The following is a 229,121-nucleotide window of genomic DNA, read 5'->3' as shown; positions in this document are numbered from 1 at the left end:
GGCACGTTTCTTTGACTTCCTTTCTGCAAAACTAATGCCCATTATAACACAGAAAAACCCTACTTTCGTAGGGCTAATCTTCACTATAAACTTTGGCTCCACTCATGAACCGCACTGCCTTCTAAGAAACGTTCACAATCCAAAGCAGCCATGCAGCCCGAGCCTGCCGCTGTAATCGCTTGCCGATACTTATGATCTTGAACATCCCCGCAGGCAAAGACCCCTGGAATGTTTGTCTCCGTGGTTCCCGGTTTCACTGCAATATAACCAAGCTCATCGACTTGAAGAGCTCCTTGCAAAAAGCCGGTATTGGGATGATGTCCAATTGCTACAAAGATTCCATCCGTTTCAATGACTTTATCGGTCCCCGTGCTTTGATCCTTCACTTTTAAGCCCGTAACACCCGTTTCTCCCGCAACCACTTCTAAGGGTATACAATTCAAGCTCCAATGAATCTTGGCGTTAGCCTTCGCACGATCCTGCATGATTTTCGAAGCTCTCAACTCATCCCTCCGATGGACAACCGTCACTTCACTGGCAAACTTCGTTAAGAAGCTGGCTTCCTCCATCGCAGAGTCACCACCGCCGACCACAATAATTTTTTTTCCTCTGAAGAAAAAACCATCACAGGTTGCACAGGTACTGACCCCTCGACCAATGTTTTCCGTTTCACCAGGGATGTCCAGCAGCCTCGCCGAAGCGCCTGTAGAGATGATAATGGCTTGTGATTCAATCTCTCCCATTCCCTCTACTTCAAGCTTAAAGGGCCGATTCGAGAAATCGACACGATTGACCCAGCCTGTCCGAAACTGTGCACCGAACCTCTCTGCTTGTTTGCGCATGTTTTCCATCAGCTCTGGGCCCATAATGCCTTCAGGGAAGCCCGGAAAATTTTCTACATCTGTTGTCATGGTCAGTTGTCCACCGGGCTGTTGGCCTTCAATGATTAAGGGATTTAAGTTGGCTCTGGCTAAATATATGGCTGCCGTAAGTCCTGCAGGTCCTGTTCCAATAATAACAACTTGGTTCATGCTTACCCTCACTTCCTTGAATTAAGTGTGACAGGGTTATTATGGTGCTAGTTATCTACTTTTAACCAATAATTCAATGGCTTCTTGGACGATTTTCTTCGTATCTCCTCCACTCGCTTGTTCCTCGAGGATACAATGCTCAAGATTGGAGGCTACGATAGTCGCAATAGCTTTATCCGCTGCATTGCGAACAGCAGATAACTGACTCACCACATCCTTACAATGTTTTTCTTCGTCCATCATGCGAAGAATTCCCCTGACCTGCCCTTCCATTCTTTTTAGCCGGTTTTTTATTTCATCTGAGTAATCCACAGCTCTACCCCCTAAAAAATACATATACCTGTATTAATTATTATATACCCTAAATTCATACTTAAACAATAACCTTACATGCCTTTGTTAAACGTTTCTCATCTATTGTCATTTCACACATATGAACAAAATAATGAGATAATAGGGTGAAAAACAGAGATTGTATTATTTGTAATCGCTTTACCGGCTGATTTTTTGTTATATAACAGGAGCGCAATGTTAATAAGCTTGCTATAATGTAAACAAACATGAGTAGGAGTGAATGATTCGTGAATGCAAATGGGGAAATCCTTTTCCGTGAATTAATGAGAGAAGAAGCTGAAAATCTCCTTAGTCTGATAAAGGCCGAAAAAGACCTATCACGAAAACATAGCCTCTGTGCTAGCCTATTAGAGATCTTTGAAGAACTCGACATAGAAATTGCTCACAATTCCCCTATTTGGTCTGAAATCAATATGAAGTACCATGATTTTTTTAAACACTAGTATCTATAGACCCATCCTAGTCAGGATGAGGTCTTTTTGTATTCTTCGAAATAAACTCCTCGTTTTTAGGCAATAATTGGAATGTGGGATAAAAGGACGTGATTACATGAGTGAAGCATCATTGAATCCTATCATTCAAAGCTCTTCTACATCTGATTTTTTTATTGCTCAACCCATTACAGTTGATCCCTTTTGTTTGATCCCTATTTATAAATGTGAGGTACAGCTTGCTGTGGGCATGTTTGCAGTAACTCCTCCAGCTTTCTTCTACTGCCAGGGCTCCATTGCACCGACCGTCTATTTAGCTTTGGACAAGAACGACGGCGTTCAAATCTTCCCTTTAAGTGAAGTATCGGAACACGAGTTGGAATTGATTGCTGCCAAACTAAATGAACTTGACCTGCCAAGCTAAAACAAAAACCCCTGCGCTCGCAGGGGTCATATGGGGGTCCTACTCACCAACCAACAACTGCTATGTGATAATACGACCTTTTGGTGCCTAGTGAGAGTTTACTCAGGGAAATTCAACTCTCCACATTTTAGCAATTCAACAACGGCTTGCGCTCTCCCTTTGACACCAAGCTTTTGCATCACATTGCTAATGTGATTGCGTACCGTCTTTTCACTGATAAACAGTTGCTTTGCAATTTCCTTCGTTGTCTTGTCTTGAACTAGTAGCTCGAATACTTCTCGTTCACGGTTAGTTAGCAACGGTTTCGCTTTCTGGTCGTTCCCTTTCAAGTACCTACCCCTCCCTTGCTACGGGCTCAATAACAAGGCTAAGGATACAGTCACAATATACTATGACTGGGCATGGTTGACGGTGCGGGCTTAGAGTGGGATTGGGCCTGCGCCTACAGTATATTCAAGAGGTATTAAAGCGGTTCATTTTTTTCTTGACCTTATCCTTCGCAACTAACTCGAAAATCCCAAGACCAATCAAAAACAGTCCAAAAATATAACGAAGATAGGGCAGCAGCGGTCCCATGGCTATTCTAGATCCTATGAATGATCCTGCGAGCCCCCCAACTACCAGCCATCCTACTAAGGACCAATCGATATTCCTTTCTTTCATGTGGGTTAGAATGGCGACGATAGCAATCGGGACAAAAGAAAGCAGTGTTGCCCCTTGAGCTTCCGCTTGGCCCATAGCAGCCAATAAAACCAGGGCAGGAATGAGCAGTTTTCCCCCTCCTAAACCCAATCCGGACAAGACCCCCATCAGTAGCCCAAGGACGAGGAACAACGCAGTCGACTCGATGATCATGGCCAAATCATCCTGATCCCAGCTATGATCATGAAAATGGAAAATAAGCGTTTAAGCCATAACTGCGAAATCCGTCTTAAGAGCCGAGCTCCTAAATAACCCCCGAACAAGCCTCCAGCCGAAATCAACAACCCAGCTTCAAAAGGCATCGCTCCAGATTTACTGTAGATGACAATACTGACCAAGGAAATGGGAAGAATGATGGCGAGCGATGTACCATGGGCCATCCTCCTCTCCGTTCCTAAAAGATGAACCAGTGCAGGTACAAGAAGAGTGCCTCCTACCCCGATTAACCCGTTGATCAAACCGGTAAAAATGCCGATAGCTAGTTTTTTTGTTCGATTCAACCTATATCACCTTCAATTGTTTTGACTAAAAAGATGGGTTTGTTTAAGCCTAGCTTGAACAATTCGTCCTTGTGTGCTGTCTGCTTAATAAATACATAAGAACATGAGCGCACATCCAACCAATTGACTCCTAGCTCGTGCCGACTAAGCTGAAGAATAGGGGGATCTAGTTTCCTAAATGCGAATACGATCTCACCAAAGCCGAAGCATTCCTTTAAGCATCTTGTCATGGAGTATGTAGAGGAGGATTCCAAAAGATGTACGGGTTCTAAGCCAAATTTCTGTATCAAGTGAAGTCGATCCTTTAACTGCAAATCACTTTTGGATGATATGTGTGCATCGGGGTTAAGGAAAGGAAACTGCTTAATTAAAAAAGCTAGTTTTATCCCATGAAAGAACATCCTGTTCACCTCTATCCCTTTATCACAGTATGGATGATTTATGATCAATTGATACGCGCTTAAAGGCAGGGATCTCTCGTAAAGGAATTCGATAAACGCAAGAGAGGGTATCCCTTAAGGGACACCCTCTCTTGAACAATTTATTAAGATCCAAAGAACTTCTTGATGCTATGAAGAGTCGTTGCACGGTTCATAGCCGCAATAGATGTGGTTAATGGAATCCCCTTCGGGCAAGATTGTACACAGTTTTGCGAGTTTCCGCAATCTGTTACTCCCCCGTCACCCATTAGGCCTTCTAAACGCTCATGCGCGTTCATCTTACCTGTTGGATGCTCATTGAAGAGGCGAACCTGAGATACAGCAAATGGTCCAATGAATGGAGACTTGTCATTCACGTTAGGGCAAGCTTCCATACAAACTCCGCAGGTCATGCACTTAGAAAGCTCATAAGCCCACTGGCGATCCGCTTCTGGCATACGAGGTCCAGGACCCAAATCGTAGGTACCGTCAATCGGAATCCATGCTTTGACTCGCTTCAACGCATCAAACATACGGTTACGATTGATAATAAGGTCACGCTCAACGGGGAACGTGCTCATTGGGGCTAAACGCACAGGCTGTTCCAGCTTGTCAACCAGAGCCGTACACGCCTGTCTTGGCTTGCCGTTGATGACCATAGAGCAGGCTCCACATACCTCTTCTAAGCAGTTAGACTCCCATACGACTGGTGCAACATTCTCGCCTTTCGCATTTTTAGGATTACGCTGAATCTCCATTAATGCGCTGATTACGTTCATATTCGGACGATAAGGAATGGAAAACTCTTCAGTATAAGGCTTGCCTTCCGGGCCATCTTGACGAGTAATAACAAAGGTTACGTTTCTGTCTGACATTATTTTTTCGCTCCCTTCTTATCAGTCGTGTAATCACGCTTACGTGGAGCAATTAAGGATACATCGATATCTTCGTAATGGAACTGTGGTCCATTCTGGCTCCAAGTTGCCATCGTGGTCTTCATGAATTCTTCATCGTTACGCTCAGGGAACTCCGGCTTGTAGTGAGCTCCACGGCTTTCGTTACGGTTTAAGGCTCCGATGGTGATTACACGGGCTAGCTCAAGCATATTCCAAAGCTGACGAGTGAAAGATGCCGCTTGGTTGCTGTACTTCGCACTATCGCTTACATTGATTTTCTTGTAGCGCTCCATGAGCTCCAGAATCTTGTCATCTGTTTTCTTCAGACGGTCATTGAAACGTACTACCGTTACGTTATCCAGCATCCATTCGCCAAGTTCCTTGTGGATCATATAGGCATTTTCGCTGCCGTCCATCTTAAGGATGTCATCAAACTTCTGCTGGTCTTTTTTGGTTTGTTGATCAAAGAACTTGCTGGAAATATCCGTTGCAGACTTGCTCAATCCCTTGATGTATTCAACCGCTTTTGGTCCTGCGACCATTCCACCAAATACAGCAGATAATAGGGAGTTCGCACCTAAGCGGTTCGCTCCGTGCTGGGAATAATCCGATTCACCGGCAGCAAACAATCCTTTGATATTCGTGTGCTGATCATAATCGACCCACAGTCCACCCATGGAATAGTGAACTGCTGGGAAAATCTTCATTGGAACTTTACGAGGATCTTCTCCCATGAACTTCTCATAAATCTCAATTATACCGCCAAGTTTAATATCTAATTCACGTGGATCCTTATGAGAAAGGTCTAGATAAACCATGTTTTCCCCGTTGATCCCTAACTTCTGGTCTACGCACACGTGGAAAATCTCGCGAGTCGCGATATCACGAGGTACAAGGTTTCCGTAAGCTGGATATTTGTCTTCAAGGAAGTACCAAGGCTTACCGTCTTTATAAGTCCAAACACGTCCACCTTCCCCACGAGCCGATTCACTCATAAGGCGAAGCTTATCGTCTCCTGGAATCGCTGTTGGGTGGATCTGAATAAATTCTCCGTTCGCGTAATGAGCCCCTTGCTGGTAAACCGCAGAAGCCGCTGTTCCGGTATTGATAACCGAGTTCGTGGATTTACCAAAGATAATTCCAGGACCTCCGGTAGCTAAGATTACCGCATCAGCTGGGAAGGACTTGATCTCCATGGAACGAAGATTCTGAGCTACGATTCCGCGACAGGTTCCTTCGTCATCCTGAACAATAGACGTGAATTCCCAGTGCTCATACTTGGTAACCAATCCGTTTACTTCATGACGGCGCACTTGCTCGTCTAGCGCATACAATAATTGCTGACCTGTAGTTGCACCAGAGAAAGCCGTACGGCTATGCTTGGTACCTCCAAAGCGACGGAAATCGATCAATCCTTCAGGCGTACGGTTAAACATAACGCCCATACGATCAAACATGTAGATGATTCCTGGCGCTGCATCACACATAGCCTTTACTGGAGGTTGGTTCGCTAAGAAGTCACCGCCATATACTGTATCGTCAAAGTGTTCGTAAGGAGAATCGCCTTCCCCTTTTGTATTTACCGCTCCGTTAATTCCGCCTTGGGCGCATACGGAGTGAGATCTTTTTACAGGAACTAGTGAAAACAAATCTACAGGCACGCCTGATTCTGCAATTTTAATAGTGGCCATTAATCCTGCTAATCCGCCACCTACAATTATGACTTTACTCATTTTGTTTCTCCCCCTATCCTTTGATTGCTGCCACATCTACTGGGTTGATAAAGGCGAACATGGCCATTAGCCCAATATAGGACAGGATAACAAAGAAACCTAACCAAACATACGAAGATATTTGTTGTGCCCTTGGACCAACGGTAATTCCCCAAGATACTAAGAAAGACCACATACCATTACTAAAGTGGAATGTCGCAGACAATAATCCAATTACGTAGAATGCAACCATAAACGGATTATTAAAAATCTCTACCATCATATCGAAAAAGCCTTCGGGATGAATATCTTGAATCGCGATCTGTACGCGCGTTTGCCATACGTGCCAAACTATAAAGATCAAGGTGATAACACCTGTTACACGTTGCAGGAAGAACATAACATTACGGAAATATCCATAGTTCGACACGTTATGTTTTGCTTGAAAGGCTATATAAAGCCCATATACAGCATGATACAACAAAGGCAAGAAAATAAATAGGATTTCAACGATAACAAGAAAAGGAATGCTTTCCATAACTTTTACCTGTTCGGTAAAACGCTCTCTTCCTTCAGTCGCAAAAAAGTTTACCATTAAGTGGACAATTAAAAATCCGCCCACAGGAATAACCCCTAACAAGGAATGAAGCTTCCTGTTAAAGAAGTGACGATTGGCTGCCATGATGCGGCCCCCTTTCAGTAATTAGAACAGATTGTTTTTCCCTCTTTTTTTCTTTCTGATCTCCATCTTCCCTATCTTATTTCTCTCTCTCTAGCAGCACTCCCCCTTATACCATCTGTCTTCTTAATCCAGAAAGCATGAAAACGTTAGCTGGCGCTAGAGCAAAGATTCCCATACGGGATGCGACAGCTATTATGCAGGAAAAAAATCACTGCATAGGAAAAGCTTCCAATGGAAGCCCCGAAGGATTGGACAAATTGTGACAAATTCATTTTACTCCTTGAACTACCTAGCGTCAAGAAAGGATAGGTAATTGTCAAAATAGATTTTCATATATCTCCCTGCCTCCTCATAGATTGGACTAACACCACTAATAAGGAGGGACAACCCATGCGGCAAAGCATTGCTGTTTCATCCCTATTTCAAGAAAGAATTCTTTTGCCTCCAGAAAGTATTTCCAATTCCTTGCTCGGTTATCTTTTTTTTCGAGAAAAATTGCTGGAGATCATCCTCGGAGACAGTGAGCCTCATATTCTATACTGGGTAGGCAAGGAAATGGGCAATCACTTAGAAATCAAGATAGCCGATGAACTGGAGGATATCTTTAATCAGCTTGATCTCGGACAGGTTCAGTTGGAGCAGCAATCTGCAACTTCTGTTACCTATCGTTTGACGCATAGCCGCTTGAATTTGCTTCCGAAAAAACGGCTGGAAAAGACTCTTCACCTAGAAGCAGGCTTTATTGCAGGGGCCATGGAGAGGCTTACGGGACATTATTGTGCCGCTTCTCTTACCGTCCAGGAGCAGAAAGGCGCAACCCAGGCTCTTATTGAAGCAGTGATAGACATGGAAAAGAGCGCTGTGTAACTCTAGCGCTCTTTTTTTATTTACCCTTGGACGATTGCTTTTTCTGTTGCATCTAACCCGAACGCCGTGTGCAAGCTCTGCACCGCAACCTTGCACAATGAGGACGGAATCACGCAGGAAACCTTGATTTCCGAAGTGCTAACCATCTTGATGCTTACATTGGCTTCTGCAAGCACTTTAAACATATTCGCAGCTACCCCAGGGTTGGTTACCATTCCAGCCCCTACAATGGATACCTTGGCTAACCCTTCTTCTGATAAAATTTCCTCATAACCCAGCTTTTCTTTGTTTAGCTCCAGGATCTCCAACGTGCGAGGAAGGTCCTCTGCCGAAACGGAAAAAGAAATATTGGTTAGAGCCGTTTCGTACGAGCTCTGGATGATTACATCTACGTTGATATGCGCATCAGCTAAGGTAGTAAACAAGGCAGCCAGAGTTCCGATTTGATTGGACATGTTCTTCACTGTCACCTTAGCCACATGGTTGTCGTGAGCCACACCGCTAATTATTAATCCTTGCTCCATTTTCGCATCCTCCTCTATCCATGTGCCTTCTTCATCTGAGAAGCTAGATCGTACCGTTAGTTTCACATTAAATTTTTTCGCACACTCTACTGCTCGCGGATGCAACACCCCAGCTCCCAGTGTGGCTAGCTCTAGCATTTCATCAAAGGAAATGTGATGTAATTTCCGGGCTTGAGGAACCATTCGAGGGTCAGCTGTATAAACTCCTATTACATCCGTATATATCTCACAGGATTCAGCTTTTAGGCTTGCAGCTAAGGCTACAGCCGTCGTATCCGAGCCACCGCGTCCTAGGGTGGTTATTTCTCCTGATTCGGTTACTCCCTGAAAACCTGCTACAATAACGACTGAACCCTTTTCTAATTGCTTTTTTATCTCAGCTGTATTAATAGCCTTTATCCGTGCTCTCCCATGAACGGCTTCGGTTTCAATTCCTGCTTGCCAGCCCGTCATCGATGATGCAGCTACTCCATTTTGCTGAAGAGCCATGGCTAGAAGGGCAATGCTAACCTGCTCACCCGTTGTCAACAGCATATCCATTTCCCTATCCGAAGGAGTAGAGGTAATTTGCTTCGCCATATCCACTAGCACATCCGTTGACTTGCCCATCGCAGATACCACAACCACTACATCATGGCCCTCCTGTTGGGTTTGGATGATTCGCTCCGCTACATGTTGGATTCTTTCTATCGTACCAACCGATGTTCCTCCAAACTTTTGTACGATTAACCCCATGGTTTTCCCCTCTCCCATTTATCTGAATACTTTCACTTTCACCGCATAGAGATGAAAAAAGACAACATCAGGGCACGCCTTATGTCGTCTAGCTTCTACGTTTAATATAATACCATATTTTACCAAACCAAACAAATAGACTACTCTCCCTGCTTAAGCGCAAGCAAAATTTCCTTGGCTAGCTTATCTCCAATCCCTAAATTCCTATATTCCTCCACCGTCGCTTCTCGCATTTTCTTAATGGATCCAAAATGCTTGAGCAAGGCTTGCTTCCTCTTAGGCCCAATCCCTGGAATGTCATCTAGCTGAGAATAAAGCATGGACTTCCCTCTTGATTGTCTATGGAAGCTCACAGCAAAGCGATGGACCTCGTCTTGGATCCGCTGCAGAAGGTAAAACTCCTGGCTATCTCGGTTAAGCTCAATCGGAATAGGCGGATCGCCTAAGATCAATTCCGAGGTCTTATGCTTCTCATCCTTCGCTAGACCGCATACGGGAATGTAAAGACCCAGTTCATTCTCTAAGACATCAACTGCGGCCGATATTTGACCCTTCCCTCCGTCTACAAGTACAAGATCCGGCAAGGACTGCTTTTCTTGTAATAACCTAGTGTAACGTCTTCGAATCACCTCTCTCATGGATTCGTAATCATCAGGGCCTGTAACAGTTTTGATTTTGTATTTACGGTATTCCTTCTTATCTGGCTTTCCATCCGTAAAAACAACCATCGCTGAAACTGGATCCGTTCCTTGAATATTAGAATTATCAAAGGCTTCAATGCGATAGGGAGTGCCGATACCCATTTTGTCGCCAAGATTACTAATCGCCTCAATGGTACGGGCTTCGTCCTTCGCAATGAGTTGAAACTTTTCTTGTAGGGCTACCCTAGCATTTTCAATAGCCAAATCCACCAGTTGCTTTTTCTCGCCTCTTTTCGGAACGACAACTTTTAGATCTAAGCCTTGCTCCAGCAAATCATTGTCGGTCGTATTGGGAAGAAACACTTCCTTTGGTTTTGTCTGCCCCTCAAAGTAAAACTGGCTCACATAGGATATAAAGTCTTCCTCAACCTCTCCATAGTAAGGAAACATCGATACATTCCGCTCAATCATCTTCCCTTGTCTTACATGGAGAACCTGTATACACATCCATCCTTTGTCCATTGCATATCCAAAGATATCCCGATCCAATAGATCGGAAAAGGTTACCTGTTGCTTTACCATTAAGGAATCTATGGCTTGGATTTGGTCTCGATATTCTTTCGCTTTTTCGAATTCCAGCTGTTCTGATGCATGCATCATCTTTTCAACCAGCTTCTCTCGAATTTCTCCGTGACCACCGTTTAAAAAGCGATGGATTTCTTCCACAAGGGGCTTGTAATCGGCTACATCCACTTCTTGTTCACAAGGCGCCACGCATTGACCTAGATGGTAATACAAACAAACTTTCTTCGGTATCGTACGACACTTGCGAAGAGGATATAGTTTATCCAGCAGATTTTTAGTTTGCGACGCCGCTCCAGCATTCGCATAAGGACCATAGTATCTAGATCCATCCTTCACAACCTTACGAGTAACCTCAAGTCTGGGATGCTTTTCGTTCGTAATTTTAATATAAGGATAGGTCTTGTCGTCTTTTAAGTTCACATTGTAGCGCGGCTGGTATTGCTTGATCAGGTTGCACTCCAGCAGCATAGCTTCGACGTTGCTGCGAGTAACAATATATTCAAAATCCTTAATTTCCTGAACCAGATGTTGAGTTTTCCCATCATGGCTCCCGGTAAAATAGGACCGGACCCGGTTTTTCAGAATTTTAGCTTTTCCTACATAGATAATCTGATCATCCGCGTTCTTCATCAGATAACAGCCTGGCTTGTCGGGAAGTACAGCAAGCTTTTCTTTTATCGTCGTATTCATTTTCTTCACCCTTAATGATCTATTGCTTTCATTTTAGCATAGGATGAATGCAGCCGAACACGGAAGCTTCGACCAAATAAAAATAAGGCTACCTCTTCCAACAAATAAGCGAAGAGATAGCCCGCTAACCAGTATGATGATTAGATGTGCTTATTCAAGGTGCCAAGAAGAGCATCCTTAGGCTGGAAGCCAACGACTTTATCAACTACACTGCCGTTTTTCATTACTAGTAATGTCGGAATGCTCATGACGCCGAAGCGGCCTGCAGTCTCAGGATTTTCATCCACGTTAATCTTGGTAATCTTAATTTTATCGCCAATTTCTGCATCAAGCTCTTCCAATACCGGTGCAATCATTTTACACGGTCCGCACCAAGGAGCCCAAAAATCCACAAGTACTGTACCTGCATTTTCAACTTCTTGGGTGAAATCTTTATCCGTTACGTTCTGAATTGCCATCCTCCATCTTCCTCCTTCACGACTTGGTTCAACTTTCCAAATGCAAGTATATCATATTTTTGTTAAAGTTCCAGCATTTGAGATGGTTCCATACACACTCATTAATATGCAGCTTCCGGTTGATTGCTATTCCGGAGTAGAGAGCACAAAAAGACTGCAGCCAGAAGCTGCAGCCTTGATATACAGACTTTATTGATTTAGCACTTTCTTAAACTCTTCATTTAGCATCGGAAGAACTTCAAATAGATCTCCTACGATTCCATAGTCAGCTACACTGAAAATGGGGGCTTCAGGATCCTTGTTAACCGCAACGATAACCTTAGAGTTGGACATTCCTGCTAAATGCTGAATGGCACCAGAGATTCCGCAAGCAATATAAAGGTCAGGGGTAACCACCTTACCGGTTTGCCCGATTTGTAAGGAATAATCACAATACTCAGCATCACATGCTCCACGAGAGGCCCCTACCGCTCCCCCTAAAGTCGCAGCAAGCTCCTTTAAAGGATTGAATCCATCAGCACTTTTTACCCCGCGACCTCCAGCTACAACCACCTTGGCTTCTGACAGGTCCACACCTTCAACAGCTTTGCGCGCTACTTCTTTAATAACAGTCCGAAGATCCTTGATCTCTACGGGATAGTTCACAACCTCCGCTGTGCGGCTAGCATCGGCTTCGACTAGCTCAATATTATTGGGACGAATGGTCGCAAATACAGCGCCCTCTACCACTTTTTTCTTTTGGAAGGCCTTCCCTGCGTAGATCGGGCGAGTCAGAACAATGTCTCCTCCCTCAACGGCTAGGTCCGTGATATCCGATACGAGACCTAGACCCAAACGCGCGGCCGTACGGGGAGCTAGATCCTTCCCCATTGAAGTATGCCCCATAAAGATTACTTCAGGCGATACCTCCTTAATCACTTGAGTCAAGGCTTGGGTATAAGCATCTGGTGTATATTGATTTAATTGGTCATTCGCTACCAGATAAACCTTGTTGGCTCCATATTGCGCCAGAGTGGAAACAACCTGAGCCTCTCCATTCCCTAATACGGCTGCGATGATTTCTCCGCCCTCAGACACCTTTTGCGCTGCGGACAACGCTTCGAAGGATACATTTCTTAATACACCATCACGAGTTTCTGCTAGTACAAGAACTTTTCTACTCATCTGCGCTCTCCCCCTATATCACTTTTGCTTCGTTACGAAGAAGTTGAACAAGCTCTTTCACTTGACTGTCGAGATCGCCGGATAGTACGCGACCTGCTTCCTTCTTAGGCGGCAGATACTGCTCAACCACGGCAGTTTTAGCCTTTAAGGCTTCTGCGTCTAAGCCTAAATCCTGAGCGCTAAGGCGGTCCATTGGTTTCTTCTTCGCTTTCATAATCCCTGGAAGGGAAGGATATCGCGGCTCATTCAACCCTTGTTGCGCGGTTACAAGTACGGGAAGCTTGACTTCAATGGTCTCTGAATCCCCTTCTACATCTCGAACGACTGTAGCTACTGCACCCTCAATATCAATCTTTGTAATCGTTGCTACATGCGGAATGTCTAACAACTCAGCTAAACGAGGACCGATTTGCCCTGCTCCGTTATCTACCGACATGTTCCCGCCTAAAATCACATCGAAAGAGCGGTCTTTAATGACAGTTGCCAAGACGTTAGAAATGGTATATTCGTCACCGAATAAAGACTCATCATCTACAATCACAGCTTTGTCAGCGCCCATTGCTAAAGCGGTACGAAGAGCATTTTCTGCACGAGTTGGGCCTACTGTAATCACTGTAACTTCTCCGCCGAATTCATCGCGCAGTTTGATCGCTTCTTCCACCGCATATTCGTCATATGGGTTGATGATAAACTCTACTCCCTCTTCCACGATTTGTCCGTTTTGGATGCTGATCTTTTCTTCCGTATCAAAGGTTTGCTTCAACACTACTAATATGTTCATGCGTCTTTTCCTCCCTTTTAACTTCTATAAATTATCGATCTTTAAATTCAGCATTACGCTTCTCGAGGAAGGCTGTTACTCCCTCTTTCGCATCCTCTGTACAAAACATTTTCCCAAACCATTCAGCTTCCAAGGCTTGACCTTCCTCAAGCGTCATATCCAAGCCTTTATTCACGGCATGCAAAACCGCAGTGATGGATGGCATACCTTTTTCTTGAGCAATACTTTCCGCAAGCTGCTTCGCCCTCGGGAGCACTTCCTCTAAAGGAACCGCGTAATTGACTATGCCAAGAGCTTCAGCTTCCTTACCTGTAATGAATTGACTCGTTAAAAGGAGCTCTAGAGCCTTGCTCTTTGGAATGATCCGAGCCAAGCGCTGTGTACCAGCGAAACCAGGAATGAGCCCTAACTTAAGCTCTGGTAGGCCAAGCATCGCTTTTTCAGCAGCTATTCTCATATGACAACCGAGTGCAAGTTCAAATCCGCCGCCTAGACAAGCCCCATTGATTGCTGCGATAATCGGCTTGGGAAAGTGCTCCATCCGATCAAATACTCTCTGACCTACTTCAGCAAGCTCTCTTCCTTTTTCGGCATTGCCGAAGGCTTGGTGAAACTCCTTAATGTCTGCACCTGCAATGAAAAATTTGCCTTCTCCTGTGATGACAATCGCTTTGATCTCATCCTGACTCACCATATAATCTAAGCAGTCATTCAATCCAGAAAAAGTGGCTCCATTTAGTGCATTCGCTGGTGGATGGTTAATTGTTACATAAGCCACGCGGTTTTCAACCTTCAGGTTTACATTGGTAAACTCCATGTTATTCCCTCCACATTAAGATACGTATTCGATCCATTTCATCTATGTATTATGTTTATTGGCCCCACTTAAAGCTCCGATAAAAAGGCTATGAATGGGATCGGCCAATGCTAGCAAATCATATTTCCGATCATTCATAATCCACGAGGTCACGGACTCATCTAAGGTGCCGAATACCATCTTGCGAATAGTAAATAACGGGATATCATTGCGGAAGACCTCTTCCTGAATCCCAAACTCTACGACCTCATCAATGAGTCTCAGATAATCCTTAATCGATTGGCGAATTCCCTGACGGATCTTAGGGTTTGACTGCCTTAACTCCACTTGTGTAACATAAGCAAACTCTACATTCACTGAAAGATGCCTAAAGTGGTTGTTGATCAATTGCCGAAGTTTATCAGAAGCTGTTTGCGCTTTCAGAATTCGCTCTCTCGAATCCTGAATGAACCTGCCCATCTTCTCATGAAATAGAGATATGAGAATATCTTCTTTGCTATCGAAGTAGAGATAAATGGTTCCGTCAGCAACATTAGCTTCCCGTGCTATCTTGGTCACTTGGGCATTATGGTATCCATTCTCGGCAATGACCTTTACCGCCGCTTCAATTATTGCTTGATATTTCTCTCCTGTTTTCTTAGCCATCTGCCTTTACCTCTTCATTCATGATAGGATGAATGACCATTCATTCAATACCTAGTTTAAAGATTTTTAACTTTTTTGTCAATGATATTTTTGGAAAAAAGGGGCTTCTTTTGAAAAGCCCCTTTTTGGATTTCTAGGAGGATGCCATCTTCGATTCCTCGACTAAGGCTCGCCTCAGCACCTTGCCTACCAGTGTTTTTGGCAGTTCCTTGCGGAATTCGTAGTGCTTCGGCACCTTGTAGGCGGATAACCTTGCCCTGCAAAAATCATCAAGATCTTCGCTTGTGGTATGTGCCCCTTCCTTCAAGACAATAAAGGCTTTAACGGTTTCTCCCCGATAGGGATCAGGAACACCAATCACTGCAGCCTCCATTACCGCTTCATGCTCGAAGAGAATTTCTTCCACTTCTCTTGGATAAACATTAAAGCCACTAGCATTAATCATGTCTTTTTTCCGATCAACAATATAAAAGTACCCTTCTTCATCCATATGGGCAATGTCACCGGTCAGCAGCCATCCACCCTGCAAAATTTGCATCGTTTCCTCCGGGCGATTCCAATAGCCTTTCATCACCTGAGGACCTCGAACGGCGAGTTCCCCTATTTCCCCAGGAGGAAGCGATTCTCCTGTTTCCAAGTGGACGATCTTAGCTTCTGTATCCGGCCAAGGAAGACCAATGCTTCCGTTTTTTCTTGTGTCCCAAACCGGATTAGCGTGAGTGACAGGTGCGCATTCCGTTAAGCCATACCCCTCCACTAACCGGCCTCCGGTCATCTTCTCAAATTGCTCTTGGATTTCCAGCGGTAAAGCGGCAGATCCGCTCAGACAGGCATCTATAGAAGAAATATCATATTTCTTTAATTGAGGATAGTTCAGTAGTCCGATATACATCGTGGGGGCTCCGGGAAAAATAGTAGGCTTTTGTTTATGAATGGCCTTCAATAATAATGGGATATCAAAGCGTGGGACCATCACAAGAGAGCCAGCAATGGAGATACAGAAGTTCATGGCAATTGTCATGCCATACACGTGGAAAAAAGGGACAACAGCTAACACCTTTTCTTGCCCTATCTTCGCTTTATAAAACCAAGCCTTCCCTTGCATGACATTAGTTACGAGATTCTGATGAGTAAGCATGACTCCTTTCGCTAGTCCCGTGGTTCCCCCCGTGTACTGAAGGACGGCAAGGTCTTCGCCGGGATCAATATCCTCAAGAGTAGAATCAGGCTGTGCATTCTGCATTAGCTGATTCAGGGACTGACAGCGATCTTTGTTGTAATCAATAGGGATAAGAATGCCTTTCCTTTTTTGGATAATGGGGAAAATCCAGTTCTTAGGGAACGGAAGATAATCCTGAAGACCCGTTACAAGAACTTCTTTTAAGCTCGTATGCTCCCACACCTTTTTCACTTTTGGATAGACCAAGTCTAAACACACGAGCATACTGGCTCCAGAGTCATTCAGCTGATGTGTCAGTTCCTTCTCCATATATAGAGGATTCGTCTGAACGACGATCCCTCCCACTTGAAGGACTCCATAATAGCAAAATACCGCCTGAGGACAATTGGGGAGCATTAGGGCTACACGGTCTCCTTTTTTAACCCCTAATGATCGCAGAACGGCGGCAAAACGCAACACTTTGTCGTAGAGCTCCTGGTATGTAATATTTTTACCCAGGAAGTGAATCGCCCGGTTATCCGGGTATTGGTCTACGGCTTCCTTTAAAAGCTGGGTCATCGGGATATCCGGATAGTCTAAATGACCGTTCACCTGAACAGGGTAATGAGCGAGCCAAGGCTTATTATCCATGAAACCCCCTCCATTTCGAGACAATAAGAAAAGCACTACTAATACTTATGAGAAAGTGGTTTGTACACATTCCCATAAGAACGTAGTGCTTTCAATTCTATTACGATTTAGTTCTGTCTTGCGGATGAAGGATTCGTGCCCTCTTGTTTTGCGCAGGTACAGGGGACCTCACGATAATGTCCATCAAAGCTCGGAAGTTTAATGGAAGCAAAGGCCAAAAATAAGGTGTTCCTAAAGACTTAGTAGTAGCCAGGATAAACAGCCATATCCCTGATGCAATAAGGAAGCCGGGAAGATGGAAAAAGGCGACGGCAAACAGCAAAGTGATCCGGACTATTCTTGTCGCTAGTCCAAATTCATAACTGGGCGTAGCAAACGTACCAATTGCAGCAATCGATATGTATAAAATGACCTCATTGGATAATAGGCCCACCTCCACAGCAACTTGGCCAATCATAAGAGCAGCGATTAAGCCTAAGGCTGTAGCCAACGATGAGGGCGTATGTATAGCTGCCATTCTCAATACATCAATCCCAATCTCGGCAAACAAGATTTGAACAAAAAGCGGGACATTCCCTGGTTTATCTACTCCAATATAATCCAATTCCTTAGGAAGCAGCTCGGGTTGAAAAACAACCAGCAACCAGAGAGGAAGGATAAACACAGACGCGAGCATGGCAATAAAGCGAACCCACCTTAAATAAGCTCCTACAATCGGTTTTTGCCGGTATTCTTCTGCATGCTGGACATGATGGAAAAAGGTTGTAGGAGCAATCATTACGCTGGGAGATGTATCCGTATAGACGAGGACGTGTCCTTCCAAGAGATGAACTGCGGCGACATCAGGGCGCTCTGTATAGCGAACCATTGGAAAGGGATTCCAGTTTTTCTCGAAGATAAATTCCGAAATCGTCTTTTCCGCCATCGGCAATCCATCAATTTCTATCGCTTCAATCTTCTCTTTCAGCGTTTTGACCAAGTCGGGATCAGCGATATCTTCCAGATAACTGACCACTACATCCGTTTTGGAGCGAGTGCCAATTTGTAAATATTCCATCCGAAGCGACGGATCGCGTAATCTTCGCCTCGTTAGAGCCGTATTAAAGATAAGGGTTTCGGTAAACCCATCCCTTGCCCCGCGCACGACACGCTCAATGTCGGGTTCATCTGGCGAACGTGCAGGATACGTTCTGGCATCAATCATGAGGGCTTCATCAGACCCATCAATGACAAGCGCCAATGGACCAGCAAGGACAGCGGAAATGATTTTATCCATTTCCTTCACTTTCTCTACTTCTAGATAACCAATATGGGTCTTGATAAGCTTGGATACCGCATCGGGAGCCAATTGTTCCCGATCAAGCTTTGCAAGATGAATCGTAATCACATTCATTACATCATCTTTTGCGAACCCATCAACGAAAAACAAGCCAAACTTTCTTCCGCCAAACTCCAGCTCACGGTGAATGACATCAAAGCTTTTGCCCACACCGAGGGCTTCTTTTAGGAAGGAAACATTTTCCTCCAATTTTGTGCTTAATTCTTTCATCTCCTGAGCTTTTTTACTTTCAGGGTTATCCACTCTTTCACCCCCATGTCATAATCATGCTGCTTAAACCAGCTTCTCCCCACATTTATTTCCATTAACAGAAAAGGAGATACCTCAAAGCATGAGGCATCTCCTTTTTCATACAAAACTTATTGTTGGGTTTCATGAAGGATTTCATTGATTCGTTTTTTCTCATCCTGATCAACAACGTAAACCCATAAGTTATAACCATGCATCCATTTTCTTTCATTCGTTCCTTGCAGCTCAATAGTCGCAATTCCTGAAGAGGAAAAATCCCTAAATAAAATGGCAAGTTTTCTTACCTGCTCTTCTTTAAAATCCGTTTTCACATTTTCCCCTAGAATTGCCATGATTTTAAATACCCTAAAAATAGAAGTAATCGAAGTTGCTTTGTCGGCTAGCTTACGCACCACCTCTTGCTGACGCTCCATTCGATCAAAATCACTAGCATCCGATCCGATATCGCTTTTTCTAAACCGGGCATAATCCAGCGCTTGTTTTCCATTCAATTGCTGAAGGCCTTTTTGGATATCGATGTCCGTCCCATCCGTAGGATCATAGTATTTCATTCTGCGATTCACATTGACTTCAATCCCGCCAAGTTCATCCACCAGCTTCGTGAATCCTTCAAAATCCAAGGCAACATAATGATCTACCTTGATGTCAAAAAATTCTTCCATGGTTTCTTTCATTAAGGCCGGACCGCCATAATACATCGCGTGGTTGAATTTATCTTCACCATAGCTTGGAATAACGGCAAGCGTGTCCCTTGGGATGGACAACAGAGTAATCTTTTGAAGCATAGGATTCACCGATGCAAGCATAATCGTATCGGAACGGGACTTGTTTTCACCACGAGAATCAACTCCGAGCAACATCACGTTAAAGGATGCCAACTCGACCTTTTCTTCCTCTCCACGCTCGTCTGTTTGATCAAGCTCCTTTTGGTCACTTGCGACTTCCCGCTTTTTTTTTGTTCCATCGGGTATTGCATCATTAAGCGGCTGATACCATTGCTCTGTCATGTCCTGATATTTATAATAGGCGTAACCGACTACACTGATTGAGCCTAAAAATAGGAATAACGCGGCTAGTAAGATGACTCGCCTCATGTATTAAAGCCCCTTCATCTACATATATCTAAAAGTATTTGCAAATAAGCCGAATCTACTCCCTTTAAGATATGGAAAACTTCCATTTCTAAATCCAAACTGCTATACTAAAATCTACTATGCAACGAATCCACTCGGTAAGTGCAAGAAAGAAGGTCGCTTCATGAAGAAGGTGTTAATCTCAGGTTACTACGGCTTCGATAATGCTGGTGATGATACCGTGCTTTTTGGAATTATCAGCTCCCTCCAGAAACATCACCCCGCCATTGACATTGCTGTCCTTTCTAACAAGCCTAGAGAAACTACGGCTTTGTTTGGTATCCCTGCATATAACCGTTGGAGCTTTATCACCATCCTAGATCAATTAAAGCAAGCGGACCTATTGCTCATGGGTGGAGGCAGTCTCTTGCAAGATGCGACAAGCCCTCGCAGCGTCATGTATTATCTTAGTATCGTAACGATGGCCAAGCTCCTCAAAAAGCCAGTCATCTTCTTCTCCCAAGGCTTTGGGCCGATCACGCACCCCATCAGCAAGATCTTAATCAAAAAAATCGTAAATAAAGTGGATGTCATTACGGTTCGTGATCAAGGATCCGCAGATGATATGCGAAAACTTGGCGTTACCCGGCCAATTCATATTACCGCAGATCCTGCGATTACGATCCGACCTTCGGATATTGATATCACGTTGGCCAATCGTTGGCTAGTCAATGGGAATGAGAAAAAATCCATCGCCATTTCAGTGAGAAAATGGAAAAATGAAGAAAACTACAAAAAAGTCATAGCTCAAATGGCTGATGAAATGCTCCGAAAAGACTGGAACGTTTATTTTTTGCCGATGCAATACCCTGCTGATGTCGCCCCTTCTCACGATATTATTCAATATATGGAAGAGCCGGGAGCCATTCTCCTGAATGAACATATGAATTTTCATGAGATCATCAGCTTTATTGGCAATATGGACTTTGTATTAGGCATGAGGCTGCATTCCATTATTATTGCTTCCGTGTTAGGAGTGCCTTTTGTTGGAGTTTCCTATGACCCTAAGATTGATCGATTCATTGAACGGGTCCAGATGGATTCAGCCGGCACCATCCAAACGATCACTTATGACTCCTTAAGTCAAACCGTAAATCGAAATTTAATGAACCTCGCGGGTGTAAAAGAACGCTTATCCGGGAGTGTGAATGAACTGATTCAGCAAGCAGACCAGAGCAGTCATTTGGCGATCCAACTGATAAACGAAAGAACCTGAGGGAATTGTCGTTTTGGTTCTAGTTTTGTCAGCTAAGCACTTGTTTTGTAGAGTCGGAAGGGAATCCCTTCCGAAACGAAGAAACCTCCTATAAACGATTACGTTTATTAGGAGGTTTTTTCCATGAAAGCGATCCATCAGGCGAATGAGGAACTGCTTCATCTTCTATTTGATTGGAAGATCAAAGAAGGACAAATGATTCGTTTTTCCATTGAACAGCAAGACGGAAGGTGGGTGCTTTCCTTTTTCTCCGTAGACCATAATGAAAGCTCCCCCCATGTGTTGGCGTCCTTTAAAGGAAAAAATCACGATGAGCTGAAAAAATGGGCCTTAGATTGCCTCGTTACTTATCAGATGAACGAGTTGATCGAATGTTAAGCCTGCTCTTAAATTTTTCAAATAACTCTTTTACCGTCTCCTCCTTCAATACCACGAGCATCCCAAAATACACCACGGCTGCAACCAAGATCAGGATCGGCACCTGAAGAATACCCAACCCCGCTGTTGGGCTTCTCAACGCCCAGATGCCTAACAGCATAAGCCCACCAGAAGCCATCCCTTTTCCGATTGAGAGGAAAAAGGAAGAAGGAAAGAGTTTGCCTATTTTCCTTCTAAGCAACCAGCCTTGCAATAAAAGATTGAAAAAGGAGGCCAATGAAAAGGCTAACGCGATCCCCCCGTGATTCAGAGGGGGAATAAGCAGCCAACTCATCCCGATATAAAACACGATACTGATTCCGGCCACTACAACCGGAATCTTTGTATTTTCTAGGGCATAGAACACGCGGGTGAACAAGTCTCTTCCCATCCAGCCTAAGATCCCAATCCCATAGAAGATCGTAGCCCAAGCCGTTAGTTCCACGTCTTGCTGTGTAAAGGTAGCTTTGTGAGCGTAGAAAAAACGTACAATTTCTTCGGAAAGAAGCACGAGTCCAATGGTGGTGGGCAGCAAAACATGGTATTGGTATAAGAATCCTTTTTCCATGATCGATTTCATCTGGTCCAGCTGGTTTTTCTTTACATACTCTGCAAGAAGGGGAAAAAGAGGAACTACCAAAGCACCAGAAAAAATGGCGATGGGCAATTGAACGATGCTGTTAGCTAGAACAAGGGAGGAAAGCTTTTTGTCCCCCAGTCCAGAAACGAGAAAGCGTTCAATGAACACATAAAGCTGAGAGATCACCATGCCTGCAAGAATCGGCAAGAAACGATCCCCCATGATCCTCATGTGTTCATCCTTTAACAATTGCAGGTTCCATGAAAGATGGTAGCCCCTTTTCTTGAGCGGAATAACTAAATAAAAAGCAAACACGATGAAACCAATCGTAGTCCCCCAGGCCACCCCTGTCATCCCGATGAAAGGTGCTAACGTATAAAGGGACAGGATGACAAACACCCCTGAAATCACCGTCCCCATGGCTGGGGAAAAAAACTCATGGTGAGCATTGAGTACACTTGAAAAAACAGAAACCAGACCGATGAATAGCAACGAAGGCATCATGATTCTTAAGAGTTCTGCCGTATACAATTGCTTCTCCGGATCAAAGTCACGAGCCAGGAGAGAAACCATCCCTTCAGCCCAAAGCATTCCAGCCGCCGTAAGGAACAAAAACAAGAGAAAAATCGTGCTCGTGACTTTCTGGAACAATTCATTTCTTCGTGCCTGATTTTCCTCTCCCATCATACCTTTAAAAATAGGGATAAGGACCGCATTAATAGCTCCCGGAATAACCAAAAACATCGTGAGCGGGATCGTGAAAGCCATGAAATACGCATCGGTTTCCATCCCTAAACCAAATTCATTGGTGATGAAAACATTGCGCAAAAAGCCAATAAGCCGTCCCAAAATGGTAACGGCTAATAAAACGAGCGTCGCCTTAAAGAAACTAGCCATTGGATTCCTCCAGTAAATGTTCATACAATCGGGCGGTATTCCTCAGCATAGTATCAAGAGAAAACGACTCCTGTACCCGACGCAGTGCTTCCTTTGCTAAATTCTCGGCAAGTTCAGGGTTATTCATGACCTCTATCACTTTATCGGCCAAATCTCGAGAAGAACCTTTCTCGAACATGAGCCCGTTCTCACGATCCTGGGTAAAATCTAGAATCCCCCCTACTCCTGTTACAACAACAGGAACCGAAGCTGCCATCGCTTCTAAGATATTAAGCCCCAATCCTTCGGAGTGGGATGCACTGACTAAGCAATCAAAGCTATGCAGACAATTAGCGATGTCCTTGCGAAAGCCTGCGAAGTGGACATGAGAACCTAGATTCAGCTGTTCCACGAGTGCTTTTAGTGCTCCTTCTTCTGGACCCGCCCCCACAACAACTAAATGAGCGTCTGGGTTTGCTTCTAGGATGAGCGGCAGAGCCCGAATGGCTTCCTCAATTCCTTTGATTTTCACTAGCCTTGAAACGATCCCAATACAATAGCTTCCTTCGGATAAGCCTAGCTCTTGTCTTAGTACGGGACTGCCTTGAGCGAAATAATCTACATCTATCCCATGGTGAACGACGCTAATTTTCTCCGCCGAAACTCCATCTTCTTCAAGTGAACGGGCTATAGAAGAGGAAACGGCAATAAAATGATCACTGATCGTTCTTGTCCACTTCTCCATCCTCGATGCAAAGAAGTAAGCCAGCTGATTCGTATAGTCAAAGCGCAAAAGGCTATGCACCGTAGTAACCAACGGAATATCGATAACCTTCCTGGCCGCTAATCGACCAAAAAAATTGGCTTTCACGCCGTGAGTATGTATTATATGGGGACGGTCACGCTCAAAAGCATCCCTTAATCCCGTTAGCAAGCGGAAGTCAAAGCGGTCAAAGGCCAGTACCTCAACCTCTATTCCACGCTTTCGCAGTTCTTTAGAGAACGCTGCTTCATAGAAGCAGATGACCTTACCCTTGAATCCATAGTTCGGCAACAGGTTAAGTAGTTGAAGGATATGCTGTTCCGCTCCCCCGTACTCCCCTCCACCGATCACGTGGATAACCGTTCTGTTATGATCCATCGTTTCTTTTCACATCCTGACGGCACACCAATTAAAAAATGAGTAAATTAATTTTATCTCAGATCACCCTTCCTGTGCAATCATTATACTTGATTTTTATAATCGCATGTGCGGTAATAGTAGGGGTATAAAAAATGCGTTTCAAGCTAGGAGGTTCCTGCCCCATGATTGCCAAGGGCCAATCCATGATATTTAATCGCTTTTCTTGGTTATCTCTGCTTTTATTTTTTCCCATCCTCGACTATATGTTACGAAACATCATTCCCATTCCGGTTATCTCTTCTCTATGGGACGAGGCTGTTCTTATTATTCTCCTGCTCATATGCGGATGGAGAATGATTGAGACCAATCGAAAGCTACCAGACTTGAAGGTACCGCTCTTAGCTTTCCTTGTACTAGGACTTGCTTTTTGGGTGTCGGACATGAAGAGTTTTTTCATTAATATTGAAGGGTTCCGTGCGGTCTATCAATATATGGTTGCCTTTTTAATCGGATACTACTTCCTCCATGACCGCGATGAGGTGCTCAAGGTTCTCCGAATCTTGTTAGTCGTTGCTACGCTAGTGGCCCTTTACGGATTACTCCAAGTGATTCTTAAGGTTGAGACTCCCAGCACCTGGGTTGACTCTAGTGAAAATATTACTACTCGAGCTTTTTCTATTGTCCAGAGCCCAAACATCCTGGGAAGTTATATGGCTCTCATGAGTCCAATTGCGTTTGGCTACGCCCTCACCAAACAAGGAAAAGCGAGAGTGTTTTGGATCTTAGTAGGTCTCATGATGATTAGCGTCCTCTTTTTCACTTATTCCAGAGGAGCTTGGTTAGCTTTTGCAGGAGCCATTGGATTCGTCAGCTTGCTCTTTAACCGCAAACTTCTGATTGTACTACTCGTCGCTAGCATTTTAGCTGCTTTATTCGTACCTCCGGTTACATCTCGGATTTCAAATTTATTCAGTGATGAATACATTGAAAAAAGCTCGCAAGATGGTCGCATAGGCCGCTGGTTGGGTGCCTACGATATGATGAGAGTTTCACCAGCTTACGGGTTAGGATTAGGACACTACGGAGGAGCTGTAGGCGACCGCCATTTCGGCACCATCTATGTTGATAGCTACTACTTTAAGACCCTTGCAGAAATGGGACTTGTGGGACTTGGCTTATACTTCTGGCTCATGGGCTCAATCATTAAAAATGGCTATACCATATGGCGAAGGCAAAAGGACCGATCGAGCTTCTATCTCTATCTAGGTGTTTTTGCTGGGGTGATCGCCGTCATCCTGCATAATGCGGTTGAAAATATTTTTGAAGTCCCCTTTATGAACACCTACTTCTGGCTTCTCGTAGGAATGATGCTTGCTTTTCCCTATCTTCGGGACAAGCAGCGTACGGGAGAGGAGTGGAACCATGAATAAGATCTTAGTGTTGCTGTACTGTGTTTACCTTTACTTTTTTAATCGATTGCTTGTAGTACCCGCCTTAGCGGAGTATTCCTATTATGGGTTGCTCTTCGTTCCTTTTTCGTTGTTTCTCTTTTGGCTCGTTCCAGTAAAAGAGCGTAAGCAAGTCATGGTCTTTACCTTTCTATTCCTTATGCTCGACCATGCAGTGGAAAATGCCTTCCGAAAACTTGAGTTGATGCCTTTCGTCCTATCGGTCATGTTTATCGGGCTTTTCCTTTACCCGATCGGGCGTTGGTACGGGCAGGTTCGTGCTTCCGCTTTTACCTTAGCTTTAGCTGTCGCTGTCGTGTTTAATGTGGCTTTCCCTCATAACATGATCCAGATGCTTCCCTACTTTTATAAGCAGTGGAATTCCAATCAGCTGTATATTGGAGAAATGACCTCTTACTTCTCCATCATTGCCCGAGATATTAACGGCGATGGCAAGGATGAGATCATTACCTTAGGAAATGCAGAAGAGGTGAAAGCCAACCTCGACCCTGAAAAGCCTAGGATGCCGACGTTTATACTAGAAGAGGAGCCCCTTTCTCTTTATGTTTACCAATGGACAGATGGAGAGATGACTAGAATTCCTCCTCAAGAGTTAGACCGAGATCACATTGTATCCTTGTTGCCTAGGGAGTACATTGGCTTCCCTTATTATACATTGAATGAGAGACTGGAACTGGAGCCCTTAATCCAGCGTCAGCCACTTGCGGAAGGCATGCTACAGTTTGGGACAGCCCCTTATCGTGCACTCTTATTAAATGTTGAAAAAATTGAGCGTGAACTAGAAAAGAACAACGGCGCTTACGATACACGCGAACAGCTAGGAAACCAATTTTCCGGAGTTACTTTAAAGAATGGGTTCTTAAGTGGCAGATACGGGGAAACAGCATTCGAAGTCGCCTCCCCCGCTACTAAGATTATAGGAGCCATTCAGCTAGGAGATGGACACGAGGGATTACTTGTCCTGGGAGCAGATGTTCACCTCTTGCAATGGATCGATGGAGAACTGCGCGTAACTCATGAGCTCACAAGGAAAATGCATCAAGGCTTGGCTCAAAGCGAGTTCAAGGTCATTGATCTGAATCATGACGGCAAGGATGAATTGATGCTTAAGCATCCATACTCAACCCTGTTATCTCCACAGCCTGATGGATCCTGGAAGATCTTATGGAGTACGGAGGAACGCAGCTTCCGCTTCGAGGACTTTGTTTCTGCCGGCCAAAGCCATGAGTTTGTGGGACTAAGCAAAAGTGCTGTACGCGCGAAGGACACGCGCTATCTAACCGGATTCCAGTATACAGAAGAAGGATTAAAACAAACCTGGAAAATATTCTTGACCATGAATAACGCGATCTACGCTGATGTGAATGGTGACGGCAAAAAAGAACTAGTGACCTCCATCCAAGGTACCCACAAAATCTTTGTTTGGAATAGACACTCCATTCCTGTCTATCCAATCCTCATTGGGCTTACCTTTGTTCTCGTTATTTATCTTGTAGGAAGGAGGGTTCGCCTTGGCAAGAAAATCGCTTAAAGGGGTTCCGTTGCTTTTGTCTGTGCTCCTGCTCCTTACGGGGTGTACAATTCCGTCTAGCAAAACCGTTTTTTCGCTTACGGAGCAGCAGAATCCTAATGTGACGACTATGGATGCCCGAGGCTTACTTCAAGAAGCGGTAAAGATGACCACGGAAGGGCATCCCGGTGATAAGAAGCGTTCCAATGAATTTTGGTATAACGGCTATATCCGGAATAGTATCGGAGACCGGAAAACAACCAGCATGTATGAAGGTATCTTAATTCGCCCATCGCAGGCTTATCTTGTAAACGGGAGAATGGCGGGAATCCCTTTTAGTTATTATCGCTGGGAAGACCATTATTATCTGAAAAAAGGGGACGTATGGTTCCGGGCATCGAAGGATCAGGTGCTTCCTTATGACCCCTTCAATGGGTTCCTGGATTGGTTGCCTCTGATGGACAACGCTCAAAAATTGCCCGATGATGCGGTTTTGAATACCCCAACAGATGTTATTGAAGTCAGGATTAGTGGGAAGGAGTGGGTAGAGAAGTCTACCTCTCCCCTCTTTGAAGAACTGAAAGAAAAGATCGCAACCGATCCATCGCTTGCCCATGTACTCGACAATTCTGTAGTGAAGACGACGATCTGGATTGGAAAAGAAGATCGGTATATCTATCAGTACCGGACTTGGATCGTGATGCCGCTTCCTGGTGGCGGATACGTTGATCAGGAGGTCTACTTCCGCTTCTACAAGTTTGGAGACCCTGGCATTCCTGACCGGGTCAAGCAACCAGAAGAAGTAGAAAAATGGGTGGTTGAGTTTGAAGAAAAAATGAAGGCGGGCGAACTCGAAGAGTTGCAAGAACAGCCTCCTGTATCTAGTGATTAAAAGAAAAAGGTCGCAGTCAAAATTACAAAAGAAGGGCTACTCTCAACTCTTATGTTGATGAAGTAGCCCTTTTTTTATTTTGTTTGTGCTTCAGATGATTGATGCCCGATAATTGGAGAGGCTTGAAGGGCATCGGAGGGCTGCGGGGGCATCAATCGACGGGGTTGGTGACCTGATTCGGGCATCGGGAGACTGCGAGGGCGTCTATCGACGGGTTTGCTGCCTTGATTCGGGCCTCGGGTGGCTGCGAGGGCATCAATCATCGGCTTTGATGCCCTGATCCGGGCCTTGGGATGCTGCGAGGGCATCAAACAACGGCTTTGATGCCCTGATCCGGGCCTCGGAAGGCTGTGAGGGCATCAAACGACGGCTTTGATGCCCTGTTCCGGGCCTTGGGAGGCTGCGAGGGCATCAATCATCGGTTTTGATACCCCGCTCCGGGCCTCGGGTGGCTCAGAGGGCATCAATCATTGGCTTTGATACCTCGTTCCGGGCCTCGGGTGGCTCAGAGGGCATCAATCGATGGCTTTGGCTCGAGACTCCCTCTCCCTGCCCTGCCCTGAATGAATACACATTCAAAAAGAAAAGCGTGATTCTATATACGAATCAACGCCCGAAATACTTGTGAATTCTAGCTATGCCCCCATGGTTGCTTTTTTCACTTCTTATATCCTACGATCCCCTGCTTGTCCATCCACTGCTTCTTAATTTCCATAAGGTAAGCTAAATCAGGATCCAGCGCGCCATATAACTCATGGAGGATCTGTTGCGTTTCCCATAGATCGTTATAGGTCAAATAGGGATAATCAACCCCCATTCCTTTACCTCCGAGCAGTCCGTACTCCAAGTCCCCATTTGGCTTGACCCACTGTTCTCTCGTCCATTTTATGCCGTTTATCATGTTTAGGGCATACGTCTGGTAAAAAGATTGGTTCGTTAATCGAAATAAATCAAAGAAATAGTTGATTTCGGAAAGTTGATGGTTGAGGGAAGCATGCGTTTTTTTATGGGGAGATGCATGAGCGTAATCCGGCACCAGCACGCCCCACTGCGTATCCTTTTTCATGAATACCCCTTGGGTGTTCGCATGATTCATTAACCATTTGGAATACTGCAGGCTAGACTCCAAAAATTGTTCATCCCCATACTTGGCATAACCATCGAGCAGCAACCGAGCAAAATCCGTGTTAAATCTCGTATCAAAAAAACCTGCTCCAATTTGGTAATCCTTCCAAAGCCAAGTGGATTTTGGACCTGTAGGCCAATAACCCGCTTCGTTTTGATTCTTTACTCCTTGCTTCAGCATGACCCAACCTAAATGATCGGCAATTAGGCTGCCTCCGGTCCGTACAAAAGATCTAGCAATATAATTATCAGGGAATCGATAAAATACCCCTGTTGGTTCATAGCTGCTCGGCGTTTTTAGGTACATTCCATCCCATGTCCACTTGCCTTCCCCGGACATATCAAGCAAGCTCCATACCGGCTCCATATTTGGGTTTTGTTCCCAGGGGACGAGCTTTTCTTGAGAGCTTACTGCCCACATTTCTCCGACCATCCCGCTCCTCTGATAGAAGGAGTAAGTCAAGGTATAACCGTTTGCCTGTTCCCTCGCATAAACCGGAATCGCTCGATAGCTTTCCATTCGGGTCAGGAGCTGATCATCAACCTCGAACAAGGTGGGATAGCTGATATACCAATGAGCTTCGGTCGTATCGATAAAACCAGATACCAATGGCAAATTCCCGCTTAAAGGAACCGTCTTCCAAACTCGGTTGCCATCTTCGATAGCTACATACTTGAAGGTTCCCTCTTTACCAGGGACCGTGAATTGGTGAGTAAGCAGCTTGGGGCTTGTCTGTTCAAATGTAAATTGTTTAATCCAATACTCGTCCCTATTTAGGAATCGAACCTTTCTCTCCTTTAGGGTCCCGTTTTCAAACGGCTGCTCCACCACCATTTCCTCTGGGAGTGGAACCAGCTGCGGTCCTTCAGCATAAGCAACCAATCCAAAGAGGGTAAGCATCATCCATAAAAGCCAAACTCTATGTACCATAAAACCTCCTATTCTAGGAAAAATTACTGTAAAGAACATTTTACCATGTTTTGGATTAAAGACATAAAAAAAACTCCTTTCGAAGTAATTTCAAAGTAGCCAGACCGTTTTTAGAGGAAGTTTTTTATGCCGATAGGAGAGGTCCCCCACCTAACTGGAATCATTACCGACTTGGGAGCAAGTTGCTGGGTTTCGTGAGCAAATCGCGTGTTTTATTTGGAATTGAACCAGGTACGTGAGCAAACGCCCTTTCTTCGTGAGCACCCGTCACTTTTCCGTGAGCATATTGGAATTTTCGTGAGCATCCTGACTCGAACAGTACTAATACGGTCCCCGACCAGGTCATGATAAGAAATAAAAAGCCTTATTACTTAAAAGATCAGCTTAAATTTGGTGGATCTAAACCAAGGTTTAGATCACACTTATAAAAAACAAGTCCAAAACTACGCAAAACCTTAAAAAGGAGCTCCACCTCATTGTAATGATTACCGGTTTGGAAGCATGTTGCTGGGTTTCGTGAGCATCTGGAGCCAGACGGTACCTCAGGAACGAGGCCCCGGACTTTTTGTCTGCGCAGAAAAGAGGGCGCCCTCAAAAGCTAAGCTTTTGGGACACCCTCTACGTAAACTTCATCTAACAGTTTTCCTAATAACCTTGCCTGCTCTTTTCGTTCATAGATTAAAGTTGAAGGCCGCTCAGACACATTTGCAGCTTCAGCAGGCTCCAGCCATTGTCTGTAGAGGCTCAAGATACCTGCTTTAATCTCTGCCAGGTTTCCGGGATCTACAACTTCACCTAGAGCGTAATTTTCTATAATCTGAGTAGATTCACCTTTCAGGCTCAAAGCCAGAATCGGCTTGTCAATCGCCATATATTCAAATAGCTTGCCTGGAATATAATCACCCGAATCGGGTGCCGTATCGCCTACAAGTAACAGGACATCCGACTTTTTCAACTCCATCAAGGCTTGCTGATGCGGCAAATGCCCCAAGACATGAACCAAGTCCTCCAACCCGAGCTCTTTCACGCAATCCATGTTCTCCGAATAGCCAGGATAGTCAAACACACCGGCAAATTTCAGGCAAACCTTTTCTCGCTCTAGCATCCCCTCATCAAGCAGCTCTTTTACTGCTCGCAAAAACAGCCTTGGGTTTCTTTCCTTATAGAAGATTCCGGTATAGATAAAGGAACATATAGACGGGTCGTCTCCCCTTACCTCCTGCAGTTCCTTGTAATCCTCAGGATCGAACCCGTTGTGAATAACCTCTACCCGTCGAAGCTCTTCACTAAACTTTTGTTTGAAGTTATCAGCAAAGGAACGAGTAACCGTAAGCAGGATGTCTGACTCTCGAAGGACCATCCGCTCCAGCCGATCTTCCAGCCACTCTCGCCAAGCGATGTCTGTTCGATGCATATTCTGGGTCCAAGGATCTCGAAAATCGGCAATCCATGGGGTCCCGGTTTTACGCTTAAGATACAACCCAACCAAGTGGTTTGTATAAGGCCCGGAAGTGGAAAAGATCACATCGATTTGGTGGTCGTTGATGACCTGCAGTCCTTTCTTCATCGCATAAGGAAGCCAAAGAATTTGATCATCGGGTACGAGCATATACTTCTTTAATTTTTTTAACGTAGGAAACACTAATTTTTTCAGACGTGTCACTAAACCAGGCGACCCCTCATGCCCAGACTGACTCTCACCAGCACGAGCAGCGGTGGCCGCCGGGGGAGCACCCAATGAGAGTTCCTTTGAACGATGCACATGCACTCCCGTAGGCAATTGCTCGAGTAAGGATTGATCCAGCGATACATGATACTGGGGCTCTACGGTAAGAACATGAGGTTCCCAACCAAACTCCTGAAGATACTTGGCCATTTTTAATGCACGCTGAACTCCGCCTCCGCCAATGGGAGGGAATAAATACGCAACAATGAGCACTTTTTTCTTTAAGGTCATAGAAATCACTACTTTATTAGATTCTAATTAATTTTACTTGATTCGCAACTTGACTTGGAATCCGATGCTTGGCATCAAGCAAGATCGGAGACGAGGCCATCTGGCTAACCACCTGATCCCATTCGATGTCGAGGAATTCCTCTTGGGCATTTAGGTAGATGAGGACATCTGATCCGGTGACTGCCGCATCCAAGCTTTCTACCTTATAAGGATATTGGCCTGGAACGGCTGGATCATAGGCTTTCACTTTTGCACCACGTTCCAGTAAAACTTCTACCACGTGATGAGCTGGACTGATTCGATCATCGTTAGAAAAATCCTTCATGGCAAGTCCCAAAACAGCGACCTGACTTCCCATTAGACTGCGATTTTGACTCTTAAGCTGTTCCTCCACCATATCGACCAGAACCGAGGGAACCGTATCGTTGATTTTTCTGGCTAGCTCAAGCATATCTATATTTACGTCTAGTTCTCTGGCCTTAGGCAAAAGATAGTACAAGGCATTCGGCAGGCAATATCCTCCCACGCCGGGACCTGGAACAAGAAGGTTCACCCTCTTATGTGTATTGGCTACCTTAATCAACTCAAAGGTATCCATTCCCATTCGTTCAGAGAAACGGGCAAACTGTTGCACCATCGCAATGTTAACGTCTCTTTGGATATTTTCAATCACTTTAGCTGTCTCTACAACTTTGATCTCGGAAACGGTAATCTCCGCTTCTGTGACAAAGCTCAAGACTTCCTTGGCTTTACTTGCACTAGCCTCATTAATGCCGCCTAGAGCTAAAGGCATGCTAATAAATTCCTCAAAGGCCTTTCCTTCAGCAATGCGCTCGGAAGAATACGCTAAGAAAAAGTCTTCTCCTGCTTTCATTCCACTCTTTTCTAGCAGAGGTAGGACAATTTCTTCTGTCGTTCCCGGAACCACGGTGCTCCTAAGGATAACGGTGTCCCCTTTTTTAAGGACAGAGACTAATTGCTCACACGCGCTGATTAAGTACGAAAGGTTGGGATCTCCGTTTACCACCGGAATGCCCACGGTAATGATATAAGTATTGACTGTCTTCGCCGCTTCCTGATAGTCCGTTGTAGCCTTGAATCGCCCAGCGTCCAACTGATCATGTAAAATTTCAGAGATTGATTTACCTTGATAATATTCTAAATGGTGGGATTTACCCTCGTTTATTTCTTCAACTAGCTTAGGCAACACGTCTATGCCTATGACATGGGCGCCCTTCATCGCGTAGCTCAATGATAGGGGAAGTCCAATAAACCCCATGCCGATCACTGCCACATGAAGCTGTTTTTCTGTTTCCATATTACATTCCTCCGAGAGTCTATTTCGTGGTCATATACCAATAAGCAGCACCGCTTAATAAGAAAAGAACCGAGAAAAACACCAGTATAATGGTTAACCTTTTAAGCATTATTGTCCTCCACGTGTTAACTAACAATGAATTATACACTATTCGACGTGATTCTCCAACAGGGTTTGGTGCTCCGATAAGCATAAAAAAAAGCGACCATCCTCGATGGCCGCCATAGCTCTCAACCTAAAGTATTAGGTTGTTACCTTCATATTACCGATTTCGTCGTCTCCTTGTAAACATCGAAATATTCCCATGAATTATAAAATTATACTATACTGGCACCAATCACATAAGAAAGTCCAATTGAAATAAGCATAGATAGAAGTCCGACTGCTCGGTTGTCTTTTGCAATCTCATCATCCACCTTGAATTTGGGTGTCATGAATTCGAAAATAAAATAGGCAAGCAGCAGCAATAAAAATCCAAAAGCTCCCCAAATCAAAGCCTGACCAATCGTATCGTTGCTCTCTATCGAGAAACGGAAGATATTGGTAATCCCGAATATTTTTCCTCCCACAGCCATAGCAACGGAAAGATTTCCTTTCTTTATTTCCTCCCAGTCATCATAACGGGTAACCATTTCGAACAGTGTTAAAAACAAAATCAGCGAAAGGATCGCAACCGCGAAAAACGCAGTTGTTAAGATATAAGGATTTTCTAACCAGCCCGACACACCAGATCCTCCTTCTCCTTACGGGGTTTCTATTTCTTCACATATACGGAAAGGAAGCGGTCATGGTTGCAAAAATACGTTACTTTAATTCTACAATGGTCGCTCCGAGACCGCCTTCTCCTTGTCCGCCTAATCGGAAGGACTTCACGCTCCGATGCTTCTTAAGGAAATTATGAACCCCTATTCGCAGGACCCCTGTCCCTTTGCCGTGGATTAAGGAAACCTGATGAAGATTAGACATGACGGCGTTATCTAAATATTTATCTATTTCTTGAAGCGCATCCTCGATGTTGTATCCTCTTAGATCCAACTCCGGCCTTACCGTTTCAGTAGACATCTTTACTCGGGTATAAGGAACCACTTCTTTCTTTTTCCCCGATTTAAGCAGCATAAGATCATCTGCTTTAATATTCATCTTAATAATGCCAAGCTGCACCTGATACTCTTGGTTTCCTAGATCAGCAATAATTTCGCCTTTTTGTCCAATGGACAAGACCTTTATTTCATCCCCAACTTTTAAGGTTTCTTTCCCTGTCTGCTTCTTCTTCCGCTCTTTTTCTCGCTCGAAGGAAGGTACACTCTCCTGAAGCTTTTTCTTGGCTTCAATCAGGCGATGCTCTTTGATCCCTATTTGTTCTTCCTGGGCTATTTTCCGAAGCTCAGAAATAATTTCATCCGCTTCCTTCCGAGCTTTAGCTACCGAACGTGCGGCTTCTTCTTCTGCCTTTTGCAGCAAGTGATTTTTTTCCTTAGCAAAATCAGCCCTCTCCTGTTCAAGCTGTTCTCGCAGCTTTTCCATCTCTTTGCGTATATCCTCGGTTCGCGCCCGGTCTTGCTCCGCAGCTAAACGATTTTCTTCTAAGGAAGCAATCATATTTTCCACATTCTTATCTTCAATGCTTACGTGTTGCTTTGCATCTTCAATAATCACCTCAGGAAGTCCTAATCGCTTCGCAATGGCAAAAGCATTACTTCGACCAGGAACTCCGATCAACAAGCGGTAGGTGGGTCTTAAGGTTTCTACATCAAATTCCACGCTCGCATTAAGCACTTGTGGACGATTATAAGCAAATGCCTTTAGCTCACTATAGTGAGTGGTAGCGATGACCCTTGCTTTGAGCTGATACATATGATCCAAGATGGACATAGCTAATGCAGCCCCTTCAGTAGGATCTGTTCCTGCTCCTAACTCATCGAGTAGAACCAAGCTGTTGGCGTCCATCTGACCGAGGATTCGGATGATATTCGTCATATGTCCTGAAAAAGTACTTAAGCTTTGCTCAATGCTCTGCTCGTCCCCAATGTCAGCAAACACACCGGAAAACACCGCCATCTCACTATCTTCTTCTGCCGGAATATGCATGCCAGAGGCCGCCATGAGCGCATGTAGCCCGATCGTTTTTAAGGTTACGGTTTTTCCTCCGGTATTGGGTCCTGTAATAACGAGGGACGTGTACGTCTGTCCAATCTCGACGTCAATAGGAACGACTTCCTGAAGAGGAATTAAAGGGTGTCTGCCCTTCTTCAGCTTGATATAGCCCTTGTCGTTTAATTTGGGTTGAACGGCCTTAATTCGATGGGCATAAGAGGCTTTAGCAAAGGTAAAATCAAACTCTGCCAATATCTTGACATTATGATCCAAGACCTCTACGTGCTCCGCAACCATTCCTGTAAGGATCTGAAGGATTCGTTCCACTTCACGCTCTTCCTTAAAGCGAAGCTCCCTTACCTGATTGTTGGCTTGTACCACCGCTTCCGGTTCGATAAATAAAGTGGCCCCAGACGCCGATTGGTCATGGATCATCCCACCAAACACATGGCGGTATTCCTGCTTGACGGGAATGACATAACGATCCCCTCGAATCGTCACGATACTTTCTTGAAGCATCTTTTGATACGAGGTAGAACGAATGATATTTTCTAGCCGGTCTTTTATTCTTCCTTCGGTTGCTCGAATCTGCGATCGAATTTGACTTAGTGCCGGGCTGGCGCTGTCCATCACTACTCCATGCTCATCAATACAGGCCAATATATCGTCTTCTACTTTCTGCAGACGCTCAATTTGAACGGCCATGTCGGCCAATAATGGCAACTCATGCTGCTCTAATAACGACTCGATGAAACGCCTTAATCTCCAGCCGCCATAAACGGTTCCCGCAATATCCAACAGCTCTGAAGGGCTGAGCGATGCACCAAGCTTCGCCCGTGCAAGCCCTCTACGTATATCTCGAATTCCACCAAAAGGCACACTCCCTTTTAGACGGAGAACGGTAAAGCCCTCAAAGGTTAATTGTTGTCTCACTCTTGCTTCTTCCACATCGGTTGTCGGAGTAAGCTGTTCTATTTTTTCCCTTCCTAAGGAGGAAGAGGCATTTTCTAAGAGCTGATGAATGACTTTATCAAACTCAAGTGTTCGATATAAGCGTTCTTCCACCACGATGGTCCCCTTTCAATTGCAATATCTGATCTATTATATCATTTCTTCGCAACAAAAAATAAAAAGTATATGTAAGTAAAAGATGGGTAAACTATTCATACTTTGCAAAAAGGAAGGGTACCTGACATGCTTTGGATGAACCATTTAGTGCGGTTTTTCATCGCCACGCTTGTGCTCTGCCTAGTAGGCTTCCTCGTCCCTGGCTTTACCATCCGGGGGATTTCAACCGCTATCCTAGCTGCAGCTGTGATTGCTGCCATGGGTTGGATCTTTGAGTCTTTTTTTGGTGGTGAGCTCTCCCCATACGGGCGCGGCATCACGGGATTTTTGACTACCGCCCTTATCATCTATCTCACAAACTTTATTGTTCAAGGTGTTCACGTTACAGTCATTGGTGCGATGCTGGCAGCGCTCGTAGTTGGCATTATCGATTTGTTTTTGCCTGTAAAGTCACGCTTTTGGTCGCGTTAGAAACAAGGAAAGAGACTGCCTTCACAGTCTCTTTCTGCTTTCCAGGATATGCGGTTGTCTTACTGCTGTTGTTCGCCAGCTAGGGCACTTTCCGCTAGCTTCACCAATCTTTTGGTTATTTCCCCACCTACCGACCCATTACTGCGAGAAGACGCATAAGCTCCGAAGTCATAAACCCCAAACTCATTCGCAATTTCATATTTGATCTCATCAATTAGGGATGCGGATTGAGGGACAATCAATTTGTTTCGGTTGGCCATGTAGCTAACCTCCTTTAATTGAGTGTACCTTTAGAATGCCTTGCATGCTTCACCTTCATGCCCTGTAAATAAAGGGGCGATTGGAAAGTCTATAGGATATCCATGGGTACATTTTTGGTTGGTGGTTCTGGAATCATGCGTATCTGCTCGGATATAAACGGAGAAATTTGAAGCATATACTGCATAATATTGGACTGGTAAAACCATCGTTTCCAACTCCCATCTGGTGCTCTATCCAAAAAATGGACAGAGGCCGAGAGCAGTAAAATAAGCATCATTCCTCCGACAGCTGCGCCTAGAGACCGATTGATAAATGAAATCACCGGAAGCTCTGCAAACACTTGTAAGACATTGCCCAAGAGCCGGAATAGGATACGAATAATAAAAAATAAAACGACAAATGCGATAACCATATATAAAAATGGGTGAAAAGAACTCATGCTGAGAAATGCTTGGAAAAGGGGATTGGTGCTGTCAGTCGGGAGAGGAAATTGCTCTTGTAGAAAAACGGCTGTATCTTGTGAAAAAGAGTAAGCAATAGCGAACGAAGCCAACAGACCTGCGATTCCTATGGCAAGTCTAACAAACCCCTTATAGTGTCCATATACCATGCTGATAAGAAAAAGGCCGATAAGCCCCATATCGACGCTGTTCATTCTTTACGCTTTTCCTCCTCTTCTAAGATGCGAAGCAATTCCTCATATTCCTGTTTAAGCTGAAAAAACTCATCGGCAATGTTCAAGGCAGAGAGCACCGCGAGCTTGGACGTATCCAATCTGGCATTGCCGTTGGCAATGAACCTCATCTTTTCATCTACATAATGAGCGACAGATCGAAGATGGGCGACACTCGCCTTCCCAACCATTCGATATTGGTGCCCATAAATATCTACCGTAATTTTATTTTTTTCCTCGTCACGCACGCTGCATTTCTCCTTCCAAATATCAGCTTATCCCTATAGTTCATTATTATACATTTTTTGCTAAACCTGGACTATAAATTAAAGAAGAAAAAGGATGGGTAAACCCATCCTTTAAGCCCTAAGCTCAGCTTGGTACAGCTCAGCTAATCCTTTGACCACGCGATCATGTGCTTCATTCACTTCAGCATCTGTCAACGTCGCTTCAGGGTTTCGATACACAAGGGAGAAGGCCATGCTCTTCTTTCCTGCCCCTATCTTGTCTCCAGTATAGACATCGAACAGCTCCACTCTTTCCAATAATTCTCCGGCCTGTTCCTCAATCACCTGTTGAAGGGCAGCCGCAGAAACCGGTTGATCGACTACAATGCTAAGATCTCGGGTACTTGCTGGATATTTAGGAAGGGCTTTGTATTGGCTCATCTTTTCCACATAGCTGTATAATTTTTCAAGGTCAAGCTGGAATACATAGGTTTCTTCCACGTCATACTTTTTCTGCAGCTGTGGATGCACTTGACCTAAATATCCAACGCACTCACCTTGTATCCATAGCTCTGCCGTCCGCCCAGGGTGCATGCCGCGGATAGCTTCTGCAGCCTTATAGGAGACCTGGGAAATCCCCATATTTAGAAGGAGAAGCTCAACCACCCCTTTGGCAACATAGAAATCCACAGGAGCTACAGTCGTTGACCAATGTTCCCCTGACCAGCTTCCCGTTAACAATCCCGCTAAACCAAGCTTTTCTTGAGGCAGCACGGTTAACTGCTCTTCCTCACTAATAAACACTCTTCCGATCTCAAAAACAGCTAGATCTAGGTTTTGTCTATTTCGATTGTAGGCAGCCGTTTCAAGCAGATGCGGCAACAGGTTCACCCTCAGATGACTACGCTCTTCGCTCATGGGCATCGCCAATGGAATACCTTTTGTCTCCTGATACAGTGGGGCAAAATCATACATGATTTGCTCGTTTGTGAAGGAGTAGGTAGATACTTCAAATAGTCCAGCACCGGTAAGTAGATTACGGATATCTCGTTGGAATTGCTGATAGCCCGTTAATCCCCCTTGAGTTGTCGGCCCCACAGGAAGGCTGGTTGGTATATGATCATAACCGTGTAAGCGGGCCACTTCTTCAATCAGATCTACTTCTCGTGTAATATCCTGTCTGCGAGTCGGGATTTCAACATTAAAGGTTTCTTCATCTTTGGAATACCCGAATTGAAGGCGACCCAGGATGGAGTCCACTTCTTCTTCCTGAAGAGTCGTTCCCAATAGATCGTTAACGCGGGACAAGCGCAATTGAACATGTTGCCTTACGGGCTCCTTAACAACAGAAGCTGCAATTCCCTTCGCTACCGTTCCTCCCGCTACCTCAACCATTAATTGAGCCGCTCGATCCAATGCCCGCAATACAGCCTCTGGATCTACTTCTTTTTCAAATCGCAGACTTGCTTCAGAGCGCAATCCTAATTTCTTGGCTGTTCGACGGATCGAGATGCCTGCAAAATGGGCGGATTCCAGAAGGATGGTAGTGGTCTGCTCCGATACCTCGGAATTCGCTCCACCCATCACTCCTGCGATGCCAATCGGCTTTATAGGGTCAGCAATGAGAAGCATGTCTTGATCCAAAGATCGTTCGGATTCATCCAAAGTGACTAGCTTTTCTCCATCGCCAGCCAATCGGACGATCACCTTCCCATCCTGGACCTGATCGTAATCGAACGCATGAAGCGGTTGACCTTGCTCAAGCATGACATAGTTCGTAATATCCACAACATTATTGATTGGGCGGATTCCAGCTGCCATAAGTCGACTTTGCATCCATAGCGGGGATACTCCTAATTGAACCCCTGAAATCAGTCTAGCCGAGTATTGCGTACAGTGCTCTGGTGCTTCTATTTCCACTTGCACCTTGCCTTCAATGGAGTCCCCTTGTTCAGAAACGGAAACCTCCGGGAGGCGAACCTCGCGATTTAAGATGGCGCCTACCTCATAAGCCACCCCTAGCATGCTTAAACAGTCGGAACGGTTCGGCGTTAGGCCCAGTTCCAGGATGTAATCATCCAAACCGAGATAAACTAAGGCATCTTGACCCACTTCTGTCTCATCTGGCAAGACCATGATTCCTTCTTGCTGGGACTTTGGCAATAGCTTGTCATTGATCCCGAGCTCTTTCGCAGAACAAATCATCCCTTGCGACTCCACGCCGCGAAGCTTCGCCTTCTTAATTTTCAGCCCTCCAGGCAACTCAGCTCCTACGACAGATACAACCACTTTCTGCCCAGCAGCTACATTGGCAGCTCCACAAACGATCTGCAAACGCTCGGTCTGACCAACGTCGACTTGGCAGACATTCAGCTTATCTGCGTCTGGATGCTTTTCACGTTCAACCACATGACCAATGACAACCTGAGATACTCCTTTGTTTCGGGACTCTACACTCTCTACCTCGACACCGCTGCGCGTCAGCTTCTCCGCCAGCTCCTCTGGAGTGATTCCCTCGAGATCCACATACTGCTTCAACCAATTGTAAGAAACCTTCATTGTTCACTCACCGCCTACCTACGATTAAATTGTCTTAAAAATCGGATGTCGTTGTTATAGAAGTGTCGAATATCTTCAATCCCGTATTTCAGCATGGCAATCCGTTCTACGCCCATACCAAAAGCAAAGCCTGTATATTTCTCTGAATCGTATCCAGACATCTCCAAAACCTTAGGATGCACCATACCCGATCCCAAGATCTCTAACCAGCCGGTTTCCTTACATACGCGACAGCCTTTTCCTTTACACACCGCGCAGGTCACATCCACCTCAGCACTTGGTTCCGTAAATGGAAAGAAGCTAGGACGCAAGCGAATCTGAACGTCATCCCCAAACATTTCACGGGAAAAAGCGAGCAGAATTCCTTTAAGGTCGCTCATCCGGATATCTTTTCCTATGACAAGTCCCTCAATTTGGGTGAACACGTGCGAATGCGTGGCATCATCATCATCCCGGCGATAAACTCGGCCAGGGCAAATAATCTTTACCGGTACTTCTCCTTGCTTCGCTTCCATCACTCGAGCTTGGTTAGGCGAAGTATGCGTACGCATTAGTAAATCCTCAGTAACGTAGAAGGAATCCTGCATATCCCGAGCCGGGTGGTCTTTAGGCAAATTGAGAGCTTCAAAATTATAGTAATCCGTCTCCAGCTCAGGGCCTTCCGCAATCTCAAATCCTAAACCGATAAAGATATCCTCGATTTGCTCAATAATTTGCGTTAAAGGGTGCTTATTCCCTTTCGCCAATGTTCTTCCTGGAAGGGTAACGTCAATCGTCTGACTTCTTAATTGTGCTTCTAGCGCGGACGCTTCCAGCGCTTCCTTCTTCTCTTCCAGAATAGCCCCAATGGCATCTCGAACCTCATTTGCAAGCTGTCCTAGAAGGGGACGCTCTTCAGCGGAGAGCTTTCCCATTCCTTTCATAATCTCGGTAAGTTCCCCTTTTTTTCCGAGGTACTTTACTCTTAGATCGTTCAGCTCAGCTAGATTCGCTGCTTGCTGAAGCTCACCGAGAGCCCTTTCTTTGACTTCCATTAATTGATCGCGCACATGCTTTCCTCCTTGCATGAAAATAAAAAAGACCCCTCATCCGTAAGGGACGAGAGGTCGCGGTACCACCCTTATTAGAATTAGAAGGCACTATACCTCTAATTCTCACTTATACAATCGTTAACGGACAATCATCCGGTACCCCCTACTAAGAAGTTCAGGGGACAGCTCAGGAGTGAATTCAATAAGTTCTTCTATAAGAGAGCTCTCAGTCAAGGCTCTCTCTCCCTTAAGGATGACGTACATTGTCGTCCTGCTATAGCGTCTGCTTATTTACTAGTCTCCGTCGAAGCCTTTATTGCTTCATATGATTTTCAGAATACATTATAAACAATTGACGTCCTTCATGCAACTTACTTTCTTTGACGTACAGCCTCATAAAGTATAATGCCTGCAGCTGTTGCTGCATTCAAGGATTCCGCTTGTCCAAAGATAGGGATTTTAACCTTGGTTTGACAGCGTGCTAAGATATCTTCGGAGACACCGTTGCCTTCATTGCCTATAATGATAGCAATCGGTCCACCATAGACTGGCTCATCATAGAACACAGCTCCTTCTAGACTCGTCGCGATAAGCCGAAAGCCTTGTCCCACTAACTCCTCACAGGTGCTTAGAAGATCGGCTTGAACAACGGGAAGATGAAAAAGCGAACCCATTGTCGAACGCACGGTTTTGGGATTATAGACATCTACGGTTCCTCTTCCGAGAATCACCCCTCCGATTCCCGCAGCATCGGCCGTCCGAATCATGGTGCCTAAATTACCAGGATCCTGTACTGCATCAAGTAAAAGAAGAACTGGCGAACCATGGGTTAGCTCTGCCAACCGATGTTGCTTCATCTCTACGACAGCAAAAACCCCTTGCGGTGTTTCGGTTTCTGACAGCTTCTCAGAGACAGCTTGGGATATCCAGTAGATGGGCGTAGTCGCATTGGAAAGAAATTGCTGAAAGTTTGCATTTAACGAATAGTCTTCTGTTAGAAGGATGGCCCGCATGCTCGTCCCGCTCTTCAGGGCTTCTTCAACTAAATGAGCACCTTCAATTAAGAAAGCTTGTTCTTTTTCTCTGCCCTTTTTTGTACTAAGCTTCGCCCATTCTTTCACCTTGGCGTTTTGTACCGATTGGATGGTTTCTGGCATCCGTTCCTCACTCCTATTTTGTCTTTTCCTCCATCCGTTTCAGGTCTGTATTATGACCAATAACTACGAGTATATCTCCATCGTTAATGGTGTCCTCCGCGCTTGGGGCAATATTGATCTCCGGTCCGCTTTTGATCGCCATCACGTTTACTCCAAATTTTGCACGGATATTCAATTCGATCAGATTTTTACCCACCATTCGGTCGGTGGCTGCAATCTCCGCCACGCTATAGTCTTCTGCCAATTCAATAAAGTCAAGAATACCAGGAGATACCAGGTTATTCGCCACTCGGCTTCCCATATCACGCTCAGGAAAAACAACGCGATCCGCGCCCACTTTATACAGCACTTTCCCATGCCGTTCGTTCTGCGCCTTCACTACAATTTGTTTGACCCCTAATTCTTTAAGGATAAGAGACGTTAGGATACTTGCTTGTATATCTTCACCGATGGCTACAACTACGACATCAAAATTTCGGATTCCAAGCTCCTTCAAAGCATGCTCATCGGTAGAGTCCGCCTGGACCGCATAGGTGACGTATTGAATATGTTCTTGGATTCTTTCTTCGTTTGAGTCAATAGCCATAACATCATAGCCCATTTCGTAAAGCGTTTTGGCTACACTAGATCCAAAACGCCCCATGCCTATCACTGCAAAGGTTTTCGCAGCCATATTCTTCCTTCCCCTCTTACCATTGGTTTCCCACATTATAACATAGCTAGTTGTAGTTTCTATCATTGGATGAAAAAGATGTGGATCGCAAACAATAGCATCATAAATAGTAACTGTGGGTAACTACACAGTCTTGTAGTAAAGGAGGCTTAAATCCCATGAATATCAGTCAGGTTAATCTAAGGCAAGCAGTCATCGCCAACGTCGCTGACTCTTCCCTTGGAGAGTTAAGAAGCACCATCGTCGATGCCATTGAAAGCCAAGAGGACAAAACCCTGCCGGGACTCGGCGTCTTATTTGAGGTTCTCTGGAACCAGGCCGATGCTTCCAAGCAAGGGGAAATGCTACAGCTGCTGCATCAGGGAATTGGACAGAAAAACTAAAAGAAAAGAAAAAAGAGTTCACTTCTTCCGTGAACTCTTTTCTTTTCTACACCTGCTTTATTTCTTCAAGCTTTGCCCGGTCTAAACGCTTAATTACTTCGACCAGCAGCTTCACCGCATTGTCAAAGTCATCTCGATGCAAGATAGCCGCATGACTGTGGATATATCTTGTCGCCACACTAATGACCATCGAAGGAACCCCTTTATTATGGAGATGCAAGCGTCCTGCATCCGTTCCTCCCCCTGCAACGGTATCAAACTGATACGGAATGCCTAGCTCATCGGCTGTAGCAATGACGAAGTCTCTCAGTCCACGGTGCGGGATCATGGAGGCATCAAACAATAAGAGCTGTGGACCGCCTCCAAGTCGAGACTGTGCATCTTCCTTCTTAATTCCCGGTGTGTCTCCCGCAATACCAACGTCCACGGCAAACGCAATATCTGGGCCGACGGCGTTGACGGATGTCTGAGCTCCGCGCAACCCTACTTCTTCTTGCACGGTTCCCACTCCAAAGACGGTCGTAGGATGTTTCTCTTCTTTTAACTGACGCAAGACCTCAATCGCGATCGCACAGCCGATTCGATTATCCCATGCCTTGGCCATCATGAGTTTTTCATTCTTCATGACGCTGAAAGGACATATCGGTACAACCGTATCTCCAGGTCGAACTCCGAAGTCTTCCGCTTCTTCTCGGCTAGAAGCTCCAATATCGATGAACATATTCTTCTTATCTACCGGCTTCTTCCTAGCCTCAGGAGATAAAATGTGTGGAGGTGTCGAACCGATTATACCTTCAATAGGGCCTTTTCGAGTGAGCACCGTAACCCGCTGAGCCAACATGACTTGCTCCCACCAGCCGCCTAGCGGCTGAAAGCGCAGGAAGCCTTTGTCGGTAATCATAGTGATCATAAAAGCCACTTCATCCAAGTGACCGGCTACCATTACCTTCGGACCTTCTTGATTTCCAACCTGCTTGGCAATTAAGCTCCCTAGATTATCTGTATATACCTCGTCTGCGTAAGGGGTTATGTATTTTCTCATGACTTCCCGTACTGGTCCCTCGTGACCAGGAGCGCCAGGAGTTTCTGTTAACTCTTTAAACATACTTAACATTTTATCTTCCATCGTATCCCTCCTAGAGTACAAGTTAGCCCCATTCATCCATTATAGCCTACATTTCCATTATTTGCACATTCGCTAAAGGGCTTGAAAAATACCTCGGACCTTTGCCAACCTCATAGTATACAATCAATAAACATGCCAAACACTTTATTTCCCCACGCTCCAAGTAGGAGGTTAGGTCGAATGGCAGAGTCTCCAAAATCGCATGCTTATGCAACTCTTTTTCATCCAGACCTAAACTTTCAAATTCTTGGCCGAGGAACTGAGGTTGAGTGGCCACCAGACGCATGAGACGCTGCTGCTCCTGCTTTTCCATGTCAAACGTCCACCAGGTTTTTCGAGGCTTGTTCTTTTGCGTCAGGAAATAATCCAGCTGCATTAACCCCTTAATGACTGGCAGGCACTCTACATGTCTATGCTCTAAAAAAGCATATAATCTCGTAAATAAATCCTCTAACTGATGCCCGATTCTTTGCCATCCTTTTCCTTCCCAATAATCACCGAACTGTTGGAAGAAATCAAACGGGGTCTCAAACACCTTTGCAAATAAAAATTCTAGAGTATGGTCCATGCGATGAGCATTCCAATACTTCTCCAATACGTCCTCAACACGCTTAATGCGAACAATGTCTGCAAAAGGTAACACATCGTTCCCTAGGATTTCATAAGGAGAATGTTCCATCCAAACATACCCATACTTCTCTGCATTCAGACGAACTCCAGTGCCGCGCAGCATTTTTAAAAACCCTAATTGAAGCTCCTCTGGACGCAGCGCAAATACATCGTTAAAGGTTTTTCGGAAAGAATGGTAATCCTCTTCTGGAAGACCAGCTATCAAATCCAAATGCTGATCAATGTTTTGCGCTTTTTTTATTGTACGTACGGTATGACTGAGCTTCTCAAAATTCTGTTTACGATTCACGATCAGGTTGGTTTCATCTCGTGTGGACTGTACTCCGATTTCAAAACGGAAAATGCCAGGAGGCGCGTTTTGGGCTAGATAGTCCAATACCTCAGGTCGCATAATATCGGCCGTAATCTCAAATTGAAAAACAGTTCCCTTATGATTCTGAATTAAAAATTCAAAAATCTCCAATGCGTAGTCTCGTTTAATATTAAACGTACGGTCCACAAACTTGATGAGCTTGACCCCACTGTCAATCAAGTATAAGAGCTCCTGCTTTGTTCTCTCTATATCAAAATAACGAACGCCTACTTCAATGGAAGACAAGCAGAAGCTACAGGAAAATGGACATCCCCTAGAAGTTTCAAAATAGACCACTCGATTCTTCAATTCCGGGAGGTCTGGAAACCCTTGAAAGGGAGAAGGGATTTGATTAAGATCCAATTTAGGACGCGGAGGATTAATGATTGTTTCTCCTGCCTTGCGATAAGCTAGTCCAAACACCAGGTGGTATTTTTGCTGTCCCGCCAACTCCTGCAGCAGATGATGAAACGTTTCCTCACCCTCTCCAACCACAATAAAATCAACCGTCGAAAGCCTTTCCATCCAATACTCTACATCATAGGAAACCTCCGGCCCGCCTAATACCACTTTCAGGTCCGGTTTTATTTTCTTTAACATATCTATCACGATGATCGTCTCTTCGATATTCCATATGTAGCAAGAGAACCCCACCACCTCTGGCTCATGGAGAAAGATATCGGTTACGATATTCATCGGGGTATCTTTAATCGTGAATTCCCTCATTTCAATTGGGAAATCCTTTTGACAGTATGCTTTCAAATAGCGAAGGGCTAATGAAGAGTGAATATATTTCGCATTTAACGTTGCAATAACGGTGTTCACCAGTAAACCTCCTTCCCTTTCGCACTAGTATTGTTTTACCTCAAGCTAACTCATATTATCGCATCTGAAAAAGAAATTCAATGAATCCAAACCTTCTCGAATCACGTATAAGTAGTTAAACAATTGACTTCGTCTGGAGGAAGGTCCTATGGTACTTATCTTTCGTGCTTTATTGTTTATTCTCTTGGCAATCGGACTTTATTGGTGCTTTAAGTTTTTTGTAAACCCTCAAAGAAAGTTGACCCAAGCCTTAGAGGATGGCCGAACACTCATTATGGATGACAAAAAGGTCGTCCATCGCAATATGCTTATTGCTTTTAAAGGTGTGCTGTTTGAGGCAGAAAAATACATGGGGACGACGGAAGAAGCCTTTCAAATTATCAAAATCCATGTGTGGCCTAGAGACAATCAAAAATTAGTCGGACTTGAGAAAAAAGATTTTCAAGAACTAAAGCAAGTAATTGAGGCTCGCTACCCCTATGCGGATATTTCTTGGAAAAGTCCCATTAAAGAGCTACTACACGATTGAATTAAAGAAAACCCTCCTTCGGAAATGAATTTCTAAAGGAGGGTTTTGTATACGGCTATGCTACTTCTTCAATGCATTGATAATATGCTGGGTCATCTCAACCGTTCCGACAGCTGCAGCCTTATCTTCTGCAATATCACCTGTACGAATTCCTTGATTTAGTACGCTCTCAACGGCATTTTCAATACGCCCTGCAGCTGCATCTAAATTTAAGGAATAGCGAAGCATAAGAGCAGCAGAAAGGATGGTTGCAATAGGGTTGGCAACGCCTTTACCTGCGATATCTGGAGCCGAACCATGTACGGGTTCATATAGCCCTAAATGTCCATCGCTTAAACTAGCGGATGCCAGCATCCCAATCGAACCCGTAAGCATGGCTGCCTCGTCACTAAGGATATCGCCAAACATGTTTTCCGTTACAATCACGTCGAACTGCTTCGGCGCGCGAACGAGCTGCATCGCGCAAGAATCCACGAGCATATGGGATAGCTCTACATCTGGATATTCTTTAGCAACGCGCTCCATTACACTTCTCCATAAGCGGGAACTCTCAAGCACGTTGGCCTTATCGACAGAAACAAGCTTATTATTTCGCTTGCGGGCAATTTCGAAAGCCTTTCTAGCTATGCGCTCTACCTCATCCTCGTTATAGAGAAGTGTATCGATGGCAGCATCTCGGCCGTTCTCATCCTGGAATCTCTTCTTCTCTCCGAAATAAATGCCTCCGGTCAGCTCACGAACGACCATCATATCCACACCTGCAACTACTTCTTCTTTTAAAGAAGAAGCACTAGCCATGCATTCAACCATCACAGCCGGACGAAGATTCGCATATAACCCTAAGGCCTTGCGAATCCCCAAGAGACCCGTCTCCGGACGAAGGTGACTCGGATTTTGATCCCATTTAGGTCCTCCTACGGCACCTAGTAAAACCGCATCTGCATTTTTAGCCACTTCAAGAGTAGCCTCCGGCAGGGGAGTTCCATCTTCATCAATCGCACTACCCCCAAGGCGCGCATAAGAATAGTTAAAGGTTACTTGTTCTTGTTCTGCAACAACTTCCAGTACCTTGATGGCTTGTTCCACAACCTCTGGACCGACTCCATCACCAGGTAGCACAGCAATTTTATACTCTCTAGACACGGTATCCAGCCTCATTTCTAAGTTAATAGGGGAAGCGGCAGCAATGCCAGCTTCCCCTTGTGAATGCTAGTCTTCTTATTTCTTGATCCAAGCCATCATTTCACGAAGTTGCTTACCTACTGTTTCCAATTGATGTTCGCTCTCTAAACGGCGGCGAGCACTGAAAGCTGCGCGGTTAGATTGGTTTTCTAGGATCCAGTTGCGAGCAAAGGTTCCGTCTTGGATTTCAGCCAATACCTTTTTCATTTCCGCTTTCGTATTTTCGTTTACGATTCGCTTACCTGTGTTGTAATCTCCGAACTCAGCAGTGTCGCTGATAGAATATCTCATGTACTCAAGTCCGCCTTCATACATCAAGTCAACGATAAGCTTCAGTTCATGCAAGCACTCAAAATAAGCGATCTCAGGCTTGTATCCAGCTTCAACAAGCGTTTCAAATCCAGCCTTAACAAGCTCAGCCGTTCCTCCGCATAGAACCGCTTGCTCACCAAACAAATCGGTTTCTGTTTCTTCACGGAAAGTAGTTTCTATTACACCTGCACGAGTAGCACCTACGCCGCTAGCATAAGCTAGACCAATTTCAAGAGCATTTCCAGAAGCGTTTTGTTCGATTGCAATCAATCCTGGAACTCCAAAGCCTTCTACAAATACGCGACGTACAAGATGTCCAGGTCCTTTAGGTGCAACCATTACTACGTCCACATCTGCTGGCGGTTGGATCTGACCGAAATGGATGTTAAATCCATGGGAGAAGAACAAGGCTGCGCCTTTTTTCAAGTTAGGTTGGATCTCTTCACGATAAACTTTTCCTTGTGTTTCGTCTGGAAGAAGGATTTGCACAAGATCAGCTTGAGCAACTGCTTCTCCTACATTGAAAACTTGGAATCCATCTTGTTCTGCTTGGTTCCAAGAACGTCCTGGGCGAAGTCCGATGATGACCTTAAATCCGCTGTCTCTTAAGTTTTGAGCTTGAGAGTGTCCTTGGCTTCCGTAACCGATAACCGCAATTGTTTTTCCTTCTAATACCTGACGATTTACATCCTTTTCATAGTACATTGTTACTGCCATTGTTAATTCCTCCATTTTTGTGTTTTTTGTTAGATAATATGTCAAATCTATTAGTGCGTCTACAAAGCAAAAGTTATACTTTTACTGCAGCCATACTTCTTGCCATTGCGGTAAGACCAGTTCTTGTCAATTCACGAATGCCATATGGACGCAGAAGTTCCGTTAAGGCATCGATCTTTTCAGAATCTCCAGTTGCCTGGACAATCACAGACTGTGGTCCGACATCCACAATGGCAGCACGGAAAGGCTCTACTATGCCAGTAATCTCCATCCGAGTGGTAGGACCTGCGTCAACCTTAATAAGTACAATCTCTCTAGCTACCATAGGACCAGCACTTAGATGTTGAACCTTGATAACATCAATTAGCTTATGAAGCTGTTTCATTACTTGCTCAAGCGTCTTCTCATCCCCTGAAGTCATAATAACCATTCGGGAAAGACCTTTTTCTTCGGAGCTGCCAACCGTAATGCTATCGATATTGAAGCCCCGACGCCCAAACATATTGGCTACTCGAGCTAAAACACCTGGCTGATCATTTACCAGTACGGATATCGTATGTTTTTGCATCTACTCCTCATCTCCCATTGTCATCTGATCCAAAGTACAACCGGAAGCAACCATTGGATATACGTTTTCTTCAGGCTCTACGACAAATTCAACGACCACTGGCCCGTTATGACTTAAGGCTTCTTGCCATACTTGAAGTGCTTGTTCTTCCGTCTCTGCACGAAGACCTTTCACCCCATACGCTTCAGCAAGCTTGACAAAGTCAGGACTGTGGGACAAGTCGATATGGCTATAGCGGTTATCGTAGAAGATCTCTTGCCACTGGCGTACCATTCCGAGACACTTGTTATTAATAATAACAACCTTGACCGGGACATTATGCTGTGACACAATGGCAAGCTCTTGCAGATTCATCTGGAATCCACCGTCTCCATTGATGGAGACAACCACTCGATCCGGATGGGCAAACTGCGCGCCTATTGCAGAAGGAAAGCCGAATCCCATTGTTCCAAGACCACCGGAAGAGATAAAGGAACGAGGATGCCTAAACTTGTAATATTGCGCTGCCCACATCTGGTGCTGGCCCACGTCAGTCGTGACAATGGCTTCCCCTTCCGTTGTCTCATAGATCATTTCGATGACTCTTTGCGGCTTCAGGTTTCCGTTCTTCTTATAAGAGAATGGATACTCCTCTTTCAACGCATCCAATTGGGCACGCCATTCTGCTGTATCAGCAGCAACAGCCTTCGGCAACGCCGCTTCAAGAACAAGCTTCACATCGCCTACAAGCGGAATGAGAGTCTCTACGTTTTTGCCAATTTCGGCAGGATCAACGTCAATGTGGATGATTTTCGCATTCGGAGCAAATTCCTTCGTACGTCCCATGGTAATGCGATCGTCAAAACGATTCCCAATTCCAATAAGCAGATCGCAGTTCAAGATCGCTTGGTTAGAAGGGTAGTTACCATGCATTCCAGGCCAACCAAGTGCTAATGGATGAGTTCCCGGGAAGCTGCCGAGACCCATTAAAGTACAGATGACAGGGATTTGAGTTTTCTCGGCAAAAGCGATCAGCTCGTTTTCTGCACCAGCCGCTATAACCCCACCACCAGCCATAATGACCGGCTTCTTCGCCTCAGATATCGCCTTAATCAATCGGTCTACCTGCATCTTATTCGGCTTCAGCGTAGGATTGTAGCCCCGGATGTTCACCGTCTCCGGATAATAAAACGGAGCGGACGCATTATTAACATCCTTAGGAATGTCGATAAGTACAGGACCAGGACGACCTGTTGTAGCGATATGGAAGGCTTCCTTAACTACTCTAGGAAGTTCCTCGATATCACGGACAAAATAATTGTGCTTCGTTATCGGTAAGGTAATACCTGTTATATCAGCTTCTTGAAACGCATCGGTACCAATAAGAGCCTGAGATACGTTTCCGGTTATAACAACCATCGGAATGGAATCCATAAATGCTGTAGCAATCCCCGTAACTAAGTTTGTTGCTCCTGGGCCGGACGTTGCAATAACGACTCCTGGCTTACCTGTTGATCTGGCGTATCCATCGGCTGCATGAATGGCCCCTTGCTCATGTCTTGTTAATATATGTTTCAAATGGCTACCATAAAGCGAATCATAGATCGGCAATACAGCACCGCCTGGATAGCCGAATACATACTCGACGTTTTCCAGCAACAAACATCTCAACAAGGCATCTGCACCTGTAATCACTTCCCCTTGCTCGATGGGGGGAATATCCGGACGGCCATCAACCATAGCCACATCTCTGCTCATGTTCTCTCCTCCTAAATAATTAAAATTTTTAGAAAACTGTAGCTGACATGACATTCTAACAAAAAGAAAGCCTTTTCACCCCTGCACTGTTTCGTGCATATCTTGGGGCGAAAAGGTCCGCGTACCACCCAAATTCACCATCGCCTCACAACGACGGCCTCAGCAGGTGCAATAAAATAGCACCATGCACTTAACGCGTGCTAAACGTCCTCTCCTACTAGGCGAATCGTTCAGAAAGGCGGCTCAGAGGTGAGCAGAAATAAGGTGTGCTATCCGGCTTCCACCATCCCGGACTCTCTACAAGCAAAAATCCCTTAATCTATGTCCTCTTCAAAGCCTGTATAATCGAAAAACTCAAAACAAAATTATGATGTTAGGAGTTATTATAGTAATACGAAGGACATTCGTCAACCATTTTCAGAATTATTGTTTTGCATTTTCTTACCTTTTATACATCTAAAAAAATAAGACTACAAAACTGTGGGTTTCGTAGTCTTAACCATCCGATCCTACTCTTTTCGAAGTCCATTTATTAACACTTGCACCACTTCTGTTCTTGAGAACTCAGAAGGAGGCATGATGCCCTCCTTTAGCATTTTCCTTACTTTGGTCCCTGATAGAATGACGTGGTCCTCTGTATCATGGGGACATGTTTTATAAGAGGCCATCGCAGCGCATTTTCTGCAATAAAAGCTATGTTCAAAAAACATCAAGGATATTCCTAGCTCTTCGGGAGTAAATTGGCTAAAAATCTCCTGTGCCTCATAGGTTCCATAGTAGTCTCCAACGCCTGCATGGTCCCTTCCTACGATAAAATGGGTACATCCATAGTTTTTCCTTACCATGGCATGAAAAATCGCTTCACGGGGCCCTGCGTAGCGCATAGCAGCTGGGAAAACACCCAGAAAGGTGCGATGCTTAGGATAATAATTTTCTAACAGAACCTCGTAGCTCTCCATCCTGACATGAGCTGGGATGTCATCGGACTTCGTTTCACCTACTAGTGGATTCAAAAACAAACCATCAACGACTTCCATTGCAGCCTTTTGGATGTATTCATGGGCACGGTGCACAGGATTTCGGGTTTGAAATCCAACAACCGTCTTCCAACCCTTGCTTCGAAAGATCTCTCTTGTTTCTTGAGGGGTAAAGTAATACTTTTCAAATTCTCCCCCTAAAGGTCTTTCAAGCACTCGAATCGGCCCGCCCACGTAAATGCCAGGGCGACGATAAAGATGAGCTACTCCTGGATGTGCCTCATCGCTCGTTTTATATACTTTTTCAGCTTCACGAAGAATATCAGGCTGGTACATGCTTTCAATTTTCATTACCGCTTGGATCTGTCCATGCCGATCCTCCAAGGCAATTTCGTCCCCTACATGCAACTTTTCAGCCTGCTCCTCGTTGATCGTCAACGTTATCGGCAGACTCCAAACGATCCCATTAGCAAGACGCATCGTTTCAACCACACTATCATAATCTTCCTTATTCATAAACCCTGTTAACGGAGACATCGCTCCTATCCCAATACATTGTACGTCGGATAGAGCCCACGAATCGAGAGTTATACGAGGGAGACCCTCTACCCTCCGTTGGTCCCGTTCATCCACTGGAAGAATTCGATTTACCAGTTCACCGCCATGCGGGGCTATCGTATCCATAAATAATCTAGTCCCCCTTATGCAATCCACATTCAGTTTTTGCAAAGCCGGTCCATCTTCCAGATCTAGGATCTTCGCCTGGTCTTACTGGATTTGTACATACGGAACAACCAATGCTCGGGTAGTTTTTGTCATGAAGAGAGTTATAAGGGACATCAAACAAGCGGATATAGTTCCATACATCATCCGTAGTCCAATGAACCAAAGGATTAAGCTTCACCAACTCAAATTTCTCATCCCATTCCACTTGTTGCGCATGGGCCCTCGTAACCGACTGCTCTCTTCGAATCCCCGTAATCCAGGCTTTATAATCTTTTAACACTCTCGTTAGAGGTTCGACTTTACGAATGGCACAGCACCGATTGGGGTCTGTTTTCCATAGCTCTTCTCCGTATTTTTCTGCTTGCTGTTCCAAGGTAATCATCGGCTTCATCTCGATAAACTGAATGCCGTATTTGGCCGCCAAGCGATCTCTGGTTTCATACGTCTCTTGAAAGTGCTTATCTGTATCCAGGTAAAAAATGTTTGGTTTGTCGACCACTTTGCATAGGATGTCGACCAATACAACATCTTCCGCGCCAAAGCTACAAGCCAGAACCATCTGACCGCCAAACTGATCATACGCCCACCGCACAAGTTTATGTGGGGATTCATGCTTCATGGAGTCGTTGATTTTTTCCATCGAAAATTCGAGGATTTCCATAAGAGCCCTCCTAAGTAATACGCCTTATTCGTACATATTCTATGCATGTGGACAAATAGGTTGATACCCATTGGTTTGTTGAATCTTTGTATAGTCGAGCCCAATTCTGAAATGAACAAAAAAAAGAGAACGGAATAGATCCGTTCTCTTCTTCAAAAATAAGCTAATGAAATATTAAGCTTTTTGCTTTGCTACGTTAGCCAATTCAGCAAAAGCTGCCTTGTCATTGATAGCTAAATCAGCAAGCATCTTACGGTTTACGTCGATACCAGCTTCTTTTAATCCGTGCATAAGCTTGCTGTAAGACAAGCCATTGATGCGCGCAGCTGCATTAATACGAGTAATCCACAATTTGCGGAAATCACGCTTACGCTGACGACGGTCACGGTAAGCATAAAGTAAAGATTTCATTACTTGAGCTTTTGCGGTTTTAAATAAACGGTGTTTGGAACCGAAATAACCTTTAGCTAATTTAAGAACCTTTTTGCGACGTTTACGAGTAACGGTACCACCTTTAACTCTTGGCATAACATTTCCCTCCTAGATCTATACAATAAACACGATCGTTAATAATTAAAGATAAGTTAACATTTGTTCAATGCGTTTTTGGTCGCCTTTGCTCACCAATGCACCTTTGCGAAGCTTACGCTTACGCTTGGAAGTCTTAGACTCCAACAAGTGACTTGTGTAAGCATGATGACGTCTGATCTTACCAGACCCGGTCTTCTTGAAACGTTTTTGAGCTCCCTTGTGGGTTTTCATCTTTGGCATTGAAGTATCCTCCCGTCTACGGATAAACCTATTTTTCGACCTTTGGTGCTAAGATCATCAGCATGCTGCGCCCTTCCATTTTCGGGGTGCGCTCAACGATGCAAAGCTCTTTCACCTGCTCGGCCAGCTTTTCTAAAACATTTCTGCCTATTTCAGAATGAGTAATGGCACGTCCACGGAAACGAATGCTAAGCTTCACTTTATCACCTTGTTCCAAAAACTTCTGAACATGGCGCAATTTAGTTTGAAAGTCATGTTCTTCAATTGTTGGCGACAAGCGGACCTCTTTGATGCTGATCACCTTTTGGTTTTTACGTGCTTCCTTGTCCTTTTTGCTTTGCTCATATCTGAATTTGCCGTAGTCCATAATGCGACATACTGGTGGTTTTGCCGTCGGCGCCACTGCAACCAAATCAAGATTAGCCTCTTGAGCCATTTGCAAAGCATCTCTCAAAGGAATAATGCCTACCTGTTCACCATTAGCGCCAACAACCCGAACTTCCCTTGCGCGTATCGCCTCATTGATTAAATGTTCCTTACTAATTGCCTGCCACCTCCACAGTTTTTTCGCAAGATAAACGAACTTGCATCACTCATTACTTAGATCAAGCTAACGGAAAATGAAAGCAAAAAATGCAGACACCATAGGCGTCCGCATGAAGTTCCCATTACAAAAGAACTCTAAACTAATTGACCTGTCAACAACCTTTATGGGCGTCGAGTCAGGTGAGAAGCGGACGCTTCTGCTTTGATTAACCGTTATTCAAGCTTAACAGTTTCTAATTATATCAGAGATAAAGAAAAAGTCAACTTTAAATATTTTTATTTGTAAAAGACGATTGTCCATTGGAGAAAAAACGCTGACAATAACTACAGTGGTTGCATACCTCAGCGCTAGGCTCGAAAATTTGTTTTATCGTATAAATAATGTGATGGTTCGGTTGCACAGTATGTATGGTAATGCGTGCTGGTGCAAGGGAGATTAACAGGTGAAGAATCAAATCCTGATTGCCCAATTGGCCAACGAACAGCTCAGTTGGAATCAACTCAACAGATTGAGCTGAAATGCTGCTCCATTGCTGATCGTATAAGAAAAGATTCCTATCGTCAATATGAACAAGATGGACAAGAGGGGGACCCGGCTGTTTACTAGACAGAAATTGCTTTATAAGACCAAAAAAATCCTTATTCTCTTTCTCCACCCAATACTCATCGATGGCATGCTCAATGGTTGTTCTCCATGCATCATATTGATCCTTTAGTCTAAAGCGAATAAACCCCTCAAAGAAAAGTTGATTTTCATGCAAAAAATACTCTACAACGCGAGAAGCAATGTTTTTTCTTAACGTTAATGCCCTCTCCGTCTCTATATCCTCGCCATGTTCATCTGTGTTTAACAAAAAATAAGTATAGCGGATAATGTCTTCGATCTGTTCTTCCTGTGTTAAGCCAAATTCATGGATCAAAACTTCTCGGAGGAGGTCCCGTTCTTTGTGCTCAACAATAAAGTTAGCAACACTGTGACCAACAGCTTCTCGGATCCTATCAAACGTATCAATCGTATGTTCCGTTATAGGCCAAAACTGACAATAAAAGTGAATCCTGTCTTGTTCTACCTGCTCTTTTATTCGATAATTAATCGCGTGCGATTGTAGCTTTGAGAACTCCTTATGTAAAATCCCGCTTAATAGGGATACCTTCGTTTCACTTTTGGAGACTACTAACTGAAACAACTTCATCTCACACCTCCTCTACCATGATTTTAAAGATAATCGTGTCCTTTAATTCATAGTATATGAACACTTGGAGGCGTTATACGTGAACTTAAATTCAGCACTAGTCTAAAAAAAGAACCACTTGAACTTAGAATCGCTCAAGTGGTTGGTAAAAGGGAGAGAGAAACATAATCGTGAAGCTTCGTCTTCACCCCCATTATGTCCTCTATTTCTACGAGATATACCTATTTTCTATTTTTATTGGTAAGCGAACGAACGACGACAACAGCCGACCAACCGATAAGGCCAAGAACAGCTAGGGCAATGACAACTTGAGTAAACACTAGAAATCCCCAGCTCATGCTCTCCCCCCAGTTTCGGGATTAGTTTTGCATAACAAAATCACTTTCTGCTGATTCCCCTTCTTTAAACAAACGTAAAGTCTCATACTTCGTATTTCGTTGCGCTGGAATTTTACCTGCTTCACGAATTAAGCGAAGGATTTCGTTTGTATTTACTTTAAAGGTGCAAGCTGCCGCGGAAACCACGTTTTCCTCCATCATGGTGGACCCGAAATCATTACAGCCGAAATCTAAAGATTTTTTTCCTATCTCTGGTCCCATGGTTACCCAAGAGGATTGGAAATTAGCAATATTATCGAGCATTAGTCGACTGATCGCGACGGTTTTCAGATATTCGTCAGGATGAACCTTTTCTGCTTTAAGGTTCGTATTGTCTGGTTGGAAAGTCCAAGAAATAAACGCTTTGAAGCCCTTGGTTTCATCCTGTGCTTCACGAATGCGAAGCAGAGAAAGCACGCGTTCCTCATAGGATTCCCCAAATCCAATAACCATTGTGGCAGTCGTATGCAGACCAACGCGATTCGCTGTTTTCATTACATCAATCCATTCTTTCCATGAACCCTTCTTACGGCTGATCTTCATGCGCGTACGGTCATCGAGAATTTCAGCTCCCGCTCCCGGTAGGGAATCAAGACCTGCCGCGTGAAGCTCGCGAAGAACCGTCTCAACGGAGAGATCAGAAACCTCAGCAATTCTTACAATTTCAGCGACGGACAGCGAATGCATCTGAATCGCAGGAAAATGCTGCTTGATCTTGCGTAACAGATTCGTATAATAATCTAGCTTAAGACCTGGATGAGTGCCTCCTTGCATGAGGATCTCTGTTCCGTTCACATCCACCGTCTCCTGGATTTTTTGGAGGATTTCCTCATCGCTGAGTACATACCCTTCAGCATGCCCCGGCGGGCGATAAAAAGCACAAAAACGGCAATACGTATCGCAAATATTGGTATAATTAATATTTCGTCCAATCACAAACGTCGTAATCGGCTCAGGATGCCACCTTTTCATTATCTCATTGGCAGCATGGCCCAGTTTCTCGATTTCGGTGCTTTCATAAAGCCGTACGCCATCTTCTAACGTCAGCCTTTCTCCCTGAAGCGCCCGATCGAGAATGTGATCAATAGTCATCATGAACCCTCCCTTTCCATTCTCCGATTTAAACCGTCAACAAAATAGGCTTCGGTATAATGAATAATTCGCTCCATAATTCGCTTCGCCTTCATGATCTCTATTCCGCCTTTAGCTGAATGAGATAAATGCTCCTCTAACAGCGTGTAATTATAATTAGAGGAATATAGGATTGGCAGATTCTCGGATATCCGATACTGAAGGATAGCTCCTAATACCTCGTCTCTCGCCCACGGAGATAGCGATTCGGCTCCAATATCATCCAAGATGAGTACGGGAACTTTTTTTAATGCATCCAGCTTGTTCTGAAGCGAATGGTCTTGCAACGATTCTTTTACCTCACGGAAAAAATCTGGTGTATAAACCATTAAAGTAGATATTCCTCGGCTAGCTAATTTTCTAGCCGTGGCAGCCAGTAAATAACTTTTCCCTACCCCAAGCGGACCATAGAGATAGATCCCTTTCATTTTCTGAGCTTTGCTACCTGGTTCAACCTTAAGGCAAAATTCCATAAGACCTCGAAAAGCATCAAACCGCTGTGGATCCTGAACAAAATGTTGAAAGCTTGCAGCCAATACATCCTTAGGAATGTAATGGGATTTAATTAACTTCTCTCTACTCTTTTGCTCTTGGTAAGCATTCCATTTCGAACAGGGTGTAAAGATCGTTTCTATATAGGAGAGCGACTTGGTTAGCTTCGCGCAATGTCCTTTTATCATATTGGGGCAGCCGTCTAGCCCAGTACAGACCTGGCAGTGCGAATCCTCGGCTATCGCTTGATCTAGCTTGACCATCGATCGTTCCAGCATCTCGATCGTAACATCTGGATTTTCCTGTTGGAAAGAAAGGATCATAGGATGTCTAAAGATATGCCTCTGCAGCTCTTCAAGAGAAGGAATGCCCATCGGTTTCTTCCATTTCAGATTGGATAGGGTTTTACTTACGGACTCCATTTGAACCCCTCCTTAATCAAGTTCACCAAGCGCTCTTAAGAGCTCTTGTGCTTGCTTTTTCTGTTCTTCGTCCAATTCTTCCTGTTCTTTAGGTGTGGCCTTGATTTGCTTTTCTACCCATTCAGGAAGTTCATCCTTCTTGGTGTTGGTGTTCGTATTCCACCCGTTGCGCTTTACTGCGGGGGTCTTTGTTGGTGTTTCTGGCTTCGTGTTTCGCGACTTCAAATTTTGGTATAGCTGTTTCGCTTGCTCTTTAGCTTGATCTACCGTTCGAATGTCTAGGCGTTTCCAGTGTGTGGCAATCTTATAAATTAAGGCTGGGGGCAGCTGCTTATTATTAGTCAGCATCACATATTCAAGCAATACATTAATGACACCAGGCTGTAGATTATAGTTACTGGTTAGCTCATCTACAATCTTAAGGTCCGCCGGTGACACTTTACTTCCGCCTTGGTACTGTTCTAACAGCACAATCGGGGATAAGCGGTTTAGCGCTTCTTTATGCTCTTCTTCAATCGGCGGCTTGGCTGAGGGTTTTGATGTTTCATCCTGCCTAGCGCTTGCCGTACGGATGCTAGGAAGCTGCCCTTGGTGCTGCGATGTATAGCTGTCTTTGACTAATTTTCTTAAGCGCTCGATATCCAGCTCATTATCGTCTATATAAATAAAGGGATCTTGAAGAAAATAAGATAACTGCATGTCATCCAAAAGGTAAAAGAAAGCTAGCTCTCTTAGTGCCCCTTTTTGATCCAGATTAAGCTTCCTCTTTTGTACGAACTTTGGAAGAGATGCTTCTAGAAAGTCAAAATCAGGATCTCCCTGTTTAAGAACAAGAGAAGACGTTGGTTCCACCTTTTCCGCTTGATAAGCAGGATATTTTTCCTCCATCTGCTGAAGGAATTGCTGGGATTCTGAACCCGGCAGAATATTAATCTCTGAAGGAGATATACTGTGAAACACCTCATCAAAGCTTTTGGTCATTTCGGTCCGTATTCCTTGAGCTACACCTGGATAAGAAGGTCCAAGAAACTGCTTGCGAAGATGCTCATATTTGACCTTCCCTACTCGATTAAGAAGGATAATACTTAACATATCATCGCGAAAAAAGGCTGAGGCACTTATAGGCTTTTGAAGGATATATTCATAATGACGGTTTCCCTGTCCTTGTTCCACCTTCACCGTTCGCAATAATCCAATGGCCTCCAAGTGTTCTCGAGCTCTAAGAATCTGATCCAAAGACTGTCCCATTAAGCTCATAAGTCCTCGATGGTTGCTCCAACTTGCCTCTTGCACATATAACAGCCTCTCATGGTAAAGAGTCATAAATAAACTAACCGCAAGTGTTCCTATAATAGGCTGATATAATTGAGTAAGAGAGATGAGTTCCGCTGAACTCATTTCACTAGACATGGCGACAGAATAATGGTCGTTAGGAGCGATTTCTTTCCAAGTAAACCCCATTCATCCTTAACTCCCTTATCTCTTGATCTATTCATTATATCATTAGGGAAAAGATTCACCATACGAAATAATTTCAAGAAGTGGTTTTGCGATTATTCCCTAGTAGATCCTCAAGTTCTTTAATGAATACGTTAATGTCTTTGAACTGCCGGTAAACGGAGGCAAAACGCACATAAGCCACTTCATCCACATCATATAGGGCTTTCATGACTAATTCTCCTATATCCTTACTCTGGATTTCAACCTTACCAGAACCCCTTAACTCCTGACCGATTCTGTCGACAATACCATCTAAGGTATCTAAAGCTACCGGTCTTTTCTCACAGGCTCTTACAATACCTCGCAAGATTTTTTCTCTGCTGAACTCTTCTCTTGCTCCGTCCTTTTTTATGACTAAAAGAGGCGTTTCTTCCACAGTCTCAAAGGTCGTAAACCGATAATTGCAAGCCTCGCACTCTCTTCTTCGTCGAATGGACTTGGCCTCATTCACTGGCCGTGAATCCAACACGCGAGTCCCATTATGCTGACAAGATGGACAACGCACGACTCATCATCTCCCCATCGTATAGATGCTGCATGCATCTATCAATTTCCTAGTATTCATATCTTATCACAAAACAAAACAAGTCCAACAGGTGTTGGACTTGTTCGGCGTATTATTGAACTAATTTTTTAGCTTCTTCATAACGTTCAGCTGGCATTGCAACATAACCAACTAACTCAGCCATTTCAGCAGCATGATCCAAGTAGAACTGTGCAAAAGCTTTGATTTCTGGCTTGTCTGCAAGAGACTTGCTGCTCACGTACATATACAATTCACGGGAGAATGGAGTATAGGTTCCATCATTGATTGTTTCATGAGTTGGTTCAACTGCCGGTGCATCTGCTGTAGCCTTGATTGGTACAGCCTTCATCTTAGTGCTGTTTTCTTGATAGTAAGCAAATCCGAAATATCCAAGCGCATTTTTATCGCCAGTAACACCTTGGACTAATACATTATCGTCTTCAGAAGCCGTATAGTCAGAGCGGCTTGCTCCTTCTTTTCCATTTACTACTTCAGTAAAGTACCCGAAGGTTCCCGAATCCGTTCCTGGACCGTATAGTTTAATTTCTTCTGCAGGCCATCCCTCACGCACTTCAGACCAAGTTTTAACCGTGCTGTCTGGAGCCCAGATCTTGCTTAACTCTTCCACCGTAAGATAATCTACCCAATCGTTAGCAGGGTTGACTACTACAGAAATCCCATCAAAGGCGATAGGAACTTCGATCGCTTCAAAGCCGTTAGCTTTTATTCCTTCAACTTCATTGTCTTTAATTTTTCTAGAAGCATTATTGATATCAATTTCACCTGGAACAAACTTCTTAAATCCACCACCCGTACCGGAAACTCCAACGGTTACACGGACATTTGGATTAGCAGCTTGGAATTCTTCTGCAACAGCTTCCGTAATAGGAAATACAGTAGAAGATCCGTCAATCAGCACAGTCCCGCTTAGAGTGCTTTCCTGAGCTGGTTGTTCTCCAGGTGCAGGTTGTTCAGCACCGCCCGGTTGTTGGGTTCCGCCACAACCGGTCATTATAGAAAATGCAAGCAATAGGGTTGACATTAATATCCCAGACTTTTTCAAAGATTTCACGATGTTAAAACCTCCACTTTTTGTTTGGTTTGTTTATATCTTTTCCTAAGACAAGTAATATAATAATTTAAATTTGTTGATTGGATATGAGTTTATTGTAAAGAAAATGTTAAGATCGAAGTATGATAAAAAAAACAGAGAATCGTTTGATTCCCTGCTTTTTAATGAATATATCACCCAAATCGCCCCATAACATAATCCTCAGTCCGCTTGTCCGTAGGGTTGGTAAATAACTTTTCTGTTTTCTCGAATTCAACTAGTTCTCCAGTGAGCATAAATGCCGTTTTATCTGAAGAACGAGCGGCTTGTTGCATATTATGAGTCACAATAATAATACTGAATCTTTCCTTCAGATCATGAAGAAGCTCTTCAATCTTCATCGTTGAAATCGGATCTAACGCAGAAGTAGGCTCGTCCATAAGAATAACATCAGGCTCAACCGCAATACAGCGTGCAATACAGAGTCTCTGCTGTTGACCGCCAGAAAGACCCGTTGCCGGCTCATGTAAACGATCTTTAACCTCATCCCACAAAGCTACACCCTTTAAGCTTTTCTCAACAATCTGGTCCAATTCTGACTTTTTATTATTACCATGAATTCTTTGTCCAAAAATCACATTCTCATAAATCGACTTGGGGAAAGGATTAGGCTTTTGGAATACCATTCCCACCGTCGTTCTTAACTGCTCCAAATTGATATCCCGATCATAAATATTGACGCCATGGTAGTTGATTTTTCCTTCCACTCGGACAGTTGGCACGAGGTCAACCATTCGGTTGAGCGTTTTTAGAAGAGTTGATTTTCCACATCCAGATGGACCGATGATGGCTGTAACTTCATTTTTCTTAATGTTCATATTCACATTTTTTAAAGCATGGTCTTCCCCGTACCATAAATTAAGGTTCTCGATATTAAAAACAAATTGATTCGTAGCAATCATGGGTTCCTCCATTAATCCATCTTTTTCTGGAATTTATTGCGTATCAGCACAGCTACTGCATTCATCGATAATAAGACCGCGAGTAAAACAATAATCCCCCCAGCTGCAAGAGCGTGGAAAGCTTCTTGAGGCCTAGAAACCCAGTTATAGATTTGTATAGGTAGTACAGTGAACGGGTCAAGCGGATTGTTAGGCGTGAAGGCAATAAAGGCAGCAGCCCCCACAACCACCAGTGGAGCCGTTTCACCGATCGCACGCGATAAGGCTAGTATATTTCCGGTGATAATCCCCGGCAGGGCAGAAGGCAAAATTATCCGTAATATAGTCTGCCACTTTGTCGCTCCAAGGGCAAAGGATGCATGTCGAAGCGAATCAGAAACACTCCGCAGCGCTTCTTGAGAAGCCACAATGATCACTGGCAAGATCAAAAGCGTCATGGTCAAGGCACCAGCGATAACACTTCGCTCCAGCGCAAACATACGCACAAATATTGTTAATCCTAACAAACCGTATACAATAGAGGGCACGCCAGCCAAATTTGAGATATTGGTTTGAATGACTCTAGTCACCCAGTTTTTCTTTGCATATTCCTCAAGATACAATGCCGTTCCCACCCCAATAATAAAAGCCATGGGGGCCGTAAGGCCGATTACCCACAGAGTCCCAAAGAGAGCAGATTTCAGACCAGCCTTTTCAGGAGAACGGGAAGGAAAACTATTAAGAAAGTTCCAATTTAGGGCACCCGTCCCTTTTTGGAGGACATCAACAATAAGAATGGCCAATACAACAACACCAAACATGGTTGCCGCGAAGAACAAACCTTTATAAACTTTATCCTTTTTCTTTCTGGCACTTATTTGCTTATTTTCCACTGGGGAAGATTTCATTAATATTCCTCCCTATACTTTCGTGAAATATATTGAGCTAACAGATTCATAATGAGTGTCATAACAAAGAGAGTAGCTCCGACAGCGTAGAGTGAATAATACTCAATCGTGCCAAAAGGAGCATCCCCATGGCTGATCTGAACGATAAATGCAGTCATGGTTTGAATACTTTCCAAAGGATTGAAGGCCATCTTAGGCGTCGCTCCAGCAGCTAATGTTACAATCATGGTTTCTCCAATAGCTCTTGACAGAGACAACACGACAGAAGCCACAATTCCTGATAGAGCTGCCGGTACAACAACCTTTATAGAGGTTTCTAATTTGGTTGCACCAAGAGCAAGAGCTCCTTCTCTTAATGCTCGCGGAACAGCCGTCATGGCATCCTCACTAAGGGAAGCTACCATAGGAATAATCATGATTCCTACTACAATGCCGGCGCTCAAGGCGTTAAAAAAATCGGTTTGGGGAAGGATTAGCCGAATAAAGGGTGTAACTAAGGTTAAAGCAAAGAATCCGTATACGATCGTAGGAATTCCCGCTAAGATCTCTAAAATGGGTTTTATGATTTTTCTCACTCTGGGTGGGGCGTACTCACTTAAAAAAATGGCACTAGCCAGACCAATGGGAACAGCAACAAGACTAGCAATGAATGTTATCAGTAAGGTTCCAGTGATTAACGGAAGAATACCAAAGTGCTGTGGCTGAAAGAGTGGTGCCCATCGGGTGCCGGTAAAAAACTCCACAATGCTAACCGTTTCAAAAAAGCGGATGGTTTCAAACAACAATGTACTAATGATACCAACAGTTGTTAACACTGAGACTAAGGCACATAGGAATAGTACAGCAGGTACGATCCTCTCACTAATGGGTGGCTTCTTCTTCATGTTTGAAGCGCGATTAGCGTTACTTGTCGAAGCATGGGACATAGTAGTTTTGGACTGATCCTCGTCTGTCTTAGAGGCTTCCTTAGTCGTCGCCATTTCTAACACGTAGTTTCCTCCTTCTAATTAAACGACCTGTTATTCTAGATGCACACGAACATTCAATTACTAATTTTAGGCTTTTATTGTGGATTTATCTTTAAGACATTGTAAAGATTTCGTTAAGATTTTCGACACGGAGTATGTTGATTCGACATCCAGCCATGATTTCGAATGGACTTTCAACCTTGTCTTTATCGTTTCCTAATCCATTTATTTCAATCCGTTTAAGATCTGCTCTTCGAACAAAAAAAGCTGACTCTAAAGGTTCTATTCCCTTAGAGTCAGCTTAATTATGACTATACAGTTACTTCTTTCTTAGCGGTTTGAGAAACCAATTTAACCAAGTCTAAGACACGGCAAGAATATCCCCATTCGTTATCGTACCATACCAAGACCTTCACTTGCTTCTCACTCATTACCATTGTAGATAGCCCATCCACGATGGAGGAGTGCTCGTTTCCATTAAAGTCGCTGGAGACCAAAGGTGCTTCGGTATATTCAATATACTTGCCCATTGGACCTTCAGAAGCCTCTTTTAGTACTCGGTTAACTTCATCAAGTGTGACTGATTTTTTTAGATTCACAACAAGGTCAACGATCGATACATTAGGAGTAGGTACACGCAAAGAAAGCCCATTTAACTTTCCTTGAAGGTGAGGAAGCACCTTACCAACAGCCTTGGCAGCTCCTGTTGTAGTTGGAATAATAGCTTGTGCACATGCGCGTGCCCGACGAAGATCTTTATGAGGATTATCCAAATTCTTCTGATCGTTTGTATAAGAATGGATTGTCGTCATCATTCCATATTCAATCCCAAACGCTTCATCCAGCACCTTAGCAACAGGAGCAAGACAATTCGTTGTGCAGGAAGCATTGGAGATAATGGTATGCTTATCATACTCAAAGTCTTGTTCATTAACACCCATCACAATCGTTACATCTTCATCTTTACCAGGAGCGGTGATTACTACTTTTTTCGCGCCAGCAGCAATATGCTTGCCTGCTCCTTCTTTATCTCTGAACTTTCCAGTGGCTTCTACAACCACTTCGACTCCAAGCTCTCCCCAAGGAAGCTTGCTTGGATCCCTGTCGCTTAAAAGCTTCGTTTCTTTTCCATTGACAATAATGGCATTATCCTTAACTTGTATATCGTCCGAAATCGTTCCGTGAATTGTGTCATACTTTATTAGATGGGCTAGGGTTTCTGCGGGGTAACTGGCATTAATCGCCACAACTTCAATAGTAGGATCTGAGATGGCCTTTCTAAATACCATTCTCCCAATACGTCCGAATCCGTTTATCCCAATTTTTGTTATCATAATCAGTTCCCCTTCCACATTGTAACACACTATTTATTATGCTTATTATATAAAGTATGTCACATTTATTCAATAAGTTATTGTAAAAAAAATTAATTCTGACTATTTATTTAGCCCCTTCAAAAAGAAAAAAGCACCTAAGGTTATAACCTTATAGTGCCTCAATTATATATATCCTGATACTTTCCATAAAAATATAACACCCGCTGAAGATAATGCCTAGTTTCTCCAAAAGGGATATCACTTAGATTTTGGTAGGACGCATCCCACGTACCTTCCCTTATCCATTTCTCCACATTGCCAGGTCCCGCATTGTATGCAGAAATAACAGCATAATGATTCCGATGAAATTTTCTTTCTAAGAATGCTAGATACCATGTACCAATGGTGATATTGACTTGAGGATCATCTAAAAAATCAAGGTACTCAGGAGGCAGCTGTGCTTGTTGAATGGCCCAGGCAGCCGTTTCAGGCATAATTTGCATTAATCCCGTAGCCCCTTTAGGAGACACGCGATTTTGTTTAAAATTGCTTTCAATCTGAATGATCGCGTAAACCAATTTAGGATCAACCTCATAGGCCTGTGTAGCCTGGTCCACGAACTCCTCATAATAAATGGGATACATGGCCTTCCAAAAGGCTTGGCTATTTAATAAATAAAACAATCCTAGAAGCAGAAGTAACAAAGTAAATTTCCGGTTTAGGCTTAATTCCATAGATTTCTTATTCCTTGCTTAGTTTTGTAAAAATGGCCTCTACCTGTGTACGCGTTTCTGCTAGGGAGCCGCTATTCTCTATAATGAAATCAGCTCTCTTTTTCTTTTCATCGATAGGCATCTGGGAGTCCATTTTCCGCCTTGCTTCCTCTCTAGAGATTTGATCTCTCTGCATCAATCGCTCGAGTTGCTGGTTAGGCGGGACATACACAACAATAACTGCCTCAACCGTTTGTTCCAATTGGGACTCAAATAACAGAGGGATATCCATAATGATTAATGGGGGATTAGCCTGCAGGGCTTCCTCCTTTTCTCGCTGCATTTGCTTACGTATTAAGGGGTGTAAAATCGAATTGAGTTCTTTTCTTTTTTCTTCGTTGTGAAAAATAATTGCTCCTAAAGCCTTGCGATCCAATTCCCCTTCTTGCGTGAGAATTTGCGGCCCGAAGCGATGAACCACCGCTTCGAGTCCTTCCTGACCAGGCTTTACTACGTCGCGTGCTACCTTATCTGCATCTATGATTACACAGCCTAGCTCCTTAAACATGCTTGCTACTGTGCTTTTCCCGCTAGCGATGCCTCCCGTCAATCCTATAATCATGGAACCTCCACCTTCTCATGTTTTACCATATCTTAACAATCCCAAATATAATCAATAATATGCCTGGAATAAAGGACATCCGTTGCAACCACTTTACATTTGAATAGATAAAACCGAGCCTTAAACCTAGCAAAATAAAAATGGTACATAAGAACGAAATGAGTATCGCCGTTAGCCATGGGGAATATCCCATCAGCGCTGCCCCGATTCCTGCTCCAAAACCGTCTAGGGATAAAGCTGTACCTAAAAAAGCGGCTTCAGTACCTGTAATCGTTCCAGATTTATCAAAGTCTGCAGCGGTCGGCTTTTTCAAGATTCGGATAACCAACCCAAGTGTTTTAATTTCTATATTCAGTACGGGTCGAGGGTCTTTTGTTTCAGCCTCTTCCTCTTCCACTGGTGTTTCTGCCGAACTTTCATCTTGTTTGGTCTCACGATTGAAATATAAGTTAATAATCGCCCAACACCCTATAGCGATTAATATAATGGCGCCGATCAAATTGGCTGTTTCCACACCTATAAATCCACCCAGGTATTTTCCCAGTTGCATAGAGAGCAAAACAAGTACAGCAGAACAACTCGTAATAATTAATATAGAGAGGATAGGAATCTTAATTCTCCGTAAACCATAACTAATGCCTACTCCAAAGCTATCTAGGCTGACTGCAAAGGCTAATGCTAATAGCGATAAATACTCCATCATCTGTCTTCCCCCTTATCACGGCTGCATATAACCATGATATGGGTGAAGAAAATAAGCTGTGCCTATGAATCTTTTGAAGGATTTTTTTGGCATTTAGGACAAAAGTGAGTTCCTCTCCCTCCCACGACTGTCTTGACAAGCTCCATGCCGCATCTCATGCACGGCTCTCCGTTTTTTCCATAAGCTTTAAGCTGTTGCTGAAACATCCCCATCTCACCTTGTCCATTTACATAGGACTTGATCGAGCTTCCTCCCAGCTGCACAGCTTCATCCAGCGTTTGAACAATCGCCTTGTGTAGCAGAGAAATTTTGGGGGCCGATAGCTGATCCGCTTCCGTTTCCGGATGAATCCTTGCTTCATAAAGTGCTTCATCTACATAGATATTCCCCAGTCCCACGAGAAATTCCTGATTAAGAAGAAGAGGCTTAATTTTGGTTTTTCTACCTTTTAGGATTTTCTTAAAAAGTTCAAGTGTAAATTGCGGATCAAGCGGTTCTGGCCCAAGCTTACTTAATGGAGGGTTGCGGTCTTCTTCCCCTTTAGGCCATATCTCCATGGTTCCGAACTGCCGAACATCGCGATATCTCAATTCTGTCCCGTCCGTAAAGTGAAAGATGACATGCGTATGTTTTTCTATTTCCTCATTTCGATCATAAAGCCCATAGCGGCCCTCCATACGCAGATGAGAAACCAAAACCATGTCCCCCAAGATGATCTTGAGGAACTTCCCTCTTCTTTCCACTGTCTCAATGGTTTGCCCCTCAAGAAGCAGAGAGAATTCTAATATTTCTTGGGGCTTTCGAATAATGCGAGGCAAAAACACGCTAACTGAACGTATCGTTTTTCCAGAGACCAGTGTTTTTAACGTTCGTCTTACTGTCTCTACCTCTGGAAGTTCAGGCATTCTTGACCATCCTCCTCATTATTTGGCTTCATACCAGGACTCTCCATAACTTACATCCGCAACCAATGGAACCTGAAGTTCTATTGCCTGTTCCATAATCTGCGGTACTAATTCTTTCATGATGTCTAGTTCTTCCTCGGGCACCTCAAATACCAATTCGTCATGTACTTGAAGAAGCATTCGACTCTGTAAACCTTTTTCCTTTAAGGCCTGTCCCATATGGACCATCGCTAACTTTATGATATCAGCAGCAGTCCCTTGGATCGGCGTATTCATGGCCGTGCGTTCAGCAAAGCTGCGTATATTAAAATTACTATGAGTAATCTCAGGCAAATATCTTCTGCGTTTGAGCAAGGTGGTCACGAAACCATCCTGTCTTGCCTTCATCACGATATCATCCATATATTGCTTTACCCCTGTGAAAACATCAAAATAACGCTCAATAAACATCGCTGCTTCTTTTCTTGTAATATTTAAATTCTGAGACAGTCCGTAATCGCTAATGCCATAAACAATACCGAAGTTGACCGCCTTGGCTTGTCTTCTCATTTCAGAAGTCACATCTTCTGCTTCAACTCCGAATACATCCATTGCTGTTTTCGTATGAATATCTGCACCTTGCAAAAACGCTTCTTTTAGGTTTTTATCATCAGCAATATGAGCTAGAACACGCAATTCAATTTGAGAATAGTCGGCCGCCAGGATAACCCAATTCTCTTTGGAGGGAATAAAGGCTTGTCTAATTTTCCGCCCTTCTTCTAACCGAATAGGAATGTTCTGGAGATTAGGTTCTGTACTGCTGAGTCTCCCCGTTGCAGTCGTTGCTTGGTTATAGGACGTGTGAATTTTCCCTGTTTGGGGATTAACCTCTTTAATCAGACCTTCAATATAGGTAGAATAAAGTTTCCCCAACTGTCTGAAATGAAGGATACTTGGAATGACAGGGTGCTGATCCTGCAGTTTTTCCAATACATCCGCACTTGTTGAATATCCGGTTTTCGTCTTTTTTACTACGGGTAGCTGAAGTTTATCGAAAAGGATTTCTCCTAGCTGTTTGGGTGAATTGATGTTAAACGATTCCCCGACAAGCTCATGAATTTCGTTCGTGAGCCGGTGCAGCTTTTCTTCTAGCTCCTTGCCCATCACAACCAATTGGTTTAAATCGACCTTGATGCCAGACAGCTCCATTTCAGCAAGCACGAGGGAAAGAGGCAATTCCAATTCAAAAAATAAGGAAGAAAGATCATCCTCTTTTATTTTCTTGCGTAAGGAATCTCCGCTAACTTGAATGGCCAAGGCTCTTCTCGCAATGATCTCAGCTAATTCTTCCTCAGAGGCTGAGGCGGTTTTAGCGGATTTTTTATTAAGAGAATCATCAGATGGAAGGGCCATGCCGCAAGCTCTTCGTGCTACCTCTTGCAAGCTAAAATCCGTTTCGGAGGGATTAAGCAAATACGAGGCTAATTTAATGTCAAATTCAATACTATTGAGCTCCAGCCCGTGCCATCGCAGAGCAACCACAGTCCGCTTGGCATCATGGACGATCTTAGGACTCTCTCCTCTAAGCCAGTTGTGCAGAGCTGGCCAATCTTGAATCATGGCGCTGGACACGTAGAACGTTCCGGACTTCCCTGTAACCCCCATCCCTACAATTGAACCTCTGTGATAATTTTCTTCATTTAACTCCAGATAAATAGCACAAGGCTCCTTGAAAGCCGGTTCAAAAGCTTGCCGGTTATCCGAAGTAATCACGGTAAACTCAAAATCCACATCAACTTCAGCAAGCTGTTCTTCTGCCTCTTCTTGTCGGCCAATCCGCTCCATTAGGGATTTGAACTCAAACTTTTTAAAGATATTCCAAACTTTATCCGTTTCATAACCTTCGTAAACTGTTGACTCGAGGTCAATATCGAGTGGGGCCGTTCTGAGAATGGTAGCTAATTCTTTACTTTTTAAGGCGTCCTCTTGGTGCTCCGCGATTTTTTCTTTTAGCTTTTTACCAGAAACTCCTTCTACGTTCGCCAGAACATTTTCTACCGATTGAAACTCATGCAGCAGCTTAAGGGCTGTTTTTTCACCTACTCCAGGTATCCCCGGGATATTATCCGAGGCGTCCCCCATCAACCCTTTTAAGTCAATGATCTGTTGAGGCTTTAGACCATATTTCTGCTCAATACTCTCAGGTGTGAACCATTCGACTTCACTAATTCCTTTTCTGGTGAGGGCAACATGAACGCGATCAGAAACAAGCTGAAGCATGTCTTTATCTCCTGTCACAATCACCGTGGACACCCCCTCCTCATCAGCTTGCTTGGTGAGTGTCCCGATGATATCGTCAGCTTCATACCCTTCTAATTCGTAACGGACGATTCCAAAAGCATCCAAGAGCTCCTTCATATAAGGAAACTGCTCAGAGAGCTCGCTGGGAGTTTTTTGTCTTCCTCCCTTGTAATCTTTATATTCTTGGTGTCGAAATACTACTTTTCCAGCATCGAAAGCCACAAGGAGATGACTCGGCTTTTGCTCATCCAATACCCTTAATAGCATGGTTGTAAACCCAAAAACAGCATTCGTGTGCATCCCGTTTGCATTACTCAACGGAGGCAATGCATAAAAAGCACGATTGGCTATACTGTTTCCATCAATGACCACGAGTTTCTTTTCCATTCTGGTTCCCCCCAGCTTTTTGTTCATTCCCTCATCTTAACATAGGTCAAGTAAGCTAGCAAAAACCAACTGCATGCCCTTTATTAGGCGTGCATAAACTTTATAAAAAAAACCTATCGGAGTAAATTCAAAGAAGCCAGACCGCTTATAAAGGAAGTTTTTTATGCTTTATCCAACTTAAACTTTTCTTCACGGATAAAAAAAATGAAACCATTTGCCCACTCATACCGTATATAGACGTGTGCAGCAAAAAATATAGAATTTGAAAGGAGTTATCTATAGATGGATGATAAGAATGTAGTTCAATACCCTAATCCTCAGAACCTTTCTAAAGGGGTTACTGGGATCGTAATCGTCGCTCTTGTAGTTATCTTAGCTTTTCAATCCTTTACCATCGTAGAAGCCGGTCATCGTGGAGTTGTACTTCAATTAGGAGCAGTACAGCCTAAAGTATTAAATGAAGGTTTGCACTTTAAAATTCCATTTATCCAAACTGTAGTACCTGTAGAAGTTCGTGTTCAGAAGACGGAGTCTGCTCAAGTATCAGCCTCCCGTGACCTTCAAACGGTTTCCACTACCATTGCGGTTAACTATCACTTATCTCCAGACGGAGTAAATAGCTTATTCCAACGTGTCGGCTTACAATTTCAGACCCGAATTGTAGATCCAGCCATTGGAGAAGCTCTGAAAGCCGTTACGGCTCAGTATACCGCTGAAGAATTAATTTCTAAGCGTTCTGAGGTTAGTGCGCAGGTAAAGCAAGTATTGGCTGACAGACTAACGCCATACAACATCATTCTTGATGAGATCAACATTACCACCTTCGAATTCAGTGAAGACTTTAACAGAGCCATTGAAGCCAAGCAAATTGCGGAACAACAAGCTCTAAAGTCTAAGCTTGACCTAGAAAGAATCAAGATTGAAAAAGAACAAGAAATTACAAGAGCTCAAGCACAAGCTGAAGCTCTAAGATTACAAAAACAAGAAGTTACACCTGAATTGATTCAACTTCGCCAAATTGAAGCACAGCTTCAAGCTATACAAAAATGGGATGGAAAAATGCCTAATGTTACAGGCGGAGCAACTCCATTTATAAATGTTGAGTAATAACGAGTCAAAATAGCAGCCAACGGCTGCTATTTTTTTGTATGTTAACGCGTTCCTTTATTATATGATAAAGTTAAAACTTATTTTATGAAGATCAATCGTCAGCTTTCCCTAATTCACGGGCTTATGCTAAAAATTTCCCAGGAAACTGTCGAAATGAAAGGAATGTTGGAGTTATAGATGAGCGAGAATCCAGAAAAAAATCTAGTCCATTACTTCAAGAACCTTAGTACCGGAAAAAAGCTTTTCTTTTCTCTTATCGTACTATATATCGTTGGCCGTATTGCTTATTTTACGTTTAAGTGGTTTCAGGGATAAACAAAAAAGTAGCGACCTCCAAAATCAGGTTATCGCTACTTTTTTTATTTTAGACTAAACGTTTAAGGACTTAATTTCACCAGTTTTCATATAAACGATCCATTCACAGATATTGGTCACATGATCTGCAATTCGTTCTAAATACTGCGCCACCAACAAAAGATGACTGCCTTGATGAATATTGGAGGTGTTGCTCATCACCGTAATCAAATCATCAAAAATAATCGTATACAGTTTATCTACCTCATCGTCTCGTTGCGCAATATGGATCGCGTCTTCTTGGTTCCCTGCAATATAGGCATTTAAAGCATCACGTACCATTTCTTTTACGATAGTCGCCATCTGAGGAATGTCGATCAGAGGCTTCATGTAGGGCTTATCCTTTAAGCGAATGGTTGTCTTCGCAATACTTGTCGCATAATCTCCCATACGCTCAAGGTCTGCAGAAATTTTTAACATGGTTCCAATTTTTCTAAGGTCAGAGCCTACAGGCTGTTGTAAGGCAATCGTCCGGAAGCAGCCTAGCTCAATCTCGAGTTCAAGGGCATTAATTACTTCATCTTGCTTAATTACATGACCTGCCAAAACTACATTTTGATCTACCAGTGACTTTACTGATTTTATTATATTCTCCTCTACCAATGTAGCCATAGATAGTAGAGTCCGGTGCAAATGCTCAAGATGTTCATCAAAAGACTGTCTTTTCACGAGTCCTCATCCCTTTGTACATTCAAGAATGTATAATTTTAGTTTTAATGATACACCCTTTTTGTTAAATCCAAATGGACCTATTGTTATCTTTTTGTTAAGGTTGTACTTTAGGCAGGATAATTGTAAAAGTACTCCCGTTTCCTTCTTCGCTGTCTACCATAATGGTTCCATGATGGGATTCAACTAAATGCTTGACAATAGCTAGTCCTAAGCCTGTACCTCCTGAGTTTCTTGCCCGTCCCTTATCTACTCGATAAAAACGTTCAAAAATCCGATGAATTTCCGCTTTAGGAATCCCAATCCCATTGTCTTTTACGGAAAGCTGAATAGACTCACCGAGATCTACGAGATTAACCTTAATCGTACCTTGCTCAGGGGTATAAGATATCGCATTATCAATAAGGTTCACTATAATCTGATGTAACCGATCTGGGTCTCCTTCAATGGTGAGCGCTCGAAAAGAAGGACAGATAAAATCTATACGCTTTTTTGAGATTTTGGCTTCTAAATTATGATAAATGACCTGAATTAATTCCCCCACATCTACTTCTGATAGGTGATGTGGAAGGCGTTTTTCGATCTTTGACAGATCCAGGATGTCGTTAATAAGACGATGCAATCGCTCACTTTCGGTATGGATAATTTCAAGAAATTGTCTGGAGATATCTTTATCTTCCATAGCCCCATCCAACAACGTTTCAGCGAAGCCTTTAATGGATGTGATCGGTGTTTTCAATTCGTGAGAAACATTGGCTACAAACTCGCTTCTCATCTTCTCCAACCTGCGAATGGCGGTGATATCGTGTAAAACAACCACAACTCCTTTTACCTCCCCATGGTCTGTTGTATAAGGAGCTAAATTTGCATCCACGATCTTTTCTTGAGGATAATAGATATGGACTTCGTCTCGGATCTTCTCCCCGGTTTGGAAGCAATGATCGATCAGTTGGCTTAGCCCGAAATTTAAGCCAGCCTCAATATGCAGTTTACCAATAAGCGTCTTTTCCGAATGGCCCAAGAATTCCTCGATGGCTGAATTTAAAAGAAGGATCCTTCGTGACTCGCCAATGAGAATAACCCCGCTGACCATATTATTGAGGACGCCAGACAATTTTTCTTCATTCTCTTTAATCTCTTTCATTTGTGATTCCAAGCTAGAAGCCATAAAATTAAGAGCGTAGGCCAATTGACCGATCTCCCCTACTCCCATATGATGTACTCTAGTATCAAACTTTTTCTGCGTAATTTTCCTCGCTACGGATGTGATCTCCACAATGGGCCTGGTAATGTGCCTCGATACGAGCAAGCTAACAATCACCGTGAGAAGTAGAGCAGCCCCCATTCCTAAAGCCAAGCTGTACCATAAGTTATGAACAAATTCATTAATGTCTACAATCGCTAAACCAAGCCTAACAATCCCTCTAGGATGGCCTTCAGAGAATCCAATCACATGAGCCACATAAATCATCTCGGTATTAATCGTGTGACTGAACCTTAAGGATTGGCCTCGGCCATTACTTAATGCTTCTCTAATCTCTGGCCTGTTCAAGTGGTTATCCATCCGATTGGCGCTTGCTTCTGAGTCAGCCAGGACGGTGCCATCCAAACCCACTATGGTGATTCTTGAATTGCCAGCTTCCGAAAAGCGGTTCACTAACCTTTGTAAATCAGTAGGAGCAAATGCTCTAACATCTTTATGTGTGTCAATAGAAGTTGCAATAATGTTCGCTTCTCTTGTCAATCTGTTAGCCAGCGTATCCACATACACCTTTTCCATTAACCCGGCTACATAAAAACCAACCAAGAAAAGAATAAGAGCCATGATGGAGATAATGATCGTGTTTAGACGAAAACTAAAGGATTGCATGGTTTCTACGCCTCAAATTTATACCCTAAACCACGAACAGTCTTAATGTGTTTAGGTTGTTTCGTGTCTTCTTCAATTTTTTCTCTCAAGTGTGAAATATGCACGTCGACGATCCTCGAATCGCCCACATAATCATAGTTCCAAACCGCATTCAGCAACTGATCTCTCGTCATCACCCTACCCTGATTCTTAGCTAGGTATAATAGGAGTTCAAATTCCTTTGGGGTTAACTCGAGCTTTTGATTATGAAACACAGCTTCGTATTTTTCCGGGAAAATTTGCAGGGGTCCCACCAGCAAAACCTGCTCTTCGCTTACTTCAGGAGGGGAGGAATGCTTTGTCCTTCTCATTATGGCACGAACTCTAGCGACGACTTCTCTTGGGCTAAATGGCTTAGTCATGTAGTCATCTGCACCAAGCTCCAACCCTAGAATTTTATCCAATTCTTCATCCTTCGCCGTAAGCATAAGAATAGGGGTATTATTTTTCTCCATCCTTAGGGTCTTACACACTTCCATCCCGTCCATGCCGGGCAACATGAGATCAAGGAGAATAAAGTCAGGAGATTCTTTTCTCGCTACTTCTAAGCCTTCTCTTCCATCCATAGCGGTTAACACGCTATATCCGGCCTTCTCCAAGTTAAACTTAAGCAAAGTGGAAATGGATAATTCATCTTCCACAACTAAGATTTTCTCCATAATGCACTCTCCCTAATGACGATATTGTTCTAACTCTTGTACCCCTTCTTCAAACAGTTGAAGAGATTGTTCTAATAGTTGATCTCCAGCATCTCGATACTTAACATCAAGAAAATCATAGTACTTAAAAAGCTGATCATATGCCTCAATTCGCTGGGTCAGCGATAACACTAACTTTTCTCTAATAGGTTCCATTTCACTTGGAATTTGAGCTCTAATGAAGTCATCCTTTATAGCTTTGCTAATGGAAACACCATTTATGATGGTATTTTGGGCTTTAGTTTTCTTCTCACCCTCTTTGTCCACTCTTTCTCTAATTTCAGCCAACACTTTTTGTCCGTTTTCGGCTTCTACGGCGGCTTTATCCACCATATCTATAAAAGCATGCTTGTATTGCTCTACTTCTTCCGGTGAGGCTTGAAATAAGCTACACCCGGTTAATAAAGTTAACATGATAAAAAACAAAAAAACCATCTTCTGCTTGTCCCTCATAATAAGCCTCCTATCTATATACTTTTTAATGATATCATAAATTTTATGTTGAAAATGTTAACCTATTGTTAAGAAATTTACATAGAAAAAGCCCAGGAATCATTTTCCTGGGCTTTTCTATTCGATTTAGCGTAAAATCGCCATTACGTTTCTTACAGAATCAGCCGACTTATCAAGAGCCGCTTTTTCTTGCTCTGTCAACTCAAGCTCGATTACTTTTTCGATGCCATCTCCGCCTAGAACGGTAGGCACACCGAGATAAATATCGCGGTAGCCATACTCTCCCTCTAACAAGGCGATAGATGGAAGAATGCGTTTCTTATCCTTAAGAATAGCTTCCGCCATTTGGACAAGAGAAGCAGCTGGTGCGTAGTAAGCACTCCCGTTACCTAGTAGGTTAACGATCTCACCGCCGCCTTTACGCGTTCGCTCAACAATTGCCTCTAGGCGATCAGCTGGAATCAGCTTTTCCAGAGGTATTCCACCCGCATAGGAGTATCTCACAAGTGGAACCATATCGTCTCCATGTCCACCAAGAACGAAACCAGAAACATCTTCAACTGAAACGTTTAGCTCTTGAGCTACAAACGTGTTGAAACGAGCCGTATCTAGCACGCCGGATTGCCCAATTATCCGATTCTTTGGGAATCCTGTGGTTTTAAAACATACATAAGTCATAGCATCAACAGGGTTGCTTAATACGATGATATAGCTGTTTGGAGCGTATTTTGCTACATTTTCTGAAACGGACTTCATGATGCCTGCATTGGTGTTAACTAAGTCATCACGGCTCATTCCAGGCTTGCGTGCAATACCCGCAGTAATAATAACCATATCAGCATCTTGGATGTCTTCGTAGTTGGATGTGCCGATAATATTGGAATCAAAGCCTTGTACAGGGCTTGCCTCCAACATATCTAATGCTTTTCCTTTCGTAGGGTTTTCTAGTTGAGGGATATCCACAAGCACAACATCTCCTAGCTCTTTTTGAGCTAACATCAGAGCAGTTGTTGCTCCAGTAAAACCTGCACCTACAACAGCAATTTTTCTACGTTTGAAAGCCATCCTTTAATTCCCCCCGCTCATGGTTATGTTATTGCATGTTCTTGATTAATTCGTCTCCGAATTCGGAAGTCTTTAACTCGTTTGCACCTTCCATTAAACGAGCAAAGTCATAGGTAACTTGCTTGCTTGCGATAGTCTTCTCAATAGAATTTATGATAAGATCCGCAGCTTCAGTCCACCCTAAATGACGAAGCATCATTTCACCAGATAAAATAACAGAGGATGGGTTTACTTTATCTAAACCTGCATACTTCGGAGCTGTTCCATGGGTAGCTTCAAAGATAGCATGTCCAGTTACATAGTTGATGTTAGCTCCTGGAGCAATTCCGATTCCGCCTACTTGAGCAGCAAGAGCGTCAGAAATATAGTCACCGTTTAGGTTCATTGTAGCTACAACATCGTATTCAGCTGGACGAGTAAGAATTTGTTGCAAGAAAGCATCTGCAATTACATCTTTAACGATGATCTTTCCAGCAGCTTCTGCATCAGCCTGAGCTTTATTTGCAGCTTCTGTACCTTGCTCGTCTTTAATACGATCGTATTGAGCCCAAGTAAATACCTTATCCCCAAACTCAGCTTCCGCTAATGCATATCCATAGCTCTTGAAGGCACCTTCAGTAAACTTCATGATGTTACCTTTATGAACTAAAGTTAAGCTCTTACGGTTGTTATCGATTGCGTATTGTAGAGCTGCGCGTACAAGACGCTCCGTTCCTTCTTTAGAAATTGGCTTGATTCCAATTCCAGAAGTTTCAGGGAAGCGAATTTTCTTTACGCCCATTTCATTTTGCAAGAAAGCCAACAACTTCTTTACTTCTTCTGTTCCATCTGCCCACTCTACGCCAGCATAGATATCTTCAGTGTTTTCACGGAAAATAACCATGTCTGTAAGTTCAGGACGCTTAACAGGAGAAGGAACTCCTTCAAAGTATTGAACAGGACGTACGCAAGCATATAAGTCCAATTCTTGGCGCAGAGCTACGTTGATTGAGCGAATTCCGCCGCCAACTGGTGTGGTTAAAGGTCCTTTAATAGCAACCAAATATTCAGTAATAGCTGTTAATGTATCTTGTGGAAGCCACTCACCGTAAGTATCGAATGCCTTCTCACCAGCAAACACTTCATACCATGCAATTTTCTTTTCGCCGTTGTAGGCTTTTTCTACAGCTGCATCAAGAACGCGAACGGAAGCATTCCAGATATCAGGACCAGTTCCATCTCCCTCGATAAAAGGAATGATTGGATTGTTTGGAACGTTTAACTTACCATTTTCAACAGTAATTTTCTCTCCACTTACGGGCATCTCATAGCGTTGGAATAATGACACCTTTACCCCTCCTAGTTATGTATACTTATTTTTAAAGCATATGAAAGCACTGTATCCAAGTGAATACTTAGATCCAATGGCTTTTTCGGATGTAAGGTCTTTTATCTCTTATACATCTCCGGCACCAAGGGTTGTCCACATATGGCACCCTATCTATGGTAAACCGAAGTCGAACAAAAATCAATGTTTACGCAAAGAAATGAATAGTAATTCAATATCGATAAAGTATCCTTCATAATTATAGAATAATTCCATACTTTTGTGAATGTCTTATCTAAAAAATTGACTAAATAGATCCATTAACTTGATGCAATAGGCTGCAAGTCCAGCTGCAATGAGGGGCCCTACCGGAATTCCTTTAAAAAGGGATACAGCTAATATAGTTCCAGCTACGATTGCAGTGGTTATGGTTGGATTATTTTTCAATAATTCTATGCCTGGTATCGGTATAATTGCAGCAATAATTCCCGCGGAAAGAGCCATAATTCCAACCGGAGACTTTACAGATTGCCACAATTCCTGAAACCCAATGGCTCCCGTGGCAATAGGAACCAAGACGGCCACCATTAAAATCGTTACTCCCCATTGTATTCCGTATTTTTGCAGGGGTGGAAAAATCCATTTATCTACATGCAAAAGGCGTGCAGCCATCAAGATAAGAGCAGCGATGACAATAGATGGATTTTTGCCTACGAGCCCTACTATTAACAAAATGCCCAAAAGGAGATAGGGTTGAATGGCTTGCATGGAAGCTACCACTTCTCCTCCCCTAAAATTATTAGCCAAATATTGCTTTTTCAGCCTTTTTTATCATAACCTAAGGATAGAAAAAAGAAAAAGACTTCAATCTTCCATTTTTGGACAAAATGGGTATTGGAAGTAGAAAGGGGCTTTGATATGGAATATAACTGGAAAACGACAGTTTTCCAACTTATACGGTTTTTAATTGTAATTCTGGTCCTTGTAGCTGTGTATTATTTATTGAAATTTTCAATACCTTTACTATACCCTTTTATTATTGGACTAATTATTGCTTTAATAATTAACCGACCAGTCAATATGATAGAAAAACGCACTCCTCTACCACGGTGGGCAGCTGTTGTTATCATGTTATTGTTACTGATTGTTATCGTGCTCGGTGCGTTTACCTTACTTATTACTCAAGTGGTTATTGAGATTACTCACCTAATTGCCTTGATGCCCATTTACATACAAGATGCCACCGATTATGTGAACAAATTCATAACACAAGAAATCATTACAAATTTCTACGATAACCTTCATTATTTTTATCATTCACTCGATCAAGGATACCAGACAAAAATAGAAGAAAACATTGGGCTTGGACTTACGAAAATTGCTGGCGCTGGAACTTACTTAGTCAATTCCCTTCTTAGCGGAATTCAAGCTTTTCTAACCTCATTGCCGAATGCAGCAACCGTTCTTGTGATTTCCTTATTGGGAGCATTTTTTATAAGCAAAGATTTCTATAGCATGAAGCAGAAAACGGCGAGCCTGCTTCCTAATCTTTTCAAGGACAGACTTTCTATTGTTCTAGGCGATCTAAGAAAAGCTTTATTTGGTTTTGTGAAAGCACAGATTACGCTGGTGAGTATCACAGGATTTATTGTCGTGATTGGTCTTATCATCTTGAGAGTGGAATACGCCTTTACCATTGGAATGATTACGGGGATTTTAGACCTTTTACCATTGCTTGGAACAGGATTTGTTTTTGTACCTTGGATTATTTATCTATTCATTAAGGGAAACTTCAGTTTAGTGATTGGATTATCGATCCTTTATGGGGTTGTCATTGTCCAAAGACAAATTATGGAGCCTAAAATCGTAGCGGAGAATATAGGATTGGATCCATTAGTTACCCTTATCTCATTATTTGTAGGATTACAGCTGCTCGGTGTTGTGGGATTAATTGTTGGACCTGTTTCAGTCGTTGTCATAAGTGCGCTGATCAATGCGCATGTATTTGAAGATATATGGAAATTTATTAAAGGAGTCTGAGCTGCCAGACTCCTTTTTTTCTTATCGATTATCCCATCGCATCTGTTGAGCCTTTAACCAGAAGCTGTCATGAATATTATTCACATCAGGGATATTGTCTACTTGCGTTGTATTGTAGGGCGAATTGTATTCTGTATCTAATGTTCTTGTTCCTTCTGCATAACCGCACGCTGTCAGACTTCCCAATAACAGGATAAAGGAACAAAATCTCAGCATTTTTTTGTCACCTCCTCATTCTAGTTTGCATTAGAAAGGCAGGGACTATATTGCTGATTTATTCCATGTTCTCTAGCAGTAGCTGATGCAGTTCCGGCATTTTGGTCTTTAAGTTAAGAGGTCTTAATTCGGGTGAAGCAAAAACATGCTGGCTCAAACCTTCTGCTAATAATTGTCCGTCTGCTTGCCTTTTCACCTCATACTGAAAAGTAATTCTAACCCCCTTCATTTCCGCAAGAGAGGTTTGAATGATCACCTGATCATCATACTTAGCCGCTTGTTTGTACTTGCACTGTACATCAAGTACAGGGAGCAACACGCCCATTTGCTCTAGTTGCGAGTAGGACAAGCCTATTTCACGAATCCAATCCGTTCGGCCAATTTCAAACCAAACCAAATAATTGGCATGATAAACCACTCCCATTTGATCTGTTTCTTGATACCTCACCCTAATTTTCGATTCAACCACCTTTGGCATGTTAACCACTCCCTTTATAAGCATAATAAACCAGGCCTATATTTTGCTGTGGCCTGGTTTTATATGAATTAGTTATTAATTAAAGTTGTGTATTGCCCCATAGCGGCAAACTTATCATAGCGTTCTTTTTTCAGTTCGTCCGCACTTTTACCTTTTAACTCTTTTAGATGCACGAGAATCGCTTCTTTCATGAGCTGTGCTTGCCTTCCAATGTCTCGATGTGCACCTCCAAAAGGCTCCGGAATAACCGCATCAATAACGCCAAGCTCCTTGAGATCGTTGGCGGTAATCTTCATATGCTCCGCTGCCCTTTGGGCTAGGCTTGAATCCTTCCACAGCAGCGCTGCAGCCCCTTCTGGGGAAATCACTGAATAAAACGAGTTCTCTAGCATCAAAATTCGATTTCCTATTCCCAAGGCTAAAGCTCCTCCACTGCCCCCTTCACCTGTAACAATGCAAATAACAGGAACAGATAGAGCTGCCATCTCCAGCAAGTTTCGGGCAATAGCTTCGCTTTGGCCTCTTTCCTCTGCTGCGATCCCGGGATAGGCTCCAGGCGTATTGATCAAGCAAAGAATAGGACGACCAAATTTATCCGCTTGGTGCATTAAACGAAGGGCTTTTCGATACCCCTCCGGATGGGGCATCCCAAAGTTCCGAGCAATGTTATCCTTGGTATCTTTGCCCTTTTGGTGTCCGATAACGGTTATCGGCTGGCCATCTAGCTTGGCAATGCCTCCAACAATGGCCGGATCATCCCCGAAAACACGATCCCCATGAAGCTCAAGGAAGTCGGTACAAATATGCTTTATATAGTCGACAGTAGTCGGCCGTTCAGGGTGACGGGCAATTTGAACTCGCTGCCATGGTGTAAGATTTCCATAAATCTCTTTTTGAAGCTGCTTCGCCTTTTCTTCTAGCTTCTCAATTTCATCTGTAAAATCGATCCCTTTTTCTTCCGTAAACTTGCGAAGCTCTACAATTTTATTCTGCAACTCAATAAGGGGTTTCTCAAACTGCAAATCGCCAGCCACTAGTTCCGCCCCCTTACACTATGGATATCCAATATTTTCCCCAACACATTTCTCATTTCCTTCCGATGGACAACTTGGTCTAGCTGACCATGCTGAAGCAAAAACTCAGCCGTCTGAAAATCCTTAGGCAGCTCTTGTCGGATCGTCTGCTCGATGATTCTTCGACCTGCAAAACCGATCAAGGCACCGGGTTCAGCTAGGTTATAATCCCCTAGAGAGGCGAAGCTAGCAGATACACCTCCAGTGGTTGGATTCGTCATGATGGAAATGAAAAGTCCTCTCTCTTCATGAAGTTTGGCTAATCCAGCACTCGTTTTGGCCATTTGCATAAGACTTAAGACCCCTTCTTGCATCCGTGCCCCACCTGAAGCAGAAAAAAGAACAAACGGGTATTTCTTCTCAATCGCTTTTTCAATCGCCCGGAAGATCTTCTCTCCCACCACAGAGCCCATACTCCCCATCCGAAAACGGGAATCCATTACACCAATCACCACAGGGTGACCGAGAATCGTTCCTTCTCCAGTCAGAACAGCCTCGTTTAAATTGGTCTTCTCCATATCCTTCTCTACTTTATCCAAGTAGTCAGGAAAAGAAAGAGGATCAACGGAAATCATGTCGCTGTCAAATTCAAAAAAATGCCCATCGTCCAACGTAGCATGAACGCGTTCAAAGGCATTCATGGGAAAATGATGTCCGCACGAAGGACAAACCTTGAAGTTTTTTTCTAGCTCTTTTGTATAGGCTATGGACCCACACTGACTACACTTCACCATCAGTCCCTCAGGGATTTCTTTTTTATCACTGGGTGACACGGGTTCCTTTGGTAAGGGACTGGCTATAGTTGCGTATTTTTTCCGTTTATAAAAAATATCTTTTAACAAAACATACACCTCAATTATTGAAGAATCGAACTTAAAATTTCTTGAATCTCATCTAACTCGGCTTCGGGGACAAGGACTTCAAAATGCTTAGATACGGATGCTTGCCTAATTTTAACTAAAAAGCCTTCATCGGTCAGTCTATCTTGTATTTTTTCTGCCATTTTAGCGCTAGGAGCAATATAAATTACAGTCCACATTTTGAGCCTCCCCTTATAGTCCAGTTCTGCCAAGGAAGTCTAGCTCTGGACTAGATGCTCCCTCATGCGCGCCTCTGCCTGATCCCGATTCCTTTCACGAATCGCCTCCAGAATGCCTTGATGCTCATCAATCATAGCTCTCTGGGTTCTTTCATCCGTAAGCGAATCTTCCCTAACTGCTTTACTGTATTCCACAAGTGGTATCCAGATTCGCTGTAACACAGAATTGCGACTTGCCCTTGCAATTGCACGATGAAATTCAAAATCTTCTTCTACCGGAGATTGCCCTCGCTCGATCTTTTGCATCGCATCCGAAATGGACTTCTCCATGATTTGCAAATATTTATCCGTTGCCCGTTCACACGCGAGCCTTACTGCATCCAATTCTAAGATCAATCTCATCTCAGACAAGTCTCTACTGGCCTTGCGGTCTCGCAGCAGATAATATCCTAGAATATCGAAAAGCTTATTATGCCGATAATGCTCAATGAACGTTCCTTCTCCTCTGCGGGTGGTAATGAGACCTAATAGCTCAAGAGCCCGGAGCGCTTCTCTAACCGAAGATCTCCCTACTTTTAGTCGCTCAGACAACTCTCTTTCGGAAGGGAGCTTATCTCCTGGGCGAAGATTGTCTGCTTCTACAATTCGGTTTAGTTCTAATAAGATTCCGTGATAGACTTTATCCCCAGCAGCAGGACCTAGTATCATAGGACACCTCGCTCTCCTTATATGATGCTATGGCAGTCTTAAAACGCCAAAAGAAGGAAATCATTGGATTTCCTCTTTCTTTCTGCCCGGCTATTCTATCGAAGTGAGCATGACGGTGCGTTCACGTACCACTTGCGGATCCACCTGTATTCTCGCTACCCCGCTCTCCATCGCTGCCTTCGCAACGGCAGCTGCCACTTCAGGAGCAACTCTAGGATCAAATGGATTAGGAATACAATAGTTTTCACTGAGTTCTTCTTTGTCCACTAGATCTGCAATGGCGTAGACAGCTGCTACCTTCATTTCTTCATTAATCTGTTCCGCCCGTACGTCCAGGGCACCACGGAAGATACCTGGAAACGCCAAAACATTGTTAACTTGATTAGGGAAGTCTGAGCGACCGGTTCCTATCACTCGCGCTCCTGCTTCTTTTGCCTCTTCTGGCATGATCTCAGGGTCTGGATTAGCCATGGCAAAAATAATGGCGTCGCGATTCATCGTTTGAATCATATCTTTCGTCAGAGCTCCCTTCACGGATACCCCAACGAAAACATCAGCCCCACGAAGCGCATCCGCTAGCTGGCCTTCCTTCTTCTCAAGATTAGTCAGTTTCGCCATCTGTTCCTTTATCGGATTCATCCCGTAAGGACGACCTTCATAAATAATTCCTTTAGTATCACATAACAAGATATCTTGAACACCTAAATGCGATAATAACTTAATGATAGCAATTCCTGCAGCCCCTGCCCCATTCACAACTACTCGAATCTCGTTCATATGCTTATCGACGATCCTCAAAGCATTGAGTAGTCCCGCTGCCGTCACAATGGCAGTACCATGTTGGTCGTCGTGGAATACAGGAATGGAGCATTCTCGCTTCAATCTTTCTTCAATCTCAAAGCATTGAGGGGCAGCGATATCCTCCAAATTCACTCCACCGAAGCTCGGTGCGATCATTTTTACCGTTTCAATTACCTTCTCGACTTCCGATGAACTGAGGCATATCGGAAAAGCATCAACGCCTGCAAAATTCTTAAACAGGACGGCCTTCCCTTCCATTACTGGCATCGCTGCCTCAGGACCGATGTTCCCCAGACCGAGTACAGCCGTTCCATCAGAGACTACGGCTACCAAGTTACCTTTCATAGTATACTCGTAGACTTTGCTCTCATCCCCGAAAATTTCTTTGCACGGCTCAGCCACACCTGGAGAATATGCTAGGCTTAAATCTTGAGCATTCTTTACCGCTACTTTTGAATGTACCGCTAGTTTTCCCTGGTTTTCTCTGTGCATTTGCAGTGCAGCTTCACGTAAATTGGACACGGCTTGATCTCTCCTCTAGGTGGTCAGACCACTAAAGTCTTTTTCATAATTATAGCAGAAGTTATGCCCAAGTAAACGTGAAATTAATCGATAATTTCCGACCTATTACGTCAAGCCCCTATTTATTCCATTCCTTAACAATCACGGACTCCTTACCAACTAATCCTTCAAGCCTGCTAATCAGCGCTGGCTGAAGGTTGACGTGATATTTTTCTTGCAATTTTTTAGTTTCTTTCTTCGCTTCATAATAGAGGTAAACAGGATAATTTCCGCTAAATTTAAGCAGCTCCTCCTGTATGTCCATAAGTTGGCCCGAACCCTCTAAGGGTTCGGAAATCCGAATGAATAAAGCTAGGCTTTGAGAAGCCTGCTTTTTTGCAGGTAAAGAGGCCATATCCCATCCTTTTTGAACGATCAGCTTGATTTGCTCTTCCTGCTTTTCAACCTTCCCTTGAACAACGACCATTCGATTTTTTTTCCAGAGCGCAGCCTCTTTTTCAAATGTCGTGGGAAAAACCACAAGCTCGGCTTGTGAGGCTTTGTCCTCAAGAAGAATAAAAGCCATTTGGCTCCCTTTTCGGGTGGTAATGGTTTTTGCCTCTAGAATCATTCCCGCCACTAGCACAGTCTCCTGCACGTGTGCGTCGAGTCTATACAGTGGGATTACTTCCTTGCGCTGGAAGATCGCATCATATTCTTCAAGTGGATGACCAGAAACATACAGCCCAAGCAACTCTTTTTCCAGCTGCAACAGCTCTTTCTTAGTGAAGGGTGGGATATCCGGATACTGAACCTCCACTCCCTGAACCGATTCCACTTGAAATAAGCTGCCTTGCCCATCTGCATGCTCCCTTCTCCATTCCTGTCCTTTTTCTAGCACCAGATCAATCACAGAAAGCTTCTGCGCTCGATGACCAGGCAGACTATCAAGGGCTCCACTTTGAATCAGGGCTTCTAGTACTCTTCGATTGCATATTCTGGGGTCTACTCTTCGGCAAAAGTCAGATAAACTGCTAAACGGCCCTCTTTTTTTCCGTTCTTGAAGAATGGACCCGATGGCATGGATACCTACATTTTTAATCGCTGAAAGTCCAAACAGGATGCCGTTGTCACAAATGGAAAATGCAGCTTCGCTCTGATTAATATCCGGAAGCCTCACGGGGATTCCTCTTCTCCTCGTTTCCTCCACGTATTCCGCTACTTTACCTACATTTCCTATAGCGAGCGTGAGTAATGCCGTCATAAATTCCAAGGGATAATTGGCTTTAAGATAAGCCATTTGATAAGCGATCAAGCTGTAAGCCGCACTATGGCTGCGGTTAAAGCCGTAATCCGCAAAGCGTACGATTAAATCATATAATTCCTGGGCAACTTGGTGAGGATATCCCTTCTTAAGACAACCTGAGACAAATTGCTCTCTTTGCTTTTCCAATACTTCTCGCTTTTTTTTCGATACGGCACGACGAAGGACATCAGCCTCACCTAACGAATAGCCAGCCATAGTCGAAGCAATTTGCATGATTTGCTCTTGATACAGAATAAATCCATAGGTATCAGCGAGAATCTCCCGGAGATCGTCGTGAAGGTAGGTGACTGGTCTTTTTCCGTTCTTGGCCGCCGCGAACTCAGGAATGATCTCCATAGGGCCTGGGCGATAAAGAGCGAGTATAGCGATAATATCTTCAAGAGAAGATGGCTTTACTTCTTTGAGAACATTGCGCATCCCGGCAGATTCTAGCTGAAAAATGCCTGTAGTATCTCCTTGGGTGAGCATCTTATAGGTCTTGGCATCATCATGAGGAATCTCTTCTAGCTTTAATAAGGGATTGGTCCGAAGACGGATCAGATGAAGTGCGGATTCGATGATGGTTAGATTTCTGAGACCTAAGAAGTCCATTTTCAACAAACCAATTTCCTCAAGATGCTCCATCGAATATTGCGTCAGGGAATGTCCCTCTTGTCCCTGCTGAAGCGGAACATAGTGAGTCAAAGGCTCTCTTGAGATCACAATGCCTGCAGCATGTGTACTAGCATGGCGAGGAAGTCCCTCAATCCCTTTGGCATACTGGATTAGCCTCTGCGTTTCTTCATTTTCATCAAAGGCATCCTTTAATTCAGGAACGGTCCGAATAGCCTCGTCCAATGTCATTCCTTGCGAAATCCATTTAGCTGTACGATCCACAATATTGGCTGGAAAGTTCATGACCCTTCCGATATCCCTAATGGCCGCTCGAGCTGCCATAGTCCCAAAGGTGATGATTTGAGCAACAAACTCTTTTCCATACTTTTGTGACACGTATTCGATGACTTCTCCCCGACGCTCCACTTCAAAATCAATATCGATATCAGGCATACTAATTCGTTCCGGATTAAGGAACCGTTCAAATAAAAGCTTATACTTCAGGGGGTCGACGTTGGTAATTTGTAATACATAGGCGACTAAACTTCCTGCCGCTGAGCCTCTGCCAGGTCCTGTCACGATCCCTTGCTGATGGGCAAACCTCATAAAGTCCCAGACAATCAGAAAGTAATCGGAGAACCCCATTTTGTCTATTACACTTAGCTCGTAAGCCAGCCTCTCCTGCGCCTCTTTACTAGGTTGGGCATATCGCTGGTTGAGTCCTTTTTGGCATAGCTCCTTCAGATAATCAGTTGCACGACTCCCTTCTGGCAAGGGGAATTTAGGCAAAATATGTTGACCAAAAGATATTTCCACGTGACAACGATCTGCAATTTTGCAGGTATTTTCTACAGCTGCCCGGGCATAGGGGAATAGGGCACTCATCTCATCTTGATTTTTTAAATAAAATTGTTGATTGGGCAGCCGAAATCTCGTCGTATCACTAATTAATTTTCCGCTTCCTATACATAACAACACATCATGCTTCCAAGAGTCCTTGGGAGTTAGGTAATGAACGCTATTCGTTGCAATCAGCGGAACCCCTGATTGCTGAGAGCATTGCAGGATTCGTTGATTTAAAACTCTCTGCTCTTCTAATCCATGGTCTTGCAGCTCCAAGAAGAACTGGCCTTTCCCAAATAAGCCTTCATATTCTTTTGCTCGCTGGACCGCTGCCTCCAACTGTCTATCTAGAAGGAGTTCTTGAATCTCTCCCGAAGATCCTGAAAAATAAGCGATCAGACCCTCAGCATGCTGTCTTAGAAGATCTTTATTCACCTTAGGCTTACCATGAGCCGTCTGAAGATTTGCCCTCGTGACCAACTGAAGAAGACTTCGGTATCCTGCATCATTCTCCGCTAACAACACCATTGAGTATCGCTTTTCATCTCGAACCCGGTCTGTGAGGTTGCCATGGATAACATCCAGGGTCACTCCAATAATGGGCTTGATTCCATGCTGCATGCATGCTTTATAAAACGGTATTACACCGTACATGGTTCCATAATCGGTAATAGCCAGAGCCGACATCCCCAGTTGTTTGGCCTGCCTTACAAGTTCATCGATTTTGCACGCGCCTTCTAAAAGGCTGTACTCACTATGGACCCGCAAATGTACAAAACGCTCCATAGGTTCTACCCCTTTCTAACTTCCTCCCTCTATTATACATCAAGAAAATGACAATCATATTTGCGTATTCTTGTCCATAAGCATATAGGGATACTAAAAAGGAAGTGGTTATCCTTGACTCTATTAGCGAATGTTATCCTCCATTTTTTCATAGCCTTCGGCATTGTCGTAGGGGGGTCTTTCATGGGGGCGATGGGTTCTTTTCTTGTCAGGCAGCCTCCACTAAGCAATATGGTCGCACTTTCGGAGAAATTAAAGATCTGGGGATTAGTTGGCGCCTTAGGGGGTACCTTTGACTCTTTTATGCAAATTGAACGGGTGTTTAGCGATGGCCAGCTCTCGGACATCATTAAGCAAATCATCTTGATTATCAGTGCTTTTGCAGGGGCATACAGCGGTTACGTTTTGATTAAGTGGTTAGGAAAGCTAGAGGGATGAGAGTTCCTAGCCGAACGAGCTATAGGCAGTGGATTCGCTACGAAATGGTGTTTTTTCTTGGCATGTTGCTTGGCGCTCTCATCTTCTTGCTGTTTAACGGAAAGGAACTGGACAGACTGCACCTGCAGATCAAGGCCCTCGAAAACCAAAGTCAGCATTTCGAGAATCAATTAAAGAAGTACGAAGAGCAAGACCCGAGTAAATATAACCGAAAGCTAGTCGTAAAAGATATCGAAATTCACCTTGAAGACCCGAAACCAGACGATAAATTTATCGAGCTTGAGCTGCAGAAAAGAATCCTGAAAGAAATGAAGTTTCTCGAAGGAAAGTCTCTAGAAAGCGTGGATGATTTACATCTCTTAGTCAGACAGCACTTTAAGGAGAGAATCTATCGTCTTGGCGACCGAACCATCAAAGTAGAACTACAAACCATGACCATCTACCAGACCGTCCACTTGTACCTTTATGCAAAAGTGGAACAACCTACCCCCTAATTTTGAAGATATTGTGACATATGAACCAAAGGTGTCGAAATATTATAGAATGTATTGTATAATAAATATAAAGATTCGGTTAATTGAAAAGGAGGCACACACGATGATCATCAGCCAACGAGAAATGGCACGCGCAAAAATTGAAAGACTTAAGGGTGGTTTATCTGCCTTCTCAGAAACAGCACAAGTTACCGAACAAATTGAGAAATACATCCAGGAACATGGTCTACGAGTCCATATAGATCGAACCCCTTTCGGAAATTGGTTCATCCCAATTAAAGATTAATCACGAGTCTGGCATGAAATGCCGGACTTTTTTGTGTATAATGGCTAAAGTGTAAGGCTCTGTTATATAGACCTTGGAGATAATTAAGTGGAATAACTCCAACTAATTCGGAAAATATAGCGGGTTCCTATTAAATTAATGGATTTTCATCCACCTACAATGTTAAATTCACTGCTTTTCAGCAGGGGTTAGCGTGCTTAAATGGAAAATCTCCACTTAATTCATCTCTTGAGGCCCTAATTTTCAAACTAAGTGGAGATTTTCCATCTAAGTGTTCTACTGAGCCATGTGAAAAGAAAAATCAATGAAAGGAAGTTTCGGTATGATCTTGACTGGCTTTACCATCACTGCTTTATTTCTAACCATCGTGTTTGGCTTCCAATATAGAATGATCAAGCACCCTGTCGGCAAAAAAATTGGACAAGGTTTAATGAATATTTTTATGGGAATCACCTTGATTCTTTTTGCGGCAAACCAGTTTCTCTTTCCTGATCTTACAACCATCCGCCTAACCATAGCTCTCGTTATGCTCGCCCTCGGCATCTTTAATTTATGGGCTGGGGTTAAGAACTATCGCTATTACAAAGGGTTGCAGACGAAATAGTTGGCTTTTTGAGTGGACGCGGAGATATCAAGGATGATTTTTCAAACGCGTTTGAAGTTTAGGTCTGGACCAGTCTTTGGTGCCCGGATCCGGCACTCTGCTGGCTTGCAGGGCATCAAACGACGCCCCACCTCCCCACTCTCCTTCTACATCCTCACCATTACCAATCCTGCTAAAGCAACGAGCAAGACCACCACTTGATAGATCTGTAACTTCTCTTTAAATAAGATCAAGCCGGCCATCATCACAACTAAACAGTTTAAACTGATGATCGGAAAAATGATGCTAGCCGGTCCATCCTCAAGTGCAAACAGGTAGGAAAAAAAGCCTGTGATGCTAAGCAGACCAACTACCCCACCAACCTTCAGCTCTGCTAGTCGAATGGTCTCCCCTCTAAAAAAGATAAAAGCACCCAAATAAACTAACCCTACAAGATAAAAGGAACTCAACAACGCCAAAAATCCGATATCATAGAAAGAAGCGACTTTCATAAGAAACGCGACCAAACCTATAGAAACTAAGGCCAATAGTATATGAACAAGCCATGACTTGTAGTGAACGTCCTTGCCGGCACCTGGCTTGTACTGGACAACGATCGATGCGCTGATCATCAGACAGATTCCCAGCCACTGCAGCGGCGTAATGACATCCGGGAAAAACATGCTGGAGGCCAGGATAGGAATAATAGCGTTGCTGGCAATGAGCGCTGAGGTGATCCCTGCTGGTCCTCGTTCGAATGCTTTTGACATTTGTATGTTGCCATTGGCATTAAGAATCCCAGCTGTTCCACCCAGGAGCAAGGCAGATAGGCTTAATTGCCAGGTACCATCTACCACTCCATATATCGTGAGGCAAAGAAAGGCGACAAGGTAAAAATAAAATTGGATGCTTACTTTTGACAGTCCTCTGGTTGTCCCCCACTTAAATAACGTATTATTTACGCCGAAACAAATGGCTGTCCCTAATGCTGCTGCGAGCCACATACCCTTTCCTCTCTCCTTTTATATATAAAACTCTGATTCGGACTGCCCCTTCCATGCTCCACTTACTTGGAGTCATTACAGGTTTAGGAGCAAGTGAATGGTTTTCGTGATCAAATGACGTGAATAATTTGGAATTGTACCAAGTATGTGAGCAAACGCCCATGACTCGTGACCATCCACCACTTTTCCGTGAGCATAACAGAATTTTCGTGAGCAACGGGCCTGGGCAGTAGTCATACGCTCCCGGACCAGGCCATGATGAAAAAGAAAAGCCTAATTACTTAAAAAATCAGCTTAAAATGGGAGACTCTAAACGAAAGTTTAGATAGTGCCCATAAAAAAACTAGACCAAAATTACCCAAAACCTTCAAAAAAAACTGAGCCAGGCGATACCTCGTCCGAGCGGATCCACCAGGTTCAGGGCACGAACCGGGGGCTTGCGGTACCTCGTCCGTGCGATCCGCCCGGTTCAGGGCACGAACCACGGGCTTGCGGTACCTCGTCCGTGCGATTCGCCAAATTCAGGATACGAACCGCAGGCTTGCGGTACCTCATCCGAGCGGATCCACCAGAATCAGGGCACGAACCACGGGCTTGCGGTACCTCTTCCGAGCGAATCCACCTGGTTCAGGGTACAAACCGAGGGCTTGCAGTACCTCATCCGAGCGAATCTACCAGGTTCAGGGCACGAACCACGGGCTTGCGGTACCTCATCCGAGCGATCCGCCCGATTCTGGGCACGAACCGAGGCCTTGCGGTACCTCATCCGAGCGATCCGCCCGGTTCAGGCCACGAACCGCAGGCTTGCGGTACCTCATCCCCAGTATGGGAGCAAGTGAATGGGTTCTGCTGAATCCTGCTTTCTTATAAATCTAAAAAGGAACCCGTAAAAGGTCCCTTCCGGAAGAAATCTATCTCTCTACGACTTGCGTAGTCATCATGGCCTTGGCTACAAGGGTTCCTTGATGAAATACCTCGACCTCAACCTTACCGAATTTACGGCTGATCTCCATTACTCTTGGTCTAATTTCAATGGCGCTCTCGATCTGTACAGGCTTTAGGAAGTAGACTGTAATATTTTCTGGGACCATATCGCCTTTGCGATATTGACGCAAGGCTCTGCTACCGGATTCAGAGACAATGGTCGTTAACACGCCGCTTGAGATTGTTCCTAGATGGTTCGTCATCTGTGGGGTTACCTCGCCTCGGAAAACAATATTTCCTCCATCGAGCTTTTCCTCTTCGAAGCGGGAGATGATTTGATCGGCGAAGGTCTCACCAATCTGGGGTTGCTTTTGAATATATTGCATCGCTTTCAAGACATCTTGCCTGCTGATGACTCCCAGCAGCTTTTTGTGGTTGTCTACGACAGGAAGCAATTCAATCCCTTCCCAGACCATCATGTGTGCTGCGGAAGCAACGGAGACTCTAGGCATAGCGGTAAGCGGGTTTTTCGTCATAAGCTTATCAATCGCCACTTCGTCTTCATGACCCATCACATCTTTTGTTGTAACGACCCCTTGAAGCTTCAACTGCTCATCTACAACCGGAAAACGACCATGCCCTACCTCTTGGGACAACGCATGCCAATCCTTTACCTTACTGTTTGTATACAGGTAATACGTAGACTCCATCGGGGTGACAATGTCTTCGACCATTACGATTTCTTTTTTAATTAATCGATCATAGATCGCGCGGTTTATTAAAGCGGCTACCGTAAACGTATCATAACTGCTTGAAATGATAGGGAGCTGCAATTCATCAGCGAGCTGCTTCACATCTTCACTCGTGTCAAATCCCCCGGTGATTAACACAGCTGCCCCATACTGCAATGACAGCTTATGAGCTTGATATCGGTTCCCGATAATGAGCAAGCTCCCGGGCTCAACATACCGCATCATCGCTTCGAGCTTCATCGCACCGATAACAAACTTATTCAACGTTTTATGCAGTCCTTCTCTTCCCCCAAGGACATGACCGTCTACAATATTCACTACTTCTGCAAAAGTAAGCTTTTCAATATTCTTCTTTTGTTTTTTTTCGATTCGAACCGTTCCTACCCGCTCAATGGTGCTTACAAGACCCTGGACTTCCGCATCCTTGATCGCTCGGTAGGCTGTTCCCTCACTCACATCTAGATCCTTGGCTACTTGTCGGACCGATATTTTCGAGCCCACTTCAAGACTTTCTATATGCTTTAAGATTTGTTCATGCTTTGTCGCCATGTGTACCACCTGTATCTTTATATTGTTTCCCTGACTTCTCAAGACCTGTACCAGTCTGTTATACATTCATTATACCTAGTTATTATAACAATAACAACATACACTAAAGAAAACTTGGCTGGCGCCAAGCCTGAAAGGCTTCCCTACCTTGACATCAACCCTGCGGGTTCATTTTGATAAAATTAATTTTATCAAAATGAAGGTAAAACCTTGATGTCAAGGTAGGGAAAGGCGGCAGCCTTAGTTGCCCGTATGTGGATAAGGAATTCTATATAACTTATAAATTCTTATCCACCAAAAGAAAAGAGGGGCCTCTGCCTGGCGATGCAGGAAGACCCCTCACTCTTTTAGATATCAATAGATATTCTTCTTTTCTTTGTACCCGTAGTTCCGCCTCTTAGCCGTGGACTGCTGTAGACTGGCATATCTCGCCTTTTGGTCTTCTGTCGCTCTGTACCCATTACAAAATACAGATTACTCCCTATAACCAAAAAAGCAAACGCTATCCAGACCAAGCTGAACCCTGTAGCCAATTGGGAGATCCCTTGTACAGGCAATCGAGGAACCGCATAAAAAATAAGACAAAGCGCAAAAACCAGACAGCTCAGGGCACGAAATTTTCTCAAGCGCACTTACCTCCCAAAAGTCCCCATTGATTCTGTAAATTTATATGAGGCGAGTGGACAAGAAATGCTAAGTTACTGATAAATAGCTTCAACCCGGTAAATCTTCATGCCTCGGCTAACGAATTTTTGTTCATATTCCGTCATCACGGATTTCTCTTCTTCAAATTGGCTTTGGTGAAGGTCAAACGTTATATTTTTGAGTCTGAAACCGGTGTCGCTAAATTCGTTTAAGGAGAACTCGAATAACCCTTCATTGTCTGTCTTCAGATGGATCTCGTTGCCGTGTACAAGGATTTTCTTATACTTATCTAAAAACTCTCGGTGGGTTAAGCGGCGTTTGGCGTGACGGTTTTTTGGCCAAGGATCACTAAAGTTTAAGAAGATGCGCGACAGCTCTCCTTCTGCAAAACTCTCCTCAATTTTATTGATGTTCAGCCATAGAAAGGCGATATTGGTTAAACCTTTTTGAACGGCTTTTCTTACCGCATAAATTAATACTTCTTCGCGAACTTCTACCGCTATATAATTCACAGAAGGATTCTTCTCCGCAAGCGTTGTGATAAAGTTTCCTTTTCCAGTACCCAGCTCGGCATGAATCGGCTGGTTATTTCCAAACCACTCATTCCAGCGTCCACGATAACGCTCGGGTTCTAGTACAACCAACTTGTCATACCCTACAATTTCATCTTTAGCCCAAGGCTTTTTCCGCAATCTCATGAATGAATACCCCTATCTTTTCTTTTCTTCAATTCCATTCGCTTAGTATACGTTTTGTCTATTTCCCCTGTCCATACTCTTTTACATAAACGATACGCTCATGTAAGGTAGGGTGCCCATAGAGAAAATATTTCACCAAGGGCGGAGGATTGACCTCAGATAATCCCTCTACTGCTAACCGCTGAAAGGTTCGGGCAGCGGCGTCCGGATCTCCCATCATTTCCATTGCATATTGATCTGCTGCCAGCTCGTATTGTCTGGAGACGGCATTTTGTATTGGCATAGAAATAAAAGACAAAATCGAAAGCAATAGTAAGATTAATGGTAGCGACGATAACTCCTTGATATCATGGGTTCCCCACCAATGCCCAAACCGCCGGATCACCCATTGGGATAGATGGGCAATAGCAAATAAAGCAACCAGAACCATTCCTATTGTCCCTAAAAACAGCCAAATCATATGATTTAACACGTAGTGACCAATTTCATGAGCCATGATAAAGAGAACCTCGTCCTCCTTCAGTTTTTGAAGTGTCGTATCCCATAGGACAATCCTCGTATTGTTTCCAATGCCATTTACATAGGCATTAAGTGCATTGGTTTTTCGCGACATATTCACTTCGTATACCTGTTCAACCGGGACCTCTGCCCGCGCAGCCAACTGTAGGATTTCTTGTTTTAACCGCTCATCTTTTAAAGGAGTAAACTCATGATAAATAGGATCTAACACGATCGGTTGGATATACATAAAAAATAAAGCCACCGGTATGGATAACAGCCAACACCATAACCACCACCTTGCGGTTCTTCTTATGATTTGATAGAGCCCCCATACAATCGGACCCATCATCACAAGCGACACGCCAAACGACTTTAGCTTATCAAAGAACCAACTTGGGAAAGGCTCACTCGTAATTCCGTATTCATGCCTAAGCTGAAACATAAAGTAATCCAACGGAAATTGAAATAAACGCGTAGTGAGGGTTAACAAAAAAACAAAAAGGAGCGCTTGAAAAAATGACCCTCCTATTCGCATTGCCCATTTGTTATAAAGAGTAGCCAGTCCTAATCCAAGAATCAAAAGATACATTCCCCATTCCAAGGGACCACGAATGAAAAAAACAATGCTTTTGATTCTAGAATACGTCACCGATTTCTCCAACTGCTCTGCTGTCATGAATGTAGCTGGGTCAGCTGGGCTTCCGCGAAGCTCCTCTGGCAACGAACTGTTTGTTTCAAGTAGATACCAGCCTATAGCCACGCAATAGATAATAAAAAGAATAGCAAAGGCTAAACCAACTTTGCGCATGGTGCTCCCTCCTTCTTCCATCTTTCCTCATTTTCGTCTAATTGTTAGGAAATATGCATAAAGCCACTTCATCGCGAAGTGGCTTATCCATCTTATATGTATTATTTTTGTGAGACTGTCAGAACTCGTTTCGCTCCATAATACCGATAATTCTTAAAATACCAGCTTAAATCACTGACTTCTACTTTTCGTGTTGCAGAATGGATCATCTTATTGTTGCCGATATAAATCCCTACGTGAGAAATTCGGCCTTTCTTCAGGGTATCAAAAAATAATAGATCCCCCACTCTTAGATTATTTCGTTCTACCTTCTTACCCACTGAAAATTGATCAACCGATGTTCTCGGGAGCTTGACTCCCATCTGTCCCATGACATAGCTAGTAAACCCACTGCAGTCAAACCCTTTGGGGCTTGTCCCACCGGAGCGGTAAGGGGTTCCTGCCAAACCCACAGCAAGCGTCTTCACCCTGCCTAGAAGCATCTCCAGTGCACGAGAGGAATCTTCCAGATTATTGGTCAAATGCTCTGTAGCCACAAACCCAATGTGTTCTCCTACCTTGATCTTAGACCACTTTGCGTTTGTTTCTAGGAGCTCTACTTTAGCTCCTCGGTCTAGGGTTGTGATTACCTTCGATTGTTGGTTCTCATCTTCTCTTAAGCCGAGATCATCCTCGTTGATAAATACCATCTTTTTAACCTTGGTTACCGGCTCTGCGGCAGCCTCAGGGATTACAAGCTTCTGGTTAATGCTTAGAAATTCGGAGTCAAGACCGTTTGCTGATTTTAACCCTTCCACACTCACACCGTATTTCGAGGCAATGCCACTTAGCGTATCTCCTGCTACCACGACATAATCTTCTGCACCCGCTGATGTAGCGTACAGCAGCGTCGCTAGCAAGAACCCGGCTAGTCTCTTCTTCATCTGCTCACCACCATATGTCCAATTCCATTATGTATGTAAATCTACTATTCTTATAAACTACCTTTCTTAGTATAGCGTAATTTCGACAAATTGGATAGTATTTCCTTAGAAATTAACATAATTTTTTCACATTTTTTAAATACAGCTGAATTATTGTCGGAAAAGGTCAAAAAAAAGGAGTGGCATCAGAGCCACTCTTTATCATTAAGGGGGTTTTCATCGTAGTTTTATCTTAACAAAGGAATATTACAGGGATGTTACATGTTCTTTTCAAATTAATGAAATTGTTTCTCCAGGTTCAACGACCGTTCCTTCTAATCCTTTTTTCCTTAATTCCTCTACAAAAGCCTGTCCATCCTGTTCAATGAGCCCAAAAGTATTGTAGTGAATCGGTATCGTATTTTTAGCTTGAATCCATCCTGCAGCGATAGCAGCATCGTCAGGACCCATGGTAAAGTTGTCACCAATAGGCAGGAAGGCAATATCAATCGTATGTAACTCGCCCAACAGTTTCATATCCCCAAATAACGCGGTATCCCCAGCATGATAAATGGTTTTTCCCTCTATGGTAAGCAAGATCCCACATGGCATACCCAGATACACGATCTTCTGCTCATCATCCGAAGTATATCCCGAGCTATGAAACGCTTGCGTAAACTTCGCCTTGAAAAAGTCAAAGGCTCTCGAACCTCCTGTATTCATGGAATGGACCTTCGCTCCCTGCCAAGAGAAATACGTGGCTAGTTCATGTGTTGCTATGATCGTCGCATCATTATTTTTCGCAATGGTTAAGGCATCCCCGATGTGGTCGCCATGGCCATGGGTAAGCAAAATATAGTCTACCTTCACATCTTCTGCTTTCGTTTTAGCTAAAGGATTATGCGTAATAAAAGGGTCGATAATCAGCGACTTTCCGTTACTTGTAATCTGAACTGTAGAATGTCCATGAAAAAGAATGTCCATTGTTACTCCTCCAATGATCCATATTTTAACATCTAGATCATACCAGAAAACAACGCAAGCAGCCACTATTTCAGGAAAAGGACAAGGAGACCTTGAACCGCCCCAATCAATCCACCTAAGATGGCGCCAAAGACTGTTATCATTTTTAGTTCCTTTCCGGTAATACTGATGATCATTTCTTCAAGCTTATTGACCGGAAATGCCTCTACTTGAGCGGCTGCAATTTTGGTCAGGTTGATTTTCTTCAGTCCGGCCTCTAGGTTGGCCTCAACCCATGTTAACAGGGAGGCTACCAAAGAAGGTATGGCTTCTTCTATGTACGTTTGGATCGGTTGAAGGATTGAATTTATCCTGATACTTCCAATCTTGTCCCTATCGACGATGCGATCAACGAGAAAGCGAATCCCATCCTCTACCTTTTCATGGCCTATCCAGTGAATGACTTCACCGACTTGCTTCTGATAGAGGTTCTTAAACTCTTGCTGCAAAAGGGTAGCGAGTTTAGTCTGAAGCGCATCATTTTTCAAGGCAGCTTCCAGGGAGGAGCCTACCTTTGCAATCACCTTCTCATCCGATAACAGCATGGAAGCAAGTCCGCCAAACATTCCTAAACCGCCTGACAGTTGAGACAACATACCCTTAATCATCACTTCGCCTTCTCGGGATCCAAGAAAACGCGACATCTTATCTAGCAGATAGGGAGCGGCGTCAGCAATCTTATCCTCTAGCCCTTTCTTGACATCTTCAGGCAAGAGCTCGTCTAGGGTTAAATAACTCGCCTGAGCCACTCGCTCTCCTAAATGAATGACAAGCTGATCCCTAACCCGCGCTTCTAGATTTTCTGTGATCGGCATCCCCCATCTTGTCATCAACTCTTGTAAAGTTTCTTCCGAAGATGCCCATTGATCTACCCTCTTGCGCAGCCATTGCTGAATCTCCTGATCCACTTGGCCCTTCATCAGCATCGATCTTACGCCCTGCGGCGTAATTAAAAAGTTTTCTACTAACTTTCCCATCTGAATAGCTAATTCGTCATGCCTTTTGGGGATAAGCCCTGGGGTGAAAGGAACCCTCCACTTCCCCAGATATATCGCTTTATAAGGTCTAAAGAGCATGCGGATCGCCAGCTCGTTGGTCATTCCTCCAATCAGGGCGCCAATTCCCATCTGGAGAAGCAATAATAATGGCCATGACACAGGTTGCTCAGCTCCTTTTTATTGTTTATTGTCCTCTTTCCCTAGAGCCTACTATTTTCACAAAGGCAAGGATGCCCTCATACTATACAGTAATTGAAAGCCTATTGGGAAGGGGAATATGCATGTCTCATATTTGCGTGGGAATACAGGTAGACGAGATGTCGGACTTCCCTTCGGGGAGTCAGTTGCAAATTAGCCCTAAGATCCAGCAATCTCTGCAAATCCCTCTGCGTTCCCCTATTTCTCTTCAAGTGGGACAAAAAACTGTTTCTTGTCAAGTACAGACCTTTACCAGTAACGGCTCTCTTATTCGCATCCGAAAAGATGTAGCAGAACAGTTGCATGTCCCAGATGGAATTCAATTGAACATCCGTTACGACAATAAAACTCGTAAAATCTATCTCGGCCCTGTTTTTGGCGTTCTCATTTCCAAGCTATATAGATCGCCAGAAGGCATGTTTGGCTCTACTTCTTCTTTCTGCAAGGAAGTGGTTCAAGGAGCCAAATCCAAAGGGATTCTTGCCTTCATCTTTACATTAAACGATCTGGACCGTGAAAATCAAACGGTGAAAGGCTGGAGATGGGTAGACGGTAAATGGGTCCAAAGGGTATTGCCTTTTCCTGATACCATTTATAACCGACTAGGCTCGAGAAAAGACGAAAATCGTTTCGGTGCTCAAGATTGGATTAAGAATTTGAAGAAGAATGGGGTTTCCTTCTTTAATGAGCATTTTCTAAACAAATGGCAGGTTCACGAAGCCCTTAGCAGTATAAGAGAAGCCTCTCCATATCTTCCTTACACACAGATGCACAAAGGCTTCAATTCAATTAAGGATGCTCTAGAGCGATTCCCGCAGGTTTACTTGAAACCTGCGAACGGCAGCTTAGGCATTGGCATCTACCGAATCACCCGAAATGGCAACCGCTACTCCTCTCATTATTCCACGATGAGCGGGAGCGTCAAAAAGGAATTTTCCACGCTTTCTGGTCTCTACAAGTATCTCTCTCCAAAAATATCGAGAATTTCTTACTTGGTTCAACAAGGTTTAAATCTGGTCAAAGTCGGAGGAAATCCTTTGGATTTCAGGTCCCTTGCCCAGAAGGACTCATCAGGAAAATGGGCTGTCACCTCGATTGTAGGCCGCATTGGGCAAAACCGGAGCATCGTTTCCAATCTAGCACGCGGCGGAACGATTGTACCTGTCACCAAAGCCTTGCGTAGTGCCTCTCCTTGGCATGGAGAACGTCCCACGAAGAGTCAGTTGGAAAAGGTATCCATCCTTCTTGCAAACAGCATGGAAGCGTCCATGCAAGGACATTTTGCTGAGCTAGGCATTGACTTAGCCGTAGATACGCAAGGCAGGATCTGGCTCCTAGAAATTAATGCAAAGCCCTCTAAAAATGACAAGCAAATTTTAACTGAACAAAAAAAGACGCGCCCCTCGGTAAAAAAACTATTAGAGTATGCGATTTACCTTTTTGAAGAGCCTGGAAAATCCAGCGGATATATACCGGTTTCCTTGCGGAAAACGCAGAAGAAAAGAAAAAGGTAGATCCTCAAGATCAGCTTCGAGAAAAAGAAGCCGTCCTGGCGAAATATCTCATGCAATCCCAATAGGAGGGTAAGAGATGGAGTCGAAACGAGTACGAATCCAATTGCTGCAGACTAATAAATATAATGGGATTATTATTTCCCATGACTTATGTAAAGAACTTGGCATAGAAGCCAAAAATCAAATTGAAGTTCAGCTTGGGCAAAAACGAGTCTGGACTCCTTTATTTAAGGCAAAAAAGGGCACAAACGAGATCTGGATCCCTCCTGGGCTAAGCAAAGATCTCGTTCTCCCTTTTGGCGGCCAACTCCATGTGAAGCTCGAAGAAGACACTTTGCGGATCGGGCCTGTTGTCGGAATCCTCACGACAGGAATTTCCCTAGCCAACAATCAGTTAATCAGCAAACGAGCTCCTTTCTTTAAAAGTCTGTTATCAGGACAACGAGGAGAAGGTTTATATTACTACCTTTTTACTCCGTCAGACGTGAATTGGGAAGATAAGACCGTTCGGGGCATCTTCCTACAAGAAGGACCAGGCGGCACCATGTGGAGGAAAGCCCTTATTCCGCTCCCAGACGTGGTCTATAACCGCATCCCTGACCGCTACTCCGAGAAATCGCCTACGGTTCAAGGTTTTAAAACCAGACTTGAACGCTTAACCGATGCTAAGATGTTTAACCCTACCTTTTTCAATAAATGGTCCATTCACCAGCAAATCCAAGATCATCCTTTTGCCAGCCAGCATATTCCAGAAACATATGTTTCCCCTACGGTTGCAAAGGTCCAAAGCATGCTGCAGAAGCATAAAATGGTTTACCTGAAGCCTGTTGGCGGGAGTCTAGGACTCGGGATCCTGAAACTTGAGTATCAGCCGCGTATAGGGTATTTCGTTACCTACAATAATCGAAAAAACATTATTCAGCAAAAGTACAGTACCCTTGCATCCCTTCTCCAGCAGCATATTCCCAAATCTCGTCTAAACAGCTATCTTGTGCAGCAAGGGATTTCCTTGATTAAGCACAACGGCAGGCCCCTTGACTTTAGAGTGCATGCTCATAAGAACCATGAAAATCAGTGGGTAGTAGCCGCTATCGCAGCTAAGATCGCAGGTAAAGGCAGTGTAACCACCCATGTTCGCACAGGTGGTACGGTCGTATTAGGAGAAGATCTGCTTAAACATGTGTTCCAAAGTGAAGGTCCGATCATGGAAAAAAAGCTCAAGGAAACCTCGGTACAATTAGCCCAGGTGATCGAATCCCGAGTAGGGCAAAACATCGGAGAGCTAGGATTTGACATAGGAATCGACGAGCGGGGACATATTTGGATGTTTGAGGCAAACTCTCGTCCCGGCAGATCCATTTTCAAGCATAGCAGCCTTAGGGAAGCCGATCGAAAGTCGGTTCACCTTATTCTCGATTATAGCCGATACTTGGCAAATTTTAATTAAAAGGAGCGTAGCTTATGTCTATAACCAGATCTGCTATTCTTTCTATACGACCTGCAACACAGCAATGGACGCTCCATAGTAAAGGTTCAGAACAACTTAGCAGCAAGGAACAATCGATTCAGCTTGGAGCAGAAGAAACTACCCGTTCGGTATCAGTCAGCTCATCTGCGCCGCTTCCGGGTACCTTCTCCACCCGGGTCCTGGTAAAAAAAAATCTAGGCTCCTTAACCGTGGGGCCACTTATCGGAATACTAACAGTCAGACGCGGATCAGGCTTTAAAGGGAATCAAAGTAATTATATTGATATCATCAACACAGGCCGTAAGCTTGGTGCCCTCGTTTATGTCATGGCTGTGGAGGATATCGATTGGACGAAAAAAACCACGAGCGCCTTTCTGCCTAATGGGAAGTCTGGATGGACGCGCGTACCGGACTTCCCTCTGCCTAATGTGGTTTATAATCGAATTCCATACCGTGAGGATGAAATGAAAACTCAAGTTCAGAAGACACTACAAAAGTTGCAAGCCATCCCTGGACTGAGGCTGTATAACCGTCATTTTTTCAACAAGTGGAGCCTTTACGAATCGTTAGGCCAGCATGAACGAGTAGCGAGCTACATTCCCGAGTCTAAAAAACTCCTGACCGCCAAAGACCTTACGGATATGGTTACGAAGCATGCGCTTATCTACCTCAAACCGATCTCGGGAAAAGCGGGCCAAGGAATCATGCGATTGGAAAACAAAGCTGGGCAGCATATCCTGAAGGAACGTGAAGGTTCTAGGCTACTCACAAAGAGCTTTAGCAACACGACCTCCTTATGGAATGAGCTGAAAAGCATCGTTCCCATCGGTTATGTGGTTCAGGAGGGCATTACTCTCCTTACCTATAAAGGACGCCCCTTTGATATTCGCGTGCTTGTGCAGAAGGATGGCTCTGGGACGTGGAAGCCCACAGGGGTAGGTATTCGTGTAGCCGGCAAGAACGGCATCACGACCCACGTTCCTAGAGGAGGGTCCATCGCCGCACCCGAGGTGGTGTTAGGCAAGCTAATGAGTTCAACTGCCTACAGCACCTTCATGAAACGACTGCAAACAACCGTATTGGAATTAGCTCACGCCCTTGAAGACAACTTCCCGTCACTAGGAGAGTTTTCCATGGATCTAGGCCTGACCAGAGATGGAAAACTGTGGTTCTTTGAAGCCAACGCCAAGCCCATGAAATTTGACGAACCGCATATCCGTCAAACCTCCCTCGAAAGAATTATCCAATACGGACAATACCTTTCCCAATTTCCAGCCGCAAAGGGGGGCCTATTGAATGGAAGTTAAGCAAATTACAGCAGAGACCCTAACGAAGCTCCGCCAAAGAATGATAGATTTTATCAGAGCTGGACACGGGGATCGAAGAATAACCAAACAAGGCTTCCAATGGATGAAAGAAGTGTCCCCACAAGACCTCCAGGAGCCAGGTACCGTCCTGCTGATAGCTATTGAGGATAAAAAGATTGTAGGGCTTCTGGCCACAGCCGATTATGGCAGGAAAGAGGCTTTTGTTCTGGTTCATAAGCTCTACCGTGAAAACGGGATTGGTGTAGCTTTAATTCAAGAATTAATGAAACGAATTGACAAAGTATACGGGAAGGTTGCATTGGATAATATTCCCAGCTTAAAAATGTGCTTTGCAATGGGCATGGTGGGCTTTAAGGTCGTAACCGGTCCAACAGGCAAGCATACTCTATGTCTTGGATTAGGAAACTGGCGGAAAGATGATGTGAATTAAAATGGCAACGAACATGAGACTAGGCATTCTTACCTGGAGAAACGGTCGATACATCGAGGAAATCACCTTTTTTACGCACCTTGCCCAGGAAGCTGGAAAATTAAATACCGAGGTTCTCCTATTTGCTCCGCAGGATCAATTGCGCTCGGGACAGATCCGTGCTTTGGTCTATGAGAAAGGGAAGGGTTGGATCTCAAAGATATGCAATCGTCCTGACATTGTCTATGACCGATTTCGGAATATGAAACCTGAAGCATTCAGGAAATTTGTTCACTTTCGGAGTCGCACCCCGCTCCCCTTCTTAAACTCTCGTCTCGCTCATAAATGGAATCTACATCGCTTCCTTAACACTCAACCTCAAATAGCGAAGTGGTTGCCGGAAACGGCTCCTATGGATAGTCCGAAAGCAGCACTCCGCATGCTTAGCAAATATCCCATGATCTATATTAAACCCGTAAACGGAACGGGCGGAAAAGGAATTTTATCGGTCACACGCAAGGTGGCTCAACATTTCCTCGCCGTAGGCAGAGATCATCGAAGAAACAAAATCAAAAAGTCATTTTCGTCCCTTGCCGCTTTGTCTTCCTTTATTGCGAGTTGGACGAAAAACTCAAACTATATCGTACAACAAGGATTAAACCTCCAATGGGAGCCTGGTCTCGTCACGGATTTTCGTTTACTTGTACAAAAAAATGGGAATGGAAGTTGGGAGGTTACCGGTCTGGGCGGCAAAATCGGAGGGAAAGACAGTGCAACTTCCAACCTGCATGGCGGGGGAAAGGCCGTCAAGCCAGAGCTGTTCTTAAAAAGGTACCTTTCTCCCTCCAAATGTCAGGAAGTATTTGAGGAGTGTCATCAATTAGGCCTTCAAGCAGCTCAGATCTTAGAAGGAAAATTTGGCCGACTTACAGAGCTCGGCATTGACTTAGGGATTGACAAGGAAGGAAAGGTTTGGATTATCGAGATTAACAACAAGCCTGGCAGAGATATTTTCCACAAGATGGGGGATGTTGAAACCTATCGCAAGGCCGTCCGCCGTCCCGTAGAGTATGCCCGTTATCTGTTTGACAACCATCAGCTTTAGAGCTGCTCGAGGTAATCCAGAACCTGGGGAAGATGATCGATGAGATTCCAGCCTTTTTTACTTAATGCGTCCTGGTGGACTTGGTTGAATGTTTCCACTTCATAGCGGATTTGACGGGCAGAGTCTTGAAGCAGCACCCTTCCCTTTTGATCCAGGCGTTCCTCAACCGCAGAACAAATAAAGGAACGACAGGTTCCATTTTTAAAGCGAGGATCTAACCCACATCCTTTTCCTTTCACAAAAAATTGGCAAATGGAAAAAGAAAGTTTGAACTCCTCCTCCGCGTCTCGCCAGTCGCATTCTTTGGTATAGAGCTCAAATTCCGGATGAACATGTGCGTGAACCACCACACTGTACTCCTTCACTGTTCTGTTCGGATTACGATATATATTGTTTATAAAAAATTCTCGATGACCTGAGCTAACCATTTTCCAAAGCTCATATAACGAAAATACCGGACTATAGCTGCAGCACCCTACATGTTCAAAATGAGGACGATAAGGAGCAAAATAGTCTTCAGGGCAGTTTCGGCATAGCGGCGTCATGAGTTGCTGGTTTTCGGCATCCCAAAGTATCATGTTTAACATCCTCTTTCAAACGCATATCGTAATTTTAGTATCAACGAAAAAAGGAGCCGGGTCAACTGGCTCCTTCTTCCTGCTCTTACAAAAATCTGCGGTGAGTTTTCTTCCCATCATGACTAAATAAAACTTGCCGGTCCTCTACCTTTGATTCCAAGTGGACCGTTTTCCCCCATAGAGCGTACACGTAGGGCAAGGTCTTTTCTACATATTTGATATCGAGCTCCATTCCCTCGAAGTGATGGCGGAGATAAAGCTCCCCATTCTTTAAGTAATCTCCATTTTCCACGGTCAAATAAGGAAATCCTCCATTCACCCGCGAGCTTACCAGCTGGTCGCGAACAATCTCCCATGTTTTATCGGTTATGGTCCAATCATTTCCTTGTTTAGCGAATACATACATATCCAGTTCTTCGACTAATTCTTTCGTCAAGTAGTTTCGAAGGAAAGAGATATCTGAATCTAGCTCTCTTACTTCGAACATTTTCTTTCGACCTTCTCCTTTTTTACGTCCAAATTTCTTTTGTTCTTCCTCCGTTGGGTTATCCCACTTTTGTTCAATGTACTCAAACATCTTTAGTCCCAGGTAGTAGGGATTGATGCTCGTCGTCGAAGGCTGCACCACCCCTGCATTAAGTTTTGCGAACTCTACCGTTTCAGACTCTGTGAGCTCCATTTCACGAATAATTCGTTGATGCCAGTACGATGCCCAGCCCTCATTCATGATCTTGGTTTCGAGCTGCGGCCAAAAATAAAGCATTTCATTTCGCATGATCGTCAGGATGTCGCGCTGCCACTCTTTTAGATAGTGTCCATACTCTTCAATGAAGAGCAGAATATCCTTCTCTGGCTCTGGCGGAAACCTTTCTTGCACAGGCTCTGCTTCCTCTGCTGCTTTCCTCTTCGCCTTTTCTTCAGCGTCCAATCCCCATAAATCATCGTATGGATTGCGGTAAGTGGATGTAGAACCTGGCTGTTCTTTTCCTACATGCCGGCTCCATCTTAATTTGGAAGTATACAAGCTCGGGTCAATATGTTCCTGAATAGCTAATACGGCATCGATAAAATGTTCCACTTCTTCTTTTCCATGCAGAATCTCATACTGACGGATTCGTTCTGCACTCGCGGACATGCTTTCTACCATGTCTCGGTTCGTGTTAGAAAAGCGGATGTTATTCTTAAAGAAGTCACAATGCCCAAGAACGTGAGCCACAATGAGCTTATTCTGGATAAGAGTATTTCCGTCAAGAAGAAACGCATAGCAAGGATTCGAATTGATAACAAGCTCATAAATCTTGCTCAAGCCCAGGTCATACTGAAGCTTCATCCTGTGAAAGGACTTACCAAAGCTCCAGTGAGAGAAACGAGTAGGCATTCCATAGGCACCGAAAGTGTATATGATATCCGCTGGACAAATCTCATAACGCATGGGGAAGAAGTCTAATCCAAAACCTTTGGCAATTTCCGTAATTTCATCGATAGCTCGTTCAAGTTGCTTTTTCTCCTCTGGCGTCATATTTTCCACCTCACCTTATTAGACAAATCGCTAGAAGTCCTCTTTCCTTACTATATGAGGATGAAAATACTCTTTATGACAAGGCAGGATAAGTTCTGTGAGTTTATTCACAGCTAAATGCGCTTCGCGATTCTACAATAGACTTGAGGGGAGGGAAAATAAGAATGGAACACAACATAAAAGATCGATTATCACTTTTGGTCCAGCAACATAAAGAGCTTCGCGCCATCTCCAAGAAGATAGATAACACAAAAGAAACGGCTTCGCCTATCAAAATAAGGGAGCTTCTCTTCACCTTGTTAAACCTTGCGAAAGATCATATGAAGCAGGAAGAAGAAATATTGGTTCCCCTACTAGAAGGCATGTACCATCCTAATGAACAAGAGATTGCCGGGTTCATCTTAAAAGAACACCAGCAACTTCAAAGTGAACTGGCTTCACTCCTCGCTTCTGTGCAAACCCCGGAGTGGGACAACGATACGGTTGAGAGTCTCATTAGTCATCAGTTAGAGCATATGTTTAAAGAAGAGTATTTTCTGTTCCCGTTGATCCAACATTTCTATAGCGGCCTTCGTAGTAAGGCTCAATGAAAAAAAAGTACAAAGAACCCTTAAGGGACTTTGTACTTTTCTTCTTTAGAAGGTTGTTGCTGTCTGTTCTTGCTTCTTGAAAAAAGAGGTAAGAGCTTTGTACACCTCTCCTTTTTCCCGAATGACGCAGAATTTAAACTTCGGGTCATTAATATGTTTGTAGGCAGACATCAGCGTAGAATGGCGATTATACTGATTCACTTCCCCATAGCCAAACATATTGGAGCGCTTCATGAGTTCACCCACGAGCTTCACGCAGCGTTCATTATCGGATGTTAGATTATCACCGTCTGAGAAGTGAAACGGATAGATATTATACTGAGACGGTGGATAGCGCGTATCGATAATCTCCAACGCTTTCCGATAAGCAGACGAGCAAATGGTACCGCCGCTTTCTCCCTTCGAGAAGAAGGCTTCTTCCGTTACTTCCTTAGCCTCCGTATGATGGGCAATAAATACAATCTCAACCTTCTCATACTTGGTTCGCAGAAAACGTGTCATCCAGAAGAAAAAGCTTCGGGCAATATATTTCTCGAAGATTCCCATGGAACCGCTCGTATCCATCATCGCGATTACTAGGGCATTAGAACGGGGCTTTTTTACCTCATCCCATGTCTTAAAACGAAGATCATCATTGGTAATTCCTTGGAGCTTCGCTTTTCCCGTGATCGCCGTTCGTTTGATCGCTTCGAGAATCGTTCGCTTCTTATCAATATTACCCATCAAGCCTTTTTTCCGAATGTCGTTAAACTCAATATCCGTTACCGTAATATTTTGTTGGTCCTTTTGCTTCAGGTTCGGTAATTCCATCTCCGCAAACAGCATTTCCTCTAGTTCTTCCACAGATATTTCCGCTTCGTAGTAGTCTTGACCTGGTTGGTCACCGGCTCCTTGGCCTTTACCAGCGCCTTGGGCGGGTTCTCCATCGCGGGCGACAACGTCGCCCACTTTGGAGTTTCCCTTCCCTTGGCCAACCTGCTTATTTTTATTGTAATTATAACGGAAACGGTATTCATCCAGGGAACGAATCGGAATTTTCACAACATCCTTGCCATCTGACATGATGATGCTCTCCTCGCTCACCAAGTCGGGCAGATTCTGCTTAATGGCTTCCTTTACCTTCTCCTGATGTCTTACCTGATCCTGATAGCCTTTGCGGTGCAGGGACCAATCTTCTTGGGACACAATATACAAAGGCTCTTTCATTCGATTCCTCCTAAGGCGAATCAGTTTTCCTAGCGATTAAGTAAGCTTCCTACATACCTTAGCAATTCATTAGCGCAATGTGGGCAATAGCCATGTTCATCAATCAAGCGTTTCGTAACCTCATTGACTTTCTTTAATTGATTCTCATCCGGTGTCTTTGAAGAGGTCGTAATTTTCACGACATCCTTTAAGTCCGCGAACAGCTTTTTCTCGATCGCTTCCCGTAAGCGCTCATGATTATTGTATTCGAACCTCTTGCCCTTGCGTGCATAATGTGAGATGCGAATAAGAATTTCTTCGCGGAATGCTTTCTTGGCATTTTCGGAGATTCCAATCTGCTCCTCAATGGATCTCATCAGCTTTTCATCTGCTTCCATTTCTTCGCCAGTCACTGGATCACGCATCTTCGTGCGGTTGCAATAGGACTCCACATTGTCGAGATAGTTATCAAGCAGCGTTTTTGCCGACTCCTCATAGGAATAGACGAATGCTTTTTGCACTTCTTTCTTAGCCAACTCGTCATATTCCTTACGAGCGACTGAGATAAAGTTAAGGTAACGATCCCGTTCTTCTTTGGTGATGGAGGCATGCTGATCCAATCCTTCTTTTAATGCGCGCAAGATATCAAGGGCATTAATACATTCCGTATCCCTTCTGATGAGGGCACTCGAAATCCGGTTAATGACATATCTTGGGTCAATACCAGACATCCCTTCATCGAGATGCTCGTTTCTTAATTCCTCAATATCCCCTTCTTTATAGCCCTCAACATTTTCTCCATCGTAAAGCTTCATTTTCTTAAGCAGATCGGTTCCCGCTTTTTTCGAGTCCTTCAATCGAGTCAGGATGGAGAAGACGGCCGCTGTTCGAAGGGCATGCGGTGCAATATGCACATGACCCAGGTCACTTTGGCTAATCAGCTTAGCGTAAATCTTATCTTCATCCGATACGCGCAAGTTGTAAGGGATCCTCATGACGATGATACGGGACTGAAGCGCCTCATTCTTCTTGTTGCTGATGAAATTCTTGTATTCTGTTTCATTCGTATGGGCTACGATTAATTCATCCGCTGAAATTAACGCGAATCGTCCTGCCTTGAAATTTCCTTCCTGAGTGAGAGAAAGTAGATTCCATAGGAACTTTTCATCGCACTTCAGCATTTCCTGGAATTCCATCAACCCGCGGTTGGCCTTATTAAGCTCTCCATCGAAACGATAGGCGCGAGGATCAGATTCCGAGCCATATTCCGCAATAGTAGAGAAATCAATGCTTCCTGTTAAATCTGCAATGTCTTGTGACTTGGGATCCGAAGGACTGAATGTCCCAATTCCGACGCGGTCTTTTTCAGATAAGACGATTCGCTCAATCATCACATCTTCAATCCGGCCGCCATATTCGGTTTCAATCATCATCCGTGTATAAGGGTTGAGCTCCCCTTCAATTTTGACCCCAAACTCCTCCTCCAATTCAGGACGAAGATCATGTGGAACAAGAAGCAGTGGTTCTTGGTGCATCGGGCAGCCTTTGATGGCGTATACCGCTCCTCGATCGGTTTTCGAATAGCGCTCCAAGCCTTTTTTCAGCATACTGACAATGGTCGATTTTCCTCCACTGACAGGTCCCATGAGCATGAGCACCCTTTTTCTTACATCCAGGCGCATCGCAGCAGAATGGAAATACTCCTCTACCAGCTTTTCAACGGAACGATCAAGCCCAAAGATCTCTTTTGTAAAGAACTTATATTCTTTTCTTCCACTTTCATCCTCTTCAATTCCAGCATCCTTAATCATGTTATACACTCTAGAGTGCGCGGTTTGGGCTATCACAGGATTCTTTCTGACTAACTCCAAATACTCACCAAAAGTACCCTCCCAGGCCAATTTTCTTTCATTTTGTCGATACTCACTCAATCGTCTAATAATATCCATGGGAGCCTCCTCTCCTTTTATCAAAAGATCAACCAATGTGGGGGAATGATGGCTTATAAGGACTAGGTTTTTAAGTTTTAACTAATTTATATTCGCTTGTTTCCTGTGACATGCTTAAAACATCTGAATTCACATTCTTGCCATTCCCTTTCCCCAGTAATTTAGCTATAATAAAGAGTGGATTTTTATTATGACGTGGTACATAATTACCTCATCACCTTCTTAGGGCATAATAGCGAATGAAAGGGGGCGTCGCGACATGGGTACATTTTTACCTATCTTCGTACTAGGCTGTTTCATTTTCTTTATACTTACAGCCGGTCACGATGAAGACAAGACTTGGAACCTATAATCCAATGTATAAAAAAAACACCTTCCTTATGACACTTTGGAAGGTGTTTTTTGTTTTATTTAAAATTAGGAAAGTCGACTTGACGAAAGGCCTCGTAAGCGACAATAGCTACTGTATTCGACAAGTTCAGCGATCGAACGCCTTCCTTCATTGGAATGCGAATGACTTGATTAGGTTGTGCCTCGGTAATCGAGCTTGGGATTCCTGTCGTTTCTTTCCCGAACATAAAGAAGTCCCCATCCTGGTACTGCTTGTCCGTATAAAAGGCCTTACCTGTTGTTTCAATGAAAAACATTCTTTCCGGAGCCATCTTGCTCACGAAGTCTTCGTATGAATCATAGTGAAATATAGGGACTTCATGCCAGTAATCCAATCCGGCACGCTTCAACTGCTTATCATCAACAGAGAATCCCAGCGGGTGAATCAAGTGAAGATGGGCCCCTGTGACCGAGCAGGTCCTTACAATATTCCCTGTATTAGCAGGGATTTCTGGCTGATAAAGGACGATGTGGAAAGGCAAACGTCTCACCTCTTTTTAAACTGATATATAAGTATAAATGAAAAGAACCGGGATTGGCAAACCCCGGTCGCTAGTCTTTCATGTGAATAAATTTATATTGCGTCTTGTTCGTCCAGGCATAGGAATCCTGGTAATCCCAATAGCGATGACGGCTATTGGTCGTATGAGCATTAACGAGCGGCATGCCGTTAGGATCTTTAGCTACTACTATTGTGTTATGCTGATAATTCCCATTTCCATCCCAGTCATAGCAAATCACGTCGCCTATCATGAGCTCATCTGCAGTACTCTTGCTTTCTGCCTTGGGAGACAGATTGGTATTACCTCCTAGGAGGTAATTCATTAAGCTATGGGCGACAGACCAGCTAAAGCTCCAATTAGACTTTCCGTTCACCCACCAGCCCTTGTTTCTCTGCCCTGTATGTTCCAGTGGGATGCCTCCTTCATGGAGACATTGGGATACATAGTTGGTACAGTCAACCTCAAACTTAGGGTATCCAGGATTATATCGGTTCCACCAGAGCTCGGCATATCGCTTGACCTTCACTCGGTTGTATGCTCTGCTTTGGTCCTGCTGGGCCGTCACGCCAATGTGTGGTTCCTCGATATCTCCCTCGGATCCTGGTTGGCGGTCAGTCTGAAACTGGTCCTTGCCCACAATGGTATCTGAAGCGATATACCAGTCCCCGCTTTGCTCACGCATGGTAATTTGGTGGTAAAATTCATCCTCTTGTTCCATATAGTGATGATCGATATGATAAAGCTTCCACACATAATTGTGTAAAAAAAGGTCAATCTGTCTTCTATCTTCAGAAAGGATCTTAATATTCTTAATGATGGTTTTACATTTGATCGGCTTGGCATTTCGATAGCGTGAATGATCTCTAGAACGCTGAATTCTTTCCATTTCCTTTTTTCCGTCCGTGCTTCCTCTATGGTAGGCCTCTAAATCTCGGATATCGCCCTCTACCTCAAGTTGATTTAAGACGGAAAAATACCCTTTTAGTGTATTCATCCAGCTCTTAGCCATCTAAGTTGCGCTCCTTACTTTACTTATTCTATAAGACAGCATATGTAAGAAGCAGCAATGTTTTCCTGTTTTATTGAACTTTTCGCGCGGAAGGGCTAACTAGCGAAGATTCAAGCTGAAGCAGATATTCCTTAATCGAAAGTCCTCCGCCATAACCAACAAGTGCTCCGTTCGAGCCAATGACTCGGTGACAAGGGATAACGATTGACAATGGATTGCGATTATTTGCCCCTCCAACGGCCCTTACCGCCTTAGGAGCCTTAAGCCCTAATGCAATATCCTTATACGTACGAAGTTCCCCATAGGGAATCAAGCGAAGCTGCTCCCAAACCATCTTCTGAAAGGGAGTCCCGTATATATCAAGCGATAGGGTGAATTCCGTTCTTTCCCCTTGAAAATACTCCGTGAATTGCGCGGTGGCATCCTCTAAATGGGACGTCATCCCCTCTACAACATGATCACATAGCAGCCATGTTCTTCCCCAACGCTTCAGCGACATGATCGATGCTTCACTTGAATCAAATGAGATCCAGCAAACCCCCTTATGAGTTGCAGCAATCATAATTTCCCCAAAGGGGCTGTTCATTGCGATATAATGGATTGAATGTTGCCGAGACATCTCATCCCTCCCGTGTTCACTGAAAATCCTCTTCCATTTTACTTCGATTTCCCTTTTCTGGCTAATCGGATTTTTCCTTGTCAGAAAGCATACAGAGCGCTTTTTCGATCTCTTCTTGCACTTCTTGATCTTTCTCGATGCTTTTTGCCGAATGAAGGGCGTTTTCGGCTTCTGTTGTTCCGATTTTCCCTAATGCCCATGCTGCCGTTCCCCGTATTACCGGTCTTTCATCCTTTCGAAGCAAATCAATCAAATCCGGAACGGCGGAACGGTCTTTAAAATGGGCTAGAGCAAGGATCGCATTTCGTTGGATCGGCTTTTTTCCCCGCCAGGCAGCAGAGGTCATTCCAAACTTTTTCTGAAATTCTTTTTTTCCGATCGTGAGTAAGGGCTTCAGCAGCGGTTTTGCCAATTCATGTTCCGGCTGGCAGTCTGCCTGGTGTGTAAAATTGATTTTTTTATTTTTAGGGCAAACTTGCTGGCAGGTGTCACAGCCATAAATTCGATTCCCTATCTTTTCCCGGTATTCGTCTGGTATATAGTCCTTAACTTGCGTCAAGAAAGCCACACATTTTTGCGAGTTGAGTTGCCATGGCTGTTCAAACGCTCCCGTTGGACAATGATCAAGACATAAAGTACAATCTCCACAGCCCTCTTCAATCGGAACATCAGGAGGAAAAGGCAAATCGGTGATGAGCTCTCCTAGGTAAACCCAAGAACCGAATTCAGGAGTAATTAAATTCGTATTCTTCCCCACCCAGCCTAAGCCAGCTCTTTCCGCTACCGCCCGATCTGAGAGCACTCCTGTATCCACCATGGATTCACAGCGAACTCCAGGAACCTGCTCTTCAAGGTAAAGCTCTAGCAGTTTCAGCTTTTCTCTGAGAACATGATGATAGTCCTTTCCCCATGCCGCCCTTGAGACCATGCCCCGGTATTCACCCGGCTTAGACTTCGGAGGGTCTTGCATTTTCGCAGGATAGGCAATCGCGATCGCAATAATCGATTTTGCTTCTTGAATTGTAAGCTCGGGATGTGCCCGTTTTTCAATGTCTTTTTCCTCAAACCCCGACTCATAACCCAATTCGCGATGTTGATAGAGCCGCTCTTTCAGCTCAAGAAAAGGGTCAGCGGAGGCAAAGCCAATCTTATCTATGCCAATAGTATAAGCATAGTCAATAAGCTTTTGCTTGAGTTCGTTAATATCCATCATAGAGTTCACCTATCTTGGCACGGCTGCTACAGCCAATTCGTCGCAACGGTTGTTGAACTCATTATCGGCATGACCTTTTACTTTTATGTACTCGACCTGGTGGATCTTCATCAGCTCAAGCAGCTCTTTCCATTGATCTTGATTTTCTACAGGCTGCTTTTTGCTATTTTTCCATCCATTTTTCATCCAGCCTTTATACCACCCTTGCTGAAAGCAATTCACAAGATAAGCGCTGTCACTATGCAGCTTGACGTTGCACGGTTCTTTTAAAGCCTTTAGTGCTTCGATTGCAGCCTGCAGCTCCATCCGATTATTGGTGGTCACTTTTTCCCCGCCTGATATTTCCTTTTTATGGGTTCCAGACATAAGGATAGCTCCCCATCCACCCGGTCCGGGATTTCCTGAACAAGCTCCATCTGTATAGATCATAACATCCTTCATTTTTGTCCTCCCATTCCTTTCGCTCGCCAATCATTATATCAGATTCAGCCCTCTAACACCTACTTGCTTCCATAAAACGGCATCCAGTAAAATAAATCTAATGTACAAAGGGGGAAAACAAGTTGTCTATTCAAGTATCCATTGATCAAGACTTATTGCAACGCCTGCCTGGATTTCGTTTAGGCTTTATCGAATACGAGGGAATTGTGGTTTCAGAATTGCCAAAAGTGGCAAAAGGGAGAATGAACCTTTTTACGGCCTCCCTTCGTTTAGATTACGCAGAAGCAGGTTTAGCTGCCATTGAAGGTATCAAAGCTTCAAGACAAGCCTTTAAACAGCTTGGGATTGACCCTTCTAAGTATCGCCCCTCCTCTGAGGCCTTGATAAGGAGAGTTCTTCAAGAAAAAACGGTATTCGGGGTTAATGGAGCGGTTGATGTTAACAATTTTCTATCCATGAAGTTCGTTCTACCTTATGGAATATACAATGCTGACAAAGTGGAAGGAGGAGTAATCGTCTGCAGATTAGGAAAAGAAGGAGAAGCCTATGACGGTTTAAACGGACGAGAAACCTCGATGACCGGAAAACTGATCCTAGCTGATCAGCAATCCCCATTTGGAAGCCCTATTGTCGACTCGGTTCGAACATCGATCGATGAAACCACTCAGCATATAATTCAAGTTATCTTCATTCATCCGGATTTTCCACAGGAGAAGGAAGAGGAGTTACTTGAAACGTCTGCGTCTCTTTTTGTGCAGATCAATGGAGGCAAAGTCATAAATAAGGGAGTTAGATAAAGTAAAGGGTGCCCCATTAGCGGGACACCCTTCTATTTGGCCTCTGACAACGCCACTGGTTCTTTATGTGTTTCATTATCATCTTGGCTATGTCCAGTTAGTGCCGCACGATGTCGGTAACGAAGCCACATAAATAAAATCATATAATAGCCAATATAGGTGGCACACTCTTCAAAGGAAGGGTGATGCGAATAGCCAAACATCGCCATTAAGAAAATTCCCACTTGACCGCTGATTAAAGGCTCAATTCCTTCTCTTCGAAGATGCTCTTCATCAATCGGGTGCTCAGGCAAGATATGAGCAATATTATACATATCTTCCTTCACTGTTCCAAACCATCCATAATCCTGCATGGCGCCAACCGCTTGCGTAGCCAGTCCTGCCGCCATCATGATAATAAGAAATCCGGTGACTTGGAAAAACTTCTTCAATGGAAACTTCACCGTTGTTTTAAAGATAATCCAACCGACTATACAAGCTAATACAAGTCCAGATAACGCTCCCCAACTCTGAATCGCTTGAGAAATATCTCCACCAGTAATAGCGGCAAAGAAGAAGACGGTCTCTACTCCTTCTCTTAGAACAACAAGGTAAGCATGCATCACCATCCCGAACACGCTTCCTGTGGTAATCAGCTGTTGCATTTTTTCGCGTGTTTTATTGGACATCTCACTCGCATTTTCTGCCATCCACAAGACCATCTGGGTTAATAAGATACTCGATATAAGCATGATACTGATTCGCATATAGTGCTGATAGCTCATAGCCGCGAATCCTGTAAGGATGACTTGGAAGATAAAAGCTACTATAAAACTAGAAACCACTGCCCCTGCCACACCAAGCCATACCCACTTATTGTATTTTTCTTGGTCCATCTTCTTTAAGTATGTAGTAATAACACCCACAATCAAAAGCGCTTCCAGCACTTCACGGAAGGTAATTAAAAAAGCCTGAAAGTCCATGCTTCTCCCCCTTTGTTATACAAACGCCCACTTTAACATTGATAATCATTTTCATATTAATGCAAACTATTATCATTGTCAATTGGTTTTTGCTAAACTATCCATAAAACAAAAAAACGCGGCCCTTCGTTATCTATAACGAAAAACCACGTTGCTGTTACATTGATTATAGATCAGTCATTGCCTTTTTGTCAAACAAAATTCGACAAAATTCTCCGTTATACGCTATAGGCAACTTCCTCGACACCTTCTCTAAGTAGAATATGTTCTTTAATCAAGGACCGTTTTTGCATCTTTCTGAGCAGAAGTTCTACATCGATGGATAGTTCCGCAATGGCTGGATATTCTATAATCTCCTGCATTCTCCACGGATGTTCTCGAGAACTGAGGATATCAAGCATAAACTGAACACAGTTCTCCATCTGGGATAAGACGGAAAAATCTAAAGCTAGCAGCAAGAGCTCAATCCTCTTATCCAAAGGCTCCTGTGAGGTAACCAACTCCTCATATAACTTATATACAGAAGGATCAATTTCTCTTAGTTGCTCCCAAACCGTCATCCCCTGTCTCTCTCCCACTTCCATGATGACGAGCTTAGCCCAGTGCTGAAGTGACTGATGAATACTGTTATAAGAATCGAGAAGATGTCCTTCTTTTAAATACTCTTTCGCTTCCATATAGGCACTGACTAACCTAGAATATTCAACATAAATTTGCTTGCGATGATCAGATACCTTCTTGTCCATTTTCTGTTGAAAGTGACTTAGGCTCATGGAAACACCCCCTTGCCTATTCAATATCCCGCGGATATTTGGTTAAGATAAGGAATTCTTCATTCAGGGGATTTTTCCTCCTTGTGAGTTGAAAAAAGTAAGGTATACTAGTGTCTATTGAATGGTTCATAAGCCTAACTCTCATACTAATAATCATCAGCATTGCTCTAACTAAGGAGGCACCAACGACATGCTCATCATCGGTATTGCCGGGGGCTCTGGTTCAGGAAAAACAACCATTGCCCACTCGATCCAACAGAAGCTGGGGAAGGACGTAGTCGAAATTATCTCTCAAGATTCTTACTATCAGGACAATACGGAACTGTCCATGGAGGAACGAGAAAAAATAAATTATGATCATCCAGACTCATTTGAAAACGAGCTTCTGATTCATCATCTGAGTCAGCTTAAAAAAGGACATGCTGTTCATGTTCCAATATATGATTTTTCGCAGCATACCCGTTCTGTAAACACGATTTATACTGCGCCGAAGCCTGTTGTTATACTAGAAGGCATTCTTATTCTTGCGGATGCGGATCTTCGATCAATCATGGATGCCAAAATCTTTGTGGATACCGATCCTGACGTACGCATACTCAGAAGAGCAATCCGCGACTCCTCCGAGCGCGGAAGAACCCTTGAGTCTATTGACCAGCAGTACCTTTCTACGGTTAAACCAATGCATGAAGCGTTTGTAGAGCCTTCCAAAAAGTATGCGAACATCATTATCCCTGAAGGTGGTAAGAATCTCATGGCGATAAATCTACTTACTTCTTGGATAGAACACTATCTTTCGGAGGAATCCGTATTGAGTGTATCCAGGTAGAAAATATGCTATACTACCTATAGATAGAAGCGGAGGTTATGTATAATGCTATTTACAGGTAAGCTAAATAAAATGAGAAACTACGCCATGCTTACATGCTTTGCAGGCATTGGCGTTATGTATATCGGTTACGCAGGATTTGCTGGTTTTCTTGGATCGCTATTCCAGTCCTATATCTTCATGTCGATCTTCTTGGCTTTAGGTTTAATCTTCATCCTAGGCAGTACAGTTTTCTATATGTACATCGGGATGTTGTCTTCTAAAGCGCTGCAGGTTGAATGCCCCAAGTGCAAAAGGATTACAAAGCTAATCGGTCAAACAGACGACTGCATGTACTGTAGACAAACTCTCTCCATCGACCCTAAACACGCACCAAAACCAAACGGGACAACCGTATAAACCACAAAGACTAGCCAGAAAAGAACAGGCTAGTCTTTTTTCCCTTTTTCTACATATTTATATTTATTTTGACCTTTTTCATTGATACTATATTAATAACGGTTTATTATCTTCGTAATAATAGGAGGGGCACATGGTCCGACCAAACAAACTACTCCTCAGAAAATTCAAGTATCTACCCATAATCTATTTCGGATGTGGCACGGCATGGATCCTGCTCACCCTCCAGTTCGCTCCCTTGTCTTTCGTCTACCTCTCTTTCCTATGTTTCATTGCACTGACTTCCTGGCTATTGTATTTAGGTGTTGTACGTTATATTGAGCTGTTACACCAAGCTGAACAGGATCTAGCAGATACCCTCCGCGAACAGCAAGGCTTCATATTTAAATACATCAAGCAAAACGGACAATATGTCCATACCCTATGCGATGGCCAGCTTCTGGCCAAGGTTGGATTAACCCCCACGTTAGTTATAGGAAAAACCATAGAAGAGATTTTTTTAGGGTTGGATGATGACCGTCGAGTATATTTAAATCATTTCTATGCAAGAGCATGGGAAGGACAACAGGTTACGTTTGAGATGACCTCTCTTAACGGAGTCACTTTATACGCTAGCCTAAGACCCTTAACTAAGGATGGCAAGGTGGTTGCTGTTATTGGTTCCTGTACAGACATTACGGAAAAAATCGCCTCACAGGACCTTCTGGTTAAGTCAGAGAAGTTAAGTATCGTAGGACAATTAGCCGCGGGAATCGCTCATGAAATTAGGAATCCGCTTACAAGCATTAAAGGCTTTCTCCAATTTATTAAACCTCAAGAAGAACATCAACACTTTCACGAAATCATGCTTTCTGAAATTGACCGCGTGGAAGAGATCATTACAGAATTCTTATTTTTAGCTAAGCCACAAAAAAGAACAGTCCAAACCCAAGATATTAATCTTATCCTGCAGAATGTAGTTAAGCTCTTTGAGCCCCAAGCCCTTTATAGCGGGGTTCAAATTTCTGTGGAATTTCCTTCCACCCCTAAGTTCTTGGAGTGTGAGGCCAACCATCTAAAGCAAGTATTCATTAACATATTGAAAAACTCGATTGAATCTATGAGCAAGGGCGGTACCATCCGAATCAAGATGACTGAAGAGAGCAATATGCTGTATATTCGCTTTACAGATGAAGGCTGCGGTATTCCTCTTGAGCGCATAAGCAGGCTTGGCGAGCCATTCTATACAACCAAACAAAAAGGCTCTGGATTAGGGCTCATGGTCAGCTACAAAATCATCGAGCAGCATAAAGGTCAGATAATCATTGATAGTAAGCTAAATGAAGGAACCTCTGTTGTAATCTCCTTACCACTGCTAGCTCATGAGAATGAAAATGATCTTGAAAAAAGTCTAGTGCATCAAGCGCAGTAACTAGAACAGGTGCCTCTTATGTGGGGGCACCTGTTCGTTAATATCAGTTTCTCTTCCCAAGTGTATCATCAATCACTTTCCAAATCCCCGGCTTTTCAAAGCCTCTTCGCCATGAAGCAATCCCTGCTAAGTCATACTTTTTCACGAGCTCAGCCCGTTTTTTCATAGACAGCTCATCCTCAAGCCAAATTTTGTACGTAGCCCCATCAGTAGGATCCAAATACTGAACGAACCTCTGTCCGGAGGCTTCATCATAGACTGGCGTCAAACTCCGCTCTTTTATCCATTTATCCACCGTATCCATCGTCAGCGCCTTCGAAGTCACTTTCACTTGACCAGTTCCGGGATCCTTTTCCTCTTTCCACAATCTTGTGTAATAGGGAACACCTAACAGAAGTTTAGATGCTGGTACCTCCTCTAGCACTCCTTGAAGTCCTTTCTCAACCCAGGGCAAGGAAGCCACGGAGCCTGCAACCGGACTTGAACCCCAATGCTCGTCGTAGGTCATAACCATGACATAATCAACGACTTGGGCCAACCTTGTGCGATCATAGAACAACGACCACCGCTCACTTTGGGACTTAATCGTGACATCAAGCGAGACGACCAGGTTCTGCTCATGGAGATACGGCGTCAGTTCACGTACGAATTGTACGAAGTTATCCTTGTCCTTGAGATAGACGTTTTCAAAGTCGATATTGATTCCATCAAGCTTATACATCGAGGCATATTGAATCAGCTGCCTGATCATATGGCTTCTTGTCTCATACGTAGCTAATGCTTCTGTCGTCATATCCGGATCAAAGTTATTGCTGAATAATCCCCAGACTTGGTATCCTTGTTGGTGGGCCCATTCCACATAGGGAAGACTAGCTTTAGAATCAATGTCGCCTGTAGCATTTATCATATGAAACCAGGTTGGGGACACCACATTTAACCCTGGCATTGGGGGAATCTTGGAATGATCCGGGTTTCGGTTCACTACATGCTCCCACGTGACATTTAGCTTTCTACCCAAAGGACTCCAAGCTGCCCGTTTGGTGTCCTCCATCTCCCAATCCAGTCGGATAATCTGATCAAGCTCCACGTCTTGCTTGGAAATAAATCCAACATACCCCTGCTCCGTCCGAAGCTGATACCACCCTTGATTTTCTCCATAAATCTCCACTTGGGCCGCTTGTCCGAGCTCTAGGATCCATGGTGATTTCTTCGAGGGCTCAAGCCTTACGCGATATGCGACATCTGCTTTTTCAGGCTGAACAACCGTTTTTCCCGTCTGAATCATATCCCCGCGCTTTTCTAGTATCCATATTCCTGTATCCTCAATCATCCGAATCTGGAAAGGGTAGATCTGTTCAAATGGCTTTGCGGGAATGAATTTCACTCCATTAACATCTTCTACAGGGAACCGTATAGAAAATGGTTTTTCATTCACAAAAGCCTCCACCTGACCTTCAACGAATTGCAGTACTTTATCTTTAGTCGTAATGACGATAGATTTAGAAGCATCATCCCAAATTATATCAGGGTCAACCTTTTCTTTCATATAATCAAAAGAGAAATAAAGTTCACCGTTGATTACCGCCACATCCTCTTCGGATAGCCATTCCGCTTGATGCAGCACAGGAGTTGTCCGTTGTTCAAGAGGATTGACCTGCTTATGATTCGACACCTGTTCTTGATACCAAAGAACCCCTGTTATCCCGATACCTAATAAGCAGATGGCTCCTAATAAGAACAAGACCCATCGATTAGGCCCTTTCCCCAAACGCCTCCTAGGATGGTACGTTGTCTCGATATCCATTTTGTTTCTCCTCTACCATTTTTCTATCCCTAAAAAAGATAAAACCTGTGATCAGCATAGCCACAGGTTCGATATCTATTGACTAACAGGCTCCACAGGTTCCATAAAACTCCAAACGATGGGTTGCGATCGTAAAGCCTGTAGATAGTTGTGCTTCTTTTTCAAGATCCGCTAGGGGTTCATAATCAAAATCCACAATTTTTCCACATGACGTACAAATACAGTGATAATGGTCTTCCGTATTTCCATCAAAACGGCTCGAACTATCCCCATAGGTTAGTTCTCGAACCAGTCCCGCATCCTTAAATACCTTTAGATTATTATAAACCGTTGCCACACTCATACTTGGAAACTGAGGCTCAAGCTCTTTGTAGATTTCATCGGCAGTAGGATGACTTAATGTATCCATCAAAAAGGATAGAATTGCATACCGCTGTGGTGTCATCCGGATCCCTATATCTTTTAGTTTTTGAACTGCTGATTCTAGTCGATCTGTAGACATCACTGTACACCCCTCTAATCAATACCTTAACCTTAAGTGTACTGACTAAATCAGAGAATTGTCAATCCTTTTACTGCTTCTGATGCAAAGTGGGTTCACTTTTACCTGTAGTTTGATTAACAAATCGTGCAGCCACAAACAGAAAATCAGACAATCGGTTTAGATATTTAATAACAGTCGGATTGACCTCTTCGTTTTCTTGGATAGCAATTGCATTTCGCTCGGCTCTTCTAGCTATAGTTCTCGCTGCATGAAGCGTCGCACCTGCTGGACTTCCTCCTGGAAGTACAAAGTTGGTTAGCGGTGGCAACTGCGCGTCCATTTGATCAATCTGCCGCTCCAAATAGGTGACATCCTCTTCTTGGATCGGCCAGCCCACCTTTTTCCCTGGCGGTGTAGCCAGCTCTGCCCCCACGTGAAAAAGCTTCGTTTGTACGACATGAAGCGTTTGAAGGAGTTCCGTCCACTCTTCATTCGTTGGCAAGAAGGATACGGCTACCCCAATCATGGAATTAGCCTCATCACAAGTTCCATAGGCTTCCACCCTTGCAGAATGCTTGGAAACTCTTTGGCCATAGACTAAGCTGGTTTCGCCTTTATCCCCTGACTTCGTATAAATCTTCAACGATTATTCCTCTCCTTTACTTGAGCTTATCCAAGTTAATCTTTTTTGCGACTGCTTCTATTACTTAGTTTATACAATGCGTAAACCGAAGAAAAGGAACTTACTAGAATCAAGATGGACCAAAAGGCAAAATCCCACTTAGACACGCCTATTCCCTCCTACCCACCGGTCAGTTCGCTTTAGGAGGATCCTCTTCCTTGCCCGGTTCGTCAGAATCCTTCTTCTTTTTCTTCCGATATTCATCAAGAAGCTTCTGTAGAATCTCATCGGAAACCTCGATAAAGTACTCCAGCTCCTTCATCGTTACCAGGCAATTGTTTTGTCCGTCAATGGTTGTAAAACGAAAGAGAATCCTGCCTCCATGGAGAATATCCGCTACTTCCCAGACAAATTTCGTCCCTGTTTTAAAGCGTTTGCCGCGACCATATGTGGGTTCAAAGGGCCGAAAATTCTCAACAACCCACATGTTACACCCTCCCTTTATACATGGTATGCAGGGAGATGTGCAAATTTTCTTTTACTTTACAAAATCCACGTTTGCTAAGAGCCTGCTCCCCGGTAATTTTTTACCCCTTGATTCCAGACAAACAGACCAACAAGAAAAAACAAAACACCCATTACCGGCGTTAACCAGACATATAGTTGAAGTTCATCTCTGCCTAAAAAGTAAGCCGCAGGATAAACTCCTACAAAAGCAAACGGAAGAATCCACGTTAACACGAAGCGAATAACATTATTATAGATATCCACCGGATAACGTCCGTAGTTTTGGATATTAAAGATCATTGGGGCTATTCCCGTCTTGGAATCTGAATAAAAACCTATGGCAGCAATACCCGTATAGACGCCTCCATAGAGCAGTACGCCAGATAAAACCAAGACAACGAAAATCAACGGGTCGTACCAGGCATAGCTCAAGTCCATCTGAAAAGAAGCATAGCCCATGATGATCATTCCCGTTACAGCGCCTGCCAAGGACTCGGGATTTAAATTCTCCAGCATGACCTGGAATAAATTATGGGCTGGCCGTGTTAAGACTCTGTCCATTTCTCCCTTAATAATGTATCGTTCTTGAAAATCCCATAGATTAAAGAAGGTGGTAAAGAGCGCATACGGAACGAGGAAAAACCCATAAATAAAGATGATTTCTTCTCGGCTCCAGCCATTAATTAAACTGGTATGCTGAAAAACAACCAGGATAAACACCAGGTTAACCGCTTGGAAAATAAAGTCCGACACCATTTCATTCAGCAAATCTAGACGATAAGCCATCTTGGTTTTGAGATATTGCTTAAGATAGTCCCAAAATAAACTGAAGTAGAACATGTTTATCCCCCTTGTACCACGAGGGTTTTTTTAGCTTGTATCCATAAAAAATAAAGCGGAAGCAGCAATACTAAAGACCAAATCAATTGAACCAGCAATGCCTGCTGTAACGCCTCTCCTTCAATAGCACCTGTAAAAATTAAACCCGGCAAATAACCAATGGCTTGAAACGGCAAGTATTCAAGTATCGCACGAGCCCAATCTGGGTAGAAGCTAATCGGTAGGATCAAGCCTGAAAACAAATCGACAATCACCTTCTTTGCCCTCATAATTCCGTCATTATTAAGGAAGAAAAAAGCTAACACACCCGTAATTAAATTGATTTCCGTGTTGATAATGAAGCTAAACATTAAGCTGACCCCGTAAACAGCCCACGAAGTCCAGTCACTGGGAAAAACAATAGGAAAAAAGAAAGAAACGATGACCATTCCCGGCACCGAGAAAAACAAAAGACGGAACATCCCCTCACCTAGGGCCTGCATCATTTTCACGGCTAGATAGTTATAGGGTCGAATCATCTCAATCGCTACTTTCCCATCCTTAATCTCCATCGCCATTTCGCGATCTATGTTGTTAAAATAAAACGCGCGAGCCATCCACGAGACGGCTACGTAGCTCGTCATTTGCAAGGGGGTAAGACCTCCAAGACTCGGTTGACCCGCATAAATCGCATTCCACAAAAAATAATAAGCCCCAATATTGATGCTGTAGACCAAGATTCCCGAATAGTAGTTGACCCGGTAGGCCAGCATCATTAAAAAGCGGATTCGAATCATCTCCACATACATACTAAGCATAGGAAATTCCTTCTTTATAGATCTTTTGGACAATCTCTTCGGTGCTGGTTTCCTCAATTCGAATGTCCTTTACATCAAGAAATGGGGCAAGCCGTGCAAGCAAGTCAGAAACGGTTATATCTGAGCTCTGGAAAACCGCTTTATACTTGATCGGATTTTCCTGTTTCCATTCAAGTTCCAAACCCAATGTCAACGCACTAAGCTCTTCTAGCTCCACTTTTTTCGTAAATTCAATAATTGCGCTTCTTCCCCCGCCCCAATTTTCTCTGAGATGTTGAAGGCCTCCATCATAAATGACTTTCCCCTCGTCAAGCATGATTACATTTGAGCATAAGGCCTCGATATCACTTAAGTCATGGGTGGTTAAGAGAACTGTTGTACCATAGGTACGATTTAAATCTCTTAAGAAGTCTCGGATCTTCAACTTAACTAAAACATCTAAGCCAATGGTTGGTTCATCAAGAAACAATAAGGGCGGATTATGAATCAGAGCGGCAGCCAGTTCGCACCGCATTCGTTGTCCTAAGCTTAATTTCCTTACAGGCCGGCTAAGCAATTCACCAATGTCTAACCGCTCAATAACCTCGCCCATATGGCGCTTATAGTCTTCATCTGAGACTCTATACACTTTTTTCAGCAATCGGAATGATTCTTGTACGGCAATATCCCACCACAGCTGGCTTCTCTGACCAAAAACCACGCCAATCGTCCTGACGAATTCCTCTCTCTGCTTATGGGGATCCATTCCATTCACTCGAATAAACCCCGAGGTGGGCTGTAGTATTCCCGTCAGCATCTTGATCGTGGTCGACTTCCCAGCTCCATTCTCACCGATATACCCGACCATATCCCCTGCTTGAACTTCAAAAGAAATACTATTTACGGCATTGACAGTATGATATTCTCTCTTAAACAAATCTCGAAAAGCCCCGGCCAATCCTTCCCGGCTTCGGTAGGATCGAAACTGTTTCGTTAATTCTCTGACTTCAATTCGCAGCATCGTTTGCCCTTCCTTTTTGGTAATGAACTCGTTATGATACATTAGTATAGCATGTTTTTGGAGGGATAAAATGATTCGCAGCAGATCAGAGGAACTATATAGCCAAGCACTGGATTGTATCGTAGGCGGAGTCAACAGCCCATCGAGATCATTTAAGGCTGTTGGCGGAGGCGCTCCCGTATTTATGAAAAGAGCCAAAGGCGCTTATTTTTGGGATGAAGACGACAATCGGTATATCGATTATCTTGCCGCATACGGCCCAATCATAACGGGACATGCTCATCCGCATGTTACAGCAGCGATCTGCCAAGCAGCCGAAAACGGAACGCTCTACGGCACGCCAACCGCTTTAGAAATTCAATTTGCCCGGATGCTAAGGGAAGCCATTCCTTCATTAGAAAAAGTCCGCTTCGTGAATTCCGGAACGGAAGCCGTGATGACGACCATTCGAGTAGCCAGAGCCTACACAGGAAGAAATAAGATCATTAAGTTTGCTGGTTGTTATCATGGCCACTCCGACCTAGTACTCGTCGCAGCTGGTTCAGGTCCATCCACGCTAGGAATTCCTGATAGTGCGGGCATCCCGCAATCGATTGCGAGTGAAGTGATTACAGTGCCGTTTAATGATATCCCAGCTTATAAGGAAGCCTTAGAAAAATGGGGAAGCGAAATTGCGGCTGTGCTGGTGGAGCCTATAGTAGGAAACTTTGGAATTGTACCTCCTCATGACGGTTTTCTAGAACAAGTAAATGAACTGACCCATCAAGCCGGCGCCTTAGTCATCTATGATGAAGTCATTACAGCCTTCCGCTTCATGTACGGCGGGGCTCAAGACCTGTTAAATGTAAAACCCGATCTTACGGCACTTGGAAAGATCATCGGGGGGGGTTTACCTATTGGAGCCTATGGAGGACGCAAAGACATAATGGAACAAGTCGCTCCACTCGGACCAGCCTATCAAGCAGGAACCATGGCTGGAAACCCCGCTTCGATTTCAGCGGGTATCGCTTGTTTAGAAGTATTAAAGCAGCCAGGTGTTTATGAGGAATTAGACCGATTAGGAGCCATTCTGGCTAACGGACTTGAATCCGCGGCTATTCGATACGGGATCCCTTTGCAAGTGAACCGTCTTAAGGGGGCATTAAGTACTCACTTCACCTTAGAATCGGTCACCAACTACGACCAGGCCCAACAATCAGATGGTGAGCTCTTTGCTCAATTTTTCAGATTGATGCTCGATGAAGGCATTGTTTTGGCTCCTTCAAAATATGAAGCTTGGTTTATTACCACCGCCCATACCGAAGAGGATATCCAAGTTACCCTTGCAGCTATTGAAAAAAGCTTCTCCAAAATGAAATTATATGCATAAAAATTAATTATTATTCAGTCAATTGGAACAAACCCGCGTTTGTTCCCTTTTTATTTATTTAACGCGGCAGTCCTTAGAAAAAAGTAAACGGCACCTATCGTCCTGTAAAATCTGCAAAGATGTCCCTCAGCGAAAAACACCCCACCTAAACACACGAACATTGAAGTAAAATTAAACCCTTACATTCGTTTTATTTGTCCTATTTTTTTATTTTCAAAACAGTTTTAATAATTTTTTTATTACATAAAACGCTTACACAATGCATATTTAATCAAAAAGCTATTGTATTAAGCAGTAAAGCGTGATATTCTTATAATAATTTTATTTTGTCACTGTTTACTGAATATTCTCCTCTTTTTGGAAGTAGCCCATCTGCACTTATTTTACAATCCAAGTAAACTAGGCACTTTCACAAGATGGACTGAATATCCACTTGTTTTTTCCCCTTGCGGGGATTATGTTTTAATCATACACAGAGAAAAAAGACACGTTTATACTGGGATAGGAGGTGAAGGTCAGCCCAGCTGACCAGCGTTATGACAGTAAGCCCTAATTTTGGAAAATTTAAAAATCACCTTGCTGAAGAACACGATAGCTGTGGGATTGTGGCCATCATTGAAAAGAACGGCCAACCGACTAGAGACAATGTACTTCGTATCATTGATGCGCTGATCAAGATGGAACATCGTTCCGGTTTTATTGATGGCGAAGGGGACGGATGTGGGATCCTCACCGATATCCCTAGAAACCTTTGGGCTCAGAAGTTAGCCAAGGCAGGACTTTCCTCCGATGTAGCTTACAACGAAAAATTCTCCATGGCACACATTTTTGTTCCTCGCAAGGGTCACGATGCTGTTGAAGTGATGACTGCCATTCGTAACCTATTTGTTCAACACGGAGTAACCATCCTCCTCGAGCAAGAAAATGCAGTGAATAGTGAAGTTCTGGGTAAGAATGGCCGCGCAGATGAACCGATATTCTGGCAGATTGCCGGACTTTGTGAAAAGACTAACGTAGAAAGCTCCCTCTTCGACTTACATGTCGAGATTGAAGAGCAATTTAACGTTCATGTTGCTTCCCTTAGCAATCATACAGCAGCTTATAAGGTAATGGGCGCAGCAAGCATCATTCCTCGTTACTACCAAGACATTACTAAGCCTGAGTTTGCATCTTCTGCAACTTTAGGTCACAACCGTTATTCCACTAATACACTTTCTAGCTTCTTCCGTGTTCAGCCGTTTTCGGTTCTTGGTCACAATGGAGAGATCAATACAATTAACAAGCTAGAAGATGAAGCAACGATGTTAGGTGTTCCTCTTGTTAAAGGAGGAAGTGATTCTCAAAATATGAATAGAACCATCGAAACCTTAATTCACCGCTTTGGCCTTAGCTTGTTTGAAGCGTTGGAGATGGTCTTCCCTCCTATTCATAATGAGATTAAGCACTTGCGTCCAGAACTTCAAGACCTCTATATGTACTTCCGTCAGGCTTGGGGACACTTTGCTCAAGGACCTGCTGGAATTATTTCACGCTTTAAAGATGAGTGTGTGTTCAGTGTAGATGCTTTAGGTTTACGTCCCGTTTGGATGGTTGAAGATACGACCTCTCTATTCTTCTCTTCCGAGCAAGGGGTCATTCCTGTCACGGAAATGGTCAGTGAGCCGAAGTCCTTAGCTCCAGGCGAGAAAGTGGGCTTGAAGCTTCATAAAGACGCACACGTTGAAGTGGTGTTCCATGCCGAGCTTCAAGAAATCGTTTATGAGAGAGCAACAGCACGCGGTGCAATTAAAGGATTTGGCGAGCAACTTTCCTTCGCTAAGCTAACAGCTGCACAAGCGCCTTATGTAGATTTTACAGAAGCGAAGAATAAAGTCTATTCCGCCTTCGGATGGGAAAGAGAACAAATTCAGCTTGCTGAGCAAATGGCAACGAACGGAGCAGAACCAATCCGCTCCTTGGGTCATGATGCCCCACTAGCGGCTCTTGCCCAAGACAGACAAAACCTAGCTGATTTTATCAAGGAAAGTGTAGCGGTTGTTACGAATCCAGCCATTGACCGTGACCGTGAGGTTGAGCACTTCTCTACCCGTGTAGTATTGGGTGCCCGCCCTGGCATTTATCGTGAACTAGATAAACCAGGAATCGAATTGCCATCTCCGATCATCATGGAAGGAGCATCCCTACAAGCAGCTGCTGCTCAAGTGGGTTCTTCTTCTCTTGAACAGATTGTTGAATATTTCAACGCCAATGGTGGAGTAGCTACGTTATCCACTCACTTTGTAGAAGGTCAAACCATTGCAGAAGCATTGGAAGCATTAGCTGCTCAAGCAGTTCAAGCCGTTAGCAGCGGCAAGCAGCTTATTGTCCTAGATGACGCGTTGACGCATACAGACGGTAAGTACTGGATCGACCCTCTGCTTGTCATTGCCAAGGTAGATCAAGCTCTAAAGGCTGCTAAAAATGAAGACGGAATTAGCCTGCGCAGAAAAGCGAGCATCGTTATCCGTTCTGCCGCTATTCGTAGCTTGCATGACATTGCTGTAGCTTTTGGTCTGGGTGCAGATTCAATCGACCCTTACTTGTTATTTGCAACGGTATATGGCAAAGACGGTCAGACTTCTTGTGTGAACCTATATGAAGCTCTTGCAAAAGGGCTTGAGAAAGTGACTTCCACCATCGGAATTCATGAGACACGCGGTTACTTCCGCATCTTCTCTTCTATCGGACTAAACGATAAAGTAGCAGAAGTTCTGCACATTGTGAATTTCTGTGGATCTGATACAGCTGGAACTTCGTTTGAAGATCTTGAAAAAGAAAGCAAGCAGCGTTATGAAGATTTCCAAGCTGACGAATCTAAGCCTGCGAAGCTATTTCACTTGTGGCCTCGTGTTTGGAAATCAATCGGGCAGTTAGCACAAGGTACTTTAACTTATCAAGAATTTGCTGATAAGCTTGAGGAAATAGAAAGAGAAACTCCTCTTTCCATCCGTCACGTTGCCGACATTAACTTTGATAAGTCCGAAGGTAAAGTGGACCCATCTCTTGTTAATATCGGTGTAGGCGAACACAACTTACCGTTCGTGATTTCTTCTATGTCCTTCGGTTCTCAGAATGAAACAGCCTTCCGCGCCTATGCAGAAGCTGCTGATCAATTGAACATGATCAGCTTGAACGGAGAAGGCGGAGAAATCAAGGATATGATCGGGAAATATCCTAAAACACGCGGACAGCAGATCGCATCTGGTCGTTTTGGTGTCAACGTGGAATTGGCTAACTCTACGAACCTTCTTGAGTTAAAGATTGGGCAAGGAGCAAAGCCAGGTGAAGGTGGACACTTACCGGGTAAGAAGGTAACGGCTAAGGTTGCTGCAGCTCGTAATGCGACCATTGGATCCGACTTAATTTCACCATCCAACAATCATGACATCTACTCCATTGAGGATCTTGCACAGATCATCGATGAATTTAAAACAGCCAACCATCAAGCGAAGGTCATCGTAAAGGTTCCTGTCGTTCCTAACATTGGTACCATTGCCGTTGGGGTTGCTAAAGCTGGTGCAGACATCATCACTCTTTCTGGTTTCGATGGCGGTACAGGGGCTGCTCGTATCCACGCTCTTCAACACGTAGGATTGCCTACAGAGATTGGAGTCGTTGCTGCTCACAAGGCTCTTATCGAAGCTGGATTGCGCAATAAGGTAGAACTATGGTCTGACGGTGGCCTGAAGAGCGGTGCTGATGTTGTCAAAATGATGATGCTTGGTGCGAACCGTGCAGGCTTTGGAACGTTAGCAATGCTTGCTGTAGGATGTACCACTTGCCGTGGCTGTCACCTAGATACTTGCCACGTAGGGATTGCAACACAAATCGAATCCGTTGAAGAAGCGAAAGAACACGGACTTCGTCGTTTTGTTCCTCGCGTATTCGATGAAGCTGTTGGTAACTTAAAGCGTCTCTTCAGCTCTCTTGGAGAAGAAGTTCAACGCATCACAGCCGAATTAGGCTTTACGAACGCACAAGAGCTTGTAGGTCGCTCCGATCTTCTGGTTCAAGCTCGCGAATTGGCTAAAATTGATTTAACGGCGATGCTAGAGCGTGTAGACTGGACTCCGGCTACTGTTCCTGCAGAAACGGAAGAAGAATTTGCTAAAGTACTTGTCGCGGCTGGTGCTAAAGGGCAAGTTGTAGAAAATGTGTATGTATCGAATGACAGACCATTGGTGCGTCAATTCTCTAACGTCCTAGGTGATCAGCGTGTACTTGGAAGCCGCTATTCCGGCGAGCGCGTGAAGCCTCATCTAGATGGAAGCTATACTACTTTACCTGAGGTTCATTTGAACTTCGAAACTGGCTGTGTACCTGGAAACGGACTTGGTGCCTTCAATGCTCAAGGAATCAACATCCGCGTACAAGGTGGAGCGCAAGACGGTGTTGGTAAAACCAGCTTCGGCGGTAAGATTAGCGTTATGAAGGCTCGCAGCAAGAACGGCCTGTTCATCAATGGATCCGTAGGTAAGAGCTTTGCTTACGGCGCTCAAAAAGGTACGTTCATCGTTCAAGGTAACGCGGATGCTCGTGCATGTATCCGTCTATCCGGTGCGGATATTGTATTCGGTGGTGAGCTCACTCAACCAATCAACGACCAGTATGGCGGAATTGGTGGACGTGCGAACCTGAAAGGATTTGCCTTCGAGTACATGACAAACGGAAGAGCGTTGGTCATGGGAGACCCAGGTCCTTGGATGGCTGCAGGGATGACAGGTGGAGTCGTTTATCTACACCTTCAACCTGAAATGGGCCTTGATGAGGAAGCGATTAAGCGCCGCGTAGCCAAGGGTGCTAAAGTAGATCTACTCCCTCTTAATGACAAGGGTCAACAAGATGTTGTAGAATTATTAAATGCTTATATCGAAGAATTAAAAGCTACTGATCAACACGACACTGCAGAACGTATCGAGTCACTTCGTGACAATGCTGCTCAGCATTTCATGATGCTAACTCCTGTGAAGCTTCAAGCAGATCAATCCGTAGCTACTGAGTAATATAAGGAAGAGGACTCTCGATCAGAGAGTCCTCTTTTTTTGTGTGGCGAGACTGTCGTAGATGGAAAAAGTCCACTTACTCAGAGAAAGGCCCTCTCAAAAGGAATGAATAGATGGAATATGTCCACTTAATGAGCTGAATAGCATCTCAAATAAGGGCCGTAGACTAATTTAGTTGGAAAAAATCCAACTAGACGGAACTATAATCAATCCTCTTAGGCAAATAGATGGACTTTTTCCATTTCCACAAAGCAAAAAAGCCAGTCTCCTCATCGACTGGCTCTCCCCACTATTCAAACAGCTTCTTTAAATTTTCCTCATACGGAGCACGAACAATCCCCTTCTCCGTAATGATCGCCGTAACATACTCATTGGGCGTGACATCAAATGCTGGATTGAATACCTTGATCCCTTGAGGGGCCACGCGGCGTCCTCCGATCTCCGTGATCTCCTCAGCAGGCCGCTCTTCAATCGGAATCTCTGCTCCGGTCTTGGTATCCAAATCAATGGTGGACAACGGTGAAGCGACGTAGAATGGAATCCCATGAGCTTTTGCTAACACAGCTAAGCCATAGGTTCCAATCTTATTGGCCACATCCCCGTTCGCGGCAATACGATCGGTACCTACAATCACGGCCTGTACCCATCCTTTAGACATCACCATAGCCGCCATGTTATCGCAGATCAGTGTGACATCAATTCCTGCCTGTTGCAGCTCCCAAGCCGTCAGACGCGCCCCTTGGAACACGGGGCGTGTCTCATCGGCGAATACCTTGATATCCCATCCTCTTTCCTTGGCTAGATACATCGGGGCTAAAGCGGTTCCGTACTTCGCTGTAGCAATCCCACCAGCATTACAATGGGTTAAGATGCCCATTCCATCATGAAAAAGAGAAATGGCATGTTCCCCAATGCTGCGGCACACTTCAATATCTTCTGCTTGAATGCGTCTTGCTTCTTCCAGTAGCTCATGCTTAATAACTGCAACCTCTGCATCCCCTAGGGATTCAGCCTTGCTCATCATCCGATCGATAGCCCAGAATAAATTCACAGCAGTTGGACGGGAAGTAGCTAAATAGTCCCTTTTTTCACGGAGCTGCACAAGGAACTCAGCACGATCGGCAGCCTGTAAATCCTTAGCGCCTAAATACATCCCATAGGCTGCAGAAATGCCGATAGCAGGAGCCCCTCTTACTTTTAGCGCACGGATCGCATCCCACATCTGCTGTATCGTGTATACCTCTTCAAACTCAACCTCTAAGGGAAGCTTCGTTTGATCAAGCAACAGCACTCGATCGCCTTCCCACCTCACGGAATGGACATGTTTCTCCACGAATTCAGCCCCTACTCTTCTATTTTTTTCACGATTTCAAGTACGTCCTCGATACGTTTTACAGCTTGTCTCTCCATTACCAAGCTTTGACCGATGGCTAGAGCGAAGATTTCAGCCTTGGCTCGAACTTTCTCATCCTGAATGGAATTGAGGTCTGCTACACCTGCTAGCCCTATCACTCGCCGCATCATTTTGCAGCCCGCAAACCCTGCAGTATCCTTGAGCAACCCTGCCATCACATCGTCAACAAAGCCAGGAGCTGAAAACACAGGATCTTTCACATTTTCCTTATACAATCGGCGGAATTCTTCTTCGAACGTATTCCATACCTTCGTAGCCGTTCCTAATAGCCACGCTCGAAAAGATCCACGTTCTGCGGCATTTTCCTTAAGGCCTTCTTGAGCCGCATAATTTAAAAGTAAATTCGCGATGACGGCACCAATATCGAAGCCCATTGGACCATAGTAAGCAAACTCAGGGTCAATGACTTTGGTGCTCTGTTCTGTCACCATAATGCTTCCCGTATGCAAGTCCCCATGCAAAAGTGCTTGAGCGTCTGTCATAAACGAGTACTTCAGCTTCCCGATCTCCCGGCGAAGCTCAGCATTTCCCCAGATCCCCTCTACCGTCTCACGAATTAACGGATTAAAGTTATTGGTCTCTGCGTCATAATAAGGATCCGTAAACACAAGATCCTCTGTAATTTTACAAAGCTCAGGATTGATAAATTGACCTACTCTCTCTTTCTTCTCTTTAAAGCCCATCGCATAATCGGAGGTAAAGAACAAGGTCTTAGCCAAAAAGCTACCAATATGTTCAGCAAAAGCAGGATAAAGGTTCCCTTCAATTAAACCCTTTCTCATAATCACATGATCGGACAAATCCTCCATCACCGTTAGAGCCAACTCTTTATCATAATGGTAAACCTTAGGCACAGAGCCCGGGCATATTTCGTCTTGAATAATAAGGGCTTCACTTTCAATTCGTGCTCGATCTAACGTTAGCGGCCAAGACTCACCCACCACTCTTGCATAAGGCAAGGCTTGCTTGAAGATGATGCTTTTGCCCGAAACTCTGTCTATAATATGAAAAACGAGATTAAGATTCCCATCACCGATCTCCCGGCTGTCCAATTGCGCTCCATCTGGGAAGAGCCCTTTGATATGCCGAGCATATTCCACTGCTTCTTGTTCGCTAAAGGCGCGATACTCCATCCTTCCACCCCTCCATTATCATTAGCTATATACTTATATACAGTTGTTCGAATCTAATGTCAACGTAAAAACTTTTAGAAAACAGAAAATCTTTATCTGTTGACTTTCCTTATTAAGAGCAGTAATATAATATCGTATGTTTAGAGTATTATGTGAAAATAAATAGATTCCAACTTATCGAGAGATGGCTGAGGGACTGGCCCGATGACGCCCGGCAACCGATTTTTATTTTATGCCAATTGTGCAAAATAAAAACACGGTGCTACATCCTGCAGGAGGGTTGATCCATTCTGGGAGATAAGCTGTATTTGATACTATTCAAGTACCTCTTATCTAACAAGGGGTACTTTTTAATTTGCATTTATATTTAAAGGAGGTTTACCTTTGTCCTATATTACGGTTACTTACCTTACCGAAGCGAAAAATTTAGAACAAAAAGCCGAAGCCATTGCTGTCGGAATGACTGTCGGAAGCTGGACGGACCTCCCTGCTGCCAAACAGGAAAAACTGCAGAAGCATTTAGGCCGCTCAGCTGGTGCTACCGTTCTCGAAAAAACAGAATCAGGTCTTGAGAGAGGGCTAATTAAGGTCGACTATCCTGTCGTAAATTTCACTTACGATATCCCTTCCCTACTCACCAATGTGTTTGGCAAAATCTCCATGGATGGGAAAATTCGATTAATGGATATTGAATTCCCCGATGCCTTTACTCAAGCTTTCCCTGGGCCTAAGTTTGGTATCGCAGGTGTGCGAGAAAAGCTAAATGTCCATGACAGACCACTGTTCATGAGTATTTTTAAATCTTGTATCGGCCTCCCGCAGCAGGAGCTCGTGGATCAGTTCCGATTACAGGTGGAGGGTGGAGTGGATCTGGTTAAGGACGATGAGATCTTCTTTGCCGATGAGCATGCTCCATTCTTGGAACGAATTCAAGCTTGCAAGGACGTAATTGAAGCCTCCGGACGCCAGGTACTGTATGCGGCTAACTTAACGGGTCCGGTTACCGAACTAGTAGACCGTGCCAAGCGAGCAATTGAAAACGGAGCGAACTGCTTGCTGCTAAACGTTCTGCCTTATGGCTTTGATATCTTAACCCAGCTTAGCAGTGATCCTGACGTAACGGTTCCCATTATGGCCCATCCAGCGATGGCGGGAGCCCTATACCAATCCTCTACATACGGGATTACCTCTCCTCTTCTGTTAGGAAAGCTAATGAGACTCGCTGGGGCAGACATCGTTCTTTTTCCATCACCTTACGGTTCCGTTGCCTTGCCTAAGCAAGAAGCGTTAGATATTGCACGCTACTTGGTAGAGGAACAAGCAGGCTTGCGAGCGGCTTTTCCTGTTCCATCTGCAGGTATTCATCCAGGCATGGTTCCTTTGCTCTATAAAGACTTTGGAATGGATCATATCGTGAATGCAGGAGGAGGAATCCATGGTCATCCAGGCGGGCCTGTTGGCGGAGGCCGAGCGTTCAGAGCCGCTATTGATGCGGTGTTACAAGGGATCTCCCTTGAGGACTCTGTGGATCCTAACCTGCAGTCCGCCATTGAAAAATGGGGGATTGTGAAACCATGAAGAAACTCATCCTGTTCTGCGATTTTGACGGGACCATTACGGAAAAAGACAACATTGTAGACATCATGAAGCATTTCGCTCCAGCCGGCTGGGAATCGATTGTACAAGATATTTTAGCTCAGAAAAAAACCATTCGAACAGGCGTCGGTGAACTGTTTTCCCTTATACCGAGCTATGAAAAAGAAAATATTATTAAATTCGTTGTAGACGTCGCTCAAATTCGAGATGGATTCGGGGAATTCGTTGAATACACAAGAGAACAAGGCATCCAATTGCTTATTACAAGCGGTGGAATTGACTTTTTCGTTTACCCGAAGCTAGAACCCTTTGGTCTCTCTAAACAAATTTACTGTAATAGCGCAGAGTTTGAGGACGAGATGATCAAAATCACCTGGCCACATGCCTGCGATCAGCATTGCGATGTCGACTGCGGGATGTGTAAGACGAGTATTATCCGCTCCTATCCCTCCGACGAGTACTATAAGGTCGTCATCGGAGACAGCATCACGGATCTTGCCGGGGCCAAAATTGCCGATTATACGATTGCTCGATCTTTCTTAAAAGAAAAGTGCGAGGAAATGGGTCTCCCCCACTCTTCCTTCCATACTTTCCACGAAGTCATAGATATCTTAAAAAATTTACAGTTGAATATTCAAAAGGAGGGGTGAGCATGAACTTCTCCATTCATGCAGAACAAAGACAAGACATCATCTTAAAGCTTAATGAGGTCAAGCAGAACTTTGCCAACCGGGGTTGGTTTCCCGGTACTAGCGGGAATCTCTCTATTAAGTCCAACCAGGATCCCATCGTTTTTGCTGTAACAGCCAGCGGGAAGGATAAAACCAAAATAACACCTGAGGATTATCTGTTTGTCGATGCGGATGCCTTGCCCGTCGAGAAGACCAATTTGAAGCCTTCAGCGGAGACCCTGGTGCACTCCGTCATCTATCGCAATATCCCTAAGGCTGGAGCGGTTTTCCATGTCCATACCATAGCCAATAATGTGGTTTCGGAGCTTTATGGCAACCAAGGCTACTTTGAAATCGGAAATCAAGAATTAATTAAAGGGCTTGATATATGGGAAGAGGGAGCCGTAATTCAAATCCCTATCGTTGAGAATTACGCCGATATCCCCAAACTCGCCAAGGAAATAGAAAAAGTGCTAAACCCGCGCATTCCAGGTGTGTTGATTCGCAATCATGGCATTTATGCTTGGGGCGGGAATGACTTTGAGACCAAGCGACATGTTGAAGCTTTTGAATTCTTATTTGAATATCACTTGAGACTGCTGCAAGCTAGATCGCTTGTGAATCAAAAATTATACACCAACTAAAGGGAGGAAATAACCATGGCATCGATCGTCTTAAGAAAAACAGGGGAACGCATTGAAGGAAACGAAAAGGTTGGAGCATTCTTAGAATCTCAAGGGGTTCTCTACGAGCACTGGGACACATCCAAGCTTCCTGCTGAATTACAAGGCAGAACGAACTTAACGGACGAAGAAAAGACTTTAACACTCAAAGCCTATGAAGACGATATTAAATCTCTTGCAGAGCGCCGGGGATATGTAAATTGGGATGTTGTAGCTCTTTCGGAATCCACTCCCAACCTAGAGGAGTTGCTTAAAAAGTTTGAACAAGTTCACACTCACACCGAAGACGAGGTTCGCGCGATCACCGCTGGGCATGGGATATTCATTATCAAAGGACAGGGAGACACCGGTTACTTTGATGTAGAGCTCGAAGCCGGAGATGTGATTTCCGTTCCGGAAAACCAGCCACACTTCTTTACTCTTATGGAAGACCGCCAGGTTGTGGCAGTCAGACTGTTCATCGAACCTGCAGGTTGGGTTGCCAATCCGTTTAATGACCCGGAATTTAATAAATAAGCCACAAAAAAAGAAAGTCTCGACCTATGCGAGACTTTCTTTTTTCATTCCGCCACGGGATGATCCAAATGCTGTACGGTATATAACTTATAATAAGCACCCTGGGCATTCATTAATTCTTGATGAGTACCTGTTTCTAAAATCCTTCCATCCGAGATCAGAACAATCTTATCCGCGTGAGTAATCGTGGATAGGCGATGCGCCACAATAAACGTCGTCCGATCCTTCGCCAACCGCTCCAGAGAGTGCTGGATCAGCTGCTCAGATTCCAAGTCAAGGGCCGAGGTGGCTTCATCTAAAATAAGGATCCTAGGGTCTTTTAGAAACACCCTCGCAATAGCCACTCGCTGCTTCTGTCCACCAGATAGCTTCACCCCTCGCTCTCCGATTTCCGTATCATATCCCTCTGGCAGCTCCATGATAAAGTCATGGGCATTCGCTGCCTTCGCTGCAAGAATAACATCTTCCTCTGTGGCGTCTGGGTTCCCCATTAAGATGTTTTCCCGTATCGAATCACTGAACAAAATATTGTCCTGTAGAACCATCCCAATCTGGTTTCTTAAGCTTTTCATCGTGACATCGCGGATATCATAACCATCTAGGTAGACAGCCCCTTCAGACACATCGTAAAAACGTGGAATAAGGCTGATCAGGGATGACTTTCCTCCTCCACTCATACCGACCAGGGCGATCGTTTGCCCTTCCTCTACAACCAAGTCTACGCCGCGAAGCACCTCTTCTCCGGTATCGCGATAGCGAAAGGATACTTGATCGAAGACAACCCTGCCTCGAACCTCCTGCAGCTCCACAGCTCCTTGTTTATCTCGAATATCGTATTTTTCATCCATTAGTTCAAACATGCGATCCATTGAGGCAATCGATTGTGTAAGTGTCGTGGAGGAGTTTACCAGCCTCCGCAAAGGACTGTATAAGCGATCCATGTAGGCATAAAAAGCAATAAGTGCCCCTACTGTCAAATCTTCCTGTACTACCTGGTAAGCTGCGTACGTGATAACGAGTAATGGCGCAATATCGGTGATCGAGTTCGTTACAGCAAAGGTCTTGGCATTCCATACCGTATGATCAACGGCTTTATCCAGAAAACGCTGGTTCCGTTTTTCAAAGTGCTTTTGTTCATGATCCTCAAGCGCAAATCCCTTCACCACGGCAATTCCCTGCACTCGCTCATGAAGATGGCCTTGAAGCTCAGCTAAGGCTTGGGAACGAACCTTAGTTAAATGCTTTAATTTCTTATAAAAGTACTTAATGGAAAATCCATAAAGGGGTAAAACCGATATGGCAACAAGGGTTAAGCCTGGATCCATCGTAAACATGATAGCAATTGCGATAAAAAGAGTGGCTAGGTCTAGCCAAATATTCATCAAGCCCGTCATGATGAAATTCTTTGTTTGTTCTACATCATTAATGACCCGCGATATTACCTCTCCAGCCTTCGTATTTTGATAGTATCTTAGCGAAAGTTTCTGGAGGTGGGAAAACAGACGGTCACGAATATCATAAAGGATCTGGTTGGCTGACAACTGGGCATAGTATTGCCTATAATATTCAATCGGGTAACGAACAATGGTAAACACAATAAACGTGATTCCCATGATCCAGAACAATCTCTCCAGCTTAACTTCAGGTGCTAAATCAGTGAGCAAGAGATCATCGATGACATATTTAATTACGAGCGGGAGGGCTAAAGGAATCCCAAATTTAAGCAAGCCTATTACAATAGTTATAGCGATCAGTTTCCAATAAGGTCTCACAAACTCAAAGTATCTTTTTATACTGTCCATGCGCTCGTCCCTTCGCTTTTCTATCTTTGGTTATATTCTTACGCTAAAAAACGGGAAAAATGAAAAAACCCCCTTGCATAATGCGAAAGGAGCCTCATTTATTTTGCAATGTTAGGAAACGCTCATACCAACGCTCCACGAATCCGGGGTGAAAAGCTCCACGCTTCTCCTGGAGCCACATCACCACTTCTTGGGCTGCCCTATTGACCTGTGCCATGACCTCTGGAGGATACTGCATCAGCCTGCTATGTACAGCTAGTTCCTCCTTGTCCAAAATCACGTAGGACATATCGGGAAACACCTTTACATCCAGATCGTAATCGATGTAGGATAGAACGTCTTGTTTCAAGGAAAAGGGCGAGCCAATATTACAATAGTAGTAAATTCCGTCATCGCGCAGCATCGCAATGGTATTAAACCATTGTCCTCGACCGAATGTACAAATAGCAGGTTCTCTTGTGCGCCACTCCCTGCCGTCAGCTTCCGTTACTCTTACATTATCATTCGCACCAATCAGCACCGAATCGCTAACGTGAAGAACCATGGTCTTGTCCCATGCTCTATGGAATGACTTGTCATGCTTATAGCTCTCTACTCTGATATAAGTTCCCGGGGAAGCCATTGTTCTCTCCTTTCACGATTATGAGTTAGATGAAAGGCTCTTCGATAATGTGATATACTCCTGAACCTCGTATCCTAGACTATTGTAAAAAGGGATCACCGTCTTGTTGTTTTGGTTAACCATGATGATAACACGTTTGGCCCCTCTTTGCTTTAAGCGTTTTTCTAGCGCCTTAACTAGCTCCTTGCCAACACCATGCCCCTGATAGCTAGGGTCAACTGCTAAGCGATAAAAATAACCTCTGGTACCATCCAATGTCCCAACAATAACGCCGATCACCCGCTCCTCAGCTTCCGCTACGAGTACGAGTTCACTGTCCCAAGCCAACTGTTTGGCTAGGTCGTCCATCGATTCAGCTTCTTTCTTCTCTAAGCCTGTCTCTCTCCAAATCGTAGTGATCGCTATATAATCTCCTAACCGAAAAGATCTGATCCTCACAGCTGTGGGCCTCCCTATCCGTTTGATCTTCTCTTATTTTACACTATTGATCACCTATTGTCTGCTTCCTTGAGCATAAATGTAAGCATATTTTGAAATTCTTGACATCCACATCCGTAAGAGGCTGAAAAAAGAGGGCGTTAGCCCCCTCTCCCATCCTTTACGATTATGAACTAAACAAGGTTCGTGCAGTCTGATGAAACTCCGTCTGCCAACGCTTGATTAACAGCGCTTTCAACTTTTGCATCATCCTCACCTGAAAAAGCTGAGTTTCTATTTCTTGCAGCTCCATGACTCGCTCCATCTGTTCAGCACGATCTCGGCGGACAAGCAGTAATTTTTCCATGGTTTTATACGTTCTTAACTCCATTTCTTCCCTATCAATGGCATCTGTAACCTCTGCTTGCCATGACAACCACGCTTCAAAATCCAGCATGTCCGCAGCCTCCTTGTTTGAATTTTCTTATAATACCATTATAAACCACATCCTTCCATTTTAACCTTAGGTAGTTTTGTCGAAAAAAAAGAAATCGTATGGTTTACATACGATTTCTAGGTGCTTCCCATCATTTTCTCCAGCGATTCTAAATAAGACTGCTTGGAGTTTTCGATATGGAGCTGAGCAAGCTGCTCCGCCTGCTTCACGTCACGCTTTACGATGGCTACCGCAATGTCTCGATGCTCCTCGAACGCTTGTCTCCGACGCTCCACGGTTTCATGCGAAACGAAGGCAAAGGCCCGAATATACTCAACCTGGCTAGTAAGAATCTCATATAGCCTTGGACTTTGCGCAGCCTGATGTATAATGTCCCTCATTTCTAAGTGGAACTGGGAGTAATCTTTTTCCGTCAGGTTCCCGGCGAGCTCCTCATTTATCCTTTGAATCAAATCGGTGAGCGCTGTTTCATGCTCATCGTTTAACTTCTCTGCGGCTAATCTAACCGCTAAGCTTTCTAAGCTTGAGAGTATCGTGAAGACCTCGATGATCTCCTCAGTCGTCATCTTAGAGACCACCACGCCTTTTCTCGGCATAGTTTTGACGAAACCTACGGACTCCAGACGAAACAGCGCCTCCCGGATTGGAGTGCGGCTGATATTCAGCTTTTCTGCAAGATCCCTCTCCACAATTCTTTCCCCGGATTTAAATTCCCCTCTTAATATGGCATTTTTAATGTATTCAAAGACTTTATCCCTTATGGGGACGATCTCCGCATTCCAGTCTTCCGAACCGAACTCTGCCAACGCTTGTACCCCCTATCCTCATGTAAAGCCACTCAAAATGATTTAATCAAATTGTACTTGATATATTGTGTAAGAGAAAGTTAATTATATATATATCATAATCTCAATTGAGTTTCTACCATTATATGGTGTTTGATATACCATGTGTGACTACCCATTCTTATCCTAGCCAAATGCACAAGAAAAGACGCCTCTTCGCTTCTAGCCAATCGAAGATCACGAGCTCCATGGCGGGAATTACCGGATTGGGCGGGCCAACCCACTTTTCGGGCGCTTGGGTACTCGATTTGGGCGTTCCACCACCGGAATTGGGTGGGCCGAACCGGATTGGGCGGGCCTACTTGGAATCATTACCGGTATGAGAGCAAGTTACTTGGTTTCGTGAGCATCCGACCCATCGAAGAGGAACGAGGTCCCGGACCATAAAAAAAGAAGATGGTCCCCACGGACACATCTTCTTGTCATCTCTATTTAGACTCCCAATGCGCTTTAAGCTTCGCATTTTCTTTCACCTTTACATTGCCATCCCAAGTGACCTTTACATCACCAGTCGCAAAGCTCATGCAAGCGAGGCGGTAGCCTTGGGCTAATTGCTCTTCTGTTAAACGATGCGTTTCATGCTTACGGATTTTGGTCATGTTCTCTGCCCCGTCCTCCACATGAATCTTGCAAGTTCCGCACAATCCTCCTCCACATTTGTAAGGAAGTTCTGCGTTGTTACGGATGGCAGTTGCCAACAAGTTGGTTTCTACTCCATCCTCAAATTGAACCACTTTACCTGAAGTTTGAAATTCGATCTTTGCCATAATGGTCCCTCCCTATTTGTTTTTCTTAATGGAATCAATGGTATGAATATAGGCGTTTCGTGAGTATTCAATATGATCTCTGGTCAGTTTCATCGCTAGTTCAGCCTGACCCGCTCTTACCGCTAGTAAGATGTCCTTGTGCTCTTTTAAGGCCTGCTGCATACGTCCCGGCACCTCATAACCGATATGGGCAAAAGCTCGTATATAATCCACGAGATCCTTTAGCATATCGTGCAATCGCGGGCTCTTAGCTGCCCTATACAAAAAATCATTTGTTCGTATGTGGAACTGAGAGATCTCTTGATCTTCTTCACGCTCCGTTAAACGATCCGTCTCAGCTATCAATTGATCTAGTTCTTGTAAAGTAGCCTCATCGAGCCTTTCAGTTGCTAACTGTACAGCCATCACTTCCAATGCTGACAAAATGGAGAAGACCTCAAGCACTTGCTCGCGAGAGATTTGGGAAACAATGACTCCCTTTCGCGGGACGGTCGTTACGAATCCCTGTGATTCTAAGCGAAGCAAGGCTTCTCGAATGGGGGTGCGGCTAATCTTTAAACGATCTGCTAGTTCTCGTTCTACTAATCTTTCTCCGGTTTTTAATTCACCTGATAAGATTTCATTTTTCAGGTACTGGTAAACCTTCTCCCGAATGGGTACGAGCTCTTCTACGACCCAGTCCTCTTTATGGGGTAACATCATCCCACCTCCTCTCTCCTTGAACGATTAACTCAGCAAAATGGCTCCATAAGCCAACGAACTCACGATAACAATAGAGGGGTGAATCTTGATAACCTCCATTGCGACAAAACTTCCAATGGCTAAAACAGCTGTATGAATCGCCCCGCTGTCATAAAATGCGTGAATAAAAAATTGATAAGCCAAGATCCCTAGTAAAACAGCAACAACCGGCTGAACGGATTTTGTCATTTCTTTTACATAAGGGGAATCCTTGAAGTAAGCTACAGATTTAAAAAGAATAACCATCGCAATGGCTGAAGGTAAAACCGTAGCTACCAAGGCTATCGTTGCCCCAGCTACACCCGCTACCTGAAACCCGACAAAGGCAGCCATCTTCGTTGCAATGGGTCCCGGAAGCGCATTTCCGATTGCAAGAACGTCTCCAAACTCTCTTAAGGTTAACCACTTATAGTTGTCTACCACTTCTGCTTGGATAAGAGGGATCGAGGGTGGCCCCCCGCCATAACCCAGGATATTTGAGATAAAGAACGCCCAAAATAAATGTAAGTAAATCATTTCTCAACACTCCGATTCATCATGGAACCCTGATGGCTCGCTTCTGTGGCAGCTCTAGATCGCATAAAAGTTTTAATGAAGGCAAAAGCAATAAAGATTGCAATCATAATAGCTGGATGAATACCTATAAACTGAAGCGCCACAATTGCTACGCCAATGCTGGCGATACTACCGGCTATGCCCATCCCTTTCCACGTTTTTTGTAGGAACTGATAGGTCATGACCGCAAGCATCATCCCAATTACCGGCCCGACTGCCGCAATCATTCCTTTGATTATGGCTGATTGACCCATAGCATATAAAGAACCTAGCAGAGCAATCATAGCTACAACGGTAGGAATAATATGCGAGAGAACGGCAACGAGAGCACCCAATGTCCCTTTCACCCGGTATCCAATATAGGTCGCCATCTTTGTCGCGATCGGACCGGGAAGAGCGTTAGCTAAAGCTAGAATATCTCCAAACTCCTCATCATCCATCCACTTGTACTTTTCAACTGCTTCATATCTGATGAGGGGGATGACGGAAGGCCCTCCGCCATACCCTAACAATCCGGAGCGGGCAAAGCCGATGAAAAGATCTTTATAGGACATTTCCAACTCCTTCTTTCAGTTTCAAATTAATACTTCAAATTCGGTTCAGCAACCACATCATAGCCATCTTTAGCTAGATGTTCTTTAAGAGCTTGTAATGCAGCCACTCCAGCCGCTGTATCTTGTTCTCCGTTACCGCCACTCAAACCCACTCCGCCGATGACTTGACCGTCTACCACGATCGGGAATCCGCCCACAAAGATCGCAAACTTCCCGCCTAGCATATGTTGGATTCCGAATGCTTCGTTTCCTGGTAACGCTGGACCATTGGGCTCAGTATTAAATAGGTGGGTAGAACGCTTGTGTCCTGCAGCCGTGAAGGCCTTTGCGATCGCAATTTCAGGACCAGTAATACGTGCTCCATCCATTCTTTCAAGAGCAATAACATATCCTCCGTCATCTACGATACAAACCGTTTCTAATACGCCAATTTCTTCAGACTTTTTAATCGCTGCTTCAATCATCAATTTCGCTTCTGCACGTTCTAATTTAATGGCTTTTTTCATCTTTTATATCCTCCTATTTATCGAAACTAGTATCCAAAGTAAACAGTCTTGGTTTGGGTAAAGAATTCTAAGCCAACTCTACCGGACTCTCTAAAGGTAGAAGTACTAGATCTCTTTAATCCGCCAAATGGAGCATTGATTAAGTTCCCTGTTGTCGTACGATTAATTTTCACCGTACCGGAATGAATGCCTGCTGCAAATTTCTGGGCGGTTGCAATGCTATTTGTAACAATCGATGCGGACAAGCCGTATTCCACATCATTCGCAATCGCTAGCGCTTCCTCAAAGCTGTCTACCGCGATTACCGCTACAACTGGTCCGAAGATCTCTTCTTGAGCGATCGTCATCTTAGGTGTTACTCCACTGAACACAGCCGGTCTTACATAGTAGCCATTATCGAACTCTGGCCCTGTTAGGCGCTCACCACCATAAACAAGTGTGGCTCCTTCTTGTTGTCCAACTTCTACATAATGAAGAACGTTTTTCATCTGCTTGGCATTGGCTAAAGGACCGATTTCCACTCCTTTTTCCATGCCGTTTCCGATCTTCAATTCTTTTGTTTTCTCGACTAACTTGCTTACATATTGATCATGTACAGATTTCATTACGATGACACGGCTTGTTCCTGTACAAGCTTGGCCTGTTAACTCAAATCCACCTTTAATGGTAAGTTCAACTGCTTTATCTACATCCGCATCATCCATCACGATTAATGGATTCTTTCCGCCTAGCTCCATTTGGGTGCGTGTAGTAAGAGCCACTGCTTTTTGGATGGACTCCCCTGCACCTGTGGAGCCTGTAAACGTCACGGCTTTCACTGCTGGGTCAGTCAAGAGCGGCCCAACCACTTGGGAAGCAGATCCTGTTACAAAGTTAATGACTCCCTTAGGAATTCCTGCATCAACTAAAGCCTCAATCAGGCGCAGCCCGATCAGAGGAGTATCAGATGAAGGCTTAAATACGACGGTGTTGCCTGTCATCAAAGCGGGGGCGATTTTACGAGCGGCAATGGAAATTGGGAAATTCCATGGGGTAATAACCGAGATAACCCCTAATGGTTCGCGTACCGTATAAATCTGAGCCGTTGGATCATCAGATGGGAACGTTTCTCCTGTAAAGGTTAATGCTTCAACAGCATAGAATCGGAAGGTAGCAGCAGATCGCACGATTTCCATACGGCTCGCTCCAATAATCTTTCCTTCTTCACGAGTTAATTCTTCAGCATACTGATCTACTCGGCTCTCCAGGATATCGGCTGCCTTATTAAGGATTTTAGCTCGATTAGACGGCGTTAACTTCGCCCAATCAGCGAAGGCTTGCTCAGCTGCTCTTACGGCGTTAAACGCATCTTCTTCTGTAGAAGCTTGGAACTCCGCTACGATATCGTTGGTATCGGCTGGATTGATGCTTTGAAAGGTTTTGCCTGACCCAGATTCTACCCATTCACCATTGATTAGGTTATTAAAAGTTTGGACTGTTGTTTTTAGCATGTTTCTCTCACCTCTCCTATCGTACTTATTGGAACGGCAGTTCCCTTTACTCGAGGAAACTGCCGTATAGGTTTCACCTATTAACTAAGCGTTGATCTTTGCTTCGATTTCTTCCTTCATGGAGTTGTATAGACCTTCCATGTACATCCAACGCATTTTCGCACCAGTGCGTACGATATCTAAGCAACGTTGTTGTAATTCTGGAGTAGTTGCATAGTCAAGAACGATTTGGTATCCGCGCTCACCGTGGATTTCATCAGAAACGATGTGTAGATCGAAGAATTCTACCTCTTCATCTGTGAATCCGTACTTCTCTTTCAAAGGTGGCAATTGCTTACGGTAGATAGCTGGAACTTGAGACTCCAAACCTACTACTAGAGCAGCTGTTGCAACAACGAAGCTTTCTCTCATTGCTACAGCGTAGCACCAGCTTTGTAAACCAAGAGTGGTTGGAAGGATGTTGCTGATATCAGTTACACGCTCAGCTGTTGTTCCGCAAGCTTCTGCGAAGCGAATCAATAAGTCAGTGTGTCTGTCACCGCCAAGCTCTTCTTCCCACATGTTTTGAAGGGTAAAGTCTTTAGCGTCAGTGTATTGATCCGGAGTGCTAGCGTAGATGTAAGCCAAGTAGTCAGCGAATGGTCCAACGTATGCGTAGTGATTCTCAGCCCATAGTGCAAAGTGCTTACGCTCTAACAATCCTTCAGACCAAGCTTTTGCAAATGGTGATACAGATGAATGCTGTCCTTTGATTGCCTTTTCCAATTCTGCTCTAAACTCGTCACGGGATAATAATTCTGCCATTTTTTACTCCTCCTTGAATGTAGGTTCATATTTTTTGTTGCTTGGCCCTTGTTAGTATGACCAAGAAGGGTTAACCTAACTTAGTGTTTTTTGTATTCGGTATATGGTATACCAAATGTTGTTTTTTAGAAGAGCTTGGTATTTGGTATACCGAAGCTCTTGTCTTACATATTACAGGGTGTTCACCAAACTGTCAATAACATTTTTCGAAAGTTTTTAAAGTTTTTTACCATATAAATAGTGCAATTAGTGTAGACAAAGACAACCCAATGATAACCGGCAAGAAGTTTTTACGTGCCAACTCAATCGCCGATACGCCAGCAAACCCGGCTACAGCTACTAGGGATGACCACGCAATCAATGTTCCGCCCCCTGTCCAGATCGCTCCCATTTGTCCAATAGCAGCTAACGTGGAAGGATCTAAACCAACTCCTGGTCCCATAGCCCCTGCTAAACCACCGGTTAACGGAAGGCCAGAGAAACCAGAACCATCCAAACCTGTAATGATACCGATAATAAGAATTCCAAAGGCAGTTAAAAATGCACTTTGAGGAACGAGACTTTGCGCGGAGTTAACGATATCGAACAGGAATGCCGGCTTAGCAACATCATCAGCCAGCCCCATGATGGCACCTGCAAATTCTCCGCTTCCTAAGAAGAAGAACCCTGCAATAGGAACAACCGGCCCCATCGCTTTGAAGGCAAATACGAATCCATCCGTGATATGATCAGCAATCTTGTCTAAGGCATGAGCGCGTCCAAAAGCAACCGAAGCCAGTACAAGCAGGATCGCAGCTACACCTCCGATAAAGGCTGCTCCGTCTCCTCCTTCAAATCCACCCATAGCAGAGTCCCCTGTCTTGGAGAATGCCATGACTACGACAACTGCCAACAAGCTTAAAGGAACAAGAGCGGCAAAAACTTTGCCCCAACGGTCAAGAACCGACTGATCCTCAGCACTCATCACTTGACTCGCTGCAGCTACTTCATGCTGGGCACTATAAGTTCCCAGGGTGTTCAATTCGTTATCAATTTTCAGATCATTTGTTTTTCTCATGCTCTTGAACATCGTCATGTAGGCGATTCCAATAGCGGTTACTCCAGTAATCAAGGATAAGGTGAAAGCCTTGCCTGCAACAAGAGACGTTTCAACACCTGCTGCCTTCGCACTTAGCATAGGAGCAATCTGCATGACATAGTCAGAAGATAACGCCATCCCTTGCCCTGCCAAGGATATGGCTACAGCAGCCCCAATCGCGGGAAGTCCAGCTTTAACAGCTGCAGGAATTAATAGAGCACCAATAAGTGGAACAGCTGGAGTAGGCCAGAAGAACAAGGAAATGGAGAACGTTACGGCAATCAACACCCAGAAAGCCATGTGACCATTGAACATAACCTTTTGAATCGGTTCAATCATTCTTCGGTCAGCCCCAAGATCTTTTAGGGAATGAAGAAGTGCTACCATAAAAGTAATAATCAAGAAAATACTGAAAAGCTCTTTCGCTGCTACGAGGTTTGCATTAAAAATGGCTTGTAGTCCACCAATAAAGCTTCCTTTGTAAATCCACGCTACGACTAGAGTACCTACTAAGGTGGGAAGAACGACCCCCCGTCGGAAAAGCATCGTCCCAATTACAATAAGTGTAACCAATGCATACATCCAATGAGCTAATGTTAATGACATCGTAGCACCTTCTCTCGATAGTTTTAGTAGATACTGCAAAAAGGTAAACTTTTAAATCATCTGACAATTACGTTTAAAAAAAGAGAAGGATGAAAGCGCTTTTAATGTTTTCATTTTACTATCTAGCACAAGCATTCTCTAGTGTTAATAATTGACAGACTAGAGATCTAACAACTTTCGAATTGATCCTTCTAAACCATCCAATGCTTCTTCCACGACTTTTTCACCAATCTCATAGCTTGCTTTCGTGGCATCGCCAATACAGCCATTTGCCGTCATTTCCTCATATTGATAGGTACCTTGCAAAGGATTGCCTGGGCGCAGGTTTCTCCACTTTCCTTCTACGATATCTCCCTTTTCCAACTTGTCCATGCGAACGAGTTGCGGGGCCAAATATAAAGCCTCTGAAACTTCGCGCTCGCAGCTATGCCCATAGAGCGTAGATTGCACATGCTCTTTAAGCGCATTCTTAGCGGAAGCAGTGGATTTAGCATAGAAGATTTCTACCCCTAGCTCATGAGTCAAGGTTGTACAGGCTACACTTAGTGTAGACTGATTCCCGCCATGAGAGTTCAAAAATAAGAACTTCTCAATCCCGTGTTGCTTAAGGGACCAAACCATATCACGCAAAATGCTAATTAGTGTTTCTGGCTTCAGAGTAATGGTGCCAGGAAAATTAATATGGTGGATAGAAACTCCCATATTAACAGTAGGTGTGACTAGTACGTGTGGATATAATCTTTCTGCTAATCGATTGGATAGCTGTGTAGCTAAAACGGCATCACAGCTCTCGTTCATGTGAGGACCATGCTGCTCGTGAGCACCAACAGGAATAATAGCAAGCTTAACCGTTTGGAGTGCATCCTTAACTTCTGGCCATGTCATTTCAGTTAATAGATAAGAATTCATTTTTTCACCCCCTCCTTCTGTTTGTTGGATATTGTATACCATAAATCCTAGCATAACCACGGTGGAAATGTACATATCTTTGTTAGAAAATTTACAATAGAATTTTTTGTAAAGGGTTTCCCTCATGCTCCTATTGTTTATTTATGCTCTTCATGCTACTATGTTTGGTATACAATATACAAATAACCAGGAGGGTGATACATGACACTGTTTAGAACAGGCATCTATTCTATTTCTATCATGGTCTTCCTTCTTACGAATGTACTTGGCTTTTCGCAGCTGTCGCTAGCTCTTTCGGTTTGCGCAATCGTGTCTATTGCTATATCCCTACCTCGCTCCGGATGGATCGCCAGCTGTTTGGCTATTCTATTTCTAGGTCTAGGACTAGCGATATTGTGGAAGGAAGCCATGCCTGCCTCCGTCTATCTAACCTCCTTTGGAGGAATGTTTAACTTGCTCGCCTTGTTCTCCATCATCCCGCTCATTGCGGTGCCTATACGGATCGGAGGGTATAGCGATACGATTCGCCATGTACTTGAAACTAGAATTAAAGGTCCATCAAGTCTTTATCGTACGATTTCTTTTTACTCCTTTTTTCTCAGTTGCTTTATGAATTTAGCTACTCTACCTATGATGTACTACAGTGTGAAGAGGGCGGTCGAGCACTTTCCCATTAAAAACACGACTCGCTTTACCTCTATCGGAATCATTCAAGGATTTTCTTTGCCCATTCTTTGGACACCCATAGCCCCAATTGTGGGAGTCGTGTTTGACCTTACTCATGTAAGCTGGCTGCGTATGCTTCCTCTTCTATTGGGTCTTAGCTTCATAGGATTATTCATAAACTGGGGCTTGTATGAGTTCAATCGAAAGAGGTATGAAAATCGAATTACGAAAGTTCAAATAGAAGGTGAAGAGGAAATTGCAGCCGCCCTAGCTGCTCCTGACCCTGTCCAATGGCGAAATAAGCTTCTTCAAATGGTTTTTGCTATTGTCCTTTTTATTCTTTCTATCGCCATCTTGGAGCATATGTTTCCTATCGGACTGATTACAACGGTTATTATCCTTACCGTTCCCTTTGCTCTCATCTGGTCTTTACTATTAGGTCAAGGGATGGCCTTCTTCAGAGAAGTGTCCGGGCACTTTCAAAACCAACTTCCAAAAATGAGCGATCAATTTGCGATTTTTTTAAGTGCAGGATTTTTCGTGACCGTCCTTCAGGTCACAGGGTCGAATAGCATTCTAAACGAAGCCATTATAAAACTTGACCACTTGATTGGTCCGCAAGCGTTCCTTGCAGTTTTACCCTTAATCCCGCTATTGCTGGCTTTTCTCGGGATGCATCCGGCATTGGCTATCGGTTTGCTAGCCGAGTCTCTTGAACCGGCCGCACTAGGAATATCAGCGGAACAGCTGGCCCTAGCCTTGTTGGGTGGAGCCGTTTCTACTTTTTTGCTTGGACCGTTTAATGCCACTTCTGGAATTATGTCTTCAATTATGAAAGTCAGTCCTTTTCGAATCGTGGCCTGGAATGTGGGTTATTCCATCGTTTTTCTATTTATGATCGTCGTTGCCTTACTTATTATTTAACTTAACTTACATGGAGGTTACTATGCTTCGAGTTGGAATTATCGGATTTGGTACGATTGGGAAAGATGTTGCCCAATATATTTTTGAAAACAAGGCGGGAAATGTTGCATTGATTTCAATTTTAGTTCGGGATCTTGGCCGAATTGAATCAGAATATCCTAAAGAACTTTTTGTGGATGAGCCTGACCAATTTTTTAATCAAAACTTAGATATTATTGTGGAAGGTGCTGGACATCATGCGGTGCAACTATACGCTGAACGCGCCCTTCGCAGTGGGAGTGACTTTATCGTTTCAAGTGTGGGAGCTTTTAATGACCAGACCTTAATGGATACGATTATGGGGGCAGCCGCAGAATCAGGAACCAAATTGATCGTTCCTTCCGCAGCCGTTGGCGGTCTTGATCGAATTGCTGCCGGAGCGGTCGGGCCTCTTGATGAAATTACCCTCAAAACAAGTAAGCCCCCAAAGGCTTGGATGGGGACCATTGTCGAGCAACAGGTTAACTTGCAAGAGTTAACGGAGCCGGTCTGTGTATTTGAAGGTAATGCACGTGAATCATCTAGACGATTTCCTGAAAGTGTAAATGTTTCCGCTGCACTTAGTCTAGCAGGCATCGGTCTAGATCAAACCAAGGTTCAAGTATTCGTCGATCCTCATATCAATAAAAATGTTCATGAGATCTTTGCTTCGGGAAAGTTTGGCGAGATTCGTTTACAGATTCAGAATACCCCGTCTCCCAACAATCCGAAAACTGGATATATTGTGGCCATGAGTATTGCTAAGGTTCTTAAGAATTTGTCGACAAACTTGATGATTGGATTGTAGGTGCTAGCCTGAGCTCTAAACTAAAATAACCGGAGAATTCCGGTTATTTTAGAAAATTAGCTTTAGGAAGGGCGAATCAGTCGTATATTTCCGGCTAATTAGCCGATGAGGGTGAATTTTCAACTCATAATTTCGATTTAATCGTAAAACTCCGGTTAAATTGCTACACTTTTCCAACCTTCACAAATTAAACGGAAATTTACGATTATGTCGCCCTTATAGCTAAACCGTTAAGCCAACTTGCTCAAATGACCTAACTCTTCTTTTATCCAACCAATTCGTCTGCTGTCCTTTTTTTGCATCGCTTCATGCAAACGCTCTAAAAGGTAGTTTATTCGTAAGTGCTTGAGAAATTGATCTATTTTTCGTTCCAGTTTGGGGTCTACGGTTCCGGGTTCACGACATAAGGTTCCTTGCCTATATTCCACTGGCTCGCCTTCTGCTGGGTAGAAATTGATCACAGCATTAGACTGAAATAAATAGGCCGCTGTATGAAAGACTTTCCAAATGGGCTGCTTCATAATATCCTGAACCGAGTTCCCCATAAGAAAGAGGCTGCCTGTGACTAAACCACTTCCCTCTTTTTGGGCATATAGATTAAGAACGCCGTGCTTAGACGTAAACACTAAACCTTTATTTTTTTTCGTTTCAATCCTTTTAACTTGGAGTTTTCTAATTGACGTACCCAATTCTGCAATGGTTTCCCAATCTTCACCGCGGAACGACCCAATAAACTTATTGCATACACCCTTGACATTCATAGGCTTATCCATTTAAACTCCACCACCATTATTATGTTTTTAATTTATTATATGGGATGTTTATCTAAAGGTGAAACCTAAATTATCTTTCTTTTGTTTATTTTAAAATTTATCAATCTAATACTGGAGGAATTAGCATGGAACAACTTACTAGCTCCATTATTGACAGAAAACTGGCAGAACAAAACATCCAATTGAGTGCACCGCCAAAGCCTTCTGGCAATTATGCTCCTTATGTTTACGCTCCTCCTTTCCTATATGTGAGTGGTGTGACCCCAAAGGTCGATGGAAAGCTTCTATATAAAGGTAAGGTTGGTCAGGAAGTTAGTAAGGAAGACGGCTATCTTGCGGCTAGACAGTGTTTGATTAATCACCTTAATACCCTTAAGGCTGCACTCGGTGATCTAGATCGAATTGAAGGCATTGTAAAAATCGTAGGCTTCGTTAATACCGATGGAGACTTTCATGATCTACCTTTTGTTATTAACGGGGCATCCGATTTACTGGTTGAGATTTTTGGAGAGCGCGGGCAACATGCCCGTTCGGCTGTCGGTGTTTCTTCCCTACCCGGTGGGGCTGCTGTTGAAGTGGAGATGATCGTTAGAGTTAAAAGTTAAAGGGGCTCCGCAGAGCCCCTCTTTACATAATTAGAGATATTCCCCCGTCGACAATAATGGTTTGACCGCATATCATACTAGCTTCATCGGATAGCAGGAACATAACGGTATTGGCTAAGTCTCTAGGCTCAACAACGCGCCCAGCAGGTGTTTTTTCTTTTGCGCCAGCCAAGATTTCTTCGCGATTAGGAAAGTGTTTAAGTGCATCCGTATCTACTGCTCCTCCTGAAACCGCGTTTACTACAATATTTTTTGGCGCCAATTCCACAGCTAGATAGCGAGTGAGCGCTTCGACTGCAGCCTTGGAGACCCCAACTGTGGTGTAATTCTCAAGCACACGAATGGAGCCCAGGCTAGATAAGCTGACAATCTTACCTCCCCCGGTTTTCTCCATCAGCTTTGCCGCCTCCTGAGCACAGAACAACAAGGCCCGGCTATTGATATTCATGGTCCAATCCCAATGAGATTCTTCGAGCTCCATCAACGGGCGAAGTACCCCAGAGGCTGCATTGCTGACAAAGTAATCAAGGCGACCATAATGCTCCTCAATCTCTTTAAACATTTCTTTAATTTTTTCGGTTTCACCGACGTTCCCCTTCACTAGAAGGACTTTAACACCCTTAGCTTCAAGCTCTTTTGCTGTTTCGGCAGCAGCCGAACGGTTGCGCAAATAATTAATGACTAGATTGCAACCCTTATCGGCTAACATGTGAGCAATCTCTCTGCCTATTCCTCTAGATCCCCCGGTAACAAGGGCTACTTTTCCTTGAAATGACATGTGTACATTCTCCTTTTTTAGTACTAGGTCCTAATTTATCCTCTTCCATTATATTTCACTTTGGGCTGAATGAAAATCCTTTAATCTTTACATGCTAAAGATAGGAAAGGAGGGGGCTATTATGTTTGAAGAGCGCCATATGGGCGAGCTCGAGGATGTACCCGTTACGGAATGGTCACTTAATGAATTAGCTTTCCATCATCATGTGATGGCTCAAATGGGAGGTTTTTTAAACACGGAAGGTGTTAGCTTTCATCATACCATTATTAATGAGATTGAAAGACGGGGCGGATTGCGGCGCCCAACCTAGTTAGTTATGATACTTTTTTGTTGATTTAGTATAGGAAATTAACTATAATAAAATTTGGAAGTTAATACATATTATACAGGAGGACTTTACTATGCCTAAATACGAATTGCCTGCATTGCCTTATGCTGCGAATGCCCTTGAGCCTCATATCGATGAAACAACCATGAACATTCACCATGGTCGTCACCATGCAACTTACGTAAACAACGTAAACGCAGCTCTAGAAGGACATGATGACCTTTCTAGCAAGAGCATTGAAGAATTGATCTCCAACATGGAAGCTATTCCTGAGAATATCCGCACTGCGGTTCGCAACAATGGCGGTGGTCATGCTAACCACTCCCTATTCTGGCAGATCATGAGTCCGAATGGCGGCGGTGCTCCAGCTGGAGAATTAGCGGATGCCATCAACAGCAAGTTTGGAAGCTTCGATAGCTTCAAAGAAGAATTCGCTAAGGCTGCTACTACTCGTTTCGGTTCTGGCTGGGCATGGTTAGTTGTTGACAACGGAAGCCTTGCAGTAACTAGCACACCTAACCAAGACAGCCCTCTTATGGAAGGCAAGACTCCTATCCTTGGTCTTGATGTTTGGGAGCATGCTTACTACTTGAACTATCAAAACAAGCGCCCTGACTACATCTCCGCTTTCTGGAACGTTGTGAACTGGGATGCAGTAAGCAACCGTTACGCTGCTGCGAAATAAAAATAACAAAAGAAGGACTTTTTTCAACTGTGATGTTGGAAGAAGCCCTTCTTTTTTTGGGTTTGTATTTTCGACAGATCAAAACCACTCATTCCCGCTCTCGGGCGGTTTCAGTGTAACCCGTTACCACCGTAGGAAGCATCTTTTTTTATTAATTGGGCTCAAAAAAAAGAACACAGGTTCAACAAAATCTGAAACCTATGTCCTCACAATTTTTGTCCTCTATCTTTGCTCATTAATGAGAAAGTGAATACGCCTCTTCTTCCTTCTCAACCATCTCTTTAATTGGAGACTTCTTGTAACGTCCAATAATTGTACTCGCAATGATAATGGAAATGGCGGAGATCATGGCATAGAGCCAGCCGATAATAAACACCGCAGTCAACACAATCAACAAATCACTAATTACTATAGTTAATCCGCGATTGATCTTGAAACGTTCATCTAGATAAAGGGCAAGAATATGGATGCCTCCTAGTGAAGAGCCATTATTTAACACTAGTGTTACTCCAATACCAATTAATAACCCTGCAACAATCGATCCTATTACTGCATTCGGGATGAGAGGCAAACTTAACTGGTCTAACACATCACGAACAACGGATATGCCGGTAATGGATAACAAACTAGAAACCGTAAACCATTTACCAAGCTTCTGTAGTGAAATAATAAAGAAAGGTAAATTAACAATAAAGAACCAGATACCCCAAGAAAAGTCCGTAGCATACGTTAAGGTACTAGCAATCCCCGCAGTACCACCGAAGGTTAACTGGCTGAGGGATAGTATCTTGATGCCTAGCGATGTAATAAAAAGTCCTATTAATACTAGGAAAAGACGCTTTAGCCAATCTAGCATACGATTCTCCCTCCCGTTCATATGAATGTTCGTCTATTAATATATTACAGGTCATATGAAACGGTCAATACATAAGACTGTATTTTTATTCATTTAAAAATTAAGAAAACGGATAACAAAAAAAATTCCTGAAGCTATAGTCTAGCATCAGGAACACTCGTTTAATCAAATATTACATTAGAGTACAGCAGAGCTCGCTCCGCTTTCCGCTGGATCGCTTCCGCTTCTTTCCGAGGGCTGCTATCCTGCACGATAGCCATGAACAACGGCGCTTTATCCTTTTCGGAGATAAGCTGAATCTTTACATCTACAGGATAGTAATGCCCATTTTTCTTTTTGTGGTTGGTTTCAAATTCAATGGATTCCTGCTCCCCCAGAATGATGGAATCTAGTGCCATTTGAAAACTTTCATCCGAGAACTTCGACCATAGCTGCACGGGTGAAACGGATGGGATGTCCTCTATTGCGTATCCTAGATTTTTCAATGCACTTTGGTTCATATAGATGAATTGGAGAGGAAAAGGAGAAAAAACGTAGATCTCAAAAATCGTCTCATCCAGGATCTTCCCCAAGTGCGTACATAGCTCTTCCGTTTGCTGCCACTCGGTAATGTCTTGGGTGATCCCAAGCAACCCTAGAATCTGGCCCTGTTGATCACGGATCGGTATTTTTGTAATTTTATTTAGAGAAGTAGCGTGGAGGTTTTCCACCTTTTCCTTATAGGTAATGGACTCGCCTGTATAAATAAGCTTCTGTTCTTGACTTTTTACCTCTTCTGCTTGTTCTTCGGGATAGAAATCATAATCGGATAATCCTTCAACCCTGTTCTCTGCGCCGAAATGGTCAAGAAAAGCCCTATTGGCAAAAGTATATTTCATCTGAACATCCTTCACCCAGATCTGATCCGGAAGATGTTCTAGAATCAACTTCAGGTATTGGGCTTGGTCCCAAGGTTTACGCTCAACAATTTCACGAATGATACCAATAAAGCATTTTCCTTCATCCGCTTGAGATTCTACAAACGTTACGGTGACAGGGAAGATGGTTCCGCTCTTTTTTTTGCCGATGGATTTTCTTCCAGTTCCACTAATCGTTCCGCCGAATAGGTCGGGAAGCAACAGCTCGACATGTTTTCCCATAACGTCGGATCCATGGTACCCAAATAAGTTTCCCGCAGCAGGATTGATTGAGCTGATAACCCCTTCTTCGTTCATGATGATGATGCTGTCAGAAACAAATTTTAGTATCGATTCCATGATCGCGTTGTTCATGTCCTTACATCCCCCTAGGCCTAATGCTTTATATTTCCATGCGCACGGGTGAAATCCTTCTTTAACCGAATTAATTTGTGTGAACTCTAAGAAGTCCTTCCTTCTCGTCAAGCGTGACCCGGCTTCCTGGTTTGGCTTCGCCGCTGATTAAAGCCCTAGCCACAGGGGTTTCCACTTGCTTCTGGATAAAGCGTTTAAGCGGTCGAGCCCCGTAGACAGGATCATACCCAAGCTGTGCAATCAAATTCTTGGCCCCTGGGGTCAATTCAAGCTCAATATCCTGTGCATGCAGCCGTTGCTGAAGGTCCGTAAGAAGCAAATCGACAATACGGACAATTTCCGAAGTCGTTAGTGGCTTAAACAGCACCGTATCATCAATTCGGTTGAGGAACTCCGGCCTAAAATGGCGCTTAAGCTCCTGTATGACTTGCTGTCTAGCGGTATCCCTTATTTGTCCTTCATCATCAATTCCGTCCAATAAGAACACAGAACCAATGTTGGAGGTCATAATGATAATGGTATTTTTAAAATCGACTGTTCTGCCATGAGAGTCCGTCACTCGACCGTCATCCAATATTTGCAGTAAGATATTAAATACGTCGGCGTGAGCTTTTTCAATTTCATCAAATAAGATGACACAATAAGGCTTTCTTCGTACCGCCTCTGTCAACTGCCCGCCTTCCTCATAGCCGATATATCCAGGAGGGGCTCCGATCAGCCGAGAAACCGTATGCTTCTCCATGTACTCACTCATATCCAAGCGAATCAGATGGTCTTCTGAATCGAGAAGCGTCTCTGCCAAGGTCTTGGCCAGCTCTGTTTTTCCTACCCCTGTAGGACCGAGGAACAGAAAAGAACCAATGGGTCTTCTTGGGTCATTTATCCCCGCTCTTGCCCGGATAATCGCGTCGGACACCCCTTGAACGGCTTCCTCCTGGCCAATCACGCGCTGATGCAGAATGGATTCGAGCTTCATCAGCTTTTCTCTTTCACCCTCAAGCAGCTTCGTGACCGGAATACCCGTCCAGCGTGAAATAATCCGAGTAATCTCTTCCTCACTCACTTCTTCTCGTAGCAGAGACTGTCCCTTCTTCTTCTCGTCTTGCTGAGCTTCTTCTTCCTTCAGTTTTTTCTCCAATAACGGAAGTTTTCCATATTTCAACTCAGCCGCGAGGTTCAAGTCATACTCACGCTCGGCCTGCGCGATTTGTTGATGAAGCTGCTCCAGCGCTTCTCTTAGCTTTTGTACGCTATGAATCGCTTGTTTTTCACTTTCCCATTGGGCGCGAAGACCATGGAGGATTTCTTTTTGCTCGGAGAGCTCTTTTTGAAGGTGCTGTAATCGTTCTTGGCTAGCTTTATCCGTTTCCTTTTTCAAGGCCGCTTCTTCGACTTCAAGCATCATGACTCGACGCGCTACCTCATCTAACTCCGCAGGCATGGAGTCAATCTCCGTCCGAATCAGGGCGCATGCTTCATCAATTAAATCAATAGCCTTATCCGGCAAGAACCGGTCCGTAATATAGCGATTAGAAAGCATCGCAGAAGATACGAGAGCATTATCATGAATTTTTACTCCATGGAAGACCTCAAATCGTTCCTTTAACCCTCTCAAGATCGATATCGTATCCTCCACTGTGGGCTCTTGGACCATGACAGGCTGGAATCTTCGCTCTAGGGCCGCATCTTTTTCGATATACTTTCTGTACTCATCAAGCGTAGTAGCCCCGATGCAATGGAGCTCTCCTCTTGCCAGCATAGGCTTCAGCATGTTCCCTGCATCCATTGATCCCTCAGCCTTGCCAGCCCCTACAATCGTATGGATTTCATCGATAAACAATAGGATTTGGCCTTCACTTTTTTTCACCTCATGAAGGACCGCCTTAAGTCTTTCCTCAAACTCCCCTCTAAACTTGGCTCCAGCTATAAGAGCTCCCATATCAAGGGAGAAGATCTTTTTATTTCGAAGCCCCTCCGGCACGTCCCCACGTACGATTCGCCCAGCCAATCCTTCGATAATCGCGGTCTTGCCAACACCTGGTTCCCCGATCAGCACTGGATTATTTTTTGTCTTTCGAGATAGAATCTGAATCACCCGGCGAATCTCCGCATCACGACCGATAACCGGGTCGAGCTTGTTTTTCTCAGCCGCTTTCACAAGGTCCACGCCGTACTTATCCAAAACTTCGTATGTGGCTTCTGGTGTCTGGTTTGTCACTCGCTGATTCCCCCTCACATCGGTTAACACCTTTAAAATGGACTCGCGTGTCAGACTTTGTTCTTTAAACAAAGAGCCAAGGCTAGTTCTTTCTCCAGCCTCCACGATGGATAAAAGCAAATGCTCCGTGGAAATGTACTCATCTCCCATGCGTTTAGCCTCTTCCTCAGAAGCTAGAAGAATTCCGTTTAGGGAACGGCTGACGTAGACTTTCCCCCACTCACGCCCTGGGCCGCTTACCCTGGGTTTCTTTTCTACCATGCGCTTAATAGCTGAAGTAAGATAGTTTTGGGCAACGCCCATTTTTTCTATAAGTCTTGGAACGAGCCCTTCCTGCTGTTCAAGCAAGGCCAACAAGAGATGTTCAGTGTCAATTTCGGAATTGCCATGCTGAAGGGCTACCGTCTCGGCATGTTGGATGGCTTCTAATGATTTGATGGTGAATCGATTCATATCCATACGGATCGCCTCCTATCGATAAAACTCCTTAATTTGAGCAAATATTTTCTGATAAGAAACGGGAAAGGTGTAGTTTTGGATTTGTTCCCATGTAATCCAATGGGCTTCTATTTCTAAAGGGGCCTTTACTGCCCGATAAGCATAAACATCCATTTCCCATTGCAGATGGGAAAACGTATGTTGATGATGGAACAGCTGTCCCCCTCCAGCTACTTCAAGGTGATGGTTGTCAACAAGATGGTTTTCTAGCTCCACTTGCTCTCCTTCTACATTAGGCAGTTCCCATAATCCCGCCAGGAGACCTTGCTCTGGACGCTTGCGAATCAAGAATTTCTCCCCGTCTGATACAAACGCAACAGATACTTGAACCGGCTTCGGGGGTTTGGCTTTGCCTTTTACCGGCAGGTTGCCTTGTACTCCAGCTTCCTGGGCTTGACAATGAGTTTGGACCGGGCAATGACCGCATTTCGGAGACTTAGGTGTGCAAATTAAAGCTCCTAATTCCATGAGGGCTTGATTGAAGTAGGAAGGATTATCTTTGGCAATAAGCTCTCGAATAATGGTTTCAAACCGTTTCCTCGTCTTCACTTTTTGGATGTCATCTTCAATGACCAACAGCCGAGATAGAACGCGCATGACGTTTCCATCGACTGCAGGCTCAGGCTTGCCGTAAGCGATACTCAAAATGGCACCAGCAGTGTATGGCCCTACTCCCTTAATTTTGCTAATCTCTTCCGGAGAGTCCGGAACGGCTCCCCCATAGCTTTCTCGTACCTCTTTCACTCCTGCGTGAAGATTGCGGGCCCGCGAATAATAGCCAAGTCCTTCCCAAAGCTTAAGGACATCGTCCTCTTGCGCCTGCGCAAGATCCTGTAGAGTGGGAAAACGTTCAATAAATCGGTTAAAGTAAGGAATAACCGTATCTACTCTTGTTTGCTGCAGCATGATCTCCGATACCCAGATTTTATAAGGGTCTCGATCTTGTCTCCAAGGCAAATCTCTTAAGTTTCTTTCAAACCAATGCAAGAGATCTTGTTGAAAGTCTTCGGTGCGAAACTCTTGTATCATTCTGTTATCTCCTTAAAGGCCCACATGTGAATCTTTGCACTTCCGCCTTGTACCCAGTTTGAAATCACCGAGTCCTTCCCACATCTCCAGGCTTTCAATCTCTCATACTCATCCATGCTGTCCACGTCAAACATCTCAACAAACAACAAAGGCTGATCTGCGCCTTCAAAGTATTGAAAATGAGTGACCTGCTGTTCTTCCATGGACTCCGCTACTTGCTTCATTGCTTGCAAATAATGAGCTCGGTGTTCCTCTAAAATCTTATATTCCATGAATACTTTAATCATGGGTTCCCCTCCTATGAAACGAAAAAGTGATACTCCAGCTAAGGGAGCATCACTCATCCATCTTGTTTATGGTCCCTTCTTGGAACGCCATCTTACCATGAGGTTATCAAGGAGAAGCCCGATGCCTGCTCCATAGAACGGGGCTGCCGCTCGGGTCCCAAAGCTCAGCTCTTGAAACAATATCGTAACCAGCACCCCTAAAATAAAGCCCATCATGGTATATCTTAGATTATTTCTCTTCATGATTTAGCACCTAAGTTCTTTATTTCATCTTAAAGTTCTTGTTCTGCTGCATACTTTTCATTGCCTTAGACGCTTGCATGATTTGTTTTTGGTTGAGGTTCATCCCCATGGATTTGGCCATTGCTTGGAGTTGCTTCTCATCCATCTTCAGATTTGTCATCTGATGCTTCAAGTAATAGACGCCTCCAAAAAAACCGCCAACTAACCCTAGAATAAGAGTTAAAATAGGAATGATGTAATTCCACATTAGCGTTCAACTCCTTCCTCATCTCTATTTTATCACATCTTCATTTTTTCAGTCTTCTCTCTCCAACGGGTGACTCTTCCCTTGATCCATACTACAAAAACGGAAATCGCTAGACCAATTAAAGCTCCTCCTATGACGTCACTAGTATAATGAACGCCTAGATAGAGACGAGAAAACCCTATTAAACAAGCCAGTACTAATACGGGAGCTGCTAGCCGAGGAAAAACAGAGTACAAGATCCCCGCCGCACAGAAAGCTAGCATCGTATGTCCCGAAGGAAAGGAGAACGTAGTCGGCATCTCTACAAGCAGAGTAGAAGGATCAGCAACAACCGGTCGAGGTCGCGCAAAAAAGTCTTTTAGCACATCTTGAGCGAGAGCGGCCAGCAATATACCTAAAAGTAAGGAGCCGCCCGCGGGTCTCCACGCTTTTTTGACAAGCAGGAGCAGAGCTAGCCCGAACCATAAGGCCCCGTTGTTCCCTAAGCTACTCAAAGCAACCATGAGAAGGTCTAGTCCTTCTTTCATTCTGGAAGAACCTTTCCTGGATTTAAGATCCCGTTCGGATCCAGAGCAAACTTGAGCTGCCTCATCACCTCTATGGCTTCCCCATGCTCTCTATACTGGTATTTTCGTTTTCCTACTCCTACGCCATGCTCTCCTGTACAGGTCCCCCCGCGCTCCAAGGCATGATTCACAATGCCGGCGTTCACCTGTTCAGCCTTCTCCACCTCATCTGGTAGTTGTTCATCGACAATGACTAAAGTGTGAAAATTGCCATCTCCAATATGACCCACAACCGCTCCATCCAGGCCGGAGCCGTCGATGATGGCGCGGGCATGTTCAACCGCTTCTGTTAAGGAGGAAAGAGGCACGCTCACATCCGTAATAATCATCTTTTTCCCTGGGTTATCATGGATGTAGGCATAAGCCAGATTATGTCGTGCTTCCCATAGCTGTGCTCTACGCAAGGAATCCATTTCAAAAGCAAATTCTTGGCACGCTTGCTCCTGTATTAATTGCTCGGCAAATTCAATATCTTGCTTTAATCCTGCTTCATTCCCATGGAACTCCAGAAATAAAGTAGGCAGTTCTTGATAATCGGTTCCGCTATGCTTATTGACCTGTTGTATGGAACGGGCGTCTACTAATTCTACCCGAGCAACGGGTATCCCCGCAGATAAAATGTCGACAGCGGCATCGACAGCATGTTTAATACTTGGAAAGGTAGCTCGTCCAGCCATCGTCACTTCAGGAATACCATAGACTCGCAACGTCAATTCTGTAAACACCCCTAATGTTCCTTCAGACCCCACAAATAACCCGTTCAAATGGTAGCCCGAAGAAGATTTAGCCGACATCCCGCCTGTACGAATGACCTTGCCTCCAGCCAATACCACCTCGAGATCACGCACTTGATCTCGCATCACGCCATAACGTACCGATGTCGTTCCGCTGGCATTCGTAGCGGCCATTCCCCCAAGAGTAGCATCTGCTCCAGGGTCAACGGAGAAAAAAAGTCCGTGCTTTTTAAGCTCCTTGTTCAGCTGCTGACGTGTGACGCCAGGCTGCACACGAACTAAGAAATCATAAGGACGTATTTCAACGATTTGATTCATTAGTTGGAAGTCCATAGAAATCCCCCCACTATAGGGAATAACGGCTCCTTCTAAGCCAGAACCAACCCCAAACGGAACAACGGGAATCTGATGTTCATCGGCAAACTTCAGGACTTTACTTACATCTTGCGTATCTTTTGGAAATACAACCACATCCGGCAGATGCGGCGAATGAGAAGATTCATCCTTACTATGCTGCTCTAAGGCCGTTTGATTGGATGTCACTTGTTCATCTGAAAGAATGCTTCTTAATTCCTGTACTAAGTTCATGGTTTCTCCTCTTTGTTATTTAAATGATATATTAAATATATTCTATTCTTTTTTCAGATCATTCAAAAGGGGAAATTACATCATGTTGAATATTGCCGTCGGAAGTCATAATCCGGCCAAACTAGACGCTGTTGAAATGGCTTTTTCTAAACTTGAATACACTGCACAAATTACGGGGCTTGATGTCCCATCGGACGTTTCTCCTCAACCCCTATCGGACGAAGAGACTATACAGGGAGCCATTAATAGGGCTAAGGCCGTTTTAGAACAAGGGGCGTTTGATTATGGTATTGGCCTAGAAGGTGGTTTAGTCAAGACGGCTTACGGAACATTCCTATGTAATTGGGGCGCTGTTGTAAATCGGAAAGGGGTCATGGGGATTGCTGGCGGTCTGCGCATCTTGTTACCGGATGAGGTGGTAGCAAGAATCGAACAAGGGTACGAGCTAGGGGATTTGATTGATGAATGGGCGGGTGGTAAGGACATTAGAAAAAACGAAGGGACCATCGGTATCTTGACTCACGGACACATCACTCGTCGTCAGATGTTTCAGGATGTTACGATCTGTGCGATGTCAAAATTCCTGGTCTAGCTCGGTAGATCTAGCGAGGAGCAGTATTTTACTACTCCTCCCTCTGGTCTTCCTTCCACGGAGGATCACCATATTTGTGGAGGCTTTTATTGATATGGTACACGGACATAGGCACGGCAAAGGATAAAACCGTGCAGATCCATATAGCTCCCGGGGGGTTATATCCAATTAAACGCTCGATAAATTGATTCATATTTCACCTATTCCTGTATTGGCTCGGATTTGATAATGACACCGGAATTCCTCACGATCGCTTTTCCTTTCAGTTCGATCGTACTTTTGGCAAAGTAGTTTTTCCCTCTGTCCCAATCATGCTTAACTTTATCCCATACCTTAGGGTGGTGAGTATAGAGATATCTTCCGAGTCCGATGGCATCCACCTTAAATTCCTTATGCAGCTTATTTAAGGCCTTGGTGGCTATCCTGACAGTCTCTTCCCCAATCTTCTTCTCCACACTTCGAACCACCGTTGCACTCAGCCAGTCTACCGTTTTTTGAGATTCAGGAATAAATCCTTCCGATTCCATCGTAATCGTAAACTTAAGGTTTTCTATATCCGAAACATCCACCTCTATACTGGAATTTTTCCCCCGGAATTCATAAACCACAAGCTTATCTTCTACTTCTACTTTCTCGATTCCCCCTTTAATTTCTCCCCGAATGCAATTAAGCCCAATGGTTTCTTCTTCACCCAGCCACCCCACCATCCGGTTCGAATACCCTTGGAAGATGGCGGCACCTGCAACCTTCACTTCCTCCTTTTCTCCCATAATGCGAGGAAGGGCATAACTATTTTGACGCAGCAGCAATTCATGAAGATCTCCAATGCGGACGGGAGGATAGATCCGGCCCGTGCGATCGATATTTTCCGCTACGGAGCGGATGAACGTGACCGGCGTTTTTTCAAGCGGTGGTTTAAAATTCAAGATGTCCTTGGCTTGTCCCTTAGCTATCATAACCTTTGTCCCCCTGCGCATTTCATGATCTCGAAGAAAAAAGTCAACTACATCCGCCATCCTTCCTTTTTTAGCTACATCCTCTGAGATGATAATCATTTTAATATGTCCAAAGTAAGGAGGTCGGCTCGTACGGGTAGCTAGCATCCGAACCGTCTCGATCATCGATGCCCCCTCCGTGGTTAGATTGAAAAAGGGGGTTGTCCCTCCTCCCCCATCTCCTCCCTGCAACCCTTCCGGTGCAACAAATTGATGGGTAACCACATAACGGCCTTCTCCCTTTGTTCTTTCTTCCTTCTCATCCCCCTCTCCCTCTTGTTGGTCCTTGGACTCATCTATTGCCACACCAAGCACAAATCCCCTTTCTTGAATTTCCACACGATCCCAGCATCCAGTCAAAACAGCAAGCAGACAAATAAGAATGCAGATTGCTGCTGCTTCTTTATGCATGCCCCTTCACTCCTCGCGCTTTAGCTATTACCAACAATAGGGTTGGAATAAGAACAGCAAAGCCAATCCCAGCATAACTGATAAAATTGCCCAGCTTAAACACAGAAAGCTGATTTTCAGGCAGCATTCCCACGAGATACGTTACGGGTGACAGAGCAAAAATAATATTCATCTTCTTTACTCTAGGCAAAACGTACCTAAGGCACGTGACTGAGAGATCCAATCCCATCGCCGCCGTATTAAATAAAGTCATAATCCAGATCGTAAAAAAAATCGATTCAAACCGTTCAAAAAATTGCCCCGGCACCTCTACTTCCTTAGCCATCTCTATAGTAGGATGAATCATTTGTGATGTGGTTTCCGTCGCAAATACCCCAATCACCATAAAGTAAATCAGCAAATATAAAGCTAGGGGAATTGATACGCCTATAATGGCAGCGGTAGGAGCCTCTTTCGGTTTATTCGACAAAGCGACATAAAAAAGCAAAATCTCAAAGCCGACAAAGGCAAAACTGGTCTCTTTCGATGCTTGCACATATCCTTTCCAATTGGTTGTAAAGAACGGCCTTAAATTTTCTGCGTCAAAATAACCCACGTTCATCAAGACTACAGCAATGGCAATGAACAATACGATCGGCATAAACATTAAATTGATTCGAAGAATCGCTGCTCTAGAACCAGAAACTGAATAAATAACTATCAAGAGAAATATCAATCCCAAGGCTTCTACTGGTGTTTGGTCAAACAGATATATTTTCGAAATGGTAGCTACAGTTCTCATCTCATAAGCTGTAAAGCACATAAAATAGAGTCCAAAGAGAAGTGTAGTGACAATGGCTACTGGTTTACTAACCAGGCGTGTTGTATACTGAAAAAATGTCTGTTGTGGAAAACGAGAGGACAGCCTGGCGCACACCCAGGCAAAAACCATCGCAAGAACTCCCCCAGCTACGATAGCCAGTAATCCGTCTAGTCCCTTCGTGCTTTGCGCGACCCCTCTCGGTAATGTAAGGATGCCCGCCCCGATAATCATGGTTGTGACTGAAATTAAGATTTCCTTATTGCTGATTTCTTCATCCCCGTACCGGAAAGCATTCACTTTCCTCTCCCTCCCTTGTACATGCGGTCTGGATCCTTCGTCCTTAGCATCTCTGGCCTGGTTTTTAGCATGGTTAAAGGAGCCCTTATCACCAAGTCCTTCCAATCCCTAAGATAGCTTGGAGCAAACGGAGTTGAATAAGGAATACCAAAGCTCTTCAAATTGGCAATATGAATATTAATCATGATGTAGCTTAGGATGATCCCATAGAGTCCAAACGTTGCAGCGACCAACATAATAGGAAAGCGCAGCATCCGGAGAGCTATGGCCGAACTATAGGAAGGAAGAGCAAAGGAGGAAATGGCCGTAACCGCTACAACAATCACCATGACCGGGCTCACGATTCCAGCTGATACTGCCGCTTCCCCGATAACCAAGCCCCCTACAATACCAATCGTCTGTCCAATCGGTTTAGGCAAGCGGATCCCGGCTTCCCGAAGAAGCTCTAAGGTGAGCTCCATGACAAAAGCTTCAACTACAGCTGGAAACGGAACCCCTTCTCTTGAGCCTGCAATGGAAAAAGCAAGGTCGGACGGGATCATTCCCGGATGGTAAGACGAAAGCGCGATATATAAAGCAGGGAGAAAGGTGGCCAAAAAAGCCGCCCCGTACCTTAACACTCGTAAAGATGAGCCGATAAGCCAACGCTCATAATGATCTTCCGGGGACTGCAGACTTGAAGCAAGAGTCATGGGCATCACCAAACCGAATGGTGAGCCATCCAGAATGAGCCCTACTCTGCCTTGAATCAGCCCCGTAGCCACCTTGTCCGGACGCTCGGTATGCTGAATTTGTGGAAATGGCGAAAGAAAGCTATCCTCGATCCATTGCTCGATATACCCAGACTCCGGAACGTCATCCAAATCAATCGTGTTAATGCGCCGCTTAACCTCTTTCACAAGAGCAGGATTTACGATCCCATCTACATAACAGAGAACGAGAGATTTTTTTGACCGCCTTCCCACTTTAAAGGATTCAAAACGCAAATTGGGATCCCGGAGATGTCGCCGAATATGAGCCGTGTTGGTACGGAGATTCTCTGTAAATCCGTCTCTAGGCCCCCGTACTAAAGCTTCGGTAACCGGTTCCTCTACCCCGCGACTGGCCCAGCCTTTTCCCCCAATAATTAAAACTTCATCTGCCCCATCTACAAACAAAGCGGTATCACCTGACAAAATGGCGTACATGACATCATCTAAGCTGGAGACCTTTGAAAGTTCCCCAACGGAAACCACCGCATTCTCAAGCTCTTCTAAGACTTTTTCGGCTGAGGAAGGGAGGGGGTTAGACAATTGAGTGACTTGAAGCTGAATGTTTTGAATGATTTTATCATTAATTAAATCTTTATCTACCAAGCCATCGATACACAAGACCGCACAGGAATGGTTGGTATTGGCGATTGTAAACACTCTCGTGATGAGGTCATCAGGAGAATGCAAGATATTTTGGATGTTTTCTACGTTCTGTTGAACAGAATGAAAGATTGTAATGGAAAAATCATGGGATTGGCTTACTTCCTTCCTTTGCTGCTGTATCCTTGCTTTATTTCGCTTAAATAAACCAAACATGCTTTTTCCCACCTTTTTCCCTTTCAACGATGTAAGGATATTTTTAGAAGAAAGGTGGAAAATTATACTTAGAATAAACTTAACCTACGAAGGAGAGGCGGGATGAGAATGAAAGATAACTGGGTTTCTTTTATCATCGGTTCATTTTCCGGTGCCCTACTCGCCATTTTATTTACTGGTATTCTTTCTCTTTTATTGATAAAACCATTGACTCAAATGATCCTTGGCTCAATTATTAAGCGAATCATGAAGGATCGCTATCCTGAAAACATATGGGAAATGGTAACCGCGATGACGCGCACCCCGCCCACTTCCGTGGTAGAAAACAGCTTGCGTGCCGCTTCCGGGAGAATCATTGAGCGCCCTTTTGGCAGCCCTCGGAAGTTCCTTCACTTTGATGGCCTAATTTTTTCTCCTGCCCAGCTGGCCACCTTACCAGCGCCTGAAGATGCAACTGTTGTAACACGGATAACTATTGGCCCTGCTGCTAAAAAACCACTAACCCTCGACATTCCTCTCCTGCTCGGGGCGTGGGGGTATGGTATAGGCGTATCGGAGAAGCTAAAAATCGCAGCGGCAAAAGCAACGGCAGCCGTCGGAACAGCCACAAACGCGGGTGAAGGAGCTTTATTGCCTGAAGATCGAGAGCTTGCCAAATACCTCATTATGCAGTACAGCGCAGGCGATTGGTCTAAGGATCCTGAAAAGCTTCGACAAGCCGATGCCATAGAAATTCATATTGGGCAAGGAGCATCTGCGGCGGCGGCGAGTATTATTCCTCCAGGATATTTAAAAGGTAGAGCTAGAGACCTGATGAATCTAAAGCCTGGAGAAAAGCTTGTTATTCCCTCCAGACATAAAGAAATTCAAAAGCCCGAGGACTTAAAGCCTCTAGTGAAAAAACTACGCAAAATCACTGAGGGGGTTCCCATCGGAGTTAAAATCTGTGCAAGTGCAAAGCTCGAGGCTGACCTGGAAGCGGCTATCTATGGCGGAGTAGACTTTATTAGTATTGATGGCGGGCAGGCGGGTACAAAAGGGGGTCCACCGATCCTTGAAGATGACTTTGGTCTTCCTACCATTTATGCGCTGTCTAGAGCGGTTCAATATCTCTCAAAAAGAGGGGTAAAAGACAAAATATCCTTGCTCATCGGCGGAGGTTTTTCCAATCCGGGACAATGTCTTAAGGCTCTGGCCCTTGGCGCCGACGCCGTGTACTTTGGTACAGCGCCACTCTGGGCTATGACGCATGAGCAAGTGACGAAGGCGATTCCTTGGGAGCCCCCTACCCAGCTGGTTTTTTATCCAGGAAACTTGGAAGAAGAATTTGACGAAGAGAAAGCTGCCACTCACTTAGAGAATTTTTTCGATGCCTACATGGAGGAAATTACAGTGGCCATCCGTGCCCTCGGTAAAACTTCAATTCATGATGTCAATCGAGAGGATCTCGTTGCTTTGGATGAGATGACGAGTAAGGTAACAAAAATACCGCTCGCTTATGAACCCTACCCCGTTATACCAACCCCCGAGGAAGATCGTAGGGAAAAGGAAAAGAAGAAGTGGCTGTTTTTTTTGAGGGACAAAAAAAGTAGGGGTACTTAGCCCCCTACTTTTACTTTAAAAACGCAAAACCAGAAACAGTAGAATCCATCGTCTTAAACGTAAACCCCTCTTGCTTCAGATGTTGAATAATCCCTGGTAAGGCTTTAACCGTATTAGCCTTCGCAGCCGTATCATGGGCGAGTACGACGATTTCCTTTTTTCCTTTCGCCCCATCCACTACCCGCTGAAGGGCACTCTCTGCCGTATAGCCAGTTGGAGATGCATCCCCGACACTTACATTCCAATCATAGTAGGTATACCCACGCTTAACGGACTCTTTTACAAGATCATGCATAATCCACTGATCTTTTCCGTATAGCTTAGGGTCTTGGGCAGGCTTGCTCACGCCATTATTGCTTCCCCCTGGAAAACGGAACACAGTCGGCTTCACACCCGTTGCTCGTTGGATTTCCTTATTTCCTGCTTCTAAGTCTTTGAAGAAGGCTTCAACGTTTCGGTAGATCTTATTATAGTCATGAGAGAACGTATGCCCAGCAATGACATGCCCTTCTGCCACCGCACGCTTTAGTACCTGTTCATTCCCTTTGATATTTTTACCGATCACAAAGAAGGTTGCTTTTACTTGATGCTCCTTTAAGATATCTAACACCTGACTGGTTAACGTGGATGGGCCATCATCCAAGGTTAAATAAGCTACCTTTCCAGCTACAGGCAACGCCTGCTTCGGGACCGGCTTGGGCTGCGGTGAAGGCTTCGGAACAGGAAGTTTAACTTGAATCTCTAGCCCTTCCTTTGTGATCACCACGGTATGGGCTATGGTTTGTTGCGTACTTTTTTCAATCCAAGTAATAAAGTTAGCTGGTAGATAGGATACCCCGTTCCGAGTGAAAGGGTCAATGGTTGGCGGCATCAAGACATCATTGACCCACACCGGCATAGGAGATACCGTTGTGTCCAAGACAATCCTCTTACCCGGCTTTTCAGCATATATCTTGCGATCTGCAGGCTCATAACTTACGGTATATCCTAATTCGGTTAGTACCATCCGAAGAGGAATAAAGCTCTTATTGTTATGGACAATTCCACCCTCTAATACCACTTTTTTTACTGGCTCAAGTTCAGGACTAGCTTCATAGATTAAGTATTTTTCTCTTTCCTCTTTAAATCTCTTCAAGTCTTCTGCATAGTTTAGTTCGATTTGCTCTGGAGACAATCCTTGCTTTAAGTACTGGCCGATCTTGTTCGTTCCCATAATCTTGTCAAACATGACCACCGTTTTTCCGCTAACTGGAACCTCAAAGCGGTTCAACTGCTGGGCATAGGCTAAGGCATAAATCCCTGTTTTTGCAGGATTAAAGGTATAGGGGTCCGTAATATCCAAGCGAACTCCACCTAACTCCCCTTGCATTTCCGGGATAAAACGAACACCAGGAAGTGCCGCTTGGCTGAGCAACTGTGCATACTTTTGGGAATCGATCCCTTTCCCGCCAATCCATTTAAATTTGTCTCGCTGTACAATTCCGGTTCCTTCGCCTAGTCCTGTCGCCATATATCCCATGACCGAAGATAGGTCTGGAATGTTAGGAGAAGTCGGTACCCAAGGAAGTCCCGTATCTTTAAACAACAGGTTGCGCGTGTAGCCTTCCATAGGGACAACGGTCAATTGCGCTCCAATATTTCGGTTAAAGAACTGAGCCACTTCACCAATCGTCATGCCATGGGCCATTGGAAGCAGATCTACCCCAACAAAGGATTTATAAGGTTCCTCTAGCATAGGTCCATCCACGATCTCTCCCCCAAGCGGGTTCGGGCGATCCAAGACAACAATCGGAATACCTTGCTTCTGAGCCGCAATCATACAGTAGTTCAGCGTAGAAATATACGTGTAGCTTCTAGCGCCGATGTCCTGGATGTCAAAAAGAAGAACGTCTATACCTTCAAGCATCTCAGGAGTTGGCATGCGCGTTTTACCGTAGAGGCTGAATACGGGAATCTGTAAACGCGGCTCCATATAAGATTCCACATACTCACCCGCTTTGGCAATTCCGTCAATCCCATGTTCGGGGGAATATAAGGCGGTTAGCTTAGCGTTTGGGTACTCATATAATAAATCAATCGTCCTTTTCCCTTCGCTGTTGACTCCCGTTTGATTAGTAATAAGACCTAAATTCTTTCCATCGATTAAGTGGGCGTGTTTTTCAAGAAGCAAATCATTCCCTAGCCGCAGCTTTACTTCGGTCTCAGCAAAAGCATTCATCTGAAAGCTAACCAGCAGAAGTATGATCACAAACAACCCACGTAGAGATTTCCCCATCTTTTCCCCTCTTTCAATTCGTTTCTACTCTATTAGACGTCATAACTGAATCGATAGTTTCTCTTTTTTTACCAAAATAAAAGCTTCTTTCCAAAGAAAAGCTAAGACTGGGTGGCAACTAAACTGAGAAAAGAGGTGCTATATGAAGAAAATAGCTTCAATCTTCTCTGTTTTTGTGTTAAGTGCTGCAATGACGGCATGCGGAACCGCTGGAGTCAACAATCTAGACAGTCCCGGTTATGATCGCCATGTCTATGATGTGAACTACAACGATGTAGACGATGTATATGAAGGCGGGGGTAACCGAACGATCTATACCAATCGCGCTGGAACCATTACCAATAACCGAGGTCATCACGGTTATGGAAATCCCCTGATTGTTCATGATCGTGACAACTACCTAGGACTAGATGAACGAGATGTTGACCAAAGGACCCGTACCTTAGCTCGCTAGCCACCCTAAAAAAGGAAAAGGCTGTCCCGCCTACTGCAGAGGGACAGCCTTTTTTACCTAGACAGCTTATTGACTCATCTTCCATTCCCGAAGATCCAATCGTCGAGCACCCAGAAGAACGTACGGATCGTTTTCTGCTACTTCTTTTGCTTCCTCGAATGATTCAGCGACATAGATGACCATACCGCCAGACCCATCGGCAAAAGGTCCTTTTGCAAATACTTTCCCTTGCTTTCCCAACTCCTCAAGATACTCTAGGTGCTGCGGACGATATTGTTGGTTCTTTTCTTCATCTAGCATGTTTAGGATTGCTGCAAAATGTGCCATATCAGAACTCCTTTTTATTTTTTTAGCATATTAAATACTTGTTCTACGTCTTTATCTCCACGCCCGGAGATATTGATAATAAGTATCTGCTCTTTTGGCAAGGTTGGGGCTAACTTTATAGCATAGGCCACGGCATGGGCACTTTCTAAAGCCGGGATAATCCCTTCAGTTTTGGATAAGACCTGAAAGGCCTCTAACACTTCCTCATTGCTCACCGTATAGTACTCAGCACGCCCAGATTCCTTTAGATAACTGTGCTCTGGTCCAATCCCAGGATAGTCTAGACCTGCCGCGATGGAATACGTTGGCTTAGGATTCCCTTCTTCATCTAGTAGCACGAGGCACTTGAACCCGTGAATGACCGCTGGAACACCCTCGGTTAAGGTAGCAGCTTGATCCGGCTCAACCCCGATAATCCGTACGCTAGGCTCATCGATATAATGCGCAAAAGCGCCTATAGCGTTACTTCCCCCACCTACCGATGCAATCACAGCATTTGGCAGGCAGCCTTCTTTTTCCAGTATCTGTCTCTTAGACTCTTCACTGATGACAGACTGAAAGTGCTTGACCATGGTCGGGAACGGATGAGGCCCCACTGCCGAGCCTAAAAGATAAAACGTATTCTTATAGTTTTGAACTAAATCATTTAACGCCTCATCTACGGCATCCTTCAATCGGCCCTGTCCCTTCTCCACGGCGACCACTTTGGCCCCAAGAAGTTCCATGCGGAAAACATTAAGGGCTTGTCTGCGTGTATCTTCTGCTCCCATGTAGACCACGGAATCCATCCCAAACATCGCACACACGGTAGCAGTGGCTACCCCATGCTGTCCCGCCCCTGTTTCAGCGATCACTCGCTTGGCTCCCATGCGCTTGGCAAGTAGAATTTGCCCTAGTACGTTGTTAATCTTATGGGATCCGGTGTGATTTAGGTCTTCCCGCTTTAAATAGATTTTGGCGCCGCCTAGCTTATCGGTCAAATGTTTGGCATAGGTGAGAGGGTTTTCTCTTCCAACATACTCGCGCAAATAATAGCGAAACTCTTCAATAAACTCTGGGTCATCCTTAAACTTATAGAATTGCTCAGCCAGGTACTCTAATACCTCCTGTAGCGCTGGCGGAACAAAGCTTCCTCCAAACTGCCCAAAATAACCTTTTTGATCTTGTACTGAACTCATCTTATTACCCCCTCATCCCTATTTAACATTTACCCACCAAGGATGGGGATAAGCAACTGAACGTTATCCCCATCCTTCAGTTCATAGTATTCCTCGACAATGATCCCATTTACCACAACCAAGGAGTCAGAGTTCCATGTCAACCCTAAGGATTCTACAAAATCTTGAATCGTCTTCGGTTCAGTTAGCTCATATGCTCCTGTCAAATTGGTCCTGTCAAAAATGAACGAGGTAACCTGAACGGTGATCAATCGCCTTCCACGCCAATCTGAACCAATTCTTCTTCCGGAACATCAAAGGTGGTCCCACTCGCAGGATTTTGATCAAGATAAAAATGCTCAGGCAATCGGTCTTGGGCTTTGGTGAAGCCTGCAGAACGATTAAATCCGTGCTCCTTTTGAAGCGTTTGTTTGGCTAAGCCCACAATGTCCTCCGCCGTCGTTGGAACACCGGTATAACCTGTAACCAAATCAGCAAGGGTTTCAAATCTTCCAGCTACGGCAGATGCACCAAAATAACATAATCCAAGCACATCGTAGATGGTGTTGACGACCTGAGCCCCTTTTGAAGCTTGGACTTGTCCCTCAGCCTTATGGTGATTCACTTGCGCGCGGATGGTTTGGCCAGCGGTGTGATCCGCTCCTTGCGGGGAAGTCGCATAAGTGACTCCTAGGCCCTTAATCGCTCTTGGGTCATAAGCAGGCATGGCTTGACCTTTTACGGTTGGGACCTTGCGGATGCCATATAGCTTCCCAACCTGCTCAGCTCCTCCTCCAATGATGCGTCCTAGTGGAGTTCCTTTACCGACTTCCTCCAAGACGTTCTTAGCACCTTGCTTATCCCCAAAGGCAAGAACCCCTGCCTCCATCAACACGCCAATGGCAGCCCCCGTTTCAATGGTATCCACCGCATACTCATTGCACAGGCGATTGAGTTCAACGATTGCATCCATATCGTCAATCCCCAAATTAGAGCCCAGCAACCCAATATTCTCGTACTCAATAGGCGATGTGACCATTTTCCCTTGCGGGTCAACATAGATGTTCGAGCAGCGGATCGCGCAACCTGGCATACAGGCATGAGTAGGTGTACCTTCTCCCCCACGTTCCAGGATAATTTCTCGCAGCTTCTCTCCGCTGATGTTTTCGTGGCCTTCGAAGCTTCCCGTTGAGAAGTTCCTCGTGGGTAAGGCGCCCAGAGCATTCGTCGATTTCACCAAAGCGGCTGTCCCCAGCTCAGGAAATACCTTACTTGTTGCGGGTGCTTCCCGCAACCACTCCGTATACGTCCGAAGGGCTTGTTTGAACTTTTCTGGATCCTTAGGCTTGTTTCTTGCGACACCGCTATCATCAAAAACTACCGCTTTAATCCCTTTAGATCCAGCTACAGCACCTAGGCCCCCTCGTCCGTAAAAGCGCGTAGGATTCTTGTCCTTATCCCCATTGGCAATGGCCGCCGTAAGCATCTTCATCTCGCCGGAAACACCAATCAGATAGTAGCCAACCTTATTGCCATACTTTTCATAGATCTTCTCTGCAGCCTCGCTCATTGGTTTTCCCAGCAATTCTTCGGCAGAGTCAAAACGAACGCCATCCTTATTAATATAAATCACTTGGAAGTCATCTCGAATTCCTTCAAAAATAATCGCGCGAAGCCCTAGTCTACCCATTTGCAAACCAGCGGTTCCCCCCGCATTACTTTCTTTAATCCCCCCAGTAAGTGGGCTCTTTGCTCCCATGGAGCTTCTTTCCGCACTTGAAGCCAAGGAACCAGTAAGCACTCCATTTGAAATAACTAGCTTGTTATTGGGGCCTAGGGGATGACAAGTACCTGGAACCTCATCATGGACAATTTTTGAGGTCAATGCTCTGCCGCCAAGCAGCAAATCCTTTTCCTCAAGTGATTCATATCGAAAAGAAAGCTCCTCCATATTTATTCGTAATATATCCATTGTTTACATCACCTCTCCTAATATCTATCTTCCTATCATACAACAACATTCAAAATAATTTAACTATCTCTTGATAGTTCTAAACAAGTTGTCCTGAATAATAGGATGGATACTAATGAAGCACAAGGAGGATTGCCGATGTATACAACAAGAAAGAAGTGGTTCCCTTATAGCAGTCCCTTTGACCCTTGCCCACCACAAAAAGTAAAAACCTATGAAACACCACCCCAACTTTATTTGGGTTTTCAACCGTATAATCTTCCTCAATTCCAGCCTTACGAAGCACTTAAGCTCGGTACGCTATGGCCGGCCCTCTATGCCCCATACACCAATCCTTACAAGGAAGGAAAAGTAGGCAAACGGGAGGAGGATCCATCATGAGCGAAAACAAAAAGCTGACGGAAGACCAGAAAAAGCAGTACTATGAGCTTCTTTATGAAATCCAGGCGGTTGATTTTGTCCTGGTAGAGCTTAATCTCTATTTGGATACGCATCCCCAAGATCATAAAGCCATCAATCAATACAATGAATTCGCTCAAAAAAGCATGGCATTAAAAAATAAGTTTCAATCGATGTTTGGACCGCTCTATCATTTTGGCAACAGCTATTCAACCTATCCTTGGACATGGGACTCAGCCCCTTGGCCTTGGCAAGTATAATCGGAAAAAGGAGGGTGCTTTTTCATGTGGATCTACGAAAAAAAGCTGCAGTATCCTGTACGAGTCAGTAAATGTGATCCTCGGATGGCCAAATTTTTAATTGAACAATATGGCGGTGCGGACGGAGAGCTCGCCGCCGCCTTACGCTACTTAAATCAAAGATATACGGTACCAGATAAGGTGATTGGACTACTTAATGATATCGGAACGGAAGAGCTCGCCCATCTCGAGATGATTGCAACTATGGTCTACAAGCTAACCAAGGATGCCACGCCGGATCAGCTGAAGGCGGCAGGACTAGGGGACCATTACGCCAACCACGATAAAGCCCTTTTCTATCATAATGCAGCAGGGGTCCCCTGGACGGCCACTTACATACAAGCTAAAGGTGATCCGATAGCCGATTTGTACGAAGATATTGCCGCAGAAGAAAAAGCCCGGGCCACCTACCAATGGCTGATTGACATGACCGATGATGTGGATCTGATCGATGGACTGACTTTCTTACGTGAGCGCGAGATTGTTCATTCTCAACGATTCCGTGAAGCCGTTGAGATCATTAAAGCCGATCAGCAGCAAAAGAAAATCTTCTAAATTATTGATTCGCCTTGCCTATCGCAAGGCGTTTTTTTGCGCGCTGTGATATGATGAAATAAAGAAAAAAAAGGATGTGGTTCCATGAAACGGATTCCATTAGCCCAAAAGCCTACACCTTTACAGCCTCTCCCCCGTTTGAGTGAACAGCTCAACATTAACCTTTGGATCAAGCGGGATGATCTAACTGGGGACATGGTCACTGGGGGAAATAAAATTCGCAAACTGGAATACATTTTTGCTGATGCACAAGCGAAAGGAGCGGACACGATTCTCACCACAGGTGGGCCGCAGTCCAATCACGCCAAGACAACCGCGGCCATCGCTAAGAAACTCGGGTTTGACCCTGTTCTTTTGCTAGCTGGGAAGCCTCCTGAAAAACCAACTGCCAATCTATTAATTAATGAATTAATTGGGGCTAGGATTAAATTCTTTTTTCCTCGTCACCCCAGAGAAATGGACGAGGCTCTAGAAAAGCTAGCGGAAGAGCTTCAGCAAGAAGGTCGCAAGCCTTATATCATTCCGGTTGGCGGCTCGAACGGGATTGGCAGTCTAGGATATTTAGATGCCTATCTAGAGATGGAACAGCAACGAATAGAAAGAGAACTTCAATTTGATTGGGAATTCGTCACCGCTGGTTCAGGTGGTACATTTGCGGGGATCCATCTTGGTCATCAAGCAGTTCAAGCCTCTTCTCACCTGGTAGGCATCAGTCCTTGGCTCTCTACAGCTGACATTAAGCAACGCATTATTGAATGCATGGAACAAGCCCTGCCGTTATTGGGACCATCCCTTTCAACGGTTCAAGCCCCGCTCCCTGAACAACTCGATGTTTCAGACGCCTATATAGGGAAAGGGTACGGAAAACCTACCGAGGCCGGGATGAACGCCCTCAAGTTGATGGCTTCAGAGGAAAGTATTCTACTCGATCACGTCTATACGGCAAAAGCGTTTTCCGGGCTAATTGACATGGTTGAAAACGGTCAAATTACGCCAGGCAGCAATGTGTTATTCTGGCATACAGGCGGAGCACCTGGACTATTCGCTTTAGAAGGAGACAGAAGATAAATCAGGAGGTATATATGAAGATTCTTGTTGTAGGAAGAGGAGCCGTGGGAGGATATTTTGGCGGAAGGTTGCAGGACGCAGGTTGTGATGTGACCTTTCTTGTTAGAAAACACACCCCTACCCTATCGATTCAAAGTGTCCATGGAGATCTTGAGCTACCCATTCAAACTCTCGTTAAAGGAGAAGCTGCTGCACCGTTTGATTTGGTTATCCTCTCGACGAAGGCATACCATTTAGATCAAGCGATAGAAGATCTCCGACCGTATGTAAGCGAAAAAACCATGATATTGCCTTTACTGAATGGGGTGCACCACATCTCTAGACTTAAGGAAGCATTCCCTCATGTACTAGGAGGGGCTTGCTTTATCGAGTCTACCGTTAATCTTGATGGGCAGATCGTACAAACCAGTCAGAGACATGACATCGTCTTAGGAGAGCTTGATGGTACGCTATCAGAACGTGTCCGCTCCGTTTACGAGGTTTTTAGTCAAGCACCCTTTAAAACCACCCTTTCCGAGGATATTCAAACTACGATGTGGAACAAGTATATCTTTATTACCGGACTTAGCGGCATCACGACCTTAATGGACTCTGCTATGGGACCTATTCTTGAAAGCCCCTACGGAGAAGAGCTCGCTTCTCAGCTTTTTCATGAGCTCCAGCTCGTGGCTGAGGCCGAAGGGTACAGTGTTTTTCCTGCTGAAAAAAATATAGGCATCGCTCGGGCCATGGGCTATAAAATGAAAGCCTCGATGTTAAGAGATATGGAAAAGAAGCTACCGATTGAAGCGGATCATCTTCAGGGTCAATTCCTTAAATTAGCGGAAAAGCATCAGCTCTCGGTTCCTCTGCTTAAGGTGATCTATAACCGATTGAAGGTATATCAAATGAACGTTTAACGTAAAAAAGGCGACCGCTAGGTCGCCACTTGCCTGTTTGTGGGGGTTGGTACTGGTTTGAGGAAGCGATGATAGCAAGCAAAACAAAGTAGAGCAATACCAAACAACCCTATCATGCAGTAAAACAAAATGGAAGGTCCATAAACATCGTACAAGGTCCCTCCAATGAAAGGTCCTAGCATTCTTCCCGCCGTTGAAGCTCCATTCACTATCCCCTGAAAGATCCCACTCTTTCCTGCAGGAGCAAGCTCCGATGCGATGGATGGGACAGCAGGCCAGATCAGAATTTCTCCAAGTGTCATGATAATCATAGCGACTAGAAATCCGGCATACACGTTCGCTTGAGTAAGAACAGAGAGCGAAACAGCAAAAATCAACACACCCACAACCAACTGTTGTCGCAAGGAAGGGAGCAGGATCGTTGTAACATAACCGCTAATGGGCTGAATCAAAATAATAAGTAAGCCATTAATGGTCCATAACAGACTATAGGATGAAAGTGATAAGCCAAGCTGATTCATATAAGTTGGAATACTCGTGGACCACTGTACATAGCCAATCCAACAAACCATAAAGCCAAAGCAAAGAAAGAATAATGCACCTCTGGCTTGCAGTATACCTCCCTCTGTTAAGCTGTCTTCATTTGACCCTGTCACTTGCTTCTTGTCTCTCGACGTTTTGACATTCGGTAATGTCAACCAAATGAGCACTAGGAAAAAAACATAGGTTGTACCATTCACCCAAAATACATACTGGAACGAAGATTGAGCAACGATCCCTCCTAATGCTGAACCAACCGCCACTCCCAAGTTCTGCGTAATATACATTAAGTTGAAGCTTCTCCTGCCACCTTCAGGCCATAGCCCCCCTGCCAAGGCATACATTACCGGAAAAATCATGCCAAGAGTAAAGCCCAGGAGAATCATCATGGTAATATAAAAATACCAATCCTGATAGAAGGCCAAAGATAGCACGATACAAGTAGAAGCAGCACTACTCATCATCATCGTGATCTTCCCGCCAATTCGATCATGTAAGTATCCGCCTAATAGACTGCCGAAAATTCCAGCTCCTGCATGAAGCATTAAAATAAAGCCTGCCTGAGACATTGATCGCCCTAAAACTTGAGTAATATAAAGGGTATTGAGCGGCCAAAGAAAGGACATTCCCGCTACATTAACCATCATCCCTAAGGCCAATACCCACAACTTACGAGGATAGTTCATCCACCCCATATGGTTAGCTCCTTGATTTAAATTCGTCACGTCTCCTATTAAACCACAGAATGACCATACCCCTTCTTTTTTGGTCAATTCACAATTAAAAAAGAAAAGGGTCGGCCTACAGGCGGGATCAGTTTAGAGGGGCAAGATAACTCGGGTAGGGTCTAGCTTTTTTCTCAAACGGCACATTTGGTGCCCCAATTCGGGCTTTGGGAGGCTTCAAGGGCATCAATCGGCGGCTTTGGTGCCCTGATCCGGGCCTCGGGAGGCTTCAAGGGCATCAATCGGCGGCTTTGGTGCCCTGATCCGGGCCTCGGGAGGCTGCGAGGGCATCAATCGGCGGTTTTGGTGCCCTAGTTTGGGGTTCGGCGGGCTTATAGGGCATCAAACAGAGGCTTTGGTGCCCTGATTCGGGTTTCGGCTGGCTTGCAGGGCATCAAACAGGGGCTTTGGTGCCCTGATTTGGGCTTCGGCTGGCTTGCAGGGCATCAAACAGGGGCTTTGGTGCCCTGATTCGGGCTTCGACTGGCTTGCAGGGCATCAAACAGGGGTTTTGGTGCCCTGATTTGGGCATCGGCTGGCTTGCAGGGCATCAAACAGGGGTTTTGGTGCCCTGATTTGGGCTTCGGCTGGCTTTCAGGGCATCAAACAGGGGTTTGGATGCCCTGATTTGGGCTTCGGCTGGCTTTCAGGGCATCAAATAGGGGCTTTGGTGCCATGATCAGGGCCTCGGGAGGCTGCAAGGGCTTCAATCGGGGGTTTTGGTGCCCTGATCCGGGCTTCGGGAGGCTCAGAGGGCATCAATCAGGGGCTTTGGTGCCCTGATCCGGGCCTCGGGAGGCTGCAAGGGCTTCAATCGGGGGTTTTGGTGCCCTGATCCGGGCTTCGGGAGGCTCAGAGGGCATCAATCAGGGGCTTTGGTGCCCTGATCCGGGCCTCGGGAGGCTGCAAGGGCTTCAATCGGGGGTTTTGGTGCCCTGATCCGGGCTTCGGGAGGCTCAGAGGGCATCAATCAGGGGCTTTGGTGCCCTGATCCGGGCCTCGGGAGGCTGCAAGGGCTTCAATCGGGGGTTTTGGTGCCCTGATCCGGGCTTCGGGAGGCTCAGAGGGCATCAATCAGGGGCTTTGGTGCCCTGATCCGGGCTTCGGGAGGCTCAGAGGGCATCAATCAGGGGCTTTGGTGCCCTGATCCGGGCTTCGGGAGGCTGCGAGGGCATCAATCGGCGGTTTTGGTACCCTGATCCGGGCCTCAGAGGGCATCAATCGGGGGCTTTGGTGCCCTGATCCGGGTCTCTCCACCACAGTATCTCGAAAATAAGAAACGAGTAGGAATTAAAAGAAAAGCGTGATCCCATAAAGCGGACCAACGCTATTCCTTTCCCATATCTATGATTGATTCAGCTTTTCCCATGCTTCTTTTATTTTTCCTTGATCAAACCCAATAATGACTTCCGAACCAATTCGAAATGTAGGGGTCATGTTGGCACCTAGCCCAATCAGTTCATCTATGTAATCCGGATTTTCCCGAATGTCGCGCACTTCTAAAGGAATTTGTTGATCTGTCAGCCAAGCCTTGGCCGTAAAGCAAGGGGGTCAAGTCGGTTGAGAATACATAATAACTCGATTCTGTGACATGAGTTCTCTCCCCTATCCCATTGGATTGATTTGTGAAATAAATTCTTTGGCCTTCTTTTGAACGAAGGCAAAGACTTCCTTCTGTTCATCCGTCAACGCACCATGTTCTTTCTCGAATTCTGCCTCGAGGTTTTCAATATATCTTGGGAGCATGTCCCCCACCGTATTCAACATTTGCTGCAACATATTCAAATCCATTGTTCAATACCTCCTTCTCGAAATTGTCTTTACTATATCATGTTACGGAAGCAACATAAAGGGAGGAAAGGCGATTCAACGCTGCAGCCACTTCAAAAGGACGAGGAAGAGCTAGGTCCCCTGGATGTTTTCCTCTGTAAGGAGAAATAATATCTATCCCCTCTTTTTGTATTTCCATAAAAACTTGCTCGATGGCTTCTCTTAAAGAAACTTGCTGAATCTCTACTAGTTGTGACACCCTCCTTATCATTTGGACGATGGCTCGTGATTGACTAGGGTCAACCAGTTGCTCCAGATAACGAAGATTTGCCTTTGCCGTACCCAGTTGGATAAAGTCCATTCCTTTGGCCTCCAGCTTTACTTTGGGTCCTCTTAGCTGATCAAAGCTTTGTGCTGACAGTGTTCGTAAAGCAAGCTTCCCGAATTTCATTCCTTCTTCTGTCTTGCGGGCGTTAGAGATTCGATTTGCAATCTCTTTCGCCGATTGCGTGACATCCTTCGTTTGATATTCCTCCATCATTACAACACAGTCAGCTACATCAAAATAATCTCCTGAACCACCAATTACCAAGATTGTCGATATCTTATGCTCCTCATACAAGTGTCTGACCTGATCAATAAACGGAGTAATCGGTTCTTTACCTTTCGAGACAAGGGCTTGCATTCGCGCATCCCGAATCATGAAATTGGTGGCACTTGTATCCTCGTCTATTAACAGCACCTGACACCCCATTTCAAGAGCCTCCATAATGTTGGCGGCTTGAGATGTACTCCCGCTGGCGTCTTCCGTTGAAAATTGCTCTGTATCTTGGCCAAATGGCAAATGGGAAATGAATGGGGTGATATTCACCTTTTCTACTCTTCTTCCATCTTCCGCCCTGACTTTACATGCTGTTTCGTTTGTAATGACAAATTCCCTTCCATCCCCCCGCGTGTGATTGTATATCCCGCGTTCAATTGCTTTTAGTAATGTGGATTTTCCATGATATCCCCCTCCTACAATGAGCGTAACACCAGGACGAACTGCCATTCCTGTCATTGGCAACTCACGATGGGGAACTGGGATTGATACACGAAGAGAATCGGGTGAAAGAAACGGCACTAGGTTATCCCCTCGAAGCGGCCGATTACTCCTCCCGCTCTCACGAGGTAAAATTGCCCCGTCTTGCACAAAAGCCACGTAACCTTCTCTTTCAAGGTAATCACGAATCGCTTGCTGTTGATCACAAAGCTCTAATTGCCTGTTAAGCTGTGTACGATCTACCTTTAGAATAGCCATTTGGATTAATGATGGAAGTTCACGGCATAAGATTTGCGCCGCTTCCTTCCCTAATATAGTTCGGCCTGCTGCCGGAAGGCTTAAGGTAAGACGTACTTCCACGAATTCTTTATCTACTTTCACTGCTGTACGGGGCAAGATTTCTTGTCCAGGCTCATCGATCCGGATTTTCCCCTGTTTCCCATGAAGAACGTTGGCAACGGATCTTGCCAAAAAGTCCTCTAAACCCACCTTTCGATGAAGTAAGTAATAAGTTTCCGGTTCAAAGCCAGCTAAGCGTTGCGATATGGCTACTCGAATACGGGAGGGATTGGCAAATGGATCTGCTTGGATGTAATCGAGATGATACTGTATTAAATTTTCTATGTATGTGCCTTGAATTTCCTTATAGGCTTTATATCCCTTTCCATCTACTCGAGTTAATATTTCCTTTAGCTGATTCAATCCCACGTACGAACTCACTCCTCTTTAATCAAACACAAGGGCACCACTGCACTTGACAGTTAGTGCCCTTATATCCTACTGGTGAGGTTGAAACCCAATTTTCCTAGAAGGCTCGGCAGGCAGTACCCCTGCTTCAGGCTGTGGGACGACGGGATGCGGCGTTGTAATTTCTACCTCAGGCTGATTGGTATGATTAACCTCGTCAGGAATATCAACCTGCGGGATCTCAATATTTTCATTTTGCTCCATATCGCACCTCCTCTCAGCTTTTAATTTGTTCCTTCTAATACTTTTATAAACTGGAAATAAAAACAAGAAAATGGGGGATGATTACTATTAGTCAAAACTGAAAACAATGATGGAGGTAAAGCATGAGTAAGTATGTAATTCAATACACACCTACTGGGGATCTACTCGACACGGAAGGCTATTTATCTTCCCCAGAATGGATAGAGAAAGATCTTATGATGTTTGATAACCAGGAAGATGCTGAAACTTATTTGCGTGATGACCTTTTTGGAACCGATGGTCAGGGACTTGGTCATGAAGTCATTGAGTATCAGGGGTAGTCAGTTTTTTAATTAGTCGATTAAATAACTCCTAATTTTTTACTTTTCTAGACAAAAAAAGAGCCTCTAAGGGCTCTTTTTCATTTACACGAAGCTTTATTCTCCCGCCTGCTACCCTCTAAGTGCAGCAATAGCTAACAAAGCCCACCCGATCAAAAACGCAACGCCCCCAAAAGGAGTAATGGCTCCAAGAATTTTGATTCCTGAGATACTTAATACATAAAGACTGCCGGAGAATAACAAGATTCCAACCATCATCGCCCAGCCAGACCAACTTAACAGCGGGGTTGGAGACAACATTCCGGCAATCACTCCCACCGCGATGAGACCTAATGAATGAAACATATGATATTGAACACCCGTTTGGTAAACAGCCATCATATCTTCCGATAATCTTGCTTTAAGTCCGTGCGCACCAAAAGCACCTAAGGCGACGGTTAGGAACGCATTAATGGCGCCTAGGGCAATAAAAGTTTTGAGCATGTTGACGATCCTCCTGAAAGTGATATACGAATATTATAATAGCAGGTACCTAGATTAACTTACAATCCTGGAGGTATCTCATCCGATAAACATGAACCGCAGTCACCGCTAAATCATCAAGGATAGACCGATTGGCCAACGCCCCGACGATTGCTCCGAAGCCCGGAATAATTTGCAAGAGCTTCCTCAACTCAATCGATTCTCTGTACTCTGAATAAAACTCTCGCCAAGCCATTACATTCTGGTAAGTGGTCTGGCTGATCTCCTGCTTCCGTTCCGGCCAGTCTTTAATTTCTTGATAGATTTTTGTCTTGTTCACATCTCCGGCGTAGGCTAATTGAAATACCTTAATAATGAACATCCGCTCTTCAAAATCTTGAACATTATAACCATAAATGTTCGATAGTTCTTGTAATAGTTTAAATTTAATAGCAATGAAAGCTGGAAAATCCACTGCAGAAAGAACGAGTCCACCTGCTCCAGTACCTGCTCCCTCAGCCATGGCAACTTTTTTATACAACTGGATGGTTTCTTTCGCTTTTTGATCTCTAGCCACAAAGGTAAGACCAGGATCCAAATACTGCTGTTTTTGCGGAATAAGAGATACCCCGCTGGCAATTGATTTAACCATGCCTTCTACAGCTTTCGCGAGCTTCTCATGAACAACCTCAGGGATCAAGGAATCGATCTTCTTCTGGAAGCTCCGACTCCATTGGTGAAAAAACCACGTACTGGTTTGCTCCTTTTCCCATTCTCTTATTTGGCCCAGAATATAATGTTGATATTGATCCACTTCCCTCACCTACCCTAAGATAATATCGACTATTCGTTGTTTTCTTTTACGGTTCTCAGCCTGTACAAGTTTCAATCATTCTATTATTGTTGATGATAATGTTAGAATGAGCCAATAAAATAAAGGGGAGAACAAGGGCATGAACAAAAAACAGCATATTTTGGACGCTGCTGAACGCTTTGCGCGCTTTGAACTAGAAAAAGACAGCAGCGGACATGATTGGTGGCATATCTACCGCGTAACCCAAACGGCCAAGGCGATTGCGGCCGTTGAAGGAGCCAACTCTTTTGTATGTGAGTTGGCAGCGCTCCTGCATGACATTCCTGATGAAAAACTTACGGGGAATGAACAAGCTGGCTTAATGAAGGTAGAGCAATGGCTGAAGGAACACGATGTCGAAGAAGAAACGATTTTCCACGTGATGGACATTATTTCTTCAATGTCATTTAAAGGCGGAGGCAAGCCCCCTATGCGAACATTAGAAGGCATGGTGGTTCAAGATGCCGATCGATTAGACGCAATCGGAGCCGTCGGCATTGCTCGCGTTTTTGCCTATAGCGGCGCAAAGGATCAGTTAATCCATGATCCCCATCTTCCCCCTCGCGAAAACATGACGGCTGAAGAATATCGGCAGGGAAAAAGCACGGCGATTAATCACTTCTATGAAAAATTATTTAAGCTTAAAGAAATGATGAACACTGCCTATGCCAAAAAACTAGCCACTGAGCGCCATGAATTTATGGATGTATTCATCCAAAGGTTCTACTCCGAGTGGGAAGGCAAGTCCTAAAAAGTTAATTAGTTGATTAACTTTCTCTCTTCATTCTATCCCATTCTACAAGATTCATCATCAAAAAAGGGAGACAGCTCCATCTCAGCGGTCTCCCTTCTGGTTATGCACTTTTTTTCATATGGTCTCCCATCGGAATCTTGGAAGCGGTCCATAAGCTCAAGCTTGTAATAAAAAGGGCTACGATAAAAATGGCCTGAAAGCTTTCGAGTAAAGTAAAGCTCCCATGAGCTAGATTTAAGATCCCACCCACAATGGTCACCCCAATCGTCGTCCCGATATTTCTCGAAAACAATTGGATTGACGTAGAGATGCCCCGTTCCTTAGGATCTACGGCTTCCTGCACACCAATCGTAAAGGATGTAACACAAACCCCAAATCCTAGCCCTAAGATAAACATAATGATTAACAGCAAAGTATAGTTCAGTACGGGAACAAACAAGGCAAGCAGAGCTCCACCCAGCACCAGCAGACCAATTCCCGAAAGAATAGCCTTTTTATACCCTACTTTTAAAATCAGCTTACCTGCCGGTACAGACCCAGCGTTCCAGCCAAGCACCTGCCCCATTAAAATTAAGCCGCTAGCAAGGGGACTATATCCGAGAATCTCTTGGGCAAACAGTGGAATGAAAAAAGGAACGACGAAAAGCCCCATCGTCACAATCATTCCCGATATATTCAGCCATAGAATCATAGGATTTTGGAACATTTCAATCCGGATTAACGGGTGGACTCTGGTTCGTTGATGGTTAACAAACAGGACAAATAAAATCATGCTAATGACAACCAAACCAACGATCTCATTCCATACCGTTCCTAAAGTCGCAAATAATAACGTGCCAATCGCCAAAACTAAGAGGACGGCACCTACATAGTCAATGGAGGTCTTTTCACCTTCTACTTGCTCTTCAAACGATAAGAATCCTAGAATCGCAATGATGCCCACGGGGATATTAATCCAGAATATCCAACTCCAATGGAAGTTCTCAATAATCCATCCCCCAAGTAAGGGACCGCTGATCCCTGCAATAGCCCACATGCTGCTGAACAAGCCTTGGATCTTTCCGCGATTTTTTATATCATACAGATCCCCTGCTATGGTTACCGTAAGCGGTAAAACTCCACCTGCTCCCAGTCCTTGAATCACTCGAGAAAGGACAAGCTGCCACATCGTGGCTGACATCGCACATAAAGCAGATCCTATGAGAAATAGTCCTAAAGCGACTAGATACACTTTTTTTCTGCCATAACGATCGGCTAATTTACCGTATATGGGTACTGTAATGGTGCTAGACAACATATAGGCGGAAAATACCCAGCTATACAACTCTGCATCCCCTAATATTTTTTGCACCTCAGGCATTGCAGTACTCATAATCATTTGATCTAAAGCGGCTAAAAGCATTCCTAAGGTAATACTCGCAACGACAATTGCTCTTTTCACAATTCCCCCTCTTCCTGCAATCCGATATAAATCCCATTATAAGTGAATGTCATGATCATGAACAGCTAGTCTATTTATTATCCACAAGTTATCCACAGAAAAATGTGGATAGTATGACTTCCGAGCAATATCGACAATTCCCCTGGAAATAAGACACATTACTACATCTTTAGAAAAAGAAAAAGCTTTTGATTGTCATATATCATATGACTCCAAAAGCTTGATCATGTATGGGAACGGGTTAGTTTAACAAGGGAGAATAATACTCCCCTTTTAGCCTTTTTAAATAAGCCCTTACTTCCATATCTTCTTCAAATAAGTTCACTGTCTTTCCACTTGCACAAGGTAGATACTTCATGAGTGCTGAGGATAAAGTGATCACCATCGGGATTACCGTTGAAAGTGAGGTCTGCGTAAGAACGAGACTGTCACTTTTCCAATCTTTAAGATTCACTACAGCGACAATGCCTACATCCCCAACAGGCGGGAGGGTTTTCCCAATTCCTGACCCGGGATGAAGGGTACCCGAAGAGATGGAAAAGGTTTCTACAAAAGAAAACGTCCCTAGTGCAGCGTCGATGGCGATAACAAGTTTATCCTTCGGAATTTCCTGTATACGTTCATGAATGTTTTTGGCATCGATCGGATCTTGGATAGTACCCATTACATTGGTATAACCGTTACTCTTCAAGTAAGATCCAACCAAGGGTCCAAAACAATCCCCGCTAATTTGGTTTGTTCCTATACAAAAAAAGACGACATCCTCATTTCTGATATGAGAAGGAAGAACATCAGCTAGTTTAACCAGAAGATCTTGCTCTGTTTTTATTTTTGCTTGACCCTGTCTTTTGGGAAACAACCATTGCCTTACTTGCTTTAACACCGAACTCTCTCCTATCTCTTTCCTAATACGTTATTAGTTCCATTCTAACAGGATCACGTTACTTATTAAAGGTCAGTTCAACATTGTTCAAGTAACGTTCAATTATTAATTCGTCAAGAACGGAGATAATATGGGTGTTCCTTTTATTTTAATTTTAGAGAGGGTGAATCTTTTCATGCCGGAACATACTCAGCAGCCATCGGTAACCGAGACGATACCAACTCCCGCTTCAGAACCTAATGCCGTACCAACCGAAGTGTGGAACTGTGAATCCCAGGAATGCAAAGGATGGATGAGAAAAAATTTCTCCTTAGAGAATTCACCTGAATGCCCTCTATGTCAAACTGAAATGAAAGCCGGCACCCGAATGATTCCCCAACTCCAAAAAGAAATAAAAAAAAGAGGAATAAATTTTGCCCGACGCGTGAGGCACTAGTTCCAGTCAAGACTATACCCAAAGACATAGTTCTTTAGGTATAGTCTTTTCATTATTTTATTGAATTTTGCGGACAATGCAGGTAAAATATAACTACTTATCTTGCTATTTTTACAAAATTCGACCAAGGCAAACCTATTCGAAAGATAGGGACGCAAAGCCATGGATCTAAAGCTCTAGAAGCTATGATTGCCAGGTTGCCGATAAGCCACAATTAGAAACTTTGTGCTGACGGCTATTCTTTATTAAGAATAGTCTTTTTATTTCAAAAAATTTCAAATGAAAAGAGTGAACTGCTATGACTATCGTTGGAAAACATGCCGAAATTGCTAATACCCTCATCCAAGTGGTCCCGGCCGTCATTCCTTTCCCCTTATCGCTGCAACCCCCTGTATCTTCCTTCCCTTCAATCCCTTCAACCGAATGGGGAGTTCTTGTAGGCATTACCGGAGATATACGAGGTAAACTGCTAGTTAAAGGGACCTCTGAGACCTTTGGCCAGCTCGGACAAAATCTTTTTGGAATGCCATTAGAAGGGGCCATGCTCGAATCTTTTACTGGAGAGCTTGGAAACATGATAGCTGGCAACTTCTCTTCTCATATTTTTCAAAAAGGCTTTTCTATTGATATCACTCCTCCTACTCTCATGACAGAAGAATCAAGCTTTTATCAGCTCGCTTATGAATTTAGCATTCCTATCAATATCGACCAAATTGGTGACATGTCCATTGCTTGGATTCCCCATGATTAAACTTTGACAAACCGGAGGGTAAAGGAATGAAGTGGCTTTATAACTTGCGTATTTCTCGGAAATTATTTATCGTTTTTAGCTTAATCTGTTTTATTATGGGAAGCGTTGGGTTTCTCGGTCTTAAACAGTTATCTCATTTAAACTCCCAGCTTCGTTCCATGTATGAAGAAAGATTTACCCCAGTTGTTCATTTGTTAGAAGTAAGTAAAGCAATTTCAGAGAACACCCTCATCCTAATGAATGCCACTACCATTCGCAAAACGGCGGAATCTCTGCGAGAATCTATCGGAGCTAATCTTGAGGTTGCCAAAGCTAGCATTGAAGCCTATAGCCAGCTTAGCCTTACAAGGGAAGAAGAAAACCTCCTTAGCAGTCTTAAAACTCTTATAGTGGCCTACGAATCCAATACAATGCAGTCCATTGAAATTGCCGTGGGCGATGATCCGAACGCATTAGTAATGAGGTTAAATGGTTCTTCCACTCAGAAAAAAGCGTTAGAGGACACGATTAATGCACTTGTTGAAATTCAAAGTCAAAAATCGAAAGAGTTATATACTCAAGCAGAGCAGGCGTATGCTCAATCACAGACTATGACCATCGCGATGGTTCTTGGGGGCATTCTTCTTTCGATTCTGTTTGGCACCCTGGTTAGTCGCACGATCGTAGGACCGATCAATCAAATTAAAGGCCGACTCCAAGAAATGTCACAGGCAGGTGGTGACTTGACTCAGCGATTAAATATCAACACCAAGGATGAAGTCGGACAATTAGCTTCGGAATTCAACTCGATGTTAGATAGTATTCGAAACATCATTCAAGAGGTTCTTCAACGTTCAAGACTCGTAACGGAAACGTCAAGTGAACTTACCCAAAGAGCTCTACATACCAGCCAAGCAAGCGTACAGATTGCAACAGCAGTAAAACAGATCGCTGCTGGAGCTGACACCCAAGTTCAAAGTATTACAGAAACCTCTGTCTCCATGAACCAAATGTCAGCAGGTGTACAACAAATCTCTGCCAATAGTCAAGAAGTGGCAGCAACAGCTAAATATGCTACCCAATTGGCTCAAGAAGGGAACCAAACCATCGGTCGATCCATGGAACGTATCGAAACCGTTACCTCTACAGTAATCCAATCCGCCGACCTCATGAGGAAGCTCGGAGAACGCTCTCAATCGATCGGTAAGATCGTTGAAGTAATAACAGGCATTGCCAATCAAACCAACCTGCTTTCCCTCAATGCTGCAATCGAAGCAGCAAGAGCCGCGGAGCATGGTCGAGGATTTGCCGTTGTGGCTGACGAAGTTCGCAAGCTAGCCTCCGAATCGGCACAAGCCGCGCAACAGATCTCTGAAATGATCAAGGAAATTCAAGCAGAAACCGCTAAAGTAGCTGATTTTATGGTAAAAGGAACAACCGACGTACAAGAAGGATTAACCGCTGCAAAACAAGCCAGCGATTCCTTCCAGCAGATTCACGAAGCGATCGAAGTTGTCACCAAGCAGATAACAGAAGTTTCAGCAGCAACCGAACAGATGGTTGCAGGAACTGAGGATGTGCTTCATTCCATTCAAACCATTGTTAACGTAGCGGAGTCTGCAACAGATGAGACGAGCAAAGTACATGATGTTGCCGAAGAATCGCACAAGCTCATGGATGAAATTGTATCTTCCACTCAATCCATGACAGAAATTGCTCAAGATCTTCAGAAGCTTGTGGGACAATTTAAGGTGTAATGAGAAAAGTATGGGCCATTAAGGCGGGGCCCATACTTTTTTATTTGGAATGATTAGCAGAATAGAAGGAAATTTGTATGAGTCGAGTAAGTAAATGGGCAGTCCGAGCGAACCCCCAAGTTCAGTGCACGAACCGCGGGCTTGCGGTACCTCAAACGAGCAATCTCCCAGGTTCAGTGCACGAACCGCGGGCTTGCGGTACCTCAAACGAGCGAACCCCCAGGTTCAGGGCACGATTCGCCGCCTTGCGGTACCTCAAACGAGCAATCTCCCAGGTTCAGTGCACGAACCGCGGGCTTGCGGTACCTCAAACGAGCAATCTCCCAGGTTCAGTGCACGAACCGCGGGCTTGCGGTACCTCAAACGAGCGATCCCTCTGGTTCAGGACACGAACCGTTGCCTTGCGGTACCTCAAACGAGCGATCTCCCAAGTTCAGGGCACGATTCGCGGCTTGCGGTACCTCAGGTGCTCCAACTTCTTGGAATCATTACCGGTTTACATGAAAATCCCCGGCATTAAAGTTGTGCTTGATCACAGGGTGATCCGGGATGCCCAATCGCTTCCCGAGAAAAAGTAAAGCAAGTGACTCCATCTTACTTGTATCCATTACGGGTTCGGGAGCAACTAACCGTGTATCGTGACCAAACCTCCTAGATTAGCTGGAATGGTTACAGGTATGTGAACAAACGATACCAACTCGTGAGCAAACGCCACTTTTCCGTGAGCAAATCAAAAATTTTGTGAGCATCAGCCCACGAGCGAGAGTGTTCGGGGCCAAAAAAGGGTATAGACGAAAAATAAAAGCGGAATTACTTAAAATCAGCTTGGAATGAAAGGCTCTAAACCGAAGTTTAGATTGCACTTCTAAAAAGTAGACCCAAATCACTTCATTTCTCGAAAAAACTTGGGACCAAACCGCGGACAAAAGGGATTTTCATTGGAGACGGTGGCTAAAAGGGCTTGCCCTCCTGGCCTGGGGGGTTCGTGACTACATGCATAGTTATGGGCGTTTTACTTAGGGATCTTGCTTAGAAAAACTAAATCAAAGAAATCCGCAAAAAAAATTCCTCAGCGACCAGCTGAGGATAGTTGTGGAGGAGAAACTTTACGAGTTAGGATTACTAGTGTGGCCTGCAGGACCATCTTTTATACCTAGGTACCGCAAAAAGTTCGATACGGACGCCCTGACGAATCAGGCAGCGTGCAATAATCCACCTGTTCTGGCAGGTACTCGTAAGGAGTAGCAAGCACCTTAAGCAACCTCTCCATCACACTGTAGTCTTCTCGTTCCCCTGCTGCTTCTAACGCCTCTTCTACCTTATGGTTTCGAGGGATGACCATGGGATTAGAACTTCGCATCAACTCCAGAGAAGAGTCTTTTGATTCCGGCTGACGGCCTAGTCGCTCCTGCCACGCCCCATACCACGCTGTAAATTCGGTACTGCCAGAAAGTACGGTATCCTCTGGCTTTTCCATGGTTAACGAACGGAACGTATTCGTAAAGTCTGCACGGTGCTTCTGCATCATATTGAGAAGTTCCTCGATAAGGGATTCATCCTTTTCCTCTTCGTTAAATATCCCGATCTTGGCTCTCATGCCTTTAAGCCAATGAGCATGAAACAACTTCGGATATCCAGAAATCTTATCTTGGGCAAGTTCCACAGCTTTCTCCTCGTTTTCGTGCAATAACGGCAACAGGGACTCAGCTAATCTGGCCAGGTTCCACCCGCCGATAGGCGGCTGATTGCCATAAGCATAGCGACCTTGCCGATCAATTGAACTGAACACCGTTGCAGGGTCATAGGCATCCATAAAAGCACAAGGACCATAATCAATGGTTTCGCCACTTATCGTCATGTTATCTGTGTTCATAACGCCATGAATAAAACCAACCAATTGCCACTTGGCTATCAACGCTGCCTGACGCTTCATGACTTCCTCAAGAAAGGACAAGTATCGATTTTCCCCTTCGGGAATGCCTGGATAGTGCCGTTGAATCGCATAATCAGCCAGCCTACGGAGTTCCTCCACTGTCCCCCAGTTAGCGGCATATTGAAAAGTTCCAACTCGTAAGTGACTAGCGGCGACACGAGTCAGAATCGCACCGGGTAGCTCCGTTTCACGATAAACGGTTTCACCAGTTGACACCACTGCTAGACTACGAGTAGTCGGAATTCCTAGCGCATGCATCGCTTCGCTGATGATATATTCTCGCAACATCGGCCCCACTGCCGCTCGACCATCCCCTCCACGAGAATAGGGGGTTCTGCCGGGACCTTTTAACTGAATATCAAAGCGTTCACCCGTTGGGGTCATCTGTTCACCTAGAAGGATAGCTCGTCCGTCTCCTAACATGGTAAAATGCCCAAACTGATGCCCTGCATAGGCCTGGGCAAGTGGCATAGAGGATTCAGGTATCCAATTGCCTGCGAATACGGCTACACCCTCTTCAGTTTGCAATGCCTCTGCGTTTAACCCAAGCGATGATGCCAACGAATGATTGAATATGATGAGTTTGGGTGAGCGGACTGGAGTTGGATTCTGGCTCAAAAAAAACTTTTCTGGCAGCCGAGCATAGCTGTTATCAAAGTTCCATCCTGTATTATTTGTCATTGGATCTCCTTTTTTCTTCTATGTAATATCTATATTAGTATATCTCCAAAAACCAATTTATACCTATATGGTAACTCTCTTGTAGATAATGCCCAACTTTAAAAGGAGCATGGTTCCCCATGCTCCCTACCGTAAAACATACTGATATTAGTAAAAAGGAACGCTAATTACGATAACAAGCAAGACATAGAGTACCAAAATGTAGGCGGTACTGCCATAACCAACTGCACCCATTAAGCCTTCCCCCCTTCAACTACGCATACCTCATTGTATGCGTAACTTAAGTACAAGACATAGGCATTCATCATGTGCAGACTAATTTAGGTTTTTAACGTCATCAAGGTGACCGACTCCACATGAGCCGTTTGCGGGAACATATCCACCGGCTGCACCCAGTGAATATCATATTGTTTGGCTAATAGATTACAGTCTTTCGCTAAGGTTGAGGGATTGCAGGATACATAAACGATTCGCTTCGGTTTGACAGACAGAAGTGTTTTTAGCAGTTGCTCGTCGCATCCGGTTCTAGGTGGATCCACAACGACGACGTCCGGCCTTAGTCCCTGTTTTACCCACTGTGGGAGCAGCTGCTCGGCCTTACCCGTATAAAATCGAGCATTCCGAATTCCGCTCAGCTGCGCGTTACGGTTCGCATCTTCTACCGCTTCTGGAATGACTTCAATTCCCCTTACTTCCTTGGCGTCTGGTGCAAGCCATAGTCCAATTGTTCCTACCCCACAATAAGCATCAACCAACAATTCTTTTCCCGTTAAAGCTGATGCTTCTTTTACCGCATTATAAAGCTTAATGGTTTGCTCAGGATTCAACTGGAAAAAGGCTCTCGGTGAAAGGGAGAATTGGACCTCTCCTAAACGCTCATCAATCGTTCCTGATCCCCATAACAGGTTTGTTTGATCTCCGAATATAAGAGAGGTTTTCTTATCATTAATGTTTTGCATAATGCTTTGTAAAAAAGGCATCCGGTGTCGAAGCTCCAAGATTAATTCCTTGATCTTTGGAATTTCTTTTACCGCTGTCACGATCGTCAGCTGCGTTCCTTCAGTTTCGAAGCCTACCCGAGCGACAACCGTTCGGACTACCCCACTTCGCTTGCGCTCATTGTATATGGGAATGCCCAGCTGGTTTAATACATCTCTTGTTGTTTGAATCATTTCATTCGTTTTCGGATGCTGGATAGGACAATCTGAAATATCAATAAGCTGATGAGTACCAGCGGCATAGAGACCAGTAACTACTTTTCCATTGGCGTAACCCACCTGCAACTGCGCTTTGTTACGGTAGCTCCATGGATGTTCCATCCCAATGGTATGGCGAATTTCCGGCGGTCTAGCACTTGTGAGATAACGGCTAAAGGCTTCTACCACTAATTCCCTTTTGGAATCCAGCTGTCCCTCGTAGCTCATATGCTGCAGCTGACATCCTCCGCATTCTTTGTAAACAGGACACGCAGGCTTTACTCTGTGAGGAGACTTCTCCTTTACCCGAATCAGGTCCGCATAAGCTAAGTTCTTCTCAATCCTTTTAATTTCCGCAACCACGACTTCTCCTGGCAGTGCTCCATCGATAAAAACGACCTTCTTCTTGAAGTAGCCTACCCCTTCTCCATTGATCCCTAGCCGCTTGATTGTAACCATGATGACTTGTCCTAACTTCATGTCCATCCTTCTACCATTCCTTTAAGCCAAATGTAAGTTGCAAAATAAAGATCCCAACAGCTAAGCTGTTGGAACCGCCCGTTATCTTCTGAATAATCCCTTCAGGACAAACGCTACGTTGGCTGGGCGCTCGGCCAACCTTCTCATGAAGTAACCATACCAATCGTTTCCGTAAGGGACATATACCCTCATCCTATAACCTTCTTTTACAAGCTCAAGCTGGGTAGTCGTACGAATCCCGTATAACATCTGAAATTCGAATTGCTTAGGCGAATACCCTTTTTCTTCTGCTAACTGCTTGGTATAATTGATAATGGCGTCATCGTGCGTGGCCACAGCCGTATACGAGCCGCTTTCTAAATGAAGCCCAATTAGCTTTTTGAAGTTCTCATCGACATCCCCTTTATCGGGGAAAGCGACGTCTTCGGATTCCTTATAGGCCCCTTTAACCAGCCGCAGATTAATATGCTGTTCGCCTAGTTTCCTTACATCCTCTTCACTTTTATACAAATAAGCTTGTATGACGGTTCCTACGTTCTGATATCTTGTTCTTAGCTCGCTTAGGATCTCTAGTGTGATCTCATTGTGTGCATAATCTTCCATATCAATCCTAACAAAGTTACCATACTTTTCTGCGACTTCCAAGATCCGCTGCATATTAGCCATGCACAATTCCTTACTGATATCGAGACCAAGCTGGGTCATCTTGAGCGATAGATTGCAATTTACTCCTGCTGCGTCAATAGCTTCAAGCGTTTTTATACAATAGTCAGCCGCTTCATTCGCTTCGTGCTCCTGAAAAACGAATTCTCCTAGATGATCTAACGTACATAGAAGTCCTTGCTGGTTAAGTTCCCTTACTTTAACAATCGCATCTTCGATGGTCTCACCTGCCACGACACGATGCGCCCCAAACTTTAATCCCCACCTTTTCGCCATGCGATTTAAAGCCTGATTCTTTGATAAAGCCAGGAACATATTTTTTAATACGGTTTCCATGTCAGGATTCCTCCTAGCTGGATGGTTGAACTTTACCCTATTATTCCAATCTGTATCTTATTTTATTGTACGCCAAATCCCTACACCGTGTTTCCTGTGTTTCCTGAACTTACTACGATCTTTTTACGCGCTTATCTGATAAAATCAGAGATATGAAAAAAGGATGAACGGAGGAGTTTCACTCATGTCTATGGCCGCCGATATCGTAACACTGGAGTTGATAGCGGCTGTCCATCAGGTTGCGGAGCTCGACCATCCAACCTATCACCACATTGTACATAGATTGCACACGCAAGTGGCACACTTCGAATGGGTCGGCCTCTACCTTCTAGACAATTCCAATGAATATGTCATGAAAGCCTCATCAGGCGACTTTATCTCCGAATCCATTGCCCGAAAAGCCATCTTACAGATTCCTATTACAAGCTCGTGTGAAGAGGTGCTAGGAAGGGTTACCGTAACCAGCAGGGCAGCAATTGCCTTTGACGAATCTGATTATACCTCTCTCGAGGCTCTTGCCTTAGAGATTGGGAAGAAGATCGAGCAAACGTTGAAGAATCACCAGTAGCCTTTTTCATAGGTTTGCTGGTGATTTTTTGTAAATTGAGATATGATATAAAGCGAAATGAGGTGAAAAACATGAACAGCTGGCAAAAAGTTTCTCTAGCATTAGCCTTGATATCCGCATCATTCTTGGCAGGCATTGGCATTTTTATTGCCGAACGCAGCCTTTTGGGCATCTTGCTTTGTTTATTTGGAGCCATCATGACACCTGGATTAGGCTTCATGTTAAAAAAGCGATTTGTAAACAAATAATGGAGGTTCACCCTTGCTCTACTATTTCAAACAAATAGGTTCCCTGCCGTCTAGTGTTCGGTTATTTCTATTTAGCGAATCTTTTTTAGGAATCGGCCAGGGCATTTTTGGGTTGCTTTTTAACCTGCATCTATTAGCGCTTCACGTCAATGAAAGTGAAATTGGTAAAATTACGGCCTTGGGAACACTCATCATGGGGTTGGGCTCCATTTCGATTAGCTACTTTATTGACCAGTGGGGAAGAAAACGAACACTTTTATGCGGGGTACTTCTCATAGCGGCGGGAAGCTCAGGGGTTTCATTGGGATCTAACTTGATGCACTTTTACTTCGCATACGGGATATACTCCTTTGGCTTAGCTTTGCTGATTGCTTCTGAATTTTCTCTTCTCTTCACTTACTGCCAATCCAAACAGCAAGAAACCCTATCGTATAGTATGGTTTTTGCCGTGTTTACCTTATTTGTAGGCATAGGTACTTATGCAGGCGGGTGGCTGCCCCGATACTTCGGCTATGGCAACACGATCTACCAGGTCCCCCTTCTTCTCACAGGCGGTATCATCTTTTTCGTATTTGTCTTTCGCCTTCTTCTGCCTAAAGAAGAACCGAGAAAACGAGAAACCGGGGAATTAAAGGAAAGAAAATGGATTCCGCAGCGCTCCGTCTTCATCTTTACAGGCTTCTCGATCTTTTTAGGCGCTGCTTTTGCTTTGCTTACCCCTTTCTTTAACATTATCTTGAAATATCGGTTAAGTATGGCTGACGACCAAATCGCACTCATCCTTACCCTAAACGGACTTGTTTTATTTATTAGTTCCCTCTTTTCTCCGTATATTCTTGAGAGATGGGGTCTTCGAAAAACAGCTGCCATGATCTTCTTCTCTACGGTGGTGCCGTCCTTTATTTTAGGTATGATCCTTCCTATGTCTGTTTTTATCACGTTGTTTCTGTTTCGCAGCGGGGCATTCACCGCCCTAACGAATCTGCTCGAAGGCCAGATGATGCAAGCTACCCCTGACCATGAACGAAGTATTTTCTCCGGCTTGCGATCCTTAGGTAGAAGCCTAGCGGCGACTGCCATGTCACTCGTAAGCGGCTATATCCTCTTGCAAAAGGATTATACCTTGCCTTTTATTTTATCAGGCGCTGTTTTAGTGCTCGGCTATCTGTATTTTCGTTACCTCGTGCTGCCCTGTCTAGATGAACAGCCTCATGCGTCGGGCTCTGCCCATCCTGCCACGGAGGAGGCATCAACATAGAAGAGGGTGACCCTTTTGGGGACACCCTTCTTAATCGTTAATCCACAATAATATAACCAACCATCGGCCCATTTTGCGAATGGTCCGAATGGGAGGTGCATACAATCTCAAAAGTGCCTTCTTTATCCGCTATAAAGGACACCTCCGTTTCGCGGCCCTTCTTCACTTCCCCTTTAATATCTAAGCCTTTAATTTCAAACGGATGAAAGGCGCCATGCACGCCATAAAATTTTAATGTGACATGGTCTCCTTTTTCAACAAATAGAACTCCTGGGTCCCATCTATAGACTTCAATCGTTTTTCCATCGTCCATCTTTGCCTTGAATTCTGTGGTGATTATAGTAAACTCTTTTTTAGCTCCACTTCCTCCACTAGAAGCGGCCATAGATGTTCCGTAGTGTTGGAATACGTAATAACCCCCAATGAGTCCACATAGTACTAATAAGGTGATTAAAACTCTTGAACGCTTAATGATATAAACTTGCTTCATGGACATCCCCCCCTTTATTACTAAGGTATGTCCCACTCTAGGTTTTATGATAACAAAAAGAAAGAAGGACTGACATGATTACCACCAACACTTGGAAAACAGGATTTTGGGATGGAATGGAAACGACCTGGAAACTGGGAAAAATCATTTTTCCGATCACCCTGATCGTTACCCTTCTGAAGTACACGCCTGTCATTGATTGGATGGTTGCTCTTTTTACCCCGATTATGGCTTGGCTTGGTTTGCCTGGGGATGCTGCCATTGTACTAGCCCTTGGTAATTTATTAAACATTTACGCCGCGATCGGGGCTATGCTGACCATGGAGCTGACGGTAAAAGAAGTCTTTATCTTGTCCGTTATGCTAAGCTTTTCTCACGGGCTCCTTGTAGAAACAGCTATTATTCGTCAAATTGGGGTTAAAGGGTGGGTGATGGCTGCCATTCGGATGGGGCTTGCCCTTCTCTCCGCTTGGATGATCCATCTCGTGTGGCAAGGAGGACAAGAAAAAGCTCAATATGCTATGGTTGCCCCTCCCGAGAAAATACTAGATGGGTGGGGAGAAATCCTTATTCATGGCATACAAACTTCTATTCTTGGCATTCTTCAGATGGCTGTGATTATCATCCCGCTGATGATTGCAATACAACTCCTTAAGGATATTAAAGCTCTTCCTTACCTAGCAAAAGGACTCATGCCCTTTACTCGCTTAATTGGAGCAACGGAAAAAACAGGGGTCACGTTAATGGCGGGGATTGTATTCGGTATTGCCTTTGGGGCAGGGGTGATTATCCAAGCAGCGAAAGAAGATAACCTTTCTAAAAAGGACTTATATCTCGTTTCTATCTTTCTCGTTATCTGTCACGCGGTTATTGAAGACACCTTAATCTTTGTTCCGCTTGGAATTAATGTTCTCCCTTTATTGCTCATCCGCGTTATTCTAGCTATCCTTGTGACAGCCGTAACCGCAAAGGTATGGACCATGCTTGAGGAAAGATCTCAAACAACTAAAAGTCAATCCATCTAAAACTTACAAGAGGGTTTCTCTAGCCATAGAGAAACCCTCATTTCAGGATTTACCAGAAGGAAAACCACTGAAAATGTAGAAGTAGTCTGGGTGAATACATAACATATATATCAACATGCAAAAGGGGATTGTTAGTCATGACGATCGAGGAAATTCTGCACATTAACAGCATTCCTGCCTTGGAAAGCGAACTTAAAAACATACATATGGATCAGTTCAAAACTCTTGAAAATGAAGAACTGATCTCCTTATTCCAAAGGGAGCTGCTTGTTCGCGTGCGCATTAAACAGATCGAACATATCCTGCATAGCTAGCTAGTCTTCAGGAAAAATCCTAGTCATCATCCGACTGGCTTGGCCTGGGATGTAGACCTCCTGTTCCCTCCATCTGATCCGAGCTATCGAATCATCGGAGATTACCTGTTCAGAAAGGCCAGCTTGACTTATCCTAAATAATAGGTAATGCTCTAGAGCCCAACTGATAACCGCTAGATAGGTGTCCGGCCTATCGTCGTTTTCAAGAGGGTTCTTTAGCTTGTTCAGCCAGTTACTTCCCTTCCATCTCTGTCTTATTTCCAAGAAATCTATAAGCTCAGGAGTCGGAGAGTCCTCTTCTGGAAGATTGGTTACCATCATTTTGTAAACGGGTTTAAGATACCCTCGATCCTCTCGGATCTTCCAATGTAATACCGCCCTTCCTTGCGTTCGCGTTGTCCAGACTTTCACATTCCTTAAGAACGCAGACCACTTGGGGTCCAACATCTTCAATTCTCGATCTAGCCAATAAAGTCCCTGTACATACGGCCATTCCCCTGCTCTCTTCTTAAGTTCCTCTAACCTCTGTTCTAAGTCCGTCGGAATGGTGTTGATCTCATGTTCCGAAACATATATCGTACGCCGCTCATTATTCTTTTCTTCTATGTACTCTACCTTTTTTCTCGTCAATACAAAGTGCAAGGGCTGACTGAGCTGCTCACGCTCTATCCACTCTGACTTCGGCAAGGAACCATACCCGATAAACGGAGTCGACTGAGAGAAAGCTTTTTCTATCGCCTTTTCCCCACGAACGACCATATAGGTCATAGCAGGCCGTTCTGCCCCTCCTATACTTAAGGGATATCCCTGCTTGCTGTGCATCACGAGACTCCTTCGGGATGATATCCGGTACCATTCATGCCAGGAGGCCTCCGTATCCGACTTATCTTGAATAGAAGCCGCAACCAGTTTATAGATTAAAGGCCATTGAGGCCGAAGAAGCTGTTCGATCAACTCCATTTCAAAATCCCACTCTTCTTTGCCTAATAGCTCAACCACACCATATTCCTCAAGAAAAGTAGAAAAGGAGCCTTCGCATTTCATTACACTATGCAGAATCCACAGCTTGGCAAACTCTCCGTAGGTCCAGTTCTCCCACAGCTGATAACCTAAACGGTCATTAATTCGTGTCACGAGACCTAGATGATCCAATAATTTATTCCAGATATATAGAATTCCTAAACGTTTCTCGACCATAAAAAAATTCCTCCGTACCCATTATACTACGCACGGAGGAAATAAATCATTTTCTATTTTGCCCTCGTTGGCTACGCACCGCCGGCTTCTGATCAACGACATCTCCCATATACAACGTCTTCTTGAGGATTGGAATCTGAAGCTCCTTGCTAATTTTTGCTACCGCTGCCTCTTGTCGGTTAGTAACAATTGAAATCACGGTTCCTGCTGCCCCCATTCTTCCTGTACGGCCTGAACGATGGACATACTGCTGTGGGTCTTCTGGAAAGTCATAGTGGATGACATGGGTTACGTTTTGGATATCCAGCCCTCTTGCCGCAAGATCGGTCGTAAGCAACAAGGAATACTTTCCTGATCGAAAATTCCTCATCACCGCTTCCCGTTCTGTCTTATAGGCCTCTCCTTGCAGTACGCCAACAGAGACTCCTTTATAACTTAGCTTGGAGCCTAGCTCCTCTAATTGCTGAGCATCTTTCACAAAAGCAATGGCCTTGACTTCCCCCATCTTCAATATGCGTCGCAAAACGTCCACTTTGTCCCGGTATTCACAAACCATATAGAGATGCTCTACCTTAGATTCCGGGAGCTCTGTCCGGTGAACCCGCATGACTTGCGGCTCATTCATCATCGTTTTTGCTGTTTGTTCTGCGCGATCTGAGATCGTAGCGGAGAAAAAGAGCAATTGCCGATCACGCAGGGTCGTCTTTACGATATCTTGAACAGCGTCCATCAGGTTCGTCTGAAACATTTGATCTGCTTCATCGACGACTACCGTCTTTACTTCATGCATTTTTAACTTTTTCGCTTGAATAAGCTCGCGGATACGACCCGGAGTTCCCACGATAACCAGGGGATGCTTTTTTAACTTCTCCAGCTGACGCTTCATGTCTGCTCCGCCAATGAACGAAGCACCCGTAATTTCACTTCCCGCTGTAAAGGTCTGAACCACCTCATGAATTTGCATCACAAGCTCGCGAGAAGGAGCCAAAATCACAACCTGAGGGCTTTTCACCTCCGGTTTGATTTTTTCTAGTAGGGGCAGCAGATAAGCAAGTGTCTTCCCCGTTCCAGTCGGAGATTCTGCGATAACATCATGTCCCTCTTGGATAAGTGGCATGGCCTTCTGTTGTATGGCGGTAAATTCAGAGAATCCTAGCTTAGTCCAAGCCTGTTGTAAAAAGGGTTTAAATTCTTCAATACGAGCAGCCATTAATGCATCTCCCTTATTTCATATGTATTTGATTCAACTCTTGTATGGAATGAAAAACATGATCAATCAAAGTATCCATATCTTCGATTTGTTCCTCGTTAATCTTTCTACCGAACTGAACAGAAATACTGTTCTTATAGCTTCCCACATTTTCCCCATAGGTAAACGAAAGAGTTTGCTTTATTGTCGGCCGATGCTGCCAGATATCTAGAAGCAGCGTTTCGATCTTAGGGCAGTCTTGCTCAATGTTCCTGACGTTAGTCTGAAATACAACCTCCAACCCACAGCCTGCATACTTCTCATTTTGCTCTAAGATCTCTGCTGCTAAATCCTGCATTTGGGCAGATAGTTGTATCTCTGCTTCAGTCTGGCCTGCTGCTTGCTCTTTTTCACGAAATTGAATGGAATATAAACGAGACATAGTGGCTAAATCCACGCGATCGACTCGATTCGTCACAAGGGCCACTCCTGCCGCGTCCAAGTCATAAACGGCCCCTTCCAGCACGACTTTTAAATTTTCGTATATTGTAGGATCAAACATCGTTTTACCCCCCTAAAAAGAAAAACCCTCCCATGATGGGGAGGTATCCTATCTCACTATACACTAATCTTTTTTCCACCTAAATTCAACTTACTTGTTAAAATCAAGTGCATGGCGTGAGACCAGAGAAGTGGGCAAGCCGGCTGCCCCGACTGTTCTACCCACCTATCGTAATGCTCGGGAGCAAGCAAATGGTGCTGTACTTGTTCCGAAAGATTCCCTTGTTCGTCGAACTGATCTTCTATCCAGTGAAGCAGCTCTCGTACTTTCTCTACCTCCCCGCAAACGGAATAATGCCAGCCGAGATAACCGGATAGTAAGATCCACTGACCTCCTCCATAATAGACATCTTGAGGATAGCGATGAAGACCACATTCAAAGAGTAGACGAGATTGGATTTTTTCAACCGTTTCTCGAAAAAGAGGATTTTCCGCTTCAACTACACCGTACGGGACATGCAGCCATAGAAGAGAAGCATCAATTTCTGGATTGCCTACAGACTTGCTAAAATGGCCATAAGCCGTTCCTTCTTTTAGAAGAAATTCTTTCATGTTTGTAAGTTCTTGATCTATTACTCGACGCAGAGGTTCCTCTAGAAAAGTGGAGATGCCTTTTAGCCCGCCATAGATGGCTCCAATCGTTGCAGGATGAACCTGATCGCCAAACTCCTCCCAGCAGTCAAAGTTAGGAATCTTCCATAACAATAGAAGATACTCTGCAATCAGGGTGTAGGTCGGTTTGAACTGGGTAATCAGATCTTCGGGCTGATGGATCCTGAAGTGCTCACTCAATCCCCATAACCATGTCCCATACCCATCCAACTGGTATGTGCCCCATTCGGCATGAACTTCTTCGCCCTCCAAGGTATATCGGGTATGAAGAAGATCGGATTGAGGTATGGCTTCCCCTTTGCCGGCGCGGTCGATTACGGATTGTGCTTTCTCTCTATGCATTTCAATTGTACGGACTGTCCACTGGTAGAATCGCTCTGCCCCTTCGCGCTCTCCAACACCATCTAAACTGTAGGCAATAAACGTTCCATCGCGAAGCCAGCTATACCGATAATGTTCAAAGGATGGCGAAGCCACAAAAGCCCCGCTTGCAGCCTGGTTTTCTAGAATCACCTGTTTGCTTCTCGCTACAAGATCCATTGGTCCTCCTCATTTGTAGGTGGTTACTTTCCATTTTATGTCCGGTCGAATGAAAAAACCCCTCTTTTCGAGGGGAGTAACTCCCTATGGCTTCAAGATGACCTTAATGCAGTCGTCCAGTTTTTGATCGAATATCCCGTAGCCATGCTCCGCTTCGGATAACGGCAGCTTATGGGTAATAATATCCGTTGGATCAAAATCTCCGCGCTTAATCATCTCATATAGATGCGGCAGATAATGGATTACGGGCGCTTGTCCCATCTTGAGCGTAATGTTTCGTGCAAACAAGTCCCCCAAAGGGAAAGCATTATAACGAAGACCGTATACCCCTACCAGTTGAATAGTGCCTCCTTTTCTCACGGCTTGGCTGGCGATCAGGATGGCACCCATAGATCCGCCCTGAAGCTTCAACGCCGTCTCTACTACTTCCAACATGGTCATTTTTCCGTCCATCCCCACACAGTCAATGACCACATCCGCACCGCCACCCGTCATTTCCTTCAAGGCATTCCCGGCGTTGTGCTCCTTGGTGAAATCAAAGATCTCTACCTTATTTGTCCGTTTCGCATGCTCTAACCGGTATTGGATATAATCCACTGCAATGACACGCTTGGCGCCTTTCATCCAGGCAAACTTCTGCGTCATGAGACCGACAGGGCCGCAGCCTAAGACAATCACCGTATCGCCCGGCTTGACACCAGCATTATCAACTCCCCAATAGGCTGTAGGAATCACATCAGATAAAAATAAGAGCTTCTCGTCTTCCATCTCGCAATCTTGTGGAACAACAAAAGGGGTAAAGTTGGCAAAGGGAACTCGTAGAAGCTCCGCTTGTCCTCCGGGATATCCGCCGAAGGTTCCCGTGTACCCGAAGAAAGCGCCTGCTTCCCCGTTGTCGTTAGAGTTATCACACTGGCTTTCTAAGTGATTTTGACAATAGAAGCACTGACCACAAGCAATGGTAAATGGTACGACGACCCGATCCCCTTTCTTTACTTTTGTTACTTCTGGTCCTACTTCCTCTACAATTCCCATGGGCTCATGTCCAATAATATAATCTTCTTGCAAATTTTGGATCATGCCATGAACGAGATGAAGATCTGAACCACAAATGGCCGTACTTGTAATCCGAACAAGAATATCATCTTTCTTCTGGAGCGTAGCATCTGGAACTTCCTTCACTTTTACGTCCTTGATTCCTTGATACGTAACAGCTTTCATAAAGCCCTCCTGAGGAATATTTAATATGTAAAATATTCCCTTACAGAAAACGATTCATGCAATCCCTTAGGCAAATTGGGTATTTACCTAGAGCCATCTTAGGTATTGGCGGATACAATGAAAGAAAAAGGAGGAGTTTGACTGATGAATAATAGACAACAAGCCTCAGTGCAGTTTGTAGCTCCCAGCGCCATTACTCCGTACGTTGGCAGATGGATTAGGACCTCCATTCCTACCTATGGGCAAGTTATCGCTTACGTCATCCAATTCAACCAAGCTAACGGCATGGTCGATTTATGGGTTTACCTCCCCGGCGCAACACAACCCCGGTTTATGCAATTCCATTATTCTGACCTTATAGGGATAGGACCCTATTATGGACCGATCCCTCCTACTCAACCCACACCACCACCGCCCTATCCACCGACTCCTTATCCCCCCTACTATCCGCCCTATCCGCCCTATCCGCCACCAGCACCTAGAAGGTCGTGCGCAAACTATCCGAATATTTCCCAGCAGATTTCGTGTTATCTTGGAATTCTGCCGCCTATTTAATATAAAAGGCTGTTCAGTTCGAAAACTGACAGCCTCTTTAGGTTTTATTTTGATTGAAGTCGTTTTTCTAGTGCTTCTTTTTCCTTTTCAAATCCAGGCTTTCCTAACAAAGCAAACATATTTTTCTTATACGCTTCTACTCCTGGCTGATCAAAAGGATTAACCCCTAGCAGGTAACCGCTGATGCCGCAGGCTTTCTCAAAGAAATACACCATCTGCCCGAACGTATAGGCATTAAGCTGGTCGATAGATACCACGAAATTAGGGACACCGCCATCAATATGAGCTAGCAAGGTACCTTCAAAAGCTTTTTTATTTACCTCATCGACGGTTTTTCCGGCGAGGAAGTTTAGCCCATCAATATTTTGTGGGTCTTCTTGGATGGTGAGCTGGACCTTAGGCTGTTCGACATGAATGACCGTTTCAAAAATATTGCGAAGTCCGTCCTGTACATACTGTCCCATGGAATGAAGATCGGTAGAGAAATCCACGGACGCTGGGAAGATCCCCTTTTGGTCCTTGCCTTCACTTTCACCAAACAACTGTTTCCACCATTCTGAAACAAAATGAAGAGCTGGCTCATAATTAACTAAGATCTCTGTCGTTTTCCCTTTACGGTAGAGCGCATTGCGGGCTGCTGCATATTGATAGCACTCATTCGTGCTTAGGTCAGGATTATTATATGTATGATAAGCATCCGCAGCCCCTTGCATAATCTGGTCAATATCGGCTCCACTCACGGCAATTGGCAGCAATCCCACCGCGGTCAAGACTGAATATCTTCCCCCTACATCATCTGGAATGACGAAGGTTTCATAGCCTTCTTCATCAGCAAGCTTCTTAAGCGCCCCTTTTTCCCGATCGGTGGTCGCATAGATCCGTTGTTTAGCTCCTTCTTTGCCATACTTTTTCTCCAGGTAATCCCGAAACATGCGAAACGCAATTGCTGGTTCCGTAGTGGTTCCTGATTTAGAAATCACGTTAACCGAGATATCTTTTCCCTCAAGTACCTCAAACAAATGAGCAATATAGGTAGAACTGATATTGTGTCCTACAAAATAAATTTGAGGCGTTTTGGTTGTCACCTGATTGTAGAAGGTATGCGATAGCATTTCAATCGCTGCTCGCGCCCCAAGGTAAGAGCCCCCAATGCCAATCACGACCAATGCTTGCGAATCGGATTGAATTCGCTCTGCGGCCGTTTTAATCCGGCTGAATTCTTCTTGATCATAAGTCACAGGAAGATCCACCCAGCCTACGTAGTCATGACCTGCCCCTGTTTTTTCATGGAGCATGGTGTGAGCCCCTCTAACAAAATGGGCCAGGATGTCTACCTCTTCTTTACGCATGAAAGATAATGCATTCGAATAATCAAAACGCAGACTCACTCTCGTCACCTCTACTCAAAATCTTAGTTTTTCCATCACCTAGTATACACTCTCCATCAGCATAAAAAAAAGGGCATGTAACTGAGAAGCTACATGCCTAAGAAGGTACTGCTAGTTAAAAGGGGATGGAGATAAAATTCATATTTTTATTATACGATAGTGGGACTTATTTTTCAACTAGCGGACAAAAAATGTCCCTTTACATAAATATTCGACAAGTTCCCATTTGCTTGCTTCTTCCATAGGCTAATAATAAAGCCTATAAAGGAGGATATGACTTAATATGAGTGAAGCCCCCCAGGTATCGGAATGGACGAAATGGACCGAGCAAATGATCAACTGGATTCAAGAACATAAAAAAATAATTGCTATGTTACAAGCGGACCATTCTCTTTCTTCCGAGCAATCGCTGGCTCTTACCAAATGGCAAAACCGCTTTTCCCAACTGCTTCAAGAGTTTGAAAATGAACAAACTCCCCTCACCTTCAAACAATTATATAAACATGCCCAGTATCTCCGCCAACAATTTGTTCTTTTTGCCCGTGATCAATTTAACTTAAATGAGGTGCAATTAGCAAGTCAACAGCAAGAGGAAACCGTCGAGACAGTTGAACGAACGACTGGCCCTGTCCCCATCGGCGGACATACCTTGCCTCCACTTCCTTATCCCTACCATGCACTTGAACCGCATATTGATGAAAAAACCATGCGGCTTCATCATACGGTTCATCATCAGAGCTATGTAGATGGCCTGAACAAAGCCGAGAAAGAAATGCAGAAAGCTAGACAAACCGGGGACTTCTCGCTTATTAAGCATTGGGAACGAGAGGCTGCCTTCCACGGCGCCGGTCACTACCTTCACACCATTTTCTGGCACAATATGAGACCTAAAGGTGAAGGAAGTCCAAAAGGAGAGCTACTCAAGCAAATCGAGCGGGACTTCGGCTCTTTTCGGCAATTTAAGCAGCATTTTTCCTCTGCGGCAGAAAAAGTAGAAGGGGTGGGCTGGGCACTATTAGTTTGGTCTCCTCGCTCCCATCGTTTGGAAATTCTCCAAGCAGAAAAGCATCAGAATCTCTCCCAACAAGATGTTATTCCCCTTCTAGTACTCGATGTCTGGGAACACGCTTACTATCTGAAATACCAAAATAAGCGCAAGGACTACATTGAAGCATGGTGGAATGTCGTAAATTGGGAAGACGTAGATGCTCGGTATTCCGCCTCTAGTAAATTGAAATGGAAGCCTTTTTAGCTATCCTTTGAGGATAGCTTTTTCAATTAAACCACCTTTTTGCTATGATAGGGGTAGATCTAAAAAAACGAGGAGGAGAAACAGCATGGACAATATACGTTGGGGAATTGTAGGCATTGGAAAAATAGGGAGAGCTCTCACTCATCAACTGCAAAGTACAGGGATTACCCTTTCCTTCTTCCATCCCAATCCACTTAAAGCCGAGTCCTTTAAGGAAGATTTCCCCTATACAGAAGCCTTAAGCAAGAACGAGCTTTCTTCTGTTTCTGTTCTTCTATTAGCCCTGCCCGCTCACGGGATTATTCCTTTTCTACACGAGCTGAAATCCGAAGGCATCTCTCTTCAACATACGCTGCTTGTTAATTTAGCCACTGTTATGCCGACTCCAACTCTACGCGCAGAGTTTCCCGAACTCGACTGGTTGGGCTTAAAGTTTATGGGTCACTCTGAAGATCTTCGTTTACATGGAAATGCGTTATTCGTAGCCGATGCTCAAACTGCTCAGGGAGAGAAAGCAAAGCAAACGATTCAGCTTTTCGAACAGATAGGCAAAGTAATCATAGACGACGAATCCGTCGTGGAAAAACTTAATAAACTAGCCACTTATCATGCCATTAAGGCCGCTAAAGAGCTAGAAAAAGAACTTCAATCCTTAGGGTATCCAAGGGAATACCAAGACCGCGCTATCGCCGCCATCGCGCCTGAGGTCATGCGTTCCTATGTACAAGGAACCATGGGGCACTTTGCAAAAACGATAGCAGACTCATTTGACAATTCAAGAGGTGATTAGATTTATGAAATGGTTACCGATCATCGCCCTCCTTCTATTCCTTACGGGCTGTGGTCCAGGAAAAGTAGAACCGGTGGAGTGGAAGGAAAGCCCCACGTTTGAATCAGGCGGTAAAATCATGAGAGGGGATGAAGGGCATCTCGCCATTCTTGATACCCCTTTTGAAGTCGGGAAGCACCGGGATTATGTATGGCATTTTTGGGGAGCAACTCCTGAACTAGCCGGCAAGCTCACTCTCACCGCCGTCCATCAGGATTCAGGAAATCGGATCACCCTAATTGAACGTGAATTTATGGTTCCCGTTAAGCCGTTAAATGGTGCGGACAACCATGCGATAACCCTTCTTTCCCTGCCTACGGAGGGGCTATGGCGACTGACTGCCTATATTAATGGGCAATTTTTTGGAAGTATTGTGGTACGAGCTCAATAGCAATCGAAAAGGCTGTTCCGTCAGGAACAGCCTTTTCAGTGGTTAGCTTTGATATTGAACGGAAAGATCCTCTAGCTGCAATACCTTACTCGAGGATGAGAACGGCTTCTCAAGAAAAGAAACAAGCTGGGCTGCAACGACGGCGGGATCCACGCCTGTGGACTGCATATTCGTCTTCATGATGCCTGGATTAATAACTAAGGCAGAAATTCCATTTCTTTGTTCTTCTTCTTCGATGGAATACGTTAATGTTTCAATGGCAGCCTTACTTGCACTGTAGGCACCAAAGCCGTCTGCACCGGTTTTAGCCAAGCCCGATGTAAAATTGATAATTTGTCCCGACTTTTGTTTTCTCATTTGCGGAATTACTTCCCGACTCATGAGGAAGGTTCCTGTTAAGTTAATACCAATTTGATAATTCCACTCTTCTAAACTGGACTCCGCAACTGAAGTATTGGCAAATACAGCAGCATTGTTAATCAGCATATCAATCCGTCCAAAGCGACTAACGGATTCACGAACCAAACTTTTCACATCTTGCTCTTGGGAAACATCGGCTGGCAGTGCCAAAATATTCTCATTGTATGCCTCGAGCTCTTCTTGAAGCTCACTCAATTTAGACTTTCTTCGGCCGCAAAGGATTAATTTCGCTCCTTTTTCTGCTAGCTGCAAGGCTAATTCCCTTCCTAATCCTGTACCGGCTCCCGTTATCAAAATTACCCGTCCGTTCAAAGCACTCATCCAACAGTCTCCCCTTTCCTTTTAATCCGACTAATCAAGTGTGATTTATTTTGATTAATTATATATAGAATTATGTGATTTTTCAATAGTTTTTTTGAAAATGTTGAGGATAAAAGAGGATCTGGGAGGATATGGGAGGATTTAAAAAGGATCTTTGGCCTCAATCTACCTTACCCTATTTAAAACCGAATAAACCGACCTGACTCCGAGATATCCGCTTTGACGATCTTTTGTAAAACACGTTATGATTAAATACGTAGCCAAGATGGAAAAAGGAGGGAACCAAATTCAATAATTATACGCCTTCATCCTATCGCTTCCGCCAGCCAACAAAAGAAGATGGTGCAGCGATCTGGGAACTAATTAAGAGTACTCGAACCCTGGATTTAAATTCCGCTTATTGTTACTTGATGCTTTGCGAGCTTTTTCCTGACACCTGTGTGGTGGCAGAAAAAAATGAGCAAATTATCGGCTTTGTGTCCGCTTTCCGTGCCCCCCAAGCATCAGACGTCATTTTTGTATGGCAAGTGGCGGTCCATGAATCACAGCGAGGGAAGGGATTAGGGAAAAACCTACTGCGAGAGCTCCTCACTCGGAGGTCATGTGAAAAAATTCACTATCTCGAAGCAACCGTTTCCCCTTCCAACCTGCCCTCTCAATCGCTGTTTAAAGGTCTTGCGCAGCGAATGGATTGCTCTTGCAGTGTTACAGAATGCTTTACTGAAGACCTGTTTCCGGAACCCGGACATGAAGCCGAACTAACGTTTCGCATTGGTCCAATCAACCCTATATCCTTGAAAGGAACGTGAGCCCATGCAAGTAATGAATAAACTGGATACTGAACTTCAAGTTTTTGCCGATCTGGAGTCGGAGGTCAGGAGCTACATTCGAAGCTTCCCCACCACCTTTGTCAAAGCGAAGGGACATACCCTTTGGGATGCTGAAGGGAATGAATACATTGATTTTTTTGCAGGTGCTGGTGCGCTAAATTATGGTCACAACCCTTCTCAAATGAAAGAAAAGCTGATTTCCTATATCGCTGGCGACGGCATTACCCATAGCCTAGATATGGCTACTCAAGCGAAAGGAAACTTCCTCAAAAAATTCAAGCAGATCATTCTTGAGCCTAGACAGCTTGACTACAAGGTCATGTTTCCTGGTCCCACGGGAACCAATACCGTAGAAAGTGCCTTAAAACTAGCTCGAAAAGTGACAGGTCGAGATCAAATCATGAGCTTTACCAACGCCTTCCACGGTATGACTTTGGGGTCACTATCCATCACAGGGAACGCCTTTAAGCGTGATGGGGCCGGTATCCCTTTGCATAATAGCGTATCTATGCCCTTTTACAACTACCTGGGTGAAGAAATTGATACGCTGGATTATTTAGAACGTTTTCTGGAGGATAACGGAAGCGGCGTTTCCCTTCCTGCAGCCATTATCTTAGAAACCTTGCAAGGAGAAGGCGGACTCAATGCGGCGAGCTATGAATGGTTGCAACGAGTGGAGGCCATCTGCCGAAAGTGGGATATCCTCTTGATTGTGGATGATGTTCAAGTCGGTTGCGGTCGAACGGGTCCTTTCTTCAGCTTTGAACCGGCTGGAATCAAGCCTGATATCGTTTGTCTATCCAAGTCCATTGGTGGCTATGGACTGCCTATGGCCTTAACCCTTATCAAGCCTGAATATGATATTTGGTCCCCGGGTGAGCACAACGGTACCTTCCGCGGCCACAACCTCGCTTTCATCACAGCAACGGAGGCTCTAACTTATTGGGAAACAGACGAACTGACTAAGGAAACCATCAGAAAAGGGTTGTTGGTTGAGGAATTTTTGAATCATTTAGTTGAAAATTACCCGCTGCTTCAAGGAGAACTACGGGGACGCGGATTAATGCGCGGGATTGCTTGCGGAGCGGATGGTACAGCTGAAGAGATTTGCAAAGAAGCCTTTGAGCGCGGGCTGATTATGGAAACGTCTGGCCCTAAGAGCGAAGTGTTCAAAGTAATGCCACCGCTAACTATTGATGAATCGGCCCTTGTCAAAGGACTAGGAATCATTGAAGAAAGTATCATAGCTTGTCTTTCAAATAAAAAGTAGGAGGAATAAGGGATGATTGTAAGATCTTTGGAATCCATTAAGGGATCTATAAACCACGTTGATGATCGTAATTGGGAAAGTAGACGATTTCTATTGAAAAAAGATGAAATGGGCTTTTCTTTGCACGATACCATCATTCGAGCGGGGACGGTTTCTACCTTCTGGTATAAAAATCACCAGGAAGCTGTCTACTGTATCGAAGGAGAAGGCGAACTAGAGGATTTGAGCAATGGCAAGACCTACCCTATTCAAGCAGGCACTATGTATGCGTTGGATGGACACGAAAAGCATACGCTGCGCGCTAAAACCGATATGCGGATGGTCTGCGTGTTTAATCCCCCGTGCACGGGAAGAGAAACGCATGATGAAGAAGGTGCCTATCCTCTTTTGTCCGAGGAGAAGATATAACCGGAGGAAACTCCGGTTATTTTTTTATTCATGGAGCTCTCCTGGCTCACCTACTAACTTGGCTGTGTAGGCCTCATTTTTATCATTGTAGGTCATAAAGGTTCCTATTAGGTTTCCGTTGTCATCCTCTACACGGATATTTTCCCCTTCCACCCATAGATGGTACTTATCGCACAACGTAGTTAACTCTTCCATAAAGTCGGTTAGGATATCTTTGGCCATAGCGAATACCCCCAAAAAGATTGTTATCCATAGCATACCCCGAAATGATCAGGAGCCGTTGGGCAAAGCATTGGTTTTTTTTGTAATTTTACCGTTTTGGAGGATGTTTTTTGATTTGTGAAGTCCATTCCAGATCATTCACGCCATTTGATCACAAAACCAAGTCACTTGCTCCCAAACCGGTAATGATTCCAAGACCTCGCGAAGGTTTTTCAAGGTTTGGAGTGATTTAGGTCTACTTTTTCAAAGTGCAATCTAAACTTTGGGTTAGAACCTTCAATTTTAAGCTGCTTTTTAAGTAATTCGGTTTTTTTTTATGATCCTTGTCCGTTCCCGGACCCTATTACTGGTATCCGGGTCAATTTGATCACAAAAATTTGGTTTTGCTCACGGAAAGGTGGTCGATGCTCACGGAAGGATGCCGTTTGCTCACATACCTGGTACAATTCCAAATAACCAGTCCACTTTAATCACGAAACCGACCATTTTGCTCACAAACCGGTAATGATTCCAAGACCGAAGGCCAGGAGGGTTTGCCCCTCCTGGCCACCGTCTCCAATAAAAATCGGCTCACATACCAGTAACATACGCAAATAAGGACGGTTCTTTTGTCACAAACCGTCCATTTGCTCCTATATTTACAATTACGGCAATGATTATGAACCCCTGTAGTATCATATCGAATCTTGTTGACATAAACTAAAGTAGCCTCATAGGCCAATTCCTTCTCAATAAACTCTCAGAAATGAGGGTTATTTTTTATAGGTTTTTCTCCCCTATTCCTTCAGGGATAACCACGCCACACTCTCCACATGGAACGTATGCGGGAACATATCGACAGGCTGAACCTCTTTCGTTACATACCCACCTGCTTCGAGGATCTGAAGGTCTCTGGCTAGGGTGCTAGGGTTGCAGGAAACATACACAATCCTTTTCGGCTTCATCTGGATCAAAGTATCCAGCAGCGTTTCGTCGCATCCTTTGCGAGGGGGATCCACCACCACCACATCGGCCTTAATGCCTTGTGCATACCACCAAGGGATAATTCTTTCCGCTTCCCCTACCGCAAAGTCTACGTTTTCCATCACATTCAGACGGGCATTTCGTTTGGCGTCAGCGATCGCCTCGGGTACGATCTCAACCCCATAGACATGCTTGGCCTTTTGGGCTAGAAATAAAGAAATGGTTCCGATACCACAATAAGCATCAATTACGGTTTCATTCCCGGTCAGATTTGCATATTCCAGCGCTTTTCCATATAAGATTTCGGTTTGCACAGGATTAACTTGGTAAAAGGAACGTGGGGATATCGCAAATTTAATGTTGCCGATATAGTCATAGATGTAGGGCTCTCCCCAAATGATTTGAGTTTGATCCCCAAATATAACATTGGTTTGTTTTTTATTTACATTAACAGCCAAACTCTTTAAGCCATCGACTTTTTTCGTTAGTTGATTAACTAACTCTTCTTGATTCGGCAGTTTATCTCCGTTTATAACAAGAACCACCATAACTTCACCGGTCTTGAACCCCACTTTGACGACCACATGGCGAAGCAACCCTTTTCTCGTTTGTTCATTGTACGCAGATATCCCCAGCTGAGAAGCTGCTCTCTTAACCAGCTCAATGACTTCATCATTTTTTTCGTGCTGGATTAAACAGGACTCCATGTTAATAATACGATGAGAGCGCTGGGCATAGAAGCCGCCAATCAGACCGCCCTCCTCCTCTCCGATAGGAACCTGGGCTTTGTTGCGATATCTCCAGGGGTCCTTCATACCGAGCGTGGGATGAACGGTGGCGTGTTCAATATTCCCTAGTCGTTTTAGATTATCTTGGACAATGATCGTTTTTTGCCGAAGCTGCTCTTCATAAGAGACATGCTGCAAGGAACAGCCTCCGCACTGATGATAAACGGGACAAGGCGGCTCAAGACGATCGGGGCTTGCTTCCACCATTTCTACCAATTTGGCATAGCCATAGTTTTTCTTTACCTTCAGCACTTTAGCTTTAATTCGTTCACCAGGGAGAGCCTGCGGAACAAAAAGGGTAAAGCCCTCCACCTTCCCTACGCCATCTCCCTCATGAGTTAGACCCGTGATGTCAAACTCGACTTCTTCATTCTTCTGTACAGGTAGTTCAAGCTGTTTTGTCATTCTTTCACCTATTCTCTGGCATGATCACTTGTATATGCTTATGCAAAGCGGTAAATTCCATCGGCAGCTCTCCCCCGAGCTCCCCATCCAAATTCAAGAGGACCTTCGTACTCGCTGTTGCCCTCAATCTGCTTGTTTGGAAATACAGAACATCCGGATCCTTGATGTGATCTCCTTTAATTACATGCGTGGCAATCCTCAAGAACTCCGGCAGGGTCGTTTTTCTGAGGATTAAGCAGTCAAACTTGCCGTCCGATAAGTTGGCAAAGGGGGCTAGCTTTTCCATGCCGCCAACGGAATTGCTGTTGGCAATAAGAAATAGCATAATTTCCTCATCAATAATTCGGCTTTCTGTTTCTATACGAACGCGGCTGGGGCGGATAAACGGAAGTTTTTCGATGCCTTTGACGTAGTAAGCCAGCTGCCCCATAATGGTCTTTAGTTTGCTGGGCACCTCATAAGTTAAGTCGGTTAACGCTCCCCCGCCAGCGATATTGATAAAGTAGCGGTCGTTAATCTTCCCAATGTCAATGGGAATGGGGGTTCCCTTTACGATCATTTCGCAAGCTTTGAGTATATTTTTGACGGGGAGGCCAATCGCCCGTGCAAAGTCATTCGTCGTTCCGGCAGGAATAATACCAACCGGGGGGCGGTAATCTTTCTCGGCCAGACCATTTACTACCTCGTACAAGGTTCCATCTCCACCAGCGGCAATAATGAGGTCAAATCCGCGGTCTGCCGCATACGCTGCAGCTATGGAAGCATCTCCTGCTTTTTTAGTGGCATGGCAGGAGGTTTCGTATCCCGCCGCTTCGAAAAAGTCAAGAATCTCCGGCAATTTGTCTTTCATCTCTTCCCTTCCTGACGAGGGATTATAAATTAACCGTGCTCGCTTCATCCTTATCATCACCTTTTGTTATCCATCTTTATCCATGATAACGCATTTGTACTGGATAAAAAAGTTTTTGGGGCAAATTTAAAGGCTGTCTCGGCAAACTCGAGACAGCCTTTAAATTTTTATTGCGGCCAATAAGGTTTAATACAAGCATAGGCAGCTTGCATTTCTTCTTCTGTTGGGGGACTGACTTGGCCTAATTGATAGTTGTGTCCCAGACGCTCCCACTTGTATTCTCCCATTTTATGAAAGGGCAGCAGTTCAACCTTTTCTACATTGGACATGCCTTGAATGAACTGGCCAATTTGCTCAAGCCCAGCTTGATCGTCGGTCAAGCCCGGAACAACCACATGGCGGATCCACACCTTCACCTGACGTTTTTCTAGCTCTCTTGCAAACCGAAACACATTCGTATTGGAACAGCCGGTAAGCTTACTATGTTTATCCGGATCCATCTCCTTAAGATCAAGCAAGACTAGGTCCGTATAATCCAAGAGCTGCTCCACATCCGGACTCCAGATGATGCCAGTCGTATCTAAGGTTGTGTGGATGCCTGCCTCTTTGCACTTTTTAAACAAGTCCAATACAAACGAAGCCTGTACCAGAGGCTCTCCTCCACTAACCGTTACCCCTCCGCCCGATGCTTGATAATACGGAAGATAGCTTTTGATATCTTCTAGAAGCGTCTCACTATCCGTAAGCTCTCCCCCTTGGATATTCCAAGTATCGGGGTTATGGCAGAACTGACAGCGAAGCACGCAGCCCTGCAAGAAGGCGATATAACGGATTCCCGGTCCGTCTAGCATACCCATGGTTTCTATAGAATGAACTCTGCCTTTCATATGCCTCACATTCTTTCATGGAAAGTACGACGAATCACATCTAGCTGCTGTTCTCTTGTGAGTTTAATGAATTTTACAGCGTAGCCCGATACACGTATCGTCAGCTGCGGATACATCTCCGGATGCTCCATCGCTTCAATCAATTGCTCGCGGTTAAAGACGTTGACATTAACATGGTGGCCTCCCTGAACACTATATCCATCCAGAAGGGCGGTTAAGTTTCGAACCCTTTCTTCTTCGCTTCTCCCTAAAGCCTTTGGAATAATCGAGAAGGTGTAGGAAATCCCGTCTAAGCTATCTTCATAAGGAAGCTTCGCTAAAGAGGTGAAGGATGCAAGCGCCCCCTTCTGATCACGGCCATGCATCGGGTTAGCACCTGGAGCAAATGGCTCTCCTTCTTTACGTCCATCTGGCGTGGTTCCGGTTTTCTTGCCATATACCACGTTGGATGTAATGGTTAGAACCGACTGCGTAGTGACAGAATTGCGGTAGGTTGGCTGCTTGCGGAGTTTTTCCATAAAACGCTGAACCAATCCGACGGCAATCTCATCCACACGGGCATCGTTGTTTCCAAACTGAGGATATTCCCCATCAATGGTAAAATCGATAGCTACTCCTTGATCATTATATACAGGCTTCACTTTTGCATATTTGATAGCACTCAGCGAGTCCGCAACCACCGATAAACCGGCGATTCCACATGCCATGGTTCGCAGAATATGACGATCATGCAAAGCCATTTCTAAGCGCTCATACGCGTATTTATCGTGCATATAGTGAATGACATTTAGTGTATTGACATAAAGCGTCGCTAGCCAATCCATCACTTGGTCGAAGCGTGACATGATAGTCTCATACTCCAAATATTCCCCTTGCCACTTCTCCATCTGTGGCCCCACTTGGATGGCCAACTGCTCATCCATTCCCCCATTGATCGCATAGAGGAGAGCTTTGGCCAGGTTGGCCCGTGCGCCAAAGAATTGCATCTGCTTGCCAATCCTCATCGCCGATACGCAGCAAGCAATGCCATAATCATCGCCGAAGCTAGATCGCATTAAGTCATCATTTTCATATTGGATTGAGCTTGTATCGATCGAAACCTTTGCGCAGTAAGCTTTAAAGGCCTTTGGCAGGTCAGGTGACCACAGGACTGTCAAGTTAGGCTCTGGAGAAGGACCTAAATTATAAAGAGTATGCAAGATCCGATAGGAGCTCTTCGTTACGAGCGTGCGTCCATCCGTACTCATTCCCCCAATCGCTTCTGTCACCCAAGTAGGGTCACCGCTAAAGAGGTCGTTATAATCTGGTGTTCTCAAGAAATTCACCATGCGAAGCTTCATTACAAAGTCGTCCATGATTTCTTGGGCTTCTTCTTCCGTGATTCGACCTGCCTGCAGATCTCTTTCAAAGTATATATCTAAAAAGGTGGATACCCGCCCGATACTCATGGCCGCTCCATTTTGCTCTTTTATCGCTGCCAAATAAGCAAAGTAGAGCCATTGAACAGCTTCCTGTGCTGTGGATGCCGGTAAGGAAATATCAAAGCCATAGGCCAGTGCCATCTCTTTTAGTTCCTGAAGAGAGCGGATCTGCTCGGTTAGCTCTTCTCTTTCACGTATGGTTTCCTCATTCATCACACTTTGATTGGTTAAGGATAATTCATGCTTCTTATCTTCGATAAGAAAATCGACACCGTAAAGCGCAACTCTTCGATAATCCCCGATAATACGCCCGCGTCCGTAGGCATCCGGCAATCCGGTAATGATGCCTGCTTTTCTAGCTAGCTTCATCTCAGGGGTGTAAACATCAAAAACTCCTTGATTGTGGGTCTTGCGGTACTTCGTAAAAATTTCCAGAACATTAGGGTCAAGCGTGTAACCATACGCTTTACACGCATCTTCCACCATCTTAATCCCGCCGTTAGGCATAATAGATCGACGACGAGGGGAATCAGTTTGCATCCCCACAATTTTTTCTTTATTTTTATCTAAATACCCTGGAGCATGGGAAGTAATACTAGAAGGAACCTTGGTATCAATGTCTAACACTCCGCCTTTTTCACGCTCTAACTTATACAGTTCCTCAGTCATACGATGCAGGTTCGTTGTTCTTTCTGTAGGGCCTGCCAAAAACTTCTCATCCCCATGATAAGGAGTCCAGTTGGACTGGATAAACTCCCTCACATTCACCTCATTGATCCAGGTTCCTGAGCGAAATTCCTTCCAGGCAGCAAACCTCACGTTTTGTTGTTGTAGCTCCTTTATATCCAACATGGTTACTCCTCCTTCTTAGGCGACGATCATATAGTCTTCTGATGTTCAGATCAGATTATTACGTTTTGATTACACCTTAATCATAGGGTTTTAAGTAAAATGAAACAACGTTCAATTGAGAGCTTCTAGTAAGAAAGAATCTCTTGTTTTCTTTTGTTTTCTCTGTTTTTCTTTCGTTTTCTCAGAACACACGGTGTCATGAAAGGTTCATAAAGTGAGGGTTTCATAAATTGTTCACTTGTATGGAGAGCGGGGCTTTATTTGGGCTTCGGCTAGCTTAAAGAGCATCAAACAGGGGCTTTGATGCCCTGATCCGGGCTTCGGCTTGCTTGCAGGGCATCAAACAGGGGCTTTGATGCCCCAATCCAGGCTTCGGCTGGCTTGCAGGGCATCAAACAGGGGCTTTGATGCCCCAATCTAGGCTTCGGCTGGCTTGCAGGGCATCAAACAGGAGTTTTGGTGCCCTGATCAGGGCACCGGCTCGCTTTCAGGGCATCAAACAGGGGTTTTGGTGCCCCAATCTAGGCTTCGGCTCGCTTGCAGGGCATTAAACAGGGGTTTTGGTGCCCTGATTGGGGCTTCGGCTGGCTTGCAGGGCATCAAACAGGAGTTTTGGTGCCCTGATCAGGGCACCGGCTCGCTTTCAGGGCATCAAACAGGGGTTTTGCTGCCCCAATCTAGGCTTCGGCTCGCTTGCAGGGCATTAAACAGGGGTTTTGGTGCCCTGATTGGGGCTTCGGCTGGCTTGCAGGGCATCAAACAGGGGCGTTGATGCCCTAATCCAGGCTTTGATGCCCCAATCTAGGCTTCGGCTGGCTTGCAGGGCATCAAACCTTGGCTTTGATACCCCCATCAGGGCTTCGGCTGGCTTACAGGGCATCAAACCACAGCTTTGCTGCCCTAATCCAGGCTTTGATGCCCCAAAAAAAACAAAGAAAGGGCTTCTTCATCAACATAACAGTTGAGAGAAGCCCTTCCCTTGTGATTTTGACTGCCTATTTATTCAATTCTTCCTGCAATAGCTTATTCACCATACCCGGGTTCGCCTTTCCTTTGGTTGCCTTCATCACTTGCCCGACGAGGAACCCGATGGCTTGTGTTTTCCCTGCTTTATAATCTTCTACTGATTGAGGGTTTTTCGCCACCACTTCGGCAATAATCCCGGCGATTGCTCCCTCATCGCTGATTTGTACGAGTCCTTGCTCTTCTACAATCTTAGCTGGTTCTTTCCCTGTCTCGATCATTTCTTTGAACACGGTTTTGGCAATTTTTGTGCTGATGGTTCCTTTTGCAATAAGGTTTACCATCTCACCGAGACCAACCGCTGTAATCTTTACATCACCTAGTTCTAGCTGATTGGCATTCAAATAGCCCATCAGATCACCCATGATGTAGTTCGAAACGAGCTTGGCATCCGCTCCGGTAGCCACAGCAGCTTGGAAGAAGTCCGAGATCTCCTTAGAAGCGGTTAATACCCCTGCGTCCGTCGCGGGCAAGCCATATTCTTGAACATAACGAGCCTGTCTTGCATCAGGTAGTTCAGGAATCGTAGCTCTAATTTCTTCGATCCACTCGGAGCCAATGTTCATCTTAACTAGATCTGGATCCGGGAAGTAGCGATAGTCATGGGCTTCTTCTTTGCCACGCATGGTAATGGTTCGCGCATTGGCATCATCCCAGCGGCGCGTTTCTTGAACTATGGTTCCGCCCTGATCTAGAATCTCGGCTTGGCGCTGCTGCTCATACTCCAATCCGCGCTGAACATTGCGGAAGGAGTTCATATTTTTCAACTCGGCTTTGGTTCCGAATTGTTCTTGTCCGTAAGGACGCAAGCTGATGTTGGCATCACAGCGTAAGGATCCCTGCTCCATTTTAACATCCGATACTTCACAGTACTGCAGGATAGACTTTAACTTCTCAAGATAAGCCTTCGCTTCTTCTGGTGTGCGAATATCAGGCTCCGATACAATCTCTACTAAAGGAACCCCAACCCGGTTAAAGTCCACTAAGGTAGCATCGGCATAATCCGAGTGCACCAGTTTCCCAGCATCCTCTTCGAGGTGCAGCCTAGTAATCCCAATTCTTTTGGTTTCCCCATTCACTTCAATATCAATCCAGCCATGTTCACCAACCGGCTGATCATACTGCGAAATCTGATAAGCCTTCGGTGAATCAGGATAGAAATAATTTTTGCGGTCAAACTTGGACACTTGGTTAATCTTGCAATTCAAGGCTAATGAAGCTTTGATGGCAAATTCCAACGCCTGTTTGTTCAATACAGGAAGCACGCCCGGATGGCCCAGACAAATCGGGCACGTATGCGTATTGGGCGGAGCGCCGAATTCGGTGGAGCAGCCGCAGAATATTTTAGATTCGGTGGAAAGCTCAGCATGAACTTCCAGTCCGATAACCGTTTCGTATTTCATCTTCTGTTTCCTCCCTTCTACAGCTTCGGTCTAGCCTTGTGGTGTTCTGTATTTTGTTCAAAGGCATGAGCTACACGTAGAATGGTAGCTTCGTCAAAATGCTTACCCATAATCTGCAGTCCAACCGGCATCCCATTAGAAGCTAAGCCACAAGGAACGCTAATCGCGGGGATTCCCGCAAGACTCACTGGGATGGTGCAAATGTCATTTAAATACATGGTCAATGGATCGGCTGTTTTCTCTCCAATTTTGAAGGCTGTCGTTGGCGCTGTAGGTCCAATGATCACATCATACTTAGCAAACAACTGGTCAAAGTCCTGCTTAATCAAGGTACGAACCTTTTGCGCCTTCTTATAGTAAGCATCATAGTAACCAGAGCTTAGGGCATAAGTTCCTAGCATTACGCGTTTCTTGACCTCAGAACCGAACCCGTGGCTTCTAGTTTCCTTGTACATTTCAATTAGATTTTTAGCATTATCACTGCGAACGCCATATCGAACTCCGTCGTAACGGGCCAAGTTGGAGGACGCTTCGGATGGAGCCAAAATGTAATACGTAGGTACCGCATATTCCGTATGAGGCAAGGAGACTTCCTCAACGATAGCTCCCATACCCTCTAGCACCTTAAGTGCCTCTGCAACTCTTGCCTTTACGTCAGGGTCAATTCCCTCCCCTAACAATTCTTTAGGCACGCCTACCTTCAATCCTTTTACCTCACCTGTAAGCATGGAAAGATAGTCTGGAATCTCCACTTCGGCTGAGGTGGAATCATACGGATCATGGGCAGCAATCGCCGAAAGGACATAAGCGGCATCTTCTACCGACTTCGTAATGGGACCGATCGTATCAAGGGATGATGCGTAAGAAACTAAACCAAAGCGAGAAACGAGGCCATAGGTTGGCTTTAAACCGACCACACCACAAAAAGCAGCGGGTTGGCGAATCGATCCGCCAGTATCCGTTCCTAAGGCAAAATAAGCTTGTCCCGCTGCTATAGCTGCCGCAGATCCACCACTCGAACCGCCTGGGACATATTCTGCATTCCAAGGGTTATACGTTTTCTGGAATCCTGAATTCTCAGTTGAACTCCCCATTCCGAATTCATCCATATTGGTTTTACCCACCAGTACCGCTTCGGAAGCGTTGAGTCGGTCCATGACGGATGCGTTATAAATCGGATCATAGTTAGCGAGGATTTTGCTTCCTGCCGTGGTTCTGATTCGCTCGGTTACGATATTATCCTTAATCGCCATCGGAAGACCGAAGAGGAGCCCCATTTCTTCTTCGCTGCCGACTTGTGCATCGAGCTGCTTCGCTTTTTCTTTTGCACCTTCTTCATTCAGGGTCAGAAACGCTCCCACTTGGGGTTCTGTTTCTCGAATACGCGCAAAAGAAGCTTCAACCAGTTCAGTTACACTAAGTTCTTTTTGATTTAGTGCATTATGTATTTCCATGATTTTTCTTTCAAAAATAGACATAACTCTTCCCCCCTACCTATTCCATAACCGCAGGGACTTTGAATTGACCCTCTTCGTGATCTGGAGCATTGCGAAGAGCTTCTTCCCGATCAATGGATGGACGCTCTTCGTCTTCCCTCATTACGTTATAGACTTCGAGCACGTGACTCGTAGGCTCTACCTGGTCGGTATCTAGCTCGTCTAGCTTCTCAAAAAAATTTAAGATCGAATTTAATTGGGATGTGTACTGTACGGTCTCATCCTCAGTCAAGTTTAACCGAGCTAATTTTGCTACATGCTCTACCTGCTCGCGCGATATTTCGCTCATCCGCTACACCTCCATGAAATCTAGCCATAATTAAGATAATACCAAATATAAAAAGGCACCGCAATTAGGATTGCAGGGCCTCTCACTGCCTTACTTCAGTTTTACTGCTGTTCCAGTGGCAATCACCATCATCATGCCATCGCGAAGAGTCTCAAAATCAAGGTCGATGCCAATCACCGCATCAGCCCCCATTTTTCGTGCGCGCTGCTCCAGCTCTCGAAGCGCCATCTCTCTTCCTTCTGAGAGCTTATTCTCATAAGCCCCGCTTCGCCCTCCGATAATATCTGTAATTCCCGCCAAAAAGTCGCGTACCACGTTCGCCCCTAAAATGACTTCGCTGGATACAACAGAAATATACTCCGCTACTTCTTTTCCCTGCAATGTACTTGTGGTTGTCATTAGCATCTTTTTCTTTCCTCCCCCAAAGGTTATATCTCTGATACGTGCGAGGTTCTGGAAAGTTTCGGAGATTAACTAATATAAAGGAAGAGGAGAAGGGATAGAATTGAGAAGCCAATGCCCATGGCGTAAATAACCATGACGGCTTGTTTTTGCGTCAGACCATTGCTTAGCAAGCGATGATGGACATGCCTTCGATCAGCCTGATAAATAGGAGAGCCCGCCTTCAGGCGTGTAATGATCACTTGAATGGTGTCAAACACAGGTACCCCAAGGGCCAAGATGATAATGACGAACGTCACCAGGGTAGCGCTTTTCATCGCCCCATACAAGGACGTAACCCCTATCGCGTATCCCAAAAACATGGAGCCAGCATCTCCAAGAAAAACCGTAGCAGGGTGGAAGTTATGCTTCAAAAAGGCTAAGCTTGCCCCTATTAAGATGACGGCTAATACCGCTACATCCTGCTGAAGGCGCAGAATGGATATGGTAAACAAGGTAACGGACGAAATGGCTGTAATTCCTCCTGCTAAACCGTCCATGCCGTCTAGAAAATTGATCATATTAATAAATCCTACGATCCAAAACACCGTAGCCAGTAACGCCAGCCAATCAGGAAAATGATAAATTTCGCCGCCTGTCCAGAATTCACCTAACCCGAAAAAGCGAATCCCTAAGAAGTAAGCAAACACGGCACTTCCTATCTGCCCTAACAGCTTGGGCCATGCCGGAAAATCTTTTCCTTGGGATTTAAACCAGTCATCTACCAAACCTATGGCAAGCAATAAAAACCCGCCCCAGGCTAACACAAAATGTAAGGCCGTAATCTCAAAAAAGAGAAAGAGTGTAACAATAGATCCAATATAGATCGCAAGTCCCCCTGATAAGGGAACGGGTGCACGGTGAATCTTCCTGGCATTAGGTTGATCGACCACTCCCAATGCGACCGCTATTTTCTTAGTCACAGGAATAAGCAGGTATACAATAAAAAAGGTAAAAAGGCACACAACAAGATAAAAAGCCATAAATACCGCCCTTTTTATATTGGAGTCGCTATTTTACGTTAGTTTGACCCAAAAATAGAAAAAGAATCATGCCCTCCCTTATTAGAGAAGGATGATTCTTTATAGTTACAGCAATTCGGAAGTGAGCTTAGGCTGGGTAAATAGTAGAAGATAGTCCGGTCCGCCCGCCTTGGAGTCTGTACCTGACATGTTAAAGCCGCCAAACGGATGTACCCCGACAATCGCTCCGGTACACTTCCGGTTAAAGTAAAGATTCCCCACCTGATATTCTGTCCTTGCTTTTTCCAGATGGGCTCGATTCCGTGAATACACTGACCCGGTTAACCCGAACTCCGTATTGTTGGCAATTTCTAAAGCATGATCAAAATCTCGAGCCTT

General features: G+C 44.4%; 231 protein-coding genes, 1 pseudogene, 2 riboswitches and 2 other annotated features (2 of these 236 cut by a window edge). Of the genes and pseudogenes, 66 read left to right on the top strand and 166 right to left on the bottom strand.

The features are described from left to right. The 3 genes from EIZ58_RS07420 to EIZ58_RS07410 form a co-directional block, all read right to left on the bottom strand. On the bottom strand, positions 1 to 5 hold the 5' end (the start) of the coding sequence (locus tag EIZ58_RS07420) for a putative polysaccharide biosynthesis protein (RefSeq protein WP_167577554.1). Its footprint begins 1,627 nt before the window's first position; the window shows 5 of its 1,632 coding nt (coding positions 1-5); it begins with the start codon at positions 3 to 5; the stop codon falls past the left edge of the window. Positions 6 to 83: 78 nt separating this feature from the next. Further along, entirely contained in the window at positions 84 to 1,031 is a 948-nt protein-coding gene (trxB, locus tag EIZ58_RS07415; RefSeq protein WP_134699972.1) for a thioredoxin-disulfide reductase, read from the bottom strand. A gap of 51 nt (positions 1,032 to 1,082) precedes the next feature. Further along, positions 1,083 to 1,343 carry a metal-sensitive transcriptional regulator gene (locus tag EIZ58_RS07410; RefSeq protein WP_370297636.1) on the bottom strand — a complete coding sequence of 87 codons (261 nt, stop codon included), beginning with the start codon at positions 1,341 to 1,343 and terminating at the stop codon, positions 1,083 to 1,085. 591 nt (positions 1,344 to 1,934) lie between these two features. Here EIZ58_RS07410 and EIZ58_RS07405 point away from each other — a divergent pair. Then, entirely contained in the window at positions 1,935 to 2,240 is a 306-nt protein-coding gene (locus tag EIZ58_RS07405) for a hypothetical protein (protein WP_134699970.1), read from the top strand. A 98-nt stretch (positions 2,241 to 2,338) separates the two neighbouring features. Here the strand turns inward: EIZ58_RS07405 and EIZ58_RS07400 are convergent, their stop codons facing one another. The 6 genes from EIZ58_RS07400 to EIZ58_RS07375 form a co-directional block, all read right to left on the bottom strand. Continuing rightward, the gene (locus EIZ58_RS07400; protein WP_134699969.1) at positions 2,339 to 2,569 is read right to left on the bottom strand and encodes a helix-turn-helix domain-containing protein; all 231 of its coding nucleotides are present in this window, start codon (positions 2,567 to 2,569) and stop codon (positions 2,339 to 2,341) included. 124 nt (positions 2,570 to 2,693) lie between these two features. After that, positions 2,694 to 3,095: a sulfite exporter TauE/SafE family protein gene (locus tag EIZ58_RS07395; protein WP_134699968.1), complete on the bottom strand. Its 402-nt coding sequence runs from the start codon at positions 3,093 to 3,095 to the stop codon at positions 2,694 to 2,696. Beyond that, positions 3,092 to 3,442, bottom strand: coding sequence for a sulfite exporter TauE/SafE family protein (locus tag EIZ58_RS07390; protein WP_134699967.1), 351 nt, complete (start codon positions 3,440 to 3,442; stop codon positions 3,092 to 3,094). Before EIZ58_RS07390 ends, EIZ58_RS07395 begins: the two co-directional genes overlap by 4 nt. A gap of 544 nt (positions 3,443 to 3,986) precedes the next feature. Then, a complete protein-coding gene (gene sdhB, locus EIZ58_RS07385; protein WP_134699966.1) occupies positions 3,987 to 4,736 on the bottom strand; it encodes a succinate dehydrogenase iron-sulfur subunit in 750 nt (249 codons plus the stop codon). Further along, entirely contained in the window at positions 4,736 to 6,490 is a 1,755-nt protein-coding gene (sdhA, locus tag EIZ58_RS07380) for a succinate dehydrogenase flavoprotein subunit (RefSeq protein ID WP_134699965.1), read from the bottom strand. The genes sdhB and sdhA overlap by 1 nt, the downstream gene beginning before the upstream one ends. Before the next feature lie 13 nt (positions 6,491 to 6,503). Further along, a complete protein-coding gene (locus tag EIZ58_RS07375) occupies positions 6,504 to 7,151 on the bottom strand; it encodes a succinate dehydrogenase cytochrome b558 subunit (protein WP_134699964.1) in 648 nt (215 codons plus the stop codon). A gap of 390 nt (positions 7,152 to 7,541) precedes the next feature. Between EIZ58_RS07375 and EIZ58_RS07370 the strand changes: the two genes are divergently transcribed. Then, positions 7,542 to 8,018 carry a DUF2507 domain-containing protein gene (locus tag EIZ58_RS07370; protein WP_134699963.1) on the top strand — a complete coding sequence of 159 codons (477 nt, stop codon included), beginning with the start codon at positions 7,542 to 7,544 and terminating at the stop codon, positions 8,016 to 8,018. Positions 8,019 to 8,038: 20 nt separating this feature from the next. On the opposite strand, the gene EIZ58_RS07365 is transcribed toward EIZ58_RS07370, so the two are convergent. The 10 genes from EIZ58_RS07365 to EIZ58_RS07320 form a co-directional block, all read right to left on the bottom strand. Beyond that, the gene (locus tag EIZ58_RS07365; protein WP_134699962.1) at positions 8,039 to 9,277 is read right to left on the bottom strand and encodes an aspartate kinase; all 1,239 of its coding nucleotides are present in this window, start codon (positions 9,275 to 9,277) and stop codon (positions 8,039 to 8,041) included. Positions 9,278 to 9,417: 140 nt separating this feature from the next. Next, positions 9,418 to 11,193 carry an excinuclease ABC subunit UvrC gene (gene uvrC, locus EIZ58_RS07360; RefSeq protein WP_134699961.1) on the bottom strand — a complete coding sequence of 592 codons (1,776 nt, stop codon included), beginning with the start codon at positions 11,191 to 11,193 and terminating at the stop codon, positions 9,418 to 9,420. Between the two features lie 140 nt (positions 11,194 to 11,333). Further along, a complete protein-coding gene (gene trxA / locus EIZ58_RS07355) occupies positions 11,334 to 11,651 on the bottom strand; it encodes a thioredoxin (protein WP_134699960.1) in 318 nt (105 codons plus the stop codon). A 189-nt stretch (positions 11,652 to 11,840) separates the two neighbouring features. Beyond that, positions 11,841 to 12,815, bottom strand: coding sequence for an electron transfer flavoprotein subunit alpha/FixB family protein (locus EIZ58_RS07350; protein ID WP_134699959.1), 975 nt, complete (start codon positions 12,813 to 12,815; stop codon positions 11,841 to 11,843). A 13-nt stretch (positions 12,816 to 12,828) separates the two neighbouring features. Further along, the gene (locus EIZ58_RS07345; RefSeq protein ID WP_134699958.1) at positions 12,829 to 13,596 is read right to left on the bottom strand and encodes an electron transfer flavoprotein subunit beta/FixA family protein; all 768 of its coding nucleotides are present in this window, start codon (positions 13,594 to 13,596) and stop codon (positions 12,829 to 12,831) included. Positions 13,597 to 13,627: 31 nt separating this feature from the next. Continuing rightward, positions 13,628 to 14,413: an enoyl-CoA hydratase gene (locus tag EIZ58_RS07340; protein ID WP_134699957.1), complete on the bottom strand. Its 786-nt coding sequence runs from the start codon at positions 14,411 to 14,413 to the stop codon at positions 13,628 to 13,630. Positions 14,414 to 14,455: 42 nt separating this feature from the next. Further along, the gene (locus EIZ58_RS07335; RefSeq protein WP_134699956.1) at positions 14,456 to 15,058 is read right to left on the bottom strand and encodes a fatty acid metabolism transcriptional regulator FadR; all 603 of its coding nucleotides are present in this window, start codon (positions 15,056 to 15,058) and stop codon (positions 14,456 to 14,458) included. Positions 15,059 to 15,191: 133 nt separating this feature from the next. Beyond that, entirely contained in the window at positions 15,192 to 16,868 is a 1,677-nt protein-coding gene (locus EIZ58_RS07330; RefSeq protein ID WP_134699955.1) for an AMP-binding protein, read from the bottom strand. A gap of 100 nt (positions 16,869 to 16,968) precedes the next feature. Beyond that, positions 16,969 to 18,417, bottom strand: a complete 1,449-nt coding sequence (locus EIZ58_RS07325) for a spore germination protein (protein WP_134700938.1) — start codon at positions 18,415 to 18,417, stop codon at positions 16,969 to 16,971. Positions 18,418 to 18,566: 149 nt separating this feature from the next. Beyond that, on the bottom strand, positions 18,567 to 19,550 hold the full coding sequence (locus EIZ58_RS07320) for an LCP family protein (RefSeq protein WP_134699954.1): 984 nt from the start codon (positions 19,548 to 19,550) through the stop codon (positions 18,567 to 18,569). A 163-nt stretch (positions 19,551 to 19,713) separates the two neighbouring features. Here EIZ58_RS07320 and csaB point away from each other — a divergent pair, with 163 nt between their 5' ends. Beyond that, positions 19,714 to 20,805, top strand: a complete 1,092-nt coding sequence (gene csaB, locus EIZ58_RS07315; RefSeq protein ID WP_134699953.1) for a polysaccharide pyruvyl transferase CsaB — start codon at positions 19,714 to 19,716, stop codon at positions 20,803 to 20,805. A 123-nt stretch (positions 20,806 to 20,928) separates the two neighbouring features. Continuing rightward, positions 20,929 to 21,183: a hypothetical protein gene (locus EIZ58_RS07310; RefSeq protein ID WP_134699952.1), complete on the top strand. Its 255-nt coding sequence runs from the start codon at positions 20,929 to 20,931 to the stop codon at positions 21,181 to 21,183. Here EIZ58_RS07310 and murJ read toward each other — a convergent pair. Both murJ and EIZ58_RS07300 read right to left on the bottom strand, forming a co-directional pair. Further along, positions 21,149 to 22,699: a murein biosynthesis integral membrane protein MurJ gene (gene murJ / locus EIZ58_RS07305; RefSeq protein ID WP_167577553.1), complete on the bottom strand. Its 1,551-nt coding sequence runs from the start codon at positions 22,697 to 22,699 to the stop codon at positions 21,149 to 21,151. The two genes, EIZ58_RS07310 and murJ, sit on opposite strands and share 35 nt — an antisense overlap. Next, a complete protein-coding gene (locus tag EIZ58_RS07300; RefSeq protein ID WP_134699950.1) occupies positions 22,692 to 23,819 on the bottom strand; it encodes a glycosyltransferase in 1,128 nt (375 codons plus the stop codon). The genes murJ and EIZ58_RS07300 overlap by 8 nt, the downstream gene beginning before the upstream one ends. 164 nt (positions 23,820 to 23,983) lie before the next feature. Here EIZ58_RS07300 and EIZ58_RS07295 point away from each other — a divergent pair, with 164 nt between their 5' ends. The 3 genes from EIZ58_RS07295 to EIZ58_RS07285 are packed head-to-tail and all read left to right on the top strand — an operon-like array spanning position 23,984 to position 27,672. Next, the gene (locus EIZ58_RS07295; protein ID WP_134699949.1) at positions 23,984 to 25,231 is read left to right on the top strand and encodes an O-antigen ligase family protein; all 1,248 of its coding nucleotides are present in this window, start codon (positions 23,984 to 23,986) and stop codon (positions 25,229 to 25,231) included. Then, entirely contained in the window at positions 25,224 to 26,801 is a 1,578-nt protein-coding gene (locus EIZ58_RS07290) for a hypothetical protein (RefSeq protein ID WP_134699948.1), read from the top strand. The genes EIZ58_RS07295 and EIZ58_RS07290 overlap by 8 nt, the downstream gene beginning before the upstream one ends. Beyond that, entirely contained in the window at positions 26,782 to 27,672 is an 891-nt protein-coding gene (locus tag EIZ58_RS07285; protein WP_134699947.1) for a hypothetical protein, read from the top strand. The genes EIZ58_RS07290 and EIZ58_RS07285 overlap by 20 nt, the downstream gene beginning before the upstream one ends. Before the next feature lie 658 nt (positions 27,673 to 28,330). On the opposite strand, the gene EIZ58_RS07280 is transcribed toward EIZ58_RS07285, so the two are convergent. From EIZ58_RS07280 to EIZ58_RS07260, 5 genes are all read right to left on the bottom strand, one after another. Next, positions 28,331 to 29,728: a hypothetical protein gene (locus EIZ58_RS07280; protein ID WP_134699946.1), complete on the bottom strand. Its 1,398-nt coding sequence runs from the start codon at positions 29,726 to 29,728 to the stop codon at positions 28,331 to 28,333. Positions 29,729 to 30,326: 598 nt separating this feature from the next. Beyond that, positions 30,327 to 31,685, bottom strand: coding sequence for a glycosyltransferase family 4 protein (locus EIZ58_RS07275; RefSeq protein ID WP_134699945.1), 1,359 nt, complete (start codon positions 31,683 to 31,685; stop codon positions 30,327 to 30,329). Positions 31,686 to 31,701: 16 nt separating this feature from the next. After that, positions 31,702 to 33,003 (bottom strand): nucleotide sugar dehydrogenase, encoded by a 1,302-nt coding sequence (locus EIZ58_RS07270; protein WP_134699944.1) that lies wholly within the window; start codon positions 33,001 to 33,003, stop codon positions 31,702 to 31,704. A gap of 317 nt (positions 33,004 to 33,320) precedes the next feature. After that, on the bottom strand, positions 33,321 to 33,728 hold the full coding sequence (locus tag EIZ58_RS07265; protein WP_134699943.1) for a DUF350 domain-containing protein: 408 nt from the start codon (positions 33,726 to 33,728) through the stop codon (positions 33,321 to 33,323). Between the two features lie 79 nt (positions 33,729 to 33,807). Next, positions 33,808 to 36,162 carry an endonuclease MutS2 gene (locus EIZ58_RS07260; RefSeq protein WP_134699942.1) on the bottom strand — a complete coding sequence of 785 codons (2,355 nt, stop codon included), beginning with the start codon at positions 36,160 to 36,162 and terminating at the stop codon, positions 33,808 to 33,810. 129 nt (positions 36,163 to 36,291) lie between these two features. Here EIZ58_RS07260 and EIZ58_RS07255 point away from each other — a divergent pair, with 129 nt between their 5' ends. Next, a complete protein-coding gene (locus EIZ58_RS07255; protein ID WP_134699941.1) occupies positions 36,292 to 36,636 on the top strand; it encodes a phage holin family protein in 345 nt (114 codons plus the stop codon). A gap of 59 nt (positions 36,637 to 36,695) precedes the next feature. Here EIZ58_RS07255 and EIZ58_RS07250 read toward each other — a convergent pair whose 3' ends face one another. The 7 genes from EIZ58_RS07250 to EIZ58_RS07220 form a co-directional block, all read right to left on the bottom strand. Continuing rightward, a complete protein-coding gene (locus EIZ58_RS07250; protein ID WP_134699940.1) occupies positions 36,696 to 36,896 on the bottom strand; it encodes an alpha/beta-type small acid-soluble spore protein in 201 nt (66 codons plus the stop codon). Positions 36,897 to 36,985: 89 nt separating this feature from the next. Next, positions 36,986 to 37,552, bottom strand: a complete 567-nt coding sequence (locus tag EIZ58_RS07245) for a CvpA family protein (protein ID WP_134699939.1) — start codon at positions 37,550 to 37,552, stop codon at positions 36,986 to 36,988. Then, positions 37,549 to 37,818: a cell division protein ZapA gene (zapA, locus tag EIZ58_RS07240; RefSeq protein WP_134699938.1), complete on the bottom strand. Its 270-nt coding sequence runs from the start codon at positions 37,816 to 37,818 to the stop codon at positions 37,549 to 37,551. Before zapA ends, EIZ58_RS07245 begins: the two co-directional genes overlap by 4 nt. Before the next feature lie 111 nt (positions 37,819 to 37,929). Beyond that, positions 37,930 to 40,356 (bottom strand): phenylalanine--tRNA ligase subunit beta, encoded by a 2,427-nt coding sequence (gene pheT, locus EIZ58_RS07235; protein ID WP_134699937.1) that lies wholly within the window; start codon positions 40,354 to 40,356, stop codon positions 37,930 to 37,932. A 14-nt stretch (positions 40,357 to 40,370) separates the two neighbouring features. Next, positions 40,371 to 41,390 carry a phenylalanine--tRNA ligase subunit alpha gene (pheS, locus tag EIZ58_RS07230; protein ID WP_370297661.1) on the bottom strand — a complete coding sequence of 340 codons (1,020 nt, stop codon included), beginning with the start codon at positions 41,388 to 41,390 and terminating at the stop codon, positions 40,371 to 40,373. Positions 41,391 to 41,447: 57 nt separating this feature from the next. Next, positions 41,448 to 41,704, bottom strand: a binding site (T-box leader). A gap of 54 nt (positions 41,705 to 41,758) precedes the next feature. Further along, complete coding sequence (locus EIZ58_RS07225; protein ID WP_134699935.1) at positions 41,759 to 42,544, bottom strand: TrmH family RNA methyltransferase; 786 nt, start codon at positions 42,542 to 42,544, stop codon at positions 41,759 to 41,761. A gap of 13 nt (positions 42,545 to 42,557) precedes the next feature. After that, a complete protein-coding gene (locus EIZ58_RS07220; protein WP_134699934.1) occupies positions 42,558 to 43,253 on the bottom strand; it encodes a potassium channel family protein in 696 nt (231 codons plus the stop codon). Positions 43,254 to 43,375: 122 nt separating this feature from the next. Between EIZ58_RS07220 and sspI the strand changes: the two genes are divergently transcribed. Then, the gene (gene sspI, locus EIZ58_RS07215; protein ID WP_134699933.1) at positions 43,376 to 43,600 is read left to right on the top strand and encodes a small acid-soluble spore protein SspI; all 225 of its coding nucleotides are present in this window, start codon (positions 43,376 to 43,378) and stop codon (positions 43,598 to 43,600) included. 46 nt (positions 43,601 to 43,646) lie between these two features. Here the strand turns inward: sspI and EIZ58_RS07210 are convergent, their stop codons facing one another. Further along, on the bottom strand, positions 43,647 to 44,762 hold the full coding sequence (locus tag EIZ58_RS07210; protein WP_483296323.1) for a M42 family metallopeptidase: 1,116 nt from the start codon (positions 44,760 to 44,762) through the stop codon (positions 43,647 to 43,649). Between the two features lie 10 nt (positions 44,763 to 44,772). After that, positions 44,773 to 46,533 (bottom strand): B12-binding domain-containing radical SAM protein, encoded by a 1,761-nt coding sequence (locus EIZ58_RS07205; protein WP_134699932.1) that lies wholly within the window; start codon positions 46,531 to 46,533, stop codon positions 44,773 to 44,775. Between the two features lie 148 nt (positions 46,534 to 46,681). Between EIZ58_RS07205 and EIZ58_RS07200 the strand changes: the two genes are divergently transcribed. After that, on the top strand, positions 46,682 to 47,062 hold the full coding sequence (locus EIZ58_RS07200; RefSeq protein ID WP_134699931.1) for a sigma-w pathway protein ysdB: 381 nt from the start codon (positions 46,682 to 46,684) through the stop codon (positions 47,060 to 47,062). A 60-nt stretch (positions 47,063 to 47,122) separates the two neighbouring features. Here the strand turns inward: EIZ58_RS07200 and leuB are convergent, their stop codons facing one another. The 24 genes from leuB to polA all read right to left on the bottom strand — a co-directional run bounded on the left by leuB (position 47,123) and on the right by polA (position 71,694). After that, entirely contained in the window at positions 47,123 to 48,205 is a 1,083-nt protein-coding gene (gene leuB, locus EIZ58_RS07195; RefSeq protein ID WP_134699930.1) for a 3-isopropylmalate dehydrogenase, read from the bottom strand. Between the two features lie 75 nt (positions 48,206 to 48,280). After that, a complete protein-coding gene (gene ilvC / locus EIZ58_RS07190; protein WP_134699929.1) occupies positions 48,281 to 49,273 on the bottom strand; it encodes a ketol-acid reductoisomerase in 993 nt (330 codons plus the stop codon). A 73-nt stretch (positions 49,274 to 49,346) separates the two neighbouring features. Further along, the gene (gene ilvN, locus EIZ58_RS07185; protein ID WP_134699928.1) at positions 49,347 to 49,841 is read right to left on the bottom strand and encodes an acetolactate synthase small subunit; all 495 of its coding nucleotides are present in this window, start codon (positions 49,839 to 49,841) and stop codon (positions 49,347 to 49,349) included. Further along, positions 49,842 to 51,578 (bottom strand): biosynthetic-type acetolactate synthase large subunit, encoded by a 1,737-nt coding sequence (gene ilvB, locus EIZ58_RS07180; RefSeq protein ID WP_134699927.1) that lies wholly within the window; start codon positions 51,576 to 51,578, stop codon positions 49,842 to 49,844. A 509-nt stretch (positions 51,579 to 52,087) separates the two neighbouring features. Beyond that, positions 52,088 to 53,239, bottom strand: a complete 1,152-nt coding sequence (gene sat, locus EIZ58_RS07175) for a sulfate adenylyltransferase (protein WP_134699926.1) — start codon at positions 53,237 to 53,239, stop codon at positions 52,088 to 52,090. Between the two features lie 7 nt (positions 53,240 to 53,246). After that, positions 53,247 to 53,942, bottom strand: a complete 696-nt coding sequence (locus EIZ58_RS07170; protein ID WP_134699925.1) for a phosphoadenylyl-sulfate reductase — start codon at positions 53,940 to 53,942, stop codon at positions 53,247 to 53,249. A 174-nt stretch (positions 53,943 to 54,116) separates the two neighbouring features. After that, positions 54,117 to 54,470 (bottom strand): 50S ribosomal protein L20, encoded by a 354-nt coding sequence (gene rplT, locus EIZ58_RS07165; protein ID WP_134699924.1) that lies wholly within the window; start codon positions 54,468 to 54,470, stop codon positions 54,117 to 54,119. A 45-nt stretch (positions 54,471 to 54,515) separates the two neighbouring features. After that, on the bottom strand, positions 54,516 to 54,713 hold the full coding sequence (gene rpmI, locus EIZ58_RS07160; RefSeq protein ID WP_134699923.1) for a 50S ribosomal protein L35: 198 nt from the start codon (positions 54,711 to 54,713) through the stop codon (positions 54,516 to 54,518). Positions 54,714 to 54,741: 28 nt separating this feature from the next. Beyond that, positions 54,742 to 55,275, bottom strand: coding sequence for a translation initiation factor IF-3 (infC, locus tag EIZ58_RS07155; protein ID WP_205672151.1), 534 nt, complete (start codon positions 55,273 to 55,275; stop codon positions 54,742 to 54,744). A gap of 59 nt (positions 55,276 to 55,334) precedes the next feature. After that, positions 55,335 to 55,468, bottom strand: a sequence feature (ribosomal protein L20 leader region). A 57-nt stretch (positions 55,469 to 55,525) separates the two neighbouring features. Next, on the bottom strand, positions 55,526 to 56,452 hold the full coding sequence (gene ytxC / locus EIZ58_RS07150) for a putative sporulation protein YtxC (protein WP_134699921.1): 927 nt from the start codon (positions 56,450 to 56,452) through the stop codon (positions 55,526 to 55,528). Positions 56,453 to 56,811: 359 nt separating this feature from the next. Next, a complete protein-coding gene (gene mqnC / locus EIZ58_RS07145) occupies positions 56,812 to 57,921 on the bottom strand; it encodes a cyclic dehypoxanthinyl futalosine synthase (RefSeq protein WP_134699920.1) in 1,110 nt (369 codons plus the stop codon). Then, entirely contained in the window at positions 57,921 to 58,874 is a 954-nt protein-coding gene (dnaI, locus tag EIZ58_RS07140; protein WP_134699919.1) for a primosomal protein DnaI, read from the bottom strand. Before dnaI ends, mqnC begins: the two co-directional genes overlap by 1 nt. A 12-nt stretch (positions 58,875 to 58,886) precedes the next feature. Beyond that, positions 58,887 to 60,335, bottom strand: a complete 1,449-nt coding sequence (locus EIZ58_RS07135; RefSeq protein ID WP_134699918.1) for a replication initiation and membrane attachment family protein — start codon at positions 60,333 to 60,335, stop codon at positions 58,887 to 58,889. Positions 60,336 to 60,408: 73 nt separating this feature from the next. Further along, positions 60,409 to 60,879 carry a transcriptional regulator NrdR gene (gene nrdR, locus EIZ58_RS07130; RefSeq protein ID WP_134699917.1) on the bottom strand — a complete coding sequence of 157 codons (471 nt, stop codon included), beginning with the start codon at positions 60,877 to 60,879 and terminating at the stop codon, positions 60,409 to 60,411. 112 nt (positions 60,880 to 60,991) lie between these two features. Continuing rightward, on the bottom strand, positions 60,992 to 61,942 hold the full coding sequence (locus EIZ58_RS07125; protein ID WP_134700936.1) for a PstS family phosphate ABC transporter substrate-binding protein: 951 nt from the start codon (positions 61,940 to 61,942) through the stop codon (positions 60,992 to 60,994). A gap of 203 nt (positions 61,943 to 62,145) precedes the next feature. Continuing rightward, positions 62,146 to 62,913, bottom strand: a complete 768-nt coding sequence (pstB, locus tag EIZ58_RS07120) for a phosphate ABC transporter ATP-binding protein PstB (RefSeq protein WP_305033903.1) — start codon at positions 62,911 to 62,913, stop codon at positions 62,146 to 62,148. Positions 62,914 to 62,924: 11 nt separating this feature from the next. After that, positions 62,925 to 63,800: a phosphate ABC transporter permease PstA gene (gene pstA / locus EIZ58_RS07115; RefSeq protein WP_134699915.1), complete on the bottom strand. Its 876-nt coding sequence runs from the start codon at positions 63,798 to 63,800 to the stop codon at positions 62,925 to 62,927. Continuing rightward, positions 63,800 to 64,684, bottom strand: coding sequence for a phosphate ABC transporter permease subunit PstC (gene pstC / locus EIZ58_RS07110; protein ID WP_240689022.1), 885 nt, complete (start codon positions 64,682 to 64,684; stop codon positions 63,800 to 63,802). Before pstC ends, pstA begins: the two co-directional genes overlap by 1 nt. Positions 64,685 to 65,079: 395 nt before the next feature. Next, the gene (locus tag EIZ58_RS07105; protein WP_134699914.1) at positions 65,080 to 66,102 is read right to left on the bottom strand and encodes a glyceraldehyde-3-phosphate dehydrogenase; all 1,023 of its coding nucleotides are present in this window, start codon (positions 66,100 to 66,102) and stop codon (positions 65,080 to 65,082) included. 161 nt (positions 66,103 to 66,263) lie between these two features. Continuing rightward, a complete protein-coding gene (locus tag EIZ58_RS07100; RefSeq protein WP_134699913.1) occupies positions 66,264 to 66,818 on the bottom strand; it encodes a lytic transglycosylase domain-containing protein in 555 nt (184 codons plus the stop codon). A gap of 7 nt (positions 66,819 to 66,825) precedes the next feature. After that, on the bottom strand, positions 66,826 to 67,419 hold the full coding sequence (gene coaE, locus EIZ58_RS07095) for a dephospho-CoA kinase (protein ID WP_134699912.1): 594 nt from the start codon (positions 67,417 to 67,419) through the stop codon (positions 66,826 to 66,828). Between the two features lie 22 nt (positions 67,420 to 67,441). Next, entirely contained in the window at positions 67,442 to 68,122 is a 681-nt protein-coding gene (gene ytaF, locus EIZ58_RS07090) for a sporulation membrane protein YtaF (protein WP_134699911.1), read from the bottom strand. 62 nt (positions 68,123 to 68,184) lie between these two features. Next, positions 68,185 to 69,027, bottom strand: a complete 843-nt coding sequence (gene mutM / locus EIZ58_RS07085) for a DNA-formamidopyrimidine glycosylase (protein ID WP_134699910.1) — start codon at positions 69,025 to 69,027, stop codon at positions 68,185 to 68,187. Between the two features lie 18 nt (positions 69,028 to 69,045). Beyond that, a complete protein-coding gene (gene polA, locus EIZ58_RS07080) occupies positions 69,046 to 71,694 on the bottom strand; it encodes a DNA polymerase I (RefSeq protein WP_134699909.1) in 2,649 nt (882 codons plus the stop codon). Between the two features lie 282 nt (positions 71,695 to 71,976). Between polA and EIZ58_RS07075 the strand changes: the two genes are divergently transcribed. After that, positions 71,977 to 72,801 (top strand): prohibitin family protein, encoded by an 825-nt coding sequence (locus EIZ58_RS07075; RefSeq protein ID WP_134699908.1) that lies wholly within the window; start codon positions 71,977 to 71,979, stop codon positions 72,799 to 72,801. A 372-nt stretch (positions 72,802 to 73,173) separates the two neighbouring features. On the opposite strand, the gene phoU is transcribed toward EIZ58_RS07075, so the two are convergent. The 7 genes from phoU to EIZ58_RS07040 form a co-directional block, all read right to left on the bottom strand. Then, on the bottom strand, positions 73,174 to 73,827 hold the full coding sequence (gene phoU / locus EIZ58_RS07070) for a phosphate signaling complex protein PhoU (RefSeq protein WP_134699907.1): 654 nt from the start codon (positions 73,825 to 73,827) through the stop codon (positions 73,174 to 73,176). 97 nt (positions 73,828 to 73,924) lie between these two features. Then, entirely contained in the window at positions 73,925 to 75,697 is a 1,773-nt protein-coding gene (gene pnpS / locus EIZ58_RS07065; RefSeq protein WP_134699906.1) for a two-component system histidine kinase PnpS, read from the bottom strand. Between the two features lie 5 nt (positions 75,698 to 75,702). Next, entirely contained in the window at positions 75,703 to 76,395 is a 693-nt protein-coding gene (locus EIZ58_RS07060) for a response regulator transcription factor (protein WP_305033901.1), read from the bottom strand. A 12-nt stretch (positions 76,396 to 76,407) separates the two neighbouring features. Next, on the bottom strand, positions 76,408 to 76,887 hold the full coding sequence (locus EIZ58_RS07055) for a hypothetical protein (RefSeq protein ID WP_134699904.1): 480 nt from the start codon (positions 76,885 to 76,887) through the stop codon (positions 76,408 to 76,410). A gap of 126 nt (positions 76,888 to 77,013) precedes the next feature. Continuing rightward, complete coding sequence (gene mdh, locus EIZ58_RS07050) at positions 77,014 to 77,952, bottom strand: malate dehydrogenase (RefSeq protein WP_134699903.1); 939 nt, start codon at positions 77,950 to 77,952, stop codon at positions 77,014 to 77,016. A 28-nt stretch (positions 77,953 to 77,980) separates the two neighbouring features. Continuing rightward, entirely contained in the window at positions 77,981 to 79,255 is a 1,275-nt protein-coding gene (gene icd / locus EIZ58_RS07045; protein WP_134700934.1) for an NADP-dependent isocitrate dehydrogenase, read from the bottom strand. Positions 79,256 to 79,549: 294 nt separating this feature from the next. Continuing rightward, on the bottom strand, positions 79,550 to 80,026 hold the full coding sequence (locus tag EIZ58_RS07040; protein WP_134700933.1) for a DUF441 domain-containing protein: 477 nt from the start codon (positions 80,024 to 80,026) through the stop codon (positions 79,550 to 79,552). Between the two features lie 150 nt (positions 80,027 to 80,176). Here EIZ58_RS07040 and ytvI point away from each other — a divergent pair, with 150 nt between their 5' ends. Next, positions 80,177 to 81,298, top strand: coding sequence for a sporulation integral membrane protein YtvI (ytvI, locus tag EIZ58_RS07035; protein ID WP_134699902.1), 1,122 nt, complete (start codon positions 80,177 to 80,179; stop codon positions 81,296 to 81,298). A gap of 21 nt (positions 81,299 to 81,319) precedes the next feature. On the opposite strand, the gene EIZ58_RS07030 is transcribed toward ytvI, so the two are convergent. The 8 genes from EIZ58_RS07030 to EIZ58_RS06995 all read right to left on the bottom strand — a co-directional run bounded on the left by EIZ58_RS07030 (position 81,320) and on the right by EIZ58_RS06995 (position 89,664). Then, positions 81,320 to 81,514 (bottom strand): hypothetical protein, encoded by a 195-nt coding sequence (locus EIZ58_RS07030; RefSeq protein WP_134699901.1) that lies wholly within the window; start codon positions 81,512 to 81,514, stop codon positions 81,320 to 81,322. Between the two features lie 58 nt (positions 81,515 to 81,572). Then, the gene (locus EIZ58_RS07025) at positions 81,573 to 81,992 is read right to left on the bottom strand and encodes an acyl-CoA thioesterase (protein ID WP_134699900.1); all 420 of its coding nucleotides are present in this window, start codon (positions 81,990 to 81,992) and stop codon (positions 81,573 to 81,575) included. A 68-nt stretch (positions 81,993 to 82,060) separates the two neighbouring features. After that, the gene (gene accA, locus EIZ58_RS07020) at positions 82,061 to 83,026 is read right to left on the bottom strand and encodes an acetyl-CoA carboxylase carboxyl transferase subunit alpha (protein WP_134699899.1); all 966 of its coding nucleotides are present in this window, start codon (positions 83,024 to 83,026) and stop codon (positions 82,061 to 82,063) included. Then, positions 83,026 to 83,907, bottom strand: coding sequence for an acetyl-CoA carboxylase, carboxyltransferase subunit beta (gene accD / locus EIZ58_RS07015; protein ID WP_134699898.1), 882 nt, complete (start codon positions 83,905 to 83,907; stop codon positions 83,026 to 83,028). The genes accA and accD overlap by 1 nt, the downstream gene beginning before the upstream one ends. Positions 83,908 to 83,921: 14 nt before the next feature. Next, positions 83,922 to 84,104 carry a glutamate decarboxylase gene (locus tag EIZ58_RS07010; RefSeq protein ID WP_134699897.1) on the bottom strand — a complete coding sequence of 61 codons (183 nt, stop codon included), beginning with the start codon at positions 84,102 to 84,104 and terminating at the stop codon, positions 83,922 to 83,924. Between the two features lie 39 nt (positions 84,105 to 84,143). After that, positions 84,144 to 84,812: a FadR/GntR family transcriptional regulator gene (locus EIZ58_RS07005; protein ID WP_134699896.1), complete on the bottom strand. Its 669-nt coding sequence runs from the start codon at positions 84,810 to 84,812 to the stop codon at positions 84,144 to 84,146. Positions 84,813 to 84,902: 90 nt separating this feature from the next. Continuing rightward, on the bottom strand, positions 84,903 to 86,135 hold the full coding sequence (gene ystJ / locus EIZ58_RS07000; protein WP_134699895.1) for an NADP-dependent malic enzyme: 1,233 nt from the start codon (positions 86,133 to 86,135) through the stop codon (positions 84,903 to 84,905). A 118-nt stretch (positions 86,136 to 86,253) separates the two neighbouring features. Further along, on the bottom strand, positions 86,254 to 89,664 hold the full coding sequence (locus tag EIZ58_RS06995) for a DNA polymerase III subunit alpha (protein WP_134699894.1): 3,411 nt from the start codon (positions 89,662 to 89,664) through the stop codon (positions 86,254 to 86,256). Positions 89,665 to 89,778: 114 nt separating this feature from the next. On the opposite strand from EIZ58_RS06995, the gene EIZ58_RS06990 reads away from it, so the two are divergent. From EIZ58_RS06990 to EIZ58_RS06975, 4 genes are all read left to right on the top strand, one after another. Continuing rightward, positions 89,779 to 90,102 carry a YtrH family sporulation protein gene (locus EIZ58_RS06990; protein WP_134699893.1) on the top strand — a complete coding sequence of 108 codons (324 nt, stop codon included), beginning with the start codon at positions 89,779 to 89,781 and terminating at the stop codon, positions 90,100 to 90,102. Next, complete coding sequence (locus EIZ58_RS06985) at positions 90,099 to 90,596, top strand: sporulation membrane protein YtrI (protein WP_134699892.1); 498 nt, start codon at positions 90,099 to 90,101, stop codon at positions 90,594 to 90,596. Before EIZ58_RS06990 ends, EIZ58_RS06985 begins: the two co-directional genes overlap by 4 nt. 103 nt (positions 90,597 to 90,699) lie before the next feature. Further along, a complete protein-coding gene (locus EIZ58_RS06980) occupies positions 90,700 to 90,882 on the top strand; it encodes a YtzJ family protein (protein ID WP_134699891.1) in 183 nt (60 codons plus the stop codon). 322 nt (positions 90,883 to 91,204) lie between these two features. After that, positions 91,205 to 91,486, top strand: a complete 282-nt coding sequence (locus EIZ58_RS06975) for a YtpI family protein (protein WP_167577552.1) — start codon at positions 91,205 to 91,207, stop codon at positions 91,484 to 91,486. 146 nt (positions 91,487 to 91,632) lie between these two features. On the opposite strand, the gene EIZ58_RS06970 is transcribed toward EIZ58_RS06975, so the two are convergent. After that, a complete protein-coding gene (locus EIZ58_RS06970) occupies positions 91,633 to 92,469 on the bottom strand; it encodes a DMT family transporter (RefSeq protein ID WP_134699889.1) in 837 nt (278 codons plus the stop codon). 437 nt (positions 92,470 to 92,906) lie between these two features. Here EIZ58_RS06970 and EIZ58_RS06965 point away from each other — a divergent pair, with 437 nt between their 5' ends. Next, positions 92,907 to 93,308 (top strand): hypothetical protein, encoded by a 402-nt coding sequence (locus EIZ58_RS06965; RefSeq protein ID WP_134699888.1) that lies wholly within the window; start codon positions 92,907 to 92,909, stop codon positions 93,306 to 93,308. A 72-nt stretch (positions 93,309 to 93,380) separates the two neighbouring features. Here the strand turns inward: EIZ58_RS06965 and EIZ58_RS06960 are convergent, their stop codons facing one another. The 7 genes from EIZ58_RS06960 to EIZ58_RS06930 all read right to left on the bottom strand — a co-directional run bounded on the left by EIZ58_RS06960 (position 93,381) and on the right by EIZ58_RS06930 (position 100,428). Beyond that, positions 93,381 to 94,694, bottom strand: a complete 1,314-nt coding sequence (locus EIZ58_RS06960; RefSeq protein ID WP_134699887.1) for a DRTGG domain-containing protein — start codon at positions 94,692 to 94,694, stop codon at positions 93,381 to 93,383. Between the two features lie 347 nt (positions 94,695 to 95,041). Continuing rightward, positions 95,042 to 95,320: a hypothetical protein gene (locus tag EIZ58_RS06955; protein ID WP_134699886.1), complete on the bottom strand. Its 279-nt coding sequence runs from the start codon at positions 95,318 to 95,320 to the stop codon at positions 95,042 to 95,044. 72 nt (positions 95,321 to 95,392) lie between these two features. Then, complete coding sequence (gene trmB, locus EIZ58_RS06950; protein ID WP_134699885.1) at positions 95,393 to 96,037, bottom strand: tRNA (guanosine(46)-N7)-methyltransferase TrmB; 645 nt, start codon at positions 96,035 to 96,037, stop codon at positions 95,393 to 95,395. 58 nt (positions 96,038 to 96,095) lie between these two features. Then, positions 96,096 to 97,346, bottom strand: a complete 1,251-nt coding sequence (locus tag EIZ58_RS06945; protein ID WP_167577551.1) for a M48 family metallopeptidase — start codon at positions 97,344 to 97,346, stop codon at positions 96,096 to 96,098. Positions 97,347 to 97,447: 101 nt separating this feature from the next. After that, entirely contained in the window at positions 97,448 to 98,269 is an 822-nt protein-coding gene (locus tag EIZ58_RS06940; RefSeq protein ID WP_134699883.1) for a C40 family peptidase, read from the bottom strand. A gap of 270 nt (positions 98,270 to 98,539) precedes the next feature. After that, complete coding sequence (locus EIZ58_RS06935; RefSeq protein WP_134699882.1) at positions 98,540 to 99,232, bottom strand: metal-dependent hydrolase; 693 nt, start codon at positions 99,230 to 99,232, stop codon at positions 98,540 to 98,542. Between the two features lie 65 nt (positions 99,233 to 99,297). Continuing rightward, positions 99,298 to 100,428, bottom strand: coding sequence for a DUF445 domain-containing protein (locus EIZ58_RS06930; RefSeq protein WP_134699881.1), 1,131 nt, complete (start codon positions 100,426 to 100,428; stop codon positions 99,298 to 99,300). Between the two features lie 122 nt (positions 100,429 to 100,550). Here EIZ58_RS06930 and EIZ58_RS06925 point away from each other — a divergent pair, with 122 nt between their 5' ends. The 5 genes from EIZ58_RS06925 (at position 100,551) to EIZ58_RS06905 (ending at position 106,291) form a co-directional block, all read left to right on the top strand. Further along, complete coding sequence (locus EIZ58_RS06925; RefSeq protein WP_167577550.1) at positions 100,551 to 101,981, top strand: YheC/YheD family endospore coat-associated protein; 1,431 nt, start codon at positions 100,551 to 100,553, stop codon at positions 101,979 to 101,981. 76 nt (positions 101,982 to 102,057) lie between these two features. Beyond that, the gene (locus EIZ58_RS06920) at positions 102,058 to 103,428 is read left to right on the top strand and encodes a YheC/YheD family endospore coat-associated protein (RefSeq protein ID WP_134699879.1); all 1,371 of its coding nucleotides are present in this window, start codon (positions 102,058 to 102,060) and stop codon (positions 103,426 to 103,428) included. 14 nt (positions 103,429 to 103,442) lie between these two features. Further along, a complete protein-coding gene (locus EIZ58_RS06915) occupies positions 103,443 to 104,756 on the top strand; it encodes a YheC/YheD family endospore coat-associated protein (protein WP_134699878.1) in 1,314 nt (437 codons plus the stop codon). Then, the gene (locus tag EIZ58_RS06910; RefSeq protein WP_134699877.1) at positions 104,746 to 105,207 is read left to right on the top strand and encodes a GNAT family N-acetyltransferase; all 462 of its coding nucleotides are present in this window, start codon (positions 104,746 to 104,748) and stop codon (positions 105,205 to 105,207) included. The genes EIZ58_RS06915 and EIZ58_RS06910 overlap by 11 nt, the downstream gene beginning before the upstream one ends. Before the next feature lies 1 nt (position 105,208). Further along, positions 105,209 to 106,291, top strand: a complete 1,083-nt coding sequence (locus tag EIZ58_RS06905; RefSeq protein ID WP_134699876.1) for a YheC/YheD family endospore coat-associated protein — start codon at positions 105,209 to 105,211, stop codon at positions 106,289 to 106,291. Here EIZ58_RS06905 and EIZ58_RS06900 read toward each other — a convergent pair. Further along, positions 106,288 to 106,869 (bottom strand): hypothetical protein, encoded by a 582-nt coding sequence (locus EIZ58_RS06900; protein ID WP_134699875.1) that lies wholly within the window; start codon positions 106,867 to 106,869, stop codon positions 106,288 to 106,290. The genes EIZ58_RS06905 and EIZ58_RS06900 overlap by 4 nt on opposite strands. 85 nt (positions 106,870 to 106,954) lie before the next feature. Further along, on the bottom strand, positions 106,955 to 108,388 hold the full coding sequence (locus tag EIZ58_RS06895) for a SpoVR family protein (protein ID WP_134699874.1): 1,434 nt from the start codon (positions 108,386 to 108,388) through the stop codon (positions 106,955 to 106,957). A gap of 164 nt (positions 108,389 to 108,552) precedes the next feature. Here EIZ58_RS06895 and EIZ58_RS06890 point away from each other — a divergent pair, with 164 nt between their 5' ends. Next, entirely contained in the window at positions 108,553 to 108,978 is a 426-nt protein-coding gene (locus EIZ58_RS06890) for a hemerythrin domain-containing protein (RefSeq protein WP_134699873.1), read from the top strand. Between the two features lie 45 nt (positions 108,979 to 109,023). Here EIZ58_RS06890 and yhbH read toward each other — a convergent pair whose 3' ends face one another. The 7 genes from yhbH to rnhA form a co-directional block, all read right to left on the bottom strand. Further along, entirely contained in the window at positions 109,024 to 110,184 is a 1,161-nt protein-coding gene (gene yhbH, locus EIZ58_RS06885) for a sporulation protein YhbH (protein WP_134699872.1), read from the bottom strand. 29 nt (positions 110,185 to 110,213) lie between these two features. Then, complete coding sequence (locus EIZ58_RS06880) at positions 110,214 to 112,112, bottom strand: PrkA family serine protein kinase (protein ID WP_134699871.1); 1,899 nt, start codon at positions 112,110 to 112,112, stop codon at positions 110,214 to 110,216. Between the two features lie 407 nt (positions 112,113 to 112,519). Beyond that, positions 112,520 to 112,984 (bottom strand): tRNA (uridine(34)/cytosine(34)/5-carboxymethylaminomethyluridine(34)-2'-O)-methyltransferase TrmL, encoded by a 465-nt coding sequence (trmL, locus tag EIZ58_RS06875; RefSeq protein ID WP_134699870.1) that lies wholly within the window; start codon positions 112,982 to 112,984, stop codon positions 112,520 to 112,522. A gap of 70 nt (positions 112,985 to 113,054) precedes the next feature. Next, positions 113,055 to 114,014, bottom strand: coding sequence for an amidase domain-containing protein (locus EIZ58_RS06870; RefSeq protein ID WP_134699869.1), 960 nt, complete (start codon positions 114,012 to 114,014; stop codon positions 113,055 to 113,057). A 70-nt stretch (positions 114,015 to 114,084) separates the two neighbouring features. Continuing rightward, the gene (locus EIZ58_RS06865; protein ID WP_134699868.1) at positions 114,085 to 114,633 is read right to left on the bottom strand and encodes a methylated-DNA--[protein]-cysteine S-methyltransferase; all 549 of its coding nucleotides are present in this window, start codon (positions 114,631 to 114,633) and stop codon (positions 114,085 to 114,087) included. Positions 114,634 to 114,694: 61 nt separating this feature from the next. After that, positions 114,695 to 115,843 (bottom strand): tRNA epoxyqueuosine(34) reductase QueG, encoded by a 1,149-nt coding sequence (gene queG, locus EIZ58_RS06860; protein ID WP_134700932.1) that lies wholly within the window; start codon positions 115,841 to 115,843, stop codon positions 114,695 to 114,697. A gap of 12 nt (positions 115,844 to 115,855) precedes the next feature. After that, the gene (gene rnhA / locus EIZ58_RS06855) at positions 115,856 to 116,287 is read right to left on the bottom strand and encodes a ribonuclease HI (RefSeq protein ID WP_134699867.1); all 432 of its coding nucleotides are present in this window, start codon (positions 116,285 to 116,287) and stop codon (positions 115,856 to 115,858) included. Between the two features lie 122 nt (positions 116,288 to 116,409). Between rnhA and EIZ58_RS06850 the strand changes: the two genes are divergently transcribed. Next, complete coding sequence (locus EIZ58_RS06850) at positions 116,410 to 117,084, top strand: B3/B4 domain-containing protein (protein ID WP_240688982.1); 675 nt, start codon at positions 116,410 to 116,412, stop codon at positions 117,082 to 117,084. 32 nt (positions 117,085 to 117,116) lie between these two features. Here the strand turns inward: EIZ58_RS06850 and EIZ58_RS06845 are convergent, their stop codons facing one another. Then, positions 117,117 to 118,046 (bottom strand): FTR1 family iron permease, encoded by a 930-nt coding sequence (locus tag EIZ58_RS06845; protein WP_134699866.1) that lies wholly within the window; start codon positions 118,044 to 118,046, stop codon positions 117,117 to 117,119. 218 nt (positions 118,047 to 118,264) lie between these two features. Continuing rightward, a complete protein-coding gene (locus EIZ58_RS06840; protein ID WP_134699865.1) occupies positions 118,265 to 118,819 on the bottom strand; it encodes a hypothetical protein in 555 nt (184 codons plus the stop codon). Between the two features lie 190 nt (positions 118,820 to 119,009). Between EIZ58_RS06840 and udk the strand changes: the two genes are divergently transcribed. From udk to EIZ58_RS06825, 3 genes are all read left to right on the top strand, one after another. Then, positions 119,010 to 119,645, top strand: a complete 636-nt coding sequence (udk, locus tag EIZ58_RS06835) for a uridine kinase (protein WP_134699864.1) — start codon at positions 119,010 to 119,012, stop codon at positions 119,643 to 119,645. A gap of 45 nt (positions 119,646 to 119,690) precedes the next feature. Next, positions 119,691 to 120,044: a DUF2614 family zinc ribbon-containing protein gene (locus tag EIZ58_RS06830; RefSeq protein WP_134699863.1), complete on the top strand. Its 354-nt coding sequence runs from the start codon at positions 119,691 to 119,693 to the stop codon at positions 120,042 to 120,044. Positions 120,045 to 120,177: 133 nt separating this feature from the next. Next, positions 120,178 to 121,455: an ATP-binding protein gene (locus tag EIZ58_RS06825; RefSeq protein WP_134699862.1), complete on the top strand. Its 1,278-nt coding sequence runs from the start codon at positions 120,178 to 120,180 to the stop codon at positions 121,453 to 121,455. A gap of 43 nt (positions 121,456 to 121,498) precedes the next feature. On the opposite strand, the gene EIZ58_RS06820 is transcribed toward EIZ58_RS06825, so the two are convergent. The 7 genes from EIZ58_RS06820 to EIZ58_RS06790 form a co-directional block, all read right to left on the bottom strand. Then, positions 121,499 to 123,259, bottom strand: coding sequence for a glycosyl hydrolase family 18 protein (locus EIZ58_RS06820; RefSeq protein ID WP_134699861.1), 1,761 nt, complete (start codon positions 123,257 to 123,259; stop codon positions 121,499 to 121,501). Between the two features lie 82 nt (positions 123,260 to 123,341). Then, complete coding sequence (locus EIZ58_RS06815; protein WP_134699860.1) at positions 123,342 to 123,761, bottom strand: Fur family transcriptional regulator; 420 nt, start codon at positions 123,759 to 123,761, stop codon at positions 123,342 to 123,344. A gap of 70 nt (positions 123,762 to 123,831) precedes the next feature. Continuing rightward, entirely contained in the window at positions 123,832 to 124,386 is a 555-nt protein-coding gene (locus EIZ58_RS06810; RefSeq protein WP_134699859.1) for a cob(I)yrinic acid a,c-diamide adenosyltransferase, read from the bottom strand. A 169-nt stretch (positions 124,387 to 124,555) separates the two neighbouring features. After that, positions 124,556 to 124,852: a hypothetical protein gene (locus EIZ58_RS06805; protein WP_134699858.1), complete on the bottom strand. Its 297-nt coding sequence runs from the start codon at positions 124,850 to 124,852 to the stop codon at positions 124,556 to 124,558. Positions 124,853 to 124,926: 74 nt separating this feature from the next. Continuing rightward, positions 124,927 to 125,712 carry an ABC transporter permease gene (locus tag EIZ58_RS06800; protein WP_134699857.1) on the bottom strand — a complete coding sequence of 262 codons (786 nt, stop codon included), beginning with the start codon at positions 125,710 to 125,712 and terminating at the stop codon, positions 124,927 to 124,929. Positions 125,713 to 125,714: 2 nt separating this feature from the next. Then, the gene (locus tag EIZ58_RS06795) at positions 125,715 to 126,509 is read right to left on the bottom strand and encodes an ABC transporter permease (RefSeq protein ID WP_134699856.1); all 795 of its coding nucleotides are present in this window, start codon (positions 126,507 to 126,509) and stop codon (positions 125,715 to 125,717) included. Continuing rightward, positions 126,502 to 127,509 carry an ABC transporter ATP-binding protein gene (locus EIZ58_RS06790; RefSeq protein ID WP_134699855.1) on the bottom strand — a complete coding sequence of 336 codons (1,008 nt, stop codon included), beginning with the start codon at positions 127,507 to 127,509 and terminating at the stop codon, positions 126,502 to 126,504. Before EIZ58_RS06790 ends, EIZ58_RS06795 begins: the two co-directional genes overlap by 8 nt. 70 nt (positions 127,510 to 127,579) lie before the next feature. Here EIZ58_RS06790 and EIZ58_RS06785 point away from each other — a divergent pair, with 70 nt between their 5' ends. Then, complete coding sequence (locus EIZ58_RS06785; RefSeq protein ID WP_134699854.1) at positions 127,580 to 128,878, top strand: glutamate-1-semialdehyde 2,1-aminomutase; 1,299 nt, start codon at positions 127,580 to 127,582, stop codon at positions 128,876 to 128,878. A 536-nt stretch (positions 128,879 to 129,414) separates the two neighbouring features. Further along, entirely contained in the window at positions 129,415 to 133,920 is a 4,506-nt protein-coding gene (locus EIZ58_RS06780) for a glutamate synthase-related protein (RefSeq protein WP_134699853.1), read from the top strand. Positions 133,921 to 134,209: 289 nt separating this feature from the next. On the opposite strand, the gene mtnA is transcribed toward EIZ58_RS06780, so the two are convergent. Beyond that, positions 134,210 to 135,253, bottom strand: a complete 1,044-nt coding sequence (gene mtnA / locus EIZ58_RS06775) for an S-methyl-5-thioribose-1-phosphate isomerase (protein WP_134699852.1) — start codon at positions 135,251 to 135,253, stop codon at positions 134,210 to 134,212. Between the two features lie 11 nt (positions 135,254 to 135,264). Beyond that, the gene (mtnK, locus tag EIZ58_RS06770; protein WP_134699851.1) at positions 135,265 to 136,467 is read right to left on the bottom strand and encodes an S-methyl-5-thioribose kinase; all 1,203 of its coding nucleotides are present in this window, start codon (positions 136,465 to 136,467) and stop codon (positions 135,265 to 135,267) included. 171 nt (positions 136,468 to 136,638) lie between these two features. Further along, positions 136,639 to 136,771, top strand: a riboswitch (SAM riboswitch). 80 nt (positions 136,772 to 136,851) lie between these two features. Between mtnK and EIZ58_RS06765 the strand changes: the two genes are divergently transcribed. Genes EIZ58_RS06765 through EIZ58_RS06750 form a run of 4 tightly spaced genes read left to right on the top strand, consistent with a single transcriptional unit; the run spans position 136,852 to position 139,933 of the window. Beyond that, on the top strand, positions 136,852 to 138,045 hold the full coding sequence (locus EIZ58_RS06765; RefSeq protein ID WP_134699850.1) for a 2,3-diketo-5-methylthiopentyl-1-phosphate enolase: 1,194 nt from the start codon (positions 136,852 to 136,854) through the stop codon (positions 138,043 to 138,045). After that, positions 138,042 to 138,713 carry a 2-hydroxy-3-keto-5-methylthiopentenyl-1-phosphate phosphatase gene (locus tag EIZ58_RS06760; RefSeq protein WP_240688981.1) on the top strand — a complete coding sequence of 224 codons (672 nt, stop codon included), beginning with the start codon at positions 138,042 to 138,044 and terminating at the stop codon, positions 138,711 to 138,713. Before EIZ58_RS06765 ends, EIZ58_RS06760 begins: the two co-directional genes overlap by 4 nt. 2 nt (positions 138,714 to 138,715) lie before the next feature. Next, a complete protein-coding gene (locus EIZ58_RS06755) occupies positions 138,716 to 139,378 on the top strand; it encodes a methylthioribulose 1-phosphate dehydratase (protein ID WP_134699848.1) in 663 nt (220 codons plus the stop codon). 15 nt (positions 139,379 to 139,393) lie between these two features. After that, entirely contained in the window at positions 139,394 to 139,933 is a 540-nt protein-coding gene (locus EIZ58_RS06750; RefSeq protein ID WP_134699847.1) for a 1,2-dihydroxy-3-keto-5-methylthiopentene dioxygenase, read from the top strand. A 44-nt stretch (positions 139,934 to 139,977) separates the two neighbouring features. On the opposite strand, the gene EIZ58_RS06745 is transcribed toward EIZ58_RS06750, so the two are convergent. From EIZ58_RS06745 to EIZ58_RS06725, 5 genes are all read right to left on the bottom strand, one after another. Then, positions 139,978 to 141,735, bottom strand: a complete 1,758-nt coding sequence (locus EIZ58_RS06745) for an ABC transporter ATP-binding protein (RefSeq protein WP_134699846.1) — start codon at positions 141,733 to 141,735, stop codon at positions 139,978 to 139,980. Between the two features lie 94 nt (positions 141,736 to 141,829). Then, the gene (locus EIZ58_RS06740; protein ID WP_134699845.1) at positions 141,830 to 142,357 is read right to left on the bottom strand and encodes a DUF402 domain-containing protein; all 528 of its coding nucleotides are present in this window, start codon (positions 142,355 to 142,357) and stop codon (positions 141,830 to 141,832) included. An 18-nt stretch (positions 142,358 to 142,375) separates the two neighbouring features. Further along, entirely contained in the window at positions 142,376 to 142,795 is a 420-nt protein-coding gene (locus EIZ58_RS06735) for a GNAT family acetyltransferase (RefSeq protein WP_134699844.1), read from the bottom strand. 166 nt (positions 142,796 to 142,961) lie between these two features. Beyond that, positions 142,962 to 143,231 (bottom strand): hypothetical protein, encoded by a 270-nt coding sequence (locus EIZ58_RS06730; protein WP_134699843.1) that lies wholly within the window; start codon positions 143,229 to 143,231, stop codon positions 142,962 to 142,964. Positions 143,232 to 143,347: 116 nt separating this feature from the next. Further along, positions 143,348 to 144,037: a GntR family transcriptional regulator gene (locus tag EIZ58_RS06725; RefSeq protein WP_134699842.1), complete on the bottom strand. Its 690-nt coding sequence runs from the start codon at positions 144,035 to 144,037 to the stop codon at positions 143,348 to 143,350. A gap of 173 nt (positions 144,038 to 144,210) precedes the next feature. Here EIZ58_RS06725 and EIZ58_RS06720 point away from each other — a divergent pair, with 173 nt between their 5' ends. Further along, the gene (locus EIZ58_RS06720; protein WP_167577549.1) at positions 144,211 to 144,399 is read left to right on the top strand and encodes a hypothetical protein; all 189 of its coding nucleotides are present in this window, start codon (positions 144,211 to 144,213) and stop codon (positions 144,397 to 144,399) included. 105 nt (positions 144,400 to 144,504) lie between these two features. Here EIZ58_RS06720 and EIZ58_RS06715 read toward each other — a convergent pair whose 3' ends face one another. The 9 genes from EIZ58_RS06715 to EIZ58_RS06675 form a co-directional block, all read right to left on the bottom strand. Then, positions 144,505 to 144,843 carry a 2Fe-2S iron-sulfur cluster-binding protein gene (locus EIZ58_RS06715; protein ID WP_134699840.1) on the bottom strand — a complete coding sequence of 113 codons (339 nt, stop codon included), beginning with the start codon at positions 144,841 to 144,843 and terminating at the stop codon, positions 144,505 to 144,507. A 12-nt stretch (positions 144,844 to 144,855) separates the two neighbouring features. After that, the gene (locus EIZ58_RS06710) at positions 144,856 to 145,542 is read right to left on the bottom strand and encodes a GntR family transcriptional regulator (RefSeq protein ID WP_134700930.1); all 687 of its coding nucleotides are present in this window, start codon (positions 145,540 to 145,542) and stop codon (positions 144,856 to 144,858) included. Between the two features lie 27 nt (positions 145,543 to 145,569). After that, complete coding sequence (locus tag EIZ58_RS06705) at positions 145,570 to 146,100, bottom strand: chromate transporter (RefSeq protein ID WP_134699839.1); 531 nt, start codon at positions 146,098 to 146,100, stop codon at positions 145,570 to 145,572. Further along, entirely contained in the window at positions 146,097 to 146,693 is a 597-nt protein-coding gene (locus EIZ58_RS06700; RefSeq protein ID WP_134699838.1) for a chromate transporter, read from the bottom strand. Before EIZ58_RS06700 ends, EIZ58_RS06705 begins: the two co-directional genes overlap by 4 nt. Positions 146,694 to 146,719: 26 nt before the next feature. Then, positions 146,720 to 147,199, bottom strand: a complete 480-nt coding sequence (locus tag EIZ58_RS06695) for a GlcG/HbpS family heme-binding protein (protein ID WP_134699837.1) — start codon at positions 147,197 to 147,199, stop codon at positions 146,720 to 146,722. A gap of 26 nt (positions 147,200 to 147,225) precedes the next feature. Next, positions 147,226 to 148,689: an aldehyde dehydrogenase family protein gene (locus tag EIZ58_RS06690; RefSeq protein WP_134699836.1), complete on the bottom strand. Its 1,464-nt coding sequence runs from the start codon at positions 148,687 to 148,689 to the stop codon at positions 147,226 to 147,228. Between the two features lie 84 nt (positions 148,690 to 148,773). Then, entirely contained in the window at positions 148,774 to 149,493 is a 720-nt protein-coding gene (locus EIZ58_RS06685; protein ID WP_134699835.1) for an iron-containing redox enzyme family protein, read from the bottom strand. Positions 149,494 to 149,719: 226 nt separating this feature from the next. Then, the gene (locus EIZ58_RS06680) at positions 149,720 to 151,177 is read right to left on the bottom strand and encodes a hypothetical protein (protein ID WP_134699834.1); all 1,458 of its coding nucleotides are present in this window, start codon (positions 151,175 to 151,177) and stop codon (positions 149,720 to 149,722) included. A 159-nt stretch (positions 151,178 to 151,336) separates the two neighbouring features. Beyond that, entirely contained in the window at positions 151,337 to 152,086 is a 750-nt protein-coding gene (locus EIZ58_RS06675; protein ID WP_134699833.1) for a creatininase family protein, read from the bottom strand. A 201-nt stretch (positions 152,087 to 152,287) separates the two neighbouring features. Here EIZ58_RS06675 and EIZ58_RS06670 point away from each other — a divergent pair, with 201 nt between their 5' ends. Further along, a complete protein-coding gene (locus tag EIZ58_RS06670) occupies positions 152,288 to 153,676 on the top strand; it encodes a hypothetical protein (RefSeq protein ID WP_134699832.1) in 1,389 nt (462 codons plus the stop codon). 22 nt (positions 153,677 to 153,698) lie between these two features. Next, positions 153,699 to 154,502: an aspartate dehydrogenase gene (locus EIZ58_RS06665; protein WP_134699831.1), complete on the top strand. Its 804-nt coding sequence runs from the start codon at positions 153,699 to 153,701 to the stop codon at positions 154,500 to 154,502. Positions 154,503 to 154,732: 230 nt separating this feature from the next. Here EIZ58_RS06665 and EIZ58_RS06660 read toward each other — a convergent pair whose 3' ends face one another. After that, positions 154,733 to 155,275, bottom strand: a complete 543-nt coding sequence (locus EIZ58_RS06660; protein WP_134699830.1) for a hypothetical protein — start codon at positions 155,273 to 155,275, stop codon at positions 154,733 to 154,735. A 125-nt stretch (positions 155,276 to 155,400) separates the two neighbouring features. Between EIZ58_RS06660 and EIZ58_RS06655 the strand changes: the two genes are divergently transcribed. After that, on the top strand, positions 155,401 to 155,880 hold the full coding sequence (locus EIZ58_RS06655) for a RidA family protein (protein WP_134699829.1): 480 nt from the start codon (positions 155,401 to 155,403) through the stop codon (positions 155,878 to 155,880). A 22-nt stretch (positions 155,881 to 155,902) separates the two neighbouring features. Here the strand turns inward: EIZ58_RS06655 and fabL are convergent, their stop codons facing one another. Continuing rightward, positions 155,903 to 156,658: an enoyl-[acyl-carrier-protein] reductase FabL gene (gene fabL / locus EIZ58_RS06650; protein ID WP_134699828.1), complete on the bottom strand. Its 756-nt coding sequence runs from the start codon at positions 156,656 to 156,658 to the stop codon at positions 155,903 to 155,905. A 121-nt stretch (positions 156,659 to 156,779) separates the two neighbouring features. Between fabL and EIZ58_RS06645 the strand changes: the two genes are divergently transcribed. Both EIZ58_RS06645 and EIZ58_RS06640 read left to right on the top strand, forming a co-directional pair. Then, positions 156,780 to 156,968 (top strand): hypothetical protein, encoded by a 189-nt coding sequence (locus EIZ58_RS06645; RefSeq protein WP_134699827.1) that lies wholly within the window; start codon positions 156,780 to 156,782, stop codon positions 156,966 to 156,968. Between the two features lie 91 nt (positions 156,969 to 157,059). After that, entirely contained in the window at positions 157,060 to 157,671 is a 612-nt protein-coding gene (locus tag EIZ58_RS06640) for a superoxide dismutase (protein WP_134699826.1), read from the top strand. 235 nt (positions 157,672 to 157,906) lie between these two features. Here the strand turns inward: EIZ58_RS06640 and EIZ58_RS06635 are convergent, their stop codons facing one another. The 9 genes from EIZ58_RS06635 to EIZ58_RS06600 form a co-directional block, all read right to left on the bottom strand. Beyond that, positions 157,907 to 158,527 carry a YitT family protein gene (locus tag EIZ58_RS06635; protein ID WP_167577548.1) on the bottom strand — a complete coding sequence of 207 codons (621 nt, stop codon included), beginning with the start codon at positions 158,525 to 158,527 and terminating at the stop codon, positions 157,907 to 157,909. Between the two features lie 161 nt (positions 158,528 to 158,688). Next, positions 158,689 to 159,798, bottom strand: a complete 1,110-nt coding sequence (locus EIZ58_RS06630) for a PAS domain S-box protein (protein WP_134699824.1) — start codon at positions 159,796 to 159,798, stop codon at positions 158,689 to 158,691. 70 nt (positions 159,799 to 159,868) lie between these two features. Next, on the bottom strand, positions 159,869 to 162,475 hold the full coding sequence (gene clpB, locus EIZ58_RS06625) for an ATP-dependent chaperone ClpB (protein ID WP_134699823.1): 2,607 nt from the start codon (positions 162,473 to 162,475) through the stop codon (positions 159,869 to 159,871). Positions 162,476 to 162,487: 12 nt separating this feature from the next. Continuing rightward, positions 162,488 to 163,543, bottom strand: coding sequence for an A/G-specific adenine glycosylase (gene mutY / locus EIZ58_RS06620; RefSeq protein WP_134699822.1), 1,056 nt, complete (start codon positions 163,541 to 163,543; stop codon positions 162,488 to 162,490). Next, positions 163,540 to 163,830 carry an MFS transporter gene (locus EIZ58_RS06615; RefSeq protein WP_167577547.1) on the bottom strand — a complete coding sequence of 97 codons (291 nt, stop codon included), beginning with the start codon at positions 163,828 to 163,830 and terminating at the stop codon, positions 163,540 to 163,542. Before EIZ58_RS06615 ends, mutY begins: the two co-directional genes overlap by 4 nt. A gap of 66 nt (positions 163,831 to 163,896) precedes the next feature. Further along, positions 163,897 to 164,073 (bottom strand): hypothetical protein, encoded by a 177-nt coding sequence (locus EIZ58_RS33185; protein WP_167577546.1) that lies wholly within the window; start codon positions 164,071 to 164,073, stop codon positions 163,897 to 163,899. Between the two features lie 19 nt (positions 164,074 to 164,092). Beyond that, on the bottom strand, positions 164,093 to 164,320 hold the full coding sequence (locus EIZ58_RS06610; RefSeq protein ID WP_134699820.1) for a YneF family protein: 228 nt from the start codon (positions 164,318 to 164,320) through the stop codon (positions 164,093 to 164,095). A 32-nt stretch (positions 164,321 to 164,352) separates the two neighbouring features. Next, positions 164,353 to 164,847 (bottom strand): phosphatase PAP2 family protein, encoded by a 495-nt coding sequence (locus tag EIZ58_RS06605; RefSeq protein WP_134699818.1) that lies wholly within the window; start codon positions 164,845 to 164,847, stop codon positions 164,353 to 164,355. Next, positions 164,844 to 166,208, bottom strand: coding sequence for an FAD-binding oxidoreductase (locus tag EIZ58_RS06600; RefSeq protein ID WP_134699816.1), 1,365 nt, complete (start codon positions 166,206 to 166,208; stop codon positions 164,844 to 164,846). Before EIZ58_RS06600 ends, EIZ58_RS06605 begins: the two co-directional genes overlap by 4 nt. Positions 166,209 to 166,293: 85 nt before the next feature. Here EIZ58_RS06600 and EIZ58_RS06595 point away from each other — a divergent pair, with 85 nt between their 5' ends. Then, on the top strand, positions 166,294 to 166,800 hold the full coding sequence (locus tag EIZ58_RS06595) for a DUF84 family protein (protein ID WP_134700929.1): 507 nt from the start codon (positions 166,294 to 166,296) through the stop codon (positions 166,798 to 166,800). A gap of 200 nt (positions 166,801 to 167,000) precedes the next feature. Here EIZ58_RS06595 and EIZ58_RS06590 read toward each other — a convergent pair whose 3' ends face one another. The 3 genes from EIZ58_RS06590 to EIZ58_RS06580 are packed head-to-tail and all read right to left on the bottom strand — an operon-like array spanning position 167,001 to position 170,873. Continuing rightward, a complete protein-coding gene (locus tag EIZ58_RS06590; RefSeq protein ID WP_134699814.1) occupies positions 167,001 to 168,206 on the bottom strand; it encodes a Ger(x)C family spore germination protein in 1,206 nt (401 codons plus the stop codon). Then, positions 168,199 to 169,305: a GerAB/ArcD/ProY family transporter gene (locus tag EIZ58_RS06585; RefSeq protein WP_134699813.1), complete on the bottom strand. Its 1,107-nt coding sequence runs from the start codon at positions 169,303 to 169,305 to the stop codon at positions 168,199 to 168,201. Before EIZ58_RS06585 ends, EIZ58_RS06590 begins: the two co-directional genes overlap by 8 nt. Further along, entirely contained in the window at positions 169,302 to 170,873 is a 1,572-nt protein-coding gene (locus EIZ58_RS06580; RefSeq protein WP_134699811.1) for a spore germination protein, read from the bottom strand. Before EIZ58_RS06580 ends, EIZ58_RS06585 begins: the two co-directional genes overlap by 4 nt. 108 nt (positions 170,874 to 170,981) lie before the next feature. Here EIZ58_RS06580 and EIZ58_RS06575 point away from each other — a divergent pair, with 108 nt between their 5' ends. Then, a complete protein-coding gene (locus EIZ58_RS06575; RefSeq protein WP_134700928.1) occupies positions 170,982 to 172,475 on the top strand; it encodes an FMN-binding glutamate synthase family protein in 1,494 nt (497 codons plus the stop codon). Positions 172,476 to 172,485: 10 nt separating this feature from the next. Here EIZ58_RS06575 and EIZ58_RS06570 read toward each other — a convergent pair whose 3' ends face one another. Further along, positions 172,486 to 174,750, bottom strand: coding sequence for an exo-beta-N-acetylmuramidase NamZ domain-containing protein (locus tag EIZ58_RS06570; RefSeq protein ID WP_134699809.1), 2,265 nt, complete (start codon positions 174,748 to 174,750; stop codon positions 172,486 to 172,488). 142 nt (positions 174,751 to 174,892) lie between these two features. On the opposite strand from EIZ58_RS06570, the gene EIZ58_RS06565 reads away from it, so the two are divergent. Further along, positions 174,893 to 175,204: a hypothetical protein gene (locus tag EIZ58_RS06565; protein ID WP_134699807.1), complete on the top strand. Its 312-nt coding sequence runs from the start codon at positions 174,893 to 174,895 to the stop codon at positions 175,202 to 175,204. A 66-nt stretch (positions 175,205 to 175,270) separates the two neighbouring features. Here EIZ58_RS06565 and EIZ58_RS06560 read toward each other — a convergent pair whose 3' ends face one another. The 4 genes from EIZ58_RS06560 to EIZ58_RS06545 are packed head-to-tail and all read right to left on the bottom strand — an operon-like array spanning position 175,271 to position 178,660. Beyond that, positions 175,271 to 175,531: a YciI family protein gene (locus EIZ58_RS06560; protein ID WP_134699805.1), complete on the bottom strand. Its 261-nt coding sequence runs from the start codon at positions 175,529 to 175,531 to the stop codon at positions 175,271 to 175,273. A gap of 14 nt (positions 175,532 to 175,545) precedes the next feature. Then, positions 175,546 to 176,709: a tryptophan synthase subunit beta gene (trpB, locus tag EIZ58_RS06555; protein WP_134699803.1), complete on the bottom strand. Its 1,164-nt coding sequence runs from the start codon at positions 176,707 to 176,709 to the stop codon at positions 175,546 to 175,548. 29 nt (positions 176,710 to 176,738) lie between these two features. Next, positions 176,739 to 176,915 (bottom strand): MoaD/ThiS family protein, encoded by a 177-nt coding sequence (locus EIZ58_RS06550; RefSeq protein WP_167577545.1) that lies wholly within the window; start codon positions 176,913 to 176,915, stop codon positions 176,739 to 176,741. Between the two features lie 41 nt (positions 176,916 to 176,956). After that, a complete protein-coding gene (locus tag EIZ58_RS06545; protein WP_134699799.1) occupies positions 176,957 to 178,660 on the bottom strand; it encodes an aldehyde ferredoxin oxidoreductase C-terminal domain-containing protein in 1,704 nt (567 codons plus the stop codon). Between the two features lie 138 nt (positions 178,661 to 178,798). Here EIZ58_RS06545 and EIZ58_RS06540 point away from each other — a divergent pair, with 138 nt between their 5' ends. The 5 genes from EIZ58_RS06540 (at position 178,799) to EIZ58_RS06520 (ending at position 181,880) form a co-directional block, all read left to right on the top strand. Further along, a complete protein-coding gene (locus EIZ58_RS06540; RefSeq protein WP_134699797.1) occupies positions 178,799 to 179,041 on the top strand; it encodes a spore coat associated protein CotJA in 243 nt (80 codons plus the stop codon). Further along, positions 179,038 to 179,319, top strand: a complete 282-nt coding sequence (locus EIZ58_RS06535) for a spore coat protein CotJB (protein ID WP_134699795.1) — start codon at positions 179,038 to 179,040, stop codon at positions 179,317 to 179,319. The genes EIZ58_RS06540 and EIZ58_RS06535 overlap by 4 nt, the downstream gene beginning before the upstream one ends. 24 nt (positions 179,320 to 179,343) lie before the next feature. Next, positions 179,344 to 179,913: a manganese catalase family protein gene (locus EIZ58_RS06530; protein WP_134699793.1), complete on the top strand. Its 570-nt coding sequence runs from the start codon at positions 179,344 to 179,346 to the stop codon at positions 179,911 to 179,913. 84 nt (positions 179,914 to 179,997) lie between these two features. Continuing rightward, on the top strand, positions 179,998 to 180,981 hold the full coding sequence (locus EIZ58_RS06525; RefSeq protein ID WP_134699791.1) for a 1-aminocyclopropane-1-carboxylate deaminase/D-cysteine desulfhydrase: 984 nt from the start codon (positions 179,998 to 180,000) through the stop codon (positions 180,979 to 180,981). Positions 180,982 to 180,995: 14 nt separating this feature from the next. Continuing rightward, positions 180,996 to 181,880, top strand: a complete 885-nt coding sequence (locus tag EIZ58_RS06520; protein ID WP_134699789.1) for a ketopantoate reductase family protein — start codon at positions 180,996 to 180,998, stop codon at positions 181,878 to 181,880. A gap of 17 nt (positions 181,881 to 181,897) precedes the next feature. On the opposite strand, the gene EIZ58_RS06515 is transcribed toward EIZ58_RS06520, so the two are convergent. The 5 genes from EIZ58_RS06515 to EIZ58_RS33180 form a co-directional block, all read right to left on the bottom strand. After that, positions 181,898 to 183,115, bottom strand: a complete 1,218-nt coding sequence (locus EIZ58_RS06515) for an MDR family MFS transporter (protein ID WP_134699788.1) — start codon at positions 183,113 to 183,115, stop codon at positions 181,898 to 181,900. A 1,374-nt stretch (positions 183,116 to 184,489) separates the two neighbouring features. Further along, positions 184,490 to 184,642, bottom strand: coding sequence for a glutaredoxin family protein (locus EIZ58_RS34345; RefSeq protein WP_240688980.1), 153 nt, complete (start codon positions 184,640 to 184,642; stop codon positions 184,490 to 184,492). Positions 184,643 to 184,750: 108 nt separating this feature from the next. After that, positions 184,751 to 184,936, bottom strand: a complete 186-nt coding sequence (locus EIZ58_RS06505; protein WP_134699786.1) for a hypothetical protein — start codon at positions 184,934 to 184,936, stop codon at positions 184,751 to 184,753. A 37-nt stretch (positions 184,937 to 184,973) separates the two neighbouring features. Continuing rightward, positions 184,974 to 186,677: an ABC-ATPase domain-containing protein gene (locus EIZ58_RS06500; protein WP_240688979.1), complete on the bottom strand. Its 1,704-nt coding sequence runs from the start codon at positions 186,675 to 186,677 to the stop codon at positions 184,974 to 184,976. 57 nt (positions 186,678 to 186,734) lie between these two features. Continuing rightward, positions 186,735 to 186,908, bottom strand: a complete 174-nt coding sequence (locus EIZ58_RS33180; protein ID WP_167577544.1) for a hypothetical protein — start codon at positions 186,906 to 186,908, stop codon at positions 186,735 to 186,737. Positions 186,909 to 187,030: 122 nt separating this feature from the next. Between EIZ58_RS33180 and EIZ58_RS06495 the strand changes: the two genes are divergently transcribed. Further along, positions 187,031 to 187,228: a hypothetical protein gene (locus tag EIZ58_RS06495; protein WP_134699785.1), complete on the top strand. Its 198-nt coding sequence runs from the start codon at positions 187,031 to 187,033 to the stop codon at positions 187,226 to 187,228. 111 nt (positions 187,229 to 187,339) lie between these two features. Here the strand turns inward: EIZ58_RS06495 and EIZ58_RS06490 are convergent, their stop codons facing one another. Together EIZ58_RS06490 and EIZ58_RS06485 are read right to left on the bottom strand one after the other, a co-directional pair. Further along, the gene (locus tag EIZ58_RS06490) at positions 187,340 to 187,711 is read right to left on the bottom strand and encodes a DUF423 domain-containing protein (RefSeq protein ID WP_134699784.1); all 372 of its coding nucleotides are present in this window, start codon (positions 187,709 to 187,711) and stop codon (positions 187,340 to 187,342) included. Between the two features lie 49 nt (positions 187,712 to 187,760). Further along, positions 187,761 to 188,504, bottom strand: a complete 744-nt coding sequence (locus EIZ58_RS06485; protein WP_167577543.1) for an EcsC family protein — start codon at positions 188,502 to 188,504, stop codon at positions 187,761 to 187,763. 139 nt (positions 188,505 to 188,643) lie between these two features. Here EIZ58_RS06485 and EIZ58_RS06480 point away from each other — a divergent pair, with 139 nt between their 5' ends. Continuing rightward, positions 188,644 to 189,294 carry an HD domain-containing protein gene (locus EIZ58_RS06480; RefSeq protein WP_134699781.1) on the top strand — a complete coding sequence of 217 codons (651 nt, stop codon included), beginning with the start codon at positions 188,644 to 188,646 and terminating at the stop codon, positions 189,292 to 189,294. Positions 189,295 to 189,397: 103 nt separating this feature from the next. On the opposite strand, the gene EIZ58_RS06475 is transcribed toward EIZ58_RS06480, so the two are convergent. Both EIZ58_RS06475 and yyaC read right to left on the bottom strand, forming a co-directional pair. Next, positions 189,398 to 190,738 carry an MDR family MFS transporter gene (locus tag EIZ58_RS06475; protein ID WP_134699780.1) on the bottom strand — a complete coding sequence of 447 codons (1,341 nt, stop codon included), beginning with the start codon at positions 190,736 to 190,738 and terminating at the stop codon, positions 189,398 to 189,400. Between the two features lie 241 nt (positions 190,739 to 190,979). Further along, the gene (gene yyaC / locus EIZ58_RS06470) at positions 190,980 to 191,621 is read right to left on the bottom strand and encodes a spore protease YyaC (protein ID WP_167577542.1); all 642 of its coding nucleotides are present in this window, start codon (positions 191,619 to 191,621) and stop codon (positions 190,980 to 190,982) included. A gap of 130 nt (positions 191,622 to 191,751) precedes the next feature. On the opposite strand from yyaC, the gene EIZ58_RS06465 reads away from it, so the two are divergent. The 4 genes from EIZ58_RS06465 to EIZ58_RS33175 all read left to right on the top strand — a co-directional run bounded on the left by EIZ58_RS06465 (position 191,752) and on the right by EIZ58_RS33175 (position 195,122). Beyond that, on the top strand, positions 191,752 to 192,057 hold the full coding sequence (locus EIZ58_RS06465; protein ID WP_370297633.1) for a cold-inducible protein YdjO-related protein: 306 nt from the start codon (positions 191,752 to 191,754) through the stop codon (positions 192,055 to 192,057). Between the two features lie 118 nt (positions 192,058 to 192,175). Continuing rightward, positions 192,176 to 192,262, top strand: a riboswitch (cyclic di-GMP riboswitch). 93 nt (positions 192,263 to 192,355) lie between these two features. Next, positions 192,356 to 192,808: a chemotaxis protein CheX gene (locus EIZ58_RS06460; RefSeq protein WP_134699776.1), complete on the top strand. Its 453-nt coding sequence runs from the start codon at positions 192,356 to 192,358 to the stop codon at positions 192,806 to 192,808. A 26-nt stretch (positions 192,809 to 192,834) separates the two neighbouring features. After that, on the top strand, positions 192,835 to 194,544 hold the full coding sequence (locus EIZ58_RS06455) for a methyl-accepting chemotaxis protein (protein WP_134699774.1): 1,710 nt from the start codon (positions 192,835 to 192,837) through the stop codon (positions 194,542 to 194,544). Positions 194,545 to 194,621: 77 nt separating this feature from the next. Next, positions 194,622 to 195,122, top strand: a complete 501-nt coding sequence (locus EIZ58_RS33175) for a hypothetical protein (protein ID WP_167577541.1) — start codon at positions 194,622 to 194,624, stop codon at positions 195,120 to 195,122. A 575-nt stretch (positions 195,123 to 195,697) separates the two neighbouring features. On the opposite strand, the gene EIZ58_RS06450 is transcribed toward EIZ58_RS33175, so the two are convergent. The 3 genes from EIZ58_RS06450 to EIZ58_RS06440 all read right to left on the bottom strand — a co-directional run bounded on the left by EIZ58_RS06450 (position 195,698) and on the right by EIZ58_RS06440 (position 199,833). Then, the gene (locus tag EIZ58_RS06450; protein WP_134699773.1) at positions 195,698 to 197,158 is read right to left on the bottom strand and encodes a protein adenylyltransferase SelO; all 1,461 of its coding nucleotides are present in this window, start codon (positions 197,156 to 197,158) and stop codon (positions 195,698 to 195,700) included. A 320-nt stretch (positions 197,159 to 197,478) separates the two neighbouring features. Then, positions 197,479 to 198,834, bottom strand: coding sequence for a 23S rRNA (uracil(1939)-C(5))-methyltransferase RlmD (gene rlmD / locus EIZ58_RS06445; RefSeq protein WP_240688978.1), 1,356 nt, complete (start codon positions 198,832 to 198,834; stop codon positions 197,479 to 197,481). Between the two features lie 81 nt (positions 198,835 to 198,915). Continuing rightward, positions 198,916 to 199,833 carry a proline dehydrogenase family protein gene (locus EIZ58_RS06440; RefSeq protein WP_134699769.1) on the bottom strand — a complete coding sequence of 306 codons (918 nt, stop codon included), beginning with the start codon at positions 199,831 to 199,833 and terminating at the stop codon, positions 198,916 to 198,918. A 184-nt stretch (positions 199,834 to 200,017) separates the two neighbouring features. Here EIZ58_RS06440 and EIZ58_RS06435 point away from each other — a divergent pair, with 184 nt between their 5' ends. The 3 genes from EIZ58_RS06435 (at position 200,018) to EIZ58_RS06430 (ending at position 201,907) form a co-directional block, all read left to right on the top strand. Continuing rightward, positions 200,018 to 200,401 (top strand): hypothetical protein, encoded by a 384-nt coding sequence (locus EIZ58_RS06435; protein ID WP_134699767.1) that lies wholly within the window; start codon positions 200,018 to 200,020, stop codon positions 200,399 to 200,401. A gap of 71 nt (positions 200,402 to 200,472) precedes the next feature. Next, positions 200,473 to 200,649, top strand: coding sequence for a DUF5325 family protein (locus tag EIZ58_RS33170; RefSeq protein ID WP_167577540.1), 177 nt, complete (start codon positions 200,473 to 200,475; stop codon positions 200,647 to 200,649). Between the two features lie 13 nt (positions 200,650 to 200,662). Then, positions 200,663 to 201,907: an MFS transporter gene (locus EIZ58_RS06430; protein ID WP_134699765.1), complete on the top strand. Its 1,245-nt coding sequence runs from the start codon at positions 200,663 to 200,665 to the stop codon at positions 201,905 to 201,907. 37 nt (positions 201,908 to 201,944) lie between these two features. On the opposite strand, the gene EIZ58_RS06425 is transcribed toward EIZ58_RS06430, so the two are convergent. Beyond that, positions 201,945 to 202,397 carry a cupredoxin domain-containing protein gene (locus EIZ58_RS06425; RefSeq protein WP_167577539.1) on the bottom strand — a complete coding sequence of 151 codons (453 nt, stop codon included), beginning with the start codon at positions 202,395 to 202,397 and terminating at the stop codon, positions 201,945 to 201,947. Between the two features lie 74 nt (positions 202,398 to 202,471). On the opposite strand from EIZ58_RS06425, the gene EIZ58_RS06420 reads away from it, so the two are divergent. Together EIZ58_RS06420 and EIZ58_RS33165 are read left to right on the top strand one after the other, a co-directional pair. Further along, positions 202,472 to 203,422 carry a nucleoside recognition domain-containing protein gene (locus EIZ58_RS06420; protein WP_134699762.1) on the top strand — a complete coding sequence of 317 codons (951 nt, stop codon included), beginning with the start codon at positions 202,472 to 202,474 and terminating at the stop codon, positions 203,420 to 203,422. 137 nt (positions 203,423 to 203,559) lie between these two features. Beyond that, a complete protein-coding gene (locus tag EIZ58_RS33165) occupies positions 203,560 to 203,736 on the top strand; it encodes a hypothetical protein (RefSeq protein ID WP_167577538.1) in 177 nt (58 codons plus the stop codon). On the opposite strand, the gene EIZ58_RS06415 is transcribed toward EIZ58_RS33165, so the two are convergent. From EIZ58_RS06415 to EIZ58_RS06395, 5 genes are all read right to left on the bottom strand, one after another. Next, on the bottom strand, positions 203,737 to 204,933 hold the full coding sequence (locus tag EIZ58_RS06415) for a hypothetical protein (RefSeq protein WP_134699761.1): 1,197 nt from the start codon (positions 204,931 to 204,933) through the stop codon (positions 203,737 to 203,739). Between the two features lie 46 nt (positions 204,934 to 204,979). Further along, the gene (locus tag EIZ58_RS06410) at positions 204,980 to 206,143 is read right to left on the bottom strand and encodes a DEAD/DEAH box helicase (RefSeq protein ID WP_134699760.1); all 1,164 of its coding nucleotides are present in this window, start codon (positions 206,141 to 206,143) and stop codon (positions 204,980 to 204,982) included. Positions 206,144 to 206,156: 13 nt separating this feature from the next. Further along, positions 206,157 to 206,684 (bottom strand): hypothetical protein, encoded by a 528-nt coding sequence (locus EIZ58_RS06405; RefSeq protein WP_134699758.1) that lies wholly within the window; start codon positions 206,682 to 206,684, stop codon positions 206,157 to 206,159. Between the two features lie 56 nt (positions 206,685 to 206,740). Continuing rightward, positions 206,741 to 207,835 (bottom strand): glycoside hydrolase family 15 protein, encoded by a 1,095-nt coding sequence (locus tag EIZ58_RS06400; protein ID WP_134699756.1) that lies wholly within the window; start codon positions 207,833 to 207,835, stop codon positions 206,741 to 206,743. A gap of 84 nt (positions 207,836 to 207,919) precedes the next feature. Continuing rightward, positions 207,920 to 209,056, bottom strand: coding sequence for a zinc-dependent alcohol dehydrogenase (locus tag EIZ58_RS06395; RefSeq protein WP_134699754.1), 1,137 nt, complete (start codon positions 209,054 to 209,056; stop codon positions 207,920 to 207,922). Between the two features lie 144 nt (positions 209,057 to 209,200). Here EIZ58_RS06395 and EIZ58_RS34100 point away from each other — a divergent pair, with 144 nt between their 5' ends. Next, on the top strand, positions 209,201 to 209,611 hold the full coding sequence (locus EIZ58_RS34100; protein WP_134699753.1) for a hypothetical protein: 411 nt from the start codon (positions 209,201 to 209,203) through the stop codon (positions 209,609 to 209,611). A 44-nt stretch (positions 209,612 to 209,655) separates the two neighbouring features. Here EIZ58_RS34100 and EIZ58_RS06385 read toward each other — a convergent pair whose 3' ends face one another. After that, complete coding sequence (locus tag EIZ58_RS06385) at positions 209,656 to 210,999, bottom strand: glucose-6-phosphate isomerase (RefSeq protein WP_134699751.1); 1,344 nt, start codon at positions 210,997 to 210,999, stop codon at positions 209,656 to 209,658. A 283-nt stretch (positions 211,000 to 211,282) separates the two neighbouring features. Here EIZ58_RS06385 and EIZ58_RS06380 point away from each other — a divergent pair, with 283 nt between their 5' ends. The 3 genes from EIZ58_RS06380 to EIZ58_RS06370 all read left to right on the top strand — a co-directional run bounded on the left by EIZ58_RS06380 (position 211,283) and on the right by EIZ58_RS06370 (position 213,471). Further along, a complete protein-coding gene (locus EIZ58_RS06380) occupies positions 211,283 to 212,251 on the top strand; it encodes a superoxide dismutase (protein ID WP_134699750.1) in 969 nt (322 codons plus the stop codon). 85 nt (positions 212,252 to 212,336) lie between these two features. Further along, positions 212,337 to 213,041, top strand: coding sequence for an NAD(P)-binding domain-containing protein (locus EIZ58_RS06375; protein ID WP_134699748.1), 705 nt, complete (start codon positions 212,337 to 212,339; stop codon positions 213,039 to 213,041). 4 nt (positions 213,042 to 213,045) lie between these two features. Next, a complete protein-coding gene (locus EIZ58_RS06370; RefSeq protein WP_134699744.1) occupies positions 213,046 to 213,471 on the top strand; it encodes a DUF4871 domain-containing protein in 426 nt (141 codons plus the stop codon). A gap of 42 nt (positions 213,472 to 213,513) precedes the next feature. On the opposite strand, the gene EIZ58_RS06365 is transcribed toward EIZ58_RS06370, so the two are convergent. Then, positions 213,514 to 214,212 (bottom strand): SDR family NAD(P)-dependent oxidoreductase, encoded by a 699-nt coding sequence (locus tag EIZ58_RS06365; protein ID WP_134699742.1) that lies wholly within the window; start codon positions 214,210 to 214,212, stop codon positions 213,514 to 213,516. A 329-nt stretch (positions 214,213 to 214,541) separates the two neighbouring features. On the opposite strand from EIZ58_RS06365, the pseudogene ectA reads away from it, so the two are divergent. The 3 genes and pseudogenes from ectA to EIZ58_RS06350 form a co-directional block, all read left to right on the top strand. After that, a pseudogene (gene ectA, locus EIZ58_RS06360) lies at positions 214,542 to 215,021 on the top strand (diaminobutyrate acetyltransferase); the annotation flags it as partial. A 13-nt stretch (positions 215,022 to 215,034) separates the two neighbouring features. Beyond that, the gene (ectB, locus tag EIZ58_RS06355) at positions 215,035 to 216,312 is read left to right on the top strand and encodes a diaminobutyrate--2-oxoglutarate transaminase (protein ID WP_370297631.1); all 1,278 of its coding nucleotides are present in this window, start codon (positions 215,035 to 215,037) and stop codon (positions 216,310 to 216,312) included. A 12-nt stretch (positions 216,313 to 216,324) separates the two neighbouring features. Continuing rightward, on the top strand, positions 216,325 to 216,720 hold the full coding sequence (locus tag EIZ58_RS06350; protein ID WP_134699736.1) for an ectoine synthase: 396 nt from the start codon (positions 216,325 to 216,327) through the stop codon (positions 216,718 to 216,720). 24 nt (positions 216,721 to 216,744) lie between these two features. Here the strand turns inward: EIZ58_RS06350 and EIZ58_RS06345 are convergent, their stop codons facing one another. The 5 genes from EIZ58_RS06345 to pflB all read right to left on the bottom strand — a co-directional run bounded on the left by EIZ58_RS06345 (position 216,745) and on the right by pflB (position 223,108). Next, positions 216,745 to 216,942, bottom strand: a complete 198-nt coding sequence (locus EIZ58_RS06345; protein ID WP_134699735.1) for a hypothetical protein — start codon at positions 216,940 to 216,942, stop codon at positions 216,745 to 216,747. A gap of 776 nt (positions 216,943 to 217,718) precedes the next feature. Further along, positions 217,719 to 219,098 carry a 23S rRNA (uracil(1939)-C(5))-methyltransferase RlmD gene (gene rlmD, locus EIZ58_RS06340; RefSeq protein WP_134699733.1) on the bottom strand — a complete coding sequence of 460 codons (1,380 nt, stop codon included), beginning with the start codon at positions 219,096 to 219,098 and terminating at the stop codon, positions 217,719 to 217,721. Positions 219,099 to 219,102: 4 nt separating this feature from the next. Continuing rightward, positions 219,103 to 219,996 (bottom strand): diacylglycerol kinase, encoded by an 894-nt coding sequence (locus tag EIZ58_RS06335; RefSeq protein ID WP_134699732.1) that lies wholly within the window; start codon positions 219,994 to 219,996, stop codon positions 219,103 to 219,105. Between the two features lie 119 nt (positions 219,997 to 220,115). Then, complete coding sequence (pflA, locus tag EIZ58_RS06330) at positions 220,116 to 220,835, bottom strand: pyruvate formate-lyase-activating protein (RefSeq protein WP_134699730.1); 720 nt, start codon at positions 220,833 to 220,835, stop codon at positions 220,116 to 220,118. A 5-nt stretch (positions 220,836 to 220,840) separates the two neighbouring features. Next, entirely contained in the window at positions 220,841 to 223,108 is a 2,268-nt protein-coding gene (gene pflB / locus EIZ58_RS06325; RefSeq protein ID WP_134699729.1) for a formate C-acetyltransferase, read from the bottom strand. Between the two features lie 433 nt (positions 223,109 to 223,541). Between pflB and EIZ58_RS06320 the strand changes: the two genes are divergently transcribed. Further along, positions 223,542 to 223,880: a hypothetical protein gene (locus EIZ58_RS06320; protein WP_167577537.1), complete on the top strand. Its 339-nt coding sequence runs from the start codon at positions 223,542 to 223,544 to the stop codon at positions 223,878 to 223,880. 223 nt (positions 223,881 to 224,103) lie between these two features. On the opposite strand, the gene gatB is transcribed toward EIZ58_RS06320, so the two are convergent. From gatB to pruA, 6 genes are all read right to left on the bottom strand, one after another. Further along, on the bottom strand, positions 224,104 to 225,534 hold the full coding sequence (gene gatB, locus EIZ58_RS06315) for an Asp-tRNA(Asn)/Glu-tRNA(Gln) amidotransferase subunit GatB (RefSeq protein ID WP_134699725.1): 1,431 nt from the start codon (positions 225,532 to 225,534) through the stop codon (positions 224,104 to 224,106). Positions 225,535 to 225,551: 17 nt separating this feature from the next. Next, positions 225,552 to 227,012 carry an Asp-tRNA(Asn)/Glu-tRNA(Gln) amidotransferase subunit GatA gene (gene gatA, locus EIZ58_RS06310; RefSeq protein WP_134699724.1) on the bottom strand — a complete coding sequence of 487 codons (1,461 nt, stop codon included), beginning with the start codon at positions 227,010 to 227,012 and terminating at the stop codon, positions 225,552 to 225,554. A gap of 16 nt (positions 227,013 to 227,028) precedes the next feature. Continuing rightward, entirely contained in the window at positions 227,029 to 227,319 is a 291-nt protein-coding gene (gene gatC, locus EIZ58_RS06305) for an Asp-tRNA(Asn)/Glu-tRNA(Gln) amidotransferase subunit GatC (protein ID WP_134699722.1), read from the bottom strand. A gap of 90 nt (positions 227,320 to 227,409) precedes the next feature. After that, the gene (locus EIZ58_RS06300; protein ID WP_134699720.1) at positions 227,410 to 227,724 is read right to left on the bottom strand and encodes a YbjQ family protein; all 315 of its coding nucleotides are present in this window, start codon (positions 227,722 to 227,724) and stop codon (positions 227,410 to 227,412) included. Positions 227,725 to 227,789: 65 nt separating this feature from the next. Further along, on the bottom strand, positions 227,790 to 228,743 hold the full coding sequence (locus tag EIZ58_RS06295) for an MraY family glycosyltransferase (RefSeq protein ID WP_134699719.1): 954 nt from the start codon (positions 228,741 to 228,743) through the stop codon (positions 227,790 to 227,792). Between the two features lie 105 nt (positions 228,744 to 228,848). Next, positions 228,849 to 229,121: the end of an L-glutamate gamma-semialdehyde dehydrogenase gene (gene pruA / locus EIZ58_RS06290; RefSeq protein WP_134699717.1), read on the bottom strand. Its footprint extends 1,275 nt past the window's final position; the window shows 273 of its 1,548 coding nt (coding positions 1,276-1,548); its start codon lies beyond the right edge, outside the window; its stop codon occupies positions 228,849 to 228,851.

This window comes from Ammoniphilus sp. YIM 78166 (genome assembly GCF_004522215.1).
Taxonomy (GTDB): Bacteria; Bacillota; Bacilli; order Aneurinibacillales; family RAOX-1; genus YIM-78166.
The sequence above is the reverse complement of the archived record's forward strand: the minus strand, read 5'-3'. Positions and strand labels throughout refer to the sequence as shown.

What these genes read in the sequence shown, in the direction of transcription:
- EIZ58_RS06940 (WP_134699883.1), bottom strand. Translation starts at nt 98,269, where the DNA reads ATGAAGAAGAGACTAGCCGGGTTCTTGCTAGCGACGCTGCTGTACGCT.
- EIZ58_RS06710 (WP_134700930.1), bottom strand. Translation starts at nt 145,542, where the DNA reads ATGTTACCCCATAAAGAGGACTGGGTCGTAGAAGAGCTCGTACCCATT.
- EIZ58_RS06365 (WP_134699742.1), bottom strand. Translation starts at nt 214,212, where the DNA reads ATGAGTGCTTTGAACGGACGGGTAATTTTGATAACGGGAGCCGGTACA.
- EIZ58_RS07100 (WP_134699913.1), bottom strand. Translation starts at nt 66,818, where the DNA reads ATGGAATTAAGCCTAAACCGGAAATTTACTTTGTTACTTCTGCTTCTA.
- EIZ58_RS07365 (WP_134699962.1), bottom strand. Translation starts at nt 9,277, where the DNA reads ATGGGGTTAATCGTACAAAAGTTTGGAGGAACATCGGTTGGTACGATA.
- EIZ58_RS06575 (WP_134700928.1), top strand. Translation starts at nt 170,982, where the DNA reads ATGAAAGATAACTGGGTTTCTTTTATCATCGGTTCATTTTCCGGTGCC.
- EIZ58_RS07010 (WP_134699897.1), bottom strand. Translation starts at nt 84,104, where the DNA reads ATGTGGACTGTAATTTATATTGCTCCTAGCGCTAAAATGGCAGAAAAA.
- trxA (WP_134699960.1), bottom strand. Translation starts at nt 11,651, where the DNA reads ATGGCAATTCAGAACGTAACGGATAAAGATTTCACCCAAGAAGTTGAA.
- EIZ58_RS06970 (WP_134699889.1), bottom strand. Translation starts at nt 92,469, where the DNA reads ATGTGGCTCGCAGCAGCATTAGGGACAGCCATTTGTTTCGGCGTAAAT.
- pheT (WP_134699937.1), bottom strand. Translation starts at nt 40,356, where the DNA reads ATGAAGGTTTCTTACAATTGGTTGAAGCAGTATGTGGATCTCGAGGGA.
- EIZ58_RS07290 (WP_134699948.1), top strand. Translation starts at nt 25,224, where the DNA reads ATGAATAAGATCTTAGTGTTGCTGTACTGTGTTTACCTTTACTTTTTT.
- EIZ58_RS06405 (WP_134699758.1), bottom strand. Translation starts at nt 206,684, where the DNA reads ATGTTTGATCCTACAATATACGAAAATTTAAAAGTCGTGCTGGAAGGG.
- sdhA (WP_134699965.1), bottom strand. Translation starts at nt 6,490, where the DNA reads ATGAGTAAAGTCATAATTGTAGGTGGCGGATTAGCAGGATTAATGGCC.
- ytaF (WP_134699911.1), bottom strand. Translation starts at nt 68,122, where the DNA reads ATGATGGAGTATTTATCGCTATTAGCATTAGCCTTTGCAGTCAGCCTA.
- EIZ58_RS07005 (WP_134699896.1), bottom strand. Translation starts at nt 84,812, where the DNA reads ATGATACTAGGTCCTGCTGCTGGGGATAAAGTCTATCACGGAATCTTA.
- EIZ58_RS06630 (WP_134699824.1), bottom strand. Translation starts at nt 159,798, where the DNA reads ATGAACAACGCGATCATGGAATCGATACTAAAATTTGTTTCTGACAGC.
- EIZ58_RS06800 (WP_134699857.1), bottom strand. Translation starts at nt 125,712, where the DNA reads ATGTTCTACTTCAGTTTATTTTGGGACTATCTTAAGCAATATCTCAAA.
- EIZ58_RS06960 (WP_134699887.1), bottom strand. Translation starts at nt 94,694, where the DNA reads ATGGCGACAAAGCATGAACAAATCTTAAAGCATATAGAAAGTCTTGAA.
- EIZ58_RS06660 (WP_134699830.1), bottom strand. Translation starts at nt 155,275, where the DNA reads ATGGATAAGCCTATGAATGTCAAGGGTGTATGCAATAAGTTTATTGGG.
- EIZ58_RS06370 (WP_134699744.1), top strand. Translation starts at nt 213,046, where the DNA reads ATGAAATGGTTACCGATCATCGCCCTCCTTCTATTCCTTACGGGCTGT.
- gatC (WP_134699722.1), bottom strand. Translation starts at nt 227,319, where the DNA reads ATGAGCGAAATATCGCGCGAGCAGGTAGAGCATGTAGCAAAATTAGCT.
- EIZ58_RS06975 (WP_167577552.1), top strand. Translation starts at nt 91,205, where the DNA reads ATGATCTTGACTGGCTTTACCATCACTGCTTTATTTCTAACCATCGTG.
- trxB (WP_134699972.1), bottom strand. Translation starts at nt 1,031, where the DNA reads ATGAACCAAGTTGTTATTATTGGAACAGGACCTGCAGGACTTACGGCA.
- EIZ58_RS07220 (WP_134699934.1), bottom strand. Translation starts at nt 43,253, where the DNA reads ATGTGGGAAACCAATGGTAAGAGGGGAAGGAAGAATATGGCTGCGAAA.
- EIZ58_RS07030 (WP_134699901.1), bottom strand. Translation starts at nt 81,514, where the DNA reads ATGCTGAGATTTTGTTCCTTTATCCTGTTATTGGGAAGTCTGACAGCG.
- EIZ58_RS06655 (WP_134699829.1), top strand. Translation starts at nt 155,401, where the DNA reads ATGGAACAACTTACTAGCTCCATTATTGACAGAAAACTGGCAGAACAA.
- mdh (WP_134699903.1), bottom strand. Translation starts at nt 77,952, where the DNA reads ATGGCTTTCAAACGTAGAAAAATTGCTGTTGTAGGTGCAGGTTTTACT.
- EIZ58_RS07225 (WP_134699935.1), bottom strand. Translation starts at nt 42,544, where the DNA reads ATGCCAGAAACCATCCAATCGGTACAAAACGCCAAGGTGAAAGAATGG.
- clpB (WP_134699823.1), bottom strand. Translation starts at nt 162,475, where the DNA reads ATGGATATGAATCGATTCACCATCAAATCATTAGAAGCCATCCAACAT.
- trpB (WP_134699803.1), bottom strand. Translation starts at nt 176,709, where the DNA reads ATGAGTTCAGTACAAGATCAAAAAGGTTATTTTGGGCAGTTTGGAGGA.
- EIZ58_RS07350 (WP_134699959.1), bottom strand. Translation starts at nt 12,815, where the DNA reads ATGAGTAGAAAAGTTCTTGTACTAGCAGAAACTCGTGATGGTGTATTA.
- EIZ58_RS06480 (WP_134699781.1), top strand. Translation starts at nt 188,644, where the DNA reads ATGAACAAAAAACAGCATATTTTGGACGCTGCTGAACGCTTTGCGCGC.
- EIZ58_RS06920 (WP_134699879.1), top strand. Translation starts at nt 102,058, where the DNA reads ATGGAGTCGAAACGAGTACGAATCCAATTGCTGCAGACTAATAAATAT.
- EIZ58_RS06730 (WP_134699843.1), bottom strand. Translation starts at nt 143,231, where the DNA reads ATGCTGGATTTTGAAGCGTGGTTGTCATGGCAAGCAGAGGTTACAGAT.
- EIZ58_RS07345 (WP_134699958.1), bottom strand. Translation starts at nt 13,596, where the DNA reads ATGAACATATTAGTAGTGTTGAAGCAAACCTTTGATACGGAAGAAAAG.
- EIZ58_RS06750 (WP_134699847.1), top strand. Translation starts at nt 139,394, where the DNA reads ATGGCATCGATCGTCTTAAGAAAAACAGGGGAACGCATTGAAGGAAAC.
- EIZ58_RS33180 (WP_167577544.1), bottom strand. Translation starts at nt 186,908, where the DNA reads ATGGAGCAAAATGAAAATATTGAGATCCCGCAGGTTGATATTCCTGAC.
- EIZ58_RS07075 (WP_134699908.1), top strand. Translation starts at nt 71,977, where the DNA reads ATGGATGATAAGAATGTAGTTCAATACCCTAATCCTCAGAACCTTTCT.
- mtnK (WP_134699851.1), bottom strand. Translation starts at nt 136,467, where the DNA reads ATGGAGTATCGCGCCTTTAGCGAACAAGAAGCAGTGGAATATGCTCGG.
- EIZ58_RS06675 (WP_134699833.1), bottom strand. Translation starts at nt 152,086, where the DNA reads ATGAATTCTTATCTATTAACTGAAATGACATGGCCAGAAGTTAAGGAT.
- EIZ58_RS07375 (WP_134699964.1), bottom strand. Translation starts at nt 7,151, where the DNA reads ATGGCAGCCAATCGTCACTTCTTTAACAGGAAGCTTCATTCCTTGTTA.
- trmB (WP_134699885.1), bottom strand. Translation starts at nt 96,037, where the DNA reads ATGAGATTGCGGAAAAAGCCTTGGGCTAAAGATGAAATTGTAGGGTAT.
- pheS (WP_370297661.1), bottom strand. Translation starts at nt 41,390, where the DNA reads ATGGAAGTCAAAGAAAGGGCTCTCGGTGAGCTTCAGCAAGCAGCGAAT.
- EIZ58_RS06515 (WP_134699788.1), bottom strand. Translation starts at nt 183,115, where the DNA reads ATGGGGTGGATGAACTATCCTCGTAAGTTGTGGGTATTGGCCTTAGGG.
- EIZ58_RS06640 (WP_134699826.1), top strand. Translation starts at nt 157,060, where the DNA reads ATGCCTAAATACGAATTGCCTGCATTGCCTTATGCTGCGAATGCCCTT.
- EIZ58_RS07245 (WP_134699939.1), bottom strand. Translation starts at nt 37,552, where the DNA reads ATGAACAGCGTCGATATGGGGCTTATCGGCCTTTTTCTTATCAGCATG.
- EIZ58_RS06490 (WP_134699784.1), bottom strand. Translation starts at nt 187,711, where the DNA reads ATGCTCAAAACTTTTATTGCCCTAGGCGCCATTAATGCGTTCCTAACC.
- ytxC (WP_134699921.1), bottom strand. Translation starts at nt 56,452, where the DNA reads ATGAAGTTGTTTCAGTTAGTAGTCTCCAAAAGTGAAACGAAGGTATCC.
- EIZ58_RS06820 (WP_134699861.1), bottom strand. Translation starts at nt 123,259, where the DNA reads ATGGATATCGAGACAACGTACCATCCTAGGAGGCGTTTGGGGAAAGGG.
- EIZ58_RS06790 (WP_134699855.1), bottom strand. Translation starts at nt 127,509, where the DNA reads ATGCTGCGAATTGAAGTCAGAGAATTAACGAAACAGTTTCGATCCTAC.
- EIZ58_RS06350 (WP_134699736.1), top strand. Translation starts at nt 216,325, where the DNA reads ATGATTGTAAGATCTTTGGAATCCATTAAGGGATCTATAAACCACGTT.
- EIZ58_RS06545 (WP_134699799.1), bottom strand. Translation starts at nt 178,660, where the DNA reads ATGGATATATTACGAATAAATATGGAGGAGCTTTCTTTTCGATATGAA.
- queG (WP_134700932.1), bottom strand. Translation starts at nt 115,843, where the DNA reads ATGGATATTAACGAACTCAAGCAAAAGCTTATTGACTATGCTTATACT.
- EIZ58_RS06525 (WP_134699791.1), top strand. Translation starts at nt 179,998, where the DNA reads ATGAAACGGATTCCATTAGCCCAAAAGCCTACACCTTTACAGCCTCTC.
- pstA (WP_134699915.1), bottom strand. Translation starts at nt 63,800, where the DNA reads ATGAAATCTTCCCCAGTGGAAAATAAGCAAATAAGTGCCAGAAAGAAA.
- EIZ58_RS07395 (WP_134699968.1), bottom strand. Translation starts at nt 3,095, where the DNA reads ATGATCATCGAGTCGACTGCGTTGTTCCTCGTCCTTGGGCTACTGATG.
- EIZ58_RS07025 (WP_134699900.1), bottom strand. Translation starts at nt 81,992, where the DNA reads ATGCCAAAGGTGGTTGAATCGAAAATTAGGGTGAGGTATCAAGAAACA.
- udk (WP_134699864.1), top strand. Translation starts at nt 119,010, where the DNA reads ATGCTCATCATCGGTATTGCCGGGGGCTCTGGTTCAGGAAAAACAACC.
- EIZ58_RS06415 (WP_134699761.1), bottom strand. Translation starts at nt 204,933, where the DNA reads ATGGTCGAGAAACGTTTAGGAATTCTATATATCTGGAATAAATTATTG.
- EIZ58_RS06435 (WP_134699767.1), top strand. Translation starts at nt 200,018, where the DNA reads ATGTCTATGGCCGCCGATATCGTAACACTGGAGTTGATAGCGGCTGTC.
- icd (WP_134700934.1), bottom strand. Translation starts at nt 79,255, where the DNA reads ATGCCCGTAAGTGGAGAGAAAATTACTGTTGAAAATGGTAAGTTAAAC.
- EIZ58_RS06845 (WP_134699866.1), bottom strand. Translation starts at nt 118,046, where the DNA reads ATGGACTTTCAGGCTTTTTTAATTACCTTCCGTGAAGTGCTGGAAGCG.
- EIZ58_RS06695 (WP_134699837.1), bottom strand. Translation starts at nt 147,199, where the DNA reads ATGAAAAAAGCCATTAAATTAGAACGTGCAGAAGCGAAATTGATGATT.
- EIZ58_RS07055 (WP_134699904.1), bottom strand. Translation starts at nt 76,887, where the DNA reads ATGAGGGACAAGCAGAAGATGGTTTTTTTGTTTTTTATCATGTTAACT.
- EIZ58_RS06815 (WP_134699860.1), bottom strand. Translation starts at nt 123,761, where the DNA reads ATGTCTACAGATCGACTAGAATCAGCAGTTCAAAAACTAAAAGATATA.
- EIZ58_RS06600 (WP_134699816.1), bottom strand. Translation starts at nt 166,208, where the DNA reads ATGAACTTAGTACAGGAATTAAGAAGCATTCTTTCAGATGAACAAGTG.
- EIZ58_RS06400 (WP_134699756.1), bottom strand. Translation starts at nt 207,835, where the DNA reads ATGGATCTTGTAGCGAGAAGCAAACAGGTGATTCTAGAAAACCAGGCT.
- EIZ58_RS06425 (WP_167577539.1), bottom strand. Translation starts at nt 202,397, where the DNA reads ATGAAGCAAGTTTATATCATTAAGCGTTCAAGAGTTTTAATCACCTTA.
- EIZ58_RS06590 (WP_134699814.1), bottom strand. Translation starts at nt 168,206, where the DNA reads ATGCATAAAGAAGCAGCAGCAATCTGCATTCTTATTTGTCTGCTTGCT.
- EIZ58_RS07405 (WP_134699970.1), top strand. Translation starts at nt 1,935, where the DNA reads ATGAGTGAAGCATCATTGAATCCTATCATTCAAAGCTCTTCTACATCT.
- EIZ58_RS06375 (WP_134699748.1), top strand. Translation starts at nt 212,337, where the DNA reads ATGGACAATATACGTTGGGGAATTGTAGGCATTGGAAAAATAGGGAGA.
- gatA (WP_134699724.1), bottom strand. Translation starts at nt 227,012, where the DNA reads ATGTCTATTTTTGAAAGAAAAATCATGGAAATACATAATGCACTAAAT.
- EIZ58_RS06615 (WP_167577547.1), bottom strand. Translation starts at nt 163,830, where the DNA reads ATGATTAAAGTATTCATGGAATATAAGATTTTAGAGGAACACCGAGCT.
- EIZ58_RS06705 (WP_134699839.1), bottom strand. Translation starts at nt 146,100, where the DNA reads ATGATTTACTTACATTTATTTTGGGCGTTCTTTATCTCAAATATCCTG.
- EIZ58_RS07040 (WP_134700933.1), bottom strand. Translation starts at nt 80,026, where the DNA reads ATGCAAGCCATTCAACCCTATCTCCTTTTGGGCATTTTGTTAATAGTA.
- EIZ58_RS06825 (WP_134699862.1), top strand. Translation starts at nt 120,178, where the DNA reads ATGGTCCGACCAAACAAACTACTCCTCAGAAAATTCAAGTATCTACCC.
- EIZ58_RS07330 (WP_134699955.1), bottom strand. Translation starts at nt 16,868, where the DNA reads ATGGATAATAAGCCTTGGCTCGCTCATTACCCTGTTCAGGTGAACGGT.
- EIZ58_RS06560 (WP_134699805.1), bottom strand. Translation starts at nt 175,531, where the DNA reads ATGGCACATTTTGCAGCAATCCTAAACATGCTAGATGAAGAAAAGAAC.
- EIZ58_RS07125 (WP_134700936.1), bottom strand. Translation starts at nt 61,942, where the DNA reads ATGTCAACCCTATTGCTTGCATTTTCTATAATGACCGGTTGTGGCGGA.
- rlmD (WP_134699733.1), bottom strand. Translation starts at nt 219,098, where the DNA reads ATGACAAAACAGCTTGAACTACCTGTACAGAAGAATGAAGAAGTCGAG.
- EIZ58_RS06635 (WP_167577548.1), bottom strand. Translation starts at nt 158,527, where the DNA reads ATGCTAGATTGGCTAAAGCGTCTTTTCCTAGTATTAATAGGACTTTTT.
- rnhA (WP_134699867.1), bottom strand. Translation starts at nt 116,287, where the DNA reads ATGAAGGATGTTATGATCTATACAGATGGAGCTTGTTCAGGAAATCCC.
- EIZ58_RS06610 (WP_134699820.1), bottom strand. Translation starts at nt 164,320, where the DNA reads ATGTGGAATTACATCATTCCTATTTTAACTCTTATTCTAGGGTTAGTT.
- ytvI (WP_134699902.1), top strand. Translation starts at nt 80,177, where the DNA reads ATGGAATATAACTGGAAAACGACAGTTTTCCAACTTATACGGTTTTTA.
- EIZ58_RS07060 (WP_305033901.1), bottom strand. Translation starts at nt 76,395, where the DNA reads ATGGAGAAAATCTTAGTTGTGGAAGATGAATTATCCATTTCCACTTTG.
- EIZ58_RS06450 (WP_134699773.1), bottom strand. Translation starts at nt 197,158, where the DNA reads ATGACAAATAATACAGGATGGAACTTTGATAACAGCTATGCTCGGCTG.
- EIZ58_RS06880 (WP_134699871.1), bottom strand. Translation starts at nt 112,112, where the DNA reads ATGGATATTATTAGACGATTGAGTGAGTATCGACAAAATGAAAGAAAA.
- EIZ58_RS33170 (WP_167577540.1), top strand. Translation starts at nt 200,473, where the DNA reads ATGAACAGCTGGCAAAAAGTTTCTCTAGCATTAGCCTTGATATCCGCA.
- mutM (WP_134699910.1), bottom strand. Translation starts at nt 69,027, where the DNA reads ATGCCTGAACTTCCAGAGGTAGAGACAGTAAGACGAACGTTAAAAACA.
- EIZ58_RS06685 (WP_134699835.1), bottom strand. Translation starts at nt 149,493, where the DNA reads ATGGCAGAATTATTATCCCGTGACGAGTTTAGAGCAGAATTGGAAAAG.
- EIZ58_RS07300 (WP_134699950.1), bottom strand. Translation starts at nt 23,819, where the DNA reads ATGGATCATAACAGAACGGTTATCCACGTGATCGGTGGAGGGGAGTAC.
- EIZ58_RS06420 (WP_134699762.1), top strand. Translation starts at nt 202,472, where the DNA reads ATGATTACCACCAACACTTGGAAAACAGGATTTTGGGATGGAATGGAA.
- EIZ58_RS06295 (WP_134699719.1), bottom strand. Translation starts at nt 228,743, where the DNA reads ATGGCTTTTTATCTTGTTGTGTGCCTTTTTACCTTTTTTATTGTATAC.
- mqnC (WP_134699920.1), bottom strand. Translation starts at nt 57,921, where the DNA reads ATGACTATTGATCACATTCTCGATCGGGCGCTTCAGGGAGAAAGGCTG.
- EIZ58_RS06780 (WP_134699853.1), top strand. Translation starts at nt 129,415, where the DNA reads ATGACAGTAAGCCCTAATTTTGGAAAATTTAAAAATCACCTTGCTGAA.
- EIZ58_RS06905 (WP_134699876.1), top strand. Translation starts at nt 105,209, where the DNA reads ATGGCAACGAACATGAGACTAGGCATTCTTACCTGGAGAAACGGTCGA.
- EIZ58_RS06530 (WP_134699793.1), top strand. Translation starts at nt 179,344, where the DNA reads ATGTGGATCTACGAAAAAAAGCTGCAGTATCCTGTACGAGTCAGTAAA.
- sdhB (WP_134699966.1), bottom strand. Translation starts at nt 4,736, where the DNA reads ATGTCAGACAGAAACGTAACCTTTGTTATTACTCGTCAAGATGGCCCG.
- EIZ58_RS06980 (WP_134699891.1), top strand. Translation starts at nt 90,700, where the DNA reads ATGATCATCAGCCAACGAGAAATGGCACGCGCAAAAATTGAAAGACTT.
- EIZ58_RS06745 (WP_134699846.1), bottom strand. Translation starts at nt 141,735, where the DNA reads ATGGACAGTATAAAAAGATACTTTGAGTTTGTGAGACCTTATTGGAAA.
- gatB (WP_134699725.1), bottom strand. Translation starts at nt 225,534, where the DNA reads ATGAAATACGAAACGGTTATCGGACTGGAAGTTCATGCTGAGCTTTCC.
- coaE (WP_134699912.1), bottom strand. Translation starts at nt 67,419, where the DNA reads ATGATTATAGGATTGACGGGAGGCATCGCTAGCGGGAAAAGCACAGTA.
- dnaI (WP_134699919.1), bottom strand. Translation starts at nt 58,874, where the DNA reads ATGGAGTCCGTAAGTAAAACCCTATCCAATCTGAAATGGAAGAAACCG.
- EIZ58_RS06605 (WP_134699818.1), bottom strand. Translation starts at nt 164,847, where the DNA reads ATGAAAGAAGGACTAGACCTTCTCATGGTTGCTTTGAGTAGCTTAGGG.
- EIZ58_RS07320 (WP_134699954.1), bottom strand. Translation starts at nt 19,550, where the DNA reads ATGAGGCGAGTCATCTTACTAGCCGCGTTATTCCTATTTTTAGGCTCA.
- pflB (WP_134699729.1), bottom strand. Translation starts at nt 223,108, where the DNA reads ATGTTGGATATAAAGGAGCTACAACAACAAAACGTGAGGTTTGCTGCC.
- rpmI (WP_134699923.1), bottom strand. Translation starts at nt 54,713, where the DNA reads ATGCCAAAGATGAAAACCCACAAGGGAGCTCAAAAACGTTTCAAGAAG.
- EIZ58_RS06830 (WP_134699863.1), top strand. Translation starts at nt 119,691, where the DNA reads ATGCTATTTACAGGTAAGCTAAATAAAATGAGAAACTACGCCATGCTT.
- EIZ58_RS06535 (WP_134699795.1), top strand. Translation starts at nt 179,038, where the DNA reads ATGAGCGAAAACAAAAAGCTGACGGAAGACCAGAAAAAGCAGTACTAT.
- EIZ58_RS33165 (WP_167577538.1), top strand. Translation starts at nt 203,560, where the DNA reads ATGACGATCGAGGAAATTCTGCACATTAACAGCATTCCTGCCTTGGAA.
- EIZ58_RS06670 (WP_134699832.1), top strand. Translation starts at nt 152,288, where the DNA reads ATGACACTGTTTAGAACAGGCATCTATTCTATTTCTATCATGGTCTTC.
- yhbH (WP_134699872.1), bottom strand. Translation starts at nt 110,184, where the DNA reads ATGAAAGAGCCTTTGTATATTGTGTCCCAAGAAGATTGGTCCCTGCAC.
- EIZ58_RS07270 (WP_134699944.1), bottom strand. Translation starts at nt 33,003, where the DNA reads ATGGAAACAGAAAAACAGCTTCATGTGGCAGTGATCGGCATGGGGTTT.
- sspI (WP_134699933.1), top strand. Translation starts at nt 43,376, where the DNA reads ATGAATATCAGTCAGGTTAATCTAAGGCAAGCAGTCATCGCCAACGTC.
- EIZ58_RS07200 (WP_134699931.1), top strand. Translation starts at nt 46,682, where the DNA reads ATGGTACTTATCTTTCGTGCTTTATTGTTTATTCTCTTGGCAATCGGA.
- EIZ58_RS06520 (WP_134699789.1), top strand. Translation starts at nt 180,996, where the DNA reads ATGAAGATTCTTGTTGTAGGAAGAGGAGCCGTGGGAGGATATTTTGGC.
- mutY (WP_134699822.1), bottom strand. Translation starts at nt 163,543, where the DNA reads ATGATACAAGAGTTTCGCACCGAAGACTTTCAACAAGATCTCTTGCAT.
- ilvC (WP_134699929.1), bottom strand. Translation starts at nt 49,273, where the DNA reads ATGGCAGTAACAATGTACTATGAAAAGGATGTAAATCGTCAGGTATTA.
- EIZ58_RS06395 (WP_134699754.1), bottom strand. Translation starts at nt 209,056, where the DNA reads ATGAAAGCTGTTACGTATCAAGGAATCAAGGACGTAAAAGTGAAGGAA.
- EIZ58_RS06995 (WP_134699894.1), bottom strand. Translation starts at nt 89,664, where the DNA reads ATGGAGCGTTTTGTACATTTGCGGGTCCATAGTGAGTACAGCCTTTTA.
- EIZ58_RS07310 (WP_134699952.1), top strand. Translation starts at nt 20,929, where the DNA reads ATGAAAGCGATCCATCAGGCGAATGAGGAACTGCTTCATCTTCTATTT.
- rlmD (WP_240688978.1), bottom strand. Translation starts at nt 198,834, where the DNA reads ATGAAGTTAGGACAAGTCATCATGGTTACAATCAAGCGGCTAGGGATC.
- sat (WP_134699926.1), bottom strand. Translation starts at nt 53,239, where the DNA reads ATGGATACGATAGCCCCGCATGGCGGTGAACTGGTAAATCGAATTCTT.
- EIZ58_RS06665 (WP_134699831.1), top strand. Translation starts at nt 153,699, where the DNA reads ATGCTTCGAGTTGGAATTATCGGATTTGGTACGATTGGGAAAGATGTT.
- EIZ58_RS06935 (WP_134699882.1), bottom strand. Translation starts at nt 99,232, where the DNA reads ATGGACATTCTTTTTCATGGACATTCTACAGTTCAGATTACAAGTAAC.
- EIZ58_RS07170 (WP_134699925.1), bottom strand. Translation starts at nt 53,942, where the DNA reads ATGGAAATCCTCGAATTTTCGATGGAAAAAATCAACGACTCCATGAAG.
- EIZ58_RS33175 (WP_167577541.1), top strand. Translation starts at nt 194,622, where the DNA reads ATGAGTCGAGTAAGTAAATGGGCAGTCCGAGCGAACCCCCAAGTTCAG.
- EIZ58_RS07275 (WP_134699945.1), bottom strand. Translation starts at nt 31,685, where the DNA reads ATGACCTTAAAGAAAAAAGTGCTCATTGTTGCGTATTTATTCCCTCCC.
- EIZ58_RS06755 (WP_134699848.1), top strand. Translation starts at nt 138,716, where the DNA reads ATGAACTTCTCCATTCATGCAGAACAAAGACAAGACATCATCTTAAAG.
- EIZ58_RS33185 (WP_167577546.1), bottom strand. Translation starts at nt 164,073, where the DNA reads ATGAAGAGAAATAATCTAAGATATACCATGATGGGCTTTATTTTAGGG.
- EIZ58_RS06345 (WP_134699735.1), bottom strand. Translation starts at nt 216,942, where the DNA reads ATGGCCAAAGATATCCTAACCGACTTTATGGAAGAGTTAACTACGTTG.
- EIZ58_RS06335 (WP_134699732.1), bottom strand. Translation starts at nt 219,996, where the DNA reads ATGAAGCGAGCACGGTTAATTTATAATCCCTCGTCAGGAAGGGAAGAG.
- EIZ58_RS06505 (WP_134699786.1), bottom strand. Translation starts at nt 184,936, where the DNA reads ATGGATTTGAATATGTTGCAGCAAATGTTGAATACGGTGGGGGACATG.
- EIZ58_RS07335 (WP_134699956.1), bottom strand. Translation starts at nt 15,058, where the DNA reads ATGGCTAAGAAAACAGGAGAGAAATATCAAGCAATAATTGAAGCGGCG.
- EIZ58_RS06465 (WP_370297633.1), top strand. Translation starts at nt 191,752, where the DNA reads ATGGGTGTTCCTTTTATTTTAATTTTAGAGAGGGTGAATCTTTTCATG.
- EIZ58_RS06760 (WP_240688981.1), top strand. Translation starts at nt 138,042, where the DNA reads ATGAAGAAACTCATCCTGTTCTGCGATTTTGACGGGACCATTACGGAA.
- EIZ58_RS07280 (WP_134699946.1), bottom strand. Translation starts at nt 29,728, where the DNA reads ATGGTACATAGAGTTTGGCTTTTATGGATGATGCTTACCCTCTTTGGA.
- EIZ58_RS06795 (WP_134699856.1), bottom strand. Translation starts at nt 126,509, where the DNA reads ATGCTTAGTATGTATGTGGAGATGATTCGAATCCGCTTTTTAATGATG.
- EIZ58_RS06540 (WP_134699797.1), top strand. Translation starts at nt 178,799, where the DNA reads ATGTATACAACAAGAAAGAAGTGGTTCCCTTATAGCAGTCCCTTTGAC.
- EIZ58_RS06890 (WP_134699873.1), top strand. Translation starts at nt 108,553, where the DNA reads ATGGAACACAACATAAAAGATCGATTATCACTTTTGGTCCAGCAACAT.
- EIZ58_RS06700 (WP_134699838.1), bottom strand. Translation starts at nt 146,693, where the DNA reads ATGTCCTATAAAGATCTTTTCATCGGCTTTGCCCGCTCCGGATTGTTA.
- uvrC (WP_134699961.1), bottom strand. Translation starts at nt 11,193, where the DNA reads ATGAATACGACGATAAAAGAAAAGCTTGCTGTACTTCCCGACAAGCCA.
- fabL (WP_134699828.1), bottom strand. Translation starts at nt 156,658, where the DNA reads ATGTCATTTCAAGGAAAAGTAGCCCTTGTTACCGGGGGATCTAGAGGA.
- EIZ58_RS06910 (WP_134699877.1), top strand. Translation starts at nt 104,746, where the DNA reads ATGGAAGTTAAGCAAATTACAGCAGAGACCCTAACGAAGCTCCGCCAA.
- EIZ58_RS07340 (WP_134699957.1), bottom strand. Translation starts at nt 14,413, where the DNA reads ATGGAGTTTACCAATGTAAACCTGAAGGTTGAAAACCGCGTGGCTTAT.
- EIZ58_RS06440 (WP_134699769.1), bottom strand. Translation starts at nt 199,833, where the DNA reads ATGGAAACCGTATTAAAAAATATGTTCCTGGCTTTATCAAAGAATCAG.
- EIZ58_RS06720 (WP_167577549.1), top strand. Translation starts at nt 144,211, where the DNA reads ATGCACAAGAAAAGACGCCTCTTCGCTTCTAGCCAATCGAAGATCACG.
- rplT (WP_134699924.1), bottom strand. Translation starts at nt 54,470, where the DNA reads ATGCCAAGAGTTAAAGGTGGTACCGTTACTCGTAAACGTCGCAAAAAG.
- EIZ58_RS06300 (WP_134699720.1), bottom strand. Translation starts at nt 227,724, where the DNA reads ATGCTAATGACAACCACAAGTACATTGCAGGGAAAAGAAGTAGCGGAG.
- EIZ58_RS06840 (WP_134699865.1), bottom strand. Translation starts at nt 118,819, where the DNA reads ATGAGCCTAAGTCACTTTCAACAGAAAATGGACAAGAAGGTATCTGAT.
- EIZ58_RS06410 (WP_134699760.1), bottom strand. Translation starts at nt 206,143, where the DNA reads ATGGCTGCTCGTATTGAAGAATTTAAACCCTTTTTACAACAGGCTTGG.
- EIZ58_RS06785 (WP_134699854.1), top strand. Translation starts at nt 127,580, where the DNA reads ATGATTCGCAGCAGATCAGAGGAACTATATAGCCAAGCACTGGATTGT.
- EIZ58_RS06680 (WP_134699834.1), bottom strand. Translation starts at nt 151,177, where the DNA reads ATGTCATTAACATTAGCTCATTGGATGTATGCATTGGTTACACTTATT.
- EIZ58_RS07255 (WP_134699941.1), top strand. Translation starts at nt 36,292, where the DNA reads ATGCTTTGGATGAACCATTTAGTGCGGTTTTTCATCGCCACGCTTGTG.
- EIZ58_RS06580 (WP_134699811.1), bottom strand. Translation starts at nt 170,873, where the DNA reads ATGTTTGGTTTATTTAAGCGAAATAAAGCAAGGATACAGCAGCAAAGG.
- EIZ58_RS06565 (WP_134699807.1), top strand. Translation starts at nt 174,893, where the DNA reads ATGAAGAAAATAGCTTCAATCTTCTCTGTTTTTGTGTTAAGTGCTGCA.
- polA (WP_134699909.1), bottom strand. Translation starts at nt 71,694, where the DNA reads ATGGAAAAGAAACTCGTGGTCATTGATGGAAACAGTATAGCCAATCGT.
- EIZ58_RS06895 (WP_134699874.1), bottom strand. Translation starts at nt 108,388, where the DNA reads ATGACGCCAGAGGAGAAAAAGCAACTTGAACGAGCTATCGATGAAATT.
- EIZ58_RS06865 (WP_134699868.1), bottom strand. Translation starts at nt 114,633, where the DNA reads ATGTCTCGGCAACATTCAATCCATTATATCGCAATGAACAGCCCCTTT.
- EIZ58_RS06985 (WP_134699892.1), top strand. Translation starts at nt 90,099, where the DNA reads ATGAGAGTTCCTAGCCGAACGAGCTATAGGCAGTGGATTCGCTACGAA.
- EIZ58_RS06715 (WP_134699840.1), bottom strand. Translation starts at nt 144,843, where the DNA reads ATGGCAAAGATCGAATTTCAAACTTCAGGTAAAGTGGTTCAATTTGAG.
- EIZ58_RS06925 (WP_167577550.1), top strand. Translation starts at nt 100,551, where the DNA reads ATGTCTCATATTTGCGTGGGAATACAGGTAGACGAGATGTCGGACTTC.
- EIZ58_RS07250 (WP_134699940.1), bottom strand. Translation starts at nt 36,896, where the DNA reads ATGGCCAACCGAAACAAATTGATTGTCCCTCAATCCGCATCCCTAATT.
- EIZ58_RS06900 (WP_134699875.1), bottom strand. Translation starts at nt 106,869, where the DNA reads ATGATACTTTGGGATGCCGAAAACCAGCAACTCATGACGCCGCTATGC.
- EIZ58_RS06570 (WP_134699809.1), bottom strand. Translation starts at nt 174,750, where the DNA reads ATGGGGAAATCTCTACGTGGGTTGTTTGTGATCATACTTCTGCTGGTT.
- csaB (WP_134699953.1), top strand. Translation starts at nt 19,714, where the DNA reads ATGAAGAAGGTGTTAATCTCAGGTTACTACGGCTTCGATAATGCTGGT.
- pstC (WP_240689022.1), bottom strand. Translation starts at nt 64,684, where the DNA reads ATGAAGAAGAAGCCACCCATTAGTGAGAGGATCGTACCTGCTGTACTA.
- EIZ58_RS06460 (WP_134699776.1), top strand. Translation starts at nt 192,356, where the DNA reads ATGACTATCGTTGGAAAACATGCCGAAATTGCTAATACCCTCATCCAA.
- EIZ58_RS06915 (WP_134699878.1), top strand. Translation starts at nt 103,443, where the DNA reads ATGTCTATAACCAGATCTGCTATTCTTTCTATACGACCTGCAACACAG.
- ilvN (WP_134699928.1), bottom strand. Translation starts at nt 49,841, where the DNA reads ATGCAAAAACATACGATATCCGTACTGGTAAATGATCAGCCAGGTGTT.
- EIZ58_RS07210 (WP_483296323.1), bottom strand. Translation starts at nt 44,762, where the DNA reads ATGAATGGGGCTAACTTGTACTCTAGGAGGGATACGATGGAAGATAAA.
- EIZ58_RS07370 (WP_134699963.1), top strand. Translation starts at nt 7,542, where the DNA reads ATGCGGCAAAGCATTGCTGTTTCATCCCTATTTCAAGAAAGAATTCTT.
- EIZ58_RS07325 (WP_134700938.1), bottom strand. Translation starts at nt 18,417, where the DNA reads ATGAAAGAATTAAGCACAAAATTGGAGGAAAATGTTTCCTTCCTAAAA.
- EIZ58_RS07105 (WP_134699914.1), bottom strand. Translation starts at nt 66,102, where the DNA reads ATGATAACAAAAATTGGGATAAACGGATTCGGACGTATTGGGAGAATG.
- EIZ58_RS06455 (WP_134699774.1), top strand. Translation starts at nt 192,835, where the DNA reads ATGAAGTGGCTTTATAACTTGCGTATTTCTCGGAAATTATTTATCGTT.
- EIZ58_RS06805 (WP_134699858.1), bottom strand. Translation starts at nt 124,852, where the DNA reads ATGTGGGTTGTTGAGAATTTTCGGCCCTTTGAACCCACATATGGTCGC.
- EIZ58_RS06380 (WP_134699750.1), top strand. Translation starts at nt 211,283, where the DNA reads ATGAGTGAAGCCCCCCAGGTATCGGAATGGACGAAATGGACCGAGCAA.
- ilvB (WP_134699927.1), bottom strand. Translation starts at nt 51,578, where the DNA reads ATGAGCAGAGATGTGGCTATGGTTGATGGCCGTCCGGATATTCCCCCC.
- EIZ58_RS06740 (WP_134699845.1), bottom strand. Translation starts at nt 142,357, where the DNA reads ATGGCTTCCCCGGGAACTTATATCAGAGTAGAGAGCTATAAGCATGAC.
- pnpS (WP_134699906.1), bottom strand. Translation starts at nt 75,697, where the DNA reads ATGCAATCCTTTAGTTTTCGTCTAAACACGATCATTATCTCCATCATG.
- EIZ58_RS07295 (WP_134699949.1), top strand. Translation starts at nt 23,984, where the DNA reads ATGATTGCCAAGGGCCAATCCATGATATTTAATCGCTTTTCTTGGTTA.
- ectB (WP_370297631.1), top strand. Translation starts at nt 215,035, where the DNA reads ATGAATAAACTGGATACTGAACTTCAAGTTTTTGCCGATCTGGAGTCG.
- EIZ58_RS06645 (WP_134699827.1), top strand. Translation starts at nt 156,780, where the DNA reads ATGTTTGAAGAGCGCCATATGGGCGAGCTCGAGGATGTACCCGTTACG.
- murJ (WP_167577553.1), bottom strand. Translation starts at nt 22,699, where the DNA reads ATGGCTAGTTTCTTTAAGGCGACGCTCGTTTTATTAGCCGTTACCATT.
- EIZ58_RS06690 (WP_134699836.1), bottom strand. Translation starts at nt 148,689, where the DNA reads ATGCTAAAAACAACAGTCCAAACTTTTAATAACCTAATCAATGGTGAA.
- pstB (WP_305033903.1), bottom strand. Translation starts at nt 62,913, where the DNA reads ATGATTGCTACGAATCAATTTGTTTTTAATATCGAGAACCTTAATTTA.
- EIZ58_RS34100 (WP_134699753.1), top strand. Translation starts at nt 209,201, where the DNA reads ATGAATAATAGACAACAAGCCTCAGTGCAGTTTGTAGCTCCCAGCGCC.
- pflA (WP_134699730.1), bottom strand. Translation starts at nt 220,835, where the DNA reads ATGAAAGGCAGAGTTCATTCTATAGAAACCATGGGTATGCTAGACGGA.
- EIZ58_RS07135 (WP_134699918.1), bottom strand. Translation starts at nt 60,335, where the DNA reads ATGGGGTTTACTTGGAAAGAAATCGCTCCTAACGACCATTATTCTGTC.
- EIZ58_RS06945 (WP_167577551.1), bottom strand. Translation starts at nt 97,346, where the DNA reads ATGCGCAAAGTTGGTTTAGCCTTTGCTATTCTTTTTATTATCTATTGC.
- EIZ58_RS06870 (WP_134699869.1), bottom strand. Translation starts at nt 114,014, where the DNA reads ATGGCTAAGAGCTGGATGAATACACTAAAAGGGTATTTTTCCGTCTTA.
- EIZ58_RS06495 (WP_134699785.1), top strand. Translation starts at nt 187,031, where the DNA reads ATGAGTAAGTATGTAATTCAATACACACCTACTGGGGATCTACTCGAC.